The organism is Marinagarivorans cellulosilyticus (assembly GCF_021655555.1).
Taxonomy (GTDB): Bacteria; Pseudomonadota; Gammaproteobacteria; order Pseudomonadales; family Cellvibrionaceae; genus Marinagarivorans; species Marinagarivorans cellulosilyticus.
The window spans coordinates 1,952,501-2,183,186 of the sequence record NZ_AP023086.1 but is presented as its reverse complement, the minus strand read 5'-3'; the positions used below and the strand labels follow the sequence as shown (position 1 = coordinate 2,183,186).

Annotated in this window: 156 protein-coding genes, 3 tRNA genes and 3 rRNA genes (2 of these 162 cut by a window edge); 52 read left to right on the top strand and 110 right to left on the bottom strand. The window is 47.6% G+C overall.

Translation table 11 applies throughout. From position 1 onward, the window contains the following. The 3 genes from feoB to MARGE09_RS08540 all read right to left on the bottom strand — a co-directional run. Window positions 1-530, bottom strand: the 5' portion of a protein-coding gene (feoB, locus tag MARGE09_RS08550; protein ID WP_236986913.1) for a ferrous iron transport protein B. 1,522 nt of this gene lie to the left of the window's left edge; the window shows 530 of its 2,052 coding nt (coding positions 1-530); it begins with the start codon at window positions 528-530; its stop codon lies beyond the left edge, outside the window. 5 nt (window positions 531-535) lie between these two features. Then, window positions 536-763 carry a FeoA family protein gene (locus MARGE09_RS08545; protein WP_236986912.1) on the bottom strand — a complete coding sequence of 76 codons (228 nt, stop codon included), beginning with the start codon at window positions 761-763 and terminating at the stop codon, window positions 536-538. Between the two features lie 243 nt (window positions 764-1,006). Then, a complete protein-coding gene (locus MARGE09_RS08540; RefSeq protein WP_236986911.1) occupies window positions 1,007-1,609 on the bottom strand; it encodes a peroxiredoxin in 603 nt (200 codons plus the stop codon). A gap of 503 nt (window positions 1,610-2,112) precedes the next feature. Between MARGE09_RS08540 and MARGE09_RS08535 the strand changes: the two genes are divergently transcribed. Continuing rightward, a complete protein-coding gene (locus MARGE09_RS08535) occupies window positions 2,113-2,310 on the top strand; it encodes a bacterioferritin-associated ferredoxin (RefSeq protein ID WP_236986910.1) in 198 nt (65 codons plus the stop codon). Between the two features lie 84 nt (window positions 2,311-2,394). Here the strand turns inward: MARGE09_RS08535 and MARGE09_RS08530 are convergent, their stop codons facing one another. The 5 genes from MARGE09_RS08530 to MARGE09_RS08510 all read right to left on the bottom strand — a co-directional run bounded on the left by MARGE09_RS08530 (window position 2,395) and on the right by MARGE09_RS08510 (window position 10,246). Continuing rightward, on the bottom strand, window positions 2,395-3,261 hold the full coding sequence (locus MARGE09_RS08530; protein ID WP_236986909.1) for a sterol desaturase family protein: 867 nt from the start codon (window positions 3,259-3,261) through the stop codon (window positions 2,395-2,397). 55 nt (window positions 3,262-3,316) lie between these two features. Further along, window positions 3,317-5,548, bottom strand: coding sequence for a TonB-dependent receptor family protein (locus MARGE09_RS08525; protein ID WP_236986908.1), 2,232 nt, complete (start codon window positions 5,546-5,548; stop codon window positions 3,317-3,319). A 10-nt stretch (window positions 5,549-5,558) separates the two neighbouring features. Next, window positions 5,559-6,842: an imelysin family protein gene (locus tag MARGE09_RS08520; protein WP_236986907.1), complete on the bottom strand. Its 1,284-nt coding sequence runs from the start codon at window positions 6,840-6,842 to the stop codon at window positions 5,559-5,561. Between the two features lie 104 nt (window positions 6,843-6,946). Further along, on the bottom strand, window positions 6,947-8,458 hold the full coding sequence (locus tag MARGE09_RS08515; protein WP_236986906.1) for a DUF4856 domain-containing protein: 1,512 nt from the start codon (window positions 8,456-8,458) through the stop codon (window positions 6,947-6,949). Between the two features lie 276 nt (window positions 8,459-8,734). After that, window positions 8,735-10,246 carry an HDOD domain-containing protein gene (locus tag MARGE09_RS08510; RefSeq protein ID WP_236986905.1) on the bottom strand — a complete coding sequence of 504 codons (1,512 nt, stop codon included), beginning with the start codon at window positions 10,244-10,246 and terminating at the stop codon, window positions 8,735-8,737. A 75-nt stretch (window positions 10,247-10,321) separates the two neighbouring features. Here MARGE09_RS08510 and MARGE09_RS08505 point away from each other — a divergent pair, with 75 nt between their 5' ends. Next, window positions 10,322-12,295 carry a VacB/RNase II family 3'-5' exoribonuclease gene (locus MARGE09_RS08505; protein ID WP_236986904.1) on the top strand — a complete coding sequence of 658 codons (1,974 nt, stop codon included), beginning with the start codon at window positions 10,322-10,324 and terminating at the stop codon, window positions 12,293-12,295. Window positions 12,296-12,367: 72 nt separating this feature from the next. Here MARGE09_RS08505 and MARGE09_RS08500 read toward each other — a convergent pair whose 3' ends face one another. The 7 genes from MARGE09_RS08500 to MARGE09_RS08470 form a co-directional block, all read right to left on the bottom strand. Further along, a complete protein-coding gene (locus MARGE09_RS08500; RefSeq protein ID WP_236986903.1) occupies window positions 12,368-13,768 on the bottom strand; it encodes a hypothetical protein in 1,401 nt (466 codons plus the stop codon). 373 nt (window positions 13,769-14,141) lie between these two features. Further along, window positions 14,142-15,176 (bottom strand): hypothetical protein, encoded by a 1,035-nt coding sequence (locus tag MARGE09_RS08495; protein WP_236986902.1) that lies wholly within the window; start codon window positions 15,174-15,176, stop codon window positions 14,142-14,144. 585 nt (window positions 15,177-15,761) lie between these two features. Further along, window positions 15,762-16,181, bottom strand: a complete 420-nt coding sequence (locus tag MARGE09_RS08490) for a hypothetical protein (protein ID WP_236986901.1) — start codon at window positions 16,179-16,181, stop codon at window positions 15,762-15,764. Between the two features lie 139 nt (window positions 16,182-16,320). Continuing rightward, complete coding sequence (locus tag MARGE09_RS08485; protein WP_236986900.1) at window positions 16,321-16,959, bottom strand: hypothetical protein; 639 nt, start codon at window positions 16,957-16,959, stop codon at window positions 16,321-16,323. 122 nt (window positions 16,960-17,081) lie between these two features. After that, window positions 17,082-17,396, bottom strand: a complete 315-nt coding sequence (locus tag MARGE09_RS08480) for a hypothetical protein (protein ID WP_236986899.1) — start codon at window positions 17,394-17,396, stop codon at window positions 17,082-17,084. Between the two features lie 141 nt (window positions 17,397-17,537). Then, complete coding sequence (locus tag MARGE09_RS08475) at window positions 17,538-17,849, bottom strand: hypothetical protein (RefSeq protein ID WP_236986898.1); 312 nt, start codon at window positions 17,847-17,849, stop codon at window positions 17,538-17,540. Window positions 17,850-18,306: 457 nt separating this feature from the next. Further along, window positions 18,307-19,191: a hypothetical protein gene (locus tag MARGE09_RS08470; protein WP_236986897.1), complete on the bottom strand. Its 885-nt coding sequence runs from the start codon at window positions 19,189-19,191 to the stop codon at window positions 18,307-18,309. A gap of 670 nt (window positions 19,192-19,861) precedes the next feature. On the opposite strand from MARGE09_RS08470, the gene MARGE09_RS08465 reads away from it, so the two are divergent. After that, a complete protein-coding gene (locus MARGE09_RS08465) occupies window positions 19,862-20,452 on the top strand; it encodes a tyrosine-type recombinase/integrase (RefSeq protein WP_236986896.1) in 591 nt (196 codons plus the stop codon). A 187-nt stretch (window positions 20,453-20,639) separates the two neighbouring features. On the opposite strand, the gene pnp is transcribed toward MARGE09_RS08465, so the two are convergent. The 28 genes from pnp to MARGE09_RS08325 all read right to left on the bottom strand — a co-directional run bounded on the left by pnp (window position 20,640) and on the right by MARGE09_RS08325 (window position 48,365). Next, complete coding sequence (gene pnp, locus MARGE09_RS08460) at window positions 20,640-22,769, bottom strand: polyribonucleotide nucleotidyltransferase (RefSeq protein WP_236986895.1); 2,130 nt, start codon at window positions 22,767-22,769, stop codon at window positions 20,640-20,642. A 315-nt stretch (window positions 22,770-23,084) separates the two neighbouring features. Continuing rightward, window positions 23,085-23,354 (bottom strand): 30S ribosomal protein S15, encoded by a 270-nt coding sequence (rpsO, locus tag MARGE09_RS08455; protein ID WP_236986894.1) that lies wholly within the window; start codon window positions 23,352-23,354, stop codon window positions 23,085-23,087. 225 nt (window positions 23,355-23,579) lie between these two features. Beyond that, complete coding sequence (gene truB, locus MARGE09_RS08450; protein ID WP_236986893.1) at window positions 23,580-24,518, bottom strand: tRNA pseudouridine(55) synthase TruB; 939 nt, start codon at window positions 24,516-24,518, stop codon at window positions 23,580-23,582. A gap of 2 nt (window positions 24,519-24,520) precedes the next feature. Further along, window positions 24,521-24,916 (bottom strand): 30S ribosome-binding factor RbfA, encoded by a 396-nt coding sequence (rbfA, locus tag MARGE09_RS08445; RefSeq protein WP_236986892.1) that lies wholly within the window; start codon window positions 24,914-24,916, stop codon window positions 24,521-24,523. Between the two features lie 17 nt (window positions 24,917-24,933). After that, window positions 24,934-27,765 carry a translation initiation factor IF-2 gene (infB, locus tag MARGE09_RS08440; protein ID WP_236986891.1) on the bottom strand — a complete coding sequence of 944 codons (2,832 nt, stop codon included), beginning with the start codon at window positions 27,763-27,765 and terminating at the stop codon, window positions 24,934-24,936. Window positions 27,766-27,785: 20 nt separating this feature from the next. Then, window positions 27,786-29,282 carry a transcription termination factor NusA gene (gene nusA / locus MARGE09_RS08435; protein ID WP_236986890.1) on the bottom strand — a complete coding sequence of 499 codons (1,497 nt, stop codon included), beginning with the start codon at window positions 29,280-29,282 and terminating at the stop codon, window positions 27,786-27,788. A gap of 21 nt (window positions 29,283-29,303) precedes the next feature. Next, the gene (gene rimP / locus MARGE09_RS08430) at window positions 29,304-29,762 is read right to left on the bottom strand and encodes a ribosome maturation factor RimP (RefSeq protein WP_236986889.1); all 459 of its coding nucleotides are present in this window, start codon (window positions 29,760-29,762) and stop codon (window positions 29,304-29,306) included. 460 nt (window positions 29,763-30,222) lie between these two features. Further along, a tRNA-Met gene (locus tag MARGE09_RS08425) sits at window positions 30,223-30,299 on the bottom strand. A gap of 137 nt (window positions 30,300-30,436) precedes the next feature. After that, the gene (locus MARGE09_RS08420) at window positions 30,437-31,396 is read right to left on the bottom strand and encodes a YbgA family protein (RefSeq protein WP_236986888.1); all 960 of its coding nucleotides are present in this window, start codon (window positions 31,394-31,396) and stop codon (window positions 30,437-30,439) included. Between the two features lie 187 nt (window positions 31,397-31,583). Next, window positions 31,584-31,826, bottom strand: a complete 243-nt coding sequence (locus tag MARGE09_RS08415; RefSeq protein ID WP_236986887.1) for a hypothetical protein — start codon at window positions 31,824-31,826, stop codon at window positions 31,584-31,586. Between the two features lie 276 nt (window positions 31,827-32,102). Further along, window positions 32,103-32,441: a P-II family nitrogen regulator gene (locus MARGE09_RS08410; RefSeq protein WP_236986886.1), complete on the bottom strand. Its 339-nt coding sequence runs from the start codon at window positions 32,439-32,441 to the stop codon at window positions 32,103-32,105. A 204-nt stretch (window positions 32,442-32,645) separates the two neighbouring features. Beyond that, the gene (locus MARGE09_RS08405; RefSeq protein WP_236986885.1) at window positions 32,646-33,881 is read right to left on the bottom strand and encodes an ammonium transporter; all 1,236 of its coding nucleotides are present in this window, start codon (window positions 33,879-33,881) and stop codon (window positions 32,646-32,648) included. 23 nt (window positions 33,882-33,904) lie between these two features. Further along, window positions 33,905-34,243, bottom strand: a complete 339-nt coding sequence (gene glnK, locus MARGE09_RS08400; RefSeq protein WP_236986884.1) for a P-II family nitrogen regulator — start codon at window positions 34,241-34,243, stop codon at window positions 33,905-33,907. An 82-nt stretch (window positions 34,244-34,325) separates the two neighbouring features. Next, window positions 34,326-35,039: a TorF family putative porin gene (locus MARGE09_RS08395; RefSeq protein ID WP_236986883.1), complete on the bottom strand. Its 714-nt coding sequence runs from the start codon at window positions 35,037-35,039 to the stop codon at window positions 34,326-34,328. 339 nt (window positions 35,040-35,378) lie between these two features. Beyond that, entirely contained in the window at window positions 35,379-36,317 is a 939-nt protein-coding gene (locus tag MARGE09_RS08390; RefSeq protein ID WP_236986882.1) for a hypothetical protein, read from the bottom strand. A 209-nt stretch (window positions 36,318-36,526) separates the two neighbouring features. Beyond that, on the bottom strand, window positions 36,527-37,222 hold the full coding sequence (gene urtE / locus MARGE09_RS08385; protein ID WP_236986881.1) for an urea ABC transporter ATP-binding subunit UrtE: 696 nt from the start codon (window positions 37,220-37,222) through the stop codon (window positions 36,527-36,529). Between the two features lie 2 nt (window positions 37,223-37,224). Next, a complete protein-coding gene (gene urtD / locus MARGE09_RS08380) occupies window positions 37,225-37,989 on the bottom strand; it encodes an urea ABC transporter ATP-binding protein UrtD (RefSeq protein WP_236986880.1) in 765 nt (254 codons plus the stop codon). Next, window positions 37,990-39,138, bottom strand: a complete 1,149-nt coding sequence (gene urtC, locus MARGE09_RS08375) for an urea ABC transporter permease subunit UrtC (protein WP_236986879.1) — start codon at window positions 39,136-39,138, stop codon at window positions 37,990-37,992. A 2-nt stretch (window positions 39,139-39,140) separates the two neighbouring features. Further along, on the bottom strand, window positions 39,141-40,745 hold the full coding sequence (gene urtB, locus MARGE09_RS08370) for an urea ABC transporter permease subunit UrtB (protein ID WP_236986878.1): 1,605 nt from the start codon (window positions 40,743-40,745) through the stop codon (window positions 39,141-39,143). Window positions 40,746-40,935: 190 nt separating this feature from the next. After that, entirely contained in the window at window positions 40,936-42,237 is a 1,302-nt protein-coding gene (gene urtA / locus MARGE09_RS08365) for an urea ABC transporter substrate-binding protein (protein ID WP_255711919.1), read from the bottom strand. Window positions 42,238-42,693: 456 nt separating this feature from the next. Then, complete coding sequence (locus MARGE09_RS08360; protein WP_236986877.1) at window positions 42,694-43,212, bottom strand: HupE/UreJ family protein; 519 nt, start codon at window positions 43,210-43,212, stop codon at window positions 42,694-42,696. Between the two features lie 15 nt (window positions 43,213-43,227). Beyond that, a complete protein-coding gene (gene ureG / locus MARGE09_RS08355) occupies window positions 43,228-43,863 on the bottom strand; it encodes an urease accessory protein UreG (protein WP_236986876.1) in 636 nt (211 codons plus the stop codon). A gap of 9 nt (window positions 43,864-43,872) precedes the next feature. After that, window positions 43,873-44,580, bottom strand: coding sequence for an urease accessory protein UreF (locus tag MARGE09_RS08350; protein WP_236986875.1), 708 nt, complete (start codon window positions 44,578-44,580; stop codon window positions 43,873-43,875). Further along, complete coding sequence (ureE, locus tag MARGE09_RS08345) at window positions 44,570-45,037, bottom strand: urease accessory protein UreE (protein WP_236986874.1); 468 nt, start codon at window positions 45,035-45,037, stop codon at window positions 44,570-44,572. Before ureE ends, MARGE09_RS08350 begins: the two co-directional genes overlap by 11 nt. Before the next feature lie 47 nt (window positions 45,038-45,084). Continuing rightward, complete coding sequence (gene ureC / locus MARGE09_RS08340; protein WP_275068749.1) at window positions 45,085-46,794, bottom strand: urease subunit alpha; 1,710 nt, start codon at window positions 46,792-46,794, stop codon at window positions 45,085-45,087. Window positions 46,795-46,820: 26 nt separating this feature from the next. After that, complete coding sequence (locus MARGE09_RS08335) at window positions 46,821-47,129, bottom strand: urease subunit beta (RefSeq protein WP_236986872.1); 309 nt, start codon at window positions 47,127-47,129, stop codon at window positions 46,821-46,823. 23 nt (window positions 47,130-47,152) lie between these two features. Next, window positions 47,153-47,455 (bottom strand): urease subunit gamma, encoded by a 303-nt coding sequence (ureA, locus tag MARGE09_RS08330; RefSeq protein WP_236986871.1) that lies wholly within the window; start codon window positions 47,453-47,455, stop codon window positions 47,153-47,155. A gap of 58 nt (window positions 47,456-47,513) precedes the next feature. Beyond that, window positions 47,514-48,365 carry an urease accessory protein UreD gene (locus tag MARGE09_RS08325; RefSeq protein WP_236986870.1) on the bottom strand — a complete coding sequence of 284 codons (852 nt, stop codon included), beginning with the start codon at window positions 48,363-48,365 and terminating at the stop codon, window positions 47,514-47,516. Between the two features lie 297 nt (window positions 48,366-48,662). Between MARGE09_RS08325 and MARGE09_RS08320 the strand changes: the two genes are divergently transcribed. Beyond that, window positions 48,663-49,328 (top strand): alpha/beta fold hydrolase, encoded by a 666-nt coding sequence (locus tag MARGE09_RS08320; RefSeq protein ID WP_236986869.1) that lies wholly within the window; start codon window positions 48,663-48,665, stop codon window positions 49,326-49,328. A gap of 3 nt (window positions 49,329-49,331) precedes the next feature. After that, entirely contained in the window at window positions 49,332-50,537 is a 1,206-nt protein-coding gene (locus MARGE09_RS08315) for a cation:proton antiporter (protein WP_236986868.1), read from the top strand. Here MARGE09_RS08315 and MARGE09_RS08310 read toward each other — a convergent pair. The 3 genes from MARGE09_RS08310 to MARGE09_RS08300 all read right to left on the bottom strand — a co-directional run bounded on the left by MARGE09_RS08310 (window position 50,534) and on the right by MARGE09_RS08300 (window position 54,876). Continuing rightward, window positions 50,534-52,837 carry a patatin-like phospholipase family protein gene (locus MARGE09_RS08310; protein ID WP_236986867.1) on the bottom strand — a complete coding sequence of 768 codons (2,304 nt, stop codon included), beginning with the start codon at window positions 52,835-52,837 and terminating at the stop codon, window positions 50,534-50,536. The two genes, MARGE09_RS08315 and MARGE09_RS08310, sit on opposite strands and share 4 nt — an antisense overlap. A 316-nt stretch (window positions 52,838-53,153) precedes the next feature. After that, entirely contained in the window at window positions 53,154-53,828 is a 675-nt protein-coding gene (locus MARGE09_RS21625; protein WP_275068746.1) for a MaoC family dehydratase, read from the bottom strand. A 91-nt stretch (window positions 53,829-53,919) separates the two neighbouring features. Further along, window positions 53,920-54,876 carry a MipA/OmpV family protein gene (locus MARGE09_RS08300; RefSeq protein ID WP_236986866.1) on the bottom strand — a complete coding sequence of 319 codons (957 nt, stop codon included), beginning with the start codon at window positions 54,874-54,876 and terminating at the stop codon, window positions 53,920-53,922. Window positions 54,877-54,980: 104 nt separating this feature from the next. Here MARGE09_RS08300 and MARGE09_RS08295 point away from each other — a divergent pair, with 104 nt between their 5' ends. The 3 genes from MARGE09_RS08295 (at window position 54,981) to MARGE09_RS08285 (ending at window position 58,677) form a co-directional block, all read left to right on the top strand. After that, complete coding sequence (locus MARGE09_RS08295; protein ID WP_236986865.1) at window positions 54,981-56,555, top strand: vWA domain-containing protein; 1,575 nt, start codon at window positions 54,981-54,983, stop codon at window positions 56,553-56,555. A gap of 284 nt (window positions 56,556-56,839) precedes the next feature. Then, entirely contained in the window at window positions 56,840-57,952 is a 1,113-nt protein-coding gene (locus MARGE09_RS08290) for an AAA family ATPase (protein WP_236986864.1), read from the top strand. Further along, entirely contained in the window at window positions 57,952-58,677 is a 726-nt protein-coding gene (locus MARGE09_RS08285) for an RloB family protein (RefSeq protein WP_236986863.1), read from the top strand. Before MARGE09_RS08290 ends, MARGE09_RS08285 begins: the two co-directional genes overlap by 1 nt. A 193-nt stretch (window positions 58,678-58,870) precedes the next feature. Here the strand turns inward: MARGE09_RS08285 and MARGE09_RS08280 are convergent, their stop codons facing one another. The 4 genes from MARGE09_RS08280 to tsaD all read right to left on the bottom strand — a co-directional run bounded on the left by MARGE09_RS08280 (window position 58,871) and on the right by tsaD (window position 67,168). Then, on the bottom strand, window positions 58,871-65,113 hold the full coding sequence (locus MARGE09_RS08280; RefSeq protein ID WP_236986862.1) for a DUF6701 domain-containing protein: 6,243 nt from the start codon (window positions 65,111-65,113) through the stop codon (window positions 58,871-58,873). A gap of 152 nt (window positions 65,114-65,265) precedes the next feature. Continuing rightward, window positions 65,266-65,754: a 2-amino-4-hydroxy-6-hydroxymethyldihydropteridine diphosphokinase gene (gene folK, locus MARGE09_RS08275; RefSeq protein WP_236986861.1), complete on the bottom strand. Its 489-nt coding sequence runs from the start codon at window positions 65,752-65,754 to the stop codon at window positions 65,266-65,268. Further along, entirely contained in the window at window positions 65,754-66,116 is a 363-nt protein-coding gene (folB, locus tag MARGE09_RS08270; RefSeq protein ID WP_236986860.1) for a dihydroneopterin aldolase, read from the bottom strand. The genes folK and folB overlap by 1 nt, the downstream gene beginning before the upstream one ends. Further along, window positions 66,113-67,168, bottom strand: coding sequence for a tRNA (adenosine(37)-N6)-threonylcarbamoyltransferase complex transferase subunit TsaD (tsaD, locus tag MARGE09_RS08265; protein ID WP_236986859.1), 1,056 nt, complete (start codon window positions 67,166-67,168; stop codon window positions 66,113-66,115). The genes folB and tsaD overlap by 4 nt, the downstream gene beginning before the upstream one ends. A 210-nt stretch (window positions 67,169-67,378) precedes the next feature. Between tsaD and rpsU the strand changes: the two genes are divergently transcribed. The 8 genes from rpsU (at window position 67,379) to MARGE09_RS08225 (ending at window position 77,598) form a co-directional block, all read left to right on the top strand. Next, on the top strand, window positions 67,379-67,594 hold the full coding sequence (rpsU, locus tag MARGE09_RS08260; protein WP_236986858.1) for a 30S ribosomal protein S21: 216 nt from the start codon (window positions 67,379-67,381) through the stop codon (window positions 67,592-67,594). Between the two features lie 154 nt (window positions 67,595-67,748). Beyond that, window positions 67,749-68,201 (top strand): GatB/YqeY domain-containing protein, encoded by a 453-nt coding sequence (locus MARGE09_RS08255; protein WP_275068748.1) that lies wholly within the window; start codon window positions 67,749-67,751, stop codon window positions 68,199-68,201. A gap of 115 nt (window positions 68,202-68,316) precedes the next feature. Further along, window positions 68,317-70,287, top strand: coding sequence for a DNA primase (gene dnaG / locus MARGE09_RS08250; protein ID WP_236986856.1), 1,971 nt, complete (start codon window positions 68,317-68,319; stop codon window positions 70,285-70,287). 72 nt (window positions 70,288-70,359) lie between these two features. Next, on the top strand, window positions 70,360-72,186 hold the full coding sequence (gene rpoD / locus MARGE09_RS08245) for an RNA polymerase sigma factor RpoD (RefSeq protein ID WP_236986855.1): 1,827 nt from the start codon (window positions 70,360-70,362) through the stop codon (window positions 72,184-72,186). A 193-nt stretch (window positions 72,187-72,379) separates the two neighbouring features. Further along, a tRNA-Ile gene (locus tag MARGE09_RS08240) sits at window positions 72,380-72,456 on the top strand. Between the two features lie 540 nt (window positions 72,457-72,996). Continuing rightward, a complete protein-coding gene (locus tag MARGE09_RS08235) occupies window positions 72,997-75,345 on the top strand; it encodes a TonB-dependent receptor (protein WP_236986854.1) in 2,349 nt (782 codons plus the stop codon). Window positions 75,346-75,388: 43 nt separating this feature from the next. Beyond that, window positions 75,389-76,087, top strand: coding sequence for a response regulator transcription factor (locus tag MARGE09_RS08230; RefSeq protein ID WP_476703462.1), 699 nt, complete (start codon window positions 75,389-75,391; stop codon window positions 76,085-76,087). 191 nt (window positions 76,088-76,278) lie between these two features. After that, window positions 76,279-77,598, top strand: coding sequence for a sensor histidine kinase (locus tag MARGE09_RS08225; RefSeq protein ID WP_236986853.1), 1,320 nt, complete (start codon window positions 76,279-76,281; stop codon window positions 77,596-77,598). 246 nt (window positions 77,599-77,844) lie between these two features. Here MARGE09_RS08225 and MARGE09_RS08220 read toward each other — a convergent pair whose 3' ends face one another. Beyond that, window positions 77,845-78,132 (bottom strand): hypothetical protein, encoded by a 288-nt coding sequence (locus MARGE09_RS08220; RefSeq protein ID WP_236986852.1) that lies wholly within the window; start codon window positions 78,130-78,132, stop codon window positions 77,845-77,847. A gap of 381 nt (window positions 78,133-78,513) precedes the next feature. Here MARGE09_RS08220 and MARGE09_RS08215 point away from each other — a divergent pair, with 381 nt between their 5' ends. The 3 genes from MARGE09_RS08215 (at window position 78,514) to MARGE09_RS08205 (ending at window position 84,855) form a co-directional block, all read left to right on the top strand. Next, entirely contained in the window at window positions 78,514-81,150 is a 2,637-nt protein-coding gene (locus tag MARGE09_RS08215; protein ID WP_236986851.1) for a glycoside hydrolase family 3 C-terminal domain-containing protein, read from the top strand. Window positions 81,151-81,419: 269 nt separating this feature from the next. Beyond that, a complete protein-coding gene (locus MARGE09_RS08210) occupies window positions 81,420-82,553 on the top strand; it encodes an alpha/beta hydrolase (RefSeq protein ID WP_236986850.1) in 1,134 nt (377 codons plus the stop codon). 208 nt (window positions 82,554-82,761) lie between these two features. Beyond that, complete coding sequence (locus MARGE09_RS08205; RefSeq protein WP_236986849.1) at window positions 82,762-84,855, top strand: ISL3 family transposase; 2,094 nt, start codon at window positions 82,762-82,764, stop codon at window positions 84,853-84,855. Window positions 84,856-85,332: 477 nt separating this feature from the next. Here the strand turns inward: MARGE09_RS08205 and MARGE09_RS08200 are convergent, their stop codons facing one another. The 4 genes from MARGE09_RS08200 to MARGE09_RS08185 form a co-directional block, all read right to left on the bottom strand. After that, a complete protein-coding gene (locus tag MARGE09_RS08200) occupies window positions 85,333-86,811 on the bottom strand; it encodes an alkaline phosphatase family protein (protein ID WP_236986848.1) in 1,479 nt (492 codons plus the stop codon). Between the two features lie 609 nt (window positions 86,812-87,420). Then, window positions 87,421-89,088, bottom strand: coding sequence for a non-reducing end alpha-L-arabinofuranosidase family hydrolase (locus tag MARGE09_RS08195; RefSeq protein ID WP_236986847.1), 1,668 nt, complete (start codon window positions 89,086-89,088; stop codon window positions 87,421-87,423). Window positions 89,089-89,879: 791 nt separating this feature from the next. Further along, a complete protein-coding gene (gene fdxA, locus MARGE09_RS08190) occupies window positions 89,880-90,203 on the bottom strand; it encodes a ferredoxin FdxA (RefSeq protein WP_236986846.1) in 324 nt (107 codons plus the stop codon). Between the two features lie 11 nt (window positions 90,204-90,214). Beyond that, window positions 90,215-90,988 carry a ferredoxin--NADP reductase gene (locus tag MARGE09_RS08185; protein ID WP_236986845.1) on the bottom strand — a complete coding sequence of 258 codons (774 nt, stop codon included), beginning with the start codon at window positions 90,986-90,988 and terminating at the stop codon, window positions 90,215-90,217. A 148-nt stretch (window positions 90,989-91,136) separates the two neighbouring features. On the opposite strand from MARGE09_RS08185, the gene MARGE09_RS08180 reads away from it, so the two are divergent. Then, on the top strand, window positions 91,137-92,015 hold the full coding sequence (locus MARGE09_RS08180; protein WP_236986844.1) for a LysR family transcriptional regulator: 879 nt from the start codon (window positions 91,137-91,139) through the stop codon (window positions 92,013-92,015). Here the strand turns inward: MARGE09_RS08180 and MARGE09_RS08175 are convergent. Genes MARGE09_RS08175 through egtB form a run of 3 tightly spaced genes read right to left on the bottom strand, consistent with a single transcriptional unit; the run spans window position 92,012 to window position 95,249 of the window. Then, complete coding sequence (locus MARGE09_RS08175) at window positions 92,012-92,908, bottom strand: PhzF family phenazine biosynthesis protein (protein ID WP_236986843.1); 897 nt, start codon at window positions 92,906-92,908, stop codon at window positions 92,012-92,014. The genes MARGE09_RS08180 and MARGE09_RS08175 overlap by 4 nt on opposite strands. Before the next feature lie 29 nt (window positions 92,909-92,937). Further along, window positions 92,938-93,912, bottom strand: coding sequence for an L-histidine N(alpha)-methyltransferase (gene egtD / locus MARGE09_RS08170; protein ID WP_236986842.1), 975 nt, complete (start codon window positions 93,910-93,912; stop codon window positions 92,938-92,940). 23 nt (window positions 93,913-93,935) lie between these two features. Then, window positions 93,936-95,249: an ergothioneine biosynthesis protein EgtB gene (gene egtB, locus MARGE09_RS08165; protein WP_236986841.1), complete on the bottom strand. Its 1,314-nt coding sequence runs from the start codon at window positions 95,247-95,249 to the stop codon at window positions 93,936-93,938. A 495-nt stretch (window positions 95,250-95,744) separates the two neighbouring features. Here egtB and MARGE09_RS08160 point away from each other — a divergent pair, with 495 nt between their 5' ends. Next, window positions 95,745-96,296 (top strand): pyridoxamine 5'-phosphate oxidase family protein, encoded by a 552-nt coding sequence (locus MARGE09_RS08160; protein WP_236986840.1) that lies wholly within the window; start codon window positions 95,745-95,747, stop codon window positions 96,294-96,296. A 68-nt stretch (window positions 96,297-96,364) separates the two neighbouring features. Here MARGE09_RS08160 and hemC read toward each other — a convergent pair whose 3' ends face one another. After that, window positions 96,365-97,294, bottom strand: coding sequence for a hydroxymethylbilane synthase (gene hemC / locus MARGE09_RS08155; RefSeq protein ID WP_236986839.1), 930 nt, complete (start codon window positions 97,292-97,294; stop codon window positions 96,365-96,367). 393 nt (window positions 97,295-97,687) lie between these two features. Here hemC and MARGE09_RS08150 point away from each other — a divergent pair, with 393 nt between their 5' ends. Further along, window positions 97,688-97,897 carry a hypothetical protein gene (locus MARGE09_RS08150; protein WP_236986838.1) on the top strand — a complete coding sequence of 70 codons (210 nt, stop codon included), beginning with the start codon at window positions 97,688-97,690 and terminating at the stop codon, window positions 97,895-97,897. Window positions 97,898-98,018: 121 nt separating this feature from the next. On the opposite strand, the gene MARGE09_RS08145 is transcribed toward MARGE09_RS08150, so the two are convergent. Together MARGE09_RS08145 and MARGE09_RS08140 are read right to left on the bottom strand one after the other, a co-directional pair. Beyond that, window positions 98,019-98,825 (bottom strand): hypothetical protein, encoded by an 807-nt coding sequence (locus MARGE09_RS08145; RefSeq protein ID WP_236986837.1) that lies wholly within the window; start codon window positions 98,823-98,825, stop codon window positions 98,019-98,021. A 202-nt stretch (window positions 98,826-99,027) separates the two neighbouring features. Next, the gene (locus MARGE09_RS08140) at window positions 99,028-101,400 is read right to left on the bottom strand and encodes an esterase-like activity of phytase family protein (RefSeq protein WP_236986836.1); all 2,373 of its coding nucleotides are present in this window, start codon (window positions 101,398-101,400) and stop codon (window positions 99,028-99,030) included. A 65-nt stretch (window positions 101,401-101,465) separates the two neighbouring features. On the opposite strand from MARGE09_RS08140, the gene MARGE09_RS08135 reads away from it, so the two are divergent. From MARGE09_RS08135 to MARGE09_RS08095, 10 genes are all read left to right on the top strand, one after another. Next, on the top strand, window positions 101,466-102,152 hold the full coding sequence (locus tag MARGE09_RS08135) for a tRNA-uridine aminocarboxypropyltransferase (RefSeq protein ID WP_338040751.1): 687 nt from the start codon (window positions 101,466-101,468) through the stop codon (window positions 102,150-102,152). Window positions 102,153-102,163: 11 nt separating this feature from the next. Further along, entirely contained in the window at window positions 102,164-102,589 is a 426-nt protein-coding gene (locus MARGE09_RS08130; protein ID WP_236986835.1) for a DUF1851 domain-containing protein, read from the top strand. 18 nt (window positions 102,590-102,607) lie between these two features. Further along, window positions 102,608-103,021 (top strand): DUF350 domain-containing protein, encoded by a 414-nt coding sequence (locus MARGE09_RS08125; RefSeq protein WP_236986834.1) that lies wholly within the window; start codon window positions 102,608-102,610, stop codon window positions 103,019-103,021. A gap of 9 nt (window positions 103,022-103,030) precedes the next feature. After that, window positions 103,031-103,681: a DUF1190 domain-containing protein gene (locus tag MARGE09_RS08120; protein WP_236986833.1), complete on the top strand. Its 651-nt coding sequence runs from the start codon at window positions 103,031-103,033 to the stop codon at window positions 103,679-103,681. Window positions 103,682-103,683: 2 nt separating this feature from the next. Continuing rightward, window positions 103,684-104,883: a glutathionylspermidine synthase family protein gene (locus tag MARGE09_RS08115; RefSeq protein ID WP_236986832.1), complete on the top strand. Its 1,200-nt coding sequence runs from the start codon at window positions 103,684-103,686 to the stop codon at window positions 104,881-104,883. A gap of 101 nt (window positions 104,884-104,984) precedes the next feature. Continuing rightward, on the top strand, window positions 104,985-105,668 hold the full coding sequence (locus MARGE09_RS08110; protein ID WP_236986831.1) for a DUF6445 family protein: 684 nt from the start codon (window positions 104,985-104,987) through the stop codon (window positions 105,666-105,668). A 43-nt stretch (window positions 105,669-105,711) separates the two neighbouring features. Continuing rightward, on the top strand, window positions 105,712-106,068 hold the full coding sequence (locus tag MARGE09_RS21725) for a YbaN family protein (protein WP_420828090.1): 357 nt from the start codon (window positions 105,712-105,714) through the stop codon (window positions 106,066-106,068). Between the two features lie 230 nt (window positions 106,069-106,298). Then, entirely contained in the window at window positions 106,299-107,150 is an 852-nt protein-coding gene (locus tag MARGE09_RS08105; RefSeq protein WP_236986830.1) for a helix-turn-helix domain-containing protein, read from the top strand. Window positions 107,151-107,454: 304 nt separating this feature from the next. After that, on the top strand, window positions 107,455-109,500 hold the full coding sequence (locus tag MARGE09_RS08100; protein ID WP_236986829.1) for a nucleoside hydrolase-like domain-containing protein: 2,046 nt from the start codon (window positions 107,455-107,457) through the stop codon (window positions 109,498-109,500). Window positions 109,501-109,667: 167 nt separating this feature from the next. Then, window positions 109,668-111,089 (top strand): nucleoside hydrolase-like domain-containing protein, encoded by a 1,422-nt coding sequence (locus MARGE09_RS08095; protein WP_236986828.1) that lies wholly within the window; start codon window positions 109,668-109,670, stop codon window positions 111,087-111,089. Between the two features lie 411 nt (window positions 111,090-111,500). On the opposite strand, the gene MARGE09_RS08090 is transcribed toward MARGE09_RS08095, so the two are convergent. The 9 genes from MARGE09_RS08090 to MARGE09_RS08050 all read right to left on the bottom strand — a co-directional run bounded on the left by MARGE09_RS08090 (window position 111,501) and on the right by MARGE09_RS08050 (window position 124,239). Then, the gene (locus tag MARGE09_RS08090) at window positions 111,501-112,331 is read right to left on the bottom strand and encodes a malectin domain-containing carbohydrate-binding protein (RefSeq protein ID WP_236986827.1); all 831 of its coding nucleotides are present in this window, start codon (window positions 112,329-112,331) and stop codon (window positions 111,501-111,503) included. 885 nt (window positions 112,332-113,216) lie between these two features. Continuing rightward, entirely contained in the window at window positions 113,217-114,458 is a 1,242-nt protein-coding gene (locus MARGE09_RS08085) for a c-type cytochrome (protein ID WP_236986826.1), read from the bottom strand. A gap of 89 nt (window positions 114,459-114,547) precedes the next feature. Then, window positions 114,548-116,392 carry a carbohydrate binding domain-containing protein gene (locus tag MARGE09_RS08080; protein ID WP_236986825.1) on the bottom strand — a complete coding sequence of 615 codons (1,845 nt, stop codon included), beginning with the start codon at window positions 116,390-116,392 and terminating at the stop codon, window positions 114,548-114,550. Between the two features lie 269 nt (window positions 116,393-116,661). Next, window positions 116,662-118,008, bottom strand: coding sequence for a DUF1552 domain-containing protein (locus MARGE09_RS08075; RefSeq protein WP_236986824.1), 1,347 nt, complete (start codon window positions 118,006-118,008; stop codon window positions 116,662-116,664). 13 nt (window positions 118,009-118,021) lie between these two features. Beyond that, entirely contained in the window at window positions 118,022-120,535 is a 2,514-nt protein-coding gene (locus MARGE09_RS08070) for a DUF1592 domain-containing protein (RefSeq protein WP_236986823.1), read from the bottom strand. Between the two features lie 1,419 nt (window positions 120,536-121,954). Then, window positions 121,955-122,596: a putative glycoside hydrolase gene (locus MARGE09_RS08065; protein WP_236986822.1), complete on the bottom strand. Its 642-nt coding sequence runs from the start codon at window positions 122,594-122,596 to the stop codon at window positions 121,955-121,957. Between the two features lie 163 nt (window positions 122,597-122,759). Further along, window positions 122,760-122,975, bottom strand: a complete 216-nt coding sequence (locus MARGE09_RS08060) for a cysteine-rich CWC family protein (protein WP_236986821.1) — start codon at window positions 122,973-122,975, stop codon at window positions 122,760-122,762. A 27-nt stretch (window positions 122,976-123,002) separates the two neighbouring features. Further along, on the bottom strand, window positions 123,003-123,680 hold the full coding sequence (locus MARGE09_RS08055) for a pseudouridine synthase (RefSeq protein WP_236986820.1): 678 nt from the start codon (window positions 123,678-123,680) through the stop codon (window positions 123,003-123,005). A gap of 46 nt (window positions 123,681-123,726) precedes the next feature. Next, window positions 123,727-124,239: a VF530 family protein gene (locus tag MARGE09_RS08050; RefSeq protein ID WP_236986819.1), complete on the bottom strand. Its 513-nt coding sequence runs from the start codon at window positions 124,237-124,239 to the stop codon at window positions 123,727-123,729. 215 nt (window positions 124,240-124,454) lie between these two features. On the opposite strand from MARGE09_RS08050, the gene MARGE09_RS08045 reads away from it, so the two are divergent. Beyond that, window positions 124,455-126,023: an alpha-N-arabinofuranosidase gene (locus MARGE09_RS08045; RefSeq protein ID WP_236986818.1), complete on the top strand. Its 1,569-nt coding sequence runs from the start codon at window positions 124,455-124,457 to the stop codon at window positions 126,021-126,023. Window positions 126,024-126,066: 43 nt separating this feature from the next. Here the strand turns inward: MARGE09_RS08045 and MARGE09_RS08040 are convergent, their stop codons facing one another. Then, the gene (locus MARGE09_RS08040) at window positions 126,067-126,303 is read right to left on the bottom strand and encodes a helix-hairpin-helix domain-containing protein (protein ID WP_236986817.1); all 237 of its coding nucleotides are present in this window, start codon (window positions 126,301-126,303) and stop codon (window positions 126,067-126,069) included. 609 nt (window positions 126,304-126,912) lie between these two features. Between MARGE09_RS08040 and MARGE09_RS08035 the strand changes: the two genes are divergently transcribed. Continuing rightward, entirely contained in the window at window positions 126,913-128,190 is a 1,278-nt protein-coding gene (locus MARGE09_RS08035; RefSeq protein WP_236986816.1) for a lipase family protein, read from the top strand. Window positions 128,191-128,196: 6 nt separating this feature from the next. Here MARGE09_RS08035 and MARGE09_RS08030 read toward each other — a convergent pair whose 3' ends face one another. From MARGE09_RS08030 to MARGE09_RS08020, 3 genes are all read right to left on the bottom strand, one after another. Next, window positions 128,197-128,676, bottom strand: a complete 480-nt coding sequence (locus tag MARGE09_RS08030; RefSeq protein WP_236986815.1) for a UDP-3-O-acyl-N-acetylglucosamine deacetylase — start codon at window positions 128,674-128,676, stop codon at window positions 128,197-128,199. A 170-nt stretch (window positions 128,677-128,846) separates the two neighbouring features. Further along, window positions 128,847-129,920, bottom strand: a complete 1,074-nt coding sequence (locus MARGE09_RS08025; RefSeq protein ID WP_236986814.1) for an NAD(P)/FAD-dependent oxidoreductase — start codon at window positions 129,918-129,920, stop codon at window positions 128,847-128,849. 15 nt (window positions 129,921-129,935) lie between these two features. Then, the gene (locus MARGE09_RS08020) at window positions 129,936-132,407 is read right to left on the bottom strand and encodes a hypothetical protein (protein WP_236986813.1); all 2,472 of its coding nucleotides are present in this window, start codon (window positions 132,405-132,407) and stop codon (window positions 129,936-129,938) included. A gap of 474 nt (window positions 132,408-132,881) precedes the next feature. On the opposite strand from MARGE09_RS08020, the gene MARGE09_RS08015 reads away from it, so the two are divergent. Both MARGE09_RS08015 and MARGE09_RS08010 read left to right on the top strand, forming a co-directional pair. Beyond that, complete coding sequence (locus MARGE09_RS08015) at window positions 132,882-135,419, top strand: glycoside hydrolase family 9 protein (RefSeq protein WP_236986812.1); 2,538 nt, start codon at window positions 132,882-132,884, stop codon at window positions 135,417-135,419. Between the two features lie 480 nt (window positions 135,420-135,899). Continuing rightward, a complete protein-coding gene (locus MARGE09_RS08010) occupies window positions 135,900-137,183 on the top strand; it encodes an ATP-binding protein (RefSeq protein WP_236986811.1) in 1,284 nt (427 codons plus the stop codon). A gap of 357 nt (window positions 137,184-137,540) precedes the next feature. Here the strand turns inward: MARGE09_RS08010 and MARGE09_RS08005 are convergent, their stop codons facing one another. Then, a complete protein-coding gene (locus tag MARGE09_RS08005) occupies window positions 137,541-138,137 on the bottom strand; it encodes a hypothetical protein (protein ID WP_236986810.1) in 597 nt (198 codons plus the stop codon). A gap of 479 nt (window positions 138,138-138,616) precedes the next feature. Between MARGE09_RS08005 and MARGE09_RS08000 the strand changes: the two genes are divergently transcribed. Further along, a complete protein-coding gene (locus MARGE09_RS08000) occupies window positions 138,617-139,981 on the top strand; it encodes a polysaccharide deacetylase family protein (RefSeq protein ID WP_236986809.1) in 1,365 nt (454 codons plus the stop codon). Between the two features lie 140 nt (window positions 139,982-140,121). Here the strand turns inward: MARGE09_RS08000 and MARGE09_RS07995 are convergent, their stop codons facing one another. Next, window positions 140,122-140,460: a PBPRA1643 family SWIM/SEC-C metal-binding motif protein gene (locus MARGE09_RS07995; RefSeq protein ID WP_236986808.1), complete on the bottom strand. Its 339-nt coding sequence runs from the start codon at window positions 140,458-140,460 to the stop codon at window positions 140,122-140,124. Window positions 140,461-140,685: 225 nt separating this feature from the next. Between MARGE09_RS07995 and MARGE09_RS07990 the strand changes: the two genes are divergently transcribed. Together MARGE09_RS07990 and MARGE09_RS07985 are read left to right on the top strand one after the other, a co-directional pair. Then, window positions 140,686-141,939, top strand: coding sequence for an Nramp family divalent metal transporter (locus tag MARGE09_RS07990; protein ID WP_236986807.1), 1,254 nt, complete (start codon window positions 140,686-140,688; stop codon window positions 141,937-141,939). A 98-nt stretch (window positions 141,940-142,037) separates the two neighbouring features. After that, window positions 142,038-142,634, top strand: a complete 597-nt coding sequence (locus MARGE09_RS07985; RefSeq protein ID WP_236986806.1) for a DUF938 domain-containing protein — start codon at window positions 142,038-142,040, stop codon at window positions 142,632-142,634. Window positions 142,635-142,652: 18 nt separating this feature from the next. On the opposite strand, the gene MARGE09_RS07980 is transcribed toward MARGE09_RS07985, so the two are convergent. From MARGE09_RS07980 to MARGE09_RS07965, 4 genes are all read right to left on the bottom strand, one after another. Continuing rightward, window positions 142,653-144,653 carry an NHL repeat-containing protein gene (locus tag MARGE09_RS07980; protein ID WP_236986805.1) on the bottom strand — a complete coding sequence of 667 codons (2,001 nt, stop codon included), beginning with the start codon at window positions 144,651-144,653 and terminating at the stop codon, window positions 142,653-142,655. 19 nt (window positions 144,654-144,672) lie between these two features. Next, entirely contained in the window at window positions 144,673-145,821 is a 1,149-nt protein-coding gene (locus MARGE09_RS07975; RefSeq protein WP_236986804.1) for a cytochrome-c peroxidase, read from the bottom strand. Continuing rightward, window positions 145,818-146,231 (bottom strand): hypothetical protein, encoded by a 414-nt coding sequence (locus tag MARGE09_RS07970; protein ID WP_236986803.1) that lies wholly within the window; start codon window positions 146,229-146,231, stop codon window positions 145,818-145,820. Before MARGE09_RS07970 ends, MARGE09_RS07975 begins: the two co-directional genes overlap by 4 nt. 190 nt (window positions 146,232-146,421) lie before the next feature. Next, the gene (locus MARGE09_RS07965; protein WP_236986802.1) at window positions 146,422-153,108 is read right to left on the bottom strand and encodes a PKD domain-containing protein; all 6,687 of its coding nucleotides are present in this window, start codon (window positions 153,106-153,108) and stop codon (window positions 146,422-146,424) included. 410 nt (window positions 153,109-153,518) lie between these two features. On the opposite strand from MARGE09_RS07965, the gene MARGE09_RS07960 reads away from it, so the two are divergent. The 4 genes from MARGE09_RS07960 to MARGE09_RS07945 all read left to right on the top strand — a co-directional run bounded on the left by MARGE09_RS07960 (window position 153,519) and on the right by MARGE09_RS07945 (window position 158,925). Beyond that, window positions 153,519-154,055, top strand: a complete 537-nt coding sequence (locus tag MARGE09_RS07960) for a lipocalin family protein (RefSeq protein WP_236986801.1) — start codon at window positions 153,519-153,521, stop codon at window positions 154,053-154,055. Window positions 154,056-154,201: 146 nt separating this feature from the next. Next, window positions 154,202-154,597 (top strand): hypothetical protein, encoded by a 396-nt coding sequence (locus tag MARGE09_RS07955; RefSeq protein WP_236986800.1) that lies wholly within the window; start codon window positions 154,202-154,204, stop codon window positions 154,595-154,597. A gap of 144 nt (window positions 154,598-154,741) precedes the next feature. Next, window positions 154,742-156,181 (top strand): cytochrome P450, encoded by a 1,440-nt coding sequence (locus tag MARGE09_RS07950; RefSeq protein WP_236986799.1) that lies wholly within the window; start codon window positions 154,742-154,744, stop codon window positions 156,179-156,181. Between the two features lie 506 nt (window positions 156,182-156,687). Beyond that, complete coding sequence (locus tag MARGE09_RS07945; protein WP_236986798.1) at window positions 156,688-158,925, top strand: cellulase family glycosylhydrolase; 2,238 nt, start codon at window positions 156,688-156,690, stop codon at window positions 158,923-158,925. 272 nt (window positions 158,926-159,197) lie between these two features. Here MARGE09_RS07945 and MARGE09_RS07940 read toward each other — a convergent pair whose 3' ends face one another. The 5 genes from MARGE09_RS07940 to MARGE09_RS07920 all read right to left on the bottom strand — a co-directional run bounded on the left by MARGE09_RS07940 (window position 159,198) and on the right by MARGE09_RS07920 (window position 164,973). Further along, the gene (locus MARGE09_RS07940) at window positions 159,198-159,755 is read right to left on the bottom strand and encodes a hypothetical protein (RefSeq protein WP_236986797.1); all 558 of its coding nucleotides are present in this window, start codon (window positions 159,753-159,755) and stop codon (window positions 159,198-159,200) included. A gap of 6 nt (window positions 159,756-159,761) precedes the next feature. After that, window positions 159,762-160,454 carry a hypothetical protein gene (locus tag MARGE09_RS07935; RefSeq protein WP_236986796.1) on the bottom strand — a complete coding sequence of 231 codons (693 nt, stop codon included), beginning with the start codon at window positions 160,452-160,454 and terminating at the stop codon, window positions 159,762-159,764. Window positions 160,455-160,490: 36 nt separating this feature from the next. Beyond that, window positions 160,491-161,075, bottom strand: coding sequence for a DUF2589 domain-containing protein (locus tag MARGE09_RS07930; RefSeq protein WP_236986795.1), 585 nt, complete (start codon window positions 161,073-161,075; stop codon window positions 160,491-160,493). A gap of 376 nt (window positions 161,076-161,451) precedes the next feature. Further along, window positions 161,452-162,564 (bottom strand): DUF5723 family protein, encoded by a 1,113-nt coding sequence (locus MARGE09_RS07925; RefSeq protein WP_236986794.1) that lies wholly within the window; start codon window positions 162,562-162,564, stop codon window positions 161,452-161,454. A gap of 99 nt (window positions 162,565-162,663) precedes the next feature. Continuing rightward, window positions 162,664-164,973 (bottom strand): hypothetical protein, encoded by a 2,310-nt coding sequence (locus tag MARGE09_RS07920; RefSeq protein ID WP_236986793.1) that lies wholly within the window; start codon window positions 164,971-164,973, stop codon window positions 162,664-162,666. Window positions 164,974-165,504: 531 nt separating this feature from the next. Between MARGE09_RS07920 and rpsT the strand changes: the two genes are divergently transcribed. The 3 genes from rpsT to MARGE09_RS07905 all read left to right on the top strand — a co-directional run bounded on the left by rpsT (window position 165,505) and on the right by MARGE09_RS07905 (window position 168,900). Next, window positions 165,505-165,774: a 30S ribosomal protein S20 gene (rpsT, locus tag MARGE09_RS07915; protein ID WP_236986792.1), complete on the top strand. Its 270-nt coding sequence runs from the start codon at window positions 165,505-165,507 to the stop codon at window positions 165,772-165,774. Window positions 165,775-166,002: 228 nt separating this feature from the next. Then, a complete protein-coding gene (locus tag MARGE09_RS07910) occupies window positions 166,003-168,627 on the top strand; it encodes a bifunctional diguanylate cyclase/phosphodiesterase (protein WP_236986791.1) in 2,625 nt (874 codons plus the stop codon). 72 nt (window positions 168,628-168,699) lie between these two features. Next, entirely contained in the window at window positions 168,700-168,900 is a 201-nt protein-coding gene (locus MARGE09_RS07905; RefSeq protein WP_236986790.1) for a DUF2788 domain-containing protein, read from the top strand. Window positions 168,901-168,922: 22 nt separating this feature from the next. Here the strand turns inward: MARGE09_RS07905 and MARGE09_RS07900 are convergent, their stop codons facing one another. From MARGE09_RS07900 to MARGE09_RS07890, 3 genes are all read right to left on the bottom strand, one after another. After that, window positions 168,923-169,762 (bottom strand): sugar nucleotide-binding protein, encoded by an 840-nt coding sequence (locus tag MARGE09_RS07900; RefSeq protein WP_236986789.1) that lies wholly within the window; start codon window positions 169,760-169,762, stop codon window positions 168,923-168,925. 199 nt (window positions 169,763-169,961) lie between these two features. Next, window positions 169,962-170,567, bottom strand: coding sequence for a single-stranded DNA-binding protein (ssb, locus tag MARGE09_RS07895; RefSeq protein WP_236986788.1), 606 nt, complete (start codon window positions 170,565-170,567; stop codon window positions 169,962-169,964). Window positions 170,568-170,667: 100 nt separating this feature from the next. Continuing rightward, complete coding sequence (locus tag MARGE09_RS07890) at window positions 170,668-172,011, bottom strand: MFS transporter (RefSeq protein ID WP_236986787.1); 1,344 nt, start codon at window positions 172,009-172,011, stop codon at window positions 170,668-170,670. A gap of 321 nt (window positions 172,012-172,332) precedes the next feature. Between MARGE09_RS07890 and MARGE09_RS07885 the strand changes: the two genes are divergently transcribed. Further along, window positions 172,333-173,097: a LuxR C-terminal-related transcriptional regulator gene (locus MARGE09_RS07885; RefSeq protein ID WP_236986786.1), complete on the top strand. Its 765-nt coding sequence runs from the start codon at window positions 172,333-172,335 to the stop codon at window positions 173,095-173,097. Window positions 173,098-173,229: 132 nt separating this feature from the next. After that, window positions 173,230-176,058: an excinuclease ABC subunit UvrA gene (uvrA, locus tag MARGE09_RS07880; protein WP_236986785.1), complete on the top strand. Its 2,829-nt coding sequence runs from the start codon at window positions 173,230-173,232 to the stop codon at window positions 176,056-176,058. A gap of 64 nt (window positions 176,059-176,122) precedes the next feature. On the opposite strand, the gene MARGE09_RS07875 is transcribed toward uvrA, so the two are convergent. The 3 genes from MARGE09_RS07875 to MARGE09_RS07865 all read right to left on the bottom strand — a co-directional run bounded on the left by MARGE09_RS07875 (window position 176,123) and on the right by MARGE09_RS07865 (window position 180,339). Continuing rightward, window positions 176,123-176,365 (bottom strand): hypothetical protein, encoded by a 243-nt coding sequence (locus tag MARGE09_RS07875; protein ID WP_236986784.1) that lies wholly within the window; start codon window positions 176,363-176,365, stop codon window positions 176,123-176,125. A gap of 234 nt (window positions 176,366-176,599) precedes the next feature. Continuing rightward, on the bottom strand, window positions 176,600-179,119 hold the full coding sequence (locus MARGE09_RS07870; protein WP_236986783.1) for a sugar-binding protein: 2,520 nt from the start codon (window positions 179,117-179,119) through the stop codon (window positions 176,600-176,602). 221 nt (window positions 179,120-179,340) lie between these two features. After that, complete coding sequence (locus MARGE09_RS07865) at window positions 179,341-180,339, bottom strand: carboxylesterase family protein (RefSeq protein WP_236986782.1); 999 nt, start codon at window positions 180,337-180,339, stop codon at window positions 179,341-179,343. Here MARGE09_RS07865 and MARGE09_RS07860 point away from each other — a divergent pair. Next, window positions 180,329-180,490, top strand: coding sequence for a hypothetical protein (locus MARGE09_RS07860; RefSeq protein WP_236986781.1), 162 nt, complete (start codon window positions 180,329-180,331; stop codon window positions 180,488-180,490). The genes MARGE09_RS07865 and MARGE09_RS07860 overlap by 11 nt on opposite strands. Window positions 180,491-180,724: 234 nt before the next feature. Here the strand turns inward: MARGE09_RS07860 and MARGE09_RS07855 are convergent, their stop codons facing one another. The 8 genes from MARGE09_RS07855 to trxA form a co-directional block, all read right to left on the bottom strand. Beyond that, window positions 180,725-182,518, bottom strand: a complete 1,794-nt coding sequence (locus MARGE09_RS07855; RefSeq protein WP_236986780.1) for a serine/threonine protein kinase — start codon at window positions 182,516-182,518, stop codon at window positions 180,725-180,727. A gap of 330 nt (window positions 182,519-182,848) precedes the next feature. After that, the gene (locus tag MARGE09_RS07850; RefSeq protein ID WP_236986779.1) at window positions 182,849-198,964 is read right to left on the bottom strand and encodes a PKD domain-containing protein; all 16,116 of its coding nucleotides are present in this window, start codon (window positions 198,962-198,964) and stop codon (window positions 182,849-182,851) included. 83 nt (window positions 198,965-199,047) lie between these two features. Then, window positions 199,048-199,731, bottom strand: a complete 684-nt coding sequence (locus MARGE09_RS07845) for a hypothetical protein (protein WP_236986778.1) — start codon at window positions 199,729-199,731, stop codon at window positions 199,048-199,050. 509 nt (window positions 199,732-200,240) lie between these two features. Continuing rightward, window positions 200,241-211,967, bottom strand: a complete 11,727-nt coding sequence (locus MARGE09_RS07840) for a BspA family leucine-rich repeat surface protein (RefSeq protein ID WP_236986777.1) — start codon at window positions 211,965-211,967, stop codon at window positions 200,241-200,243. Between the two features lie 97 nt (window positions 211,968-212,064). After that, window positions 212,065-212,745: a hypothetical protein gene (locus tag MARGE09_RS07835; protein WP_236986776.1), complete on the bottom strand. Its 681-nt coding sequence runs from the start codon at window positions 212,743-212,745 to the stop codon at window positions 212,065-212,067. Between the two features lie 358 nt (window positions 212,746-213,103). Then, window positions 213,104-214,282 carry a phosphoglycerate dehydrogenase gene (locus MARGE09_RS07830; protein ID WP_236986775.1) on the bottom strand — a complete coding sequence of 393 codons (1,179 nt, stop codon included), beginning with the start codon at window positions 214,280-214,282 and terminating at the stop codon, window positions 213,104-213,106. A gap of 364 nt (window positions 214,283-214,646) precedes the next feature. Continuing rightward, on the bottom strand, window positions 214,647-215,768 hold the full coding sequence (locus MARGE09_RS07825) for a phosphoserine transaminase (RefSeq protein WP_236986774.1): 1,122 nt from the start codon (window positions 215,766-215,768) through the stop codon (window positions 214,647-214,649). A gap of 120 nt (window positions 215,769-215,888) precedes the next feature. After that, window positions 215,889-216,770, bottom strand: a complete 882-nt coding sequence (trxA, locus tag MARGE09_RS07820) for a thioredoxin (protein ID WP_236986773.1) — start codon at window positions 216,768-216,770, stop codon at window positions 215,889-215,891. Window positions 216,771-217,075: 305 nt separating this feature from the next. On the opposite strand from trxA, the gene MARGE09_RS07815 reads away from it, so the two are divergent. Continuing rightward, a complete protein-coding gene (locus MARGE09_RS07815) occupies window positions 217,076-217,585 on the top strand; it encodes a retropepsin-like aspartic protease family protein (RefSeq protein ID WP_236986772.1) in 510 nt (169 codons plus the stop codon). Window positions 217,586-217,612: 27 nt separating this feature from the next. Here MARGE09_RS07815 and MARGE09_RS07810 read toward each other — a convergent pair whose 3' ends face one another. Further along, on the bottom strand, window positions 217,613-218,110 hold the full coding sequence (locus MARGE09_RS07810; RefSeq protein WP_236986771.1) for a DUF1993 domain-containing protein: 498 nt from the start codon (window positions 218,108-218,110) through the stop codon (window positions 217,613-217,615). 69 nt (window positions 218,111-218,179) lie between these two features. Between MARGE09_RS07810 and MARGE09_RS07805 the strand changes: the two genes are divergently transcribed. Next, on the top strand, window positions 218,180-218,467 hold the full coding sequence (locus MARGE09_RS07805; RefSeq protein WP_236987340.1) for a DUF1244 domain-containing protein: 288 nt from the start codon (window positions 218,180-218,182) through the stop codon (window positions 218,465-218,467). A gap of 4 nt (window positions 218,468-218,471) precedes the next feature. On the opposite strand, the gene MARGE09_RS07800 is transcribed toward MARGE09_RS07805, so the two are convergent. Beyond that, window positions 218,472-219,005 (bottom strand): Lcl C-terminal domain-containing protein, encoded by a 534-nt coding sequence (locus MARGE09_RS07800; RefSeq protein WP_236986770.1) that lies wholly within the window; start codon window positions 219,003-219,005, stop codon window positions 218,472-218,474. Further along, window positions 219,002-219,772, bottom strand: coding sequence for an Lcl C-terminal domain-containing protein (locus MARGE09_RS07795; protein ID WP_236986769.1), 771 nt, complete (start codon window positions 219,770-219,772; stop codon window positions 219,002-219,004). The genes MARGE09_RS07800 and MARGE09_RS07795 overlap by 4 nt, the downstream gene beginning before the upstream one ends. Window positions 219,773-219,930: 158 nt before the next feature. Here MARGE09_RS07795 and MARGE09_RS07790 point away from each other — a divergent pair, with 158 nt between their 5' ends. Beyond that, window positions 219,931-220,740 (top strand): arylamine N-acetyltransferase family protein, encoded by an 810-nt coding sequence (locus tag MARGE09_RS07790; protein ID WP_236986768.1) that lies wholly within the window; start codon window positions 219,931-219,933, stop codon window positions 220,738-220,740. Window positions 220,741-220,744: 4 nt separating this feature from the next. Here the strand turns inward: MARGE09_RS07790 and recJ are convergent, their stop codons facing one another. From recJ to MARGE09_RS07750, 8 genes are all read right to left on the bottom strand, one after another. Next, on the bottom strand, window positions 220,745-222,469 hold the full coding sequence (gene recJ / locus MARGE09_RS07785; RefSeq protein WP_236986767.1) for a single-stranded-DNA-specific exonuclease RecJ: 1,725 nt from the start codon (window positions 222,467-222,469) through the stop codon (window positions 220,745-220,747). Between the two features lie 255 nt (window positions 222,470-222,724). Next, the gene (locus MARGE09_RS07780) at window positions 222,725-223,543 is read right to left on the bottom strand and encodes a nitrate- and nitrite sensing domain-containing protein (RefSeq protein WP_236986766.1); all 819 of its coding nucleotides are present in this window, start codon (window positions 223,541-223,543) and stop codon (window positions 222,725-222,727) included. Window positions 223,544-223,704: 161 nt separating this feature from the next. Continuing rightward, window positions 223,705-225,099 carry a threonine synthase gene (thrC, locus tag MARGE09_RS07775; RefSeq protein WP_236986765.1) on the bottom strand — a complete coding sequence of 465 codons (1,395 nt, stop codon included), beginning with the start codon at window positions 225,097-225,099 and terminating at the stop codon, window positions 223,705-223,707. Between the two features lie 53 nt (window positions 225,100-225,152). Beyond that, complete coding sequence (locus tag MARGE09_RS07770; protein ID WP_236986764.1) at window positions 225,153-226,457, bottom strand: homoserine dehydrogenase; 1,305 nt, start codon at window positions 226,455-226,457, stop codon at window positions 225,153-225,155. Window positions 226,458-226,683: 226 nt separating this feature from the next. Then, window positions 226,684-226,799: ribosomal RNA gene (gene rrf, locus MARGE09_RS07765) — 5S ribosomal RNA — on the bottom strand. Window positions 226,800-227,022: 223 nt separating this feature from the next. Continuing rightward, window positions 227,023-229,895, bottom strand: a 23S ribosomal RNA gene (locus MARGE09_RS07760). Window positions 229,896-230,357: 462 nt separating this feature from the next. Further along, window positions 230,358-230,433: transfer RNA gene (locus MARGE09_RS07755), tRNA-Ala, on the bottom strand. An 82-nt stretch (window positions 230,434-230,515) separates the two neighbouring features. Further along, window positions 230,516-230,686, bottom strand: a 16S ribosomal RNA gene (locus tag MARGE09_RS07750) (it continues 1,363 nt past the right edge of the window). Together the 16S, 23S and 5S rRNA genes with 1 tRNA gene alongside form the textbook arrangement of a ribosomal RNA operon.

Below are 230,686 nucleotides of genomic sequence, written 5' to 3'. Positions count from 1 at the left end.
GCAACATCAAAATCAACACGACCAGCAGGGTAAGACAACAGTAGCGTATCGATTTGCTGTTTAAGCTCGTCCACGCCAATACCGGTAGAACTGACAACCCCAGCTACAGGCAGGCCCGTGCCTTTTCGCAAAGCGCCAAGATCCACCTGAATACCTTCGGCTTCAGCACTATCAAGCATATTTACGATAAGAATAACGGGCTTACCCGTAGCGATAATATCGGGCAACAACGAAAGCTGGCGACTTAACCGGGTAGCATCCAACACCACCATAACCAATTCAGGGTTATGCGATTGAATATACGTATGCGCGACCCGCGCCTCCACCCCTTGAATATCATCGTGCAGAGAATAAATACCAGGAAGGTCGACCACGCGAACAGATTCGCCGCTAGGCAAAGGCAGGCGCCCATCCTTGCGTTCAACAGTCACACCAGGCCAATTGCCTGTGCGTTGGCGGGTGCCAGTAAGGCGATTGAAGAGTGTAGTTTTACCGCAGTTGGGGCTTCCGATCAGGGCTATTTCTTTCACATTAATTACGCAACAGTAATTCGAATTTGAGCGGCCTCATCGGCGCGAATGGCATATAAAGTCCCGTCACATTTTATTTGCATTGGCCCTTTACCGCGCGAGCGGCGCAATACCTGCACAACAGCACCTGGAATCAAACCTAGCGTGCCGCACTGCCGAACCAAAGCGTTATTCAGTGTTTCTAGAGCGCTAATCGTGCCTGATTGGCCTTCAAACAATTGATTTAATGTCATTTTTACCACCGTGAAACTCAAGTTTAGAGGCCTCTTAACGCAACAATATTGCGCGTAGAAGCCTATAAAGAGTGTGCACTAAAGTAATCGCAGATTCAATTAATAATGATTCGCATTAAAGTTTTCTTTGACGAAGCACAAATTTTCTTGGCCCCCATCACAAAACGCCTAGCCACCATGGCAGTTTCTAACAGGCAAAAAAAAGCACCCAAATATGGGTGCTTTTTTACAACGATTGTGTGCTTACAGCTTACCAGCATTCTCGCTCAAGTAAGCAGCAACGCCTTCTGGTGATGCAGTCATGCCAGCATCACCTTCTTGCCAACCTGCAGGGCAAACTTCACCGTGCTCTTGGTTGAAAGCCAAAGCGTCAACCATGCGCAACATTTCGTCAACGTTACGGCCTAAAGGCAGGTCATTAACGACTTGGTGACGCACAGTGCCATCTTCGTCAATCAAGAAAGAACCACGGAAAGCTACACCACCGTCACTTTCTACGTCATAGGCTTTACAAATTTCGTGAGCGATGTCAGCGACCAAAGTGTACTTGACTGGGCCAATACCACCGTCGTTTACAGCGGTGTTACGCCAAGCGTTGTGGCTAAAATGGCTATCGATAGAAACGCCAATCACTTCTACGCCACGCTTTTGGAAAGCTTCATAGCGCGAATCAAAAGCTAAAAGCTCTGAAGGGCATACAAAGGTGAAGTCCAATGGGTAAAAGAAAATAACCGCTTTTTTACCTTTAATGGTTTCTGCAAGGTTGAATGCATCAACAATCTCGCCGTTACCTAATACTGCAGGTGCTGTGAAGTCCGGTGCTGCCTTACCTACTAATACGCCCATGATGTGTCTCCAATGAATGGTATGTGGATTTTTATGCGGGGTAACCCGCACTAAACGAGAAGTGTTAACTGAGCTGCAGCTAACACTAAAAACTGCTTCAGCCAAGGTGCTGCCAGTTTCGGCAATTTCAACCCCAGCAAATTACGAAAGTAGCTCGCAATACTTGTACGCTAGGCTATCAAGTGTATAACCCTAATAACTCGCGGCTATGTTAATCGCCTCACACCGACAAACCAATAGTTTTTTTATATAAGCTCGATAGCTCTCTATATGCTCCGCAAAGGCTATCACTCATCCTCAATAACAACGCTTCGTCACAAAAACGTCAAAAATTAGCAAAACCAAAACAAATCTAATTGACAACTATTATCATTAGCAATAACCTGAGTGCATATATTGAGCAACCCCTTCAAATATCGCTCGATAAACACCCAGCTTTTACGAGCTGGGCCCCATTTAAGGCATCAACCCTCGGCTGTTAGCCGTAAATATGAGTACACACTATGTACGTATGTTTATGCAAAGGTATTACAGATTCGCAAATTCGCAGCGCTGTAGAGGGCGGTGCCCAAAGTTTACGTGAAGTTCGTGAAAACTTGGACATTATGACTCAGTGCGGAAAGTGTGCCGGCCTAACCAAAGACCTAGTCAACGGATTTTTAAGCGATATCAATACTGGCAACTTCTATTCTGCCGCCTAACACCTTGAGCACCGCAAGCGAGCAGCCCCTTGGCTAGCTCGCTCTCCCAAGCACTACCTCCCTTCCCCCCTTAACAAGCCTGAATCACTCAATCCCAAAGTTTAATTTTTGCCGCTTTCCCGCTTGGCGCCACGAACCAAACCAACGATCCCACACGGCGAGTATAGCGCCATAGTTTTGATTAAAATGACTAGGGTTAGTGCTGTGGTGCAGTTGATGCTGCGCAGGACTAATAAGCCAGCGCTCTAAAAAGCCAAAGCTCAGCCAAATATGGCTGTGACGTAAATTAGCCGCCGCAAGATTGAACAAAAAGCCAATGGCATCAACGCCCAAAATATGCCAACCACTCACCTTTGCGCCCCACCAATAAATAAATACGCCACTCACTAAGCCGAAGACTAAGGTGCCTCGAAAGTAATATAGCGTCATTTCTACAGGGTGAACCCGATAAAGAGTAAAAGGCGTTAGGACTTTGGCCGAATGGTGAACCTTGTGGAAGCGCCAAAGCCAAGGCACTTGATGCATAAGACGATGCAAACCGTAACGACTTGCATCTTCTGTTATTAGAAATACGAGCGTATAAACAGTCATCATCACCCAAGGTATCGCCATCCACTGCCCATCTATATCAGGCGCAGGCCCAATGTTGTGGTGTAAAAAACGAACCACAAACAAAGTAAACACAAGGTGCCCACCCATTAAAGGCACTATAACGGCGAGCTTTAATACAGCGTTAAAAAACCAATAACCAATATCGGTAGCGCTTGAGCGAGAAAGAAAATACTGTCGTGAGAAAAAAGTGCGCAGCCAGCGCCGCCAATAAAAGGCCCCCTGCTGCAGCGCCAGAACAACAATAGCGATAGCAATCGCGGCAAGCAAAAATACCCAATAAGTTCTGCGCGATGGGTCCATAGCGCTTTGCACAGGCGTATTTAATACAGGCAAGAGCATAGCCGGTGACTGCGAAAGCCACCCGACTATGTCATGCCATATGTCCTGCCATGCATCAGAAAGTAAAGTTAACACCCGCTTTGACCGTTAAGGGCTGATTGGGGCGAGCGCCGAAAGGGCGACGCGATACAATAACTTGCTTATCAAACATATTTTCGACGGCCAGTAGTAAGTCCCACTGCTCGCTAGGCTGGTAGTGCCCCGCCAAGCCCCAAGTCGTATAGCTGGGCGTAAATTGCCCTTCGACATAACTGCCCTGATCAGGTAATTCGCGCATGCGCCCCACAAAATTACCGCTTAAACTAACAGACCAACTATCGGCTTCTAAACCCCACCCCACGTTAGCTTGATGGCGCGGCGTATAGGGCAGTTCATCGCCCTCAAGCACATTGCCCCACTGCGAAAAGTCGGAATCAAAAGTCGTTACAAAGGTGGCATCGGTATAGGTATAAACCAGCGAGACTGGCATATCGAGATTTACACCCAAGCCTAGAACCGCTTGCGAAGTAAATTCGAAACCGTAAATTTCCGCTTCACCGCCATCAAACTCTTCAGCCGAACCACAGCCGGCATCCGAAACTCGGCAGCGACCGATTAAATTGCTGTAATCACTGAAAAAACCTATAACGTCGGCCGTAACAATATCGTTTTGATAACGCACGCCATATTCGTAATTCACACTTTCTTCTGGCTCGGCGCCACTGCCCGCCACAGAAGGCGAAAACCCCTTATTGATACCGGCAAGCAAGCCAAGCTCATCCGTCCATTGGTAGAAAGCACCAATGCCCGGAATCACAACGGTATCGCTGCGTTTTTGCACCTGCTCCTCAGGCACTTCGAGATAATCAGTCACTTTGCTATCGATGCTTTCGACGCGAACACCGCCAGATAAACGCAACTTGTCCCATTTAGCCTCATGGTTAACATAGACCGCCAACGCATCCGCTTCGGATTTATTCAACGTTTTAGGCGCACGCGCTTGTTCGTCGTAAACCATTTCACCATCAGTCATATTAAAAGCGGCGGGCTGATGATTGCGCTCAACATAATCGTGATGAAAACGGATACCGACATCCGTCGTATGAGCCACCGACTGCCCACCCCACTCGACTTCCAACTTGCTCGAAACACCTTGAGAACCATAATCCCGTGCATTATTGGTGACATCGATTTTTTCGTACTCCTCAGTACTATCGCGCTCACCGCGTAAAATCGCCATCTCGCGGGGGAAATTTTCGGGATCGTCTAAAATAATTTTTATATCAGGCGCGCAATAAATATTCTCGCCGCCAGCATCTTCTCCGCAACCGCCTTCGGGAGGCTGCCAAAAGCCATCAAACTTATTCCATTCGCGCGTAAAACGATTCACATAAGCTGTCGAGTTGAGCGTCAAAGCGGAAGATAGCTCGATGCCGTGCAACAGGTGCAGCTGGCTGTGCTCCGAGGTAAATTGATCCTGCGCGCTAGCCGCGTAACGTTGCACAGGGTTTTGCGCAAAATCATCATCGGATAAACCCAAGTAAGTTTCATCACTGGTTTCATCGGCATAACCGAGCTTAAGCGTGAGACTCTGCGGCTTATCCGCACTGGGGTTTTGCCATTGTATTTTGGCGTTGATGTCATTGCGCGCAAAGCCGGTGTCCTGGCCGGGCAGCTCCTTAAAACCATCCGAGCTGTAGCGCAAACCATCTAGCCAATAGCGCACTTCACTGCCGCCACTTAAGTTTTTTTGGTTGCCATAAAAGGCACGGTATTTTTGATAATTATCAGAGCCGAAGGTCGCCGAAAGCTCGGCCTCACGCTCGGTAGGTAAGCCACGGGTGACCAAATTTAAAGCGCCGCCAACCGTATGCGGCCCATATTTAATCGAGGCGGGCCCTTTAAACACTTCAATAGCATCCATGCGGTTTACGTTAGGGACATAGTAAGCCGCAGGTGCAGCATAGGGAGAAGGCGCGATTAAAATGCCATCTTCCATCAGGGTAATTTTCTGGCTTCTATCCGATGTGGCACCACGAATGCCAATATTGGGACGCAGGCCGTAGCCATCTTCGAACCGAATATAAACGCCTGGCACTTGACCGAGCACGTCGGTTAAATCCGTGCTATCGAACTCTTTAATGGCAGCGCTATCGAGCAAGCTTGCACTACCGGGCAGCGTACGAATTGCCTCGGCACCGCCAGTCACATAAACCTCTTCTATTTCCGGCGTTGCAATCTCTTGAGCAATAGTTTGACCGGCCATTAAAGCCGTAATTGCCGCAGCCAAAGGTAAACAATTTTTCACAACTACACCTCTAATCATTATCGGACTGCGCGCGTTTGGGTAAATCGACATTCACAATGGTGACAAAATCTGTTCGCATTTGATCAGTGATATTTTTGATAAAACCGTGAAGATCACAAAAATCACCATCCTCAACGGATGGGTTTGCGGAGGCCGCTTGGCAGGCCGCGCTCGCACTTTCAGAGGTATCATCAACAATAGCCTGACTTTGTACTTGCAAGTCTTGCGCGCCTAATTGCTCTGCGAGCACTATCGCAGCATCAACACTGGCGTTAATTTCTTGTGCTATTTCGGCATAGCCCTCGTGGGCAATCACATCATCAAAGCCTTGACCGTTGGCGCCATTAAACACCACTTTAAAGGCACGTAAATTGTCAGCAATATGTTGCGCATTCATAGCCGCGTAACGTGACTCTACAGCCTTAGGACAAGCTAGCTGAAGACAATCGTAAAAACCTAAAGGCCTACCCAGCTTGGCATCTTTGGTTTCTTTTTCAATATAAAACAGCCCGTCGGAAAGCTGCTTTAAGTGGTGTGATGTATTATCGGGGTTAATAAAACGCGAGCGATAGTTGCCGCTCTCTATAGCCCAAGCCTCAGTCAAATTATTCGCCTGTGCTTTTACATCATTAGCCGCGAGCTGTGCGTAACGGCAACGCATTTGAAGCTTGTCTAACTCCGGCAAAGCATTCCAGTTTTGCGTTTGCTGCACCGCCATCGAGCAAGCCGTATTTAAGTTCTCATTGAACAGCAAGTACTCCAGCGCACCCAAGCCGCGAGCAGTATTAGCGCGGGTAGCAGCATCAAAGTTAGCATCAGCTGCCGCAACAACCGCGATATCGACGGCGCAAGCCTCTGCTCTCGCTGGCGTTTCAAAAGAATAAATCCGGTTGCGTAAAACATTTTCGTTTTCTGCCAACGGCCCTAGCCACTGCAACTCTAAATGTTGCCAGCGAGACATTGCGCTAAGCCATTGCGCACGAGCATTTATAATTTCGTTTTCGATGGAAGCGGCATCACCACCTTCGCAAGCAGAGCCTAAGCTTTCACTTAGCTGCAAAACTTCTTGCTCGAATGATTGAATACTCGGCATCACCACACGATCAGCCATATCGACCAATAGGTATCGATAGTCGTAATCTTTTTTGAACAAAGGCGTACGCGGTGGCGGCAAAGCACCGTCACTGGAACTACCTGTAGAGGCAGGCTCATCAACAAAGCGACTGACGGTTTCGTCATCTCCGCATCCCCACAGGCAACTCGCTACCATGAGGTAACTCAACAAATGTTTCATAACTTCTCTCGTAGAATTAACTTTTTTGCCACTGTTTTTCCGCTACCGCATAACGCAAAAAAGCGAAGCAGCTTGCACTGCTTCGCTTTTCAAATCAAATAGCTTTACCAGTTTTCAACATTATCGCTATCAAACCCGTAAGCCGCTTGCAGTACAGCGCGTGCTTGCATTAACGCATCTTTGTAATCCTGAATAGCGACATCAGAATCATTAGCAAGTACAGGTGCGTCACCCATCCATGCCAAGACCTCGTCGAGGCTTGCACTTTGATCAGTACCGTAATCAATGGCTACCAAGGCGCCAGTGCCCGCGTCACGGAAAGGCGAGTAAGGGCTGAACTGTAAGCCAAGCGCAAAACCTTTCATTTCTGACCAATGCTTGGCGAGATTATAAAAGTTATCAATGCTAGCAAACTCACCGTTCGAAAACGCTTCCATATCACCGGTAACATCATTGATGTAATGCACAACAGTGGATGCAATGCATTTCTCCCAAGCGCCGGCGGCTTTAGCAATAGCCGCTTGCAAAGCCGTTTCTTGATCGGCAGTTAACGAGCCAGCCTCGGAGGCTGCAGCAACAATCGTGCGCCCCTCGGTAAAACCGCTAATAACTTCTGCTGTTAAATCCGACCCGCTTACAGCACCAACATCGCGCTTAGCACAGTTTACAGACTGGCCAAAATTGTATTCGCTAGTCAAGTCAATAACACCGTTCATATCGCTATCAACCGCCGCTGCGATAATCTCACTGTCAGTCAGCTCGGCATAATTAGGGGTAGCGCCAAAGTAACCAAAGCCCTCATCAAAATGGTGCTCGGCTGTGGTGTAAGGCGCATCGCCATCGAGAGTTAATTCGCTAGCGAAGTCTCGGTTAGGCCCCAAATAATCGTTAGTTCCCTGCGAAAAGCCGACGGCCATTAACAAAAACTTCTGAACCAGCTGCTGATAATCAACGCCGTTTTCTGCGACGTACACCTTATCAATTGTGACAGCACCATCAACGGTTTCAACGCTAGACGTATCCGCTTTGGCAGCCAACGCTTGAAGCTGATCAATGTAATAAACCACTAGATCGTAGGGTTTCGCATCGGCAGATAAGCCTTCCTGCCAGCCAATAAAGGTATCGTTGATTAAACGAGAGGTTTCTCCACTTGCAGAACCATCTTGCACATAGCCGCCAGCAATTTTGCCGACTAAGCTTTTGCCAGTACTAATATCGCCATATGTGCTTTGCGCTAAAGTATAACCCTCGATACTCATCTGAATGGCGGCAGCATCATTTGCACTGGAAGGGTTTTCGAAAAGAGACATTAAGTCAGCCTTTACCGTAGGATCGCCGCTTTTAACGATACTGCCGATATAAGCCTTTATGTCCTCGACCATCACCTGGCGCGCGACCTGACCAGAATAAGAGACCGTAGATTCTCCGTTAGCGTTAGTAAACGCATAGGTATTCTGCGCTGCTGCACTAGAAGAAGCACCCGCCGACGACGTGCTGCTTACAGTTTCACTACTAGAACTTACTGATGGTGAATCATTGTCAGATGAGGAGCTACCGCAACCCGCCAAGCCCAAAGACGCCGCTAATACCGCACAACTTAATATCGTTTTTTTCATAAAATCTCCATAGGTTATAGGCCGCACACACAGCCACCTGAACTATCTACTGGAGGTACATTACACAGGAAACGCGAATCACTATCAATAACATTTTGGATATTATTCGCGAAAATATGAAAAAAGACACGCCGATCAAATTAGCCTCCACAAGCAAAAGGCCATACACAGCGTATGGAAATAACCAAGAAGCTAGAAAATGATAGCCCCCACGCGTAAGGGGGCGGGCCCTATTGACGCTGACGCCAAAAGGATTACTGGCCCGCTAAATGGCTGCTATAAATGTGTGCCATGCTCAAGTAAAGACAGCTTGATGGCGACTAGGGCATGATCGCAAAAGTGGCAAAACACTTCAAAATCCTCTTCTGAAAGTTCTTTGCCCTGCTTTTTCACGGCCACTATATAGCCCAAGTTGCGCTCGCCAATGCGCAACGGAAAGACAAGAAATTCTTCACTCTCAAACAGTTGTGCGTACTTTCCAGCAATGTGAGGGTTTATCGGCGGCCAACAAATACGCCCCGCCTTGAGTTCTTTTACCAAGGTTTCATCATTGTTATTCATTAAGCGAATCAAACGTTGAGCAATGGCTTGCGATGATGCTCCCTCATGCGAAGTAATATGCCAGTCATGCTTTTTAGGGTGCGCCATTAAGGCAAAAACATTGTCGCATGCCACGCCTTTGTGAATACCGACAACCACAGCCCTTAAGCAACGCGCCACATCCACCTTTTGACATAACATATGCGTCAACTGGCGCAACTGACGACTTTGTTTTTGCACCAGAATATCTCGCGCTAACGCCTGCTGAAGCAAAGGCAGTGCCTCGTCTACAGCTTCTGTAGGGCTTTCGCTTTCAATTGGCGGCCAATAGTTGCGATCGATCTCAACCTGCTTCAGCGTTTTTCGAACCTCATCCACGCAATGCCGAATTGCCGCTAGAAGGTCCGCCCTCGGCAGCCGGCAGAACCCCATCAAGCGGCGGCTAACGCCCTGAAAACCGTTATGCTGCCACCCCTTTCGTAATTGCCTTGCCAAGCCGTAAGCTTCGGTAATGCATTGGCTTTCTTCTGTCGGCTTTTTATCTTCACGCGGTAACAATTGTAAAACGGTATCTAAGTGCCACTCTTTGAGTAACGCAATGGTTAGCTCATCAAAGGTGAAGCCCAACAGTTCATGCTCCACCATCGATGAATCTTCAAAGCCCGGCAAATGTGCTGCCATTCGTTCACCATAACCATAAGGAAAACACCAAAACATCCAACGCCCTAGCCGAGCCAACAGCGCTGCAATATAAATGTTTTCTTCTTGCTGAAGCCCCCTTAAACGCGCCAAACTCTGGGCCTGCATGGCAGCATGAAACGAGTAAGCCACTTCGCGCTGAAAATGTGCGCCAAAATCCATATCGGGGTAAGCCTCTAGGCTGGCGGCTGTAATCGCCAAATTGCGCACAGCCTTAACACCCAACACAACACAGGCATAATTTAGAGTATCAATGCGGCGCTGCCCCGCGTTGTAGTACACACTATTCGCTAATCGCAGTATGCGCACAGTCATAGCAGCATCTGGCTGAACCACATCCGCTATCGTATGCGCAGATACCTCATCACCCGTCATCGCAGCTAAGCGCTTAGTCGTTATGGCAAAGCCCGGCAGGTTCTCTGCGTTTAGTTTGGCCACCCATTGTTGTAACTCTTGATTCAAATAAAGGCCCTCCATTTCTATTGAGTATTGACGCAAAGCCCTGACATCGCTAGTCAGCGTTTCCTGCAATGTCTCAAAATGGAGCAATAAAGCTGTGCTAATCCTTAGCCATCGGCGTTCAACCTGCTATTATTCCTGCCTCTATGAAGGTCGAGGTTCAACATGTTTGATAAAAGCACAATAGCTCAATTGAGTGAGCTAAAAACCGCCATTATTGCCAGTAAAGAATATGGCCAAGGCACGGTAGTCGGATCGAATGGACGCTTTGGATTTGTAAAGCTCGACGATGGCCGAGATGCCTTTTTAAACCCAGAAAAGATGCAGCTGGTTCTGCCTGGCGATAAAGTTAAAGTTTTGCTCACCAAAAACAGCAAAGACCAACTTGAAGCCGCCGTTGAAACATTACTAGAGCCGGCCTTTAAGCGCTTTGTTGGCGAGTACAAAATAAAGGGCAATAACCATTTTGTACTGCCAGATACAAAAAACTTTGGGCGCTGGATATTCCTCCCCCCACAGTTTCGCGCAAAGTGTAAAGACGGCGACACCGTTTTATGTGAACTTATTCGCCACCCATTTAATGAGGATGGCAAAGCCGCAGCCAAAATTATCGCCAATATTGGCAAAGAATCTGACCCCTACTTCGAGCACAAGCTAGTAGTCGCTAAGTACGGATTATTTCGCTACTGGCCCAAAGATGCCAACGAGCAAGCGGCAGCCTGTAAAAAAATGGCTATTGAAAGCGGCGACAGAACCGACTTTACTCACTTACCGCTCGTCACCATTGATTCGTATTCCACACGCGATATGGACGATGCCGTTTATGCCGAAAAAACAGATTCTGGCTGGAACGTGACAGTGGCCATTGCCGACCCGGGCAGTTTTATCTCCCCTTCTAGCGCTATAGCTAAAGGCGCCCGCGATTATGGCCAAACCGTTTACCTGCCTGGCGAAGTGCTGCCAATGCTGCCCGACAACCTTGCCACCGAAGCTTTTTCGCTACTAGAAAACGAAACGCGACCGGCACTTGTCTGCCAAGCAAAAGTAACCAACGAAGGCGCCATTGAAAGCTTTACCTTCGAAAAAGGTATTATTCGCTCGCGCTGCAAGTGTAATTACCCGGCCGTAAGCCAGTACATCACAGAGGGTACAACCTTTAGTGATGACACCGAAATTAACAACACCATTACCACCTTGGCCGAATTCGCCCGCGTACGCTTAGCCTACCGCGAGGCAAATAACCTTGTGCACGAGGACCAACCCGATTTTGATTTGTACCTCGACAACAAAGGCAAGGTCGACAACATCGTTAAACGTGAACGTACCGTTGCGCACAAGTTAGTCGAAGAGGCCATGCTGGTTATCAACCTTTGCGCCGGTGAATTACTTGCCAGCCACAGCGCCGGCATTCACACCCGCCACGATGGCCTGCGCCAAGACCGCTTAGGTGAAATAAAAGCCCTGCTCAAAGAAGAGCTAAGCCCTGAAGAATTTGAATCGGTTGCAGAAAGCCTTGCAACTGCCGATGGTTTTAAAGCACTGGTTAAAATGCTGCGAGTACACCCAACCAAAAGCCACATTATTTCACCGCTTAAGCGCATGAGCGCCAATAGCCATTTAAGTATTGAGGCCAAGCCGCACAGCAACCAAGGCTACGCGCATTACGCCACTGTCAGCTCACCATTACGCCGCTATGCCGATTTGTCTAACCACTGGACAATTGCTCAAATTTTAGCGGGCAAAAAAGTGCAGTCAGCTAACGAAAAAGCCGTAACACGCCTTAACGAAACACTCGATAACGGCCGCAAAGCCGTGCGCGAGACCGAGCAGTGGTTAAAATCGCAATATGTTCAGGCACATATCGGCGAAAAAGCACAGGGGCATATTCGTATTGTCACGCAACAAGGTTTTGGCGTTAAGTTGGACGACACAGGTATAGAAGGCTTTGTTCAAATCCCCAAAAGCGTTAAAAAAGCCTTTGATGCTAAGCGCATGACGCTAACTGTTGGCGAAACCGTGTATATGCTCGATACCCCCATCGAAATAACAATAGCTGAAGGCCTGCCAGAAAAACGCCGCGTCCGTTTTGAAGTAGATGCTATTAACGCTGCCATTGAAGCCGCTAAAACCGCGAGTTAGCCACCAGTACCATTAGCTAACGACAAAAAAAAGGGGCTGCAAATTTGCAGCCCCTTTTTTGTTACATCAAACTTATTCGGTCCACCATTGCACGCTTAACTCGCGCACCTCGGTGGTTTCGATTGTGATATAACGCGCCTCACCGGTAAAAGCCTGAGAAACCACACGCCACCAGTCACTGAGTGCGACAGCATTGCCGCTTTCATCAATCACAGTAACGCCATTTAAGGGTCGGCCGTCGGTTGTGGTTATACCAAACTTCAAAGACGAGGGCGTCCAGTCAACAGCATTCCAATCCGAGGCCACAATCGTCAACGAGCCATCAACCGTCACCTGCGTAGACGAGTGCTCAGCGCCAGCATTCACGCTTTGTGCTGGTGGTTCCACGTCATCCTCTGGCGACGCTAACAATATGGCCGGGCTATTAGGAAACAAGCCTTCACGCCACACTAAGAAGCCGCCGTCAGCCTTAAGGCCGATCGGGTTTTCACCCACATGCACTACTGATGTTTCCCCATCAACATTTTCCACAATCCGCGATGCAACACCTCCCTCGCCTTCGGTCCATATAATTTTTCCCGCATCAAACTGCGCTCGGCCGCCACTGGCCATGGTATTTGTAAGCCGCTGCGGCTGGCCATCACGCAGTATCCATAATTCAGAGTTTGTCGATGTCGAATCGGTTAAAACCTCCCAACTCACAACACCCTCCGCAATTTGAGTATCTGTTTTTTCCAGTGCGGAACCATCAAAGGTTAATTGCGCAGTAACCCCGTTATGATATTGGTAGACTTCCTCTACCCCCTGCGCATCCTCTTGCAGCCATACAACAACGCCATTTTCAATATCAGGCATTGTTGCCGGTACACCAGCAGGCGATAACCTAACCACCTCACTACCATTCCATAAAAATACACTATTGGCGCCATCCGCAAACGCCTGAAATGTCACCAAGCCGTTATCTAACTGTAAAAATTCACCACTTTGCGTCGCAGGGAAAAAGCTACTGCCCTGTGTTAGCTGCTGAACTTCAGCGCCGTTGTAAAAAAAGAGTTCATAAGCTCCATTAACACGCTCAAACCAAGCCGCTGTATCGCCATCATAGGTAAATGCTGCTTTTTCGGCTCCCGATTGTGTCAGCATCATTTCGCTACCGGCATGCACAAATAATTCTTTTGGGTTAGAGCGAAAAGCCTCGGTCCAAAAAATTTCACCATTAAACTGGTGGGTATCCATAAGGGAATTTTCAGTACTTTTTATAACCTCACTTTGCCCCTCACTAAAGCGGTTTAGCGTCCAAGTATCATCGAAATCACTCCACACCACCTGCCCCGCGTCGAGGGATATACTGCCAAAACCAATATAATCGGGGTCAACCGTGGTAATGGTATAGGCGAAGCCTGTTTGCGCCTGTACCGCCAAACCCAGAAGTGATAACCCGCAAACGCGCGCCAGTGTTTTTAAATGCGACATCCTAAAACCCCTATTGTGTAATAAAGCAAATATACGATTAACAAGCCAATCGTTTGTTTTTTGAACATGTGCATTAAATCAGTGAGATCAATAGTTGTAAATTGCACAAGCAGAAGAAATTGGCAGCGCGAGACATTGCTCAAATTTCAAACAATTTAAAGTAAGGTTCGCTTTCGAATGTGACAACGTTACACATTTTTATAGCATCTGACGCCCTATATCCGAGCCAATACCGGCAAGCTCTGCTTCTTAGGTGGTGATCAAATATAAAATTTTCTATAGCTTAGCGGGAATTTCACCTACCGGCAGCCCCGTCAGGGCATCGCCAAACAGCGGCTGTTAGCCAAGTATTATGTTGCGACAGCAGAAGAAGTTAACAACCAAACAATCGCCGAGCAGCCCCTAAGCCTTTAACCCAACATTGATCAAGTTTTTCCGCACAGGGTTTTATAGAATCACCACGACCAATACAGTGATGGAAGTCTTTTTCGATACGCGGCATATTATCCAACCAGTCACCGCTATCAATGTTCAACCGCTGCAATATTTTAGGCTCTGCCATTGCAATTGAGCCTGTCTTATTTGGCAATATTGCCCGCCCAGTCCAATCAATTAATTCGAGATAATCACGCCAGTAAAAAGGGATGACGCCTGTAGAACGCTGACCTTGATGTACAGTGGCTGCGGTGGGAAGGCGATTCTTTGTAGGCGGCTTACAGAATTTGGCTAACTTAATCGGGTTTTTATTTTCAGCTTTTTTAGGGGGGGTATTCAAAGACTGAACACGCTGCTGAATGGCTGTGAAATCACTGGTTTCTGGCAGCGCAGCTATACCGGCACGCACAGGGTTTAAATCAACATACGCCATACAGGTTATTATCGCCTGCTCGTCGAGTAACGCTTGGCTTTTAAAACGCCCTTCCCAAAATCGGCCGGTGCATTTATCTTCGGCGTTGGCTAGTCGTGCGATATGTTCATTTAAGCAACGCATAAACCAGCTAATACTACTTAACCGATTACGCCACTCAGCAACGATATCATCGACAAGATATTGTTCCGCTTTACTTATAGGCTGATTTTTTAACACTTTAAGGGTTAGCGCATTCCCTTTAAATAGCATCATCCAGCGGCGAATAACCGTTTTATCACTCCACCGCTCCGCTTTGCCAGCATCGATATGCAGAACAAGATGGTAATGATTTGACATTACAGCGTATGCTGCGATATCAAGAGCGAAGATACCCCCAAGCTCAGCAAGTTTGTCTGCTATCCATTCGCGGCGATGCTCATAATTTTTACCGCTGTATTTATCTTCGCCCATTAGAAATGAGCGTTTAATACAACGCGAACAAATATGGAACCAGCTAGTTTGATCTAAAGATATTAATGTTCTACGCGCTTGAGTCATAAAAAACCTCAGAGATAAAAACCACCTAGTCATTTAGGTATAGCCAATCGCTGAGTCTTTTGCATTACCGTTTATCGGGTTTTGGATGTCCTATCTTTTTACGCTGGACTAAATATCCTCAAGAATTTCGTGCAGCTCTTTCATATTCGCCTTGGGCACTTAACGCCGCTAGCAATTGCGGCTTTGGAGTTGCGTAATTTGTGCTAGCGTAGCGGAAAAGCACAAATTTAAGCAACGGAAAAGCCGTCATTTGACTAGCTTTGTTATGAAAATTGATGCAGCCTTTACGCAGTGAAAACACAAAGCCCGCAACCTTAAAACTGATTTCCTAAACCGCAACGCTGATACCTAAAAGAATGCACCGACGATAGAAGCTGATATTTACCGCTGATGAAAAGCCCCCTTAGCCACAACCCACAACTGTGTTTAGTGCTGTATTTTACTGCCCAACTAATACAAGGGCACGAATAGTTAGCACAATAATGCCAGCTAAAATTTATACCCAAGCCTGCCATTTATAACGCCCAAATTTGCGGACGACTGGAGCGAAGCGTAAGGCGTTCCGCAAGATTTGATTGTTAGAAGCTAGTAATAACCGAACAATAAGACCGAACATTCGCTTTCCTCCGCCCTGGTACAATAATTTTGGATTGCTAAAAAATCTCTTTTATAATTTTCACACGCTGGTTGGTCACTAATGCCCTCACCAGCATATGTCATATACTTCTGTGGCCTTTCACAAAGAGCTAAATAAAGCTTACAAATAGCCTTGCTAAAAATTACGGGGTCTTTAGGTACTTCCAAAAACTCATCAGTTGGGTCACCGTATTCATCTAGGGTGGATGCATCTTCCAATACCCATTTAATTGCTTCAATTTCCGACTTACTAAGGATATCTTCGACATATCCATAACAATCATTAAAGACTACATTCCAAAAGTTTATCGAAAACTCGAAATGATCCTTAGAATTCGATTCAGTACTTATATAAAGCGACTTCCCCATGAATCCTCATTGGCCTTCTAACGCCGTTGTAACCGGACCGAATTGCGAAGCAGTTTTGTGTTATAAGCGTAGCGAACAAAAAACTGCGCAGTAATTTGGTTCCGGTTTACAACCTTGTTATGTGCAATAGATTATTGGATTATAGTTGCTTATTTGCGCACCATTCCTCGTGGGCTATACGCATTTCCTTTGCAATTAAATTGTGGATATCTCGTGTGCTGTAATAATCTATGCTAAAGGCAACTTTTTTATCAAGAAAATGGAGATAATCAGAACCTTTCTTACAATATTGCTCTATTTCTTCGCCATTCAATTTGAATGAAATGGTCCATGTAGCAAATGACCGCGACACAAGAACTTGGCCATAATATTCATCGTTTTTTTGGTAGAAAAAAGCAGCTCCTGGTACTTCGTATATAACTTTCATTTTTTCGCCCGCATCTACAGCTAGACAATCCATAAAAATTTTAGCTGCATGCCGATTAAACTCATAATAAATATGAACATCCTCCTTTTCAAAAACCTTAGTTTTAACTGATAACATTTTAATAAGACTAAAAGTATCGAGCACCGACAAATCACTTTTTAAGGAATTAGCGTTTTCAACTTTAACTTCTTTACCACCAACTTCTAACCAATGATATTGCCCGAAAGGCAAATAACCAAGCCACTCGGACTTATAAATAAGCTGATCCGTTTTGTGCGTTTCTGTTGCCACTTTGATAGTTTGCAAAAGTTCTTCTTGCTGATCAGATAATTTCATAATTTCCAAAGGCATATAACGCCTTGCTCATTTGCGCAGCGGTTGTAGTGGATTTTTGTGAAACAATGAGCGCAGCGAATGCACAAAAAGGAGCGTAGACCGCTGCGTCAAATGGAGCAATTTGTTATGCAAAGCCGTTAAAAATCGGTAACTTTAAATGTCTTTTTGATAATTAGCTTTCCCCAATTATGAAGCTCCATTCTTAGCTCATCGCTCACGTTTTCAAAATACACTCGATTATTTTCATTCCACCCTCCAATATCCTTGCCAAACCATCTAACCTGATTGCCTTCAATTGCGCAGTCGTATGAGAACTTTTTTGAATCAGAAGACCGCACATAAGTTACTGTATAATCATTATCAGCTTTTTCGACGCACTCCATTTCCGATGGTTTGTTTGATCCGGTCATTGACAAACCGGCCAAAACAATTTGTTCAGGCTTAAATTTCATGGTGAATCCTCTAAAGTTGCATAACGCCGCTATGTGCGGCAAACTTTTTGGTGATTGTTTTGTGGCATTCTTTTCCGCCACAAAATCAAGCGCCGGAAAGTTTGTCCAGCCCAGCTTGCTGGGCGTGGCACGATAGCCTTGTTAAATTTTACCACTGTAATTGCCCTGACCAAGCCAAACCAACAGGTTCAGACCTTGAGCTAAGTCAGCGTTTACACTGACTTTAAGTGTACACATTGAGGTTCCGACTTCCCTCGCAAGAAGTAAATCCAGACGTGTTTCGCAATCAAAGAAATACTCGTACCACCGATTTTCCTGCTCATTTGATTCCCTAACACCTTCTGACAGCGCGATCCAATCACTCTCAGAGAATGGGTAATCAACGAGGTGTGCTAAGCCCTCTAGCACAACCGCCAAATACTCCTCGTAAACCCAAAATTCTTGATATTTCATAATGGAAATTTAACGCCCGTAACAGGCGAATTTATGGAGGTGATTTTTTTGTGGCAGTCTTTTCCGCCACAAAACAAGCGCCGGAATAAATTTCGGCCTGATTACGCTTGTTAGCAGCACCAACGGGAAAGCCCCAGTTACGAAGACCACCCCAACAAACGCACCGCCCTTAAAACACCTACCCTTATTTAACAATGGCACACGAAAGAGATTGAAAACTGGCCCATTCTTGATGCCGATTAAGGTAAGAATACCCGACTTTATTGCCGCGATAAACCTACCGAGTTATTGCCGCCAAACTCTATGAAATGCTTGGCCAAAGCCGGAACCCAAAGTAATTGCCCCGGCCTTTAAAAATATTAATGACAGTATTGCTAACGCTGCAAATCACCGGCGGCTAAAAGTAGAGTGAGCGAAAGCGAACGGCGCTTTTTGCCGTCCGAGTGCATTTGCCTTGTTAGCCGTTTTTCCACCGCAATGTAGCGACTACTCCAATTAACAGCGTAAAAATCGGGACGCCTAACACTAGCAACTTTAACCATACGTCGGTACCGCGCCAAAAGTGGCTAAGTGTCACAACGCCTTTGCCCACCAATTTGTCCAATTCGGTTTTGAGCTGGGTCTCTAGCTGTTCGAACGATTTGAGTTGGTCTTCAATTGTCTTTCGAAGCGCATTAATCTCCTTTTGACTACTACCAGCATCTTGCTTCACGGATGCAATGTCAGTTTTAATTAACTCGATCGCGCTGCTTTGCAGTTCAATATCATTCTCTAGCTTTGCCGTGAGCCGACTAGCTGTCCGTTTGAGTTCGACATCAGTTTCATTGAGATAATCGCTCATACGCTCGGTAATATCCGACCGCTTCTTGACAAGCATGTCGTATTGTTTGTCACTGTCCTCGAGAAGACGTGACAAGCTCTCTTTGTGAGCTCGTGATTCTTCTCCCAATTGCTTTCGTAGAGCTTCACCGTCGCGAGCGATTTGATCGAGCCGGTTCTTGACCGTTACTTCAAGGCGTTCTACAGAGTCCAACGCGAGTTTAGCTTCAGTGTATTTTTGTTGGGCTTCTCCAATCTGCGCAACTGCCTGCCCGTAGCGTTCTTGAATAGATGTCACTTGTACCCCCGTATAGATTGTGCCACCCAAAAACAGAGCTACGTTCAACGCAGTTGCCCACATCAAAAATTGCTTTGGAGAGATGTAAAACTGACGCAACAAACTCTTCGGCGCGTCTCTTGGCGCTTCGGAATCGAATCGTCGTTCGTACTCAAGTTCACGACACACACGATGTATTTTCTCTTCAATATAATCAAGTCGACTTTGGCTAGTATCGTTTTTCATTGGATTTCTCTCTTCAACCCGTGATCACTACCAGCGGCTAACAGTTTATTAGACCGAATTATTCCGTCTATTTCAGACAGACATTCCGTCTATCTCCTCAAGAGGCAACATTAGCACCCCTCAAGCCCTTACTGCAACCGACCTACAATGATGCACTCATTTGGCGCATGGAAATACGGAAATTTTCTGTACCTATTTCACTAAAGTACAGAATTTGGCAAAATCTGTACTTATATACAGCGTTTTTAGCTAATTTATGCCATCCGTAGTTGCTCGATACTATGCGTGTACGTGTCCATTAAACTGCCGCGCCTAAGCATTAATACACCAGAAGTAGATTCCGCTATATACAAAGTTTGACCTAGGCAATACACAAATTTACACCGCACTTTGTAGTTATAAAAGCGCGCGCCAGCTCACCCTAGAACTCACTAAATATCCGCATCGCAATCAGGTGCCCCCTAGGGTCATCCCATTTAAATTTTAGCCATGCCGCGCATTAGATCGCCACATAGCACATCGAATCTGTGTTTTTTGGTATTGAAGCTTGAATAGCGCCCTGCCCTAGCATGGATGCGTAGGGATAGACTTTGCAGGAGCACAAAGTCGCTGATGGCTTGAGCGGCCCCTAAAATACCGATTCGATGTGTTCAGCTTGAAGTGAAAATTCATGCATCTCGATATTCGCCGAACGAGCTTTTTTCTAGCCTTATTTAAGGCCAAAGCCGTGATTAATCACCTAGAAGGCCATTACAAACTCATGGCACCCGTAATGTATGGCTCTGGGCTTAGGCTTTCAGAGGTATCGCGACTTAGAATTCAAGATATTGACTTTGCTAATAATTGCATCGTCGCTCGAGAGGCAAAAGGTGATGTGAGGCGAAGAACGCTTTTACCCACCTCAATAGAACAGCCACTTGAGCGACAAATTTTCTTTGCGCTGCAGCTACACGAACAAGATATCGACGACGGATTCGGTGAGGTATATTTACCCAGCGCATTAAACCGAAAGTACCCCAATGCCGCCAAAGAAGCAGCTTGGCAATACCTATTCCCTGCAGACAATTTATCAATCGACCCTCGATCCAACAAAAAGCGTCGGCATCATATTGGTGTTCAGCAAATACAACGTAGCGTTAAGACCGAAATCAAAGGCATTGGGATATGCCATCTCACCGACCCGGAAATTGAGTTTGTAGTGATCGCTGCAGGATGTAGCATAGTAGGCAATGCAGGAGCACATTGCCGAGGGAATCCGTAGGCCGGTGATTGGATCGTCTTTTCTTTTGGTTCTGTTTTCTTTTGACGAATCAAAAGAAAGTGAACTCGCCCAATAGGGCGAACCCTGTAATTCATTCCGCTCGATAACGGGCAAAACCCAAATTATTCAACCCAAAAAAAATCCCGCCAATTGGCGGGATTTTTAAACACTCAAAAGTTACAAGTGATTATTCACTGGCGTCTTCAGCTGGCGCTTCTTCTTTTGGCTCTGGTGCTGGTAGAGTTTCTTTAATCGACAGCTTAATACGGCCGCGATTATCAACATCCAAACACTTCACTTTAACCATTTGACCTTCTTCAAGGTAATCCGCTACTGCATTCACACGCTCGTGAGCGATTTGTGAAATGTGGACAAGACCATCTTTACCTGGCAAGAAGTTAACAAATGCACCGAAGTCTACAATGCGTACAACTTTACCTTCGTATGTCGCACCAATTTCAGCTTCAGCAGTGATCGCTTCAATACGCTCGATAGCCGCTTTCAAACCTTCGCCATCAGAGGCGTAGATTTTCACAGTGCCGTCATCGTTAATATCAATGCTAGCGCCAGTCTCTTCGGTTAGAGCGCGAATTGTTGCACCGCCCTTACCGATGATGTCACGAATCTTGTCAGAATCGACTTTCATGGTGTGGTACTGAGGAGCAGAATCAGAAAGATCTTTACGTGGAGCAGCAATGATCTTGTTCATCTCGGCAAGAATATGCAAACGCGCGCTTAATGCTTGCTCAAGCGCAATATCCATAATCTCTTCAGTGATGCCTTCGATCTTGATATCCATCTGCAACGCAGTAATACCATCCGCAGTACCGGCCACTTTAAAGTCCATATCACCTAAGTGATCTTCATCACCTAAGATGTCAGTTAAAACAGCAAACTTATCGCCTTCTTTAACCAAACCCATCGCAATACCAGCAACAGGCGCTTTTAAGGGTACGCCGGCATCCATTAACGCCAAGCTAGCACCACATACAGAAGCCATAGAGCTAGAACCGTTAGATTCAGTAATTTCACTGACTACACGCATGGTGTAAGGGAAATCATCAGCGTTTGGCAGCATTGCTGCAACACCGCGGCGCGCTAAACGGCCGTGACCGATTTCACGACGGCCAGTAGCACCCATGCGACCACACTCACCAACAGAATAAGGAGGGAAGTTGTAGTGCAGCATGAAGTTATCTTTGCGCTCACCTTCTAGAGCATCAATAGTTTGCGCATCGCGGGCAGAACCCAAAGTTGCAACCACCAATGCTTGCGTTTCACCGCGAGTGAACAACGCAGAACCGTGCGCTTTAGGTAATACACCCACTTCCACCTGAAGACCACGAACCGTTTTGCCATCGCGACCATCAATACGCGGCTTGCCTTCAACAACAGCATTGCGCACAGTGGTTTTTTCGAGTTTGGCAAACAACCCGCTAACGTCATCAGCATCGATACCGCTATCTTCTAACGCTAACTCACTAACAGCTTGCTGACGCAATTCACCTAAACGCTCATAGCGCTTGGCTTTGTCGGTAATTTGGTAAGCCGTAGCAACAGATTCGGCAAAAGTCTCTTGGATTTTACCGTAAAGCGCAGTATTCACTTCTTCTGCTGCCCACTCCCAGCGTGGCTTGCCGGCGTCTTTAACAAGCTCGCTAACTGCAGCCACAACCGCTTGCATTTCTTGGTGCGCGTACAATACAGCACCCAACATGATGTCTTCTGGCAATTCGTTCGCTTCAGATTCCACCATTAAAACAGCGTCTTTGGTACCGGCAACAACCATATCCAATTCAGATTCAGCCAAAGCCGAATAGCTAGGATTCAACGAGTAACCGCCCGCTTGGGTATAACCAACACGTGCAGCGCCAATTGGGCCATTAAAAGGAATACCAGAAATAGACAATGCAGCCGATACACCGATCATGGCGCAAATATCTGGATCGACATCTTTTTCTGCCGAAATAACCGTACAAATCACCTGTACTTCGTTAAGGAAGCCATTTGGGAAAAGCGGACGGATAGGACGGTCGATAAGACGTGAGGTTAATGTTTCTTTTTCACTTGGACGCGCTTCACGCTTGAAGAAGCCACCAGGAATTTTTCCCGCTGCGTAGGCCTTTTCTTGGTAGTGCACAGATAACGGGAAGAAATCTTGACCCGGCTTTGCTGATTTTGCTCCAACAACTGTACACAAAACGCGGGTTTCACCCACACTTGCTAATACAGCACCCGTTGCTTGACGAGCGATACGGCCAGTTTCGAGCGTGACCGTGCTATCACCATATTGAAATTGTTTAATTACAGGATTCACTTTTTTATCCTTTATATTCTTTTCAGGCTTACTTTATATTGACTTACTTTACACTGCTTACAAATACCAGCTTTAACGTAAACTGCGGCTAACAACAAAATACGAACAGCCAAATTGTTAAAACTGGAAAATAGCCGATTGTTAACCACATTTTCACACCAGCTTATCGGCTTTACTTGGCCTAACAGTGTGATAGCAGTATCACCAAAATCGACTTTTACAAAACATATTAGGAATGACTTATTTGCTACAACGCCATACAGCAAAAAGCACAAAAAAGTGCCCGCATATGCGGGCACTTTTACAATAGCTAACTTAGCGACGTAGACCCAACTTCTGGATAAGTGCTGAGTAGCGGCTGCTGTCTTTTGATTTCAAGTAATCCAACAACTTACGACGTTGGTTTACCATGCGAATCAAACCGCGACGTGAATGGTGATCTTGCTTGTTACCAGCAAAGTGACCTTGCAGCTTATTGATGTTCGCCGTTAACAAAGCAACTTGAACTTCAGGTGAACCAGTATCGCCTTCAGCTTGTTGGTTGTCTTTAACGATTGCAGCTTTTTCTTGTGGGCTTAGAGCCATGGAAGTTTCCTCTTAATTTAATGTTGAATATGCACCCGTGACCAAGAAGGCTAAGCCAACAAGAAACGGGAAATACGCGGCCTAACCGTGCATATCGACAGTTAGGTCGGTTTGCGGCGCTAGCAGCAACCACAAATTCTTAGTGCTAACGCAAATTCTTAGTGCCAACGCAAACTCTAATGGCATACGTTAAAAGCAAAAGCCTTTCGCGCTATACAGCGTAGCTCAATATACAACTAAACGCTTGGGCGCAAGTACACCGTCATCGACGACTTCTGCAACGCCTAAAAATTGGCCACTTTCATTGCGCACGCGCACTTTATCACCTTGCTGCGCGACTTGATAGACCCCATCCACGATGACCGGCTGCCCAACAGCAAACGCCTGCACAGCTTGTGCATTAATCGTAATTTCTGGAATATCGTTAATGGTGGCATCAATAGGTTTTAATAGGTGATCAAGCGTGGCAGGCTCGCCGTCGCCGCGGCTTTGTTCAAGAGCTTCGAGAGTCATCATGTGCTCCTCGAAAAATGGGCCCGCTTGTGTTCTATGCAATACAGACACATGGCCGCCCACCGCTAATTGCTCGCCGATGTCGTTCGCCAAACTACGAATGTAAGTGCCTTTACTACAGCGCACATGCACATCCACTTCGGCCACCTCACCTAAGCGAATTGCGAGTATTTCAATTGCGTAAATTGTAATAGCGCGCGGTTTGCGCTCGACTTCTTTACCTTCGCGCGCAAGTTTGTATAGAGGCTGCCCTTGATACTTCAAGGCCGAAACCATTGGAGGCACCTGCTCTATAGGCCCAACAAATTGGGTTATCGTCTCTCGGATTTGCGCTTCTGTTACTGCGCTCGCATCGCGAACCTCTAGCACCTCGCCTTCAGCATCCAAGGTCGAGGTATTAACACCTAAGCGAAAAGTACTGCGATAGGCTTTATCGGCATCAAGCAAGTGTTGCGAAAACTTAGTCGCCTCACCAAAACATAAAGGCAACACACCCGTAGCCAGAGGATCTAGCGCACCCGTGTGGCCTGCGCGATTGGCATCAAACAAATAGCGCGCACGCTGCAAAGCCTGGTTAGACGTTAAGCCTTGCGGCTTATACAACACCAAAACACCGTGAACGGCACGACCATTTTTACGACGACGCCCCAAGCTTATTGCTCGCTATCGTCTGTATCATCCGCGCGCTTGGCCTTATCGGCTGCGACGGCTTTATCAATCAAACCACTTAACACGCCACCTTGGTGGGCGGTAAAGTCATAATAAAACATCAATTTGGGGGTTGAGCGCATGGTGAGTTCTTTGCTGATTAAACTGCGCAAAAAACCTGCTGCCTTGTTTAGGATTACAACAGCTTGCTCACAACCTTCTTTTTCTGCACCCACCACCGTTACATACACTTTTGCAATGGATAAGTCGCGCGCAACATCAACGCTATTAACGTTAACCATACCTACGCGCGGGTCGCGGATTTCAGCGGGGATCATCTGCGCGAGCAGACGCTGAACAGCGTCTGCTACACGATCAGAACGAGTAAATTCTCGAGCCATAAATTAGGCAGGCGCGCTTATAGCTCGCGCGCCACCTCCTTCACATCAAAGACTTCGATTTGATCACCCACTTTAACGTCGTAGTTTTTCACACCGATACCACACTCGGTACCGTTGCGTACTTCGTTCACGTCATCTTTAAAGCGGCGCAGCGATTCTAGCTCACCTTCAAAAATCACCACGTTATCGCGCAATACGCGAATTGGCTTATTACGGTAAACAGTACCTTCAGTCACCATACAGCCGGCCACCTGACCAAACTTAGGTGAACGGAATACTTCACGCACATCAGCAATACCAACAATTTCTTCAACGCGCTCTGGTGCCAACATGCCGCTAAGAGCAGACTTCACCTCATCGATTAATTGGTAAATGATGCTGTAGTAACGCAATTCGATAGATTCGCGCTCGGCAACTTTACGGGCGCTTGCATCTGCTCGCACATTAAAGCCAACAACAATGGCACCGGATGTTAACGCCAAGTTGATATCGTTTTCGGTAATACCGCCAACGCCATCGCCCACAATATTCACTTCAACTTCGCCATTACCCATATCAAGTAACGCTGCAGAAATGGCTTCAAGCGAACCGCGAACATCGGTCTTAAGAACGACCGGCAAGATTTTCTTCTCGCCATTTTCGCCCATATTGGCAAACATGTTTTCAAGCTTAGACGCTTGCTGGCGCGACAAGCGCTCTTGACGCTCTTTCTCGGCACGGAACTCAGCCACTTCACGCGCTTTGCGCTCGTCTGGCACAACACCAAACTCGTCACCGGCTTCTGGCGTACTAGCCAAACCTAAGATTTCTACCGGTGTTGATGGCCCAGCCTCTTTTACGCTTTGCCCAAGCTCATTACTCATGGCGCGTACGCGACCAAAGCTTTGACCTGCAAGCAAGATATCGCCACTGCTTAATGTACCGCTTTGAACCAACAGCGTTGCAATAACACCACGACCTTTGTCCATGCGTGATTCAATCACCACACCACGCGCAGGCACGCCTACTTCGGCTTTAAGCTCTAGCATCTCAGCCTGTAGCGCCACAGCTTCTAGTAGCTGATCGATGCCCTGGCCGGTATGTGCCGAAACTTGGATAAACTGTGTATCGCCGCCCCAATCATCCGGAACAACGCCTTTCGCAACTAACTCATTCTTCACGCGATCAGGATCAGCAGATTCTTTGTCGCACTTGTTAATAGCAACAACCATAGGCACTTCAGCGGCTTTAGCGTGCTGAATAGCTTCTTCGGTTTGTGGCATTACACCATCGTCTGCGGCGACAACAAGAATCACAACGTCTGTACATTTTGCACCACGTGCACGCATTGCCGTAAACGCGGCGTGTCCAGGTGTGTCTAAGAAGGCTAGCTCGCCTTGGCTAGTAGATACGCGGTAGGCGCCAATGTGCTGCGTAATACCGCCAGCTTCACCCGAGGCCACTTTCGCTTCACGGATATAATCCAAAAGCGATGTTTTACCGTGATCCACGTGCCCCATTACCGTCACAATAGCGGAACGAGAAATTTCTTCACCGGTAGTCGCCTGCATAATCTCAGATTGGAAAGCCTCTTCGACCGCATCCGAGCTAATCAATACAGGGTTGTGGCCCATTTCCTCAACAACGAGCTGTGCAACTTCTTGCTCGATAGTTTGATTAACCGTTGCCATCACACCCATTTTCATTAGGTGCTTAACAATCTCGCCGCCTTTCACGCTCATTCGCTGAGCAAGCTCAGACACCTGAATATTTTCAGGGATTTTCACATCGTGCAATATTTTGCCTGCGGGCTTTTGGAAGCCATGTTTGTTTGCAATTTTGATGGTCTTACGCTCGTTGCGTTTTTTGCCACCACGCGACCGCTTAACACCACGATCTTCGTCAACTTCATCCAGATAACTCAGTACCGCTGAACCTTTCTTAGGTGCAGGCACATCAGTTTTCTTAATAGCCTTACCGGCTTTCTTGTTGTGCTTTTTAACTTCTTCTTCGGCTTCAATAGGCGCTTCGGCTTTGATTTTTTTCTTGCCGTGCTTGTGCTTTTCAGCTTCAACTTTTGCCGCCAGTTCTTCAGCGGTTGCCACCCGGGGCGCCTCTTCAGGCTTTTTAACGGCCTTCACTTTCTTGAGCTTGTCTGCCGCTTTTTGACGCTCAGCCTCGGCTTTTTCGCGCTTGCGCTCTACCTCTAAGCGCTCTTCTTCGGCTTGTGCTTTACGGCGAGCCAAGGCGCGTTGGCGCAAAATTTCGGCGTCATCGACAAAGCTAGAACGAATAGGAGCAGGTTTTTTAGCTGCCGGTTTTTCTTCTTTTGCTTCAGGCTCAGCCTCAACTACAGGCTCTTCTACCTCAGCAACAGTTTCCTCTGGCGCGTCGGCCACAACTGGCTCTTCTTCAACGGGCTCAGGTTCAACAACAGGTTCCTCAACCACTGGCGCAGGCTCTTCTGCGGCAACAGGGGCTTCAACAACCTCGGGCACCACCTCGACTTCAGGCTCAACAACCGGCGCTGGTGCAACAGCTTCAGCCACTTCAGTTTCTTCTGCGGCCTCATCGCGCTTAACATAGGTGCGCTTTTTACGCACTTCTACATTAACGGTCTTGCGACTAGAGCCGCTACCCGTTTTGAGCGTACTTGTTGTTTTGCGCTTAAGTGTGATTTTCTTCGGAGCTTCTGCCGCTTCACCACCGTGCACAGTTTTCAAAAAACCGAGCAACTTTTGTTTTTCTTCGTCAGATACCACATCGTCGGCCGACGATTGAGACAAACCTGCCTGCCCCATTTGCGTTAACAAACGCTCGACGGAGGTGCCGACGGACTTGGCGAGCTCGCTTACGATTACTTCTGCCATTTTAATTCCTCTGTCGTTACTTATTCATCTTCCTGGGCAAACCAGGGTTCGCGGGCTTTCATAATCAAAGCGGCCGCGCGTTCTTCATCCATACCATCCACTTCCATAAGCTCGTCTACCGACTGCTCAGCAAGGTCTTCCATACAAATCACCCCACGTTTTGCCAACGTGAAGGCTAAAGCCCTATCCATACCTTCCATTGTTAAAAGGTCTTCTGCAGGCTCGGTTTTATCGAGTTCCTCTTCCGCAGCTAGCGCTTTGGTTAGCAAGGCATCTTTGGCTCGGCTTCGCAGCTCTTCGGCGACATCCTCATCAAAACCGTCAATTGCCAAAAACTCTTCAAGCGGAACATAAGCCACTTCTTCTAGCGTGGTAAAACCTTCTTCTACCAATACTTCAGCAACTTCCTCTTCAACATCCAGCGCCTCCATAAAGGTATCAATAACGCTGCCTGTTTCCGATTGTTGCTTTTCGTTCCACTGATCAACGCTCATGACGTTGATTTCCCAGCCTGTTAGCTCAGATGCCAAGCGCACGTTTTGGCCACCGCGACCAATCGCTTGCGCCAAGCCTTCTTCTGCAACGGCAACATCCATACTGTTGGTATCTTCGTCGATAACAATCGATTCGATTTCAGCAGGCGCCATGCCATTAATTACAAACTGAGCAGGATTTTCGTCCCACAAAATAATATCGATACGCTCGCTAGCAAGCTCGTTAGATACCGCCTGCACACGCGAACCACGCATCCCCACACAAGCACCTACAGGGTCGATACGGCCATCGTTGGTGTAAACAGCGATTTTTGCGCGCGAACCTGGGTCACGCGCCGCGCCGCGAAGTTCGATAACTTCCTCAGCGATTTCTGGCACTTCAATTTTAAACAGCTCAACCAGCATTTGTGGGCACGAGCGGCTTAGGAAAAGCTGCGGCCCGCGAGTTTCGCTGCGGATATCCAATAAAATGGCACGCACACGGTCATTCATGCGGAAAATTTCGCGCCCAACTAGCTGGTCGCGAGGCAGTAAACCTTCTGCGTTACCGCCAAGGTCTACAATAATATTGTCACGTGTCACTTTTTTAACAGTGCCCGATACCAGCTCACCGACTTGGTCGCGATACATATCGACAATTTGTGCGCGCTCTGCCTCGCGCACTTTTTGCACAATCACCTGCTTCGCCGTTTGCGCGGCAATGCGGCCAAATTCGGCGTTATCAATCACTTCGCTGTAAATATCGCCCACTTTGAGCGATGTATCTTTTTCATGCGCTTCTTCGGTGGTGAACTGGGTACCCAGCTCAGCCATCACATCATCAGCCATCACTTCCCAGCGACGCTCAGTAATGTAGTCGCCAGTTTTACGATCAATAGTTACAATAATGTCGGATTCTTCATCAAAACGTTTTTTTGCCGCTGAAGCCAAAGCCAATTCAATGGCTTGGAAAATCACTTCACGGTCGACGCCTTTCTCGTTAGATACCGCATCTGCAACCAATAAAATTTCTTTATTTTTCATGGAAAGCCTCTGCATCAGTCCCTAAAAGCGGGGGATAATATTTGCTTTATCGATTAGTTCAAAAGGAAGTAGGTACTCTTCGCCATCGGCCTCTAAAACGACTTCATCGTTTTCGACTCCTTTTAAAAGGCCTTTAAAATTACGACGACCGTCAAAAGCGATTCGCAGACGGATGCTGGCTTTTTCACCAACACTCAATGCAAATTGCTCAAGCTTAAAGAGCGGGCGATCCATACCAGGAGACGAAACTTCCAGTACATATTCACCACTAATTGGGTCTTCTACATCGAGGACACTACTAGACTGCCGACTAACGTTTTCACAATCTTCAACGCCAATGCCTTCAGGCTTATCGATATAAATACGGAGTACGGCGCGGTGCTTACCCTGAGGCATATATTCTAAGCCCCATAATTCACACCCAAGCGAGGCCACAACCGGACCGAGCAAGTCTTCTAAACGCTGCTGAATAGATGCCATATAGTTGATTAATACTCTGTTTGAACACGTGCGCTAAATCACTCTATAAACACAATTAGTGCTGCGGGACCTAGGTACACTTTAAAGAACAAATAAAAAATGGGCCTATAGCCCATCATCTTTCTGGTTTTCTAGCGCATATCACTAAGCGTATGTGCTTTAATCCAGATAATAAAAAACCCCATATAGGGGTTAAAAACAATCTAGCGGAGGAGAAGACACTCAAACAAACACTAGATATTGAACTGCAATCGGCGCGAATTATAGTGACCTAAACCACTTATAGCAAGACGCCAACCCAGCAACCGCCTACTTTTTCAACAACTGGACCGCCATGCGCCTGATACACAAGCTAATACAGCAGCCTCGAAAAATAGACAGGCACAAAAAAACCCAGAATAATCGTCAAAAAAACGCTTATTCTGGGTTTTCTCGACTAAGCAAAAAACTTGCTTAGAATTGGTAGCGGGGGCTGGATTTGAACCAACGACCTTCGGGTTATGAGCCCGACGAGCTACCAGGCTGCTCCACCCCGCACCTGCATTCCTCTATCTTCTGGGCTAGTGCCCTTCCGATGGGGCGCATATTAGAGATGTCGGCCTATCACGTCAACCACTTTGTGATATTTTTTTGTATTATGGCTCAGACACTTACATTACGTTCAAACAATACACTTACAGTGCATTTCTTAAACCAAGCGCCCGCGGATGTGGCCGCAGATAAAATTGCTGCCGAATATAATCGCTCGCATAATGATCCAAATAATGCCCCAACAACTTCATAGGAACAGCCAATGGCACCTGACGCTGGCGATACTCCTCAATGGCATCAACTAGCTCTTGCCGAAAAGGCCCAGACACCTCCTCATTCAAATACCCCAATAGGTGATACAAAACATTACTATGCCCTTTATGGTTGGGGGCTTTGCGCGTGCCCGCCATTAGCTCACTGACATACTCATCCCAAACATGATCAATATCACCAACCCCCGCATTCGCCACTAACTGCCCGAGTTTTTTATAAATGGGGTTGCCATAAGACATAACAAAATATTTCAAACGTGAATGCAGGGCCACCAGCTTAGCTGCGCTTTTCCCCTCTTTAGCCTGCATACGTATTTCGTGGTATACAAAGACGCGCGCTATAAAGCTTTCACGTAGAACAGGGTCGTTCAAACGCCCCTCTTCCTCGACGGGCAAATTAGGATTAGCCTTCACCAACTCAGCAGCAAAGATACCCGAGCGTTTTTTCGGGTGGACGCCCTTATCGGTATACACCTTGGCACTGTACAAGCCACAGCTGGGAGAGTTTTTCATGAAGATAAAGCCACTTAATTCGGCGCCCATTCCCGCTTGGTCAACGCTGTAGCGACTTAATTCATCAGTAACATCAATAGTATTGTCGCCACTGCCTACAACACGCGGAGCATCAAAGTCGCCCTGTAGGCGGATAGCTGGGCGAGGAATACCTAAACCAATCGCCACTTCAGGGCAAACGGGTTGGTAGTCGAAATAAGGCGCCAAATCGCGGATGCAAAATACCGAACGCTTGTGCCCGCCGTTGTACCTTACTTCCTCACCTAATAAACATGCCGATATACCTATTGGTATTTTTTGCCCTTTTTCATCATTCATAGTCAATCAATCCCTCAAGGTTCACCGAAAAAAGCGCTAACAATAAATAACCTAATAGACGCTTGTACGGTACAGCGCAATATTAAGATCAACAACCACCCCTTAAACGCAAAAAGGCCGAAGCAAGCTTCGACCTTTAACGTTAACTCATAACCCTAGAAACCGCGCCCCCTAGGGTTATGATGACCTATATAGGCTGGCCACCGTAGTTAGACTGTGGCCGCTTTGGCGGGTCAGCCATAACATTCACATCAACCGATTGAATCTGGCCACCATTTGCCAAGAAAGCTTCGATATCAGCTTCCAACTGTAACCGCGCGCGCTCACGTTCAGCATCACTAGACTCAATACTATTAACCGCCTCCATGTCACTACTAACAGTATCAGAGGAGGCATCATTATCTAATACATCATCATATTCATCGCTCATAGTATTTCCTACGCCAAAAAACAAAATTAACAGACAAACATCCGATTCGCTGATTATTTATAGATGACCCATTAAAGGCTAGCCAGCAATTCTGATAATTTTCTTAGCTTGTTTTTTACTAACTTTTGCAACGAACTAAACACTTTGCTATTTGCAGACATTACGCCGATTAACGCAGGCAAACAGCCGATAAACGCCCTTCAGTTTTATTAATTGCGGCCACAAAAAAGCCCCTTAACGGGGCTTTGGGGACAACAAGGTAATACCGACCATTACTTAAACGGCATCAGGGCCGGTTTCGCCCGTGCGAATACGCACAATTTCTTCGAGCGACTGGATAAAGATTTTACCATCGCCAATCTTACCGGTTTGGGCAGCTTTAGTAATCGCCTCAACGGCCGATTCAACAACATCATCAGAAACCGCCATTTCAAGCTTAACCTTAGGCAAGAAGTCAACAACGTACTCTGCACCCCGGTATAGCTCGGTATGCCCCTTTTGGCGGCCAAAGCCTTTCACTTCGGTCACAGTCATACCTTGAACACCAATTTCAGACAGCGCATTACGCACGTCATCCAGCTTAAAAGGTTTTACAACTGCAGTAATCAGTTTCATGTGGGATCTGCCTTATCATAGTTTTATTATTGAGCACCCAAGCGGTGCATACTCTGCGGGCTCCAATCTACAACACAGCACCAAGAGAAGGCAAATTATCCTAACAAACAAACAAAAAAAAGCGGCCGAGCACAAGCTCGACCGCAAAATTTAACTACAACCAATGAAAGGGAAAGGGCAAAACCTACGTTTTGCCCTACAAACTTACTTACCGCCAGTAAACTCTGGGTAAGCTTCCATACCGCACTCGGCGATATCCACACCTTCGAACTCTTCTTCTTCGCTAACACGCACTCCAATGATGGCTTTGATAGCAAACCAAACAATTAAGCTGGTTACGAAGACCCAAACAAAGATGGTTAAAGCACCAACAATTTGACCGCTAAAGCTTGAACCGTCGTTAGTGATTGGCACCAACAATAAGCCCAACAAGCCAACAACACCGTGAACAGAAATAGCACCAACGGGGTCATCAATTTTTAGCTTATCTAGGAACAAGATGCTAAATACCACCAACACACCGCCTATAGCACCAAACAATGTAGCCTGTAATGCCGATGGCGTAGATGGCTCAGCAGTAATTGCGACCAAACCAGCCAGCGCACCGTTAAGCGCCATCGTTAAGTCGGCCTTACCGAACATAATGCGTGCAACCAATAGCGCCGCAACCAAGCCACCCGCTGCTGCTGCGTTAGTATTCATAAATACCACCGCTACAGAGTTGGCGCTTTCTACGCTGGCAGTTGCCAATACAGAGCCACCGTTAAAGCCGAACCAGCCCATCCAAAGGATGAACATACCCAAGGTAGCCAATGGTAAGTTAGAACCAGGAATAGCATTAACACTGCCGTTAGCGCCATATTTGCCTTTACGTGCGCCTAGTACAAGTACGCCTGAAAGCGCAGCAGCGGCGCCCGCCATGTGAACAATGCCAGAACCCGCGAAATCAGAGAAGCCCATATCACCCAAGGTGTACATGCCAAACACAGCATTACCGCCCCAAGTCCAGCTACCTTCCATTGGGTAGATGAAACCAGTCATTACAACGGCGAAAGCCAAGAAGGCCCAAAGCTTCATACGCTCAGCAACAGCACCAGAAACAATCGACATTGCCGTAGCAACGAAAACAACCTGGAAGAAGAAGTCTGCCGACGGTGCGTAAGTAGCAGGCTCATCAGCGCCAGCAACGCCGTCACCAGTAATACCAGACAAAAAGATATCGCCGCCGTACATAATCGCGTAACCGCACACAAAGTACATAGTGCAAGCGATGGCATACAAAGCCACGTTTTTAGTTAAGATTTCTGTGGTGTTTTTCGAGCGAACCAAGCCCGATTCCAGCATGGCAAAGCCAGCCGCCATCCACATAACCAGTGCACCGCAGATCAAAAAATAGAACGTGTCTAAGGCGTACTGCAATTCAAATATTTGGTTTTCCATTGTTATCTCCGGAAACGTCGAAATTACAGGGCGTCTTCGCCGGTCTCGCCGGTGCGAATACGTACAACTTGCTCGAGGGCCGATACAAAGATCTTGCCATCGCCAATTTTGCCGCTGTGTGCAGCTTTGCTGATCGCTTCTACAACCTGATCCACCTGAGTGTCCGCGACTGCAACCTCAAGCTTGGTTTTAGGTAAAAAGTCCACAACATACTCGGCACCGCGGTAAAGTTCGGTGTGACCTTTCTGACGACCAAAACCTTTAACTTCAGTAACAGTAATACCCTGTACACCAATATCAGAAAGCGCTTCACGCACAGCATCGAGCTTGAAAGGCTTGATAACAGCAGTAATTAATTTCATCGGACTGCTCCTAGTAATTTGCAGACTATGCTGCGTTTATAAAAATAAACCGCTCAGCTAATGCTGAGCGGTTGGGTTGAAATTATTCGCCTAAAGGTAGGGTGTAAGAAACCACAAACTTCATATCATCATCATCAGACTCATCGGCGATGAACTGACTAACTGTAAATGAGAGGTTATCGTTATAGGCATAGCTTACATTCAAATGCACTGGGCTACATGCTTCACCAGCATCTTCAGGTGCACACTGACCAACAGCGCCGCCGCCGCCAACATCATCCGAATGCATGCCGACTAATAACGAGAATGCACCAATATCAGCACCCAACGTGTAGTACATATAATCACCTGAGCTATTATCTTTACCAACGGGAATGTAAGCAGCAAAACTCATAGGACCGTAGCCCAAGCTCACTACAGCGTCAGTCCAATCAGTGAAATCAGTTTCATTATCATCCGTGTACCCAGCGCCCGTCGGATAGTTATAACTCCATACACTTAAGTCATAAGAAAAATCGCCAACAGAACCACCATAGCCAGCATACAAGTCATATTCTGTTCCAGCTCCGGTATCACCAGAAGACCCCCAAATACCGGCATAGAAACCAGCAGCACTAACGTTCAAATCACCAGATACAGCAGGAGTGCCTGATCCCAGATCGGCACCACGCCACAAGTAAGTGCTAGCCACACCAACCGAAGCGCCGACTTCAACTTCTGCTTGCGCAGGAGCCATTACACCAGCAGCCATTACAGCAGCAACAGATGAAGCGATAAGAGTTTTACTCAATTTCATAATGTTTTCTCCAAGAGTGATAGCAATATTGTTTTAAAATCTAACTACGGTGTCCGCAGTATTGTGCCTGAGCTATAGCAGGATGTTTGCCAACAAAATAAAAGCAATACAATTCAATAGGTTACACAAAAATCACCAACAAGACCCAACACCCAAGCGCACCACAAGGCACCAAAAAAAACACCTTGCGCGCACCAAAATGCATCGGCGCACTATTTTGGCGCGAAGCGAGTCGAATGCATAGGTTTTGTCGTCACTAACAGCCATTCAGTTATAAGGGAGGACGAGGCAGGCAAAAAAAACGCCTGCATAGCAGGCGTTTTAAAAAGGAGATATTCGTTACTGTCTATCTAATTCCAGCAAACGGATGCGAGCTTCGAGCTTTTGCGTTAGCAGCTCGAGCGCTTTAACTTTTTCAGCCAAGCCTTCTGGCTCAGCCTCTTTTTGGGGCGCTTGTGTGGCAGTAGCGCCGCTACCATTGCTAATCAAGCGAATATCTAAGCTGCCATTGCCGCCAGACACACCGGAACGCCCCGCATCACCTTGTGAGCCGTCACCGCCGCCAGCAACCCAAGAGCGGCTACCACTTAATGACTTTTTATTAACGTACTGGCCAGATGTACCAATACCCGCGATACCAGGCTGGCCACCCTTACCACGCAAACCACCAGAGATTTTCACTTCAATACTGTTGGTAAGGTCTTCTGTTACGCCATCGGCCAATGTGTAGTGAAAGCGGAATGTTCCGCCTTTACCGCCGCTACCGCCGGCACCACCGTCGCCTGCATTACCGCCTGCGGCAGTACATTTTGCGAAGTCCGGTACGTTTTGGCCATCGCCACCAGTACCGCCACGGCCACCATTGCCGCCGCTTAAGTCAACTTTAACCGTACCAAAGCTCACAACGCCCAACGACCAATGCACGCTAGCGCCATTTGTACCGCCGGCACCAATACCACCATCGCCGCCGGCTTTACCCGGTTGACACTGGCTAGCCTCGGTGTGGGATAACCCATTAACACCATCGCGGCCATCGCTACCACCGCCATCAATAATAACGCCATAACCAATGCTGGCTTCTTTCGCATCAACAATCCACATATCAACGCCATCACCCAATTTAATTTGGGCCTTGTCGTCAATGGTGAGTTTATCGAGGGAAAGTTTGGCTTGGGCTGAATCTATAACGTAAACAGAACCAGCTTGAATATGAAGGTCGGCGGCCAGAGCATGGGCACCTAGTGCTGAAAGGCACGCGAAAAGGGCTAATCGTTTCACGGTGGAATCCTGTACTTTTATATTTATGAATGGGTTGATTTGAACAGGTTTTACACTGCGCATCAAGCCAACCCGAAAAGGCTTCGCCAGGCACCGCATCGCCCCGGCTGCTGAACATGAGTATACATGACGCTCAGAGCGCGGGGCATTGCATTTTGTTTTTTGTGCATGGTGCACAGGTTGCGCTAGATTTAACGCCGCCCAACCTGCTAGACCGTTAAGTACTCACGTACACGGGTCTCATCCATCGCGCCAATATCACCACTCAAAACGGCGTTACCTCGGTCCATCACAACATAGCTGTCTGCTAGCGCTCGCGCAAACTCAAAGTATTGCTCTACCAGCAAAATTGCCATTTCACCACGATCGCGCAATATGCTAATCACATTATGAATATCCTTAATCACCGAGGGCTGAATACCCTCGGTAGGCTCATCCAGAATCAACAGCTGTGGCCGCATAACCAATGCTCGGCCTATTGCAAGCTGCTGCTGTTGCCCGCCCGATAGATCTCCGCCACGCCGATGCAACATATCGCGCAATACTGGGAACAAATCATAGATTTCACTATTAATAGCACGCTGCTTGCGCGGCAATACCGCAAAGGCTGTTTTTAAGTTCTCCTCGACAGTTAATTGCGAGAACACCTCCCGCCCCTGCGGCACATACGCAATGCCCGCTTTCGCGCGATCCGCCGATGACATTCGGGTAATGTCTTTACCCTGCCATAAAATACTACCGCCACTAACAGGGTGCCTACCTGAAACAGCGCGCGCCAAACTGGTTTTACCCACCCCGTTACGCCCCAAAATACTAGTAATAGCGCCCTTTTGCGCCTGCAAATCCACATCGAATAACGCTTGGCTTGCACCGTAAAATAAATTTAACTTTTTTGCCTCAAGCATCACTAGCGCCCCAAATAAACTTCAATAACCCGTGGATCAGCCGAAACAACATCCAACGTGCCTTCTGCTAAAACACTGCCTTCATGCAGTACCGTTACTTTGGTATCGAGCGCACGAATAAAATCCATATCGTGCTCAACCACTACAACCGAATGCTTCTGACTAATGTCTTTGAGCAACTTTGCAGTTTGCAGCGTTTCATAGTCCGTCATTCCCGCTGCGGGCTCATCAATTAGCAGTAGCTCTGGGTCCTGCATAATAAGCATGCCGATTTCCAACCACTGCTTTTGACCATGCGATAAGTTTTGCGCGTAATCAGCTTTACGCTCCTCCAGCCCCACTAACGTTAAGGTACTGGCCACGCGCTCGGCATCGCTATCGGCAAGCTTAAAAAACAAGGTTTGCCATACTCCGCGCCGCCCAGATAACGCCAACTCTAAGTTTTCCCAAACAGTTAAGCTTTCAATCACTGTAGGTTTTTGAAACTTGCGGCCAATACCTAAATTGGCAATATCCGCTTCATCATGCTTGGTTAAATCGGTAAGGTCTTTAAACTTTACTTCACCTTCATCGGGTTTGGTTTTACCGGTGATAATATCCATCATCGTGCTTTTACCGGCACCATTAGGGCCAATAATTGCACGAAGCTCGCCAGGGCGAATATCAAGCGATAAATTATTAATCGCTTTGAAACCATCAAAGCTTTTTGTTACGCCATTTAAGTACAAAATACTTTTGGGCTTATATTCCGCTACGCTAACCGACATTTATGCGCCCTCCACTTTTTGGTTTGAGGCTTGTTCGGCCTTTTTAGCCGCTCGCTTGTTGCGCAATTGCTCAGCTAAGCCAATAACGCCTTTAGGTAAATAAATGGTACTAACCACAAATAACCCGCCTAACATAAACAACCAAAACTCAGCAAAAATACCGCCGGTAAAATAGGTTTTGGCGTAGTTTACTAACACTGCACCAAGTAACGCACCATACAGCGTGCCGCGGCCACCAATAGCCACCCAAATTACAATCTCAATAGAATTTAAAGGATTAAATTCAGAAGGATTAATAATGCCAATTTGCGGTACATATAAAGCCCCCGCAATACCTGCAATCATCGCAGACACCACAAAAACAAATAGCTTGTAATGCTCGACCCTATATCCCATAAAGCGCGTGCGACTTTCGGCATCGCGTATTGCAACCAACACCCGCCCCTGCTTGCTTAGGGTAATGTATTTACACAATAAAAATGCTGCCAATACAGCTATACCCGTTAGCATGTACAAGACCAAGCGCGTAGCATCAGACTGCAAATCAAAGCCCAGAATATCTTTAAAGTCGGTTAAGCCGTTATTGCCGCCAAAACCAAAATCGTTCTGGAAGAATGCCAGCATTAATGCGTAGGTAAGCGCTTGGGTAATAATCGATAGGTAAACGCCTGTTACCCGCGAGCGAAACGCCAACCAACCAAATACAAATGCTAGTATGCCCGGCGCTAAAAGCACCAGTAATGCCGCAAACCAAAACTGATCAAAACCCTGCCAGTACCAAGGTAATTCCTGCCAATTCAAAAACACCATGAAATCAGGCAAATCAGCATTACCATAAACGCCGCGGTCGCCAATTTGGCGCATGAGATACATCCCCATGGCATAGCCCCCTAGCGCAAAAAAAGCACCGTGGCCCAAGCTTAAAATACCGCAATATCCCCACACCAAATCCAACGCTAGCGCCAACAAAGCAAAGCATAAGTATTTACCCAGCAAAGTAACGGTATAAGTCGGTACATGCAGGAAAGAACCCTCTGGCATTACAATATTAAGAAAAGGCACAATTATTAATACCGCCAATAACACCATAATGGTATTTCTTGCGGCTTTATCATTTTGAATTAAACGACCGATAAATGAATTTTTCATAATTAGTCCTCCACAAACCGGCCTTTCAGTGCAAACAGCCCTCTTGGCCGCCACTGAATAAACAATATAATAAAGATCAGCATCATAATCTTCGCCACTACTGCACCCATTGCGGGCTCTAGGAACTTATTAACCACACCTAAGCTCATGGCCGCAAAGAAGGTGCCCAATAAATTACCAACACCGCCAAACACTACAACCATGAATGAATCAATAATGTATTGTTGCCCCATGTTTGGTCCCACATTGGTGATTTGACTTAACGCAACACCAGCTATACCCGCAATACCCGAGCCCAAACCAAACGTTAAAGCATCCACCCAACTAGACCGAATACCCATTGAGTTGGCCATTGCACGGTTTTGCGTAACGGCGCGCATTTGCAAGCCCAATAGAGTTTTCTTCAGCAATAACACCAGTAAACCTAGCACTAACAAGCTAAAAATAATGATAAACAGGCGATTGTAGGTAAACCCTAGTGCGCCGTTAATTTCTAACATGCCACTCATCCAATCCGGTGTTACTACAGCCACATTGTTGGAGCGGAATGTACGTACTAATTGCTGCAGGAATAAACTCACCCCAAAAGTTGCCAGCAAGGTTTCTAGTGGGCGGCCATATAAATGGCGAATAATTGTGCGCTCGATAATTACCCCAACAGCACCCGACACTAAGAATGCAGCCGGAATGGCAATTAATATTGAGGCTTCTATCCATTGCGGGAAAACCTGCTGAATAGCAAAGGTCGTATAAGCGCCAAGCATAATCATTTCGCCGTGCGCCATATTAATAACACCCATTACACCAAAGGTAATTGCCAAGCCAATGGCCGCTAACAATAAAACCGAACCTAAGCTTAAGCCAAAAAATACTGTTTCTATAAAGGAGTAAACGCGAATTTTTCCATTAACCTTTTTTAACGCCGACTCTGCCGCTGCTACAACCTCAGCATCTTGCTCAACATATTGTCCCTCTTCTTTGGCCATTAACTGCTGCAGCAGTGATACTGCCGCCGGCTCGACCGTCAAAGACAGGATATCCACGGCTTTTAGGCGGGTTTCCTGATCATCAGAAGAGATATCAATGGTGGCTAAAGCTACCCCCATCAACTCTTTGATAGCTGGAATTTTCTCTTGCTTGTAGGCCTCAAAAATCAGTGGCCGCAAATCCTTATTCGGCGCCTTAATTAGGTTTTGCACCGAGGACTTTCTAACATCGGCAATTTTAGATTTTATTTCAATACTGGCTAATGCCGTACGCAGGGCACGTCGCAGCTTATTATTAATACGTATTTTTTTTACTTGGCGGCTGGTATAAGCCACTATTTCGTCATCAAGGATATTGCGAAAGCTCTCGCCTTCTTCAGCCACAATAGCACCGCCGTTTTTTACTACATATAACCGGCCATCTAACATCACTTGTAGCGTGGGCAACACCCTCGCATCATCAATTTCACTAAGCGCTTGCACAGCAATAGCTTTTTTTGAATACGATCCTTTACTCAATGTTTTTAATTCTGTTTCGAAGTCTGCAGCGGTTGCCAACGAAGCCATTAGGAAAATGCCTAACGCGCCTAGCCAACCCGCCATTTGCTTTACTCTACACATAAAAATCCCATTTTGAGGAACTGGCTGTTGTCAGCCTTATGAGCACCTCTAAAAATTAATTTTTAGAGGTGCTTTTATATTTTTAGGGGGAAAAAAAACGCGATCAATCTACGTAAACTAGGTTTACACAAATTAACCGCGTTGTATTTGCACGTTTAGCCGCGAAAGAAGCTGCTAAAAATGAGTGCTATTAATAGTTTTGACCAGAGCATTTACCGGTTTTAATATTAAAGTTCCCGCAAGCGATAGGCTTAGTCCAATCTGCCACTAAGTTAGCTGATTCTGGTAAAAAGTCTGTCCATGCATCACCAATAACGCCGCCGGGAGTTTGCCATACGGTTTCAAACTGGCCATTTTCTTGAATCTCACCAATCAATACAGGCTTAGTTAAGTGGTGATTGGTATTCATAACCGCAATGCCGCCGGTTAAGTTAGGTACAGTAATGCCATACATAGCTTCGCGCACGGCATCTACTTCAGCAGTACCGGCTTTTTCTACCGCTTTTGCCCACATTTCAAAACCAATATACGTGGCTTCCATTGGGTCGTTAGTTACACGCTTTTTGTCTTTGATGTATTTGTGCCACTTGGCAATAAATGCATCATTGGCTTCACTTTCAGCGCTCATAAAGTAGTTCCACGCCGCCAAGTGCCCAACCAATGGCTTGGTATCAAAACCTGAAAGTTCTTCCTCACCCACCGAGAAAGCCACAACGGGGATATCTTCAGCCGTAACGCCAGCATTGGCCAACTCTTTATAAAACGGTACATTCGCATCACCGTTTACAGTAGAAACAACAGCTGTCTTTTTACCTGCCGAGCCAAACTTCTTAATGTCTGCAACACGTGTTTGCCAATCGCTGTGGCCAAAAGGTGTGTAGTTGATAGAGATATCGGCTTTTTTAACACCTTTACTAATTAAGTATTGCTCCAAAATTTTATTGGTTGTACGTGGGTAAACATAATCGGTACCTTCTAATACCCAACGCTCTACGCCTTCTTCATTCATTAAGTAATCAACCGAAGGGATCGCCTGCTGGTTAGGTGCCGCACCGGTGTAAAATACGTTTTTAGAAGACTCTTCGCCTTCGTACTGTACGGGGTAAAACAGCAAGCCATTTAGCTCCTCGATAACGGGCAATACCGACTTACGAGAAACCGATGTCCAGCAACCAAAAATCACATCGACCTTATCTTTTTCAAGTAATTGCTTCGTCTTTTCTGCAAATAAAGGCCAGTTAGAGGCTGGATCAACTACTACTGCTTCAAGTTTTTTACCCAGTAGCCCGCCTTTTTTATTTTGCTCTTCAACCATCATTAACACAGTATCTTTTAGTGTTGTTTCACTGATAGCCATAGTGCCAGACAAAGAGTGAAGAACACCGACCTTAATGGTATCTGCAGCTTGAACCACCATTGCCCCTGTCGTAAGCGTTGCTATTGATATAGCCATGCTCGTCTTTTTAATAATACTCTTGAAAGAATGCTTCATCGTTTTCTCCAAAATAGCAGTGTTAATATTCTTGTTTTATACGATTAATTAAATCCTACTGAAAACACGCTTCAGCAAATCAGGATGACCTGTAAGAGCAGAAATAATGCCAAGCTCATGTATTGGCCTAATTTTTTTCTAATACGGGCGTGAAAGCCGCTGAATAGCGGCTAAGGCACTTAATGGTGGATTTATTTTAAACAGCAGGAAATAGACGGAAAAACCAAAAATAGCCCCACTTGGGTGCAAAAAATAGAATGAGTGCAGCGTAAGAAACAAAATAGTGCAGAAGCCGCATCGAGGCGTTTTGGTAGTTAGTGCCAGCAATAACAACTAAAAAAGAAGGGAAACATCAGATAAAATGGCAAAAAAGCGGTAAAAAATAGAATGCCTCCTACTTTTTACCGCTTTTCTAAGCGTAGCAATCAACCTCAAAAGAATTTTTTTGGCTACCCCCTATGCCCATTTGGTGCAAAAAAACGCAACGGACTTCGCAAAAAAATACGACACCAACGCCAATCCCGCCACCGACAAACTTGCACCGCCAGCAAAGCTATAAAGGCCCCCCACCACTTCCGTACTATGTGCTAAGCCGTGAACAACAAAAAGCACGGCCGCAACAATAGGCGTTAGCGCCCCTAACTGGGTTCTAGCAAACATCAATACACCAATAACCACCACCGAGGCTAAAACAGATACTTCTACGAGTTTTAGCTGAGCGCCATCAATCGTCCCCGCCAACACAATACTCGTGAAAAATAACGCCACCACAGCCAAAACACTTTTAAGCGCCACACGGCGCGATAGGGTAGACAGCCATGCACCAAGGCAAATCACCGCCACCAAATGGTCTAGCCCTGTTAACGGATGAAGAATACCCTGCCAAAAGCCACCCGTACTACTTGCGCCATGCGCCAATGCAGGGGCTGAAAGCCCTAAAAGTGCAGCCGTCATTACAATTTTCTGAATTTTCATATGATTCCCCGTTGACTACTGTTTTTTAGGGCTAAGCATGCCCTGCGTTTCTATAAATGACACAATATCCGCAACACCGGTGCCGTCTTTTAAATTACTGAATACGAAAGGCTTATCGCCACGCATTTTCTTAGCATCGCGATCCATAACCGATAAATCAGCACCCACTAGCGGTGCCAGATCAATCTTGTTAATAATAAGCAGATCCGATTTGGTAATGCCCGGCCCGCCCTTACGGGGTATTTTATCGCCCGCCGAAACGTCAATAACATAGAGTGTTAAATCGGATAACTCAGGGCTAAAAGTTGCCGCTAAGTTATCGCCACCACTTTCAATTAAAATGATGTCCAACCCTTCAAAGCGGTCATTGAGTTCTGCTACCGCAGACAAATTCATCGATGCGTCTTCACGAATAGCCGTATGCGGGCAGCCACCCGTTTCAACACCAATAATACGATCCTGCTCTAGCGCTTCGTGACGCAATAAAAACTCGGCATCTTCACGGGTATAAATATCATTAGTAATCACGGCGATGTTATAACGGCTTTTTAATTCGGCACATAAGGTTTTGACCAGTGCTGTTTTACCAGAGCCCACTGGGCCGCCTATACCTAACCGTAAAGCCGGTTTGTTCGGTTGAATATTACTCATACGGAATCCTTAAGATCGAAATAGTCGTGAATATTGGTATTCGTGTAATGTCGACGCCAACACTTGACCCGGCAAGCTGGCACCTAGGTTGTCATCGGTTGCGTCTTGCGCTGCCGCTATCGCCAAGGGAATGGCCGGCAGCAATTGAATTAATAATTTTTGCGCCGCGGTTTGCCCCAGCGGTACTATTTTAGTCGCTGCGGCAACTTGGTTTTCTAGCCAGCTATAGGCAAAACTCTGTAATAAATCGCCGATAGGTATTTTCCAGTGGTTGCCAGCCAGTGCAAACATCACCGCAAAACTGGGCTTTTCTTTGAGGGCGTTAATGGCGTCACTCGGAAAATCTAAATCAGCTAATAACCGGCTTAGTGCCATGCCGAGCTGTTCATCCTCTAGCAGCAATTCGCTGGTTTCGCGGCAAGCTCGCAAAAAATAGTTCCAGTGATTAACCGTGGTATAGTTTTTTTCGCCCCACGCTTGATAACAGCGTATTAGAACGGGTAAATCTAAACTGCCAAGCCCGTGTAATAAAACACCGCGCAGCCAATCTGCCACGCTATCAACCGTTGTTAATTTACCGTGATCAATCGCGTACTCTAGCCCTTGCGAATAAGCGTAAGCCCCTACCGGCAATGCTGGGCTAGATAAATGCAGTAAATGCAACAACGACTGAGAGCAGTGCGTCACAGGCTCCGCCGATTGTAATTTAATGGTCATGCGAATGACTGTGGCCGTGACCTGCTGAATGCCCGCCGGCGTAAGCGCCCGGTTCAGGCTGAAAAGCCGCTTTTTCGCACTCTACATTTAAACCCAAACCGCGCACCATATCGTCTAATACGTGATCGTGCTGATAACGCAAAAAAGCATCTGTAATTTGTAATGGCACATGGCGGTTCCCGAGGTGGTAAGCCGCGCGCGTTAGCTCCAAAGAAGTTTTTGCATAAACCGTGCTCACGCTTTCGGGCGCCGCAACAACCACGGCTACCTCACCGGTAGTGCACTGGAGTAAATCGCCATCTTTTAGTACATGGCCACGCTCAATAAACCAACCCAACGCCTGCCCGCATACCGTTTGGCTACGATGTCGGCTTTTTTGCCTGTCGTCAAAGGTTAGCTCCAGTGTGAGTGTTGCCGCTGGCGTCTGCCCAGTAATAAGCGAATGTGCTTCTAACATAAATATCCTAACAAACTTAATTTTTAAAAGAGGTCATGGCTGGCGAGCTAAAATAAATAATACCGCTGCGCCATCGGCAAAACTTCGGCCGGCTCACAGGTTAAGGTTTGACCATCAGCTTTCACCTCATAGGTTTGAGGGTCAACTTCCATCACCGGCTGATAATTATTCAGTACCATATCGGCCTTTTTAACACTGCGACAATTTTTAACTGCACTAAGGGGCCGCTCTAAGCCAAATGTTTCTGCAATACCCGCATCAATACCCGCCTGCGACACAAAGGTCACCGAGGTTTGAACACATGCTTTACCATAAGCGCCAAACATCGGGCGATAATGCACTGGCTGCGGAGTCGGAATTGAAGCATTGGGGTCACCCATTGGAGCCATCGCAATAGCGCCGCCCTTAAGAATCAACGAGGGCTTAGTACCAAAAAAAGCCGGCTTCCATAATACTAAATCTGCAAGTTTACCTACCTCAATAGAGCCAACTTCATGGCTTATGCCATGGGCAATAGCAGGGTTGATGGTGTATTTAGCAATGTAACGTTTTGCACGGAAGTTATCGTGGCCCGCATCTTTGCCATCAACCATATCTTCGGGTAGTGCACCGCGCTGCACGCGCATTTTATGCGCAGTTTGCCATGTGCGCGTTACCACCTCGCCAACGCGGCCCATTGCTTGAGAGTCTGAAGAAATCATCGAAAATGCGCCAAGGTCGTGCAAAATATCTTCGGCGGCAATGGTTTCTTTTCGAATGCGAGAATCGGCAAAAGCTACATCTTCAGGAATACTCGGATCGAGATGGTGGCACACCATTAACATGTCTAAATGTTCATCAACGGTATTAATCGTGTAGGGCCGTGTAGGGTTAGTGGACGATGGTAATACATTGTCTAAACCGCACGCTTTAATAATATCCGGAGCGTGGCCGCCGCCAGCGCCTTCCGTATGATAGGTGTGAATAGTACGGCCTTTAAATGCGGCAATAGTATCTTCAACAAAGCCGGATTCATTTAATGTGTCGGTATGAATCGCCACCTGTAAATCATATTTCTCTGCAACACCTAAACAACAATCAATTGATGCTGGCGTGGTGCCCCAATCTTCGTGCAGCTTAAGGCCAATAACACCGGCTTTGGCTTGCTCTTCTAACGCCTCTGGCAAACTGGCATTACCTTTACCTAAAAAGCCTAAATTCATTGGAAACGATTCGGCCGCTTGCAGCATTTTGCCAATGTGCCAAGGTCCTGGTGTGCAGGTTGTCGCATTTGTGCCAGTTGCAGGGCCTGTGCCGCCACCAATCATCGTAGTAATACCACTGACCAGCGCCTCTTCTATTTGCTGCGGGCAAATAAAGTGAATATGGGCATCAATACCGCCAGCGGTCACAATATGGCCCTCGCCTGCAATAACCTCGGTACCCGGCCCAACTTCAATCGTAATACCAGGCTGAATATCTGGGTTTCCCGCTTTACCTATCGCCGCAATGCGGCCCGCCTTAATGGCAATATCGGCTTTGACAATTCCCCAGTAATCTAGAATTAGCGCATTAGTAATTACTGTGTCGGGCGTATCGTGGCAGCTTGCTTGGCTTTGGCCCATACCATCGCGAATTACCTTACCGCCACCAAACTTTACCTCCTCCCCGTAAATCGTGTGGTCTTTTTCAACCTGTATCCACAATTCGGTATCCGCTAAACGCACTTTATCGCCTACTGTGGGGCCGAACATTTCAGCATAGGCGCGCTTATTCATCGTTTGTGAAGAGGTTTTTTTATCACTCATGATAAGTCCCCCATAATATCGCCACGAAAGCCATACACTTTACGGCGCCCCGCTAAAGCGACTAGCTCGATGCTTCGGTCTTGGCCCGGCTCAAATCGCACAGCAGTACCTGCAGCAATATTTAAGCGATAACCCTTTGCTTTTTCTCGGTCAAAAATCAATGCAGGGTTAGCCTCAAAGAAGTGGTAATGGCTACCCACCTGTACAGGGCGGTCGCCAGTATTTGCAACCGACAATGTAATTACATCACGGCCTTCATTTAACGGGATTTCCCCGTCGGCAATTTGATATTCACCAGGAATCATTTATTCGCTCCGCGCAGGTGGCGCTACACAATAGGGTTATGGACGGTGACAAGTTTTGTACCATCAGGGAAAGTTGCTTCGACTTGCACCTCGTGCACCATATGTTCTACACCTTCCATAACATCGTCTACGGTTAATAAAGTCCGCCCAAAAGCCATTAATTGCGCAACCGTTTTACCGTCGCGGGCGCCTTCCATTATTTCGAAACTGATTAACGCAACCGCTTCTGGGTAATTTAGCTTTAACCCCCTCGCCTTGCGTCGCTCGGCTAACTGGGCTGCACTAAATAGCAATAATTTATCTTTTTCTCGTGGCGTAAGCTCCATCGGAGGCCTCTAGTTTTTTAAATGTGTAAAATTAATGTGCGCAATAATATATTAATGATTAAGTCGCCCAAATACGTGGCGAAACCGCCGCTTTGCCATTTAACTCTGCGCGTAACCCATGCCATAAAAATTCGAAACCCAAGCGACATTCACAGGCCGAATCCCCTAAATAACGCACAATGCATAGCTCACCTTTTTGCGTTATCCCCCAGCGGCCATTAAAGCGTTGCTGCAATTTGCTAATCCACTGTTCGCGTTGCTCTCGCACGGTGGTAACCGTTAACACAAAAGTACCCATACTATTAGCGCCATCTAACCCCCAATGCCCTTTTTGCAGCGCGCTACCACCATCAACAACGTTGCGCTCGATTAACAAAGGGATACCATTGCGGTAAATGTGGATGGATTGAATACACTGGCCAGTATCAAAGGTTAAATCATTCGCTGGGCGGCCAAAGCATACAATATCCCACAACGCCAGCTTGGCGCTGTCACCATTCAGGTGCGCTTGCGTTTGCAATAATGTATTCGCGCCGCCAAATACTATCGTTTCCTGCGGTAGCCATTCCAAGCAGGCTTGCTCTGCAACAGCTAACTTAACCATTTGCTGTTGTTTTTCTGTGGCGTTATCCACACCGTAAACTTTACCAGCCGATGGCGTTGTAATTAAAGCGTGTGCACCACTTTGTACCTTCGCCTCAATCTGTAACTCATCCCCTAATACAAGCCCCCCTGGTGGGTGGATTAAATAGGTATGGCAACATGTAGGCTCGGGGTAAAAGGGCTTTAGTACGCGCAAGGGGCCGAAATGGCTGTTGCCCACTATGCGTGTGGTATCGCCCCTAAGTGCGAATTCCAAGGCTAAACTAGCCTGCCAGCAGCGAGTAATCGGTAAATGTTGCGCTGTCATAAAAGTCCGGTTTGCAAAAGTTAAGCCCTTGTTAGTCAAGATTTGTACCAGCCATAAACTCCGATGCTATAAGGCTTTGCTGCGCCCAAACAGCACCAATATGGCGCAATATTGATTTTTACAAACCATCGCGCACCACTATTGGACACTAACATATAGTTAAACTGCTCTTGTCGCTGGCCATATCTTTCCCGCTAGATTATCTTTAAGCCACCCACATAAATACCTAGCAAGCAGCAACCCGATATGCACAAATACAAAGCTAGCATACTTGCACTTCTATTCTCTGCTGGGGTTATGAGCACAGCTCACGCGCAGTGTGTCATTCTTTTGCACGGTTTAGCACGCAGCAGCAACTCTATGGCCAAAATGGAAGCCGCCCTTGCGCAAAATTACACTGTCATCAATGTTGACTACCCCTCAAGAGAACACACAGTAGAGGCGCTATCGGCTATCGCCATTGCGCCAGCGCTCGAGAAATGCGAGGGCAATACGGTAAATTTTGTTACGCATTCTATGGGTGGCATATTAGTGCGCCACTATTTAACCCAGCACCCAATAGAACAACTGGGCCGAATTGTCATGCTAGGGCCACCCAATCAAGGGAGTGAAGTCATCGATGCGCTAGGTGATTGGCCAGGTTTTGAATGGTTAAATGGCCCTGCCGGCCAACAGCTGGGCACTCAGGCCAACAGCCTTCCGTTAGCGCTTGGGCAAGTCGATGCCGAGGTTGGCATTATTGCCGGTGATCGCACCATCAATTTTATTTTATCGGCAATAATTCCAGCTGCCGACGACGGCAAAGTTGCCGTGGAACGCACCAAACTAAATGGCATGGAAGACCATATCATTATTCACACAACCCACCCATTTATGATGAAAAACAATGAGGTTATTATCCAAGTAAAGCACTTCTTGGCTAACGGCCATTTCGCCCACAATAAAACAACCACTGCGAAATAACACATGTATTTAGACATAGCATTAATTGCTGGTTGCACTGTAATTTTTGGCTGTATAGCAGGCTTAATCGAGCGTTCGTGGGTCAGTGGGCCTTTGATTTTTATGGCTATTGGCTATTTTTTTGGCCCTAATATGCTGGGCGTTTTTTCGTTTAGCGCCAATATTGATACCATTAAAATATTGGCCGAGCTCACGCTCGCTGTTGTATTGTTTAACGACGCCGCAAGCATAGGTTTAAAACCTTTGGAAAAGCACCCGCTTGTACCCACCCGCACATTGCTTATAGGGTTGCCATTAACCATAATACTTGGGGCAGTGTTAGCTGCTGCCATATTCCCCGAATTCACGTGGGTGCATGCTGCACTGCTCAGTATTATTCTTGCTCCGACCGATGCCGCCTTGGGTTTAGCGGTCATAAAAAACAAAGCCGTACCACAAGAAATACGCCGAGGGCTTAATGCCGAAAGCGGTCTTAACGATGGCATATGCGTGCCTTTTTTATTGGTTTTTTTAGCTTTAGCGCAAGGCCAAGCGGCCGAGCAATCCTTAGGTCAGTTTTTATTAACCACACTTGTTAAAGAGATCGGCATCGGCATTCTCACCGGAGTCTGTGCTGCAGCCGCCGGCTGGATTTTGTGCCGGCACGCGGTAAAAGCTCATTGGATTTCTAAGCGCTGGATTATTGTGCCAACCATATCCCTTGCGGTAATGACTTTTGGCTTAGCTCAATACATAGGCGGCAGTGGTTTTATTGCAGCTTTTTGTGGCGGACTGTTGTTTGGCGACAAGCTGCATGGTGCCTACAATGACGAGTTCGAAGAATCAGAAATTAACGGGGAAATTTTCTCGTTATTAACATGGTTACTCTTTGGCACGCTGATGATGAACATCATTAAAGATATCACATGGCAGCAGCTGTTTTATGCCGCACTAAGCTTAACTGTTATTCGCATGCTACCGGTATTTATTAGCCTTACTGGCAGCCAGCTATCAACCGAGAAAAAACTTTTCGTCGGCTGGTTTGGGCCACGCGGGCTAGCCAGCATTGTCTTTATTATTATGTTAATGCAAAGCGACATAACGTACAGTGAAACCATTATTAATACAGCCACCATTGCCATTATGTTAAGTGTGATACTACATGGGATAACTGCTTTTCCTTGGTCTAAGCGCTTTAAACAAGGCGCACCTAAAACGCCGGCAGACTAAAAGGTTACCCCTAGGAAAACATACAAACTTTTACCACCGGTATCCGATCTACCGTAGGCTAAATACGCTGGACCTATAGGGGTATCCCACCCTAAAAACAAGCTGCTACTGTGAATTAAATCAGAATAATCTACGTTCGATTTAGCATACCAAGCATTACCAGCTTCTACAGAGAACCCCAAATACAAGGGAAAATCAATCGCACCAAAATCGTTTTCAGCCAGCTGATAGGTATACACGCCGCTGGCAAAACGTACGTGCTGCCCCGATATAAAATTAGATGGGTTACCCGATAAGTTCAAAAAACCTCCGAGGCTCGCGCTGCCTAACAGCGATAAGGCATCGTGATTCAAGGTGCTTTGGTAACGCAACAGGCCTCTAATACTATGCCGCTGATACGACAAAACGCCATTGTATTGGGCATCAATAAAATTGGAGTAGTTGGATAAGTTCAACACTTCATCTCGGGTGCGAGACAATATGGCTTTTAAATTCCAACCCCTAGAAGGAAAACTAGCGTTATCCAAACTATCAAAATTAACTTCTAATATTCCGCCGCGCTGATCGACATGAATATCTTTTACCGTGGCATATTCATCCAAATAATCGGGCACATCAAAAACGCCTCGGCGATATAAAGCGCTAAGCGTCACCTCAAATTTATCCCAAGTATTCCAACCAATGCCCGCCGAAACAGTAGAATCTCTCGCTTGCACTGTTCCCAAGGCACGCCCAGCATCTTTATATTCAAATACCGTTCTTTCGTATTCCCCAAATACATCCCAAAAGAAACCGGTTTTTTTGATCGGCCAATACAGCTCGGTATTAATGACTTTTTCAGTGCCCACCTCAAATGAGCTTACCCACTCAGCGCCATATTGCGATAAATTGGTTAAGCGGTACGATGCGCCCAATTGGTACTCACTGAACGAGCTAAAATCGTCTTCAAAGTTAAACTTAAAATCGAGATAACCCGGCCCCCACTCTTTTTCATCAACCCTGATATTTAAAGCACTATCACCTTCCAGATCATCCCAAGAGGTGGTAATACGTGCAATAGTACCTTGACCATACAGCCTATTAATACCGGTATTAATTTCGTCCACTGCCATATTTTCCCCTACCGCCACGCCCATACGGTGTAAAATATAATCGTCATTGAGCCGTGTATTATTGCTAAGGTTAATGGCGCTTATCAGTATTTCGTCGTCAAATGGCAGGTTTTGTGTCGTTGTTGCGCCAGGCTGCGATGGCAATGGTGTTACGTCCCCGTCATTAAGCCCCGGCGCAATAATCGCCAAACTTCTTTGATTTAATTCAGTTAATGTTTGTTGGTAGCCTTTATCTACGGCCTCCAACACTCGGTCAAAGCTCAACAAGCCAATATCGCCTAACTCTGGAATAATTAATATATCGGAGGAAGTTAATAAGGCTTTTTGCTCGGCTACGTTTCGGCCAGTTAGGAATTTAGTGAGCTGCAATAAAATTGCAACACCAGAGTTAAGCTCGTCTTTACTGTTAGCTGAAGCACCAATATCTACCGCAATAACGATATCAGCGCCTAAATTTTTAGCCACGCTAATAGGTACATTATTTGCGATACCGCCATCTACCAGTATTCGCCCTTCGTGTACAATTGGACGCACGATTCCAGGCAATGACATAGAAGCCTGCATCGCCGTAGCTAGATCACCATAAGATAAAACAATTTCTTCACCGGTTTCGGCATCTGCAGCCACGGCTCTAAAAGGAATAGGCAATTGATCAAAGCTAGTAAAATTAGGGTAAGTTCCCAACATACTATCAAGCAACGTCTTCATACTTTGCCCCTGAATAAACCCTTTGGGTATGCTCACTCCCTTGCGCGTCAGTCCCAAATCGACGTGTATTTGAAATTCATCTAGCTGCCGTTTACGCCGCATTGGAATATCGCTGCGTGTTAAATTATCTCGGTACCCAGAATTCCAGTCGGCTTGCTGAAATAGCTGCGCAATAGCGGCTGAGTCTTTGCCACTCGCATACAAGCCTCCCACAAAAGCGCCAATACTTGTCCCCACAACTAAATCAACAGGAATGTGCCGTTCTTCTAACGCTTGAATAACGCCAATATGGGCGCCGCCCTTTGCGCCACCGCCCCCCAAAACTAATGCCACACACGGTCTATTGTCCACCTCAGAACACGGGCCATCGTCTACGCTGGGCGATGATTTGGCATAACGTTGATCAGCTACCGCCACGTTAAATGCAATAGAAATAATCAGCAACAAAGGTAAGGCCGCAAAGACCAAGCGATTTTTCATGGAAGGGTCACAAATTTTAAACGGCGTTTTTAGCTCACACACCAACGATCATACCTGCGTCGTTGGTGATCGCATTTATTTAAAACCGGCCAGAAAATAATCTGCTTGCCGGCCTTTTTATGTGTGATTGTATTGTTGCTAGCCCGCAAGCAAGTACAGTGGGATGTTAGCGCTGGCTTTCGCCGAATGGATATTGATTTAACCCTTACTAACTCACAAGACGAAACATCTCTACAGCTAGGCATCAAAGGGCCCTACCTTGGGTTGCATGCAAGTTTTTGAAGCGCCGTTTACTTCACACTAATTACGCATAGCCTTAAAAATAAACCCGTAAAACCGTTTCAGCAACGCAAGCTAAGCGGCGGCTGCCGTCTATTTCTACACTAATTTCATTAACGACATCCACGCTGCGTTTGGATGGGATTAAATCAATTAATTTTGTGCGCGCACGTACACGAGACCCCGCTTTTACAGGGTAAGGGAAGCGTACACGGTTCAAGCCATAGTTCACCAACATACGCGCTTCAGGGTAGGGGTTGTTTTCAGGGTTGACCGAGTCGGTTAATTTAGGCAATAGCGCCAACGTTAAAAAGCCGTGGGCAATGGTGCACCCAAAAGGGGATTCTTTCGCGGCGCGCTCGGGGTCAGTATGAATCCATTGATGATCATCGGTAACCTCTGCAAAGCTATTAATGCACTCTTGACCAATACAGTGCCAGTCACCCATGAAGGTTTCTTCATCTAACTTTTGATACCACTTATCATAGAAGCTTCGCGCTTCTGGGCTAATCGTTTGTGGCAGCTCTGGCTCACGCTCAAAAAACGGGTTTATCTTACCGACCCAAGGGTTGTTGAGGGTGTTACTAAGTGTGAGGCTAAATTTTTCAGACAAGTTGCGCAACTGCGGCTCAAAACGAGATTTAAACTCAACCGTTTTAAATTGCTCGCGCAATACCCGCTCTTTTTCTTTTAAAAACTCAACAACACTCATAGATGATTCCGTCCCAATGAATAAATAAAAATACCACTAACCACCTTTACACCATCCGTTGCTAATCCCCTTTAAGATGGGTAAACCCAAGTTATAACGCCCATAATGTTTTACCCAAACCAAAACCAATGGCACCGTAGTGCTCAGTTCGCACAAGGGGACTGTGTTCAAAGGTAGCGCCAGAAAGGTTATCGTAACGCAAATACACACCTAATAACCAGCCACTCGACCAACGGCGGCGTAAAGAGATTTTACTGTAACTACCTGAATAGCCCGCTCGTGCCTCGTATACCGGCCGCGCTTGCGTGGCATATTCGGGCGCAACGGCGTAGTAATAGCTGTGGTATTTGTCGCTCCCCCATAAAGCACCTAGCGAAACACCCAGGTTCCAACCGCCAAAAATCACGGGCTTGCGCCACACTAAGCGGGGGTTAAACACATAGCCGCGCTGGCGAACGCCCTCGCCCCCCAAGGTAACAACCACTCGAGCAGGGAAACGCAAGGCCCAGCCGTCGTTAAAGCTTGGGCCACTTAAACGAATATTCAGCGATGGCCCAGCTTCAAAAGCCGAATCGAGCTCTGGCATACCTGCTCTTGCAGTATTGTCTTCGCCATCGCCACTTAGTGCGGCATCTGCCGATAAGTTAAATTGTATACGGCTATTTTCGAATAACTCCCCGCGGGCGCCGTCGCGATTAATTTTTATATAGCGCCCAGTGTAAAGAATCAAAGGCAAAGGCAGCGCCTTGATATGCGTTTGGTTAGAACCGCGATAATCCGGTAACGCTTGGCCGCCAATACCAAAGCCAAGTTCCCAGCGCGGCTTACCGGTAGTGGCTGTTAACGCATTTGGCGATGAGGGGGGATTCGCCTCGGCATATACCAAACTGCTCACACTTAACCCTATTGACAACAACAATATAGGCGCCAAAACCACTAATCGCGCTACAATCTTCAGCCGCGCCATTACAGCTACCAGCAGTAAAGCCAACGTAATAAAACCTTTCAATGGCAATGTCCCTTGGAATAATTTTTGACGAATAAACACCGCCACAACCGCCAACTCAATCACAAAAAAGTGGCGGGCTGAATTTTACGGTGCGGTTTGCGCCATAGCTACCGTCTTTTGAGAAATAAACAAGGAGCAATATCATGTTCACCTCAAAACACCCGCTTAAACAACCCCGGTTACAACGCCCCCAGCTACAACAGCCCTTGTTAAAACATTGTGCCCTTGCGCTGCTGCTGGCTACCCTACCGTTTACCTTAGTCGCCTGCGGCAGTGGGGGCGGTGATGCAAAAGACCCGCAAGCCGTAAACCCTTCGGATACTCACCCAGGGCTTAGGCCTTTACCCGAAGTCGGTGAAACCGCGCCAGACCCCAGCGAAAACAGCTCAGCCTTGCCGGCAGCGACCACGTCGTTTTTCTTTAGTTATGATGAATCGGGCAGCACCGCATCGCGTGATTTAACCTTTGCAGCACTGGCCGATGGCAAGGCCCCGCAGCGTAGCTGGGGCCGGCCGTATGAGTACTTAAACGCAGAAAGCTTTGACCATTTTGATTTGACCATGGCTGCACCGTTTAATGTTTCCATGGGGTTGTACAAAGCCTCCACCGGCGAGATACCCGTTGGCCGCTCGGTAAATGGGTCTGTGTACGCGCTAGGCATAAACCTCACGGGGCCTACACTTACCCATGCAGAACGCGACAATGTTGCACTTACATTATTGGTTGATATTTCAGGCTCAATGACAATGCCATATTCAGACGCCGCCCACGGCGAGATTTACACACGCCTAGATGTCGTTAAAGAAGGCCTATTTCGCCTACTTACACAACTAAAAGAAGGCGACATACTCAGCTTAGTAACCTTTGAACGTAGCGCAAAAACAGTGATTGACCGCTGGGTGTACCAAGACGATGACAACAGCTTTTTTAATGCCATTGCCAGCCTTAAAGCCACCGGCAGTACCAATTTAGATCGCGGCATTGACGAAGCTTATAGTGCAGCAAACGCCTTGTTCGACCCCGAAAAATCTAACCGCGTCATCATTTTAACCGACGCCAATGCCAACACCGGCGAAGTGGACCCAGCCGTAATTGCACAAAGCACGGTAATTAACGACGCCGAAGGCATTCACTTTTCGGGTATTGGTATAGGCGAAGGCTTTGACGACCGCTTTTTAAATGAGCTAACCGATATCGGCAAAGGCACATACACCGCAATGATCACCCCCAACGATGCCCAACGCATTTTCGCCGATAACTTTATGCGTTTTTTATCACCAGCCGTTAAAAATGTGAAATTCCAGCTGACCTACCCTCAAGCATTAAATCAGTTTTATTCGGCCGCCGAAGATATTTCTACCGATGCTGGCGAAGTCAGTAGCATTAACTTTTCGTATAACTCAGAGCAATTCTTTTTAGAACTTTTTGAAGGCGCAGGATTTTTAAGCCCCGAACTAGAAATTTCGCTAGGCATAAGCTTTACCGATGCCCAAGGTGAAGACCAGCAACTCACCATTACCAAAACCTTGGAGCAACTACGCGCAGTAGGTGAAGACGAAATTAAATCGGCAGTCACGGTCACCACCCTCGCACAACTAGTTGCAGGGCAAGTAACCTGTACCGAAGTGATGAGTAGCAGTTTGTACGAACAAGATATCCGCACCTATACCTTCGAAAAATACAAACAAGGCGTTAAGGATTTTTGTTTAGCGAACTAGGCAGCTAACGCGTAAGCATGGTTCATGCATCGCATACATGCAGAACCGTGCTAGCCTGTGGTTTTTAATATCGCCCTATTGAAAGCAATTGGTGCACAGCCCCATCAACCGCAGTAAACCATCAAAGTCTACACAGCCCCTTGACGCATCTGACACGCGATAAAAATGATTCGTAAGGAATCGATAACGCCACATATCATGTAAACAAACACAGCGCCGTAATTTTTTTACGGGAACAGCGACTTCTGCTATGCTAGCACCACGATTTACCGAGGCTACGCGTAATGCTGCATAAATTTTCCGTAAAAAACTTCCGCAACTTCGCCGATTGGCTAACGTTTGACCTATCTAGCCAGCAATATGAGTTTAATGAGAACGCCGTCAAAGATGGCGGGGTTTTACATGGGATGATCTACGGCCCCAATGGCAGCGGCAAGTCCAATCTAGGTTTAGCCATGGTCGATCCTATACTGCACCTTATCGACTCCCCTAAGTACTTTAGCAATTTAGATACTAACTACCTTAATGGCAGCCCTGCCGTGGGAATGGCTGAATTTGCTTTTGAATTTCGCATCAATGGCGCGGATATTATTTACCGCTATGGCAAAAAGTCACGCCAACAACTGGTTTACGAACAGCTAAGTATTGCTGGGGATACCGTTTTAGAGATAGATCGCCGTAACTCCACTCGCGCAAATATCAACTTGCAGGGAGCACAATCGCTTAAAACCGATGTAGGCACCTCCGAAATTTCTCTTCTTAAATACGTGCGTAGTAATGCCATTTTGGATGACAACCTAACCAATCAGCGGCTAGCTCAGTTACTTGTTTTTATCGAAGGCATGGTTTTTTTCCGCACTCTAAACTCCACAACAACCGGGGAATATGTGGGGAATAATATCGGCGTCGATCGCTTATCGCAAAGCATTATCGATAATGATTCAGTTAAAGACTTTGAGCAATTCTTAAACCAATCGGGGGTCGAATGCACTTTAACGGTCGACACGACAAACAAAGGTGATAAAGGCATCTATTTTGACTTTGGCGATGCAAAGCTAGAGTTTGGTTTAGCCGCTTCTACGGGTACGCTTTCACTGGGTATTTTTTATTTTTGGTGGCTGCGCTTTCAAAACAATGCTATTACCTTTGCCTATATTGACGAGTTTGATGCTTTTTATCATCACGCTCTTGCATCGACAATTGTTGATAAAGTTGCCCACGCCAAATGCCAAACAATTATGACCACTCATAATACGGGTGTAATGAGCAACGACCTATTACGGCCAGACTGCTATTTTGTACTAGACAAACACATCCAACCCATCACTGCCTTAACTGGCAAAGAGCTGCGAAAAGCTCACAACCTAGAAAAAATTTATAAAGGCTTATCCAGCTAATGGAGCGCACACTATTTGTTTTTGAAGGTGAAGGGCGTGAAAAATTATATTTTGAAAGTCTAGAGCGATCTTTTTTCAGCGGTGAGCAAAGCCGTATTCTAGTGACTTTCCAAAACGACATATACGAGCTGTATAAGCAACTTAAAGCAGATGACGACTTAAACCCTTATGAACTCATCAAAGAGCTGAACCCCTTAGCCAAAAACAGAGAATCACTAGGCAAACTGCGGCGCGATCAAATTAGTCAGATTTATCTGTTTTTTGATATGGAGCCACACGACGACCACTATGACAGCCAAAAGCTTTTAGACATGCTCGCACATTTTGATAATGAGACCGAGCATGGAAAACTGTTTATCAGCTACCCCATGATTGAAGCCTTAAGAGATATTGACGATAGCACCGAATACTTAACCCGTACGGTTAGCCTGGAAGATTGCAGAGGTAAAATCTATAAAGGACTTTCTGCGCAACGTGGAAATAGTATTTATCAAGACGCCAGAAAAATAGATAAAGCTGTTTGGCAAACCTTGATTATGGCCAACTTGCAAAAAGCCAATTATTTAATCTCTGGAACCATAAGCCAAGCCCCGGTTATTGACCAACATGCTATCGCACAGTCTCAGCTTGACCAGCACTTACCCAATGGCGAGGTTGCAATACTAAGTGCATTCCCAATATTTTTAGGCGATTATTTTGGCCGTAAAATAATTTTTTTTAAATAATAATGAAAAAGCCCCCCCCAATAAAGCGATAGGGTAAAACCGGATACAACCCTTAGCGGCAAGAAGTCGCCGAGAGCCTCTCACAGGTGTATTTAAGGTGTACCGCAGCTGGTTTCAGTCTTCGGGGGCATTATTAGCGTTTCACGCCCGCCTAAAAAAACAATACTGTGCAACGCGCGCGCAATACTCGTCACTAATACTCCCGCCAATACAACATTCGATCGTGGCCGCGGTAGGTGCCGAAGTTAATTTGGTTATCCGGCGTAGCGGTATCGGAATAATCGCCATCACCATTCCAATCAAAACGCAACCACGGGTAATTGGTCAAATCGATGGAGGTTTTAAAATTACCCGTATTCCCCGTACCCGGCGCACTAAAGCGGTGGGTAGCATCGCCGCCGGAAAAGCTTACGGCATCGCCCACAATGCTTGCATAACTTCCCTCCGTAGTACCGCCACCCACAGTTATCGTACGATTGCCTTCGGTGTTAATTGTACCGCTGGGGTAAGAAATATCGCTTCGCGCAATAGTGGTACAGCTATCGTCGTCATTTTGCAGCCAGCTGGGCGAATCCCAATACTCGGTTAACAAAGGCACATTCAACAAGGCTGTTTCTGGCCCTAGGGCATCGCCTAAGCGCAAGCGCCCAAAGCGTACTTCTGTTTGATCTAGCTCGGCGCTATCTGTGCTGGCATCGCCATCGCTGTCTAAATCTTTGCTTGCGCTCGCCAGGCCTATGCCATCACTGTCATCAAAATCTGTCCCTACGGATAACGTCGTGTAAGGGCCGTCGGGTGTTGCACCTCGGGCAAGTGCAAAACTCGCATTTACAGTGCCATCGCCGCTCCAAGCCAAGCTTGTTGCTGCGCCGGCTAAACGCGCACTTAGCTCGGTGGCAGCATTAATATCGCGAGCCACAAAGTCGAAGTCACCTAAGGTTAATTTAACAAAGTCACCCGTATAGTTTTGCAAGCTACTACCTCGGCTGCTCTGCGGCGAAATCGCAAACTGCCCACTAAAGCCTTGCCCCATGTAGCTGTAATCGAGGCCAGTTTGGCATGCTGCGGTTAATTCCCCGCTAGCAAAAGTAAAGTTGGCCGGCGTAAAACGGCCAACATTGTTGGAATAACTTTGGCTTTTTTCGGTAAAGGCTACATTTTTGCCCATGTATTGGCCATCGGTAACTTCGGCTTTAATCTCGATGATGCCCACCTCATCAAAATAAACCCGTTCGATGTAACCACTACCGCCAGAAAAGTTATCAACCGTTCTGGCAAGTGCCGCTAAGGTATCTTCGTCTTTTAACCCTGAATCTGTACCGCCGGCCGGTAATAACAAGGCACTCGATAAGGTAATAGTCTCGGCTGGATTTTCTTGGCCCATGCTAGCAATAACCGGGTTGTTGGATAAATCCGCACGGCTAGCGTTGCCTGCAGTATCGTGGCCATCGGGGATTTTATCGTCGTCAAGATCGTCCGCCGCCTGCCAAGCCACAGCTGTCACATTCACTCTAAAAATCTCGCCCGCCGCCTGAAACGCAGCCCCAGCGCCGGTCGTAGCAGCAGGGTTACCTGCCACGATCACGTAATAACCGAAGGGGCCGTAGGTTTTCACATCAGATTCAAAAACCAGATCCACATCGGCAAAACTGCGAGTTTTATCCGCCACGTGAAAACTGTACATGCCCGAATCTGTCGTATTTAAGGTAAAGTTGGCCACGCCGTTCACGAAGGTTAAATTGAAATTATTACTGCCCGGCTCGCTGCTGGGCACCGAAACCGAATCGCCGCTGATGCTATCGACAAACGTCGGCGCAGTGCCATTCGGGTCGGCCGCCGAGCGGTCTAACCAAACCTTCACCCCCGCTTGCGAATATTCCGAGTTGATCGAACAATCCCCCGTTATAGGGTCTTGCTGTTGCATTCGAATTTCCCACACTTGCGGGTAGCCCACAATTTGCGTGCCGCCGGTAGAATCAAAACCCGAAAAGCTATTGGTTGTATAAGTCACAGTAGATGACGTACCGGTTGCACCTGCATCAGAGTCCACCGCTGTTACCGTTAACCCTTCAGTCCTGCCGTTGTCTAAGTGCAGTGTTACAGTGCCATTGTCACTGGCAGAAAAAGTATAAGTAGCCGCCCCCGAATCGCTCGCCCCCGCACTAAGCGTGCCGTAAGCGTCGCTTGCGGTACCTGTTTTACTCCAATCGCCGTGCCCAGTAGAAGTGCTTAAGGTTAGGGTGCCGGTATAATCGGTGATAGGGTCTGAGCTGGCATTGTTAACCGTAAAGGTCACGGTTTCTGGATCACAGGTGGACGCCGTAGCACCAACACTAATCGCAATATGATCGGGAGTATTTAACGCAGGGCAAGCGCGAGTTTCGGCCGCAACCACACTAATTTCATTTGCGGTGAGCTTAGCACCGTAAAGGCGAACCTCGTCTAAATGGCCATCAAAAGCCCGGCTGGTTGGATTAAGGTCGTAGCCAACCGCAATTGGGTCATCATTCGGCCCTAGGGCATTTGCATTGGTATCGGAGGTCGACAAAACACCATCAATATAAATTTTCTGCTCGCCCGCCTCAAAGGTAACCGCCACATGGCTCCACTGACTAAGCGGTAAAGTGGCCGTAGTAGTAACGCCCTGCCAATCACTATCGGCATACCACTCAAAAATCACCTGGCCCGTCGTCGTAATATGCACCTCAAAATGTGTATTTTTAGTAATTAAGGTGCTTAATCTCGTAGGTGGATAAGCATTGGGGTAAACCCATGCCGAAAACGTTAGCTCAGCAACATCCAACACACTGTCGGCCCCAGGGTCAGTAATTGTTACATAACCATTATTACCTAAATCAAATGCGCCATAAGCGCAGGTACCGGGGTCGCCAGCCAATGCAGGTGAAGCTGCATTGGTATTGGGGAAGCCACTTACACTTACTGCTGTGCCATGCAAGTTATTGCCGCTACTGTCTACCACTTCATTTGCGGTGCCATCCCAACCGGCATCATCAAAACGCCATTCAGCAATAGCGGTTCGCGTTGTACTTGGGCAACTGTGGGTGGCTGCGGCTACAGCGGCTACATCACTGGCAGACAACGCACTATCGTAAAAACTAAACTCTTCGATATTTCCCCTAAAGCCACGAGTAGTAGGAGCAGAGTCATACCCCACAAAGAGAGGGCTATCGTTAAAGAGATAGCCATCAGAAAAAGTGGCGGTTGTTTCTAGCGCGCCATTTAAGTACAACTTTTGCTCACCGTTGGTGTAGCTATAAGCAACGTGCGTCCACGTATTAAGTGGTAGCGTACCTGTAGCAAAAATCGTATCCCAATTGCTGCCATTGTCCCAATTAATCACTAGCTCACCAGCGTCATCCATATGCACTTCGTAATGGCTGCCTTTGGTAGCAAGCGTATAATACTCACCGGAACTGGGATAAGAGGTCGGGTAATACCAACCGGCAATCGTATAATCGGGAGCGTCAAACACGCTACCGGCGCCTGGGTCGGTAATGCTCACATACCCCGAACCGTCAAACACACCATAACCACAGGTGCCAGGGTCGCCACTTAATGCCGGGGAAGCCGTTGCTGTAGTGGGTTGTGTACCCGCATTTACCGTAACTGCATGCAAGCCATTGCCACTGCTGTCTTCTACTTCACCCACTGCGCCATTCCATAGTGGGTCATCAAAGCGCCATGTTCCCACGGATGCTACGCCTGATGGATCCCCACCTCCACCACACGCCTCACTAAAGCCGCCGCTGGATATGTACGATTGCTCGTAACGCAGATTGGCGCCAAACTGAACCGTAAGATTCGAATTGGATGTTAAAGCCCCCGTAATATCAGCATTATTATGCAACGATATACTGCCGCCGCTATAAGCGATTAGCTTGCCTGACGAACCGGACTGAAAAGTAAGATCGTTCAACACGTAAATAAATAAAAACTCAGTTGCGCCGCCACCCGCGTTTAACGTTACGTTGGAGCCCGCCGAAAAACCCGAATTTACAAAAATGCGCACTAATCCGGCCGAAGAAACGTTGATTACAGAACCGGAACCTATATTGAGATTGTTATTAAAGGTGTAGTCACCAGGCGCGAAATTTAAGGTAGTGTCGCTATTGATATTAACGTTATTAAAAGCACCTGGCGTAAAGTTATAGGTATCGCCGTAAGCTACCGTCACATCCGAACCCGCAGGGAATGCGGGGATATCCGTAAATGCCGGCGCGACGGTATCGGTTTTAGTACAGGGAATACCCGAACCACACCCACTGGCATCACTATTGATATTTTTAGTCACGACCTCATTGTTTGGCGCATCGTGGATTGTGCCGCCATTATGAATAATAATTTGAGCAACATCGCTTACGTTCGCAGCAACACCAGGGAAACTACAACTACCGGAAGCGGGGCTAGTAGCCTCCGACTTCTGAAGTGAAAACCAATTTAAATTTACATACGGGTTAGAAAACTCAAGGCGAATCGTATGCAGGCCCTCTGTTAGCGCGACGGTAGCCGTCGTATCGGCATAAACATTCCAATCGCCGGTTACCTCTGTAATGGTTGTAGTTTGCGCGGTGGTTCCATCTACTCTAAACAAAATATCCCCGCCCGTGCCGCCCCCGCCCGTGCCGCTGGCGTGACGATATTTAACGGTGTAATCTGTCGCCTCATCGATATAAACACTGTATTCCAGCCATTCACCATCTGCGATGTAACCCACCGTGCAGCCCCCGCCATCGGTGGTATCGCCTAAGTCGACCCCCTCGTAGTAGTAAGGGCAGAGAGTTAGCGCCGCACCGTTATCTGTTGCCTGATTATCGAAGTTAGTGTCGTTAGCGCTGATGTAATCTTCAGCTTCTATTCGGTATTCTGCATCATCTAAGATGTAAACCGTTTTTAGCTCTAAATCGAACCAGTTAAGGTCATAATTAGGGTCGGTGAACTCCGCGCTTAACGTTTGCGCACCGGCTTCAAGATCAATGACGACCGTACTATCACCAAAGGTGTCCCAACCACCGGTACCCAACAAGTTGACTGTAGCCAGCGTACTGCCACCAGACGTAAAAAGCAGATCGCCCGCGTAGGTAAGCGCATCTCTACCACTCGCGTAGCGAATGGCGACCCGATAAGCACCCGCATGCGAAGGGTTAATGGCATAATCTAGCCGCTCACCCGCTCGCACGTAACCAACCTTACAACCGCCACCGCCCTCATCGGAAGTATCCGTCACATCAACGCCATAACCACCGTATACGCAATTAGTGGGCACAGTCGCCCTATTTTCTGCCTCCGCATCGTAGGCATCAAAATACTCTTCGGCCTCAATTCGAATAGAATCCGAGGATGGCGGCGATATAGGCGGTGCAACTTTTTCGAGTGAAAACCAGTTTGCATTGAGCCACGGGTTAGAGAACTCGAGTGTAACGGTTTGAGTTCCGGCAGATAAAGTCACCGTATCGGTGTCGCTAGCGAAGGTGCCAAAACTACCCGTTGTGGTGGTGAGTGTTGTGGTGAGAATAGTCGAACCATCAACCTTAAAAATGACATCGCCTGGTGGGCTGGTGCCTTCACCCGCAAAATTGTAGGTTAGGGTGTAATCACCCGCTTCTATTACATTCACATAATAATCAAGCGTCTCGCCATCAGCGACACTTGATAATGCGCACGCGCCCACGCCGGAATCGTAAACATCCACATCAAAACCATTGTAAACACAAAGCGCTGGACTACCTGCCGCGTTGCCTACAGTTGTATCGTAAGCACTCACATACTCTTCGAAGCCAATTTGCGTTTCACCACTGGCCGGAATATCGATTGCCGAAGGCCCGCCGACTTTCTCTAACGAAAACCAACTAAGGTTCATAACCGGATTCACAAATTGGGTGGTAACAGTGTGGGTGCCCGCCGGTAAAGTGACTGTATCTGTCTGTGTCGTGTAGGTGTTCCAATCGCCGGTATTGGTCGTTAATGTGGTTGTAGTAACCGTGGAGCCATCAACCTTGAACTGTATTTGCCCAGGCGAGTTACTAGGGCTAGCGTAATTGTATTTAACCGTATAACTTCCGGCCTGTGCGATATTAACGTCGTACGTCAGCGTTTCGCCGTTGGCAATATAACCAATAACACAGTCGCTGCCGCCGTTATCCCCCACATCAACATCAAAACCATTGTAAGTACACGACGACGGGCTGCCCGCAGCGTTACCCCCTGTAGTATCGTAAGCGCTAACGTAGTCTTCTGCTTCAATTTGCGTTTCGCTATTGGCGGGGATACCTACCGTGGCCGCCGATACCGGTGCGCTAAGCACAGCCAAGCACAGCACCACCGCCAACACGGCGCTATAGGCTATGCCCACGCAGTGAGTTCCGCGATTTATGCGCTTTTTATACCCCGCCAACCCTAATTGCTCACCCAAACGCATTCACCCACACCTAACACATACTATTGTGCATTAAGTGTAGGTAAAAATAAGGCGCGCATAGTGCCTATGGGGGTACGAAAAGCGCCGTTGGGCGAAAGCGCCAAAACAGGTATATGGGTGACGCCATTAATAACCTCTAGGCGCGATTGATCTTAATCGTCGAGGGAGGCTAACCAGAGGTTTTGCGAGGATTTATCGTACTCAGACCACAACTCGCGGTAGCTGCGTTTTAGCTCGGGGTGCAAACCACTTGGCCAAGTATCTGCCAAAGGTCTTAAGACAAAAGCGTTTTTCAGTACTTCATCGCGCGGCAGTGTTACACCATCAATACAGCCCACCACATCGTCGTAAGTCAGAATATCGATATCCAGCGTTCGGCCACCAAACTTAGGTTGCGTGCGGTCGCGGCCATGGGCATCTTCAATGGCGCGCAGTGTTTCCAACAGCTTACCCACGGGTAAGTGGGTTTGAATTTGTACCACCATATTCAAAAAGTTATCGCCATCAAAACCTACCGATTCACTTTCGTAAACCGGCGATAAAACGAGTGCGCCAAATGTGCCCTGCAGCGAATTTAAAGCGCTTTTAAAAACCACTTTTGCATTTTGATTACTGCCTAAACCTAGCAATACCTCAGCCATTAGGGCTTTTCTCCTCGTTCGATGGTAATACCAATATCCTGTGCATCAGCAATGGCGCCGGGTTTGTGAACACTCAGTTGTAGCCATGCTATGCCGAATTCTGCCTGTAGTAATGCGGCTAAATGCTCCGCCAATGTTTCGATCAATTTAAAGCCGCTTTGGGCCACAAAGTGCTGTATACGGTCGGTAATGGCTTTGTAGTCTAGTGTGTGCTTAAGGTTATCTTCTGCTGCAGCTAAGCGAATATCGGTAGCCATCACCACATCAATATAAAGTGCTTGGCGAATTTCGCGCTCCCACTCAAAAACACCGATCACCGCCTCTGTTTTTAGGCCTTTAATAAACACGGTATCGGCACTCATCGGTTAGGCTCCGCTTTTGCCGTGCTAAGGCCCGCTAGCTCTGTCATTGGCCAACGCGGCCGCACTTCAACGGCAAGGGTTTCACTTTGCCCAGCAAGTAAACGCTGACAACCCGCGTAGGCAATCATGGCGCCGTTATCAGTGCAAAACTCGTGGCGCGCATAAAAAACTTTAGCGCCCATTTTGGCCAATGCGGCCTCCAACTTTTGCCGTAGCCGTGTATTTGCCGATACACCGCCGGCTATCACTAAGCTTTTCATGCCACACTGCTCGAGTGCACGCCGGCATTTAATCACCAAGGTATCGGCCACGGCCTCCTGGAAGGCGTGGGCAATATCGGCACAGGTTTGATCATCAGGCAAGCCATCGTCTAGCGCATGCTTAGTCACGGTATTAAGGGTAAAGGTTTTTAAACCGCTAAAGCTGAAATCTAGCCCTGGGCGGTCGCACATTGGCCGCGGAAATTTAAAGCGCCCCGCTTCGCCTTGCTCGGCCATGGCGGCTAAGCGCGGGCCACCGGGGTAATCGAGGTCTAACATTTTTGCCGCCTTATCAAAGGCTTCGCCTGCGGCATCGTCTAGCGATTCCCCTAAAAGAGTGTATTCACCCAGCGCTTGCACCTCGATTAACTGGGTATGCCCGCCAGACACAAGCAATGCCACAAAAGGGTAGGGCGGCGGGGAATCTTCTAACTGTGGCGCTAACAAGTGCCCTTCCATATGGTGTACACCAATAGCCGGCACACCTAACCCCATTGCAATAGCCCGGCCGGTACACGCCCCCACTAATAAAGCGCCAATTAAACCTGGCCCCTTGGTATAGGCGACGGCGTCAATATCCGCTTTACTTAACGAAGCCTTTTCGAGCACTTCGTCAACTAAGGGTAATAATTTACGGATATGATCGCGCGACGCGAGCTCGGGCACCACCCCGCCGTATTCAGCGTGCAGCGCTATTTGGCTATACAATGCGTGAGCCAACAGGCCCTGCTCACTGTGATACAGCGCAACACCCGTTTCATCACACGACGTTTCTATTCCAAGGACTAACATTCTTACACCGAGCTACCATTAATTTTGCGCGCAATATTACCCTGCAGCCCCCGATTTCTCTATGATTTTCGCGCCATAGCGCAAAACCAAAGTGCTGTCTACAATTAAACGTTGCAGGGGCGGCATCAACTGTATAGAATTGCGCACCCTTAAAAGGCTGCCCCCTAAAGCAGTCGTACTAGCCAACATTTATTTATTACAGGTAGATATATGCCTTCAGTAAAACTGAAAGAAAACGAGCCATTTGATATTGCCCTACGTCGCTTTAAGCGTTCTTGCGAAAAAGCAGGCGTTCTTGCAGAGGTACGTCGTCGCGAGTGCTACGAAAAGCCCACAACTGTTCGCAAGCGTAAAGCTGCCGCTGCTGTTAAGCGTCACGCTAAAAAGATGTCTCGCGAAACCCGCAAGTTCCAACGCCTTTATTAATAGCGCTGCTGGGCCTCTAAAGCTTCAGCATTAGATATATACGCTATTGGGCCCCTAGCCCACCGACGGTGAGCCATTGGGGCTGGGCACTTTGGCCATGCCAACGTTCCCCGTTAGGCCGCACAACCACCTAACACAACTTTAGGGCTACTACCTGATGAGTGAAATCAAGAAAGCAATCACCGACGCCGTTAAAGCAGCAATGCGCGCAAAAGAAAAAGAACGCCTTGGCGTTTTGCGCATGGTTACCGCTGAATTTAAACGCATCGAAGTTGATGAACGCATTGAACTTGATGACGCTCGCGTGCTCGCGGTGCTCGACAAAATGGTTAAGCAGCGCCGCGATGCCGCTACCCAATATACCGATGCCGGCAGAGAAGACCTTGCCAACATCGAGCAATTTGAAATTGGGGTAATTAAAGACTTCCTGCCGCAACCGCTTAGCGAAGACGAAATTCAAGCACTTATCAACGATGCCATCGCCAATACTGGCGCCAACGGCATGGGTGATATGGGCAAAGTTATGGGGTTTATTAAACCCAAAGCACAAGGCCGCGCCGACATGGGCGCCGTTAGCAAGCTGATAAAAGCTAGCCTGCAAGGTTAAACACCCAAGCGCGCAAACCTGCGCACGCATCACGCACACACCGCTGTAAACCTTGTAGAATTGGCACCCGCAACCTTTGCGCGTGCCACTACTTTTGTTGTGATACCTCGACGCCATGAGCTTAATCCCACAACCCTTCATTGACGACCTACTGAACCGACTCGATATTGTCGACATCGTTGATAAGCGCGTTAAGCTTAAAAAAACGGGCAAAAACTATTCGGCCTGCTGCCCTTTTCACAACGAAAAAACGCCCTCATTTACCGTAAGCCAAGACAAACAGTTTTATTATTGCTTTGGCTGCGGCGCCTCTGGCAATGCGGTTGGCTTTTTAATGGAGTTTGATAAGCTCGGCTTTGTTGATGCCGTAGAGCAACTCGCCAGCAGCGCAGGCCTGCAAATACCGCGCGAAGAACCCAAGAATAAAAACCAAGCGCCAAAGCAAGACTTTAAAAACCTTTACAAGCTCTTGGCCGACTGCAGCGACTACTTTCAACAGCAACTAAAAGCGCACCCCAGCCGCGACAAGGCGGTAAGCTACCTACAAAACCGGGGCCTAACGGGGTATATCGCCAAAAACTTTGGCCTGGGCTATGCCCCCAAAGGATGGGATAACCTGCTCACAAAATTCGGCGAAACCGATAGCGACCGCAAAACCTTAGTAACCGCCGGCATGCTTATCGAGCACGAAGACGAAAACAAACGCTACGATCGCTTTCGCGACCGCATTATGTTCCCCATTTTGGATATTCGCGGCCGCACCATAGGCTTTGGCGGCCGCGTACTGGGCGAAGAAAACCGCGTTGGCGCAGATGGCAAAAAAGTTAAAGGCAGTGGCCCCAAATACCTCAATTCGCCCGAAACACCGGTATTCCATAAAGGTAAAGAGCTATACGGGCTTTACCAAGCACGCCAAGCCAACCGCGAGCTAAAGCACTTGCTTGTGGTTGAAGGCTATATGGATGTTATAGCCCTTGCCCAATACGGCATTAACAACGCCGTAGCCACACTGGGCACCGCCTGCGGCGAAGACCACTTAAAGCTGGCCTTCAAATACACCAACACCATAGTGTTTTGTTTTGATGGCGATAAAGCCGGCCGCACCGCCGCCAAGCGCGCACTAGAAAACGCACTAGAGGTAATGACTGACGGCTACCAAATTAAGTTTCTCTTTTTACCCGAAGGCCAGGATCCAGACACCCTCGTACGGCAAATAGGACAAGACCGCTTTGCCGAGCTAATACAAAAAGGCTCGCCTTTAGAGGAATTCTTCTTTGATGTGCTTAGCGAAGGGCTAAACATTAACACCATGGAAGGCCGCGCCCGCCTAAGCAAACTAGCGGCGCCACTGCTTCACAAGCTGCCCAAAAGTGTTTATCGCGAACTTATGTTCGAGCTACTATCGCAACGCACAGGCTTAAGCCTTGATATTTTAATGGAGCTAATTGGCGAGCCCGTGCCAGTGCTTGTACCGGCAACAGCGCCAACGCAAACCGAAGAACAAGCTGTACCACCAAGCTTTAACCAAGGGCCGCCAGCCAATAACGAAGACTACGCCCCCTTAGGGCAACCGATAGAGCAAGAACTGGAAGCATCCCACTTCCCGCAGCAATTACAACTTCGCTCCGAGCCACGCAAAAAATCGAGCGTAGAACTTAGCCCAATCAGGCTCGCTACCGCCCTATTACTTGAGCACCCCAACTTGGCGCACAAACTAGAAGAGCCCGAACTACCAGAAACCACTGAAAACCTACAATTAATGCAGCTTTTCAGTTATTTAAAGCAAAGAGAAAACCCCAGCTTTGCCAGTATTATTGGCTATTGGAGTGGGCGCTTTGGCGTAGAAGCACAGCAACAACTCACCGCCATTATGGCCAACCAGCTACTTGCGCAAGCAAAACGCGGCAACAACTACAACGACCAACAAGAGCTTCAAGACGCCCTTGAAAAGCTTAAGCTGCAAGCGCTGGAGCGCGAACGCCAAAATCAGCTGGCAGAGCTGAAATCGAGACCGATCAACGAACTATCGCCAGAAGAGCGACAACATTTCCTGCAATTACTTAAGGTTGGCAAACAAGTCCATTAGTAAAAATTAGAAATCCCCGTTATAATGTCCGGCTATCCCGCCTTCACCTAATATGCTTTTACGGATGCTTTAATGAGCGAAAACAAACAGTCGCGAATCAAAGACTTAATCAATCGCGGTCGCGAGCAAGGCTACCTGACCTACGATGAAGTTAATGATCACCTCCCCGAAGACATCTCCGATCCAGATCAGGTCGAAGATATCATCCAGATGATTAACGACATGGGCATCCGCGTATTCGAAACCGCGCCCGATGCCGATGAGCTGTTGATGAACGACAGCGACAACCCCGATGAAATTGCCGCTGCAGAAGCTGCTGCTGCGCTAGCTGCAGTAGAAACCGAAGCTGGCCGCACCACAGACCCTGTGCGCATGTATATGCGCGAAATGGGCACCGTGGAGCTACTGACCCGCGAAGGCGAAATCGCCATTGCCAAGCGCATTGAAGAAGGTATTCGCGAGCTAATGCACGCGCTAGCATTTTGGCCTGGCTCAGTAAAAACGATTCTTGATGAATTCACACTTTGCGAAGCTGGCGAGCGCCGCTTAACAGACGTTATCAGCGGCTGGCTAGACCCCGCCGAAGACCCAGAAGCCCCCAAAACAGAAGGCTTCCAAGAAAAGAAAGAAGACGCCAAAAAAGATGATGGCGACGATGCTGATGACGATGACGATGAAGCCGATACCGGCATCGACCCAGAATATGCCCGCGAACGCTTTAACGAACTAAGAGACGCATCCTTAGCTGCTGAAGAAGCCATCATCGCCAAAGGCCGCATGAGCAAAGAAGCGGGCAAAGCACTCGAAGAGCTTGGCGGCGTTTTCCGCTTCTTCAAACTGCCACCGCGCCAGTTCGACCCCGTTTACGGCAGCGCCCGCGAGGTACTACAAAAAGTTCGCCAAACCGAGCGCGAACTGATGATGCAGTGTATTCGCTACGGCAAAATGCCACGCAAAACCTTTATCAAAGAATTCCCCGGCAACGAAACCAACCTTGACTGGATCCCTTCCATCGTTAAGAAAAAGCGCGACTACTCCGATAGCATGCGCAACGTGGCCGACAACATTTTAAAGCTGCAAGAAGCCCTGCTGGAAATAGAACAAGCCACCGGCTTAGAGCTTAGCACCATTAAAGAAATCAACCGCCGCATGTCGCTCGGCGAAGCCCGTGCCCGCCGCGCCAAAAAGGAAATGGTTGAAGCCAACCTACGCCTTGTAATTTCTATCGCCAAAAAGTACACCAACCGCGGCTTACAATTCCTCGACCTTATTCAAGAAGGCAACATCGGCTTGATGAAAGCCGTCGATAAATTCGAATACCGTCGCGGCTACAAGTTTTCGACCTATGCAACATGGTGGATTCGCCAGGCAATTACCCGCTCTATTGCCGACCAAGCGCGCACCATTCGTATTCCGGTCCACATGATTGAGACCATTAACAAACTCAATCGCATCAGCCGTCAAATGCTTCAAGAAATGGGCCGCGAACCCACACCAGAAGAACTTGCCGAGCGCATGGAAATGCCCGAAGACAAAGTGCGCAAAGTGCTTAAAATCGCCAAAGAACCCATCTCGATGGAAACCCCAATCGGCGACGATGAAGATTCGCACTTGGGCGACTTTATCGAGGACGTGTCGATAACGTCACCGGTAGAATCAGCCACCACCCAAGGCCTGATGGAATCTACCCGCGAAGTACTAGCCGGCCTTACCGCTCGCGAAGCCAAAGTACTGCGCATGCGCTTCGGCATCGACATGAACACCGACCACACGTTGGAAGAAGTGGGTAAACAGTTCGACGTAACGCGCGAGCGCATTCGTCAGATTGAGGCGAAAGCACTGCGCAAACTGCGCCACCCCACCCGCTCAGACCACCTACGAAGCTTTTTGGACGAATAATCCAAAGTCACACAACGCAATACCAAAGCCTCTGATTTCAGGGGCTTTTTTTTGCCCATCAATCCATAAAAGAAGCAGTAAAAACCTAGCCAAGCTCAAATCAAGACCTTATAATGCCCGTCCCTTTTATGCCGCAGCATAGCGCGGCATAGCTGATCAAACAGTCAACAGGCTTAACGATCAATCATATTCAGGGCCTTTAGCTCAGTTGGTTAGAGCATCCGACTCATAATCGGCAGGTCCCCAGTTCAAGTCTGGGAAGGCCCACCATATAAACAAAAAAAGCCCCCTTTCAGCTTGCTGATCGGGGGCTTTTTTTGTTTATATCATGCTCTCAGATTTTGTTCGCTCTGGCCCAGCTCACTAATTGCGCATGCAATCAGCAACGAGGCGCCAGCCGCTGCCAGCCGGGGCGTAAAAGACCTTAGTCTTTTACGCTTCGCTCTGGGATGGCACCAATACCGCGCGCTAACTGCTTTTTATAAATATCAGTTCTCTAGGTTTCGCTCGCTATGGCCAAGCCCACTCTAGCTCACGGGCCCCATTTTTAAAGATTCACTAAAGCCATCAAGATAAACTACCCCCCATTTAATTTTTGCCGCTCGCCATATCTTTTACCAGAAAAAATGGTAAAGCTTTCATGCGTGCTCTAATGTAGTTTTCACATTACGGCGACTTTTTAGCGACATTGTGGCTGTTAATCTCCCCGTGCTTTATCACTTAGATACGACCGATTCTTGTGGGGATAGAACTATGAGCAGGCATTTGAACACACTGAGCAAATGTTTAAGGCAAATATCATGGCTGGCTATGTCGGGCTTCATAATTGGCCTTCCACTTTTTGCCCAGGCAGCAGAGGCACCTGGTGCACTGACCTTTATCGTCAAAGACCAAAATACTGCACGGCCTCTGTCAGCAGTAAAGGTCACGATAAAGGAGCGGGAGACCGATTCCACGCAGTCGGCGCAAACCGACGCAGACGGTCGTGCGGTCGTGGAACAGCTCGCCCCAGGCCTCTACTCCGTGAGCATTGTCAAAAGCGGGTTCACATCTTCGTACAAGCCAAGCGTGCGCGTGGTTACACGTAAAAATATTAAAATCGAATTCGAGCTGACAGAGCAAGCTATAGAGGAGGTACTCGTTCTTGGGCAACAAACAAAAGCGCTTGCATCAGTAAATAGTACCTATCTCGATAGAGAAGCGTTGCGCAGCGCCGTCGGCGGTGGTGCAGATCCACTCCTCGCGCTGGACGGCTTACCCGGCTTGGCATCTTCCAGCGAATTTGCAAGCTTTAGCGTACGCGGCCGTGGGCCCAGAGACAACTTGATATTCGTGGATGGCTTTCCTTTTGATAAAGCGGTGCACTTTGATGCAACAGTAGGCGAAAACGAAGATGTTGGTGGTGGCGGTCGCTTCTCGATTTTTGCGCCGAACGTTATCAGCGGTGCAGAGTTTTCACCTGGTGGGTGGGAGGCGGCTTATGGCGGCCGAGCGGCTTCGCTACTCAAGCTAAACGTTGCTGACGGCAACCCAAGCCCGTCGGCAAGCCTGCGCTACGACCTTGCAGGTTATGAAGTGGGTTACGACGGTCCAGCCGGTATCACAGAGGGCTCTACGATGCTTGTTTCTGCTCGGCGATTGGATTTCGGGGCTTTATTTGAAACCATCGAAGAGCTCGACATCGGAGACCCCGTCTTAAGAGACGTGATCGTAAAGTCCGTCATACCCATCAACCAAAACAACACGATGGAAGTTCTGTTGATGGATACACACGAAGACTACACGCGCGGCGTGACGCACGTCTTCGCATCGCCTAATTTTGAAGACACTTCACTACAAGATTCAGAACAGGATAGTGATTTATACGGTTTAACGTTGCGATCTTTGCTTGGTGAAAAAGCGGTGTGGAGCAATAAAGTTTACTACCGTAAAAGCGACAAAGTCAGCTCTGAAGGTGAATCATTCCCCGAGCTCGTTCCAGAAGGATCGCCAGCATCTAGCTATCCCGTGCGCGAAGACATTATTACCGTGGGTGAAGGTGAGGCAGAGGCCGGTTGGCATAGCGACTTTGAGCTTGTGAATCGATTGGGCAGTTTTAGTGCCGGTATTCGCGTCACGCAAATTGAACTGGATTACAGCACCGTTTTAGATGGCGACTGGAATCAGTACGTCTACGATTCGGATGACTATAGGCCCAACCCCGACCAGAAGTATATTACCCTAACCCCCGAAGGCATCGACTCCTCACTCAGTCAAAAGGAGACGAGCTTTGCCAGTTATGTAGAGCAGTTTTTTGAGCGAGGCGCATGGGAGTTTCGCACCGGTGTGCGCTTTGAAAGAGATGGCTTTGCAGACCAAAGTTTCGCTTCACCCCGGTTCAGCGCCAATTGGCAGCAGAGTAATCTAGTACGGTATTTTGCCACCGCCGGGTTATTCCATCAGTCGCCTCGGTATTTAGACCTTGCCGCCAACGCCGCCAACACACTTGAAACCGAAGAAATCACGCACGGTAGCTTGGGTTTTGAAGTGTTCCCGAGCAATAGCTGGTCAATATTGACTGAAGCGTATTATCAAAACCTCGATAATCTCGTGGTCGACCTCGATCGAACAAGCGGAACCTTTGCAAACATTGGTGACGGCACATCTTACGGAGTCGACATCGTGGCCACCGGTACAATTCGCGAAGGCCTTTACTCTACCGCAACCTACTCTTACAACGATGCCAAAGTGGACCGCAAAGACGGTCGCGGTGAGGTCGTCGATGAATTCAGCCGCGAGCATGTCGCTACCCTCGGCTTAACCTGGGAAATCAACAACCGCTGGAAGGTTGCCGGGCGGTACAAATACCTTTCGGGCAGGCCAGACGACGAGTTTATTGTTCACTCAGACGTATTGGATGCCGGGCAACCTTTGCGCTATTCAAAAGAAATTACCGAGCGCAATGTCGGCCGCAAAAGCGGGTCCAGCTCGTTGAATATTCGCGTCGACTACCGGCGAGCGATCGGCCCCATAGATATCACGGCCTTCCTCGATGTTATCAACGTCACCGCCGCATCATCAAGCGACGACACCGAGTTTGACTACCGACGAGGCATTGACGTAAAAGATGATAGCGAAGCGGAGCCTTTGATTGGCTTACGGCTGGACTATGCATGGTAAGAAGGGCTTGGTAAATCGTACCTGATAGGGGGTAGCAGCGAAGATGGTAAACGCATTCAACTCAACGCCGATTAGAGCGTTGATTGTCGAGGACAATCGCGACATTTGTGAGAACATTGCCGCTTACCTCGAAAAGCATCACTATATCCTAGACTTTGCCTACGACGGAATCAGCGCTATGCATTTAGCGTTGACCAACCCGTTCGATGTTATCGTTTTAGACTTGATGCTTCCGGGGATGGATGGCCTGCGTTTCTGCCAAAAGCTACGTACCGATGCCGAAGTCGAAACGCCTGTACTTATGCTGACGGCGCGAGACACGCTCGCCGATAAACTCAAAGGGTTCGAGGCGGGAGCAGATGACTATTTAGTCAAGCCATTCGCACTTCAAGAGCTCCATGCACGATTGCAGGCGCTACACAAACGAAGCCACGGGAAAACCGATAACCAATTAACCGTTGGTGACCTCACGATGAATAGAGCTACGCTGCAAGTGCACCGCGCAGGTAGGCTTGTCGATCTCACTCCCGCTTGCATGAAGCTACTTCAACGACTTATGGAAGCGGCGCCTTCGGTGGTGTCTCGAGAAGATCTCGAAACCGTGCTGTGGGCTGACGAGCGCCCCGATGGGGATGCACTGCGTTCGCACTTGTACAAACTGCGACAGGCTATCGATAGGTCCTTTGCTACCCCGCTTATTCACACGGTACATCGTATCGGCTACCGGATTGCCGAGGACTAGGGCCTGTCCATACTATTTGGCTAGCGCCTGTTGAGGCTAAAACTTCGCCAATCGAGGCGTGAGGAGAAATGTTTGGTGGCTCCAAATGAACGACGAATAACGAAGAACGGCAGACTTTTAGCCGCAACCCCAAGGGCTGGTGGCCATAAGGGATCTGGCAGTTGCGATTCAAATAGTGTGAGCATGCCCTCGTGATTTACCGGCACAGCCTGCGCAAGCGTGTCGCTTTTGCATTTGCGACCTGCATTGCTGTTCTCAGTGTAGTCTGGGGCCTCGCTTTTTTTGGGGCGCTCCGTTTAAGCGAAGACCGCGTGCTGACGCGCCAGCTGCAGCGCGCCGCCGAAAATTACCCTTTATTAACAACCAACCTTCGCGGATACGACAAAATTGATAACTTGCCGCAATCACTGAGGGAGTGGGCACAGACAAGCCCCAAACAAGGGTTGTACGAATTCGAAGCCGAAGAGTTACATGTCGCCGTGCTATCTCCTGAGCATAAGCTACCTCCCGAGCATAAAAAGTCACCTGCCGGCAATGAAGAGCCCTCAGCCTATGATGAACAGCCCTCAGCCGAAAATGAACCGCCTCGCGCATTTGTAGTTTTCGACGTTGCAGGGATTGAGGTTGCATCATCTGAGGATTGGTGGTGGTTGCTCGGTATCACCAGTGTCGTGGGCTCGCTAGGCGCTCTGGGCTTCGGCTTAGGCATAATTGTAATGCGCAAGGCCGTCGCGCCTGTCGCGCAGCTGGCCAAGGTGGTCGCAGACATCGACCTAGAGCACCTGTCAGCCGGAGACCATAAGCGCATCGAGTCTAACCGGTTCGGTGACGATGAGGTGGGCGTGCTCGCGGGAGCCATTGAAAAGACCCTTGAGCGCATCAGCGCATTTGTTGCGAGGGAGCGATATTTTACCGATTCAGCCAGCCACGAATTACGCACACCAATCACGGTAATCACCGGCGCACTTGAGCTACTAGAACAAAGCGAGCTGTCAGCAGCCGACGAAAAGGTGGTAAACCGCATGCGGCGCGCAACGCTCGACATGAAAACCACCATTGAAATGTTCTTGTGCCTCGCGCGCGAAACCGACGACGGCTTATACGACACGCAGTTTTTGGTGATGCCGTTGGTGTGCCATGCAGTAGAACAGCAGCGCCATTTACTGACCGGCAAGAGTGTCGATGTTGAACTCGACGCTCTTGCAAAACCCAAAGTGTTCGGACACCCCCAAGCGTTTTCTATCGCGGTCAATAACTTGGTGCGAAACGCCTTCGAACACACGCTCGCCGGCCAAGGGCCGATTACTATTATTGTTAAAGAGTGCGAGCTATTAATTACAAATCGAGTGAGCACTCATGCCGATGAGCAGTACCCACCAACTGAGGCATCGTCGTTTCACGGCTACGGCTTAGGCCTGGGTATTGTTCAGCGCCTATGTGAACGCAATGGTTGGTCGTTTACTTTGCACGCAGATGAGGCGTTTGTGTCAGCCCGCCTTTCTTGGCAATAAGCCCAAGGTGATTAGAAGGTTGACATTCATCGTGCCAGCAATTGAGCGGCGCAACTCGGCAACGGCGTTAGCAAACGCTGTAAATACGCCCCCGTAAACCACCGCACCATTAAAGAAATTAACCTGCACACTGACTGATAGCGTGCCCCCAGTATTTAAATAATCAAACGTCTCTCGAACTTAAGCAAGCTCTAAATAGGAGGGGTATGTACAACCAAATATTCAAAAGTACACACAACCGCAACACTACAGTGACGGCACAGGGTTGTTCAGCCCACAACAAGAAACATGCAATGGCGCTCTATTCAAAGGCTGCTCAGCTTGAGTTTTAGCGACTTTTTCTTTTTGCTCAAACTCCAATGCTTTATCTTTTAAGCCCAACTCTTCTGCAGCAAATTTAGCTTCAACCCAAGCCGTAGGCCTTAACCACGGGCTAATTTTAGCAATATTGTTTTCAATACAATTTATTGCGTCCTGCAAATATCCCTGTCCGCGTAACATTGTACTGTTTTGAATAATATACTCTCCAGTCATGGCAAGATCCTCTATGTATTAATAAAAGAAGGCTGTTAAAAATGCGTTAATGCATTAAAAATGAATAGCCTATATCTACCCAAGCCAAATTCATGCCAGCGCTTAGTACTAATAATTACCGTAGCTATACTCAAACGGCCTGTATTAATTACATTTATACGGATTTTTTTGAAAAACCTGCAAACCATGCCAACAATCACAGGCATAGCCACTAAATAGTACAAATAGCTCAATTACACAATATAAGCAGAAGAAGCAGAAGCGCCAAAACAATCAAAAATTAACAAGCCAACAGGTAAAAAATACCAACTGCAGCTACGCTTAAGGCGCAATACTATCGCCACCCATGACAATCATAAAAACAAAGAAGAGTGACTATCGATGATAAACCCAACCCTTAACAAAGTCGCAAAGACCCTCTGTCTTGGCGCCAGTATCACGTTAGCATCGTGCTCGCAGCTTGCAGACAACAAACCTTCGCAGCCCGATTATTTAAACACGGCGCTATCAACCCAAGAACGAGCAGAAGATTTAGTTGCACGCATGACATTGTCTGAAAAAATCGCTCAACTTTACAACGAGGCCCCCGCTATAGAGCGCCTAGGCGTTGCAGAATATAACTGGTGGAATGAAGCCCTGCACGGTGTTGCCCGCGCAGGTAAGGCAACGGTTTACCCGCAAGCTATAGGCCTAGCCGCTACATTTAATAAAGAGCTAATGGGCGATATTGCCACGAGTATTTCGGATGAAGCGCGGGCCAAACACCATTATTACGAAGACAACGATGTGGTCTTTCGCTATACCGGGCTTACCTTTTGGTCTCCCAATGTCAATATATTCCGCGACCCACGCTGGGGCCGCGGCCAAGAAACCTATGGCGAAGACCCTTACCTTACAGGCTCTTTAGCGATCGAATTTATTAAGGGCCTACAAGGCGACAATAAGCGCTATTTAAAAACATCGGCCATGGCAAAGCACTTTGCGGTACATAGCGGCCCTGAAAAATCTCGCCACTCCGATAATTACGCGGCCAGCTTAAAGGATATGCACGAAACCTATTTACCGGCATTTAAAATGGCGGTAGAAGATGCCAACGTAGAATCCATCATGTGTGCCTACAACCGCGTTAACGACGACCCTGCCTGTGGTAGCGAATATCTGCTTAAAGACGTATTGCGCGGCGATTGGGGGTTTGATGGCCATGTCGTCTCTGATTGCGGCGCACTAGACGATTTTTATGCAGAATCGGCCCACAATATTGTTAAGGCCCCAGCGCAAGCCGCTGCCTTAGCATTGAAGACAGGCACCGACCTAGACTGCGGCACTAGCCGATTAAGCACCTTCACCAACTTACACTTTGCGCTACAGCGCGGCTTGGTTAGCCAAGCTCAAGTAGATAACGCCGTGATTAATCTGTTTAAAACCCGCTTTAAATTAGGCATGTTCGACCCGAAAAGCGATGTTCCTTATGCCAACATTGCCATGACAGAAGTTGGCTCTGCTAAACACCAACAGCTTGCGCTCGAAGCTGCACAGCAATCGCTAGTGTTACTGAAAAACGATGGCATTCTGCCCTTAAAACCCAATACCAAAGTCGCCGTTATCGGCCCCAACGCCACCAACCCATCGGTGCTTGTAGGCAATTATCATGGTGACCCCATTGCACCGGTATTGCCCCTAGAGGGCATTCGCCAAAAAGCTGGGGAGAATAATGTTACTTACGCCGCCGGCAGCCCTATTATTGGCGACATCTATGGCAGCCACACCTTGGTTCCCAGTAGCGTGCTTTTTCATCGCGCTAGCGAAGGCAAGCTTAAACCGGGCTTACAAGCCGCATACTATGAAGCCACTCAAGAAAAGGGCATGGCCAGCACGCCGGCCTTTAAACGTATAGATTCCACCATCGACTTCCATTGGTTGCGCTCCCCCATCGACAACAGCGTATGGGATGAATTTGGCATCGTCTGGGAAGGCATATTAAAACCCGAAGAAACTGGCCATTACCAATTCGACAGCACCGCAAGTATTCAAATTGACGGCAAAGCCGTTACCGGCAGTATTGAACTTAAAGCCAAGCAAGAATACCGCTTTCAAGCCGACGTAACATTTTTGCGCACTTGGTGGGGCAACAACCCACTAGAGCCTTACGTTAAACTGCGTTGGGTTAATACCAGCGAAGACTTCACAGCAAAAGCCATCGCCGCCGCTAATAAAGCCGATGTGATTATTTTTACCGGCGGTATATCGGCATTACTAGAAGGTGAAGAAATGGCCGTAGAGTTAGAAGGCTTTGATTACGGCGACCGCACCACTATTGAGCTACCCAAAGAACAGCTAACACTTATGCAGCGCCTGAAAAAACTGGGCAAACCCATCGTGATGGTTAATTTTAGTGGTAGCGCGATGGCCCTTAATTGGCAGCACGAAAATCTCAACGCCATAGTTCAAGCCTTTTACCCAGGTGAAGCCACCGGCACAGCTTTGGCCAATATTCTGTGGGGGGATGTGAGCCCATCGGGCCGTTTACCAGTAACCTTTTATAAAGGTGTTAACGACTTACCCGACTTTAAAGATTACCGCATGGATAACCGTACCTATAAATACTACAACGGCACCCCGCTATACCCGTTTGGGCACGGTTTAAGCTATGCTGATTTTGAATACCATCAATTACAAGCCCCAAGCCAGCTTAGCCACACTCAAGATCTTGAGTTTCGCGTAGCGCTTAAAAATAACGGCGCCATTCCCGCGATGGAAATCACACAAGTGTATATAGCCATGCCAGATGCACCGGTAAAAACGCCTAAAGTGGCGCTAGTGGCTTATGAAAAAAACACTCTAGACAGCCAAGGTACTCTTACACTGGAATTTAAAATACCGGCCGAAAAACTGCGTTATGTCGATGAGGAAGGAAAGCATCAGCCGTACACCGGCCGCTTAAAAGTTAGTGTAGGGAGTGGTCAACCCAGCTTTGTTAGCACCAAACAAAAAGCAGAAACCACCATCAATATTCACTAGTTTAAATAAACATGCCCTAAGCGCCCCTGCATACAGGGGCGCTTTCCTTTAGACTATACCGCCCCTAGGTTTAGCCCTTACAGGCTCTCGACCATCGCCCCCTCCACTACCGCGCTTTATCAAAACCTATCAGAAAAACCATTTAGACACTCATATTAAGTGAACTTATTGGCGGCGCACTATCAAAGCCATCGCCTGCCAAACTGTCCAGCTAGTAGGTGCGACGAGGTAAGTTGCTAACTAAAATACAATCATATATGGAGATAACAATGAAAAGTTTTTTCAGATCTGCTGCGCTAGTATTAGCTGCAAGCTGCCTATTCGGGGGCCAAGCACTAGCACAAGAAAACATCGACATTATGGCGTCTATCGAAGGCGAGGCTTACGTTGTCGAGGGCGCCAGGGTTCATAAAATACAATCCACTATTGTGGATCAACTCTACGAAGTACGCATATCAGTTCCCGGTAGTTATCACAGTCAGCCGGACCAAGAATACCCAATTATTTATGTCCTTGATGGCCAATGGAATTTCACTATGGCAACCGACATCGTTGGCAAAATCGGTTATGACGGTATGATTCCAGAAGCCATTGTTGCGGCTATTACCTGGGGTGCAGAAGGCGACAATCCCAACCAATTAAGGGGCCGCGATTTTACCCCGAGCGAAATTCCAGGTGTGCAATTAAGCGGTGGTGCAAGCGACTTTCTGCAAGCGATAGAAGAAGAAATTATTCCTCAGGTGGAATCACTTTACCGTGGCAACGGCGAACGGGTATTAACAGGCTCTTCTCTCGGCGGGCTATTCACCACCTACGCAATGCTCGAAAAGCCTTATTTATTCGCGGGCTACGTGGCACTATCAGCGCCTTATAATATTGAACAAGAATATTTTGACCGCCGACTTGCTGAAATTGAAAATACCCGCACCTTAAACGGAACACGTGCTTATTTTGGTGTAGGCAGTCTAGATTTTAACAAAGAACAAGTCGCAACATTTGTATCTTCGCTTAAAAGTAAACAACTAAAAGGCTTACGATCTAAACTAAAAATTAGCAACGGCGTAGGCCATGCAGGCGTCGAACCTATTGGCTATACCCACGGTTACCAATATGTATTCAAACGCCGATCGTTAAAGCTTAATAAAGAATTACTCAATCAATACGCAGGCAACTACGAAAGCTTTCCGGGCCTCCCTTTACTCACACTACAAGTAAAAGACTGCAAGCTATACCTAGAACTTCCCGGCGCTCCACTTATTCACTTACGTGCAAACTCTAAAACTGAGTTTTATGCAAACGGTGTTGATTATGATCTAACCTTTGCAAAGAATGAAGAAGGCATTATGACATTTAACATTAATGTTCAAGGTTCTTCATTTCCATTCACCCAAATAGAAAGTTAAAAACCAAAAAAGGCGACTACGTTAAAAATGGTCGCCTTTTTCAATGTTTTAAATTATGCACATCAGGTTTTAGCCCTGGGGTTTTCCGAGCGTTAATCGATCTTTACCAGTAAGTGGTTAGCGACTGGGCGCTCGCGGCGGGGTATTTTAGTAAAGGAATATGGGACACCCATAACACCGACGAACGGTCTCGCATTTAAGAGGGGTTTTGCTATACCTAAATAAGAGCTGTTTACTGGAGTGGATGATGACAAAGCCCAGAAAGTTAATTATGTCGCTAGATCAAACCCCATGGTACCACTGCTATTGCAGGGCAGTTCGCCGAGGATGGCTATTTGGTGAAGATCAGTTAACGGGTGCGGATTACTCGCACCGTAAGGTGTGGATAACGGATAAATTAGCTGAGCTAGCCGATATTTTTGCGATTGATGTGGCGGCGTATGCAGTGATGTCAAACCACTACCACCTTGTATTACATATGGATAAGCCCAAGGCCGATGATTGGAGTGATAAAGCCGTTATTCGCCGCTGGATGCAGCTATTTAAAGGCCATGATTTAACCCTTAAAGTGTTAAAAAATAAACCGTTGAGTGATGCGGAACAATGGAAGGCCGATGAGTTAATCGCTGAATGGCGAAGCCGCTTATGTGACATTAGCTGGTTTATGCGATGTTTAAATGAACATATCGCACGACTAGCCAACGCCGAAAATAAATGCACCGGTCGTTTCTGGGAGGGGCGTTTTAAAAGCCAAGCGTTACTCGACGAGCAGGCTATAATTACATGTATGGCGTATGTTGATTTAAACCCTGTGCGCGCCGGCATCGCTGCGCTGCCAGAAACCAGTGATTTCACGGCCATTCAGCAGCGTGTTCAGTCTTTGAATAAGCCCCCTAAAAAATCTGAAAATAAAAACCCGATTAATTTAGCCAAATTCTGTAAGCCGCCTAAAAAGAATCTCCTTCCCACAGCTGACACGGTACATCAAGGTCAGCGTTCTACAGGCATCATCCCTTTTTACTGGCGCGATTATCTCGAATTAATTGATTGGACTGGGCGGGCAATATTGCCAAATAAGACAGGCTCAATTGCAATAGCAGAGCCTAAAATATTGCAGCGATTGAACATTGATAGCGGTGACTGGTTGGATAATATGCCGCGTATCGAAAAAGACTTTCATCACTGTATTGGTCGTGGTGATTCTATAAAACCCTGTGCGGAAAAACTTGATCAGTGTTGGGTTAAAGGATTGGGCGCAGCTCGAAAACTATTTGGTTGCTATTTGGAAGTTGAGCTCGCTCAAGTTGTGACGACTTGCGGTAGGCGTCTAATGGAGGCTTGCGAATTTGTCGATACAGGCAATCGCTATACTCAAAGATTTTGCCAGTTGGTGAGCGGATTGTGTCGCCATATGAGTATCAGCACGGTCAGTCGGCACCTAAAGCTACGATGGGAAACGGTGAAAAATATGGATAAATTTCACCTAGAGAAAACGTTGCCTGCACTTAATCCTGAAAAATTAATTGACTTAAAATATCTTGGGGTCGATGAAGTCGCTAGAGCCAAAGGCCATGATTATATGACGGTGATTTATGACATGGAATCCGGTCATTTAATTGGCGTTGAGACAGGCCGTAAAGCCGAGGTGTTGACAGCGTTTCTAAAGCGCTTACCAGCACAAACCGCTGAAAACATAGAGGCGGTAGCCATGGATATGGGGCCAGCCTATCAAAAATCGGTACGCGAATGCTTGCCTAATGCTGACATTGTTTTCGATCGGTTTCATGTGATGCAAAACTACAGTAAAGCCATGAGCAATCAGCGTAGGATCGAGTTCAGAAAGGCGGATCGCGCAGGCAAAGAGCAGCTTAAAGGTACCCACTACCTGTTGTTAAAAAATGCCGACAAGTTAAATGATAAACAAGCCAATAAACTCCAGACATTGCTCGAAAATAATTCCAATATCAATACACTTTATATACTCAAAGAGCAGCTCCAAGCTTTGTGGAATGCAGGGAATTATGACGCCATGATGAATGCATTGGAGCAGTGGTGCGACATCGCGGAACAGACGAATATGCTCTATCTCAAGAAATTTGCAAAGTCACTAAGGAAGCATAGCGTAGGCATTTGTAACTACGGAAAACACGGGCTGACTAGTGCCAGAATTGAAGCCGGCAATGTCAGCATTGGCATGATTCGCAAGCGAGCAAGAGGCATCAAGGATACCGAGTACTTCAAGCTAAAAATAAGGCAATCATCGATGCCTGACGAGCAATCCATGTTCTATGGAAGCCACTAGATCACCTCACTAAAGCGGAGAAGAGCCTAATTAGCTCACAAGTACTCAATATTTGCTAAAAGATAGGTTCATATAATTTTTATTCCAAAAATAATATGCCAATAGAACAATTCGAAATTAGAATTAATTGCGCCACATCCTGATTATTTACGCCAAACCTTAAACTCGTTATGCTTTTGCGCACGGCGGTCGCTCAGGAGGTGCTCCTAAGCGATCACCTCAATTTTTGTGAGTTAACGGCGAATTGGAATTAGCGGGCCTAAAGCAAAGCCGAACGATAAATCAAAATGCTATGGCGGGTTTTGAGCGAGAAGGAAATTAGCTAATTCAAATCGCAGACAACCGTTTAACCTAGAAGCCACAGTTGAGAATTAAAAAGGTGCGTAGACTTTGCTGGCTCAACTGCGTTTTTTAGGGTTAACCAAGGCGCCCGGAACAAGCGCCTGAAGATGTGAGAAAGCATGTGCCGCCCAGAAATTAAACGGGTGTAACACTTAGTGGGTTATGCACTTTGAACATGGACTGGCCATCCGTAAAGTGCGCCTTTGAACCCAACAATGCCGCGATAGTTGGCCCTAAATCGGCGATTGAAACAGTTTGGCCCTGCCCCCTCGCATCAATCATCGAGCCTGCCATCATATAAAAACCATCGGCAATGTGATTCCCCGATCGAAACACCGGCGGCGTGCTATTTAAAACACCAACTTCATCAGACGCTACCGCATTAATAGAAGCACTGCGCTGCCAAACAACAAATACATCCGGCAACATATTGCGCCTATCGCCCCAAAAGCACTGGTCGCTACGAATCACCTGTTTAACAATAGCTTGGCCATTATTGGGGTTAACTAATGCCAGCAAAGCTTTTTCTAACCATTGGTACCATTGCTCAACAGTCGTTGATTGCTCTCCACTTACGCCACCGTTTGGCTGCGCAATATTGAGTTTAATTGCACCACTCATTTCATTATGGGGAATTTGTATCATTAAACGTTCCGCGGAAAACTCGGCACAGCCCGTTAATTGGGGCAATGCACGAATTTTCTCCAGCAGTGGCGGCGGCATGGCCTTCTCTAAGCGCAACAAAATATCATCTAAGCAGTGCTCAGCGGTGTAATTAGCGTGCATACCCAAACCAGAAAAAATCATTACCGCTGTATTATCATCGGCCTGCTTAACAAGCTCACCAATTGCAGCATCTAACTTACGATAAACATGCCTCACGGGATCGGGAATTGTTGTGTTTAAGCATTCATGGTGACGCTCATGATCGGCATTTACCGAATGCCAAAATTCATGGCCAATACAATGGCATTCTTTAAAGACCGTGAGAAATAAATCCCACTCCCCCAGCGTATAAAGCTCTAGGGAACCTTGCTTTTTACTCTCTAAGCTTTGGAGTAACGCTTGTAAAAATGGCTCTTGCTTAGCAGCAGGCAAGGCTTCTTCACAGCATAAAAACTCTCCCGACTCATAATCATCGGTAACATCATGCCCAAAACGCTCAGTCAGCATTGAAGCTAAATGTGGCGGGTAGCTTCTGGTTTTCCCGTCGCGCCCATGTACTAACCAATCGGCAACCTGCATGCCGTGTGGCAGCTCTGCCAATGGCGATTTCGGCACATCAATTACGCCAACGTTGTAGCCCTCTGCGCTTAAAGTAGCCCAAAACGGTTCTATATCAGGCGCAAGCTCGGGAGAACGTTTCATCTCTAAACTACCGGGTACAAAGCCTTGCCAAAAGTAACGACCGTGACGCCCCGGTTGCGCAGCAAACGAAAACGAAGCCCACACACCATCATCCCCTAACCCCGGCGGGCTTTGTACCCGCCCCCACACCCCACGCCCCAGTAACGCTTGAATATTGGGTAAGTCGCCACAAGCCTGTAGCTGCCAAATCAAATCGAAATCAGCAGAGTCCAAACCAATAGCCAATACCCGCGTGCGCTTTTTCATACCTCATCCTTTTACATCAAAACTCTGTTTAGGATCTAGTGTATCCAATATTTGGCCATATTCATAAGGGCCAAGTTGCTTTTACCCTGCAACACCTAGGCCCGTAACGTAGTGATCGGATTCAACCCGACAATTCAAGCCATAAAATACGGTTTTTGCCAATAAGCGCGTTACCACAGAAAGATAAAAATAGTGGTGTTCATCGTTAGGTTAAACACCATGTGCGTCAAGATAGGAATCAAAATGCTTTCACTGCACTGTCTTAGCGAAGCAAACATCCACGCGACCAAATGAATAAACCAGAGCGCGCCAGAAAAAGGAAGAAAAGTCAGACGAGAATGTGTCTTAATAACACCGAGCTGAACTTGGTGGACGATGGCAAACAAGCCACATTATATTAGCGTGCTCATTCGCACACTGAGTCTTTGCACTTATGCCTTTTGCGCTACGCCTCGGTAAAATACCTCTTCACCGGTAGGGCTTAACAGTATCGCCGGCATAGTGAATATCAGCATTAACATCCAAAAAGACATTACCGATATGCCCCAGAATAAAAATCCCCGCCCAAAGGCGAGGATTTTATCGTACGGGCAAGTTACAAAAGGTTGATCACTTTGCCCTTAACAAACCAAGGTTATAGGGGCGCTCGTTGTAGCTTGGGGCATTATTCGACCCACTTTGAGTAATTCCTTGATACAACATCTGCATATTACAGGTATCAAGCTCCATTTTTTCATCGTAGCCTGCGCGAATCATTTCCCCGTGGCTTACTTGGATAGACCAATTATCGCCGTCTACATTACTTAAGCCGGCAAACGGGTCACTCTCTGATGTCTTGTGGGCAACCCAAGGGCCGTCTAAGCTCGTTGAGGTCCACGAGCGATATAATCGCCGATCTTCCCGCGCGCCCCAACCTTCCACTTGCAACAAATACTCATCGGAACCCTTAATTTTATAAACATTGCCCGCTTCGAAGATAATATTTTGTCCTCCAGATCCAGCAATGTCGGCTACTTTCACTTGATTAACATCGAAATTGGGGAAGTTTCCAATGGACGTTTTAACGTATAACATCCTGCCATCATCTTTATAGAAATAAAGGTAGCAATCTGAGTCGTCACAAATTACCCAATAATCGAGTGCGCCGCCGTATTCATCGTTACCTGGCCACAACGTGGTAGGTCTAGCCCAACCATTCACATTGTTGATGTCGTCGTTAGTCGTGTATTTAGCCGGCCACTGGGTAAAGATATACCATTTATTTTGCGGCGAGAAATAAAACACCTGCGGAGCCACTGTAGCACTGCCGCCCGGCAAGAATGATTGATAAGTTCCGGCACCAACATTATCGAAGTCCGTAAAAGTGGTATACATCGATTTGTATGAACTGTTATATACCGTCGCAAATACATGGTATTTATTTTGGTAGTAAACAATGGAAGGATCTTTAACGGATACATCTCCATTTTTGGGTGTAATGATCGGACCAGTAGAAGTCCAGCTTAAACTATTAGGCAAATCACAGCCCACAGGCTCTGGCGGTTCGACAAACTGGCCGCCGGCATTAGAATAAATAGCAAAACCACTGATTGTGGCATTATCTAAACTCGTGCTTAACTCGATGGTTAAGGTTTCATCCGCAACCATTACAGCTGGAAGCACTACATCAAAGGCTGTAAATTGACCAACCTCGTCGTACAAATCTTTATCGGTAAAAACCAGCTGCCCCTCAACCGTAAGACTAAAGTAGCGGCTATCAGCAGCCGTTTGAAAGAGTTCGGCAAAATGCATTTTCACGCTATAGGTTGAGTTTGTAACCGGTATTTCGTAATTGTATGTGCCGTAGCGCTCTGCCTGGTAGACAGCATCAGCAGTGGTTCCGTCAATGGCGTTAGTGACTGAATTCACATTCCCCCCTGTAGAAAACCGATCCGCCTTATATTCGATTCCATCAACTGTAACAGCACCGCCACCGGCATTGACGGCATAAACCAAACTCGAGCCCGCCGGAATAGATGGCATGCTTGCAGCTACGGAAGAGCTCTGCGCTACAGACGATGAGCCTGGAATAACAACTTCGCTACTAGAGCTAGCGATACTACTTACGGCTACGGGCATACTCGAGGCCACGTCCTCACTAGAGGACGCAACCGAGCCACCATCGCAAGAAGCCAGAAGCAAAGGCATGATTAATGCCAATGCTAGGTGCGAATTATTACGGTGCAATATACCCACACCCTCTTCCTGAGATTTAAGAAATTTTAGTTTGGTTATCATGATATAGCCCCAAAAAAGTTACTAAACCAACTGAACACGAAACGTGCTTTTATTGTTATGCCGAGCGAGATAAGAAGTAGTCATATTTACTTTTTTGTAGGCCGATTAACGCGATTACCCAAGTCAACATCAACCTCTAATGTAAACAGCAGCTGCAAACTACAAAAAGTTCAAATCGATATAACGCTTACTTATCTTTTCGTTCAATAGCCACAGTAACCTGATCGCAAAAATTAAATTGCACAAAATAATGAAATATCTACAGAGAGCTAATTGTTGAAAGATTCACTTTAAAAAATTTTATAATTAGCTAAGGGGGAAAATGCAGAACTGTGAGGAATCTAACGGTAAATTATAAAGTTAGTAGTTGAAGAGTTCTTCATCACGGATGAATGACATGCAAACAAGTGCTGCACACAATCGACGGTGAGATGCACGTCACACATGAGCACCAGCAATCAAACAAAAGTAAGGCGATATTGTTAAGGGCGGAGATTCAACTTAGCACCTAAGCTGAATCAACATTATCGGAAAAAACAGTGCACGACTGACGGGAAATGAAAAATTTATGAAATATTGCTATAAAAATGTATTTTTTTGCCATCCACCTAAATTATAAATAGACAAAGCGTGACCTAATCGACCTCGCTTTCGGCTATTTTATGAAAGGCTTTTATGTGAATTAAAAGTCAAAACAGCGAAGGCTTTAACTTAAAAGACAGCTACCGCTATGGCCGCCCAGCGCAAAGGCGCCCAAACGGATGCAAGGCGTAACCTACCAGCCACCCCCATCACCGCTCCAACAGCGCCAACTTCCCCTCAGCCCCATCCCACTCGGCATAATCCGCTGGCGGCTCTTGGCTTTCGGTGATTTCCGGCCACACTTGGGCAAGCTCGGCGTTTAAAGCAATAAAGTGCTGTTGCTCCTCGGGTAAATCATCCTCCTCAAAAATGGCATCGGCGGGGCACTCTGCTGGGCATAGGTTGCAATCGATGCAAGCCTCGGGGTCTATCACTAAAAAATTAGGCCCTTCCCGAAAGGCATCGGTTGGGCACACTTCAACGCAGGTTGTATGTTTGCATTTGATGCAGTTTTCACCCACTACATAAGTCATACCGTTTACTCCTATTCCACAAAAGCTCGCTCGATTACATAGTGCGCGGCATCGCCATGGCGTACTTCGTTAAAGCCGCGATCATCCAGTATTTGGCAAAAGTCTTTTAACATGCTGGGGCTACCACACAGCATAAAGCGATCGTCCTGCACGTTAATCGGCGGTAAACCTAAGTTTTTTTCTAGGCTACCTGCCGCCAGTAAATCCGTTAAGCGACCTTGGTTTTTATAGTGTTCACGCGTTACTGTTGGGTAATACAATAATTTCTCACGAACTTCTTCACCAAAAAATTCATTGTTGGGTAGCTCTTCGGTAATAAATTTTTGATACGCTAATTCATCTACATAACGCACACCGTGGGTTAAAATAATTTTGTCGTATTGCTCGTAAACTTCTGGGTCTTTAATAATACTTAAAAACGGCGCCAAACCTGTTCCCGTCGCTAATAAGTACAGGTGCTTACCCGGCAGCAAATGGTCAGTCACTAAAGTACCGGTAGATTTGCTGTTCACAAACACTTCATCGCCCGCTTTAATTTTTTGCAACTGCGATGTCAGCGGGCCGTCCGGCACCTTAATACTAAAAAATTCCAGTTTATCTTCGTAATTAGCGCTCGCAATAGAGTAAGCACGCAATAATGGGCGACCATCCTCTTGCGGCAAGCCAATCATAGTGAAGTGCCCATTGCGGAACCGAAACCCCTCGCGCCGCGTGGTGGTAAAGCTGAAAAGCGTATCATTCCAGTGATGCACCTCGGTGACTGTTTCAGTTTGTAATTTAGTCATGGTTGCGCCTCGCAAATGGCGAATAATTAAGTGATGCCGATAAGCTTACGCGCCACCAACAAACAGCTAAAACGAGTTATATTAATAACAATTATCGGTTTTTCCGATATAGTATCCCTTCTTATAACCATGTCATAGGCCGCCTGCTATGCACTTCACTCTGCGCCAACTGCACGTTTTTGTCACCATTGCTCAACATCAGAATGTCAGCCGCGCGGCCGAGGTGCTCGCCATGTCGCAATCGGCCTGCAGCAGCGCCCTTAAAGATTTAGAACAACAGTACGATGCACCTCTATTTGAACGCATCGGTAAGCGCTTACAAACTAACGAGCTAGGGCAGCGCCTAAGGCCAATGGCAAAAGCGCTACTGGACCAAGCCGCCGAGTTGGAGCTTGCCTTAAAGCAACATAAGGAAGTTGCACAACTCAAGCTGGGCGCCACCTTAACTATTGGCAACTACCTAGCCGTTGAGCTAATCCAAAAATTCATCACGCAATACCACGGTAGCGCAACACTGAAGGTGGCTAATACCCACGACGTGGTTGAATCGTTGCTGAACTTTGATTTGGATTTAGGCCTTATCGAAGGCGAAATACACCACCCAGACCTACAAATACTGCCATGGCAAAATGATGAGTTGGTATGCTTTTGCCACCCCGACCACCCCTTAGCGAATAAAGAAACACTAAGCGATAAAGACCTAATAAATGCGACCTGGATTCTGCGCGAAGAGGGCTCTGGCACACGACAAACGTTTGATCGTGCGCTACACGGCCTGCTCCCCGACCTTAATGTGCTGCTTGAGCTACAACATACAGAAGCCATTAAGCGCGCCGTTAAAGGTGGGCTGGGCATTGCCTGCTTGTCGCGAATATCACTCGAAGAAGCGTTTGCCCATAAAACGCTGGTACCACTCAATGTGCCGCACCGCGACTTTTCGCGCATGCTGTATGTGGTTGTACACAAACAAAAATACCGCAGCACCGGTATTACACAGTGGCTAAACATGTGTAACCTTGCGCCCTAACAATCCAGAACGCGAACCTCGCCTTTCACACGCTGCCATTGTTTGTGTCGGCAAACGGTAAACTGCCCACCCTCACTCGATAGCTGCAAGCCACGCACACAATGTGTACGATAACAGCGCTGCCAATAGGCTGCAACCTGCACATGGGCAGATCCAGTGGCAGCATCTTCTTGGTTGCCATACTGCGGGGCAAAATAGCGCAAGCCGTAATCAAAGGTTGAAGCAGCGAGTGTTCTCTTGCCAGTATTTTTTAGCGGTGCAGTCACAATTACCGCCCGCTGAGTATATTGCGCGATTAACCTAAATTTAGGCTGCAATGCTTTTAGTGTTGCTGCATCTTTTAATAGCAGCAAATAATAATCACCACGCCCGCCCACGTTAAAAGCATTACCCACCACCTCACGACAGGAAACCCCCAGCAAAAAAGATAACAACTTGGTAACTTGGCTCGATGCTATTTGCGCCGGTAAAACAGGACTTAAATAGGAATATTGATGATCACTGTGCCGGTAAAGCGTTAAACGCTGTGTACCGGTTTGCAGCTGAATAGGCTTAGTGTTTACCTCATTCTGGGCGCTATATTCTTGGTAAAGTATTTTTGCCGCCGCTAGCGAACCCGAACCACAACGCTGCACAGCATAACCGTTATGAAAAAAGTAAGCGCTGGCACTGTTCGATTCCACCTTGCATAACACCACAAAAATAGTTTCGCCATACAAAACGCTTAGCTGCTGAATATTATTCAGTGCCCCACGCAAAAACGATTGAGCCAACGCGGGCAAGACCACAGCGCAGTGCTGGTTACCGCCACACCCGCGATACTGAAAAGCCGTTACGCTGTAACATTTAACAGCGTAAGGCAAAGCGCGCAGCCGGTCATGTAGCGTCGTCATTTGGTGGCCCATGCCTTGGCTCAGCAGTGCTAGCGCGCTACTTTTAGTAAATACGTCGAGAACATAGCGTCATCGGCCAACCATGTACGCTCCACAAGCCAACCCGCAGACTGCGCCAATTGCATAAATTCTTGCGGTGTATACTTATAAGAGCTTTCGGTGTGAATTGTTTCACCCGAATTAAACGTAATCGCCGTACCCGCAATGCTTACCTTTTGATGTGACTGGCTAACTAAGTGCATTTCTATGCAACCCTCTACTGGGTTATAAAAAGCATAATGCTCAAAATCAGAAATATTTAAATCACACTGTAATTCACGGTTAATTCTTGAAAGCACGTTAAGATTAAACCGCTTAGTAACACCCTTTTTATCGTTATAAGCCCGATGTAATATATCGGGTGATTTTTTGGTATCTACACCGATAATCAAGTGCGCGCCATCACCTAGCGTTGCCCTAGCATTACTTAAAAAATTCTTGGCTTGCTGTGGCGTAAAATTACCAATTGTAGAACCGGGGAAAAACCCTAGCCGTCGCGCACGGGTAAGCGGGAGTTCTACCGGTAAGGTAAAATCTGCCTCTATGGCTTGCATTGCAATATGCGGGTATTGTGCCTGCAGTTTTTTTGTTGTGGCACGAAGGTAATCACCAGAAATATCAATAGGGTAAAAAGATTTTATCCCTTTTAATGCATTGAAAAATGGCTGTATTTTTTGCAACGAACCGGCACCAAACTCTACCACACTGTAATCATCGGTTAAGAGCGCAGCAACATCACTCGCCACCCGAGGTAGCAGGGCTAATTCTGCTTTGTACGGGTAGTATTCCTGTAATTGGCAAATTTCATCGAAGTAGCGCGAACCATTTTCATCGTAAAAGTACTTTGGCGATAAACTTTTTGGCTGACTACTTAAACCCTTAAGCACATCCGCTAAAAAGCGTGCATCACACGGTGCTTTCTGTGTTGTAGCGACAGATGCCTCGTTCGCAAGAGCATAAACCATACGCCCCCCTTAATAATTATAGGTTATTGATATTCCGCGAGGCGCAAGCCAGAAAACTGCCAACGATGATGCGGGTAAAAAAAGTTACGGTAGCTTGTGCGCAATTGCTGCTTTGGCGTAACGCACGAACCACCGCGCAGCACATACTGGTTGTTCATAAATTTTCCGTTATATTCCCCTAGCGCCCCAGCTTGCGCATTAAAACCTGGGTAAGGCGAAAACGGGCTTTGCGTCCACTGCCACACGTTGCCAAAAAGCTGAGTCATTACCTTGCTATCACTCGGTTGGGGCCGAAAAGCATTATCCTCTAAAAAGTTACCTTCTATCGCTTGCCGCTGAGCTGCCACTTCCCATTCGTGCTCTAGAGGTAAGCGCTTACCAGCCCAACGCGCAAAGGCGTCTGCCTCGTAATAACTTACGTGGCAGACGGGCGCACTGTTTAATAAAGGTTGCAAACCATCTAAACCGTATTGCTGCCAAGCGCCATCGTGCTCTAACCAATAAAGCGGCGCTTGCCATTGGTGTTTTTGCACCGTCGCCCAACCATCCGACAACCACAACAAACTGTTGCTATAACCACCATCAGCGATAAAGGCCAACCACTCTTCGTTGGTAATTAACCGATTGGACAAACGGTAAGGCTGCAAAAGTGTGTTGTGTGCTGGGCCTTCACAATCATAACTAAAGTTATCGGCATTCAGGTTTTGGCCAACACTAACGATCCCACCATCAAAATCGATCATGCGCAGCGGGGTAAGGTTTGAAGTCGTTTGCGTGCTAGAACTGTTGCACGGATAAATAGTGGGTCGAAGCGGGTTATGCCAAAGAAGGTGCAGTATATCTGTGGAAATTAATTCCTGATGCTGCATCTCGTGGTGAATACCCAATGTCATTAACGCCATAATTTGCTGCAACTGCGTTTCGCACTGAACAGTGCGCACAAGCGTTTGAACCGCATCATCGATGTAAGTGCGGTATTGTTTAACCTCTTCCAAACTCGGCCGAGTCAACATGCCACGGTAAGGCCTTGCATGGCGCGGCCCAACCGATTCGTAGTAAGAGTTAAACAAGTGGTTATAGGCGGTATTAAACCAGCAAAAATCAGCCTTAAACGGCTTGAGAATAAAGGCTTCAAAAAACCAAGAGGTATGTGCCAAATGCCACTTAGTGGGGCTTGCATCGGGCATCGATTGCACTACCATATCTTCTGGGCTTAGTGGGGCTACCAGCGCCAGAGTTTGTCGTCTAACATGCAAAAAATTATGCAAGCATGCTTGAGATTGTGCAGCCAGTGCATTCACTTTTTGAGCACTGGCGTCGACTTCAGCAATAACCACTCTTAGTTCCTTATAATTAATAAGACACTCACAACCTTAAGCCTGTACAGGTAAACGGAAAAAGGAGCGGAGTTAATAACTATTGTGCAAAAATACGATGTCATTTCGATGACAAACTATAAAGCGCTTAGGCCTTTGTGGGGTTTGTTTGCAAGCGAAGATGTGGTATTAACTGCCATTTTATGACTTACCGATAAATAAAGGGCGCCTCTAAAAATAGTAATTTTTGTGTGAGAGCAAGGAAGCACCGCCCGGAGAGCCGCAGTTTACGTGGTGTAAATCATTCAACGCATCCTTGCGCTTCACCCTTCGGGCAGCAAGCTGTGCAAATTGGTCCTCCAATTTGTGAGGACTCGAGGACGGAGCTAATGTCCATGGATGGACTGAATACAGATTTTGCAGGAGCGAAAACCTGTAAGCCGCTATCGCGGAAAAAGTGCATTTTTAGAGATGCCCTTAAGTTAACAAAAACACTAATACGCAAGGAGTTTCTCCATGGGACAGCAATACACAGAAATAAATGATAAGAACCGTCTTTTTATCGAGCAGCAAAAGATTTATTTTGTAGGTACGGCCACAGCCGATAGCCGGGTCAATATATCCCCTAAAGGCATGGATTCATTACGCGTTTTAGGGCCCAACCGCGTTATTTGGTTAAACGTAACCGGCAGCGGTAACGAAACCGCTGCACATATTCAAAGCCACTCCCGCATGACGATTATGTTTGCAGCATTCGAAGGCAACCCTAATATTTTGCGTTTATACGGCCAAGCGAAGGTGGTGCATCAAAACGATGAACAATGGGCGGAGTTGTATAACCACTTTCCAGCTACCGTTGGCGCTAGGCAAATTTTTGATATGCAGGTAGAGCTGGTACAAAATTCCTGCGGTATGGCCGTGCCGTTTTACACCTACAACGAGGAGCGTGAGCAATTAAATCAGTGGGCAACCAAACAAGGAGAGCAGGGTTTAAAGCAATACTGGGAAAAGAAAAATCAATCGAGCATAGATGGGATAGAAACCCATATACTGGAAAAAAACACCTAAGCCAACAAAAAAAGCCTTTGCTTACGGCAGCGACCGCAGCAAAGGCTTTAAATGTTAGCTACTGGTAATTACGCGTTGCTGTATACCTCTTTTAATATTATATCGGCCCCGGCCGCCAATAAGCGCTCGGCCAGTGCTACTCCTATAGATTCAGCATCACTGGGCTTGCCGCTCATTTCATCGTAAATCACTTGTGTGCCATCTGGGCTTGCTACCAAACCTCGCAGCCACAGGCCGCCATCACGCTGAATAGCGTAACATGCAATTGGCACCTGGCATCCGCCCTCTAAACGACGGTTAAGCGCCCGCTCAGCCAAAACTTGTTCGGCCGTTATATCGTCGTGCAACGCTTGAATTAAATCGATAGTGCTTTGGTCGGCCGTGCGACACTCAATACCCACCGCACCTTGGCCACCTGCCGGTAGGCACTGCTCTGGCGAAATAAACTGGCGAATGCGTTCAGGCATTTCTAAACGCAGTAAGCCTGCAGCCGCTAGAATAATACCGTCGTACTCACCGGCATCTAGTTTTGCCAACCGCGTATTCACATTACCGCGCAAAAATTTCACTTCCAAATCGGGGCGTTTAGCCAATAGCTGGCTTTGGCGGCGCAAGCTAGAGGTGCCTACAACGCTGCCGGCGGGCAAGTCATCAATACTTGCAAACCTGCTAGACACCCATGCATCACGCGGATCTTCGCGCTCACAAATCACCGACAAACCCAGCCCTTCGGGGAATTCCATCGGTACATCTTTCATCGAGTGCACGGCAATGTCGGCTTCGTTATTCAAAAGCGCATGCTCTAACTCTTTAACAAAAAGCCCTTTACCGCCCACTTTAGCCAAAGGCACATCCAAAATTTTATCGCCACGACTAACCATGGGCACCAACTCAACGCGTAAACCGGGATGCAAGCCTTCTAAGCGGGCTTTAACATATTCTGCCTGCCAAAGGGCAAGGGCGCTTTTACGGGTAGCAATACGCAACGTTTGAGTCATAACTGGCCTTAAATTTCATCGGTGTTGGGCGCAATACGCGCTAGATGGTTGGATAATAGCAGAGCTTGGCGGGGGTTTCAGTGATGGGTTTAATGTGTTCGCTCGCAGACCTAAGGCACCCACGCTAATTTTTGCGCTATTGCCCATTAGCCCCCGCAATACACACCTAAAAGATACACATAAAGGGTATACTAGCAACCGTTCAGCAAAAGCGGGGGGAATTCCCCTGTATCCGCAGGCATACCTAGGCTTATATTGTTGGCATCCAGACATTACTGGCAGCACAACTCACCGCCACTTAATAAGCCCCCTAGCTATTCAACAGCCTAGCACACATACACCGAGCCTTTATGGCATAAAATACTGCCCAAGGCTAAATAGGAATTTATAACCTTGAAAAAAGAATTTATACAACAACGCATAGCCGTTTTTGCCGGTACCACTATAGACCCAAACGCTGATAGTGAAGTTATTGAAATGTTAAAACGAAAATTTAACATTCACCTCCCCCAGCGCCCCACCTTAGATGAAGCTTTAAAAGCCTGTATTAGCGACCACGAAATTATTAATTTGATTTCCGATTACCGAGAAATATCACAATAATAGAGTGTGGTATTTCGTATTAAATAGCATTAGCCATACGCTGGTAAAACGCAAACCTTCACGGCAAAAAACGTGGTTCTTCACCGTGAATGTTCAACGCTATACCTCAGCCATTTAATTGTTACGGCTTGGTATATTTTCGCAGCTTTTTCGAAACAGCCTTATCATTTTTTATGGCAAGTAATAAATCTCGGTAATCACTTTTTGCATATATAGATAATACTTTTGCGTACCATGCCATCGCATCTAGGGCGTCGCCAGATTGAACATACTTATCTTTTTCCAAGATTTTAGCCATTAGCGCATACGCTTCCGAATCAGCACCGCCCTGGCGATTAAGCTCTTCAGCGCCATAGCGTCGAAAAATTGGGCTGTCCGAGGAAAGCAGAGCCATTAAACGGTGTGTTTCTATTGCTTGCTCAGGCTTGTAGTACATCATAGATTTCATGATGCTATTTCGCTCTGAGAACCAATGGAGTTTCGGTATCAACCGCACAGCACGATTGCGTACACCACGTGATGGGCTAGTGTCTAATACTTTTTGAATCAAGCGCTCGGCCTCTGCCGAATACCCCATTGCCCCGTAAGCGCGCATTACAGCGTTAAGCTCGCGGGCAGTATCTTTATTTTTGGCATACTCAATGTTTGCAGCCAACAAACTTGCTGTTTTTGCTTTTAACGTTGCAGTTAACTCTGGCGTAACAACACCAGAGCCCGATATTTTATTCGCAATATCTATTAGCGCCGCACCCTGAGCACGATTCAACTCAGTTAAATACTGATCTGCCTGCTCTTTGTTGCGCAGATCACGTTGCGCTACCAAGGAGTCCTTACTTTGCTCAGCCTTTGCGATTGTTTTTTGCTCGGCCAATGCATGTATTGGCGCTAACACCATAAAGGCACACAGAGCAAAAGGGAGTGTTTTCATAATAGATATTCCTTTAGATAAGATTAAAGCGCACATGACACAGGCGCCCTTGATGATATGTAAGTACCGCTAATGTTTGCGGCGAATACTACCCCCAAGCTCCATCCTAAGCAAACCCCTATGCTTTGCCTGCAATCACCGCAAAATAAAAAGGCCGCAACTAGGTGCGGCCTTTAAAGCTAACGGTAAAAATGGCTAAACGTTAGTCCAGCAACTTACCCAAATTCATTAATTGTGTTTCGCCGCTGTTATCGTCCACACCGTCGTTATCGTTCACGATATAAACGTCACCCTCACTTGTTACAGCCAGGCCTTCGATTTTTTCGGGTACCATGCCTTTCGTTTGTCTTAGGTCTGCCATTAAATCGCGCACTAAGGTTTTTGTTACTGTGCTGCCAGCGGCTACAGACATTAAGTCTATTTCGTAGATGCGCTTAATAGCCGCATCAAAACCGTTTTGGTTATCGCGCTCTAAAACAAGGAATTTACCGCTACCTATCGCCGTAATATCAGAAAGCCCTACCCAACCGCCGGCTTGTGATTCTTTAGCATCAAGCGGGTAAAAAACGAACTCCCAACTTTCCATGGCGATATCATAAATGCCAATACGCACCTCGGTTTCGTCACCCCAAGCGCGCTGAAAGGCGACATAAACTTTACCATCGGCCTCGGTAACGCCTTCAAAACCAAAGCGCACCTGCATTGCATTCACGGCTTCTGGCAGCGTGATGGCTTTTTCGATCACGCCGGTTGTTGCCACTTTTAATAATAGGTTTAAAGATTCTATTGGCCGCGTATCGTCACCCACAGTACCGGCACCTTCAGATGCCAACCAAAAGCCGCCATCACTTGCCACGGCAATGCCTTCTGGGTCGAGGTTAACGCTTTTATCGCTGTTTATCATCGCCATTAAATCATGTTTATCAAACACACCAGCGCGGGCAATATCATCTTCAGCAAGGTCGGCAGCAGGCATGCTCGCCAATACATCGTTGCTGTCCATCAGCGTTGTTTCGGCGGTTAATTTCGCAGGCTGAGCACTAACATCCAAGGTGAAAATACGGTTGCTATTGTAAAAGCTGTCCTCTATGGCGTAGAGCGTATTGTCGGTGCCAGCGGCCAAACCCGACATTGCTCCCCAGCCAATCGGCGTATCGTTATCGCGGTTAACCGATTCAATTGTTGGATATTGCGCTGTGCCATCGCCAAGCTGATACACCATAACGCTGGAACGTAGTTTATCTGCGCGAGCATCTTTTTCGTTGGCGACAATGACCAAGTTGCGTGATGGAATAGCCAGCGCCCCTTCAGGGCCTACGCCGGCAGGTAACGCTTGTTTAAATAAAGGCGCGGTCGGGTCGTTTACATCAAATACAAAAACTAAGCCTGCGCGCTCGGCATTAACAAACAAATAGCCTGTATCGCCATACATACCGTAAGCCACATTTTCTGGCTCGTTACCTTTGTTGCCCGCACGCTCGTCAGGGTAGTGGCCAAAACGCGCCGCTAAATGCTCTAGCATGTTGCCGGCATCCCAAATAACGTTGCCATTTTTATCAAAAATACTAAAACCGCGGCTACCGCCATCCATATCGCCTTCGTTGGCTGTCGCAAAATACTCGGTGCCCATCCAGGTCACGCCGTCGGGCTCACGCACTACACCATCCAAACTTTCAGTAAAGTGCAGCTCGCCTTCTTCAGTGGCATCAATATTAACAAGGTCGACAGTACCAGCAGAAAAGCTCGCAGTCACAGCGCCCGACGCAAGATCGACCATCGCAATATGGTTATTTTCTTGCAGGGTAACAACGGCAATATTGTCGCTATTAATCGATACAAATTCTGGCTCTGGATCGGCCGGGAACAACATATCGTCAAGATTCACCAACTCGACCTTGCGCGCAGCCCATGCATCCACAGTATCGGCAACATCTACCACCATTAAAAAGCCAGCCGGTAGTTGCGGCGGCATGCCATCGCCTAGATCTTCGTCACGTTCGTTTTCAATCGCAACGGCAATATATTTGCCGTCGGGGCTAACGGCCACTGAATCTGGCTGGCCACCTAAATCCAGAGTGCGTACGATCATTTGAGTCGCTAAATCGATAATCGCAAGTTCACCCGAGGTATTGACGTAATCGGCCGAGGTATTCACACCGGCAACCACATAGTTACCCACTACAGCAACGGATGTTGGCTCGCCCGCTAATACCACCGTACCCATTTTTTTAGGCATCGCGGCATCGGTAATATCGATAAAACCCAAGCTATTTTGTACGCCGTCGGTATAAATGAGCGTATTGCCATCGTTGCTCGCTGTCACAATCTCTGCAACAGTTTCATCGTCAACATTACAGGTGGCATCCAATTGCTCACACACAGCAAAGGTCGATAGCCGGTTAAAAGTCATCGCTAGCGCAGCTGCGCTTGAGCTAGCAGCACTGGAGTTTTGGGCATCACTACTTGCTGCAACACTTGAAGCTAGCGAGCTTTTATCGTCATCATCACTACAGCCGCTTAATGCGCCCAACGATAAAGTAATAGCAAAGGCGAGGGCCGATTTTTGAAAATTCATGTAGGACTCCGGTACATCAATCAAAAAATTAAGGCGCCTTTGTACGGGGCTAGCATGAATTATTAATGACGCTTTTATGGTTTTTTTGTGACCGCGGAACTGATAGTGTGCCCTTCGCACTGTTCATCCACCTGCTTTTAGATAGCCGCCGTAACCGCCGCATGACTCAAAGACCCCACTGCCAAATATGCCTTTACCCCTTAAGCACTTGTATCTGCTGCGCTGTAGCACCGGTAAAAAGCATGGCCAATGTGGACATCTTGCAGCACCCTAGCGAGCAAAAAGCCGCCAAGAATACCGCCCGCTTAGTGACCCTATGCATGCCTAAAGCCCGCGTATGGATGGGTGAACAAGCCGATGATTTCACGGAGCTGCAAAGCCAACTGGCAACCGAAGCCAGGCCGATTGTTGTCGTTTACCCAGCAGCCGGCAGCCTGCCGCTCGAAGCTTTTATCAAACAGCAAGAAAAGACCCAGCAGCCAGCCCTCGCGCTACGCTTATTGTTTTTAGACGGTACATGGAAGAAGGCTTATAAACTGTGGCAGCTCAACCCTTGGCTACAGCAATACCCACAGATCAGCATTGAAACAACAACCTCTCAATACCATATTCGCAAGGCACCCAAAGCCCATTACCTATCAACACTGGAAGCCGTGGCCATATGCCTACAAAAAGCGGAGCACTGTAACGTGCAGCCACTGTATGATTGCCTTCATCAAATGCAGTTATCATTTAGCCAACACATGCGTTAACAGGCCAACCTATGCACTACCCCATCACCATAAGCCCACCACTTATGTTGCAATTGCGCAAAATATTGTCGCTGACCGATCAAGACACCTTGCTCGACATCACAGCCTTTGGCGATGTTTTTATTCAGCGCCAAGTCGATGTGCCCAACACGAATGAACATATTTTGTACAGCTTTACCGACGGCACTATTACCGATGTCAGTGACTTGGTTGCCGAACACGGCCTGCCGCCGGTTTCCCTTGATTTAGGTGATCAATGGTATCAATTTAATGCTCAAGCCATGCTCAATGACGATGGCCTCACCCTTGCCGAAGGCGAGTGCTTTGGTTTTATTAAGCCGACCTTTGAAGGCGGCGACTACGGCCCCCATAATATCCACACGGTAAAAATAATTGATTACATCAGCGATTTATTACCGCGCCTTACTCACACTTAAACCATTCCGGAAAAACACATGTTAGAAACCACAACACAATCCCTCGCGGGTTTACCTGCATTTTTGGCTTACTTTGCACTCGCAATCACCCTTAGCCTTATTTTTATTCGACTTTACACTTGGCTAACCCCTCACGATGAATTTGGCTTAATTCGGCAAAATAATAATGCTGCGGCCCTTGCTTTTGGCGGTGCACTAATTGGCTTTGCGTTACCGCTTGCCAGCGCCATTACCCATTCAATGTCGTTAATCGATTGCGCACTTTGGGGCGCCGTTGCATTAGTTGTACAAGCATTAACATTTGTACTTTTGCGGGTTGTCGTTTCCGACTTACCTAAACGTATTGAACAAGGCGAACTCGCCAGCGCAACGTTAGTGGCAGCCTCCGCTATTGCCGTTGGCCTTATTAATTCAGCCTGTATGAGCTACTAGGATAAAACCATGACGATTAAAACTTTTAAACGCAGTAAAAAAGCCGCACTTATTCTAATGGTGCCGGCCACAACCTTTACACTAGCAAGCTGTGTTAAACACCCCGATGACGAACCGGCCTTGGTCTATCAAACGCCAGAGCAATGTGCGCAATCAGGTTTAAGCACCCAAGAACAGTGCGAAGCCGATTATCAACAAGCACTAGCACTGCACCCACAAACAGCCCCAAAATATGCTAATAAAGCCGAGTGCGAAGCCGACTTTGGCGTAGGCGGCTGCGAAACGGCTCCGCAACAAAGCGCACAAGGCGGCAGCTTTTTTATGCCGTTAATGATGGGTTATTTAGCCGGCCAAATGTTTAATCGCTCGGGCAACCAATTTACCGGCAATGGCCCACAAGCAGGCGATAACAAAACAGGCACAAAAACCACCGCAGGCAATGGCGCAACACAAACGCGCAGCAATGTGGCCAGCCAGCCGTTGTATAAGTCTGGCGACGACCGCGCCACTTATCGCACAGCCAATAATACCGCGGTATCACGTACCACCGGCCCAGTAAAAGTTAACCCTAGCCGCATAAAACCCCAAGCCGGGCGCTTGGTGCCACGCGGCGGTTTTGGTAAACAAGCGTCTTTTCGTGCTAACAGTTTTGGCGGCTAATTATGAAGCGAATTTCCATTGCTGAACGCGCCGATTGGCGCAACCAAGCCGAAGCTGTCGGTTTTGATTTTCACACAATCGACGGCGAACCCTACTGGGACGAAAGTGCTTATTACCAGTTTTCGTTAGCACAAATCGAAAACGATATTGAAGACCCAACCGCCGAATTACACCAAATGGCGGTAAGCCTTATTGACGACATTATTAATAGCGAGCAACTGCTAAGCCAATTAGATGTACCCGAGCGCTACTGGAATCATGTTGCCAACAGTTGGCGCAACAGCGACCCCCACCTTTATGGCCGCATGGATCTAGCCTATAACGGCCAAGGCCCAGCTAAATTATTAGAGCTAAACTACGACACGCCTACCAGCTTATTTGAAACCGGTTATTTTCAGTGGATATGGCTAGAGCAACAAATAGCCAGTGGTTTGTTGCCCGCTACTGCAGACCAATTTAATTCCCTACAAGACCAGCTCGAAAACGCCTTTAAAACTCTGCCTTTCCCAACACCGCTACATTTTACCAGCGTACTGGAAAGCGCCGAAGATAAAGGCACAGTCAATTATTTAATGGATATCGCCAGCCAAAGCGGCATTGATGCGCGCTATATTCCACTCGAAAACATTGGTGAATATAACGGCCAATTTATTGATGAAGAAGATTTTGAAATTTTAGGGCTATTTAAACTCTACCCTTGGGAATTTATGCTGCGCGAAGACTTTGGCCAAGTCGTAATAACCAGCCAAACCCAAATGATCGAACCGCCATGGAAAATGCTGCTATCCAATAAAGGCATATTACCTTTGTTGTGGCAACGCTACGCAAACCACCCTAATTTACTGCCCGCTTTTTTCGAAGAAAACAGCGAAAGCGCAGCAAACCGACCAGCTCTGGAAGCAGGCTGGGTGCGCAAGCCGCTATTTTCCCGCGAAGGCGCCAACGTAGAAATAATCACCGATGCCGGTGAAACATTAAAAGAAGATGGCCCCTATAACGATATAGCCACCATCCGCCAAGCCTTCTGCGAATTACCGCGCTTTAGCCGCGTGAATACAAAATCACAAAAAAACGAAGATACATACGCCGTTATTGGCAGCTGGGTCGTCGGCGACGAACCCGCTGGCATTGGTATTCGCGAAGACAATACGCTAATCACCAAAGACAGCTCGCGCTTTGTTCCGCATTGCATCGTTGATTAAAGAGCGCCTAAAAGCGTTAAATATTATTGCGCAAGCATTAAACCCGCTACTGCTTTTAACTGACAGTAGCGGCTACCACCGCAAGCCAACAGGAGAGTCACTTGAGCAAGCCAAGGGTTGAACATCTTGGGCACAGTAAAAACCCCGTCATTATTATTGACGACTATGTTTCAGATACCAAAAAAATTATTGATTACGCCGTACAACAATCGGCTTTTAATCAAGATGCCAATAGTTTTTACCCAGGCATGCGCTCACGGCTGCCGGCAGAATATGTTTTAGACTGCGTAAGGCCCCTTATACCGCACCTATATGCTATTTATAACATTCCCAAACATTTGACAGCTAAACCCGTCGACTTGCGTTATTCGCTCATTACGCGCCAACCGCACGAATTAAAAGCCATTCAGACACTGCCGCATTTTGATACGCCAAGCCAATATACGATTGCAGTTTTACATTATTTAAATGATCAACCTCATGGCGGTACAGGTTTATTCAGACATAAACCCACAGGGTTTGAATATATAAACGAAGCAAGGCAACAAACGTATTTTGATTACGTGAAAAATAACCTTCAGCACTTTACACCGCAAAGCGCCGCATACTGCCCAGCCAATAACGAGCAATACGAGTGCTACCGCGAATTAGAATTTAAACTGAATCGCCTTGTCGCCTACCCCGGTTGCTTGCTGCATACCGCTCTAGTTAACCCAAAAACCGATATAGACGCTAACCCGCTGACAGGTCGCCTAACAGCAAATATGCTATTAGAATTTGTGTAAGCCACCTAGGCTTAGTTAACAAACCCAATACAGCACGGGCATTATGCGAAATATATTCTTAATGACTATTGGCTGGCTGACCGTTGTGCTTGCCGTTATCGGCATCTTTTTACCCCTTCTACCAACCGTACCGTTTTTACTGGTCGCCGCTTGGTGCTTTAGCCAATCATCACCACGGTGCCGTACCTGGCTGTTTAATCACCGTATTCTCGGGCCGCTAGTGCAACAGTGGTCAGGCCAAAAAACGATACCTCGCACTGTAAAATTGCGTGCTATCGTTAGTATATGGGCAGGCATGATTATTTCGATGCTATTAATAAAGAAGCTTTATTTAGTGGTAATGCTCGCAATTATAGGTAGTATCGTTTCAATTTATATCTGGCGAAGACCCGAGCAATAGCTAGCATTTAATAGTATCGACCGCTCTTAAGTGAAATTTCTTGGATTAAAGGTAATACCAATCAACACATTTGAGGTAAAGCCAAAAAGGTGCGAATCCCATCACCCTTTTTGACCAATTTTATCTTAAAAATGATTGATTTTTAACCTACTATTAGCTGAGCAGCTTGTCGGTATCTGTTTAACAACAATACGCACAGCATTCACTTTTTACAGTTGGTTTAGTTAATAATGAATAATCTCAGCGTATCCTTTGACCCCGGTCGCCCTCACTTTGAACCTTACGGCTTAACGTGTGTAAATTGGCAACCTACTATTATGCCTCGCCCAGACCACCACAACGAGATAGAAATTAACCTACTCCCAGCTGGGTCTGTTACCTACATGCTAGGGGGGAAAAAAACCACAGTAAGCGCCGGAAGGCTTAGCCTTTTTTGGGCTGCCATTCCCCACCAAATTATTGGTTACGAAAACGACGTACCCTACTTAGTCGCCACCATACCATTGCAGCACTTTTTACAGTGGCGGCTGCCAGATAGCTTTGTTCAAGCCTTAATGCAAGGGCAATTATTGAGTGAGTCGCAGCCTCATAAGGCCAGCAAAGATATCCAACTCATGGAAAACTGGGTTTCTGACTTAGCTCAACATTCGCAACTGGCGGAACAGCCCGTACTCTTGGAGATGCAAGCTCGCTTAACCCGCTTAGCGGCCAATTACTATGAAGAAGGCAGCACACAGGGGCTTGCAGGTATTTCTGATTCCGGCTTAAGTCGCGTTGAAAAAATGGCGTGCTTCATTGCACAAAACTACACGCAAAAAATTACCGTACAAGACGTCGCCGAACTCGTGGGCCTGCACCCCAACTATGCGATGAACTTATTCCAAAAAAGCTTTGGCACAACGCTAATTCATTACCTAACACAGCACCGGTTATCTCATGCTCAACGGTTATTAACCACCACAGATGATGCCATTACCGAAATTGCATTAAAGTCGGGCTTTCAATCCATCAGCCGATTTAATGATGTGTTCAATCATGCCTTTAGTTGCTCACCGCGCGCCTACCGAAAACACCACCGTTAAGCAGCCCAGCAAGGTGCCCCGCAATTTCGTGACTGACTTACAAGTTACACACTAAAGCCAGCAAAAGCCTACGATTCAGGCGCTTTTTTCCGCAAAGCAGGCAGTCACCAGCTAACGACAACACTAAGCTAGTGCGGCGGCGCATCCGCTACTCCGTCGAACACGGCAGGTACTTACCGTAGCAGGTAATGCCCCCCCTGTTAGGGCGCAACCTCGCAATTTAGCGCTTACCCGCCGCAACTTAAGGCAACCCGCAATAAACGTTGCAACCGTTAACTTTACGCCTGCGAATCTGGAGAAAACTATGTTTGATTCTACGCACCAACATCGCATTACGCGCATCCCGCGCACCATCACACTCGGGCTGATTGTTGCGGCGCTTAGCGCATGCGCTGGGGACACAACAGGCTCGTCTAGCCTTAGCGCAAACGAATCATCCGCAAGCCTAGCCGCCTCTAGTGACACCGTGCAATCGAGCGAGGCAACCTCTAGCGTTGCGCCATCAAGCTCAGCGATGGCAGTAAGCTCCGTCGCCTCAAGCGCCGCCATTTCAAGCTCAGTATCTTCCAGCACGATGTCATCAATACCGGATAACACCGCACTGCTTACCACCATTGAAGCCGAGGATTACGACGCAGCCTCTCAGGTACAGCCTTTTGAATCTCAGAGTGACAATGGCCGAACCATTATGGTATGGCCGGGCACCGGCGACCAAAGCACAGAAGCCTTAGATAACGGCGCAGGCCAGCTTTTTTACTCTATCGTTGCCGCAGCATCGTCCGCGACGCTTTATGCTACCGTGAATTTTTTCGATGCCACCAACGATAGCTTCTTTTACAAGCTAGAAGGCAAAGATGCCACTTGGGCAGCGCAAAACAACGTTTCAACAGCCGGTTATGAAGAGCTGGAAATCGCAACGTGGGATGGCTTAACGCCAGGGCTGGCTTACACACTTAAAATTCAACGCCGCGAAGATGGCGCCAAGCTTGATTCCTTCCGGCTTGAAGGCGGTGGCTTTGCCTTCGGTCAAGAAGGTAGCTCTTCCAGCAGTATTGCTATGAGTTCGTCCGTAAGCTCGGCAAGCAATTCTTCTACCGGCAACCCAAGTGGCACCACTTACAAACATCGCCTTATCAATACCACAGACTTAGTCGCAGACCCTGACGACGAGCAATCATTAATCCGTCAGCTGGTAATGGCCGATACCGTCGATATTGAAGGCCTTATTGTTACCACCGGCTGCTGGCGAAAAGCCCAAAACAGCTCTGGCTTTTCACTGCTCGACAACATTCTTAAGGCCTACGAGCAATCGTATAGCAACCTAAAAGTGCATGGCGACTTTCCAACACCCGAGTATTTAAGGTCCATATCGGTATACGGCCAAAGGGGTTATGCCATGGGTGATGTCGGCGCCGGTAAAGACAGTGAAGGCTCTAACCTTATTATCGAAGCCGTCGATAAAGACGACCCTCGCCCAGTTTGGGCTACCTGTTGGGGTGGCTGTAACACCATTGCTCAAGCCGTTTGGAAAGTGCAAAACACTCGCTCGAAAGCCGAACTCGATAAGTTTATTAGCAAACTGCGCGTATATGATGTTTTGGGTCAAGACGAAGCCGGTAACTGGCTGGCCAAAACCTTCCCCAACTTGATGTACATACGCACACGTAACGTTTACAACTGGCAACCTGAAAAGAATGGTACTTACTACAAACAAATTCAATCTCTTGGGCCATTGGGGCAAAAATTCCCCGATACTAAGTATGCACCAGAGGGCGATACCCCAGCGTTCATGCATGTGGTGCAACCAGGCTTAAACGATCCTGACGAAATTACTCAAGGCGGCTGGGGCGGGCGCTTTAATGCCACCAAGTCGGCCAACATTAAGGGCATGAGCTGCATGAACAGCGGCGCCTACAACACGCACTACATGCACGGCGACGCAGACAACTCGATCAAAAGATGGAGCGATGGCTACAACAACGACTTCCTAGCGCGTATGCAGTGGAGCACCACCAGCAACTACAACGCGGTCAATCACCACCCCATTATTGTGCTTAACGGCCAAGAAAAAATGGCAGTGATGACCATGGATGTTCAGGCGGGTTCTACCGTGGCGCTAGATGCGTCAGCCTCTCGTGACCCAGATGGCAACAATCTCAATTACAAGTGGGAGTTTTACAAAGACCCAAGCTCTTACGGGGGTTCTGTTTCCATTAGCGGCACATCAATAGCCAGCGTACAGGTTCCATCTGATGCGCGCGGTAAGAGCATTCATATTATCCTTACCCTTAAAGATAATGGCTCACCGAGCTTAACGGCTTATCGCCGTGTGGTACTTAATGTTAAATAACAGAACTTAAACGTTCGCAAAAAAAGGGGGCTATTAATAGCCCCCCTTTTCGTTGCACAAGCCATACTCTTATCAAGCCGCAGCGCATATCAGGTAATGGTTGAGCCACAGTAATTTAATAATCCCGAAATAACACCCTAATTCACCGCCGCAAGACCGGAGAGAAAGTGTTAAACACCACCAATACTTCACTATTAAGCCTTATTAAACCCTCCATAATGGTCAGCTTATTTACGGCCTCTTTAGGTGCATGCTCTGCAATGCAAACCACCACCAACGCATCCGCCGAGCACACACCCTCAGCCAATATTACAACCACAAAAAGCAGCCAAAATTACAACAGCAAACCACGCATTATCAACACCACAGATTTAGGCGCAGATCCCGATGACGAACAATCAATGGTTCGCCAACTGGTTATGGCCAATGAATTTGATATCGAAGGTTTAATTGTTTCCACTGGCTGCTGGAAAAAATCTCAAAGCGACACCCGAATGCTCGATAAAATCGTCGATGCCTACGGCCAAGTACTGCCTAATTTACAAAAACATGCCGAGGGTTTCCCCTCGCACGCCTATTTAAAATCCATCTCGGTGATGGGGCAAACAGGTTATGGCATGGACGACGTAGGCGAAGGTAAAGACAGCCCAGGATCTGAACTCATTATTAAAGCTGTCGATAAGGACGACCCTCGCCCGGTATGGGCAACCTGCTGGGGCGGTTGCAATACGATTGCCCAAGCGGTTTGGAAAGTACAAAACACTCGCACGGAAGCCGAATTAAATAAATTTTTAAGTAAACTACGCGTTTATGATGTTTTAGGCCAAGATAACGCCGGCACTTGGCTCGCAAAAACATTCCCCAACCTTTTCTATATTCGCGCCACAAAAGTGTACGACTGGCAACACGACAAAAATAATCCTTGGTGGCAAACCCATGTTCAAAGCCACGGTCCATTAGGCGCAGTATTCCCTAGCGCTATTTATTCGCCCGAAGGCGACACGCCCGCGTTTTTATACCTTGTGCCCAATGGTCTTAACGACCCAGAAATGGTGGGGCACGGCAGTTGGGGTGGGCGCTTCGATACGCAAAAACAAATAGGTATCCGAGGCATGCGCTGCATGGAGGGCGAGGATGCCAAATACGATCCATATTTAATGTACGGCAACTACAGCAATAGCGGCGCCAGAAAATGGGCCGATGGTTACAATAACGACTTTGAAGCACGTATGGATTGGAGCATTAATAGCGATTACGCCAACGCCAACCATCCCCCTATTGCCGTTGTTAATAACAGCACTAGCAAGCAAGTGCTTTACATTAATACCCATGCAGGCGCCAGCGTAATATTAAACGCAAGCGGCTCAAGCGACCCAGATGACGACAACCTAAACTACCATTGGGAATTTTACAGTGACGCCAGCTCTTACAAAGGCAGTGTAAAGTTCAGTAACAATACATCCATGAAAACATCGGTGCAAATACCTAGCGATGCAAATGGAGAAAACATTCACGTTATTTTAACATTGAAGGATTCCAGCACCCCCAACTTATATGCATATCGCCGGATTATTTTTAATGTTCAATAATATTTATTAAACCACTAAAAATGGTCCTAATTCAGGGCCATTTTTAGTGGTACCCTATTGTTTTGTGAAGTGCTCGATAATTACTTAACAAACACACCAAAAAATTATTATTCAGAGTATAACCGCAAAAAAGCGGGAAGCGACAAAGCTCATCAAACCGTACCCTAACAACGTAGACTTTTTTGTAGGTGTCCCTCACCTCTTGTGCCCTATTTTTAGGGCACTTTTTTCCTCCCCCTAGTTTACGTTCTTCCCGTATTAACGTCTGAAATTAACAACTCGCACAGCAATAAGAATCGCCGCCTAGGGCTATTTATCGAGCGCTTTTCTCAGGTAAAAAAAAGCCACTCACATTTCCCTCGTATGTGAGTGGCTACATATCCATTAACAATTCAAAAGCGAACCAAGCGCTTACGCCTTTATAGAGCTTAAATCACCTCTACCGTCACCCACTAAATTACCGCCACTGGCGCCAAAACTGCGAAGCATCGTGTTATAAATATTAGAGGCGTAATCATTAACATCAATAAAATCGCCGTTACCTGTTTTAATGCGGCCACCACAACCAGTAACCGCGTGGAATACCCCGTTGAGTTCAAAATCGGCCGTTTTGTGTCGCCCATCAGCAGACTCGGTCGAAATGGTCGTCATCGAATTATCCAAAACAGTGCCGTCGTTAACGGAAATATTGCTAACTTTTTCTGTAAGCGCGGCATTGAAGCCCGCCGTCTTGTAGATATCGACATTACTCAACATCATCTCGTTTTCAACCATTACGTTGAAAACACGTAAACCCTCACCTTCGTGATAGGTTTCGCTAAAGTTAAAGTGAACCTCGTAGTTACCATTAGCCACTGGAATAGCATAGCTCGAGCTATCGTAACGCTCGCTAAGGTATACGTCGTCCTCGTTAGTACCGGCAATATCGACATTACCGGTATAGGTCAAACCACCCGTAAAATAAGCATCGGCTTGGTATTGAATACCATCAAGGGTTGCAGCTCCACCACCGGCATTAATCGCCATTGTAAGGGTTGGCGGGCCAGCAACTTCTTCAGGCGGAGGATTAAATACTGGAACGCTAGGCGCACTGCTTGATGCGACAGGCGCACTGGATACTGTTTGGGCGCTTGATACCGGCGGAATCACAGGGCTGCTGCTTGCTGTATTCGCAGGAGTACTCGAGCTACTGGCAACACCGCCGTCGCAGGCACTCAGCACGCCGGCGGTTCCGGCGAGCATAAAACATCCTGCTATGCGCCTCGCTTTACTATTTATCATTTAATTATCTCCGATCAAGCTATGGGGTTGTCTGAGGTACAGCTCTAAAATGTTTCAAATATGCAGAAAGACAGATGTATACGTTTACATTTGTCTTTCTAGGTGGCCCTTAAAATCAATCCGAATCACAAAGGGCCCCTAGGGCATAATGTTTTTTTAAGATATATCTAACGGAAAAAATGCTCTCCCTGAATAACAATGTGAACAACCCGGATAATAAGGATGCTATAAGCCCCAAAAAGAGGTTGCCTCTAGCACCCGCATAACGCCTGAGGTTGCGAGGTGCAGGCACAGCAATACACCGGCGATTTGATTTCTAAGAGAATGTAAGAACTGTGATTGACATCAACACTGAAAAGCCAAGCGTGACGGCCCAATGGGCCTAAAAACAAAGTAAAGGGGCTTTATTTGGGGGTGGGTCCGCTCAAAAAGGCAGCCCTACTGGGGCAATACAAGGGGTTTTATTGCGTTATTTTGTAATACGAATAACCTTGATCGTAAGCGCACTTCCGGCAGAAGATATCGCTAAGATAGGTGAGCGCCTAAAGCCAACTTCGCGCTACAAAGCCCAACAGTGTTAAACCTAAAAACCGCCGTTTAGAGCCAAAAAGATGCGTAGGCTTTGATGCTCAACTGCGGTTTTTAGGTTTAACCACCACCGCTTGATTTCGATTTCCTTATCTTCGTTGCTCAAAGCGTACACTCTTCGGTAACTTCAGCTCGACAAAAAAACCGACTATCGTGAAAATTTTATTATTGCCGGCCCTGTATCAACGATCACTGCTGGGTTTTAGGCGCGAGACAACAACGCCCACCAAGGCACTTCAATGATCAGCACCTCAATAATCAGCGCCTTAAAAATTCAGCAATCGCATCAATCTCTTCAAGCGTCGCAAACTGAGCCAAATCGTCAGGTTTTAGATGGGCCATCGTGGGTACCGTCTGAATTTTAAAATTGATTAACTCAGCACTAGCGCCGGTAACATCGCCAAAGCGTTGCACGCCTTCTCCATTACCGGTATGGCAACTTGAGCAGTGCCGAAGAAATTGTAACAACCCGTCTATTGGCTCTGGCTGGGGTTCTGGTTCTGGTTCAGGCTCTGGTTCGAGTTCAGGTTCGGGCTTTACATCAGGGAACGCATTTTTATCACGCATGGCCGCAAACAAATCCTGAATATCGCCCAAGTTAGCACCTTTTAGCACTGGCCCCATCGCACTTCCCAAGTTACCAAATTTGGCTTTATGCTGGCCAATAAAAGGTTTGTTACGCATGTACTTACCTACAGTGAAATTACCGCCGGCAAGCAAAACAGCCGTACCATCAACCCCATGACAATCAGCACATGCACTTGCAAATAGTTCTTTACCCGCAACATCGCTGCCATCAACACCCAAGTTAGAAAACCCGCGCCCGCGCGGGTACTGGCCACCAATAAGGATTAGGTCATAAAGCGCTGTGGTATCTAAAGCTTCTTCTTTCAAAAATTTAACAATATCCCAGATTTGGGCATCGGTAAGAATGTCGCTATAGGCAGGCATGGCGTCGCCAACTGCAGCGTTATTTGACGGCTCGTAATCGGCAAGCGTATCGTCAATGGAACGGCGATTTGTTCCATCTTTTACGCGATTAAACAGCGCTTGTGGGCTCGATATTTCGGCTAATAATGCAAGGTCAATATCGGCAACTCGCGGCCTATCCGCGTTAGGCGCTAAGTTACTGTTACCGCCCATTTGGCCAAGCTGATCCCAGCCGTGGCAGTGGCTACAGGCAAAAAACAGGGGCTTTTGTGCAATAACATCAAGTTGAGCCTGGTCGACAAGCTCGCTGTTATTAAGTGTAAAACCCGTTTCGCTCGCCCAAAACTGAGCATACAAATGCCCACCTTTTATGCCATCGGCACCTTGATAAGCGGCGCCACCAGTCATATCACCGCTGCTGGCAGATGAAGAATTTGTAACAGAAGAACTTGCAATGGATAAACTGCTCGCGACGGAGGAACGGCTAGTGTCACCAGTACACGCACTCAGTAACAGGTATGCACAGAGTGCTATGCATTTTCGATGAGACAAGTATTTTAAAGCCAACATAACAAGCTCCAACATCACAGGCAGAAAAATAGGATTTAGATAGAGTTTTAAGTAAAGCGCTACACTCGAAAATGCAGCGCTTTACTTAACTACCGAAACTCTGCCGTGGCATCCCAGAACATACTGGTGGTCCAGTTCGGGTAGCCATGACCGGCGCCATTGCTAGCGCCATCACCGCCGTACCCCCAGTTATGAGGGCAGTAAGAGACCTCTGCGCCAGCCATACAACCTTGGTAAGTTTTGCACTGTGGGTACCCAGGCATATCCGATGTATTTGTTGAACAACCGTTTTTAACTCGGTAGAACTCTGCCATATCTCTACCGCTGGCGCCCATGTACGCGTTTAAAACCGTATCGTTATTACCGTAAATAATAATCGCCTTAACATTACCTTTACAGTTCCGCCCTTCTGGATTCGTTACTTGATAGCCGCCCACAGGTTTGGGGTTAACCGGTGCAATACCCGTAACTTTATCGCCGTGCTCGCATGCGATCATCCCTGAGTAATCACCGCCACTACTGTATCCGGTCGCAAATACAGCCGCTTTATTCACACAAAACTGATCGGTGATACGGTTATACAATGGCTCGAACATTTGAAAATCAGCGCTACCCCAACCACCACCGATGTTTCTCGCTGTGGGGTAAACAAAAATGGCGTTGTTTTTGGCATCACGACTAAAACCGTCACCGCGTGTCGAATACCTTGGGCCATCACTGCTCGTGTTGTGAAAATCAAAATACAATGGGTAGGCTTTATTACGGTCATAATTTTGCGGAAGCGCGACTAAATAAGAATTCCCATTACCAATAGGCGTATTGCCCGTTTGCCCAGGAGCTTGCCCACAACCTGCACTGGGGTCTGGCTCACCGGGCTCCGGTGGCGGCGGTATCATGCTCACTTCGTTACACTGAGTGCCGTGATAAAGGCCAATATTGTCGAAGGTTACATCGCCATCCTCGATACCCAAGTTAAATAAAACACGTGCATCGCTGGCGGTTTGCGCACCAGTGAAGGTATGGGTATAACGCTGAAAATCTGTACCAATTGTCACATCAATGGCGCCACCGACCACACTGGTGTAGGTGCTTGGCGTATCAATATCCACTTCGATATCGCGTTCAACGTCGGCCACAGCATCGTAACAAAGGGTGTACATTAAGCCCGAGCGAATATCGGTGTCGTGAATAAGCTGCACGTGCCAAGGCGCGGTTGATACATTATTAACGGTGATTTCTACAGCGCCATTGCTATCCCAATTAAAGTGAGTCAGCGCTGGGGTGCTGTTATCGTTATCCCCCGTACCATGATCGTAGGTGGTAAAATTTTCCATACCGCTTTCAAATTCACCAGTGCTGTCGAGCAGCGTATTTTCGGTACCTGGGCCGGCAGCCATTTGGGGCGCTTCGCTACTGGATGAAGAGCTTGCGGGCACCGAGCTGGATGCCTGCTCACTCGATGCGGGGGTATCACACCAAGGTTCGCTGGACAGGCTTTTGAAATAAGTGGCGATATTATCGGCCGTTGCCTCACAGGCCGCATCGCCGTCGCAACCACCGCCAAAATTCATCATATTATTGGCGATATAGCTATTAAGGCTGGTGCCGCCTTGGCTAACTATTGGAAAATTATTGAAATTCAGCGGAGCACCACCGCCCGCACCAGGAGCCGAGCCTGCTGCTTCATTAACAGCACCATGACACGTTAGGCAAGACTCTTCCTCGTATGCAACTTTACCTTGGCTAGCACTCACCGCCGAGCAGTCCACCGGTACTGACGCCGCACTAGCAGGGGCAACACTTGAGCTACTTTGAGGCCCTGCAATTGCGCTACTAGATACTTGCGTCGCTTCAGAATGATTGGTTGCAGAGCTGCTTGTGTCAGTAGTAGGGCCCGCCACACACGCCGAAAGAGTGATCGCAGAAACAGCCATTGCAAGGGGCTTTATTACAAGGGGCTTTATTAAAAGGAGCTTTATTAAACGGAGCTTTAAAGCCCCCAGCGAATTCGGGAAAGCTGGCAGCGAATGCAGACCAGCATGGCGCTTACCGGATATTCTTGTATTTTTATTGTTATTCATTTTATTAATCTCTAATGAAGATCGTGCCGCGCCTATCACGCGAAAACAATAAACCTAAGGAATGGCCACAGGGCGCTTAAAGTGCCCTGTGGGTTCATTTCAAATGAGCTTAAAAGATGACATTAAGATAAGTTTAATGGGCCTTGGCTGTTGCCAAACGAACTCACGTTGGCGCCAACATGCTGCTGCATTGCCAAGAATAAGTCGGCAATTCGGCCACTGTTGCTATTAATGTGGCGGCCGGATCGAACCCTGCCATTACCTTTGCCGGCAATAACAATCGGCAGGTCATAGTGGCTATGTGAATTGCCATCGGCAATTTCGCTTGAGTAAAGCACCATGCAGCTATCAAGTAGCGACTTACCTTGAACATCGACGGTTTCTTTTAGCCTTTTACAAAGGTGGGCGTACTCTTCCATGTGGTAGGTATCAATCTGTTTCAACATATTGAAATTATTTTGGTTATTGCCATGGTGTGAAATGTCATGGTGCCCCCGGCCAATACCCAAGTTGTTGTATTGCCTACCGTTTAAGCCGTTGGAAAACACATAGCTGATAACGCGGGTTAAATCGCAGGTAAACGCCATAACCATCAGCTCGTTAAATAAACGGCTATTAACAACGAAGTTGCCATTGCCACCGATGTTAGGCTTTTCACAAGCGCTGCCTTGAACGACATCTGGTTGCTGAAAACTCAGCTGACGCTCTAACTCGCGCACGCCATCCAAATAACCTTGCAGCTTTTCTTTATCGGCCACACCCAGCTTGCCTTCAAGGCGATTAACATCCGCGAGCACAGTGTCGATCACCGACTGATTAACCGCAGCCCTCGTATCTACGCCGCCAGGCGTGTCTGGCAAGTCGCCGCTGAATAAACGATTAAATAACCGTTGTGGGTCATTCTCACGCGGGGACGGAGTAGATCCGTTCTCCCACGAAATATTGCCCATGTAGGCCGCGGAATAACCGTTATCAGGGAATCCGCCCCCTACGCGGTCGATACCAAGGTGCAAGTTAGAAAAGCGTGTTTGATTCGCAATTTGTCGCGCGGCAATCACATCCATAGTGGTCGCCGATTCAATGCGGTTTTTAGCCACTTCGGCACAGGTCATAAAGGCGCCACTGCCTTTACCGTGGTCACCGGTCTGGCCTCTCATCGGGTCGTTATGCAAACCCTTGATGGTCGTTATGTCGCCTGCAATATCGCGCAGCGGGTTTAGCGAAGTCGCCGTGCCAAAATTGCCGTTAAAATTGCCGGCCTGACTCGGTTGGAACGCCTGCATATGGCAGCCATTGCCGGTAAACATCACCAACATACGGCCGGGCGTTGCATCTTGTGCGAAGGCTGTTTTACCCGCTGGCAACATGGCCTCTAGCAGTGGCAACGACATACAAACGCCAGAGCCTGCCAAAAATGAACGACGGTTTAGCTTAGGAGCCTTGTTTCTTCTTAATTCTATCTGGGTCATTGTAATACTCCTATTAAGGCTGCTGCGAGCCGGTGTTTGCGCCTAAACGCGTGCGGAACGCGGGGCTCAAAGCGATTTCAGTAAACACATCATGCATGCTATGCGCGCTGTCGAGAGTCTTTTGGTAGATGTCATACACCGCAGGGTAATCTGCTGAGTTAACGCCCGGCACAAAAACCGTGGTCGCCCTTCGCCCTAAGGCGTAGCTCATTGCATAACCAATTGAGCAAATGCTCACCTCACCTTTTGGCGCCAGAATATCGGCAAGTTCGGTCAAGCTGGAGAACGGCTCACCAGTGGGAAGCTCAGCCGAAGAGTCAACGACTCTATCGTTAATGGTGTACCTATCGCGCCACTGGCCTACGGGGTTGAAGTTCTCCATACCGTAACCAATCGGGTCAACATAGGCATGGCACGAAGTACAAACCGCCGATGATTCTTTGTGTAATTCAGAAATTTCGCGTGGGTCTAAACCCGATGGAATATCTGGAAAGTTAGCAATAACGTCAGCCGATGGCTCGGGTGGACGATCACATAAGAAACGGTCCATCACCCAGGTACCGCGTTTAACCGGTGAGGTTGCAGCAGGGTGCGAATGTACAGTCAATGCTGAGGCATGCCCCATCAAACCCTTGCGCTTGGAACCTGCAGGCCACTCATACAAACGGAAGCTGTTGCCAGATACACCCTGTACGCCATAGTAATTGGCCACGCGTTCGTTCAAGTAAGTGTAATTTGCATTCAAAATTTCTGATAACGGGCGATTATCACGCACAATGTGGTGCAGGAAGTTTTCAGTTTCTGCGAGTAAATTAGCCTTAACTTCATCGGTGTATTGTGGGAACTGATCAACGTCAACGTCATGGCTAAAAAATTTGTCGAAGTCCAGCCACGTCATCGCAAAGCCATCAACCAATGTTTCTGCCTTTGGGTCTTCCAACATGCGGGCAACTTGCGAGCGGATGGTAGCGTCATTAAGTAACGAGCCGTTGGCCGCCGCGCTCAGCAGTTGGTCATCGGGTGTACTGGCCCACAAGAAGTACGATAAACGCGATGCCAACTCATAGGCGTTAAGCGGTTGCGCCGTCGTTGAATTTAAATTCTGGTCGATTTCCGGGCGGTAGATAAAGTTGGGAGAAAACAACAGGCTGCGCAACAGCGCCGTCATAGACGTAGCGCGATTCCCCGTAACACCCTGAACGTCGTTATACAGGGCCAATAAACCATCAGACTCTGCATTGGACAATGGACGGCGCCATACTTTTACGCCCAACGTATTAATAACCGTTTGCGCACAACTCGCGTTGGTAATATCACAGCCAATTACCGTGCGGTTACCGCCTGCTGCAGCCTCGACTACCTCCGTTGCAATGTCTTCTGCGGCTTCAAAGAATTTTTCAATCGCTACACTCGTTACAGTTAACGATGCATTGTCATTTTTAAACTGACCGTAGGTATCCTGAGGTAACGCATCGGCTGGGTTAGAGTTAATACCGAATAAATCGCGAACGGTATTGTTGTACTCAAGCTTGCTTAGGCGGCTCATTACCGGCGGCAAGGGCGCAATATCTGCTATGGGCGCATCGGGCTCTGGCCCAGGAATAGGCCGCCCAATAAACGGGTTAACGCTGGCAATATACTTGGCGGTGTAATAGGAACACTCGGCATCACACGTACCAAATGCCGCCTCAAAACCAGGGGGCGGCATAGTTGCTTCGATAGTCGCGATCAAACTTGGCAAGTTGTGCCCAGACTCGTCGGCACGTGTACCCACGCCTTTGGTATCGGCAGCGTGACAGGTTGCACACTGAACATCAAAAATCGCCTTTCCGATATCCGCATGGCTTTGCACAGAATCTTGCTTATAAATCACAATACCGGTGACTTTGGCCAGCGCTGTAACGCTTTGGAAATCGATATTCAGCGTGCCGTCATCCACAGTAATGTCGCTCACCTGCTCGACCATCGCGGCATTAAAACCAACGGCGCGGAAGATATCGACATTGCTCAGCCTATTTTGGCCTTCGATAATCACATTGAATATTCGCGAACCCACCGCATCGTGGTAGGTTTCACTAAAGTTAAAGCGAACGTTGTAAGTACCATTGGCTACTGGGATTGCATAACTGGAGTCCTCGTAGCGCTCGCTTTGGTATACCGCATCCTCGTTGGTACCGGCAATTTCATTGGTATTGGTGTAAGTAAGGCCTCCGCTAAAGTAAGCATCTGCCTGGTACTGAATACCATCAAGCATTGCTGCTTCGCCGCCGGCATTAATGGCCAGCGCAAGCGTGGGCTCGCCAGGTGTTTCTTCTGGTGGAGGGTTAAACCCCGCCGCAGCGCTAGATGCGGTTTGCGCACTTGATATTGGTGGCGTCACAGGGCTGCTGCTCGTGGTTGCTGGCGCACTAGATGTATTGGCCCCCGAGCTGTTGGAACCTGAATCCGCAACGCAAGCACTAAGCACACATGCGGTTCCGGCGAGAACAAAACTACTTGCAATTCGCCTGAATTTAGTATCAAACATTTATCTCTCCGATCAATCTATGGGTTCGACTGAGTTATTGGTTTTATTTGTCAAAAGTGCTGAGCAGCTAAGGATTCGTACACCCACAAATTAACTTCAGCAGACTACATTCACACCTCTCTTCCTAGGGTTATAAATTAACAATTTTTATGATAAAAAATACGCAAGAAATACAAGGTTAATAAAAAACCATATTTGTGTTATTAATTTTTCAGTTTGTTGCAGAATTTTGATTTTTAAGCCATTAAAATTGAGACTTGAATCTCAGAATAATATTCATACACCTATCCGACCTTTAAAAATAATTAAAAGGATAAGTAACAGCACCAAAGGAAGTATCAACAAATAACGCCGATATTCGTAAAGTGAGTATCGAAAAATAGCGCTTGCACCAAAACAACACCGCGCTTGAACTCCACCGGATAAATATCTGCGCGCAAAAAAAGCCATTAAGTTGAACATTCAGCAAAATGAATCAACGGCAGCGTTTTAAAAAACCGCTCAAGCCAGCGTGACAAACATCACAAAACAATAAATTTCTTATGATTTTTTAATTGCACGATTTAGCCTAAAAAACCGTAACTAATCATCAAGAATGAGGGCGGGGACTTATGGATCAGCCATCAGTTTTATCGTGCGCTAGATGCACACAGAAGAAGTACTAGCTTTGATAGCTCAACTGTAGCTTGTAGGGTCAAGCAAAGACTTCACCGATTTGCGAATAGCCCCTTGCTTATCACCGGGCTGGCTTCTGCGCTGTGTAAATATGACTTGTGGGCATCTCTAAAAATGCACTTTTTCCGCGATAGCGGCTTACAGGTTTTCGCTCCTCGACATTCTGCTCCTGCAATGTCTAATAAGGTGCCTCCTGCACCGATGCAAAACCTGTATTCGGTCCATCCATTCCCGATACTTCATTAACGGTTAGAGACGAAGCGGTATTAGGTTGTCCAATCTGGCCAAGAGTGAACCTAAAAGCCGCCGTTGACCATCGAAGTCGATGCAGCCGCCTGGCGAGCGATAAAAAATGATTTATCACCAATAAGGTACACATTTTTACTGCACGCCATGCTCACCAACGGGATAGGCACTTTTAAACTCTCAATTGCGGTTTCTAGAGCAAATCGATCCTTCAATTTGTGAGAACTCGATAACGGAACACTGATGTGCAAGGCCCACGGTATGCCGTTTACACAACAGCGCGGGAAGCGCCTGATTAGGCATTGCATTGTATAGGGATTACACCATTAGGATAATTCAGGAACAATAAGCGGGAGGCGTGATGTCGAGCGCCGTTATCGAGAAGCGACAAACGGTGGCTCCACTATCGCGGAAAATGCACATTTTGATAAAAGGAAACAGCGGATAAGGAGGCCGAGCAATGCCAGTAGCAATGCCCAAGCCCCATTTCAATATGGTTTATTTAGTTTTACACAAATCTAAACCGTCAGGCACTTTAGCTAAGCGAATGTTGCGAATAGCGATCTCCAACTTGCCTTGGGCTTGCAGGCTAAACGGGGAATCTAGCTTAGAAAAATCTGTACCTCCATCTTTAAAGCAGCGCAATGGAATGGGCAGCGTAATCCACTCGTTGCGAGGTAAAACATCAAGCAAAGAATTAAGCGTAACAGTTCCACGGCATGGATACCCGCAAGACATGCTTAGCTTAAGCGGGTTGCGTAGCTTTTTAGTCGCAACATTTATTTCGATAGCCAGCGCTATGGTGTCGTCAAGTTGGCTAAGGCTAATTTCAGGGCCATTAATGGAAATAACCCCCTCTTTTTTCTTAGAGCGCCACCGAACATTTAGGGCATTATCCTGCTGATTAAAAGAGATAGCCTTATTCGCACTAAGCCCCATATTCTCTTTTTGCGGCTGATACCATTCGCTTTGATCCCCCAACACCAGCTGCCAATCCGCTACAGTAGCACCGTTAAGCAAATAGTTACTTAAACGGCTAGGACCTTCAGCCATCACCATAGAAGGTAGCCCTGCGCACAATAAAACACAGCTTAGCGCAGTCACGCGACAAATTTTTACCCAGCTCAGTACCGTCAACATCGTCAACCTCGCCCAGTTATTTAGAGTCATATACCAAGAATAGCGTTTTACACGCCAAAGCATATACCGTTTAACTTGGAAAAATCGATTTGTGCTCGTTAAAAAATATAACGGATAACGTTAATTTTCCCTCGACTGGAACGTCACCGCCCTCATAAAAATGTTAGCTTTCACCAGCTTTAACCGCACAAGCCAAACAAATACAGGCTTTACCTCTGGCTTGCGCTGGCACCTGCTGCAGCAAATCCGGCGAGAACATCACTGACGAGCTCATGCACCAACATTCACTAGCCTTACTGCCGCATTCGACCATAACGCAGGCATTGGCCTTGCCGCACAGCGGGCATTTTTGAGGGTTTACGGGGACAGGCTTATTCAAAAATACACTCGCTTTATTAAGACAGAATTAAAAGGGGCAATGACAAACGGCATTAATACGCGCCCCTGTAATTGGGTGATCAAAATCCAATGTTGTAGCGTGTAACATTAGGCGCTGCGCCATAACGCAAATAGCTTGGTTGGCATATAAGTCACAGCCCAAAATAGAATGCCCTATTTCGCGGCTATGAATACGCAGTTGGTGAGTGCGGCCTGTTAAAGGCGTAAATATCACACGGGTTGTATTTTGCAGGCTATCGCGCGCCACCACTTGATATGCGCTAACGGCTAGCTTACCAGTTTCGGTACAGATTTTTTGCAAAGGGAAATTGGGCGGGTCTTTGGCGATGGGTAATTCAATGGTACCGCTATTATTGGGCAATATTCCGTGCAGCACGGCGGTATAGGTTTTAGTAATTGTGCGCGCTTGAAACTGCCGATTAAAAGCGGCATTCACCGCTTTAGTTAAAGGCACAATCATAATGCCCGAGGTACCAAAATCTAAGCGATGCGCTAAAGTTGCATCAGGGAAGTTTTGAACCAACCGATAATGCACCGAATCTTTATTCAGCGGGTTTTTACCCGACAGGCTAAGCAAACCACTGGGTTTATTGATCAGCAAGAAATGCTCATCTTGAAAAAGAATACCAATATCACCATCGCACGGCGGCGCGATAAAGGTATCTATAGGGTGGTTTTCAGTCATACCCATTAGCAATACGCGCCCTGCGGCGGGTTAACTGTAGCGGCAATCACTCTTCGTTTTTGCTCTTCCAGTTGGCCCATGGGTCGGCGCTATTGGTGGCTGCTGGTTTGCTTCGGCTTCTATCCGGTGCGCGGTTACGTGGGCCATTATTGCGCGGCCCGCTAGGCTTGCGCCCGTTACCGGCTTTGAATTCTGCCGCTTTTTTAGCTTTTTTCTCTCGCAGGCGCTCGGCATCTTCTAGGCTGAGTTCGGCTGGCTCACCGGGCGTTTGACCATCTGGCACAATGCGGTCACGTGGTGGCAACTCGAATTGCTCGGCTGAAGCTCTTGGCAAGCTTTTGTACTGGTACAAATAAAAGGCTTCGACTTTTTCTCGCGCCCAATCCGTTTTTTTTAAAAACTTAACGCTAGATTCAATACTGGGGTTAGTTTTAAAGCAATTAATATTTAAATAGGCATCTAGAATGTTAAACCCGTAGTAATCGACAATTTCTGTGAGTAAGTCTTTTAGGCCTAAACCATGTAAGGGGTTGTTCTTGTAATTGATGTTGTCATTCATGGTGCAGTCCAAACAAAGCGAGAAAACACGCCATTATACGCCCGCCGCCATACAAGCACTAGCCAAGCCGGTTTGCGGGCAACCACGCCCAAGGCCTAGTTAATTTTGCATTACAAACTCGGTAAGCCGACATAAGTGGCTAGCACCAAAGTTGCTATTATGGAGCAACAAAAACGATAAACTGGCAACAACACACTCACCATTTGGATATCCCTATGTTAAAACCACGACTCCGCTGGGTTCTCCCGACCTTAGCCATGATGCTTTGCTTGTTAAGCGCCAATCTTGTTCGCGCCGAGGTAAACATTAGCATCGATACAACACAAACAGGCCCAACCATTCACCGCAATATCTACGGGCAATTTATGGAGCACCTAGGCCGCGGTATTTACGAAGGCGTATGGGTGGGCGAGGACTCAACAATTCCCAATACCCGTGGTTTTCGCAACGATGTTCTTAAAGCCCTTAAAGATCTACAAGTGCCGCTACTGCGCTGGCCCGGCGGCTGCTTTGCGGACGAATACCACTGGCGCGATGGCATTGGCCCGCGCGATAAACGCCCAGTCACCATTAATACAAATTGGGGCGGGGTTACCGACAATAACGCCTTTGGCACCCACGAGTTTTTTGAATTTGCCGATATGCTTGGCTCTGAAGTGTACATTAACGCCAATTTAGGCACCGGCAGCCCGCGGGAAATGGCAGCATGGCTGGAATACATGACGGCCGATGGCGACTCGACACTCGCCAAAGAGCGCCGCAGCAATGGCCGCGATAAGCCTTGGCGCATTCACTATTGGGCCATTGGCAACGAAGCTTGGGGCTGTGGCGGCACCATGACGCCCGACTACTACGCCGACCTTTATAAGCACTGGGCCACCTTCGCCAAAACCTCTGGCGATAACAAACCCATCATGATTGCCAGCGGCGGCCATACCGCGCAAACCGAGTGGACACAAACCTTGTTAGAGCAAGTGCCCGAAACTTGGAGCATGCGCATGAATGCCATTAGCCACCATTACTACACCCTGCCAACAGGCAACTGGGACAAGCACGGCAAAGCGCTGGGCTTCCCTGAAACTGAATGGTTTTCTACGCTGTTTAATACTTTAAAAATCGAAGATTATATTAAAGAAAATCTCGCCATTATGGAGAAGCTAGACCCAGAGAATAAAGTGGGTTTTTATGTGGATGAATGGGGCACCTGGTACGACGTAGAAGACGGTGAAGACCCTGGCTTTTTATACCAACAAAACACCATTCGCGACGCCCTTGTCGCCAGTGTTAACCTGAATATATTTCACCAATACGCCGAACGCATTCAAATGAGTAACATCGCGCAAATGGTGAATGTATTACAGGCGATGATTCTCACCGACAAAGAAAAAATGCTACTCACGCCGACTTATCACGTGTTTAAAATGTACATTCCATTTCAAGATGCCACCTCGCTACCTATCGCCATTAATGGCGATAAAGGCTACAGCCTAGGCGAAGATAAAATCCCTACGGTTAGCGCCTCGGCCGCGCGTGATAAAAAAGGTAAGCTTTGGTTAGCGCTAGCCAATACTCACCCTACCGAAGCCACCGATGTAACGATTAATACCGGCAGCAAAATAAAACAAGCTAAAGGTTCACTATTGACGGCCAAAGCGATGGACGCGCATAACACCTTTAAAAACCCCAACGTAGTGAAACCAGAAGCCTACAAGCGCAAGGCTAAGAATGGCAAGTTAGTGGTTTCGCTACCTGCAAAATCAGTGATGGTGGTTGCTTTAGATTAAGTCCAATGCTAACGGCGGCATTCACCGCGAAGCAGTCGTTAGTTTAAGTATTGTCTTTTGCGCATTGTATTGCGCCAGTAATAGCCTGCTTAGCCTGCGGGCTATTTTTCCAACAACTTGAATGCAACATGCCCGCAACCATTTGTGCAATATCATCGGCACTATACTGACTAAGCTCTGCAAGTGAATGAATACCAATTTCCTCAAAGCGCTTAATTACGGTCGGCCCTACCCCTTTTACCGCCAATAACATTTGCTTTTCTTGCTGAGTAAAAGCCACCGCTAAACCTCCCTTATCAAATCAATCATGAAATATTTTGATTGTGCCCTAAGATACAATACCAAGCTGAAAAATTTCTGTCTCTTTACTGGTTAAACCCGAAAAAAGCACTTTTGCGAGTTTAACCTTTAGGCGCATAGGCCACCTAATAGACGCTATGAATGGCGAAGTTGAAGGCTGGTTTATGGGCTATATTAAACCTAAAAACAGCAGTGAACCGTCAAAGTTTTCGTCCCCCTTGGTGCACCTAACGCGTAATAAAAATGGCTTATCACCAATAAGATGACCACGCATTTTTACTGCACGCTATGCACACCAACGGAACACGCATCTTTTTGACTCTCAACTGCGGTTTCTAGGTTAAACAAGGCGGAAGACCAGCCGCCAGCTTTGCTTTGTACGCAAGCGCCGTAAAATATGCGCAACTTCGCACCGCCCGAAAAAATGCTGCTATGGCACTACTCGAAAAATGAGTACTGTGGTCGCCAACCACGACCCAGCGTACAGCACAATAACCACGTGTAATGCCCTGTAATAGCGGTAGGCATCACTAAAATGCACAATTGCGGTTTCCTCTTGTAAACGACCTTACTACGCGAGCTTATAGCTATGACGACAGCCTTCAACTCCATACAAAAAACCTATGCGCTCAGCACGTTAGCGGGTACGCCTTCAGACCAGCACGGCACCGTAGCGCAACTAGAAGCCTATGCTTCAAAAGTGATTAACGCCACGCTAAAAGATACCACTGCGCAAGGCTTAATAGGGCAATGGGACTTGGTTTGGGGGCCGGCGGTGTATCAAACGCCAGGCTCAGACGTTGCCGATAATGCCTTTTATATTGCACAAAATAGCAGTAGCCCTAACGAGTTTGTTATTGCTATTTCGGGTACTAATCCCATTTCTCGTTATGGCTGGATTCACGAAGACTTTTTAATTAACCCGTTGCAACCTTGGCCTTTCGCCAGTGGCGATAGCACAAAAAATAGTGATATTAAAATCTCTAACGGCACGCACTTAGGGTTAACCGCGCTGCTAGCACTTACAAGCAATAATCAAACGGCATTGGAATATCTAGCCACGCACACCAGCGCGCAAGGCGCACTGGAAATTACAATAACAGGGCATAGCTTGGGTGGCGCATTATCGCCAGCGATGGCGCTAGCCATGCATGATTTACAAAATAACCCTGTAAGCTGGGACCCAAAAGGCAATAGCCAAATTGCGGTAGTCCCCAGTGCAGGGCCTGCAGCTGGCAACCAAGCTTGGGCAAATTACTACGATCAATGCTTAGCCAGTACCACAACACGGTTGTGGAACAGCATTGATATAGTGCCGCACGCTTGGGAGGTAGATTTACTGCGCCAGATCCCCTCGTTATACATCCCTGCCATTGCGCCATCATCATTAATTGAGGGGCTAAGTGATATTGCCATTGCCAATTCTATTCTTGCCGGCACCATGCTACATGAGTGCAGCGACACACAACCGCTGGCAGGTACCGTAAACACAAATTTAGAACTCACTTTAGCGAATATTATTACCTACTTAGAAATAACACTAAGCAATAAAATTATCGAGAAAGTAGGCCAATTAAAGCATTGGTCTACACTGGAAATTACGCTATTAAAAGATATTGTTGATGATTTAATTCAGCAGCTGCGTAAAAAAAGTGCCACTGAAAAATTAAAGATAAACGAGCTTCACCATCATTTCGCGAGCTTTAGTCTTAAAAAACATACCACCCACGCAAGCCCCATTAAAAGCATTTACGACTTTATAGAATTCCTATTACAAGCCGGCTACCAGCACACCACTGCATACAATACGCTGCTAGAAGTAACCGCCTTTACTGACCTTGTAAATACCATCCAAGAAAATATTTGATCAATATTAACGCCATACCGTAGCCCGCCCATTGGGCTGCGGTATATTGCGGTTATCACGCAAAGCGCTTTGCGCCTTAGTGCCAACATCACTAATAATTTGCGCAAAACTAATGCCACTGCCATCAATGCTCTGCGAACCATCATGGGGGATTTCTGGGCTATCCAGTACAATCGTTGCATTATCTATACTGTAATGGCTTAAGGCCGCCAATAGTCTATCGGCAGACGCCACACGAATTCCAACGGCATTACTCACTGTTATACAGCCGTGCTCGTTCCGAATATTGTAAGGCGTAACTATAATCTCATTATTCACGCTGTTAACATCACGCCGAATAAAACGAATACCGCTGTTCGCAGGGGCAGGTAAAACACGCATAATCACGTGCAAACCGGTATAACGGCCAATTCCAATATAGGTCCAAGTATCGCTAAAGGTATGTTGGTGTATAGCGTGATGAACTTGTGGGCATTGAGCACTCATGGGGATTCACCTTTGCACTTTGGTGCACTGTTGTGATTTACCCAAAGCTTAACGTGCGCAACCTTCATACACTTGGCTCAATAGGCCAATCAGTTGTCTATAGATGGAGGAAATGCAGAAAGTTGCCAGGAGCAACTTCTGCCCTTGCACTCACAAAAAAATTACTATTTTTAGAGGTGCCCTATAGCGCTTAACCCAGCATAAAAGTCCGATAACACTTTTTTGTCGCTATTAAAATGCTCATCCATCCACACCTGATAACACTCTTGCGTTTGCTCGGCCGATAAACGCCCCTGCAGCAACTGGCTACCCATATAGGCGGCATAAATACCCGACATCAATGCTTTAAGCACACCGTGAGAACTGGCTGGATCCAATACAAAACCCGCATCCCCCACCTTAAAGAATGCCCTGCCTGCACATTGCTCTGCTTTGCGCCAAGTCACATCAGCGCCGCGAATAGCGCCAATAGTTTGGGTGTTATTTAATTCCACGGGGGGCTGTTTTAAAAGGTGAATAGGTATTTTTTTCGCCTTAGAGGGAAACACCTTATTTTCAATGAATGTAAAATCGGCCGGCGAGCCACTAAAGGCTAATTGCGTCCAATGTAACTGCTCGTTATTAATTGCCGCGGTCCATAACCAACGGTTAGCATCAGCCTTAAAGCAAGGTGCATAGCCGGCCTGAGAATCATGTTTTACATAACCATAGCGCGCATAAAGTGGCTGGCTATAAGGCGTAACGGCATGATTAAACTGCCGCGACAACCAATGCCTTGCACCGGATGCATCAATCACAATATCTGCCGTAATGTCACCGTGCGCCACGGTGTGAATACTATAACCATTCGCCAACGGACTAATGGCAGAGGCTTTACACGGCTGTATAACCACAGCCCCTAACTCAGCAGCTACCTGCAATAATTTTTGATCAAGCGCAGCGCGCGGTATATGAAACCCCTGCCATGGTCCTGCGGCATCCCGCCCAAATGGCTGAAAGTGCCGATCACCGCCAACCTCTTGCCAATGACCAGAAAAGCGCGAAAAACGACTAAGCCACTCAGGAGTTAAACCCAACTGCAATAACACAGGCTCAACGCCTGGGTGCAAAGATTCCCCTGGCCGGTGCCGAGGAAATGCTTGCTGCTCAATAAGGGTAACGCTTAAACCGTATTGGCGGGCGCTAATGGCGGCCGCCGCGCCTGCCGGGCCACCGCCAATAACAACCACCTGAACATCAGGCATTATTAGCAATGCCCGCTAAGCGTCTTGAAGCGTCCATTGGCTGCGGCGCTGCGAACCATCCCCTTGCTTAAGCCGCATTAATACGCCGCCGTCTGCACCGACAAATACCACCCAGCTAATAACAACCTGGCGCGTTGTGTAATGCCCGCTTTCATCGGTGTTTGTTGGCGCACTTACATTTGCTTGCCGATTAAAGCGATTATTAAAACCCTCTACGCGGTAAATAGGCCCAGTTAATTCAATATTGGCTTGCTCTTGCGCTTGCTCCAACTCGGCATCCAAAGCAGCAACCGGTTTAAATGAAATAATATGTGCGTTTTCTTTATTGTCGATTTCGCCCACAGCCCGGTAAGTACGCAACATAGTCAGTAAGCGCCGCTGGTATTCTTCAAAAGAAACTTTTGCCGTTTGCGCAATCGAAAATTTCCCCTCTAGCGCATTACGCGTGTAATCCGCACGTGGGTAATCTGGGTACTGCACAACAATGTAATCCGCATTTTGCTCGGTAATATGTGGGCCAATTAAACCATCCCAGCTGGGTTGCGTACCTACGCCCATTTCATCATCGGTAAGCGGTACTACGCTACCCGCCGAAAAAGGCACCTCAAAAAAGGTGCGTGTCGTATCTGGTGCAGCCGCAGGCCAAAAAGTGCTTAAGGCTGCACACAGCTTGGCATCCTCGGGGAATGGGCTACCCAAACCGTATGCCGCTAAATGATTAGTATTTTGCGCTTGGCTTTTGTCCGTATCAAAGCTGGTATCCCAACCGGGCGCAAAAACACCTGCAGCGCCATCAGGCAAAAAGGTATTGCGCTGAGTATTTGGCATTTTACGCACACTGTGAGTGAGCGTATTCGACGGCGTTTGCACCAAAGATACTATCGCGCTACAAGTAATATCGTTTGCTGAAAAAGGTGTTTCTGGCATTTGTATATTGGCCGCCATACGAATATCCGATAACGGAATAGGCTCTGCCCGCCAAACACTTTCCCAATAACCATTGTCGACTAACCACTGCCACCAAGCAGGCAACTGCCCCAGGCTTGCTTTATTCGGCACTTCGTTTTTCCACCACTGGTAAATAAAGCGCTGGCGCACACGCGGGAAAAAGTCCGGTGCAGAAACTAACGAATAAGCACTTACGGCCGCCAGGGTTTGGCCATTGCTTTGCAGCAGCTGTTGGCCGGCATGGGTAACAACCGGGTGAATAAAACCATCGGCGGCAAAATCTAAATAATGCAGTGCGGTGTAACCACCTTGCTTGGTGATATTAACCACATCGGGGTTATCGCTTAAACTGGCTGTGCTGCCATTGGCTTCCACTTGCTCGCGCACATGGGCATATTCGGGCCAAGGTCGCGCGCCCTGCTCGGCTTGCATGGCTAAGCTCGGCGCAAAAGAATCGTAAAATACACTACTGCCATCGGGTGACATTTTAGGGCTAGTAAAACCCACCGGCATATTGTCGCTTTCGGCAGCAGCTACTAACGGGTGCGGCACGGGGCATAACAAACCCTCGCCAAAATCATTAGGCGATTGCCAGCCCGCTAGGTTTTCACTTAAGCGATACGGCGCCTTGCTCAGCTCACTTTCAGGAATGCCGGCATTTGCTTTGTCATTTAATAAATGGCCAAATTTTTCTAGCTTCTGATTAAAATGCTGCGCTTGTTGGTCAACATTTAAATTCAAGCCCTGCAAACATTCTTCGCCACTAAATAGCTTATGCAAAGGCACCCAAAAATCATTCTGGCGGTCGTCAATGTTAGTACTGCCGCTGCTCGAACTTAAACTATCCGCGGGGCCAAAGACATCCTTTCGCCCCTTAGAGCGCACCGCAATATACGGCGAATAACGGCAAGGCAATACCCGAATACTGTGAATATCGTCGCCTTCCACAAACGGGCTAAAGCCCCGCAATTGCGGTTGATATTGCGCAGGCGTCGTACCCACACGCGCAACACCGGTACGCGAAAAACACTGATCAGCATATTCTCCATGCACCGTAGTGGCTGCCGTGCGGTATTCCACACTAAAACTACACACAGCCAACTCTACCGCCGCCCCGTCAGGAAAGCCCAACTGCTCGCGCGCATGCTGCTCAAGCGACTGCAACGAAGCCCCCGCTACCGAAAAAATAAAGTTTTCAAGGGTGTCTAGTAAAGCCAAGCTTGGGAAATGCATCAACTCAAAACCATCGGGCCCGGCAATAACATTAGGCGATGCCAATGCGTGGTAGAGCAAGCTTTGCGCTGGGATGCCAGGGCATACCAATAACTGCCCCTCGCTGTGGAAGTCCTCAAAGCCCGGCAAAGTAAAATCCACATCTAATAACGAAGTCGTTAAATACTCTACAAGCTGCTGCGTACCCACAGCCCTTAACTCTTCGACATCAAACGCCCAGCCATGATGATTAAACAATGCAACCCAGCCTGGGTCGCTTTCAAATAACTCAACAAGCTGTGCTTTAAGCGTATCTATTAGCGCCATATTTTCCACCTTAGGTTATTGATTATGCAGTGAGGCGGACGAGTATATAACATGGAATATTTATTTGAGACTAAATCTAAACTTATACCACAAGGGGCTATCGAGTAACCAAAATTGAAGAACGAATAGCCCGCGATTATCACTTCCAAAAATAGAGTAAAAACAAGAGCTTATGAATTTCATTTAATTCCATGCATGCGACTTCAAGTAAAAAACAACCACCAGTACTCGATATTATTTTACAAGACAAATAATCAATACATATCAGCATCTGTATTTTATGGGGTAGCGCTACCAGTAATCCTATTGGGTACTCAATTATCGCATCCTACTTTCGATTTTTTTAGGGCCTTACTATCTGGGGCAAGATGCGACTGCTAGAATCGGCTGCAGCTCAACCCTCTCTGCTAAAAGCCCACATTAACCCCCACAACACAACGACTAAATAATTATTATAAAATCGGAGTCATCGAATTGAAAAACAAACATATATTTAACGCGATAACAAAAAGCCTCTGCGCTTTACCCATAATTGCACTACCAGCCTACGGGGCCAATATTATTAACAACGGCTCTTTTGACGATGGCGCTCTTAGCTGGGAGGAACCCGGTTGGTGGGGGGAACCCGCAGGTTCAGGTGTTTTCGACATTGACGCTCAAGGGCGTGCTTGTCTTACCGTTATTGACGAAGGCGGTAATACTTGGGGTGCACAACTGCGCCAAGGCGGCCTGAGCTTTACAACCGGCAATGAATACACGTTAAGCTTTACCGCCTGGACGAGTGCGCCAGCCACTATTGATGCAGGCACCAGTATTGAGACGCCCTGCTGCACGACCATTTTTGAAGAAGTCGCACTGGTAATAGATGCCCCCTTAGACGGTGCAGGCTTTACTTACTCCAACACCTTTACCGCTACGGCTGACAATAATGCCGCCTATTTCCGCTTTATGCTCGGCGGGGGCAATGTGCCCGCTGGCGAAACTATTTGTTTTGATGATATCGCGATTGAAGACCCAAATTATGTAGAGCCTGTAGTGCTGCCCGTTGCCGCACAAGTGCAAGCTAGCCAACACGGCTACCTGCCCAGCTTTACCAAGCGCGCCACCTATGTTGTCCCCGGTGATTCCGCCGATCTAAGCAGCCCCCGCCCATGGGCATTGATGTCGGGCGATACTCAAATTGCAACTGGCGAAACGATAGATCAAGGTTTTGACCAAGCCTCGGGGCAAGTTATTCACAGCATCGATTTTAGCGACATTAGCCAAACAGGCAGCAACTACACAATAGTTGTCACCGAAGGTGATATGGTCGTTGTGAGCTACCCGTTTGATATCGCCTACGACCTATACGACGATATGAAAAAAGAAGCCTTGGCTTACTTCTACCACAACCGTAGCGGCTCACCTATTTTAGAAGACGTAGTCACGGCAGAGTTCGCACGCGAAGCCGGCCACCAAGAGGATATGATGGTGCCATCCTTTGAGTGCCTCACCATGCCCGATATGGCTAACGTAACAGCCACGCTAGAAAGCTTCGACGAAACAGCTCTGCATTGCCGTACCGGCGTTAATGGCTGGGGCGGTTGGTACGACGCAGGTGATCACGGAAAATATGTGGTTAATGGCGGCATCTCTGTTTGGACGTTAATGAACCAATACGAACGCGCCATTAGCCTAGGGTTAAATGCCGCCGAATTTGGTGATGGTAGCCTGATGCTACCGGAGGCCGAAGGCAATAACGGTATACCCGATATTCTTGATGAAGCACGCTACCAAATGGAATGGATGCTAAAAATGCAAATTCCAGAAGGTGAAGCGCAAGCCGGTATGGTGCATCACAAATTGGCTGATATTACCTGGAGCGGCTTGCCATTAAGGCCAGCCCTCGCCTCACAAGATCGTTTTTTATTCCCCGTAACGACTGCAGCAACCCTTAACCTCGCTGCCACGGCAGCTCAGTGTTCGCGCGTATTTCGCCCCTTTGACATCGACTTTGCAGAGCGCTGCTTAAGCGCCGCCAAAAACGCCTACACCGCGGCGCAGGCCAACCCAGCCATACGCACCATTAATTGGTCTATTGGCAGTGGTGGTTATGGCGACGGCAATACGACTGACGAGTTTTATTGGGCCAGCGCCGAATTATATGCCGCCACAGGAGATGCCAGTTATAAGGCCAATATGGTGGACTCTAATTTTCACTTAACCGTGAATGGCGATGCCGACGACTTTACCACTCAATCGTTAATGTCGTGGGGGAGTACTCACTTTTTAGGCACTATTTCTTTAGCCGTAGCCGGTATTGAAGATGAAGCCCTTAACGCGCAAGTGAAAGCCGTGATTGTTGCCGCCGCCGATACCTTTGTTGCCGAAACAGAAAAGGGTTATGGCCTGCCCATAGCCGGAACCTCGGTTGGCTGGGGGTCGAACTCGCTAGTGGTAAACAACATGATTGGCCTAGGCCTAGCCAATGACTTCACCTGCGACACTAAATATGTCGATGCAATGCAAGTGAACATGAGCTACTTAATGGGGCGCAACCCGCTAGCTCAATCGTACATTACCGGTTACGGCGAAAAAGCGACAAGCCAACCCCATCATCGTTTCTGGGCAAACGTACTAGACGATACTTTTCCCAGCGTACCCAGTGGTGTTCTCGCTGGCGGCCCCAACCCTGCTTTGCAAGACCCAGTGTCCGCGGCGGCGGTTAGTGGCTGCGCCCCACTCAAATGTTATGTTGATGATATTCAGGGCTGGTCCACCAATGAAATTACCATTAACTGGAATGCACCACTCGCTTGGGTTGTTGCCTATTTAGATGAAGCCGCAGACTCCAGCGCCCCTCAAGGCCAGCAACTCGCTTCATGCCCGCTTCCAGCAGCAAAATCCACCAACACACCACCGCCACACCAAGCCTCAAAAAGAAAAAGCGGCGGGGCTAGTATTTGGTTTGGGCTTATATTATTGCTGCTGATTCCAAGCCGTTTGCGTAAGGGGATGAACATAAAGCCTTAAGGCTTCAGCTTAAAAAGTTGCAGCCATTGTGCTGCAACTTTTTGCAACTTTTTGCAACTATTCAGCCATCTGCGAAAACAATCAATCAGCCCTCCGAATGAGCAATATTTTTTTATGCCTGAATAGCTACAATTACAGGTTGTTAAATGGGCGGAGGAGCTCGAACAAACACTCAATCCTCATGGCCCAATTCAAGACAAGGCACTAGGTGATGCATTCACGGGTTACCGCGATGAAATATCCCTTTTCAAGAAGAGTTAGCGCAGCGAGTTTAAGCGTCTCAACATGTTTCTGCCGATCCTATCGCGTAGATTTCCCTTACATAAGTCCGTCAACAGGCCTCAATAGCTTCGCCTGAATTGACCTAGGCACACTTGATGAGCCCAGAGTGAATCTTCAATTGGACGAAATATAACTTTCATATGGACGAAACCCAAAGTTACAATTGGTCGCTCTCTTCACTAGCTGCTTGATGCTCTTATGGCCGAATTTCTATTCCCTCGATTTATGGAAGGCACACTACGCGAGGCGCTGCTAGATACCCCTGCGGTACTCATCCATGGTTCACGCCAGTGCGGTAAAACCACGCTGGCCCAGAGCGTGGGCAATAGTTTGGGGTACCACTACATTACCTTCGATGATGTTAACCAGCTCAATGCTGCAAAACTTGACCCTATAGGTTTTGTACAAAGCTTGCCCGATAAGGTTATCTTGGATGAGGTGCAACGCACCCCAGAACTATTTACTGCAATCAAGGCAAGCATCGATGCTGATCGTCAACCTGGTCGCTTTATGCTTACTGGGTCAGCAAATGTGATGCTTTTGCCTAAACTAGCGGATTCACTGGCAGAGCGGATCGAGATTATCCCCTTGCGCCCCTTAGCAGGCGCGGAAGTGAATGCGGGAGGACCATCCCATGAAAAACCCTCTTTCTTAATGCAGCTTTTTTGTGGCTCTTTGGGGCAGTCGGTGAATCAGGGCAGCTATGCACGGCTGGGGGAGTCCTTAGCGGAAATCGTTTGCCAAGGAGGCTACCCAGCAGCAATAGCTCGCACCAGTGCGAAGCGCCGCACCTCATGGTATCGAGATTACATCACCACAATTATTCAGCGTGACATTCAAGATATAGCGAGCATTCGCAATCTCGATATCTTACCAAGGCTATTGGAATTAGCCGCCACTCAAACAGCAAGGCTATTTAATGCCGCGGACCTAGCCTCCCCCTTTTCTATTAGCCGGCCCACCATTCGTGAATATTTGACGTTATTAGAGCAGATATTTCTACTTGAACAATTGCAACCGTGGCACAGTAATCGCCTCAGCCGACTGATCAAAACCCCCAAAATGCACCTCACCGACACCGGCTTAATTTGTTCTCTGATGGGAGTAAATGCTCAAAGCTTGTGGCAGGATAAAGCATTGCTAGGTCAGGTACTTGAGACCTATATTTATCAAGAACTGCGCAAACATGCAGACTGGCATGACGAAGAGCTAAAGTTCTACCACTTTCGCAATAAAGACAAGGTGGAAGTGGATATCATCATCGAACAAGGGCAGCAGTTAGTTGGCGTCGAGATTAAGGCTGCAGCAACAGTGCTACCGAGCGACTTTAAAGGCTTAAAGAAGCTGCAAGCAGCCTGCGGGGATAGGTTTGTTGCTGGTGTGCTTTTTTATGATGGTGATAACATTCTGCCCTTCGGCCACCAACTTTTTGCAGTGCCGATAAGTGTTTTTACATCCGGAAAATTAGCAGGTAGCGTATGAGCAAAACTGAAGCGCAAACCCGGTCAGAACTCATAGACCAGCAACTTGCTCTGTCGGGCTGGAATGTTTAGTACACAACAGCACCCCATATTACCGAAAATCTACTGCGCCAATAGTTTAAAAACCGCGAGACGCGTTTTATAAAATTTATTCGTTTTATTAGACATTGCATCGCCACATGGAAGCGGCTGATTAGAATAACGTTCGAGACAGGATGCGTTATTCTAATCAGACATTGCCTCTGTATAGGGATATAAATTATTAGGACGATTCAGGAGAAATTACAGAAGAGACATCCCAAAACGGTAAAAAACGGTGGCGCGCTATCGCGGAAAATGTGTGCTTTAAGTGATGCCCTTAAGTTTTCTTACTACTCACCACAATGCGGTCCTTACCTGCGCACTTCTTTTGCTTTTTAGTACGCGAATCAATATCCACAATTATCGATTCTATTCTCTGTATATTTGAAAAAATATCAGTAATCAAAATAGCACCAACAGCATTACTACCAGCGAAATGAGCATGCTGCGGAACAAGCGGCCTTAGCATTGGTATTAATGTAGAAACACAGACGTTTTTTGTATAAATTGCTTTAGTAATAATTTCACTGGGGGAATATTTTTCACCATCCGTATATAACGGAATGCTACTACTACGCATGTACTTCTTCCCCTTTACTACATAAATTTCACCTTCCTTATACATCGCATAATTATGCACATTAAGAACAGTAAGTAGCTCAGCATAACTTATAGTTTCCGCGTTAAAACCAGAACTTTGCAACGTCAAACTCTTTAACGTTTCGGGGTACATTATTTTAATATCATTATTTTCAGCCAATGCTTCCACAAGGGCATCTAGCGTAAAGGTTGATACATCAGGAGAAGTATCATCACCATAAGCGGATTTTGTCCATATGCACAAAAATACCACAACCAACAACCATCGATACATAATTATTCCTTTCTGCACTAATTAATATTCAAAAGATAATTCTTAAGATCAGGTTATTTAATGTGTGCAAATAACCTGGTAATTAAAGACCCCCGGCATTTTTTTCGTTCCATATTTTGGTTTATTTTCGTCGTTAAAAATTTGTTATGGAATGTTGAACTTTTCTTGCGCTCATCAAGAATATAGATATTAAATAGCCCCGTGCTGTATATACCGCAGACAAGCACAACCCGTCCGCCGCCAAGCTAATAGTTAAGGGGACTAAGCCCAGCAGAACAGGGCCGCAGGCTTATATTCAACGAGACTTAATTAATATGAGGGGAAATTTAGAAGAGTATTCCGCTAAAAAAAGATTACTTACATCAAATAATGTGAAGTGCTTTCTAAAGCGTTGATGTACGGGATATTTTTTTGACAAATAATCCGTAAAATCTGCGTTGTATACATTAACTGTGCTCACTACCCACGGTAACTTCACTATGTCACATACTATTTTGCTCTCGCGCTGGGGGCTACCGGCCTTATTGTCGCTATCTACAATTGCTTGCACTGGCGGAACCACGCCGCCTGACAGCAGCACTAATTCATCTGAAAATGCACTGCCAAGCAGCTCGTCGCAGCCAATCATTAGCTCGTCTAGCGCTCAATCATCAAGCATTGCCCAGGTTTCATCCTCAAGCGTCGCGGTATCTTCATCGAGTACTGCCCAATCCAGCAGCTCTGAAGCAATTAGCTCAAGCTCTTCCAGCGAAGCCCCGCCAATTAACCTTCCGTTAGTTATTGCCATCAACGCCGGTTCCACTAGCCCTGCGAACTATGATGGCGAAACCTACCAAGCCGATAAATATTCTACTGGCGGCACAGCCAATTCCACCACAGACCCCATTGGCGGCGTTGCAGAAGATGCGTTATTCCAAAGCGAACGCTATGGCGAATACAGTTACTCTATTCCCGTTTTAACGGGTACCTATACGACTGTTTTGCATATGGTCGAAATGTATAACACTGCAGCCGGTGCGCGCTCTTTCGATACCACCATCGAAAACACTCAAGTTTTGTCTGCCCTCGACCTGTACAGCCAAGTGGGCCACGATGGCGCCTACAGCTTCACCTCAGACCCTATTCGCGTTACCGACGGTAAGCTGGACATTGCCCTAACCCCATTAATGGACCAAGGCACTCTGAGCGGGTTTGCCGTTTATTCTGCCGATGGCGGCATAGATACCAGCGTGCCGGAGCCAGAGCCTTCTAACTGTAATGGCTATGTGGGTATTACCTTTGACGATGGCCCCGCCAATACCACAGCCTTTGTTAACGCCCTTAAAGATAACGGCCTTGTACCGGTAACCTTCTTTATTAACGGCAATAAAATTGGCCAAAACCCAGGCGCTATTGCGCAGATGCTAACTGTAGGTGAAGTGCAAAACCATTTGTATACGCACACCAATATGGTCAACAGCGGTTACAACTATCAGCAAGCGTACAACGAACTGCAGCAGAACAACCAAGCCATTCAAAATGCCGGTGCGCCTAAGCCCACAATCTTCCGCCCACCGGAAGGCGCCTCCAATAGTGAGCATCAGCGCGCCGCATCAGATCTGGGCATGATCACCATTACTTGGACCAACGACTCATCAGACTGGAGCGGTGTGAGTACTTCAGCCATTGTGAACGCAGCTAATCAACTTGGGGATGGTGACGTTATTTTGATGCACGAAAATCAGAACAACACCTTGGCTGCGATCCCACAGATTGCTGCCAACCTAAAAGCCAAAGGACTATGCCCTGGAAGAGTGGACCCGAATAATTCCAACGGAGGTAGAGGCAGAGCTATAGCGCCTTAGCCCTTAATACCGAAGTGCAAAACGTGAAAAGCCAGAAGGTCACATAACCTTCTGGCTTTTTTGTTAAATCGCTTGAAAAACCTAATCCAAGGTCGCGAATACTGTGCGCTTTGCCATCTATTTAGTGACCGCCAGCTATTTTAACCACAACACTTTTTAAATTTTTTCCCGCTACCACAGCTGCAAGGCTCGTTACGTGTAAGTACTTTTTCCTGTTTAACGGTAGCCCCTTTATTTAGTAATGCCGTAAGCTGGGCTACAGACTCTACTGCCCCTTCGCGCTCATCTAATTGTATATTTGCGTGCAAGCCCGCACCGTTCACCAACTGCTCAACCTCTTGTTGTCTCGCCAAGCTGGTCACCACCAGTGTAAGCGGGAATTTTTTACTGCCCGTTTTGTGGCTTGCATTAGTTTTATAACCACAAGTTACATGATTTTGGCGCGCGTCTTGGCGGCCTTTAAAAAAGAATTTTGACATATCAGGACCTAACAGAAAGGGCTATTGCGCAAAGCTCAAGCCGCAAAAAGGCCTTAGCCAAAACAACAAAGACTAAGGTGGTGAAAAATCCGGCGGATTGTACACTACCCAATTGAAGCGTAAACCATTAAGGTGTCGCCAGCATGCTCTGGGGCACCGCTAGCCAATAGGGCGCAGCCCATCCAACAACGCCCAAATTACAAAATTCGATTTTAGGAACAAGCTATGCGGTTACTTCACGTTATTCTTCCCGGGCTACTCGTGGCAGCAACCGGTGTTGGTGCGGGCGATTTGGCCACGGCCAGCATTGCAGGCAGCTTATTGGGCGTATCTGTTTTGTGGGCCGTTATTGCTGGCGGCGCCATGAAGTTTTTTTTAACCGAAGGCATCGGCCGCTGGCAACTTGCCAGCCAACTCTCGCTGTTGGGCGGCGTAAAAAAATACTTTGGCCGCGCAGTCGGCCTATGCTTTTTACCGTATTTATTGCTGTGGTCATTTTTTGTCGGCGCGGCTTTAATTTCCGCCTGCGGCGTTACGCTTAATGCATTACTTCCACTATTCACAGACCCATCAACAGGTAAAATTGTACTCGGCATGTTCTGCAGCATCGGCGGCCTATTGATGTTGAAAATGGGTGGCTTTACCCTATTTGAAAAAGTAATGGGCACCTGTATTACTGCCATGTTTGTTACCGTGGTGGCCACCGCCATTGTCCTGTGGCCTTCCACAACCGAAGTACTTTCGGGAGCGTTTATTCCTCGTTTTGAAGCTATACATTGGCAACACTTCAATTGGATCGTCGCCCTTATCGGTGGTGTCGGCGGTACCGTAACCATGTTGTGTTATGGCTATTGGATTCGCGAAAAAGGCCGAACCGGCACAGAATCTATCGCCATTTGCCGCATTGATTTAATCGTAGGTTATAGCGCCACAGTATTATTCGGCATTGCCATGGTAATTATTGCTAGCCATATTGAAATATCCGGCACAGGGGCCGACCTACTGGTAAAACTGGCACAGCAGCTGGAAGACACTCTAGGGGTTTGGGGGCGCTGGATATTTTTAATCGGCGCCTTTGGTGCGGTATTTAGCAGCCTACTGGGTGTATGGCAAGCAGTCCCATTAATATTTTGCGAGACTTGGCAGCTTTTTATAAAATCAGCAGCAACACAAAACAACGTAGAAGCAACAAACTCAAACGCTGTTAAACGCTTGTCTCAATCACAAGAATACTTTTATTTTCAAATTGCTTTAGCAGTAATTCCGTTACTCGGCCTTTGGGTAAGCTTTAAAAATGCACAACAGTTTTACGCCTTAACTGGGGCGCTGTTTATCCCCCTTATGGCGCTAGCGTTACTGATTCTCAATAATTACAAGATTAAAAAAGCGTTTAGTAATGGCTGGATTAGCAATATAGCACTGTGCATTACACTCTTATTTTTTGCTTATTTGGCGGCGGCTAAATTTATGAAATTATAGCCAGCATAAACAGTTACCCGACTATCTAAAGGGCGCCTCTAACGGGCATTTCTAAAAAGTAAAATACACCACTCATTCATAATCCACCACAGACTCTTATGTTCGAAAAACCCTTTTCCCAAGCTTGCGAAAACAACAAATACCCTATCTGCGAACACTTGCAGCGTTTATTAGCTACCACTAAAACGCTACTAGAAATTGGCAGTGGTACAGGTCAGCATGCGGTGTACTTTTCCGCCGAGCTGCCCCACTTGCAATGGCAAACATCCGATAGGTTAGTTAACCACGAGGGTATTAATTTATGGATTAACGAAAATCCCCAAGCTAATTTATTACACCCAATCGCACTCGATGTAATATCTGACCCTTGGCCACAGACACAATACAATGCCATTTACAGTGCCAATACCGCGCATATAATGCCCTGGGCTGCAGTACAGGCAATGTTTAAAGGCGTAGGGGAATTACTGACAGCAGGTGGCATTTTTGTTTTATATGGACCATTCAAAATTAATGGCGACTTCACCAGTGACAGTAACGCCCAGTTTGATGCGTTTCTGCGCGAAAACCAAGCAGAACAAGGCATTCGCAACTTAGAGGACTTGGTTAGTCTGGCAACAGCGGCAGGCTTAACCCTGCGCGAAAACAATCCAATGCCCGCCAATAACCAGCTATTAGTCTTTAAAAAAGATTAAGCTTAAAAAAACGCACCCTTAAATTGGGGCCGGCTTTTGCCCCTCAGCGATATCCCCCAGAAAGCGCTGCGGGGGGATATCCATAGCGTGGCCAATGCCAAAAGCTCCAAGCAGAGCGCCGTCGTAATTAAAAATTTGCCCGCGATTATTACCAAAATCAATCACAAAAACACGGCCCCGCTTGGAATCTATCGCAATACTTTTTGGTTTGTAAAACTCTTCAATTTTTCCACCCCAACCACCCCACTCCTTCAGGTAAATACCATTCGCATCAAACTGTTTAATTTTTTGCGATACTGCATCAGTAACATAAACACGGGCTTGATGATCTAACGCAATGCCAGCGGGGAAAACTAAACGGTCTAGCTGGGTTTTGCGCTGCCGATCTTGCGTTGTGCGCTCGCCTAGCGTGCGCTTAACTGCGCTTTTGTTATCGCTTACCACGACTTTAGGGCGGTAGGTATCTAACCAAAAAAACTCTTGCGCCTTTTGTGATACCGTAAAGTGCTCCACACTCGAAAAAATATTTAGCGCGTCGTTAACTAACGTTACTTTTGGCATGGCCTCAAAATTATCGTCGATAACCTGCACACGACTATTCAGGGTATCCATAACAAATACACCGCCGCTCGCACGTTTAACTAGGGCGCTTGGCTCGTTAAACTCACCTTCGTTTTGGCCAAACTGGCCGTAAGCTAATTTAAAACTCGCCGAGTGTAATTTATTTTTACTGTCTTTTTTTAAGCTAAATACTTGCACCCTGTGGTTATGGGCATCACTGACGTAAAGTAAATTTTTAGCACCATCTATAGCAACACCACTTGGATTCTTGAATTTGCCCGCAGTGCTACCAAAACCACCTACCACTGCTACCAAACGCGGTTGGTTTGTACTGGCGTCTAATAATAATACCGAATGCTCTTCGGGATATAACACCGCCAGCATATTGCCATCCACGGCTATACCGCTGCCATACTGGTGCCGCGTAACCCCTTGTTCCCAGCGTGCGGAATCTTCCATAGTGGAAGCGTAAATGCTCGCGTCTAAAGCATAGGACTGACAGCGCAGCAATAAAGGCTGGCAACCCACCTTGTATTTACCATTAGGGGACACCGCTATAGAGGCGGGGTAATGTAAACGAATATCCAGAGGGTTCCTTGGCTTGGGGGTATCGCCAAATACGGCTTCAAACTTACCGCCGGCCCTAAAGGTTTGAATGCGGTGGTTACCTAATTCGGCCACATATAAAAGGCCTTGTGCATAGGCTAAACCAAACGGCGTACTTAATTGGCCAGGCAAGGCGCCGCGCGCACCCCACGTATTGTAAAACTTGCCATCGCGTGAGAATTTTTTAATTTTATCGTTTTGTGAGTCGGCAATATAAAGGCTGCCATAACCATCGGTTGCTAAACCCACAGGCTGATTAAACTGTTTATCACCTGCGCCATATTCGCCAAACGCACGAATAAACTTGCCATCCTTGTTGTACACGACAATACGATTATTGCCGGTATCGGCAACATACACAAACTGCGCATCGACCGCTATACCCGTAGGGTTAATCAATTCGCCTTGGCCATAGCCATAACCGCCCCACTGGTTGATATAGCGACCATTTTTATTAAACCGCTGAATGCGGTGATTGCCCGAATCGGCAATATAAATATCTTCTTTGCTATCAATGGCTAAACCTTTTGGGGCAACAAACATGCCTGCATCTTTACCCACTTTGCCAAAGTTTTTTAGCTCTTTACCTTCAAGGTTAGAGATCCGAACTTTGCTACTGATCGAATCCAAAATATAAACCCTAGCACTATCACTCACCGCAGCCCCTAGCGGTTCGATATAGCTAAACTGATTTGCCTGCGATCCCGACTCAATAAAAGGGTACTGTGTTTTAGGGAATGTCATGTTTGCAAGATCTGCCGCACCCACAACAGGGCACGCCTGCACGGCTTGGCTTATGATTAAAATTGCTGCAACAAAAACTGTCGATATTGAACGTAAACTTTTTTTCATAAGGGGTTCGGCGTAATCGTTAATAAGTGGGCAAAGTAATGGTGCCCGACAATGTCTTCAAAAATGCTTCAAGATCTGTAATTTCGGCGTCTGTTAAATTCAGAGGCATCAACAATGGATTTTTATGGTGATCTGGGGCGGCGTTTGCAAAGGTAGAATAGTGCTCAATAACATGGCGTAACGTTGCCATACTGCCATCATGCATATAAGGGGCTGTTAACGCGATATTGCGTAATGTGGGTGTTTTAAAAGCGGCCCATTGGGCTTCACTTTGCTGCAGGTATTGCGTTTTGCCAACAGTGACATCATCACTGTACGCACCCAGGGTATTCAAAGGGTTTTGTTTAAGGCTATTAATTACCCCATAACGTCCACTGTCCTGTGGTTTTTTTACCGCCGCCATCAGCCTAATATTGTGAAACTCACCATCCGAAAAATTAGCGCCCGAGTGGCATTGTATACACCGCCCTTTGCCGATAAATACCTTAAGCCCACGCAGTTCGTTAGCGTTTAAAATGTTCTGATTTTCCTCGCCATTAACAACCGCATTCACATAGTGATCAAAGCGTGAATTAAACTGAATTAAGTCCATTTCGAACGCTGCTATAGCTTTGCCTACATTGACTTTAAAACGGTTTTTATCCATTTTAAAGTACGGCACTTTTGGCAATAGCGGTGTTTGCGTAAAAACACTATTGTAAGCGGTTAACAATTTTTTATCGTTAATAAATAAACGGTGTACTTTCTGCCAGCTGCCGCCCATTTCTAACTTGGATTCTATCGGGCCTATTGCTTGCAGCCATAAGCTATCGGCCCTACCATCAAGAAAAAACCAACGCTGCATGGCGGCATTTATTAATGTTGGCGTATTGCGGCTTCCAATACCAACACCAGCGGCTAACGTTTTACCATCCACTAAAGATTGAGAAAAATCATGGCAAGTCGCACAAGAAACTTTGCCATTAGAGGATAAGCGCGCATCAAAAAAAAGCTGCTTACCCAGCTTTTTAGCGGCTGGGTTTTCAGCGTACTGATTCGTGGTATCTGTTAGGGGTAATGCTGGGGGCGTAAACGAGCGAACAATATTAAGCTCGCTTTCGCTCAAGCGTTCGGCGCCAATGCAGGCCCCAGCGCTAAGCAATAATATTAACGCCCATAAAGCCTTCACAGGGACAACGCCACTTGAATAATTTCTAGCTTGTTACCGTAGCGAATTTCAATAGTCGCCAACCAATCACCCGGCATGTGAAACATACTGCCTTTAACGGCATATTCCCCTGCAATATGAGTCGCCGTAATTTCTGGCATAGAATTCATACCGTGGCCATGGGCGGGCATTTCGGCATAATAATTAATATCAGAAATTTCAGTTAAGGGTACACAAGAATCCACAATGGCAAAATAGAATGGGAAATAGGCATGCAACTTCATTTTATGTTGAATATTACTTTCAACAGTAAAGCATTCGTTGCTACTGACATACTGCGCAACTTGGATGTCTGTACTTTGCGGTGGTGAGTTCTGCTTTTGGCAGGCACCCAGAAACACTGCCAAAAAGCCTAATAAGATTGTTTTCATAAGATTCGGAATAATCTTTTACTGGCCATAAAAGGTCCGAGTATAAGGGATACGGACGTTCACGCGCACGGGCCGTAAATCAAACACTGTGTCCTTTAAAATAGACTTGCCCCAATAGTAAAGCCCAAAGCACGGTATTTGTCGCGTACCGGTAGCTTTGGGCTTTACTATTGGGGCATAAAAACGACGGTTATTCGACCCGCGTAATATCCAACCAATTCACATTAAATGCGCCCTGGCTGATATTAATGCGTACCGTATGTTCGCCCGAAGCAACAGTGAACACGCCAACATCATGGCTTTCCCAGCTTTGCCAGCCGCCAGTTGCCCCAACGTTGTCGCTGGCGATAAGCTCGCCATTAATTACCACGGTATAAGCACCACCGCCAGGTAGCGAAGCCACGCGAGTCACCAAAGAATAGGTGCCAGCCGGTAAGCTCACGCTATATTCCAACCATTCACCGGCGTCTGTCCAACCCACATTAAAACCACCGCCTATATCTGCAGCCGCTTCGATATCGACATTATCGGTGCGATAAGCATTACCCGAATTACCGCCACTGGTGTCTTGGTAATCGATATAGTCTTCCGCTTGAATGCGCAGCTCCGTCACAATAGAGCAGCCCGCCGCATCTACCGTATCGCCAGCTGGCGTTTGAGGACAGGCATCATCGCTATCGATCACGCCATCGTTATCTTGGTCGCTAACCACTAAACAGCCATCGGCATCCACTGTTTCGCCTGGCTGGCTATTCGGGCAAAGATCCAAGGCATCAGTTACGCCATCATTATCGGCATCAGGTAAGGCGCAGCCGTCGCTATCGACTTGTGTATTCGCTGGCGTGTTATCGCACTGATCTAGCTCATCGCTCACACCATCGTTATCACTGTCATTAATAGGGACACAACCGGTCGCATCGACCTGCGCATTCACCGCACTATTAAGGCATTGATCAATATCATCAGTTACACCATCGCGGTCGGCATCCACAATTAAAGCAACCGCGGTAAATTCAAACCAGTTGATATTAAAGTTGCCACCAGTAATGTTAATGCGAACGACCTGCTCACCGCCGGCCACCTCGAACGCACCAACATTCGAGGTTTGCCAAGCTTGCCAGCCACCGGTATTACCTACGGTATCTGTCGCGACCACTTGGCCATCAATTAACACACTGTAAGCGCCGCCCCCCATAGCCGAGGCAACGCGGGTGCTTAATGCGTAACGCCCTTGCGATAAATTCACGGTGTATTCCAACCATTCACCGGCGGCAATCCAGCCTACGTTAAAGCCTGCACCAACATCAGCGGCCACTTCAATATCGACGTTATCATTGCGGTAACCATTACCTTCGTTGCCGGCGCTAGTATCGTTAAAGCCTTCGTAGTCTTCCGCTTCAATACGTAAACTATTCACCAGCGCACAACCATAAACATCCACGTCGCTTCCCGTGGTTACACAGTTATCGCGGCTATCCGGTACGCCATCGTTATCACTATCGACTACTGTTGCATCGGGCTCGGCTAGCACTGTGACATTATCGATTGCAGTGGCTTCGCCGTCGCTCACGGTAAGTTCAAAGCCGTAACTTGCGGCACTTTGCGGAGTAAAGGTGGCATTTTCAGTTGTGGCATTGGCCAGGGCTACGACTGGCCCAGAGGTTTGCAGCCAGCTAAAGCTTAAGGCATTTGGGCCAGCATCGGCATCGCTAGACTCTACGCCACTTAAAGTGACGGCATCACCAACAGTGACTATTTGATCGGCGCCGGCATTAGCCACTGGAGCAATATTGGCAACAGCGTCTACAACCACCGTTACGCTATCAACCATAGACACCGCTTCACCATCACTCACCACAAGCTCAAAGCTATAAACGGCCGCAGTTTCTGGCGTAAAACTTGGCATGGCGGTGACTGCATTAGCCAAGGTAACGGCAGGCCCTTGCGTTTGAGTCCAGCTATAACTCAGCTGTGCTTGCGGGCTGGTATCGGCATCGTTAGAGGCGCTGCCATCCAAGTCGACCAATGTATTCACCGTAACGGTTTGGTCTGGCCCAGCATTGGCAACCGGCGTAATATTAGGTACTTCGGCCACGGTAATGGTTACGCGGCTTTGATCCAGGAAGTCCAAAATAATGGCTTCGCGCTCTGGCAGGAAAGTATCCAGCATGGCGGGCTTTACGGTAAAACGCTGGCCATCGGGGCCGGCTTCTTCGTTAATGCTTAAAAACTCAACAAGCTGCGTAGCCGTATCCAATACCAAGGGTGCACCTAGGTTATCTGAATGCTGATTATGGCAACCACCGCAAGACAAGGTATGAACACGGTGCAAGATATTTTCAGGCGTTAAAGAAGACCCAACATCATCGAGCTGACCCTGAATAGCAGCCACAAAATTTGCTGATGCGAAATCCGCTACGCTTTGCGCCGGTGTCAGCGGGGAATGCTGGCGCCCTAAATAAACGCTTTCGGGAAGCTCTATCGACAATGCCGAAATGGTGTCTGCTAATAATTGCTCGCCCGGTGTTTGCAGCGATGCAATAACCGCGTCTTGGAATAATTGCGCTTGCGGTAAACCGGCAACATCGCCAGCAAGCTCGGGGAAAGGCACATCTTCTAACGGTGCCTGTACCATGTTAAAGGTACACGTGGGCGCGCAGTTTTCCTCGGTTGCATTATCAAACTGCATAAACACCCAATTACTGGTTTGGTCGATACGGGCATTTAAGCGCAAAGAACCAGAACCTTTATTGGACCCTAAAAAGTGATCGGCCTGAATCGCAGGATTGAAGCCTTCTACCCCTTCAAAAAAGAAAGCATAAAGCGCCGCTGCACGCTCATTCACATCGCGTTGGTGCGTTAAAGCTTCCCAATACTCAACAATTGGGCGACAAGCTTCTAGGCCTAATTGTGGTTCTGGGTTAGGCATTTTAGCTTCAAAAATAAAGAAGTTAACGCGCGGCTCAAATATGTTATTGCCGGCAAATGCAATGCGGTATTCGCCACAATTAGCACCATCGGCAGGAGCTAAATCGAACCGGTTCACCAATGCAATAGGCTGGTAGTAGCTAAGCTGTGCATCACTATTGGCTTCAAAAATATCCAAGGCGGTGCCGGCATCGCTACAAAAATCGGGCGTATTGCTGTTATCTTGCTGAGGAAAGCCATTAAAATCATCACAGCTTTGGCGCTGGTTCGCTAAGTTAATAATGATATCGGCAGGCGTTTGGCTTTGATCAAAACTGTCGTCCAGAATTTTTTGCAGCACATTTTGCATCGTAAACTGCGCAAGAATAGTTTTATCGGTAATTAATAACGAACGGCTAGCCTCTAAAGCTCTATCCGTCGAATTCAGCTTGCCATCACTGACTACTAAACCAAAGCTATACACGCCCTCTTCACTGGCTGTAAAACTGGGCGACGCTGAATTAGCCGCCTGCAAAGTGACCGCTGGGCCACTTAATTGCGTCCAGCTAAAGCTCAGCACCGAAGTGGCGTCGGGGTCGAAAGAATCGCCGCCATCCAAAACTACCGTAGCGTTTAAGTCTTGCGTTTGCGCGTTGCCGGCATGGGCAATAGGGGCAATATTTGGGATGGGCAATACCGTAATCGTCACGCTATCAACTAACGATACCTGCTCGCCATCAAACACCATCAAAGAAAAGCCATAGCTACCCGCTTCGGTTGCCATAAAGTTAGGCGCGGCTTGGTCGGCATTATTCAGGCTAACCACAGGGCCGCTTAATTGCTCCCAGGTATATACCAAGGCCGCAGGGCCGTTATCGGGGTCGTTAGAGCCTGCGCCATTAAGGCTAATAACATCACCAAGGTAAGCCGTTTTGTCGGCGCCAGCATTGGCCACAGGCGCAATATTGGCATCGTTAACAGTAATAATGACGGTATCTAAAACAGAGTTTAAATCGCCATCGTTTACTACTAAACCAAAAACATAGGAGCCAGAAGTCGCCGGTGTAAAGCTGGGGTTAGCAATATCCGTTGCGCTTAAGGTCGCACTCGGGCCACCCTGCAAAGACCATAAATAAGTTAACGCATCTGGGCCGTTATCGACATCGTTAGATAAAGAACCATCAAGAGCAATAGTATCGCCAACGGTTGCCATGCGGTCTGAGCCGGCGCGCGCTATGGGCTGCTCGTTGGGTACTTCGCCAACCGCCACCAACACTTCGTCGAGGGCAGAATCTAGCTCACCGTCGTTTACCACCAAACTAAAAACATAATTACCGACTTGGCTGGGAGTGAAGCTGGGCGTTGCGCTAGTGTCATTATTCAATGTGGCTACGGGGCCTGCGGTTTGACTCCAGAAATACGTCAGTGCGGCTGGGCCGTTGTCGGCATCCTGCGAGGCCGTGCCGTCTAGCGTTATGAGGTCGTCAACAAAACCCGTTAAGTCATTACCGGCATTGGCCAACGGCGCGCTATTTACAGCAGCACCGCGACGCAAAAACATATTGTCGAACCAAATGTCGCTAACACCGGCATCACCCAAATAAAAACCAACTTTTACATTGTCGTCATCAGCGCCTTGTACCCACTCATAGCTAAAGTGCTGCATGCCTTGGGTTTGGGTAATGGTAACTTCTTCAATTAAATATTTGGTGTAATCGCCGCCGTTGTGCTCGATCATTAAGGTAAAGGTGCGCGGGCCTACATCGGTGCGAGCATCAAAATCTAAGGTATAGGTTTCGCCGGCGATAAATGCTTTAGGCTGAAATAACTGTAACGACCAATAAGCATCGCCCGGCGCATCCACCGCAGCGTGTAACTCGCCATTTGCCACCGTAAACTGCGCCTGGCCACCTTGCATGGCTTCGGCCGTCCAGCCCGCAAGGCCGTCGCTAAAGTCGCCGTTATCCAGCATGTTAATGGCATCAACGACGGTAATAGTTACTTGGTCAGAATCCACCAACGTACCATCAGAAACGCTCAAGGTATAAATATAGGTTCCAGCAATACCCAGTGATTCTTGCAGTACCGGTGTGGTGCCAACCAACGCGCCATTTAAAGACCATTCGTAAGTCAGTAGCTGACCATCAATATCGCTAGATGCCGTTCCATCCAAGGTGAAATTAATATTCACCGCCGCTACTTGATCGGCGCCGGCAACAGCATTGGGCGGGTTTTGGCCTGGCTGGGCGGTTTGCACAATAAGTGGCGAACTTTCGCTGGATTCGTTCCCAAACAAATCGACGGCAGCCACGGTAAAGCTGTATTGGGTAGCGCTAAATAAACCGGTGATCGTCGCTGTAGTGCCCTGAACATTGGCAGCGTAAGTCCCATCGCGATAGATGTTATAAGACGCCACCGCGATATTGTCTTGCGAGCCCGCCCACGATAAAGCCACACTGGTAGGCGTAACGCTTGCGCTCGCTAACGCCGTAGGCACCGAAGGTACCTCGGCATCGCCAAATTTCACCATTTTAGCCACCGAGGGCACGCCATCATCTAACACAAACAGCATGTAATAACCCGGCTGTGCGCGGTTAGGGTCTGCCGGTGCCGTTACCGACAAGCCATTAGGTGTGACCGTCCAATCCAACTTATTAATAGATTGGGTTTGGTTAAAGGCATGCGTAGTGGCACCTAAGCGAATTAAATTAACGCCGGTTATGTTCTCGGGATTATTGATTTCGACATCAAAGGTTTCGGCAAAAGACACCGCCTCTGGCGCAGCAATAATCACTGGGCGCGGCCCTTTGAATAAATAAGGCGGCGAGTAAATTTCTAAGTTAGGGTTATCAATGCCGCCATCAGCCGCTGGGCGGCCACCGCCACCAATTTGAACGCGGCCATCGGGCAGCAACACTGCCGTTGAGTGGTAAACACGGGCATTGGTTTGCGGCGCCATTTCGCTCCAAACGTTGGTCTCTGGGTCCCAAATTTCGGCGATACGCACGGCATCGGCACCGTTATTGAAACCCGGCGAAGCCGTACCTCCGGTAACCAATACCGTGCCATCTGCCAATAAGGTTGCCGTTAAATGCCGGCGGGCGTGGTTCATTGGCGCAGCATATTGCCACTGTGGGTTGGCATCGTTGAGGTCGATAATTTCGGCCGTTGCTGTTGGCGGTTGCTCGCCACCGCCAACGGTCATAATTTTGCCTTCGTCGTACATCACGGTAGAGCTGTAACCGCGAAAGCCATTGCCGCCGCCATCCCAGTTCATGTTAGGGCCGCGAGTCCACTGGCCTGTACCTGCGGTATCTAAAAACCAGGAATCGCGATCTGGGCCAGCTTTAAAAACGCGGCCATCTGGAGCAACAAACATACGCGGGTAAAAATCTAACCCCATTGGCGCAGCTTCTTCGGCATTCACCAAGTTGCGCCAAGTGTTTGTTTGCAACTCCCAGATTTGGGGCAATAGGTTTTTATTGGCATAAGAATCAATAGCGCCGTTAAGCACCAATACGTCGCCATTAGGCAAAATGGTATTGGTTGAATACCAGCGGCCAGCATTCATTTTAGGGATGGTATCGTCCCAAGTATCCGTAAAGGGGTCGTAAATGGTGGCGCGTGCTTCACCAATGGCATCACCGCCATCTTGCCCACCCTGTATAAAAATTCGCCCATCGGGTAACACCGAATGCCCCGAGCAGAATAAATCGTACGGCGGAAATGTGGGCGTAGTGAGCTCCAGCGTTACCGGGTCCCAAATGCGAATTTCATCAACAACCGGCGCCCCCTGGCCGCCCTCCTCGTAGGTAAGCACCTTACCTGTGGGCATCATCACCATATGCACAGCAATGATATCGCCGTCATACAGGGGGCTCCACTCACCCGCTATTTCTGGGCCGTCAAAGGGGCCTGCATTTGCAATACCCGCCAATGCGGATAAGACAAAACCGCATACAGCTTTCATTGTTATTTCCATAAAGTAACATCTCACGTATTAAATCTGAGGGGAGCCTTGTTGTAGCTCGGTAAAAACACGACGCGCGCAACAATCAATTCTGTTTAGCCCTTATCACACTCGCGGCGGCCGCATTTTAATAAGGCGCTGCGAACACAATAATTAATGATCATGCAACCCGCGCATGACAAATTAATGTCGACAACGTTTACAAAACGACCCCAAAAGGCTTTATATGCCAAGGGCATTAGCAATTTCCTATCCAATTATTAAAACTCGAAAAAAATACTCAATTCGTCGATAGAAAAGTGCAGGCCAGCGCATTAAATAACACACAAACAAAATAACAACGACAATCCATTTTTACGACATAAGCGTAATAAACTGCTAAACCTTTATTTTTAATAAGAGTTAACGTTATGAACGCGATAAGCCAGCTACGTACACTCACCTTCACCCTTGCTTGTTTGCTTTTATCCAGCTGCTCGAGTATTCCTGAGGGAGTAACACCCGTACAAAATTTTGAGGCGCAACGCTACTTGGGGAAATGGTACGAAATTGCCCGCCTAGATCATCGCTTTGAAAGGAATATGCAAGATGTAACGGCGGATTACCGCCTAAACAAAGATGGCAGTATCGAAGTTTTGAACCGCGGCTATAACACCAAAAACCAGCAGTGGGATGAAGCCAAAGGCAAAGCCAAATTCGTTGCAGCACGCGATGTTGGTCACCTTAAAGTCTCCTTTTTTGGCCCCTTTTACGGCAGCTATATTGTGGCCGAACTAGCCGACGACTACAGCTATGCCTTGGTCACGGGGCCAAATACCGATTACCTATGGATACTCGCCCGCACACCCGCGCTTAACGATACTGTTTATTCCAGCCTGATTCAAAAGGCCGAGCGATTAGGGTTTGATACTGAGGCCGTTATAAAGGTGGAGCATTCGAGGCTGTAAAACATATGACACCTTAACAGCCCCCCCCCTCAAACACTTCGCTTAATAAGTACTCAACGCCGTAATATCAGGTAATACGATTATGCTTCGAGATGGCGTATCTTGTTATTTATGCAGGTAAACCATTGACGTTATAGATGTACCTTATGGACACAAGAGTAATACTGATTATTGTTAACAACACAGGCCATGCCGTTGCCTGTACGGATATTCGCTGCGGGGCTTTTAGTAACTTAAATGTAGGGGATACCCTGGCTAACGGGGAGACGGGCACTTACACCTCTGACACTCATGATAAGAGCTTTGTAACATGGGCAATGGTCTCCGGTCCTGGGGCTTGGGAAACAGGAATGATATGCCCGCAGTTTTCCCACAATAGCGCCTACGGCTCCGCTAAAGCTGGCCTACAGCACTACTCGCGAACGGGCACTCCAGCAACATTCACTTATCACCTAGGGCAAGACAACCAAGCAGATTGGAGTAGTGGTAACAGTTATTGCCCCACCAACGGGCTAAACTATGGAGGCTGCAGCAAAAGTTAAAATAATTTGCTGCCACAGCATAAAACCCAGAAAACAAACAAAACCATTAACGCTTCGATTAGTTTCGCTTACACTGGCCAACATTAAATAACATGTGATTATTTCAAAATGTAAACATGCGTTTGAATGACTAAGGCCATCATAATGACACCTACAACAATAAAAAAGATTAGCGCCCTTCCATCGCCCAAAGAGCACTGGTTAAAAGGCAGTTTAGGTAATTTCCAGCCCGAACAACTACACACCTACCTTTATGCTAAAGCTAGTGAATTAGGCGATATTTTTAAGGTTCGCATGCTAACAAAGCCCTTAGTGGTTATATCCCAGCCAGCAACAGTGCAAACCATTTTAAAACAACGGCCATCACACTATCGCCGCGTTAACCAGATGGAATCTGTTTTTAAAGAAATGGGGCTGCACGGTGTTTTTTCTGCAGAGGGGAAACAGTGGAAAGAATACCGTCAATTAATGAACCCTGTATTCAAACCCAGCCATATTAAACGCATGCTGCCCACGATTCACAAAATCACTCAACGCTTTCGCGATGTGGTTGCGCAACAGCCTGAACAAATCGACATTCAAGCTTTATTAAAAAAACTTTTGGTCGATATTACCTCTGAACTCGCCTTTGGCTACGATTTAAATACCTTAGCCAACGACAACGCCGACTTACAAGGCCATTTAAGTTTTATTTTTTCAAATATTGGCCGGCGAACAAAATCCCCCATTCCTTACTGGCGTTATTTTAAATCGGCGCAAGATAAACAGCTTGAAAAGTCATTAGCCATTACACGCACTGAAATACAAAACTTTATCAATACCCGCAAGCATGAACTTAAAAGTACTGATACGACAAATAATATTCTCGACGCGCTGCTGCTAGCCAAAGATCCGGATGGCCAGCCGTATTCTGATGACGTGATATACGGTAATGTGCTAACACTACTGCTGGCAGGGGAGGACACCACGGCTAATACACTAGCCTGGACATTGTATTTTTTGTCGCAAGATTTACCACTGCAAGAAAAAGTACAAAACGAGATTGCCGCCCACTACCCTGCCGATGGCAAACTAACGTGGGAAAGCCTTGATAATTTCCCGCTCACCTTTGCTGCGTGCCAAGAATCTATGCGTATGCAACCAACCGCGTCTTTTCTATTTTTAGAGCCATTAAGCGACGAAATCATTTTAGGCCACCATATTCCCGCCGGCACAACCGTAGTGCTATTACTGAATAGCGGCGCCCATAATACCGAGCTATTTCCCAACCCCGAAAAATTTATACCCGAACGCTGGCTAAACTTTACAGCCGAACAAAAAAAGCAATCGGCCATAGAACTTGCCCCTTTTGGCGGCGGCGCACGCTTGTGCCCAGGTATGCAGCTGTCGTTAATTGAGCAAAAGATTACGCTTATTGAATTACTGCGCGATTTTAAAATAGAGCTGAATAATGGCGGCAAGCCTGTGAACAGCTGTTATCGCTTTGCTGTAATGCCCGACAACCTTATTGTTGATGCCATTAAACAAAAAGCCACTTACGGTACATCACAGCCTGCCGCTAAGGTGGAAGCCGCACCCGCGTAACACCCCAATTTAAGCAACAGATTTTATAAAAAGGCAGGCAAAAGATTCTTTAATTTTTGCCTGCCTTTTTGCGTTTTAACTTGGCCGCCAACGCAAGCACTTCTAGGCAACTGCCCAGCATAACGAATAAACCCATAAGCGGCGCCTGCACATTTTGCCCCTGCACACCCTTGCCCCGAGCAGTGTGGTTAGCATCGCAATGCCCATGTTTACAATATAAGCACTGCCAACTAGTGCTCAAAACGGCAACATCAGTGAAAATACAGGCGCCATATTAGTGATTTTTTGATAGTCATATCACACTAAAAACAGACGAACGAATTGCCAAATAACGGAGAATAAAAATTAAAGTCTGACACCGTGGTACAATTTCGCCGCTGCTTGGCAGTTGCGGCGCTAGCCATCTGAACACCCGCCCTGCTCCTGCCCGCGCACAATAAAAATATAACACAGCATTAATAAGTGAGATTGAGCCTGCCAATGGCTCTCACGAGGGGACGACCACAGTGAGCAACAAAACACCTACAAAACCATTACTAAGAGGATTTTGCCGTCTGGCGATAATAGCCTCTGCGAGCACAACCTTAGCCGCCTGCGTTGCCGGCAATAACAGCAGCTCATCCGAAACAACAAGCTCTGCCATTTCGAGCGAAGCGTCTTCAAGCTCATCCTTAGCGGTAAGCTCATCCAGCATTACAATTAGCTCATCGCCTGCAAGCAGCGCGCCAATAACGACCTCTAGCAGCATTGAATCCAGCGCCAGCTCTGCTGCGGGCCCGTTCGAAACACTGCGCATTCAAGCGCAAGATTACGACCGCGTAAACTTTAACGAAGCTACACCCGGCACCCGCGAAGGCACCGCTACCGGCATTTGCGCCGAAGGTGGCGCCGCATTGATGGACCTTGTAAATGTAACCGACCAAAATGGCATTTGCGCCATCGGCTACACCATAGAGGGCGAGTACGTTCAATACCCCATCGACATTCCCGCTGGCGAATACGACATTACCCTGCGCACCGCATCGGATACCGGCAGCGACGCCACCCAAACACTCACCCTTAACGGCAGCAGTTTAGGTGCGCTCAGCACTGCAGCCCAAGGCTGGGAAACATACGGCTCTACTACCTTGCGCGGCGTTAGCATTAGCGGCGGCGCCAATGTACTCACCGTCACCTTCACAGGCGCGGCATCTAACCTTAACTACATCGAGATTTCCGAAGCGGACAACACCGCAACCTCTAGCAGCCAAGCAACCAGCTCTAGCGCGGCCAGCTCCACCGGCGGCGGCAACATGCTGGGCACGGTTATTGACGATAACGACTACAACCCCAATAAATCCAAAGGCGTAATGCGCTACGGTAGCCCAGAATTTTATTTAGGCGGCTTTGAAGCCGGCAACTACGCCTGCTTCGACAACGTCAACCTGACTGGCGTTAAAAGCCTAAATTTACGCTATGGCCGCCTGCACGACTCCATCGGCCGCGTTGCTGTTTATTTAGATAGCGCCGCCATCACAGAAGACCCTGCCGCAAACAACCCAGAGCAAGGCACCAATATTGGCGAATTCGAAACCACCAGCACCGGTGCCTACGAAAACTTCGATAACGTATCTTTCCGTTTAAACAGCCCAATTGAGGGTGAGCAAACGGTTTGTTTCCGCGCGGTATTTGGCGGCGGCGTTATGAACCTCGACCACTTTACTTTAAGCGATGTAGATACCGGCCAAAACCTAACCCCCACCAACTACACCTTTACGGCGCCAACCGCACCGACACAGCTCCCCGCTATTAGCGTTGCCGACGGCCAAGTACTATTTGGTGGCGAAGCTAAAAGTATTGCCGGAGTCAGTTTATTTTGGAGCAACTTTGGCTGGGGCGGCTCGGGTTTTTACACCAAAGAAACCGTTAAATCTTTAAAAGACAACTGGAATGCAAAACTCATTCGTGTAGCCTTCGGCACCGACGACTACGGCAGCTATTTTGATGATTTTTGGAGCCATCGCTTAAAATTGTTTGAAGTCGTTAATGCCGCCATCGAAAACGATATGTATGTAATTATTGATTGGCACGCACATATCATTAAATCGGATCCAACAAACCCAGCGCGCAACCCAACTGCATTCTTTAAAGAAATGGCCGAAAAATACGGTAGCTACAATAATGTTATTTACGAAATATTTAACGAGCCATTAGACGAAAACTGGAGTGGTAGCATCAAGCCTTATGCCGAAGGCGTAATTAACACCATCCGCACGATCGACCCCGACAATTTAATTATTGTAGGCACGCGCAACTGGTCGCAACGCGTTGACGAAGCCGCTAACGATCCCATTAACGGCACCAACATCGCGTACACCTTGCACTTTTATGCCGATACGCACCGCGACGACATTCGCAGCTTCGCCCGCACGGCCATAGAGAAAAAAGCCGCGCTATTTGTAACCGAATGGGGCACCGTGGCAGCAGCAGGCACCGGTAACGCCAACGCAAGGGAAACATTGATTTGGATGGACTTCCTACACGAAAACAATATCAGCCACGCCAACTGGGCACTGGTCGATAACCTCACCAAAGAGCGCACCAACCCAGCCAGCGATAAACACGGCTCGTCTATTTTAAATTTAGGCAGCGACTTTTACGGCAACTGGAGCACTGGCGATCTTACCGAGTCAGGCAATCTCGTGATGGACATTCTCGAAAATTGGGACAATTGGGATAGCTGGAATAAAGCGCCCTACCAATAAACCCAGCCAATCTTAAACTAAACACCTAAAAAGCGCGAAGCCGGCCCCAGCAATTGGGCGCCGGCTTTTTTATAGCTAATCAAAACGTACCGGAATGTATTAAAGGCTCCACAAAAATAGTATTTTTTTGTGAGAGCACAGACAGCGCGGCTGATTAGAATAACGCACGGGACAGGAGCCCCTCATTAGACATTGCACAATGTCGAGGAGCAGCTATCGAGGATCAAAAACCTAAAGCGGCTATCGCGAGAAAATGTATTTTTGAGCTGCCCTTAAGCCGCCTTAGGCCTTGGCCAAACTTCTAAATCGACCATATCAGCCAACAACCATAAACAATCGTGCGCCGGTAGTAACGCGTTGACATGCACCATGCTCGTCTTTAATTGTTCGTGCTGATTTAATATTTGACTAAGCTTTTCAATAAAAATTTGAAAGTTATCACTCACACCATAAGTAACTGCTCCGCTTTGCGCTACAGCGGCCAGCATGGGGGCCAGTAGCTTTTTAGCCTCTTTAATTGGAGTGCTAACCTCTTCGTAAAGCCGGAAAATCACTACCTGAGCATCCGGTAAATTCTCACAGCAAGCTCTTTGCTGCTCCTTGCGCGTTACACTTTTATAATGATTAACATAAAGCTTACTGCGTATAGCTGCAATTTCTGAGACTTCAGGAGCATTAAATTCCTGCAAATTATGCTCGGCATCTTTTAACCATTGAATAAAATTCTCTGGCGCCTGCGGCTGCTTAGCACCTAGCGCATCAACAATAGCAGGTATGCGCTGCAATAATTTGGCGTAAGCAGCTTCTTTGGCGATTAATGATTTACTCATCAGCTATTACTCCGGAATTAGTTTTCGCGTAATCGTCCCGTTTTTAGCCTCCATTCTGTGCCACTCTACGCCCTCCTCTTGAATAACCAATTTGATATGTACCAAGCTATCAGGGGATTTCTCTTTTAAGATATCGGCCTCAATTGTGACATCCAACTGCTCAAGCACAGACTCAGCATTAACAGGTTTAATTGCACCACTTAAATTAGTTGCGATGCGTTTTGCTAACAGCTCAAGACGATTATCGCTATCATTGGTCGAATCCTCGTCGTGTTGCAGCGCAACCGAAGCCTTAGCCACATTAACCGCGAAATTTTTGAGGCCTTGCGTTTCGCCACCAACCAACAACTCCTTTTCAAGTATTGCGCTTTGCTCACTAATAACCTGCCTTAGACGCAAAGAGTGATCTTTAGAAAGGCTTTTTTTTCCCAAGCCTGCAAGCACCTCTTTATAAGCGGCTGCGTTAAATTCGCGGTTATCAATAGGCTCTAAATTAGTTGTTTTTTGTATCTGGCCTGCATCAATGGCAATAGGAATTGTCATTTCTACATCTTTTAGACGCATGCGCGGTACAGGAAAATGTTCTAACAGCTCATGCTTTGCATAGCTTTCTGCAACGCGCACCGCTTGTAAATCGGCACTGACGCGAGCCTGTTGAATACTGGACACTAAGTTGCCAATATAATCATGCAGTTTCATACCAACCCCCTAAAAGCGCCCGAAGGCGCTCAATGGTTATGCGCTAACAATGCTATCCTCGAGTAACGTTAGCACGCGATCTAAACCTGCAGGCAATTCATCTTGCACGGCATGAACTTTCACATTCAACGAATATGATTTCTCGACTTTTTCACCTTTAGAAGACGTGCGCTGATAAGATGCGGACGCTTTAAAATTAACCACTTTATAGTTAATTCCCAGCTCGGCGCTGGCCGCAAATTTAGAGCTAACATTTGAAGTTTCTGTCGATGTAAGCCGTGCATTAAAATCTATATCCAAAGTATCTATGCGTAAATTTGGCGTTGTTAGCATAGTAATAAAAGGGACTTTAAGCGACACATCAGATTTTATGTACTTCTCGTTTGCTGGCCCCACTGCGGTGTCAGGGTCGAAATCCGGATTAGGCGTGCTCTTTTCATAGTCGAAATTAACATATCGAATTTGCGTACCGCCCGAGCCGTTATCTTCAAAACCCACTTCTTGAATAAATTCAACCGCCGCCATTGAAGAAGCTTGCTGCGCTTGCACTGCCGCCTGCAATGGACCACCAATATAAACGCCAAAATCCAGGCTATTGAGTTCTGCTACTAAATCAGACATAACATTTACCTCCGCACTGCTTAATAATATTGGAGAAAAACCTCCAAACCTCATCCCTGATAAACACGTTAATGCACTAGAACATTAAAATGTTGCTCTTCACTAGTGTGAGCTTGCTAAGTATAGGTAAGACAAAGGCCTTTACGATGGGTAATATTCACCAAACCCATGTGATAAATTCACCCACCATAACGGTACAGAACTTTTTAGATTAAAAGAGGATAGCGCCAAGAAAAGGCATAACTTAACGATGCAAAAATGGCCGCATGCCGAGGCCTACAATCACATAGTAGTCGCGACAATCATCGCACGAAAATATAATAATCAAGCGACCACTTATCGGATTATTAACTTCTGTATATTTAACAATGTAACATTACAACTTAATGCCTGCTTTCAACTCCATTCGCACATTTTTGCTTTGCTTTAAATCAAATTTGTCTGTGGCGACTAATAACGATAAATAAGGCGTCCAAAACTCCAACGATTTGGTATAGCTTTTAAAATCATAACCGCCTTCCACCTTAAACCATGATATAGGCTTATAGCCTAGCAATGTTCGCGTAAAACGCACCTTGTCGTAAGTTTCTTGCTCTGCAGAAAACAGCAGCTTTTGGTACTGATAAGTCAGTTTAAATTGAGAGTGTACAGGCAGTGTTTGTTTTATATTTTTGAAGCCATGCTTCCCCGATAACGCTGGCACTTTATAAGATACGCCATTCTCATCAACCCGATTGCGATCACTAACCATAACAGCTTCAGTATGCGGTGCATGCTTCCAATTTATCCGCCCTGAAACATCTTCAAATAGCGCCGAGAAATGCCAGTCTTCGTGCAGCTGCCACGCTAAGCCCAAGTCAAAACCATAACCATAACCCGATGCAGGATCCGTTAATGGGCGATCAAGGAGTACCTCTTCGGTATAAACATAATCCACAACCAAATCAGCATAGGGGCGCCGCTCGGTTTGCCATAGGCGCCCAGCAACTTCACCGTATAACACATCATCCGACTCGAAGTAGCTGCCAGCGACGTATAACTCTAGAGCAGGCAACGGAGAAAAGCGATAACCTAAAGTTGCACCAGTTGCATCTACCTGCTGTACATTCAAATAAATATCAAAGAATTCATCAACGGGAAAGTCAATATCATTTTGATCAAGATATACAAGATTAAAGGTATCTCCAACAGTTCTAAAATAATAATCCTGCCGTTGAAAGAATGATATTTCTACACCTCTATACCCCATACCCACAGCATATTTATTGTGAGTAAACTCGTAACTCCCATCATCCGGAAAATCGCCCTGAAAATCATTATCAAAGGCTTCCAGTGGCATATTCTCGCTATAAGTAAAACTTCTTGCAGACACGAAGGGGTTAACTGTTGAATACCACTTTTTATTGTTATCGCCGCCCCAGCACAATAACGGCGCGAAGGTTACACAACATATAATTACCGAACGAAATAAATACAGGTTATAACTCATTCCCATCCCACTTGGTTTACAGCTTACCTAACAAAAAGTATAGGTAAAAAAAAGGCTGCCGAAGCAGCCTTTAACTCAATTTTTTAAATATTTACTGAATTACTCAAAAATATCTAACGAACCAAATGTATCATCAGAGTAATTTACAACCACTCCGTCTACAGTCGCGTACTCAACACCTTTTAGTGAAATACTGCCCGTCCAATCACCATCATCCTCGGTAAATACTGCAGTCACGCCATCACGATTTTTCATCGTAACACTTTGTGCTGTCGAGTCATCATCGTCAATGGTGGCGGTAGCTGTTAATTTTTTACCAGGCCATTTTAATGAGAAAGTCGATGTCGCAGCTAACTCAGCAGAACGGGTAGCCGAGAAAGAAGCCTTAACTGCGCCGATAACGCCCGCTAAATTAGCATCGAAATTTAATGCCACGCTTAGGTCTGCATAATTTTCATCCGTTTCGGTGTCAGTTGCGGTCTCTTCTCCTGCGGACCACATTTCACTAAAGGTAACACCAGAGCCATCACCAACAGCAGAAAAGCTAACTTTCATACTGTCGCCCGATGAATTCGATACAGAGCCCCAAAGACTAAAGTTAACCGCCTCTACATCTAAGGTCGTCGATTCTGAACCGCCATTATCTGACCAAGTCCATGTCTCGTTAACATCCAGCATGCTAAGTGTTGTATTCAACTGGCCAGTAAACGAAATAGGATCAGCAACAGTTTCAGAAACTTTCTGCATCGCCGTAATGTTGAGCATCAAGGATACATCTGTGACAGTAAGATCTTCTGTTTCACTACCTTCATTTTCACTCATTACAGCCATTAAGCTACCGACTGAGAAGTGAGACGTATCTTTAACGGTCAAACTAACAGAGCCTGAATCTGCCGTTCCGCCAATCATCACATTACCCATCGCGGTCTCGGTTTCAACACCTTCGCTGCTCACATCGTCTGTGGTTTCAACACCATCAACAGTGGCCGCCATATCGATGGCTACTGTCGACTGGTTCACCATCACATCTCCAGCCACCATCAAAGCAACAGAGGTTACTGTTTGCTCTTGCGTTTCTGCATTGGTTTCCGTAGTAGGGGTAATGGTAACCACAATGCCGTCTGATGAAGTCCAGCTAGTTAGCGCGCCATCTTCGTCGTACGCCTCGTAAGCCCTGGCCATAGCTTCAACCACCATAGCTGTAGCTTCAACGGCATCTTCTAATCCGGCGCTGGTCGCAAGCTCTGCAGCTTCTACCTGCATCTCAAACCCTTCAGACTCACCAAGTACGGTTTTATCATCACCCAAGCTTGCCATTTCCACCGAGGCGCCAACATCACCCAAGGTAAGGACAAATTGCTTCACCTTATCTAGCGCGGCAAGCCCAACAGTATCACTCACAGTACCCTGCGAGCCTTCGGTCGATGGTGGTGTATTGAGTGCGTCATTCTGGTTACTGGTGATTTGCGTAGTAATGGTCGAAAGCGTTGGGATCGTTACATTCGCTACAGTGGCAGCCTGACTAACTTGCGTAATAATCTGATTAGCTTGCGCAAAGATCTCGGCCAAATCGACCGTATTTGCGGCAATAGAATCATCGGCATTGGTCACAACACCATTCGCTAAGAACTGAGTGGTAAAGTCCGCGAGTGATTGTTCAACGGTGCGCGCGGCATTATCAAGGCGGCTCGCACCTATAATTGATGGCCCTAATAGGTTGTAGTTAAGGTCCTCTAAGTTAGCAGCAGCTACCGCTGCAGGGTTAGTCAAGTCCACAACAGGTAACGATGTTATGTCCTCGTCAATATCGAATAGATCAGCAATGCGCGAGTTAGCCGTTGATATACTCGTGATGATTTCGTCCAAATTGCTAGTCGCTGTCAACGACGACAATGCGAAGGACGATGACAAATCTGTGAGTGTCGTTAAGTTAACAGTAGGCGTAGTGTTTACACTAACCGAAGGCACAATGGCATCAAGTTTAAAAGTTTCTGTATCGGGAGCATAAAGCTCACCAAAATTAATTGTGGTATCGCCGATACCACAACCAGCAGCAATATCACACATCATGCGTGTATCAGCGTTAGCCGAAACCCGCACAACAAAGGGCGCACCAAAGCTGGTTTCCGGAATTGTAACGGAGTAAAGGCCTGAATCGTCGGTCACGCCGGTAGCTATCGGCGCGGTACAATCTACGGCACCGCTTACCAGCGGACATGCCGCCACCAAACCGCTTCTAACAATACCCTTAGCTGCCGTACCCGTTACAGCAACCGTTTCCCCCTCTTCAGTGACCGGCGGGTCAATCACTATGGGAGCTGGGTCATCGTCGTCACTACAACTACAACCCTGTGTTAAAGAAACAGCCGTCATGGCTGAAAGAATTAAGGCGCGTGCATATGTATTCACTATCAGTCTCCAGTTCTTCAAGTGAAGTAGCGACCCTAACTCGATAAATCAAGTCGCTACATCGAGGCGTAAAAAGGCAAAAGTTAAATCCCATACACCCGTATGGGGCTTACTCAAAAAACTATAGAAGCGATTCAAGATCACGCCAGCATATCCACTATAAAACATCCTTTTTTTTGCCTTTTGTTTTGGCGTAGAAGGTGTTTAGATAACCGTCAACAGCAGTTTCAGTCAGATTACGCATAAGCACCCCCATAAGCCTTCCATTTAAGTCTTGCGACTTTTTCACCAAACACTCCGGCATAGGTAAGATGCACAGCTAGAAATAACGCCCAAATAATAGACTTGACAGGGAGGTACAAACGGGGATAATACCGCGTCCTTATTTAGGTCACGTTCAGAAAGCCAACCATATATCTGGTACAACGCTTAGCAGCAACCAGAGCGCGTTCGGTCAAATACTGCTGTTACTGGTATAGAATGTGATCACTAGGTTTTCTTTGAATTTATTTGATTTGTAGGAGCACTACGGTGGCCAATTCACCTCAAGCACGCAAGCGCGCTCGTCAAAACGACAAAGCACGCGCACACAACGCCAGCCTACGCTCAATGGCTCGCACTTATATTAAAAAAGTAATTTCTGCGATTGATGCGGGCGATGCACAAGCAGCGCAAGCAGCACTTAACGCAGCAGTGCCAGTTATTGACCGCATTGCAGACAAAGGCATTATCCATAAGAATAAAGCTGCTCGTCACAAGAGCCGTTTGAACGCTAAGGTAAAAGCTTTAGCGGCCGCTTAATCAAGCAGCCCTGCCAGAAACACCAAAAGCCGAGCAATGCTCGGCTTTTTTACGCCCCGCTTTCACACCCCCTAACAATGCACGCACAAAGACGGCGTTAATTATTTTTCTGCCAATCCTTTCTCGTCCTTCCCCAAAGCCAACTATACTGCTATTTAATCGGTGCTAGAATGCCGCCAGATAACAACCGCGATAAGGCACGCCCTATCTGATTGCTAAGACAAACGCATGACGCAACCACCCCAAAAACATCACATCCTGCCCAGCCTTGCGGATAAGTACATTTGCTTAGCAAAAGATGAGATGCTTTGGCAAACCAATCTTAAACGCGCCATGGGTATTGTTGCCAAACATAGCCAGCAAGCTGTTGACGTAGCAAGGTGCGGAATTTGGCTTTACAGCAATCCTCAAGCAACCGAAAAAACGCTTAACTGCCAAGCATTCGCTTGCGACGGGCCAGATACCAACACCGACGAGCTAAGCATTCACGCCGCGGACTACCCCCCCTATTTTGCAGCCCTTGAAGATAACCGCGTTATCTGTGCACACAATGCCAGAACAGATCCTCGCACAGCGTGTTTCGCCGACACCTACCTAGAACCATTCGATATTACCTCACTGCTCGACGCCACCCTTCACCACGAAGGCGCAGCTTCCGGCGTTATTTGTTTTGAGCACATCAAAACCATGCGCCAGTGGAATGAAGAAGAAATTAACTTCGCCACATCCGTTGCCGACTTGCTTTCGCAGCTCATAATGTATTACTCACTGCGCAACAGTGAGATGCGATACCGCACAGTATTCGACAGCACAGGCGATGCCCTAGTCATTGTGCGTAACAATGTGGTTTGCGATTGCAATGCAGCAGCGTTGAAGCTGTTTCGTTGTAACCGCCAGCAATTTATTGGGCATCCCGTCGATAAACTATGGCCACTGTCTGAACAAAACCCCAGCGAAACCTATACCCGCTTTGAATGGCTACAAACACGCTGGGACAATACACAGTTTTATACAGACGTTACACTAACCCGCGCAAAACTAGAGCAAGAAGAACACCTTATTGTTTCTGTGCGCGACATCTCCGGCAAGCGGCAAGCGTCAGACCAACTTAAAGCCTTAAACTCGCTACATTTAGCCATTTTTGACGGCACCAATTACTCCATCATAGCGACCGACCTGCACGGCATCATCCACACGTTTAATCGCGCAGCTGAGCAAAGCCTGCGCTATAGCGCCGAAGAGGTTATCAATAAACAAACGCCGCTTATTTTTCACACTCCAAAAGAACTCACTTGGCGAGCAGAAACCCTAACCCGCGAGCTGGGCTACGAGCTTTTACCTAATTTTGAAGTACTTGTCGCCAAGGCAAGGCTAGGCCAAATTGAAGAGTACGAATGGCAATATCAACGCAAAGACGGCACCGAACTGCCAGTATCACTCGCGGTCGCCCCACTAAGAGACACCCAGCAAAATATTAGCGGTTTTTTATTTATGGCCGCCGATATCACAGAGCGCAAGCGCGCCAACGAACAGCTAATAGATTCTAAACGGGAAATGGAAAGGCGCGCCAACCACGACGGTTTAACAGGCCTCCCCAACCGATCACGCCTACACGACGTAGCCGCCATAGCCATTCATAACGCACACAAAAGCGGCAATAAAGTAGCCCTGATGCTACTAGACCTTAACCGCTTTAAAGATATTAACGATACATTAGGGCACTCCATTGGCGATCAAATCCTAAAAGAAATCGCCAAGCGCTTGCAGCCGATGCTAGTGCGCCATGGTGCATATTTGTACCGGCTAGGTGGCGATGAATTCGCCATATTAATCGCCAAAATCCAAGAGGGCGACGAGGCTATTTCCCTCGCGAGTTTTATTGATGCCTCGCTGCGCAAACCTATTGTATCGGACGGCATTTCATTAGAAATAGGCGGCAGCATTGGCATCGCCGTTTACCCAGACCACGGCGAAAATAGTCACGCTTTACTACGCTGTGCCGATGTCGCCATGTATAGCGCAAAATCTAGCGCGCAGCCTTTAGCTTTTTACGATGCCGCCCAAGATGCCCACAGCCCTCGCCGCTTGATGCTAATGGCAGAGCTTGGCAATGCCATCCGCCAAAACGAGCTTGTTTTACACTACCAACCCAAAGTCGATCTCAAAACAGGGCACTGCGTCGGCTGCGAAGCACTCATTCGCTGGCAGCACCCCAAGCTTGGCCAAGTCCCCCCTTTTGAGTTTATCCCCATGGCCGAAATGACCGAGATCATTAAGCCTTTGAGCGAATGGGTTTTGGTAAAAGCCCTAGAACAAACCAAAGAGTGGCACCGCAAAGGGATTCCCATGAAGGTGTCCATTAATCTATCGGCCCGTAACTTGGTTGATTACGACTTTCCACTACTGGTTGAGCGGCACCTAAAAAACAATGACTTTCCAGCGCAATCGCTGGAGGTTGAGATCACCGAAAGCGCACTTATCAGCGACCCCGAACGCAGCCTGCAAATCATAAAACGCATTCACGATTTAGGCGTGCGCTTTGCTATTGATGACTTTGGTACCGGTTACTCATCCATGGCTTACCTTAAGCGTTTACCCTTAAGCACACTCAAAATTGACCGCACTTTTGTCTCGGATATGCTCAACGACGAGCAAGACGAGATGATCATCAAGTCCACCATTGGCCTAGCCCATAGCTTTGGTTTAAATGTTGTTGCAGAAGGGGTGGAAGACGAAGAAACCATGCAGCACCTGGCACATTTAAACTGCGAAATTGCACAGGGGTTTTATATTGCCAAGCCACTACCAGCCGCAACGTTTGAGCAATGGTACATTCAGCACAATAAGCGCTAACACTGCAAACACATTTCCCTGCGCAAAGCGACGCGCTAGAATAACGCCACCGTCCTCACCTTAGAGCGCAGTATGAATATCGAAGCATTTGAAAAGTGGTCTATGATTTTAGGCATTACAGCACTAATAGGCTTTATGGGATTTATTATGTGGGACCTCGCCAAGCAATCAAAAGCAGGCCGCTTTGGAACAATCATGATATTTGTCGTACTTGGGCTTGGCCTGCTTGGCTTTATTATTAAAACCGTTGTTGTTTCTGTGTTGGAGCAATAACCGCACTTAAGAGCCCTTTAAATTAAACGGGAGCAGGCCTGTAACCATTTTCAGTAATCCAGCGCTGCACACTCCCCTTTAGCCCTACCCGAAAGCTGCGCTGCTGCACACCAAAATTATCGGTACAGCGCCGCCCCAATAGCAAAGCAGGGCGCTCCACCGAACACGGCCAAGGCTCTTTGGTAATGGCTAGCTCCGATACACACAAGCCCTCACCACGCAACAAGCGCGCAACCGCATCAGCAAACTCGGCCTCACTACAATTATCACTAGTGTGTACATGGAATACTCCCCAGTTTTCCGCGCCACACAATATTTGCTGAACCATAGCCACAATGGTTTTAGCGATTTCAGGCCAAGAAATCAGCGCCCCAGAAGCAACTTCAGATACATTTAAAACAGGATTATTTAACAAAGCAAAGCAAATACGCCCCAATAGACCTTCATCTGTCGGCGCATGCGAGCAGGACGTCAGCGTCCAAGGCATGCGCAATACAATGGCATGCTCCAAGCCTAAAACGGTTTTTTCAGCCGTCAGAAGGGCTTCACCCAAGGCATCATCAGGCTCAGGAGATAAGCTTTCCGACAGATCACTTTGCGCAGCACCAAAAACACGATAGGAAGATAAATGAATTAACGGTAAGTCTTTTTCGCCACAAAGCTTTACCAAGCGCTGTAAACCCTCAGCACAGCTAGGTTCGGTATTAGCATTAATGACAACGTTGATTCGCTCACCCTCAAGGTAAGTCACCATATTATCTGCCGTCAGCGTCAGAAAGTCTGGCGTAGCCGCCCGTAGCGAAAAGGCAAGCGCCTCAAAGGCTGCCTCTAAGGTCTCATAAAATGCAGGCGATTCAGACACAACTAAAACTCTAAAGCCCAAAAAAATTCTCCCAAAAGCTATACGGCAATAAAATAAATTAACGGCATTTATAGCATAAAACACAAGTCGTTCAGCATAAATTTAACGACCTACGCACCGTTAAATAAAGCCAAACCTATAATAAAAAACCCCAATAAATGGGGCTTTTTAAATACAGATTCACTACACCCAGCGGTGCTTAGAACGGTATGTCATCATCAAAACTGTCCATGCTTGGCGCGGGGGCAGGCGCTGGCTGGCGAGCTGGAGCAGCCTGCTGCTGAGGAGCTTGCGCTGCTGGCGCTTGATTATAAGCAGGCTGTGCCGCTTGTTGTGGCGCTGGGCGTTGGGCAGGAGCTTGCTGATAACCACCCTGCGGCTGCTGGGAGGGCTGCTGTGGGGCGCCACCATAATTAGGTTGTGCCGCTGACTGCTGGCCATAACCACCGCCGGCGCCGGCGCCATCACCACGGCCACCTAACATTTGCATTTCGCTGGCAACAATTTCAGTGGTGTACTTATCAACACCGGCCTGATCTTGCCACTTGCGCGTGCGCAGAGAGCCTTCAACATAAACTTGGCTACCTTTACGTAAATATTCACCCACGATTTCCGCCAAGCGATTAAAAAACACAACGCGGTGCCATTCTGTACGGTCTTGTCGTTGCCCTGATGCTTTATCGGTCCAGCTATCTGTTGTGGCTATGCTGATATTAGCAATCGCACCGCCTGCTTGCGTGTAACGCACCTCAGGGTCTTGCCCTAAATTGCCCACCAAGATTACCTTGTTAATACCTTTGGCCACTGTTCGCCCTCTCTCATTCAATAAACACAATAATTTGATAGCTCAAGCTAGGTACCGCGCAGGCCCATAGCTCTTTTACCCGTCAATAATGCACGTCGCATTATTTTAAATATTCATCCAGCGCTTGCTGCTCAAAGCTATCATTCACTTTAAGGTACAGCAGCTGTTGCTCAGCAACCCATGCGCACTCTACCACGCCCGTCACCTTCGTCATAAGGGCTGGACCTGATATTGGCTTTTTTTGCGGCACGCACAGCGATTTTAAATAGGGCGGCGCCTGCATAAATACAGCAACAATTAGCCAAATTAAGCAGCTTGCGCCAGCCAGCATAAATACCTCAGTAACACCAAAGTGCTGCACTACATAACCACCAACAAAACCACCGGCAGAGGCCCCCAAAAACTGGCATGTAGAATAAACCCCCATGGCGGTACCCTTGCTACCAGCGGGCGCTTGTTTACTCAGCCAAGATGGTAATGTCGCCTCCAGTAAATTGAAGGCCGTAAAAAAGCAAAATATGCCAACCAACCACTGCCAACTTAAACCGCCACCTAAAGCTAGGCCAAACAAGCTAAACATCAAAATCGCAATTGAAAGCAACAGCACACCACGCACTTTGCGCTTGCGCTCGGCAACATACATAAAAGGCACCATAGCGATAAACGCCAATAGCATTACAGGTAGGTAGTAATGCCAGTGGGCATCGTTCGCCTTACCTGCAGCCTCTAGCACCAAAGGCGCCGCAACGAAGGTTGCCGTAAGCACAAAATGCAAAATGAAAATCGCGACATTCAAGCGCAATAAGTGGCGGTTTTTTAAGGCCCTGCCAAACAAAGCCGGTACAGCTAGGCCCTCTGCACCGCGCAAACTATGCGCCGGGGGATTAGGCACCACCCGCCATAAAATAACAATGCCAATGCCCGCCAACACCGACGCCACCCAAAAAATGGCACTTAAACCACCCGCTGCAGCCAGCATAGGGCCCACAAACATCGCCACCGCAAAAGAAAGCCCAATAGAAGCACCAATAACAGCCATCGCACGGGTGCGATTTTGCTCGCTAGTTAAATCACCAACCAATGCCAGCACAGCACTCGCAATAGCGCCGGCTCCCTGCAACGCGCGGCCAATCATCAAGCCCCATACGCTATCGGCAAATGCGGCTACCACACTACCCAACGCAAAAATAATCAAACCCAATAAAATAACCGGTTTTCGCCCCCAAATATCTGAAAGCAAGCCCAGCGGGATTTGAAAGACGGCTTGCGTTAAGCCGTAAATACCTAGCGCAGCCCCCAGCAAAAAAGGCGTTTGGTCGATGTAATCGCGGCCATAGAGCATCATTACAGGGAAAACCATAAACAGCCCGAGCATGCGAAACACATACAACAGCGCCAGCGAACCTACAATACGCATCTCAGAAACAGGGGTAGCGTTACTCACATCCACTCCAAGCCATTCGTTATGGCTAAATAAACAAAGGCCGCGATTCTAGCAGCCTAACCCCCACCTCTAAAGTAGCGACTGCGCAATTTGGCCAACCAACACACCCCGCAAACAAGCACAAGCGCTGGGATTGCCCGAAAACACGACAAAAACATCCGATTCCCCTAGATTACAGTCAATAGCAAGCGCACAGTCTAGTTACACATCTTCGTTTCAGTTACAATGCCGCGCAAAGTACTAGGTATAGAAAATCATCAAAGGTCCCCTAGAAAGGCCAACCCTGTACACTCGCGAGCGATAGAAAACAAGGCAATCACTGTGACCATCAAAGAAGTTAGCGTCGATGAAACCGGGCAAACATCACCGCCCGAGCAAGACTCCCTCCCGAATACAGCGGCCACAGAACCTAAAATTAAAGCCGAGCCCGAGGCACAAGAAGAAGCCCTAGCGCCGGTAGAAGAAGTTGAAGGTATCACGTTGTTTTCGGTGGTTAACAGCCTGCAAACAGGTCTGCTCGCCAACCTTATTAGCACCCAAACAAACCTACCTTGCGCCATAGAAACCACTTACACCAAGCGTATTTCCCATGTCAGCCTGACAATAGTCGATTGCCAAGGCAGAAGCTTTGATGACCTACAATCGTTAGTGCGCAGTATTCAAGGCCATAAAACCGAGCTACGCGTTGTACTGTTAAATGCCGAAAGTGAAAGCGAACACGAAGAGCTGCTTGATTGGCCGTGTATCGTAGGCGTGTTCTTCGACGATACCGACCAAGAACAACTTACCCGCGGCCTAAACTGCATGCTTAATGGCGAATACTGGGTACCGCGCCGCCTACTTCATCACTTTTTACAAAAGAACCGCCGCGCACCCAGCTCGCGCAAACTAGAAATAAAATTAACAAAACGAGAGCGCCAAATATTAAAGCTGATTAAAAATGGCGCGACTAACTCAGATATCGCCAAGGTACTAGAAGTCAGCGAGCACACGGTTAAAAGCCACCTGTACAACGTGTACAAAAAAATTGGCGTGCGCAACCGCCTAGAAGCAAACAACTGGGTCCGCGACATGGACAACATTTAAAAACGGCGCCTTGTGCGCCGTTTTTTTTCGCAAGCCAAAGAGCCTCTCGATCATTCGCTCAACATCAAGACAAACACCCCCGCAACTCCGTATACTCCAACCCTTTAACCTAAAGAGCAGCCGTAGACTACTGTGGATAAAATTATTGTGCAGGGTGCGCGCACCCACAACCTTAAAAACATCAACATCGAATTGCCACGCGATAAACTCATCGTTATTACGGGCCTATCGGGCTCGGGCAAATCCTCTTTAGCTTTCGATACCCTCTACGCAGAGGGACAACGCCGCTATGTAGAATCATTATCGACCTATGCGCGTCAATTCTTGTCGATGATGGAAAAGCCCGATGTTGACCACATAGAAGGCCTTAGCCCCGCCATTTCGATCGAGCAAAAGTCAACGTCGCACAACCCGCGCTCGACCGTGGGGACGATTACCGAGATCTACGATTACCTACGCTTGCTATTTGCACGCGTGGGCGAGCCGCGCTGCCCTGTGCACGACGAGCCACTTGCCGCACAAACCGTTTCACAAATGGTAGACCAAGTTATCGCCATGCCCGAGGGCAGCAAGTTGATGCTTCTTGCCCCTGTTGTGCGCGAACGCAAAGGCGAGCACCACCACATTTTACAGGGGTTAATTCGCGATGGTTTTGTGCGCGCTCGAATTGACGGTGTTGTCGTCGACCTAGACGATGCACCAAGCCTCGATAAACGCAAAAAACACACCATTGAAGTCGTTATCGACCGCTTTAAAGTACGCGCCGATTTAAAACAACGCTTGGCCGAAAGCTTTGAAACCGCCCTGCGCATTGCCGATAACATCGCCATTATCGCGCCAATGACCGACGAAGACGGCACAGAGCAAGTATTTTCTGCCAAGCATGCGTGCACACATTGTGATTATTCCATTGTTGAATTAGAACCCAGACTGTTTTCGTTTAATAACCCTGCGGGCGCCTGCCCCACTTGTGACGGTTTAGGGGTAAAACAATTTTTTGCAGAAGACCGTATTGTTGTTAACCCAAAATCATCACTCGCCGATGGCGCCGTTAAAAGCTGGGATAAACGCAACCTTTATTATTTTCATATGCTCACGTCACTGGCCGAGCATTTTGGCTTCGACGTAGAAACTCCGTGGGAAAAGCTCAATAAAAAACAACAAAAAGCCGTGCTGTATGGTTCTGGCGATGAAGTTATTGATTTTAATTACGTTAATGATCGCGGCGACATTTACAAACGCAGCCACAGTTTTGAAGGCGTTATACCCAATTTAGAACGCCGCTTCCGCGATACCGACTCTAACTCGGTGCGCGAAGAACTTAGTAAGTTTTTATCGACACAAAAATGCCCCGAGTGCGCCGGCGCGCGTTTGCGCAAAGAGGCCCGCTATGTTTTTGTCGATAAACGCGACCTCCCTCAAATTACGGGCATGCCCGTTGGCGAGGCACACGAGTACTTTTGCAAATTAAAATTCAAAGGCGCAAAAGCCAAAATTGCCGATAAAATTTTAAAAGAATTACGCGAGCGTTTTAAATTCTTAGTGGATGTTGGTTTAAATTATTTAACACTTAACCGCAGCGCCGATACGCTATCTGGCGGAGAAGCTCAACGCATTCGGCTTGCCAGCCAGATTGGTGCCGGTTTGGTAGGCGTTATGTATATATTGGACGAACCCTCCATTGGTTTGCACCAACGCGATAACGATCGTCTACTCGGCACCCTTACACATCTGCGCGACCTCGGTAACACCGTTATCGTGGTAGAGCATGATGAAGATGCTATTCGCCAAGCCGATTATATTGTAGATGTAGGCCCTGGCGCGGGCGTACACGGTGGCGAAATCATCGCGCAAGGCTCGCTCACACAAATTAAACGCAGTAAAGCATCGCTGACTGGCGCCTACCTTTCGGGTAAAAAATCTATCGCCATCCCCAAGCAGCGCACGCCCGTAAAAGACGATAAATATTTAGTGCTTGAAGGCGCCACCGGGCACAACTTACAAAACGTAACGGTGGAAATCCCCGTAGGTTTAATGACTTGTGTAACAGGCGTTTCTGGCTCTGGGAAATCCACGCTAATCAATGCCACACTTTACCCTCTCGCTGCCACCGCATTAAATAATGCCAGCACACTGCAAGCCGCACCGCACAAAGCGGTACGTGGGCTAGATCATTTTGATAAATGCGTCGATATAGACCAAAGCCCCATTGGTCGAACACCACGCTCTAACCCCGCAACCTACACAGGAATATTCACCCCTGTACGGGAGCTATTTGCCGGCACCCAAGAAGCGCGCGCGCGCGGCTACAAAGCTGGCCGCTTTAGCTTTAATGTGAAAGGCGGACGCTGTGAAGCTTGCCAAGGCGACGGCGTAGTGAAAGTAGAAATGCACTTTTTACCCGATGTTTACGTCCAGTGCGATCAATGCCACGGCCAGCGCTATAACCGCGAAACACTCGGCGTGAAATATAAAGGGAAAAATATTCACGAAGTGCTCGGCATGACCATTGAAGACGCAGCGCCCTTTTTTGACGCGGTACCATCCATCTCCAAAAAGCTTCAAACGCTCATGGATGTTGGTTTAGGCTATATTTGCTTGGGGCAATCTGCTACTACGCTATCTGGTGGTGAAGCGCAAAGGGTTAAACTTGCCAAAGAACTATCTAAGCGCGACACCGGTAAAACGCTGTATATTCTTGACGAGCCAACAACCGGCCTGCATTTTCACGACATCCAGCAACTGCTCAATGTGCTGCACCGTTTGCGCGACCACGGCAATACCGTCGTTGTGATTGAGCATAACTTGGACGTGATAAAAACCGCCGACTGGGTGGTTGATTTAGGGCCAGAAGGCGGCAGTGGCGGCGGGCAAATTATTGCTACCGGCACTCCAGAGGATATTTGCAGTGTTAAAGCCTCGCACACAGCCCGCTTTTTAAAGCCAATGCTAAAAGCCTAATAAGTTAGGCACGGCGAAGCACAGCTAACAAAGCCTGTGCTTCGCTCTGATAGCCCTATGTAAATTATCCCTCAGCATCCAATATACTGAGCGAAATAAATGACAATGCCGCCAAGCAAAACACCTGTAACGGCAACGGCATAAAGATCATCAACATGCCACTGTATATCCACAAATCACGCACATAACCACGTTTGGCTTGGTAGCTTTTAGTGTGGCGGCGCCAACTAGGGTGCTTTGCCAGTTCTTCTTCACTCATACCTTCAGGCGGTCGCGCCGTTTCGTGACGCTGATCTTGATCATCCATCTGAGTACCTCGCAACTACGCCGCTTTATAATATTTGCGCTCTATGGCATTACCACAAACAACGCACCATGCGATGCATACGGTATGGGGGCGGCGTTATTTTCAGTGTAGCCGCTCATAGCGAAACTGCATAAACTCGTTGCAAATAAGATATCTCACCGCAAAAAAAGCGGCTCCCGAAGGAGCCGCTTTTAGCTACTGGGTTAAACCCAACCCGCGATACAAGCCAATACTCTATTCAACCAACATTAGCGAGCCAAAAGAATCAGCATTGATATAACCTTGATTATCATTGTGGTCATCAGTAAATACAGCGCTCATAAAATGTTCGCGACCGCCGTTACCATCGTTATCAATATAACTTGGCGTAAAGCCCATAATTTTTCCGGCATAGAGCTTTCGGCGAGCCTGCTCCATGCTTCCCGCACCGTTGCCATAATCGCCAAATATAGCAACGCGGATCTCCCAAATATAGGAAGGCGCATTGTTTTCATCAATCTCTACCGTGACATGGCCTTCCACATCACCGATATCCTCAACATTTTTTTCGATACTAATATGGTAAGCAAAGGCATTGTTATTGTATTCGTGGTAACCACCACTGCGGTCTTCATCAATAAATAGCTCGACAGTATCTTTTTGATAATAAGCGCCCGAAACATTTTTAATATCGTCTGTTACTTCAAACAATAAATACAAATAGTCTTCATCCCACAACGCCTTATAGCGCCCAGAAAAATCTTCTGCACTTGATGGTTCGGATAAATTCTCAAAGCCCACCCAGGCTTCATTTAATGCATCCCAATCGGCAAGATCCCATACCGCATCCACTTGGCCATCAATCACCGGCGCGACATCAGCATAATTAGCAACATTGTGGTTATCACCAGAAGGCAGCGTTAAGTCGCACTCTAAAATATCGTGCTCAATCACCAGCTCAGGCTTTATAAAATGCATTTCCGTTAAGGCGTTACAGCCTATTTCACTGCCCGACACATCAACGTTCAACAATTTAGGATTGCCTTGAATACTTAACGATGCAATATCATCACTGGCAACGACTAAGGTTTCTAGCTGCGCCAAAGCGCCAATATCTAAATAACTTAAACGACCTGCATCAAGCACTTTTAATACGCGCAAATTAACGGCTGAACTAATATCCAGCGCGCCATAATTACCGCCGTTCAAGACAAGCTCCGCGACATGATTTAAGCCGGTAATAGTTACTGGTTCGTTAAAGTAACCACCGGACAAGGTCAACGTTTTTAACGCTGTTAAGTTTTCCAAGCCTGCCCAATTGGTAATTTGCTGGCGACAATTAAGCTGTGTTAGTTCATCAACATAATGGACATTTGCCTCTTCAACGCAATTTTTCAAACTATCACCTGGAAACTCTAAACTGCTTACACGGGCACCTAAATCTTCCGACGGCGCACTGCTTACGCTGGAGGCCGAACTCGATGCAGGCATACTGCTAAGCGTCACTTCTTGAGTAATAAGCGGCTGAGCAATAGAAAAAAGCCAAGGCCACAAATTAGGGTTGGTATAGGCCCTTGGCCAAACCGTGTGATTTAAATCGTTACCGTTTATTTGGCCGTTTTCTTTATCACCCGGATCAACGTTTTCCCAACCGGCTTCCTGCACGGTTGGGTAGCTAGTGATAAAAGTACAGGCACCGGCCTCAGCCAATGCGGCTACATCGCTACTGGTTTCTGTATAGGGGTTATTTTCATCGCTCGGCGCATGGTGTGCCCACACAGGTAGTTTGGTATCAATAAGGCTTTGCATCGTCGAGCGGTCCGGCGTATGGCCAGACAGCGGAATGGCAGCCGCAATAAGGTCGGGCCTGCGTAGCGCAATACCCCATGAGCCCGCGCCGCCCATTGATATACCGGTCACATAAATACGTGCAGGGTCAACTTGGTGATTGGCTATCATATTTTCAACTAACGCAATCAACGCTTCGCCTGGCGCACTGGCATTGTTTGGGTTGAACCGCCAATCGCGACCGGCCGCGTTAGTCCACTCAGAGCCACCTTGCGAGCAGTTACAGTGCGGCGCAACAATATACGCTGGGAATTGCTGTTGGTGCTCGTCGGTAAGTAGCGAATTATTGGACGCAAAAAAGTTAGTGGTATGGCGATTACCCCAAAGGTCGCTATAGTCATTACCGCTCTCACCTAAACCGTGCAAATAAATAACCAATGGGTAAGTCGCATCTGGGTTGCCGTCTGCCTGATGCGGCGTGTGCAAATACCACGGTAGGCTAAAACCGGATGCCTCAACTGGCGCCTGCTCAACCATAAGCTCCTTGAAATTCATCACGGTGTTGTATTGATCGGTATCCGAGGCCGCAAAATGAGGTGCCCACGAGCCATGGTCAGCTTCTGGCGGTGGTGGCGGGCACTCGGTGCGCGGGCCAATTACTGTTTGCAAAATAGTTGGGGCGCTGGAGGAGCTTTCGCTGGTGACACTCGAGGTAATGATCTGCTCGCTAGAAGCCGCAGCGCTGGAGCTGCTAACCACATCATCAAAGCTTGAACTACTTGCCAAGCTTGATGGCACACTTGCGCTATCTGACGACTCGCTTCCCATCTCACTATATGCTTCGCTACTGCTTAAGGCCGACAAAGAAGCCGACGACTGTGTTTTATTCCCAGCCACACAAGCTGCCAGCAACCAGATAGTATTCAGTAAAGTAATACGCTTTAGCACAGCAACAAGGTGTTGCGCGCGGAATTCAATCAAAAACATCAGAAGTACCTTGAGAGGTAATAAAACAAGACAGAGCTGCTTCAGGGCTAAAGCCAAGTGATACACATCAACCCAAGCGTTCAAGGTGCCACTTTACTAAAAGTAACACTTAATTACCTCATCTAATGCATGCATTTTGTCGAAAATTGAGCCGCCACAACGAAAAAAGGCGCATTACCTGCGCCTTTTTTCGTTCAAAAACGTTAATAGCTACAACAAGACTATTGCTCGCGAGGCTGGGAGATTGAAAACACCCAAGGCCATAGGTCTGGGTTGGTATAGGCCCTAGCCCATATATTGTGTGGCGCATCGCTAGGGTCTGAATCGGCTGGATCATCAGCGCCTGTACCTCTGGGGTAACGCGAAATCCAAGCGCAACCTCCGCCATCGCTAACGAAATCAACGGCGTTTTGCGCATCGTCAATTGGGTTGCTGCCATCACCTTCACCATGGTTGGACCAAACTGGCACTTTGCTATCGTGCAGCTTTTTTAAATCGTTCGAAGATGGAGGATGCCCTGCCAACGGTATAGCCGCTGCAAATAAATCGGGCCGGCGAACCGCAAACTCCCAAGAGCCACCGCCACCCATAGAGGGGCCTGTAACATAAATACGTGCAGGGTCGATTTGTTTTTCGGCAATCAGTTTTTCAATAAGCGCTAGCGCTGCCTCACCATACCGAGAAGGCTCATTTTTCATGGTAAAGTTAGCACCACCATCGGAAGACCACTCATTAGAATAGAAGTTACAGTCACATAATGGTGCCAAAATATAAGCAGGAAACTGCGCTTGATACTCATCCGTTAGTAGCGATTTAGCCGAGGCAAAAAAGTTTTTAGCATGCCGGTTGTTTAAATGAACATTGGGTGCACTTGGGTCACTACCGCGCTCTGCACCGCCATGAATATAAACAACCAGCGGGAACAAGGCATCGGGATCGCCTTCGGCCTGATAAGGCGAGTGCAAATTCCATGGCAAATCGATACCCGTTTCATTAAAAACAGGCTGCTCGACCATTAGCTCTTTAAAATCACGTACCACATCGTGAGTGCTGGGGTAAGCCGCCTCGGCATAATGCGGCTTCCAACTACCGAAGTCAGGCGCCGGCGGTGCAGGTGGGCAGCTTGTGCGGGGAATAATATCGCCCAGCGCACCTTCGCTACTGGACTCAGAGCTTGATGACGAACTCAGCTCGCTTGAGGAGCTAACCGTGGAATCCATACTGCTCGAGCTTGCAACTACTGACGACGACGAGCTTGCTGAACTGCTGATCTCAACATCAATAGATGAAGAAGTGTTATTTTTAGGCTCTGCCATGCAAGCGCTTAATGCAAGCACAGACGTTAATGATAAAACCGGCTTCCAACGATAAAGGCGAAAGCATTGATTGGTAGGGTTAAAAAACATATTTTTTGTGCCTGTGAAGTGGGCCATATAGGCAAGCGCGTTGCTTGATTAGCAAGTACTTACACCCGCCGATTGGGGTGCCACTTTACTAAAAGTGATACCTCAATATTGGACGCGCGCCACACTTAAAACAGAACTTGGTCGCACTTTACGATTGACAACGACAGACAAAATAACAATTGCCCAAAAAAGAGGAAGCCTAAAGCCAATAAAGCGCTAACTTGCCATTGGCCGACTTTTTAATTTCGACGGGAATATCCCGCCAAGCAGCACCAGGTTTTACAATGCTGCCATTATTAGCCCGTATACTGGTGATCGTAATCACTGTTTGGGCTGTTTGCTTTGCTGCATTGCTTTCTATTGGTTCGCTCGATAAAGAGAAAGACTTGTAAGCCCCCATTAGCTGCTGCACAAAAACCTGCTTGTCTTTAGGGATTACATAATTATCGATAAGTGATGCGTGATCTTTGCGTTTGAAAGTTGCAATAAAACCCGCGACAAGATTTTTAGCTTCGTTATCAAACTTTGCCTTCTTGGCCGCTAGCTCCTGCTTGCGCTTTTTCTCGGCTAACTTTTTAGCTTCAAGCGCTTTCTTTTTTTCCAGTTCGGCCAACTTAGCCTCTTCGGCTTTTTTAGCTTCTTCGGCTAAACGAACCTCCTCTGCCAAACGCTCAGCCTCTAGCCGCTCTTCCTCCAACCTTTGCTGTTCAGCACGGCGGGCGCGCTCGGCTTTAATCTCTGCCAACTCTGCTGCACGCTCTGTTGCTAGGCTATCGGCTTGCTGTAGCTCAGATTGTAAATCAACAATTTTTTGGTCTTTATCTTCCGCTTCAGTGGGTGCCAAAGCACTTGCAGGGGCAACAGGTTTTGACGATGACTGCTGCCAAAACCAAAAACCGCCACCACCAGCAACGCCCAACAATAACACCGCTGTAACGATAATACCCCAAGGCGCCGAGCGCTCTGCATTAAAATCACCCGCCTTTTTCCCCCTAAAGGAAGTCACGCTATCGTTACTGGCTGCTGGCATCAGTACGGTGCGGTCTTTAGCGCCAACCTTAGCTGCCGACAAAGCTTTCTTTCGCGCTTTTGGCGAAACCTCCTCTAGCAGCATTTGCTTCCAAGACGACATGCTTTGAGGCCGCTCTTCTACACGAAAACCTAAGCCGGCATCCAGCGTTGCCAAAAATTGATGACTAAAGCCCAGCGCCTCACAATCAACCAAAGGCAGCTGCGGGTCTGGCTTGCCATTCATTAACGCGGTTGCCCTCGCCATTGCCTCGGCCGGTTTTGTGCCTAGTAACATATGATGGAATGTACCGGCAAGTGCATACACATCCGTCCATGCCCCCTGCTGGTCACTACTTGCGTTGTACTGTTCAAAAGGGGTATAGCCAAACGACACGAGGCTTGTGAGCTTGGTGGTTTGTTTAAGCGCCCCGCGAGCAGAGCCAAAATCTAGCAGTACCGGCTCGCCATCAGCACGTAAAATAATATTGGCAGGCTTAATATCGCGGTGAATAAAGCCCTTACTGTGCACAAATTCCAAACCGTCCATCAAGCCAACCAGCATATTGGTAAGCTGAGATTCGGTAAATTGCACTTTGGCGGAAATCACCTCAGAAAGGCTTTGTCCCGCCTCCAAGTCCATCACCATATAGGCCGTATTGTTTTGATCAAATACGCTGGAAACGCGAACAATATTTTTGTGGCTAAACTTGGCAAGCGTTCGCGCTTCAATCACGAACTTTTCCAACCCCCAAGCATAAACATTGTTGTTATCGGCGGTTGTAGGCTCTAAAGACTGAGTATGCCCCTCGCGGCTGGCATACTCGATAGGAAAGTATTCTTTAATTGCAACATTGCAATCGAGGTTAGTATCGCGGGCAAGGTAAGTAATCCCAAAGCCACCACGGCCGAGCACCCCCTGTATTTCGTACCAATGCAGCTTGAAGCCCTTCGGCAGAGCGTCTTTGACTTCAAGTTGTTTCATATTTGGCCACGGAACCACGATTCTGAGTAGAATTTAAGTGGTGTAGTGTAAAAGGCCTAGCAGATCTGGGCAACAAGGATTTTGGCTGATTGGAGTGTGGGAGGTTGGCCGGTTGCTAATAGAGCGCTCAACCTAATAATATCAACGCAACCCTTGATCTAATTCAACCTACTTCAAAGTGGCTCAAGAACCTCTTCAGTACGTGAGCGAAACCTTAATAACTTTTTACCCAAACGACAACTAGAGTGCATGAACCTAGAAGTCGTCAATCGGTACATAAATGCAAACCAAAATCTCGCGGCGCCCTCTTCGGCAGGGTTGTTTTGCCTTTCATTGCATTACAACAATCCGGTCAAAATCAGCGTTAAAAAAAGATGAGCTTCCCGCCGCAACTATAAGCTCGTATTGCCCAGGCTCTGCAGGTACAGTCCACTCAACTAACGCAGTGCGCTGCACAATGTTTACATTGAGCAATCGGTATGAACCGCCGGTCACCCAAGCACCCACCTCTAAAGTAGGGTTTAATGCGCCGGCAATATTCGCCTCTGACGTCCAGCTAACCTGATAACTTAATACTTGGGAGGGTGCAACACTGCTATATTCATCCCCTAGGGATAGGCGCCCGCTTACATCATATGAAGCTAGTTCAGAATCATTTATAGCGAAAAGGGAGTCGTCCATTTTGTGCACATGTTTTAAGTCAGGTAACAACTCATAGCTTGCTCCAACGACCGGCGCCTCTGGGTCATCAATATGGGCTGAATTCACTTTCGCGCCCTGAGTTCCAATGCAATAAAGTCGACTTTCCTCCAACACAAATGACGACTGCTGACCTCTGACACAAAAACCCTTCGCCAAATGAGCCGAAACTAGTGGTGACGTAGGATCCTCCATATTGACGACTCTCACACCAAATTCATCACCAAATCCAAACCCAGGGTAATGGTAAACATAGCCGCCGCCCGCAGCCCAAACAGAACTGTTTGCAGTCATCAAGTGCCCCAGTTTATTCGCTTCTCCATTCGCACTATGCTCCCACGTTAGGAAGCCGTGATCTGGGCGATCTATATTTTCTGTAATAAAGGCTTCGGCCACATATAAATGCTTGCCGTCTGACACCATATTTCTAATTTCCTCACCTTCACGAAGCATTTCTGGGACCGCTTCGGCTCCGCTTAGGCTAAGATCAGAGCGCACAAATTGACTATCGCTACCAGCATATAAATAGTTATCAAACACAAATAGACCGCGAATAGTGGCACCGGCGTTTAGAGACCCCATGGAATATGAATCTAAAGCATCGCGGTTTCCTGCGAGCAAACTATCAATGCTTAATTTTGCAATCTCGTATACAAAACTGACCGGTTTATGAGGGACATAGACAATTCCGCCATCAACAGCAAGAGCGTCAAACGAAGATGTGCCACTAACATCAAATGAGGCTACAGTTTCAAATGGCGAGAAAGGGTCAGAGACATCAATAATTCCGACTTCCCCTAATGCTTTAAACACAATATGTGAGCTATTTGCGACCGTGACTTGGGGAGCCACTCTTAGGGGGATCGTGGCTTGAGGTGAAAATACAGTATCGCCTAAGGAAAATGGCGCATCGGGAACTTCAGCAGTCTCGCCACTGTACCGAAGAACTCCCAAATCGTAAAACGCTCGGGCCTCGCTAAATTGCCCGCCCCCTAGTTTAGTCGCCGAAATGCGCGCGACCAAACCATCACCTGAATTAATATGCGAAAAAACTGAAGGTTCTGGGTGAATTGTGACAACCCCATTATTATCCACCGTCGCAACAGTCTCATCCGAACTTCGATAAATAATCGGCTCAGATGAACCCTGCGCACTCACCAACTCAGCAGGCAAGCTGAATTCGCGGTCCTCACCCACAAATTTAACAACCGTTTGACCGTCAATCGCATCACCGAAAGATATGACTTGAGGTTGAATCGGCTGATTTACAGTAAGTTCAAATGATTCCGTGGCCGGTGCAAAACTGGCGTCACCTGATTTCACAACGGTCAAAGTCACGTCACCCTGCCCAACTAACACTACTTCGCCAGTTAATGCATCAACAGTTGCTACCGACGGGTCGCTGGATAAATAAATAAACTCACCTGAACCGCTGCCCCCAGAGGTAGAAAGCGTAAATAAGTCACCTGATGAGATATTTACGGGAATACCGCTAACAGATATCGAATCCTGAGAAGTTCGGTCTTCAGGTATGAGTTTGACTCGATCAACATCTAAAGAATTAAAGCTTGAGCCACTATCAAGTACTGCAATTTCATAGTGCCCAGCAGCATTATTACTTTCAGTTTCGGTTGGGGTAAACCATCGTATTTTCGCAGTGAGTTGCTGACGATTAATATCGATTAGCTGACACGAACCACCGGATACATAGCACCTTGAGCGACTCCCCGCAGTTGAGTTTAATGCAACATCAATATCAACAATATCGCCATATCGATATTGCTTTTCAGTTAACACATCAATCAGGTCATTCTGATTAAATAACGCGACGCCCTCACTTGCACTAAGGTTAATATAAACACCGGTTTCTGCGGGCGTTATATAGCTAGAACTCACACGATAATTACCGACTAAATGAATACTCGCAGGATCACCTATATCGTAAGCTTTAATATGTGAGCCAAATGCTGCAGGATTAAACGCGCGAACATAGAGTACGTTGTCCACAGCAAAGACATCGTGATTTTGCACGCTCGCTCCCGTGCCTAAGTTATATGTTTCTTCAAATTCATTAATAGCCGAAACGCCACCTAAAGAAAGCCGATCATATACATTTATAATTGTAGGGTTAGATAAACTCGCGCTAGAAGTCGCAAAGACAAAGCGATTATTCGACGCCTCCCAGGTATTACAGTCGCTTAACGTATCACCATCCGATAGAGAGCCATCCGTAGCGACATCATAAGAATTGCAGCCGAATGGCTCGTAAATGGAATAACCGTCAAGATCCAACTGCCCCGAGCCTAATAAGTTAAACGAACTACCTACACTCAGGTCTAATACCGATGAAGAATAAAACGACTGATTAATACCAGTAATAAGTAATTGATCACCAACAAGCCTAGGTAGCATCGGTAAATTGGAGGAGTCTTTTGGCAAGTCACCTGACATAAGAAGCTTTGGCTGCGACGGCTGGCGAATATCAATAACTTCATAACTATCAAAATCGCCAGAATTATTAGTCACAACAAGCCAGTTTTCATTCACGGCATAAGCCCAAGCGGAGCTAGGTAACACAATAGATGCATCATAAGTACTTAATAAACTAAAGCCTCCCGATATATCATAAATATCTAACTCACTGCCGCCATTTACAACAAAAGCAATATTGCTATTTATAGCAACAGGATTAATTCCACCGCTGCCAGACTCACCGTCTATTGCGTACTCATTCGTAGGGTCAGTGAAGGTTTGGTTACGATCTATAACTACAGGTATACCTTGATAACCAATAAATGAATATTCGTATTCAGCAACCGCTTCAGCATAAACCTCGTCGGCAGCTTTAACAGCTGTAATTGTCACCTCTCCAGCTCGACCACTTGACGTCACCTCTCCCGTCGTAGGGTCCACCGTTGCAATTAATTCATCGCTACTAGCGTAAGTAATTGCACCAGAACCACTGCCACCCAATGCCGCAAAAGTAAACGGGTCGTCACCAACAAACGTTTCATACGAGTAGCTGCCATCACCGGCAATATTATTACCTTGGCCGTCAACAAAATTTAGTGGGTCTTGATCTATTATTGGGGAGGTGAAGGTGACTGTTACACTAGGCGATATATACCTTTCACTAGTAACAAAATCAAAACTAAGTAGCGATACAACACGATATTCCCCGGCTGTATTTGGCAGTAAAAAAGTGCACGTCGGCGAATTAATATCAGCACAATCAAAATCGGTTTCAGGAAAATCAAGCATAGACATTAAACTTCCGTTTGAGTCTAGCAAGCGCCAGCTATGCCTTAATCTTCGCCCACCACTATCCACTTCAGGTACATTCACTAACTCAAAGACGACTGTTTCTCCAAGTGTAAACTCAGTTTTATCCAGTTCCTTAATTTTTGGTATAGGTACAACAATATCGTCAGGGTCCATTTCTGTTGTTGTTACTGTTAAATAAGAAGAATGACGAGCACCACCAATCACTTGGTAATTAACCTTCACCGTAAATGAACCAATACGGCCATTTGTAGTGAACTGAATGTGATTAGCTTCATCATTAACCAAAGTTTCACTGGCTACGCGAGTGGATAGATCCCCCCGGAAATCAACGCCTCTCGCAACTAGATCATCAGGATTAATACCGGCAAAAAATACACTCTCCGTTTTAATTCCACCGGGTACAATCAGGATATTAAGCTCGGTTATCTCATTACCTTCAACATCTAAAAAAGTTATAGGTAATTCATAAGAAATATTAACAGCAGACGACTCAATTTTATTAGTCTCATCACTAGCAACAACTTTCACAAGGTAATCATCAGCAACGGTCGGAGAAAAGACGCACTGCCCAACACTATCGTCACACTCAATTACCTCTGTGAAGCTAACGCCATCCGTACTTTGCAACCAAGTATAAGTAATCGCCTCGCCATCTTGATCCGTTAAAGATACATTTTCTAGGTTAAGCTCAACAGGATCACCAATTGTTAAGAAGCTACCATCGAACGTCCCAATCACAGGTTTAACCGGCAAATCATTATCCGCACTCACTGTAAAAGTATCGAGAGTAATCACCTGCTGGCTGCCATCGCTAAAATTAAACGTAACGGTAGAACCCGTACATTGATAATTAGCAATGTCTTCGTTAGGAATAAAATAAACCCTGTATACCTCGGTGTTCGCTAGATCTCGAGGGCGAACACTCGTTCCTCGCACTGAAATTTTTGAACAGTGCTGTCCCCAAACAGGGCTACCTTCAACAGTTATTGATGGATCAGGAAATTGAATCTCTACTCCCTGAGACGACTCCAGACTTTCTATTGGCGAACCACTGAAGCCAGCTTCCACCACTGTAGCTTCTAACACGGTAATAACTGGAGCAGAACTCAACGTTGCAGGTACCGTTACGGAATAGCCCTCTGAGCTAACATCATTTACACCATCGGAAACATCGAGGTAAAAAGTTACATTGGCAGCGGTAAATGAATCGGGGAACGCTTCCACGGTACCTAAGCCCGTTGCTGGGTCTGTAACTATATTTATGCCCTCGGCACGCCAGCTGTAGGTTAATTCTGGCGAATCGTCGGTCACCATTGGCAGGCCGCCATTCAGCGTTTGGGCATCTAAAATGTAAGCCGCAGTAATATCCACCAGAGGCAGCACAATACCCTCTGCAATATCGGGGGCATCATTATCAGCACTTACTGTGAAAGGTGTTCGTGTGACTACGGTCTCTCCGTTTATCTCAGCAGTCCATACCCCTTCACACTCATAATCGTCTAATGCGTTAGCCCCTGTAAAAGTCCCAGTTAAGACAACGCCCCCCAAGTCAGGAGCGCCTGATGAGCTAAAGTCCGATAATGTATAAGGATGGCCGCCACAATCTAAATTCCAAGAATCGCCTTCATATGCATCAGGGTCTGGGTAAATTGCGGTTGTTGTTAATGTTACAGGTATACCTTCGGAGGGCAACTCAGGTTCGAACTGCACACTAATAATAGGCGTTGGATCAACAGGAACAACAGCCGTAACATTTACGAATGCCGATGAGACCTCTTTTTCACCGTCAGATGCAATAACAGCAATAGAATACTCACCGGCCTCTAAAGGCGTGAAATTACACGTTTCTACATCACCACAAATAATTGATGCTGCGCTATTTAAAACTTGCTCCCAACGGTAAGTAATTAACTGAGACTCAGGATCCGCGGAGGCTAGGCTTCTTGTTAGCAATAAAGGTTGATTCACCTCTATTTCGCTGCTCGCAATGTCGGCAATAGCAGGGGCACTTGGCGCATCATTATCCGCTGCAATTTTCACAGTAATATTTGTAGGCGGTGATGTCGCAGAACGATTGCCTTGCGTATCAACGACAACCAAGCTCACAGAAAAGCTCGTCTCCAGCAATAAATTGGGAGCCGTAATTTCGATAGTTTCATTAGTAAGATCGGCAATGGTTAGGCCTAAATCTGCTAGCGCGATTGCATCGGTACCAATGCTCCACTCAAATTTTTCGACAGCATCAAAATCATCAACTGAATTCGCTGCGCTTAATATTAATGTCGATGCTGCCGCTCCGGCTTCTGTCTCCGGCAACTCGATTTCACCGGTTAAGGTAGTACCAGCATCATCAGAAATCACCGCAGACGGCGCTTGATTAAGGGCTGTTACTGTTACCCTATAGCTATTCGCTGGGGGCATTTGAACGGTGGTGGTGGTTGCATCAGCTACATCAAGTAAAAACGCAACAGTTGAGTCAACCTCAAAAACATCTAACGGAAATATAACTGTGGCTATAGGGCCATTATTGGTGACATCAACAGTATCACTGTACTCAGACTCAACACGCCACGTGTAAGTAAGCTCGTCCAAAGGCGTATCGCTATCGCTCACAACAGGTAGGCCGCCATTTAAAGTCAGAGCATTTAACGTGAAGGGCATACCTACACTAGCAACAGGCAGGTCCGCGCTGGTAAGCGCAATCACAGTTGGTGGGTTATCTATTGGCGCTACGATAAAATCATTTGTAGTTGCTGTAATACTGCCTTGACCATTGCCGCCATCAACGTTTAAGTCCACTTTACAGCTATATGCATCTACAGTTGCTGCTGCTTGGAAGCTTGCACTTAAAGTCACCACGCCGGCCGTAGACCCGTTAATAGGCCCTTCGGTTAGTGATACTAAAGCCCCCTCACAACTTCCAACCCATGTATATACAGGATTATTTGTCGGGCCTGAATAATCCACCGTAGCATTGACTGTAATGAGTTCCCCTTCTGTCGGGTTAGCGCTTACCTCTAATGCTACAGCTGGCGCTATATAGCTCGTCTGGCCAGTAATGGTGATAGGCGCCGATTCCACCGGCGGGTTAACGCCATCAGAAACCTGCACAACAATCGCGTAGTCCGTATCGGCAAATAAACCACTAGGCACGGTAAAGCGCGTGCTAGTACCAGTTTGCGTAGTGAAACGATCATCGTTAGCGGCACCACCGACTACTTGCCATTGGTAAGTTAGCGCTTGGTTTTCTGGGTCTATCGCTGTCGCGGTTAAATCAACAAAACCACCTTCAGCTACGGTAAGCACGGCAGGTACTGTTGTTAATGCAGTAATAATAGGCGCATCATTATTAGCGGTAATATTTACCGTATGCGTGGAACTAGAGACCCCATCATGCTTATCCGTCACAACCAAAGTAAAGCTCAGCGGCGCTAAATCTTGATCACCACCGGTACTGCTTACTAAGTTAGGTACAGTGAAAGTGAGCGATGGCTGGTTTAAATCAAGCCCGCTAGTATCCATGCCGGTCACTAGCCACTGAAAGGCTAAATCGCCATTGGGGGTAAAGTCATCTAAATCACCCGCAGCAAAATCAACAGGGGCTAACGTTATCTCATTAGGAACTAACCCACCGGCAGCGTCATATTCACTTTCCAATACAGTTTGCGTTGAATCGACGCCCGCACTAGGCGGTAAATTACTGCCATCGAGTTGCAAAATGCCGGTACTTGCAGCTGGGCCAGTCTGTGCACCATCAATTGCTCGCAACTCAAAAGCAAACGCTGTATTAACAGGTTGCTTAGGAATACTAAAAGTTGCCGTTGTTTGGTCGTTGGTTAATTCGCTAGGCACTCCGGTATTCGAGCCATTTAACCAGTTCACAGGTACATCGATTACGCCTTGATTAGGCACTTGCACCCATTCATAGCCTGTTAAAAGATTTTCAGGGTCTCTTACTGCGCCAATCAACTCACCAATAAACAGGGCATCATCTTGCGCAGAAACCGTTAACGTGTGCGAAATAAACGTTGCTACAGGTAAATCGTTAGTAGCGGCTATATCCGCCAGCGTTAAGGTAAAGCTATCTGTACCGGCTATTTGCTCGCTATCTTCAACCGTTAGAGTAATACCACAACTGTACATAGCCGTGCGGTTAGGCAAAGTTACATCGGCACGTTTGGCCACATTAGAACCATTCGCAGCAGTTTGATCATCGCTATCTAAAATAACAATTTCAGCATCGCTGCAGTTATCTTCAAGCGCCCATGTGTATGCCGAAATAGGGCTAGTATTGTTTGTTACTTGGGCCTCTAGATTTAACGTTATGCCTTCTGTTAATGGGTTGTTGCCACGATCAATCGTCACCACTGGCGGGAAGTAACCTTGCCCAATGGTCAGCTGAACACTATCGCTGCCACCGAGGTTATCAATATCATCCGGTTGAACCACAGTCGCCGTTAGCGCTACCGTGGTTGTCGCATCGGGTAGGTTAGGCGCAGTAATGGTTAGGTTTTGCTGGGTTTGGTTACCCGCAAAATCAATCACATCGGGCTGCGCGCTCCAAGTAATATCAACGGGGTAATCACGGTGCTCAATGTCTGGGTCAATAACCGTACTGCTTAGCTGTACTTGGCCCAACCCAGCAACATTACTAACATCCGTAGTGGCAGAAACAACCGGTGCATCGTTATCGGCCTCAATGGTTACGACTAAATCTTTCAGTGTGCTTAGCGAGCCATCGCTTACCGTTAAAATAAATAAGAGGGTGTCTGTTTGAGCAAGGTTGGGCGTCACAAACGAAAAGCTTTCTGCAGTCCAATCAGCTTCCGTTAAACCCAGCTCCGCTTCGGCCCACGCTTTTTCTTCTGCACTACCGCCACCAAATACCCAGGAGAACGTCAGTTGCTCGCCGGCCGAATCGCTAGAAAGCCCGGCCGACACCGTGACAAGTACTTCGCCTTCATCCGCTTCACGCTGCGCAGGATGGTTGGTTTCGTTAGCGGTAAAGCGACCGAATTCATCATTCGCACCAGCCACTTCAACATCATTGACCGAAATAATGGCAATGGGCGCTTGATTAGTCGCCGCCACTGTAATGGCAATTTCAGCTGGTGTTGCATCACAACGCTCGGGGTCGTTTTCAGCATCACAAACCGTTAAGCTGAAGTTTAAGGTCGTTTGTGTTGGTTGCTGGGGTACAGCAAAGAACGCCTGCCCATCGGTTTCGCCGCGGCTTAACCAGTTAACTTGTACTGCGTCCGCCGGATCTTGGCTCCACTGATAATACAAAGTATCACCTTCTTCATCGGTAGAGGCGCTGCCGTCCAGTAACTCATCAGTGATATCTTCAGGATCGTGCCCGCTAATGATTAGCGTTCGGTCGGTGATAACGGCAACGGGGATATCGTCGATCGCTGTAACATTTATGCTTAAAGCCGGTACGGTTATTGTGCTATCGGTGGCGTCGGTGACTGTTAGTTGGATGTCGCAGGTGTAGTCCGCTTTTTGCTGGCCCGGTGTGACAAAGGTTAAAGTACTGCCTGTTGCCGTGCTGAAGTCCGCTAAAACAGGCTGCCCTAAACAGGTGGATTCACTCCAGTCGTACGCGGTAATAGCCGCCGCATCGCCTGCAGTGATATTCGCGGTGATTGTAGCAGTAGCACCTTCGCTAACGGGCGCATTTAAGCTTAGCGCCAGTACCGGCTCGATGTAGCCCGAGGTCACGGTGACGGTTTTATTTGCGGTGGTTTCCTTTAAGAAGTCTTCACTGCCCTCTTCAGCCACAGTCACTTCAAAAGTAATGCTCAGGTCTTCATTTTCTACCGGTGCGCTAAAGCTACATTGGTTTGTATTATTACCTTCACTACAAGTGACCGCTGCAGGGTCGTTCGCGGCTAGGGCATTGCCGTTTTCATCCAGTTGTTGCCAGCTATAACTCAGTGTACGGACATCTTCGGGGTCGGTCGCGGTAGCTTCGAAGGTGACGGTATCACCGCCATTAACGGCGTCTAGCGCGTTTAAGGTTACCTCTGGCGCGGCATTATCCGCTTTAAGCGCGAAGGGGTATTCAATTGGGCCGGAAATTTCACCTTGAGCATCGCGAACCACTAAGGTCACCATTAAATCGGCAGCTGGCGCTTCAATATCACCCACCACAAAACTAAAGTCGGCCTTGCCTTGGCCACTATCAGCCGCAACACCTAAGGCCGCTAATGCGGGGTTGGGCGTCCAGGTATACGTAAGGTCGTTCGCGGCGGTGAAGCGGTCTATCTCTGTGCTGCCAGCTTGGGGCACCGCGCGTAAGGTTACGCCGGCTTGTTCACTGATGTCGGTTGCGCTGGCTGGCTGTATCAAGGCGATATCGGCCTTGGGGGCATCGTTGTTATTGGCGACTAGTACATCCAAGCTGGCTATCGATACCGCGTTTTGCGCAGCTGTACGGCCGGCTTCACCACCATCCGTTACGGTAAGGGTAAAGGTAATCAATGTTTCTTCAGCGGCACTTGCTGGGGTAAATGTCGGGGCGATTTCAGTCGTTGAGCTAAGCAACGCTAACGCCTCAGTATTATCACTTGTCCAACGGTAGCCTAAATCGCTGCTTTGAGTATCTAAGTCTTCAACGGTGATACCGTTTAGTGCGATGGGCATTGCGGCATTGGCATTCACTACCGCAGCCGGCGCTGTGGCCACTGGTGCATCATCAACCGCATCAATTGTTACTGCCAGTACTGCTTTGCTAGTGCCGTCAGTTTCGCCATCAGAAACGCTTAAGGTGAAGTCACAGTTTTGTGGCGCTAAGGTGTTATTGGCCGTAAAACTAGCCACTTCTGCCGTGGCATCGGTGAGCTGGCCAGCACAAGTGGTTGTCCAGTTGAACGCTGTAATTAAGTTAGTGCCAGCCACAGAACCCGCAGCGGTTAAGCTCGCGGCTACGCCCTCTTCTAAGGTAGTGCCACCGCCCACTAATGCTGCGCTGGCTGTCGGTGCGATGTAACCGCGCTGCACATTCACCTGAGCGGTTACGGCTGCGCTGGTCTCACCGCCGGTTACGTCTTCGGTGGCCGCAACGGTAAAATCAAAGGCTTGGCTATCAACCATAATCGCTGGAGCAGTAAAGGTCAGTGTATTACCACTGTTATCTGCTGGGATTAAATTTTCGTAACCCGCTGGCGCCGTCCAGGTATAAGTGTAACCAATAGCCGCTTGGTCTTGGTCTTCATTGGTCACCTCGGCCGTTAACGTCACTTCGGCGTTAGCGGCCACATTTACGGGGTTGGGCTGAATACTGACTTCAGGCGTGGCGTTAATGGCATCAACCGTCACGGTGTAGGTTTCTGGCTCCGACGGCTCACCTTGCTCATCCGCCACAATCAATTCGAACTGTAGCGAGATTTGTTCAGCTAGGTTCGGTGTATTGAACGACAATGTTGATTGCGTGAAATCGGTAATGCCTAAATCGTAAGCTGTGGTGGTAATTAACCTCCACTGGTAGGTCAGGCTTGCGCTGTCGGTAAAGTCGTCATTAGAGGCTTCGCCGCTGAGTACAACAGGACTGGCTTCGGGTACAAGGTCGCCGGCTATAGGTGTAATCACGGCAACCGGCGCTGCATTGCTGCCGCCTACCTGTACAACCACATCTTGTGTTTGATTGTTGTCGGTATTGCCATCGCTTACGGTCACTGTAAACGTTAAGTCTGTGGCCACCGCCACCGTGGGTACGGTGAAGCTTGCCGTTGCGGTATCAGCATTACTTAACGTAATGCCCGCTTCGTTGGTCGTCCACGCAAAGCTTAGCGCTTGACCTTCTGGGTCTGAGCTAGCGCTAGCGTCTAAGGCTTGTGTATTGCCGGAGGTTCCGACTACCGGCGTGGGGGCGACAAGGCTTGGCGCGTCGTCGGTAGCAATGATGTTGACGACCAGCGTATCGGTATCACTTCCCGCAGTAGGCGTAGCCGCATCGGCCACGGTTAATGTGAAGGTACAGCTGTAGCTATCGACACGGTTAGCGGGTGTGAAGGTCGCTAGTGCCGCTGCGGCATTGCTTAATGTACCATCGGTACAGTCGGTAGTAGCCCAGTTATAGCTGGCAATGGCTTGGCTGCCGGGTACGGACATAGCCGCAGTTAGGTCAAAAGCTATCGCTTCGCGTGTCGATACTGTTGACGCCGCTAACGCCGCAACCGCAGTTGGTGCAACATAGCCCTCACCAACAACGACAGACGCAGGAGCAGTTGCGATAGGTAAGCTACCAGCACCCACCTGGGTAACCTGCAAGCCAAACTCAAGGGCGGCCTCGTCCATTAAGTTAGCAGGAGCAGTAAAGCTAGTGGTTGCCGAATCAAGGTTATCGAGCAGCCCTGCATAACCGGCAGGCTCAGTCCACGCATAGGTGTAGGTGAGGTCTTGATGTTCAAAGTCGGGGTCGCTTACGGTAGCAGACAAAGTCACTGTCGCGCCCGGCGCGGCGGCACCGACCGGGGCAATGGTCACAACCGCAGGATCATTTTCAGCCGTAATATCTACGTCGAAAAAGACTTTTGTTGAGCTTAACGCTGGCGTGCTGTCGTCGGTCACAATCAAACTGAATTGCACGGTTTGATTAGCCGCTAAATTAGGCGCAATGACGGTCATGTCTTGGGCTGTCCAATCAGTAATGCCCAAATCAAACGCCACATCGCTTTCAAGTACCCACTGATAACTTAGATTGGCAGCGCTAGTGTAATCGTCTGTCGAGGTGGAACCACTTAAAACCAGTGTGCTGTTTTCGGCCACGCTGGTTGCATCATTCGCAGCTGTAATGCGAGCAACAGGGGTATCGTTATTGTCTTGCACAATAACCTTCACCGGCGCCGTTGTGCTGTTCGCACCATCGCTTACAGTCAGCTCGAACGTTAACTCTAATTGCTGATCCGCGCTGTTCAGGCTTGGCGTGGTGAAAGTGGCTGTTTCGTTATCGAAGGTGAAATCATCTACGAGCACTGGGTTTAATAACGATTGCTCCCACGTGTAGGTCAGAGCTTGACCTTCTGGGTCTTGATGCTCGCTTGGCGTAAGTACGACCGCAGTATTCGGCATCACCGTACGCTGCGCTGGGGTAAAGATCACTTCGGGATCTTCGTTAGTCGCCGATACTGTAACTGGTAGCACAACCGTAGCTTGGCCGTTAGGTTCGCCATCACTCACTTGCAGTGTAAAGCTACAGCTTTCTTCCGCTAAAAGGTTAGCGGGCTGAAACGATGCAATACTCGTTGTCTCATCGGTAAGCACCCCAGAACAATCTGTAGCCCAAAAGTATTCGCTAATAGAATTGGTGCCCGCAATTGAATCTTCTGCGGTTAATTGGGCCGGCATGCTCTCGACCAAATTACTACCCCCTCCCACAATGGTTGCAACAGGCACAGGCGGGAAATACCCTAAACGAACGGTCACAGTTGCTGGCACTGCCGCACTGCTTAAACCGTTAACACCTGATTCAGTAGCAACTACAGTAAACGTGAGCACAGTATTATCAACTGCAACATTAGGAGCATTAAAACTAATTACGCTACTAGCAGCATTCGCTGGCAATAAACTTTCGTAGCCAGCCGGTGCTGTCCATGCGTAGCTGTATGTGATGTCAGCCTGATCCAGGTCAGGGTTAACGACGTCAGCGCTAACAGTAACTAATGCGCCAGCATTAGCACCAGTAGGACTGGCAGTCACCTCAACCGTAGGCACCTCATTTACACTATCGACCGTTACTCTGTAAGTTGCAGGCACTGAATCTTCGCCCTGCGCATCCGTGACCACTAACTCAAACTCCAACACGAGTTGCTCAGCCAAGTTCGGCGTATTGAACGACAGTGTTGATTGCGTGAAATCGGTAATGCCTAAATCGTATGCTGTGGTGGTGTGCAATTGCCACTGGTAGGTCAGGCTTGCGCTGTCGGTAAAGTCGTCATTAGAGGCTTCACCGCTGAGTACTACAGGACTGGCTTCGGGTACAAGGTCGCCGGCTACAGGTGTAATCACGGCAACCGGCGCAGCATTGCTGCCGCCTACCTGTACAACCACATCTTGTGTTTGATTGTTGTCGGTATTGCCATCGCTTACGGTCACTGTAAACGTTAAGTCTGTGGCCTCCGCCACCGTGGGTACGGTGAAGCTTGCCGTTGCGGTATCAGCATTACTTAACGTAATGCCCGCTTCGTTGGTCGTCCACGCAAAGCTTAGCGCTTGACCTTCTGGGTCTGAGCTAGCGCTAGCGTCTAAGGCTTGTGTATTGCCGGAGGTTCCGACTAGCGGTGTGGGGGCCACAAGGCTTGGCGCATCGTCGCTAGCAATGATATTGACGACCAGCGTATCGGTATCACTTCCCGCAGTAGGCGTAGCCGCATCGGCCACGGTTAATGTGAAGGTACAGCTGTAGCTATCGACACGGTTAGCGGGTGTGAAGGTCGCTAGTGCCGCTGCGGCATTGCTTAATGTACCATCGGTACAATCGGTTGTGGCCCAGCTATAGCTGGCAATCGCTTGGCTACCGGCGCTAGAACCCGCGGCGGTTAAGTCAAAGGCCACAGTTTCGCGTGTAGGTACTGCTGGAGCCGCTAACGCCGCTGCCGCCGTGGGCGCTACGTAACCAGCACTGATAGTGGCTAGCACAGAGCCATCCACAACCGGCAAGCTGCCTTCACCCACTTGAGTCACTTGCAAACCAAAAACCAGCTCGGTAGTGGTCATTAAATCTGCAGGGGCCGTAAAGCTAGTGGTTGCCGAATCAAGGTTATCGAGCAGCCCTGCATAACCGGCAGGCTCAGTCCACGCATAGGTGTAGGTGAGGTCTTGATGTTCAAAATCGGGGTCGCTTACGGTAGCAGACAAAGTCACTGTCGCGCCCGGCGCGGCGGCACCGACCGGGGCAATGGTCACAACCGCTGGATCATTTTCAGCCGTAATATCTAAGTCGAAAAAGACTTTTGTTGAGCTTAACGCTGGCGTGCTGTCGTCGGTCACAATCAAACTGAATTGCACGGCTTGATTAGCCGCTAAATTAGGCGCAATGACGGTAATGTCTTGGGCTGTCCAATCAGTAATGCCCAAATCAAACGCCACATCGCTTTCAAGTACCCACTGATAACTTAGATTGGCAGCGCTAGTGTAATCGTCTGTCGAGGTGGAACCACTTAAAACCAGTGTGCTGTTTTCGGCGACGCTGGTTGCATCATTCGCAGCTGTAATGCGAGCAACAGGGGTGTCGTTATTGTCTTGCACAATAACCTTCACCGGCGCCGTTGTGCTGTTAGCACCATCGCTTACAGTCAGCTCGAACGTTAACTCTAATTGCTGATCCGCGCTGTTCAGGCTTGGCGTGGTGAAAGTGGCTGTTTCGTTATCGAAGGTGAAATCGTCCACTTGCACAGCATCTGTTGCCAGTTGCGCCCATGAGTATGTCAGCGGCTGCCCCTCTGGGTCTGAGTGCTCAAAAGGCGTTAGCTCTACTAATGTATTCGGCGCAACCGTCCGCTCTGCGGGGATGAAACTAACTACCGGCGCATCGTTATTAGCATTAACGCTCACCACCATGGTATCTGGCGCAGAAACTGTATTTCCTACAGTAACCACTAGCTCAAACTCAAAAATTTGGGGCTCTAAATACTCGCCAGTTTGAAAGCGTAGAGTATCGGTATTGGCACCACTCAATTCAACAGTATCGGTACCAATATAACGCCAAGAGTAGATAACGGGAGCTGTTGGGTTGACAGCGAAACCGGTAATTTCAACGAGGCTACCCTCTTCAACATTCGTAATGTTGGGCCCTGCAAAAGCAATGGCGTTATCTTGGGGGTCGACTATCGTTTCGCTAGAACTTGCAGACGATAAAGATGAACTCGTAGTGACACTGCTAGGCGTTATGCCGGTGCTGGGCTCCGAGCTAGAGTCCACCGAGGAAGACAGGCTACTGGACGAAACCTGATCAGCGCTACTTGAGGACACTGGCGGAGGGTCGTTAGCATCTATTGGGTTTGTACCCTGGGCAATTTCATCGGCGTTATTGATACCGTCGCGATCTTCGTCGAAAAGATCAAGATCGTAGTCCGCCTCTAAGATCTCTAATCGGGTGCTTGTGCCGGCAATAACTTGTACATTTTTAGTCACTTGCGCCAGTACCAGATCGCCATACAACGGCGTTGTATATACAAAGCGCACACTAATTGTATGGTTACCCTCTACAATTCCGGATACATTACCAGTGGCCGAATCACCACTGATAAGCAGCGATTCCCAACCGTTGTTATCCACTTGAACCTGCGCTGATAAATTCTCAGCTTCAACCTTTTGCTGCACTTTTTGCGGCACTGGGAAGCTACTGGCCTTCCCTTCTGGCTCCACCTGCCAATCATGTTTCTCGCTTTTATTAAAACAACCACTAAGAAGTGCTGAACAAACAAGTGCTGCGGCAAGCGTCCTGGCTGAAAATTTCACGTGAATCACCTTGATGTTGAAAGCTAAAAATAAATTTGCTGTGTTAAAACGAAATAAAAACGTGTAGTGCGGGCAATTAGGCTCTAGTTAACCGGCACCGGTGTAGCGATATCTAAATCGCCGGTATTGTCCGCCGGGGTAGAAGTTGCCGGCCCAGAATCAGAGCCTCCACCAGCAGCCCCTGCAATGACCGCAGCCGCCAACACGCCTAACCCAACCCAGAGCCACGTTTTTTTACTGCTAGATTTTTTAATGGGCAATACAGACTGGTTGGAGGCATTGCTTTGCGCCGACGCTCCACGCGTGCCATTAGGCACAGTGATGTTGATCTTATTCACAACATTCACTTCTTGCTGCACAACCGCAACCGAGAATGGCTCGCCATCACTGCCGTACATTTCGAGGGTATTACCCGAGCTATCGGTGGCCTCGAAAAAGTATTCTATTCCTGCCGTATGAATGCTTTGCCCTACAATTAACGCCTCATAATGCGCGGAGCCATCGAGGTTTTGCATAATCACAGGCTCGAAGTTGCGCGTTCCCTTTTCACGATAATGCAGGATAACCGTATCAACACCGGTATCATCCGTAACCTTGGCAGTAACCAAATGATCATCACCTTGGGCGACACCCTCAGTGGTTAGTTTGTGTTCAATTTGGGGGGCAATAAAGTCAATGGCATAGGCCGCCTGCGCAAAAAGCGAAGATGCGATCAAACCCGACAAAAGAGATGCTGCAATCCGTGTGCGGCGAAGAAAGTGATACATATCTTTTAAGTCCTTTTAGTGGGGAGCCAAGAAAAACGTGGCGCGTATTCTAATGCTATGTCATTAAACTGTCGACAATTGTTTATTTATTAAACAAATAAGCACTTATGCCAAAATTACGCCTATCCATGCGTCAATTTTTGGTCAGGTGATGGTAGCGAAGAACGCCACCGCATGCAAGTAACCTCGGGATACCAACGCTAATAAGGTATAAGTTCTGCTGGGGCCCCTCAGAAGTAAATATTGCGGCAATTCAGGCGTGAGGAGATATGCCTGCAAAATGGTTATTTTCTGGGCCGTACAAGCCGTCCTTGGCCACTGTCCTGGCGTTCAATACATCTGGATATCCAGAAAAAAATCAATTCGCCTTTGGAGTAAGCGTTATTTTAGCTCCACCTGAATAGTTACTAAATATTGATGCTTACACATTGAAGGCGCGTCATAAGAGGATGGTTAGCTCACGCCAACCATCGCTGCAAGAGAAGCAACTCGCCATGCCCAGATGGGAACTAATTACTTGAAATTGACACTCGATCAAAGTCGGAAGTCATGAAATTGTCGCCGCCAATTATAATTTGTATTTCATGCTGCTCAACTGAAGTAACACTTGGCAAATCCCAAACAGCCGTTGCGGTACGCTGAACAAAATCAATGGTTTCTATAGGCACACTACAATCACCAATAGTTGCAACGCAATCCAGAGAAGCTGGATCAGTCGCAAACTCATCCCATTCAATATCATAGCTAAGGGTTTGACCACCAACTAGATCATGCTCTTTGCCTAGCACCCTCAGGGAAGCCTCAGTATCGTAAACATATAGGTTTTGAAGAAATTCACCGGCTATGACTGAGTTATTATGCAGCCCTTGTGGCGCAATTGCTGCTGAGCTCTCAATATTTACACCGTACTCAGAAACTAACTTGATATTTGCCAAATCGGATATGTCGAACTTGAATATATATCTAGGCCGAAGGGTAGAGCCGTTATCACGAGAGCCGGCCACAAACAAATATTTGTCATTAGCAACTGCACGACCACCAAGCTCCATGTCGCCCTCACTAGGCAACAAGTCAACTAGAAGTTCAGAAGAGAACTGACCATTGGTATATTCACGAACTAGCAGGCTTTTACTGTTTACCACAGTAAAAAAGGCGTTGTTTCCGTACGCCATGACTCCGATATTTGTGCTAATCGAGTCTGTTAAATTATCAGAGCCAATAGTAGTGTCTCCCAATGAGACTAACGACCCGTTAATCGGCGCAGGTGGATGCCCATAGAACACCAAGCTATCTCCAACGAAAAACAATCGAGTAGATACCCAGCTGGTTACAGGGAAAGACCCAGACTCTCCACTAAGAGTATCGTAGACAAAAACTCCTGAACTCTCGTGACCCGCAGAAAATAACCTACCATCTTTAACTATCGTGGAGTCAGGATGATTATTGTAAGTAATGGAGCCAAAACTCGTTATTCTACCAGCATCCAATTCGAACGACTGACCAGCCAAGCCTACAACTTCAATAAAATCCTCAATACCCGCTTCACCACTCCTCCAAGCTGCATATAATTTGCCATCTTTAAGGTCGACCGAATCTAAAGCACCGTTAACTGATTGGCGGTTATAAACATGAGCAACTCTGGGGTTACTCGCATCTCGAACATCAACAAGCAGTGCTCGTTTGTTTGATAGATCAGGGAGTAACGCAATCCCCTCATCAACCACCTTAACTTTCAAACTCAGCTCCGAGATACCAGGCCAGCTAACTCGCCCCTTAAAGGCAGGGACCGCAGATCCAAGTTTAACTGAAGACGTCAAAATATCAGTACTAGGGCCTTGATAATTCTCGACAGATAGCGGCAACGTTGCAAACACCTCAAGGCTCGCCCTACCAACTACTTGCAACTCACAATGCTCGCTAAAAGTTCCAGGTTCAATGCTTATATGATTGGCAGCGAACGGTTGGCGGCTTGTTATGCCATTGCAGCCACTGAGATTGAATATTTGAGTGGCTGCATCCAAATTATCCACAAGTACTTCGGTTGGGCTGTCACCAACAAACATTTTAATTTCAGTTAAAGGCAACTCACTGTCATCCCTAAAGCTTAAGCTCAAAGGCGTTACTGTTAAAGGGTGGTTCAAAGTAATAAGCGCGCCGTCAGCTAAAGTAAGTTCAACAACAATGTCACACACAAACGGATCACTACCGAAATTTGGAGGGGTAATAGTGACAGAACCGGAAGTGTCGCCAGTAACGTTTTCAAGTATCGCTAACGTGCCGCCAGAACCATCTGGGCAAGTAGATTGACTCCAGTCGTAATTGGTAATTACAGGTGCGTCGGGTAACGGCGCAATAACAAAACCTTTTGAAACACCGCCTTCCATTAGCTCGTGCGGGCGCACTTCAACAATTGGCACCATACCGCCATCGGTGATAGTCCAGCCTTTATCTTCTAGCTGCTTACGCGCAGCGGCTGCGGCTATAGTGTATTGGCTGTCGCCGGCATTAAATTTATTATTAGGCTGAACATTTTGCGCAGCCCAAGCTATAAGCATGGCGTCATAATTTTGGGTAGGTAGTTGTACGCCACTAAACATATTAGCCATTCCATCAGGGCTGCCGGCGCCATCGATATAGTTTACCGACTCAATATTCCAACTCGACAAGTCTTGGTCGAAGGACAATGCGCCCTGGAACATAGATCTCATATTTGTCGCAGCACTTGTAATCCACGTGGAAATATTGCCGTTGAATTTTTCAGCTAGATTAAACATATAGCCAAAGTTTCTAACGTTCGAAACGTTCCAACTTTCGCTATTTAAATCCTGATTAAATGCTTTTGCGACGGCAAACATCCTATTCATATTTGTAACATTAGAAACATCCCAATGGCTGATATCGTCATTAAACCTCTCAGCATAAAAAAACATAGAGCTCATATCTGTCACAGAAGACAAATCAGGGGAGTCTTTGGCGTCTATCTTTTCAAGATGAATACAGATATGACAGAACCCATGCATTGATTGCCAAGCAATATCTCCCCAGCGATGAACGGTTAAAAGCTTGATACCCTCATCCCCCCTCGGGGATGAGGACTGTGCTTGATTTAAATGAGGGAATTCACCAACAATTTTAACAGTTTGAACTCCCCGTGATCCGTATGTATGTCGCGCATCGCCACTTAAGGCTTCAGACTCTCCATCGCCCCAGTCGATAAGGTAGTTGTAATCTAGATCTGGGTTTGTGCCGATCAATAGTTCGTTATCCAAGGTAACGGCGTTGTAATCCCAACTGGAGTCGGCGCTCGGCGATACCAACGTAGTATCCCAAACCGTCACAAACGGTAAAACAATCTTCATTATCGAGAGATGATCAGTAGGATCAGCTCTAAGAATAGTCTCACCATTAACCTGCAAGTCTAGCGTTACGTTGCGAGCATCATCTCCGCGTGTGGAGCGATCAAAGCCACTTAATGCCTCTTCACCTACCCGCATTTTTCCGGTAACTATTGCACCACCTGAACTTACTTCAACATCTTCAAACGTGATATTTGTATTTCTTGTACCGTCTGGATTTATTGCCACCCATTCAAAAGCTGTATTCGCATCAGCGCCGGTGACGCTGGCCGATACATCAAATGCAAAAGACGCATCGAAGATTTGCTCTGGGGCTGCTGTGATATTGGCGGTTATTGAGGGGGGCGTAACAACTGCATTAAGCGTTTGATACGCAGGGGCAAAATCCTTATCGCCCATTTTAATCACAGTTAACGTAACATTACCCTCACTAACCCACGTAACGTCTCCCGTTACTGGGTCGACGAGTGCAATTGAAGGGTTGCTAGAAAGGTAAACATATTCTCCAGTACCACGCCCCCCATTTGCCGCAAAACTAAATGTTTCCCCGATAACTATTTCACCCGGAGCAGTAGGAACCGTCAAGGCTGTTTGCTGATCACGAGAATCAACTTCGGCAACCACCCAATCATGATTCGCTGTGTAATAAAACTCACTACCCGCAGCAACAATTAATTCAAACTGATCGGTTCCTTCAGCACCATCTTGTGAGGGCATTTGCCAGATAATATCGGCCGTTTTATCAACCAAATCAATATTGGTAACTGTGCAAGTTCCACCACTAACAAAACACTTCACGCCGTCTACTATGGCTTCATCCAAAGACCATGACGCGGAGTATTTGACAACATCCCCGTAGAATACCGTGTGACGTTCGCCAGATAACTGCACGCGATCTGATAAATTTATTTTGTGCACGTAATTGTTATAAGACGTAATAATTAACTCGTCTTTATCTAGTGTAATATCTTGACCATTGCTATTAAAAATTTCGACCCTTTTAGATTGATAAGGGTTCACAGGGTCATTAGTGGCTAAGCCTCTTAACACCGTGTGATTAGGACCAAGCGGACCTGCAAACTGGTTTAGACCAAACAGCTCATGGCCCACAAGCAATGAGGTTTCACTATCGTTCAAACCGGAAATTAACGTTTGAGTCTCATCGAATGTAGAAAAAGTACCCACGAATCTTTGCTCGCCCGTTAGCTTTTCAACGACAAATTTCGATTCTTCTCCTGTAAAAAACCAAAAATGCTGGCCGGTATTCCCCAGAATATCTACACCGCCGACTTGCTTTTCTAAGTAGGAGTCGGCTAAGTCATGCCCTAAAAGCCCAACAAAATACTTATCATCGAAGACTCTTGCGTAAGCAAGCCTATCCCCGTTATCTGAAAGATAAGTAATTTTCCCTTCTACTGGGTAATTGGCACTTGAGGAGATACCCTCGCCATTGAAAGTCAGGGTCGTAATTCCTGAGTCAGCGCCATCAAAAGCAATATAGAGCTGCCCACCAAAAAGGTGAGAATCTGTGAGAGTTAGCCCGGGAAAATCAATCCGTTCTAGAGTTTTAGCATCAAGTCCGTCAGCCAAGGTTTGCGAAGTATCGAAAACCAAAACCGCACCACCATCAAATCCTGAGCCTCCGTTTAGCAACACATATAAACGTTGCTCAACTAAGAATAGGTCAATGATATCGGACGAAGCTAGATCAGGATGCACGTCTTCCGCCCCCCAAAACCTCCTGTTTACATTCGTGCCGTATATTTGGCTACCGACATTGAAAAATACTTCAGCATTTTTATAGGCTCCCTCGGTTACATCCCCGTGAGTCGTATCAAAGTGTTTAACCCTGTCATTTAAGTCAATAACAGATATCCCTGAAGCAAATGGTTTATCAACCAAAGGGGCTCTTGCGCCAGCATAAGTGAGCGATTTAACCGTATAAGTTGCAGAAGAATCCTGAAAAGCCTCCCCTCCTTTTTTAACGACTGTAATCACTGCCTCGCCGGAAGTAAGACCAATAGTAACCACTCCAGTTAACGGGTCCACAGCGGCAACAAACTCATCACTACTGCTGTAGCTCACATCCCCGTTACCCAAGCCACCTATGACAGGTAAACTAAATACATCATCACCAACAAAGGCTTCATAGACATAAGAGCCATCACCCGGTATTTCATTGCCTTCGTTATCAACAAAATTTAAAGGATCTTGCTCAGGTAAAGCCTCTACCGTTAACCGAATCTCATCAAACACCCCACTAACATTTAACCTTACAGTCACCTCTGCACCTTCAGGAATAGAAGGAATAGTTAAATCTGTATCCCGCTGCAAATGACTAGAAAACACAAATAAATCAGCATACTCAGGCTCAATAATTTCCCAATAAATATCGCCCTGCCTTAGCATCGTATCGCTATCACTAGCCTCAATCGCCACAAGGTTAACCACCCCACTGGCATTAACAGTAAGATTGTCCACTTCGGTTTCAACACCGCTGATTAACGCGCCGGCAACCGCTACGGCAGGATCATTATCGGCAGATATATCAATAGAAATTTCAGCATTGACAGGAGCACCCTCACCATCCAATGCTGTGAGTTTGATATCACAAGTGTAGTCTTGATAAACAAACGCTATCGGCGCGAAAGTCAGTGTGTTGCTATCACTAAATACACTAAAGTCTGTTACCGCGGGGTTGGTAAATGGCTGGCCCGATGGTGCGGTATAGCTACACGTAGATTCACCCCAATTGTATTCGGTAATAGCATTTGTGCCTTGGGTTACGGCCTGCGCAGTAATAACAATTTCGCTCTGCTCTTCAATCGCATCATATGCAGGGTCGGCTGGTAGTGGAGAGGTGACCACTAAGGCAAATTCCCAAGGCGAATAACTCGCTTCAATCGTTACCGGTACATCAATACTATCGGTTTTGCCGGCGGCGTCAGTCACTGTTAGCGTGATAGTCGCTGCACCTGCGGCCGGCATGCCGGAGACATCAAAAATACCGACGGATTGATCATCCGTTGTGAAGGTAATTTCTGAATTGGCTGAACTCCACAGATAGCTAGCAATGCCCGTATCGTCAGTTGAGGTGCTACGAATTTCGGCGCCTACAGTGTTGTCCAGAATAGGTGTCGTGTCCACGATAGCGCTGGCGACTGGGTTTTCCATATCGGATGGAGCAACAACAATGACGATGTCATCGGCCGATGTATTACCAGCCACATCGGTCACTGTTAAGCGCAACACGATATCGGCACCATTAGGGGCAGATGGCACCGTTAAACCGCGCCGAACACCTACGGGCGTATCGTAAAATACAACATTTGTATTATCGGCATTTTCAATACTCCAGACATAACTTACTATGCCGTCATCGGCATCTATCGAGAGCCCACCATCAACGCTTATCGTTTGGCCAGAAACCGCATTTATTTGCTCAGCAGCTACAACTTGAAAAGAGCTGTCCAAATAGCCTGCAACCCCTTGCGGAACATCATTATCAGCCGCAATAGTCAATATCAGATCTTTCGAAACACTCAGCTCGCCATCGCTTACCGCTACGGTAAATAATAAGTCACGGTCTTCGGTAAAGTTAGGCGTAATGAAGGTGAGGCTTTCGGCGCTCCAATCATCAGGATTCAAACCTAATTCACCCTCAGCCCAGGCGGTCACATTTTCATATTCCCCCAAGTCGATAGTTGTACCGCCTTGAGTTCCAGCAAGGCTCCAGCGATAAGACAACTGAGCATTCGGTGTTGCCGAATCGCTGGAATCAGCAGCCGAGAGAGTAACTTGTACTTCGCCCTCGTCCGCTTCACGCTGCGCAGGATGGTTGGTTTCGTTCGCGGTAAAGCGACCGAATTCATCATTAGCACCAGCGACTTCAACATCATTGACCGAAATAATGGCTATGGGCGCTTGATTAGTCGGCGCCACTGTAATGGCAATTTCAGCTGGTGTTGCATCACAACGCTCGGGGTCATTTTCAGCGTCACAAACCGTTAAGCTGAAGTTTAAGGTCGTTTGTGTTGGTTGCTGGGGTACAGCAAAGAACGCTTGCCCATCGGTTTCGCCGCGGCTTAACCAATTAACTTGTACTGCGTCCGCCGGATCTTGGCTCCACTGATAATACAAAGCATCGCCTTCTTCATCGGTAGAAGTGCTGCCGTCCAGTCGCTCATCAGTGATATCTTCAGGATCGTGCCCGCTAATGGTTAGCGTTCGGTCGGTGATAACGGCAACGGGGATATCGTCGATCGCTGTAACATTTATGCTTAAAGCCGGTACGGTTATTGTGCTATCGGTGGCGTCGGTGACTGTTAGTTGGATGTCGCAGGTGTAGTCCGCTTTTTGCTGGCCCGGTGTGACAAAGGTTAAAGTACTGGCTGTTGCCGTGCTGAAGTCCGCTAAAACAGGCTGCCCTAAACAGGTGGATTCACTCCAGTCGTACGCAGTAATTGCTGCAGTGCCCATCGTTGTGACATTCGCCGCGATTGTGGCTGTAGCACCTTCGCTGACCGGCGCATTTAAGCTTAAAGCCAATACCGGCGCGATGTAGCCCGAAGTCACGGTGACGGTTTTACTGGCAGTGGTTTCTTTTAAGAAGTCTTCACTGCCCTGCTCGGCTACGGTCACCTCAAACGTAAAGCTTTGATCATCGTTCGAGGTCGGTGCTTCAAAGCTACAAGTGTTGCTAGTATTGCCTTCGTCACAGCTTACAGCCGTTGGGTCATTCGCAGCTAGGGCACTACCTGTTTCATCAAGTTGTTGCCAGCTGTAGCTTAATGCGCGAATGCTTTCTGGGTCGCTTGCAACGGCCTGAAAGGTGATGGTGTCTCCGCCGTTTACCGCCGTTGGTGCATTGAGTGTTAGCTCGGGGGCTGCGTTTTCAGCTTTTATGGCAAACGAATAATCAACAGCTGTCGAGGTTGCACCTTGCTCATCTTTAACTTGTAGGGTCACCATTAAGTCTGCTACTGGCGCTTCAAGGTCATCAATCGCAAAACTAAACTGATCCAGCCCTTGACCGCTCGCGCTAGCCACACCCAAGGCCGCTAAAGCAGTGTTGGGTGTCCAAGTGTAGGTTAGATCATTGGCTGCAGTAAATAAGTCGATTTCAGTATTACCCGCCTGCGGTATCGCCTGTAAGGTAACGCCGGTATTTTCGGCGATATCGGTCGCGCTAGCAGGCATCACCAAGCTAATGTCAGCTTTCGGGGTATCGTTATTGGCCGCGACCATCACATCAATATTGGCGGAAGAGACAGCATTTTCGGCTGCGGTACGGTTTGCTTCACCACCGTCAATAACGGTCAGGGTAAAAGTAATAAAGGTTTCTTCAGCCGCACTTGCTGGGGTAAATGTAGGAGCTAGCTCGGTGGTTGAGCTTAATAGTTGTAATGCCTCACTATCATTGCTGGTCCAGCTGTAGCTTAAGCTGGCAGGCGCTGTATCAAGGTCTCTAACGGTAATGCCGCTAAGCGCTATTGGCATGCCGGCATTAGCATTGATAGCCAGCGCGGGCGCTATTACTGTGGGCGCATCATCACCAGCATTAATGGTTACAGCAAGTTTCACCGCGCTAGTGCCATCGATTTCACCATCAGAAACGGTTAAAGTGAAGTCACAGTTTTGAGCAACCAGTGTGTTGCTGGCAGTAAAACTAGCCACCTCTGCCGTTGCATCGGTGAGCTGGCCAGCACAAGTAGTGGTCCAGTTATATGTTGTAATTAGGTTAGTGCCGTCTACAGAGCCTGCAGCGGTTAAGCTCGCAGCTACGTCCTCCTCTAAGGTAGTACCGCCGCCCACTAATGCTGCGCTGGCTGTCGGTGCGATGTAACCGCGCTGCACATTTATCAGGGCGGTTACGGCTGCGCTAGTTTCGCCGCCGGTTACGTCTTCGGTGGCTGCAACAGTAAAATCAAAGGCTTGGCTATCAACCATAATCGCTGGAGCAATAAAGGTCAGTGTATTACCGCTGTTGCCAGCGGGTATTAAATTTTCGTAACCCGCTGGCGCCGTCCAGGTATAAGTGTAAGCAATAGCCGCCTGGTCTTGGTCTTCATTGGTCACCTCGGCCGTTAAGGTTACTTCGGTGTTAGCTGCCACATTTACGGGGTTAGGCTGAACGCTAACTTCAGGCTTGGCGTTAATGGCATCAACCGTCACGGTGTAGGTTTCTGGCTCCGACGGTTCACCCTGCTCATCCGTCACAACCAATTCGAACTGTAGCGAGATTTGTTCAGCTAGGTTCGGCGTATTGAACGACAGTGTTGATTGCGTGAAATCAGTAATGCCTAAGTCATATGCTGTGGTGGTAATTAACCGCCACTGGTAGGTCAGGCTTGCGCTGTCGGTAAAATCGTCATTAGAGGCTTCGCCGCTGAGTACAACAGGACTGGCTTCGGGCACAAGATCGCCGGCTACAGGCGTAATCACAGCAACCGGCGCTGTATTGTTACCGCCAAGCTGTACAACCACATTTTGGGTTTGAAGGTTATCGGCATTGCCGTCATCTAGCGTGACGGTGAATGTAAAGCTTGTCGCGGTGGCAACATTAGGGGCTGTAAAGGTGGCTTGCGCAGTATCGGCATTGGTTAAAGCAATACCCGCGTCTTCGGCGCTCCACGTAAAGTTTAGCGCTTGGCCTTCTGGGTCGGTGCCGCTCGCAGTCAGAATCACTTCGGCACCAGCTGTGGCCGTTATGGGGGTCGGGGCAACCAATGTGGGTGCTTCATCTGTCGCGGTAATGGTCACAGCTAGCGTATCTGTGCTGCTATCAGTAGCAGGGGTTGCAGCATCGGCTACGGTTAATATGAAGTTACAACTGTAGTCGTCAAGGCGATTCGCGGGTGTGAAGGTGGCTATCGCTGTATTTTCGTTGGCGATGGCGCCATCGGTACAGTCAGTCGTCCAGTTATAGCTTGCAATGGCTTGGCTGCCGGGTATAGACATAGCCGCAGTCAAATCAAAAGCAGTACTTTCGGTAGTCGCAACGGCTGGGGCAGCCAAACCGGCTACAGCGGTTGGTGCAAAATAGCCTACACCAACGACAACATGCGCTGGAACGGATGCGATGGGCAAGCTACCGACACCCACCTGAGTAACCTGCAAGCCAAATTCAAGGGTAGTCTCGTCCATTAAATCGGCAGGCGCAGTAAAGGTGGTGGTTGCGCTATTAGGGTTATCGAGCAGCCCCGCATAACCTACAGGCTCACTCCACGTATAGGTGTAAGTGAGGTCTTGATGCTCAAAGTCCGGGTCGTTTACGGTAGCAGCCAAGGTCACTATCGCGCCCGGAGCAGCGGCACCGACGGGAGGAATGGTCACAACCGCAGGATCATTTTCAGCCGTAATATCCAAATCGAAAAAGACTTTTGCTGAGCTTAACGCTGGCGTGCTGTCGTCGGTAACCACCAAGCTCAATTGCACGGTTTGATTAGCCGCTAAATTAGGCGCAATGACGGTAATGTCTTGGGCTGTCCAATCAGTAATGCCCAAATCAAACGCCACATCGCTTTCAAGTACCCACTGATAACTTAGATTGGCAGCGCTAGTGTAATCGTCTGTCGAGGTGGAACCACTTAAAACCAGCGAGCTGTTTTCGGCCACGCTGGTTGCATCATTCGCAGCGGTAATGCGGGCCACTGGCGCTTTGTTACCACCTTGGGCAATAACCGTTACCGGTTGTGTCGTCTGATTAACGCCATCACTCACCGTGAGCTCAAACACCAAGGTAAGACTCTCGTTAGCTGTTTCAGGAGTGGGCGCTGTGAAAGTGGCGATTTCGTTATTGAAGCTGAAATCGTCCACTGCAACAGGGTTAAGGGCTGAGGGCATCCAGCTGTACGTGAGCGGTTGAGACTCTGGGTCCGAATGCTGAAAAGGGACTAGCTCTACAGCTGCATTCGAAGCAACTGTGCGCTGTGTTGGTACAAACGTAACAATCGGGGCCTCGTTAACTGCTGCCACTGTGACATCAACGGTATCGCTACTTGATTCGCCACCTTGAGTGATTGTCAGCTCGAAAGTGAAAACTTGCTCTGCTAAGTAATTACCAGCAGTAAACGTGAGTATTGGCGTATTAGCCCCCGTCAAAACGGGCTGCCCCATACCGAGGTAACGCCAGCTATAACTGACCGATGCCGAAGCATTAAGCGCCTGCCCAACAAGCTGAACTTCGTCGCCCTCTTGAATAGATACATCATCACCAGCGTTGGCCATTAACACTGGAACCTCAATAATATTACCGTCTGAACTCGATGAGCCAGCTTCGCTACTAGAACTATTGGTTTCAGAACTAGTGGATTCAGAACTGCTACTTTCTGAAACCGAGCTAGATGAAGACGGCGCGCTTGAACTATCGCCGACACTGCTCGATATTGCTGACGGGGGGTCCATAGCGTCGGTGGGGTCAGTAGCTTGATCTAACTCATCAGCATTGCTAATACCGTCACTGTCGTCGTCAAAGCGAGAAAGATCATAATCGTTATCGGCTATTTCTAAGCGGGTGCGCTGCCCAGCGGTAATGGTGACGGGTTGCGTTGTTTCGGCCAGTACCAACTCGCCGTAGCGTGGGTCGTTATAAACAAACTGCACCGTAATGCTATGTGCGCCCTCTGGAATATCCTCCATGCGGCCGGTGGCCGAACCACCAGAAATTGTCAGAGGTTGCCAGTCACCATTATTCAAACGGACCCGCGCAGACAAATATTCAGGCTCGACTTTATTCGACACTTTTTGCGGAACAGCGAAGGTACTTTGCTGGCCGTCAGGCTCAACCTCCCACTCTTGCTTTTCACTCTTATTGAAGCATCCCCCCAAAAAGGAGGAACAGATTAAAGCTACAACAAGCGTCCTGGCTGAAAATGTCACGCGATCACCTCGGTTTATACCGTTTTTATCTACACACAGAATGGTTTTGCAAGTTCGCCGCGCCGTGGCGCAGCAACGCTATTAAATTGAAAAAGAGCTAATTCACAGGCACAGGCGTTGTTATATCGATATCGCCGGTATTGTCATTACTTGGTGCAGGGCCTGGGCTAGAGTCTGAGCCGCCACCTGCTGCGCCCGCAATAACTGCCGCCGCCAAAACACCAAGGCCAACCCATAACCACGTCTTTTTGTTCGATTTTTTCTTGATAGGTAGTACCGAGTGGCTATCTCGCGAACTCGAGGCTCGTGCATTCGGAGCATCAAACCGGCTGCTCTGGCCATTGCTGCCCAGCGCCACATCGGGTTGCGCAACCGCAATAGCAAAGGGTTCGCCGTTACTGCCGTACATTTCCAAGGTGTTGCCTGCGCTATCGGTCGCTTCAAAAAAATACTCTAAGCCCGAGGCTAGAATATTCTGGCCAACAATTAGCGCTTCGTAATGAGACGATCCATCCAAACTACGCATGATTATTGGGTTGAAGTTACGAGTGCCGGCTTCTCGGTAATGCAGAACTACCGATTGAACGGAAGTATCATCGGTGACGTTGGCTGTAATAAGGTGGTCTTCGCCTCTCGCCACGCTATCGGTAGCGCGCTGGTGCTCTATCTGAGGGGCAATGAAGTCGATAGCGTACGCGGCCTGCGCGCACAGCGAAGACAACAGCAATAAGGAAAGAGAATAAGCTGCGATCCATTCGCGGCGCAAAGATCTATGCATATCTTTAATTCCTTTTAGGTTGAGGGCCAATATAGTCATGGCGCGCATTTTAATGCTCTGTCACGAAACTGTCGACAACTGTTTAATTATTAAACAATCGATTGAATGTGTCAGATTTCCACACGTCCATCGCGGAGCCCGCATGATACCTGCAGTTGCAATCAAGGTGAGTGGCATAAACAACCCAAAGGAGTGCTTTTTGGGTTCTAATAAACCAGATGTGATTCACACCACTAGCGCGATGGCCATCTCGGTGGCATATGCAAGAGCAAAAAATTGCAGACAGTAGACGGTGCAAGGCCGTTTATACCCCGCAGTAAAACTGCCCTGCTCTATCGAGCAGGGCTATGTGCAAGACTTATTTTGCAGCGACCACACGAACGCGGATAACATGCTCAACCGCCTGTACCGCCGCAATGACTTCCGCGGTTGGCATTTCAGCTAAATCGATAATACTGTACGCCAAATCACCACGGCTTTTATTGACCATATCAATTACGTTCACATCGAGCTCTTTGAATATGGACAACACATTACCCAGCACACCGGATACGTTTTGATTGCTGAACGTTAAGCGATAACCTTCCACAGGCCCCATCGTTGTTACAGGAAAATTCACCGAATTAACAATGTTGCCGTGCTCTAAAAAGTCACGCAGTTGGTTAGCGGCCATCATCGCGCAGTTTTCTTCTGCTTCCGCGGTACTGGCACCAATGTGGGGAAGCGCTATTACATCGCTGCGGTTAATAACCGCAGGCTCTGGGAAGTCACACACATACTTGCGCAGTTTTCCGCTTTCTAAGGCAGCCAATACAGCAGAGGTATCCACAATCGCTTCACGCGCAAAGTTAAGCAGAACCAAGCCATCTTTGGCCGCCGCTAAACTATCGCTATTAAACATGTTTTTTGTCGGCTCGATAGCTGGCACATGAATGGTTACATAGTCCGAGCACGCCAATAGACCTTGCAGGTTTTCTTTGCGTTCAACCAATGCCGGCAAGCGCCAAGCGGCCTCAACAGACAACGCCGGGTCGAAACCCGCCACCTTCATGCCCATAGCCAAAGCCATATCGGCCACCATGGAGCCAATAGCGCCCAGGCCAACGATGCCCAACGTTTTGCCAGTAAGTTCATTACCTGCAAAGCGTTTTTTCTCGGCTTCCATAAGCTTACCCATGTCTGCCGCATCGGTAATTTGTGTTTGCGCATTGGCAAAATCACGACCGCCAATAATATCGCGCGAGGCAAGTAACATACCGGCCAATACCAACTCTTTTACCGCGTTGGCATTTGCGCCTGGCGTATTGAAAGCCACAATACCTTTAGCCGTGTAGTCTTCCACCGGTAAGTTATTCACGCCAGCTCCTGCTCGTGCAACCGCCAGCAATGATTCAGGAATCGCTTCAGCGTGTAACTTATGACTGCGCAAAATATAAGCTTCCGGAGCCTCAAGGTCGGCGCCTACTTGGTAATCACCGCCGTTAAAACGGCTCAAGCCTTTTTCAGAAATTTTGTTGTACGTTTTTACCTTAAACATAATGTCCTCTATTGTTATTTTGCACAGTAGCTGCCTATTCAATACCTGCGTTTTTATCACCGCACGAACGCTAACCTGTACCGCATTTACAACCACATTGTTATTTCAATACCGGAAGAGTCGAATATCTTTACAAGCCTAAAAGATACCGCTAAACAAAACACTCTAAGCTACTGTTTTAAAAGAATTTATAAAAATTGGCAAAGATAATGCTTAAAGGCGCATACCTTACCGACCTCCGGGGTTGGCTGGGTAAACCTTGTTTCTTTGATTTGCCTCGGGTCTTGCGACCCGGGGTTTTTTTTGGCCTGAATAACGCCAAAGAAGCGGGCTCTAGACGCTAACGCCGAGCCCAAACGCATGCTTAGCCTTCTTGCGTTACTTTTTTGTACGCCCACTCAATCCAGGGCATTAACAACGCCACATCAGTAGGCTCAACCGTTGCACCACACCAAATACGAATGCCCGGAGGCGCATCACGGTACGCACCGATATCGTAAGCAACACCTTCACTATCAAGCAATTTCACCATCGCCTTCACTTGGTCAGGCTCGGCATCTAGCGTTAAGCACACGCTGGTCGTCGAGTGTGTTTCAGGGTCTTTCGCTAAGAAGTGAATCCAATCGTTAGCGGCAACAAATTCAGCAACCGCTTGGTAACTAGCATTGCAACGCTCTATAGCAGCGCTTGTACCGCCAATGGATTCAATCCAACCAAGTGCATCAAGGTAGTCAGCAACCGCTAGCATAGAGGGCGTATTAATGGTCTCGCCTTTAAAAATACCTTCGATTAACTTACCGCCTTTGGTCATGCGGAATAGCTTCGGCATTGGCCACGCTGGGGTATAAGATTCTAAACGCTCTACCGCACGCGGGCTTAAAATTAGCATGCCGTGGGCGCCTTCACTGCCCAATACTTTCTGCCAAGAAAAAGTAACTACATCAAGCTTTTCCCAAGGCATTTCCATCGCAAAAACAGCAGATGTTGCATCGCAAATAGTTAAGCCTTCGCGGTCATCTGGAATCCAGTCGCCGTTTTTAACCTTTACACCCGAGGTGGTGCCGTTCCAGGTGAATACGATGTCGTGGTTAAAATCGACTTCATTTAAAGCGGGTAACTCGCCGTAATCGGCTTTGAAAATGCGGGTATTTTCGAGTTTTAACTGCTTGGTGATGTCCGTTACCCAGCCCAAACCGAATGATTCCCAGCCACACACATCAACTGGGCGCTGCCCGAGTAAAGACCACATCGCCATTTCAACAGCACCAGTATCAGACCCCGGCACAACACCGACGCGATACCCCTCTGGTAGACCAAGCAATTCCGCTGTTTTAGAACAGGCCAAGCCTAGCGCTACTTTACCGATACTGGAGCGGTGCGAGCGACCTAAGGTGCTTATATCTAAATTGGCAACATCGTAACCCGGACGTTTGCTGCAAGGGCCCGAAGAGAAGTTAGGGTTTTGGGGTTTAGCTTGTGGCTGCATGCGCATCCTCTACAACAATAGTGAAAACAAAATAGTGAAAACAATAGTAAGCACGTGTGATGTTAAATCGGCAGCCATTATGCCAGTCATAGCGCTAGACTCAACAAACATCGCGGTAAATTAGTACAACATGGCATACAGCTTTTGCTGGTAGCGAATCGCAAGCGGATCACCCTTACCGACAGTCGCTAAAATATCCATATAAATGCGTTTGAGCTCGCCGTCTTTTGCATTCAAATCTTTCTGCAACACATTCCACAGCAAAACCAACGCTTCTTCATTGTGCTGGTGTTGGGAGTATTGCGCGGCCAGCGCCTGAACAACATCAAGGTCGCTAGGGTTAGCTTCGTGCTGAGCCTCTAGTTCGGTAATTTCTGGCGCTTTAGCGGCATTTTGCGCCAGCTCTAGCTGCGCCATCAACTGCGCATACTGCGCATCTTGATCGACCATTTTAATGGTCCCGAGCAGTTCTGCAGCATCGTTCAAGCGGCGAGTAAGAATTAACCCCGACGCTAACGCGAAGGCGACCTGCGCATCCTGCCCGGAATCTTGATAAGCGCCGCGCAAAAGTGCGACACCTTCTGCGCCCTCGCCCTGCTCAACTTTTTGCAAGCCTTCTTGCACCACAGCCTCCCATGGCGCCGGTAAATATTTGGCCAGTAGCTCGCGTACGGCCGTTTCGGGCTGAGCACCCTGCAAGCCATCAACTGGCTGGCCATTGTGCATAACCATTATGGTTGGCAAGCTTTGAACACCAAACTGAGCAGCCAAATCCTGCAGCGCATCGGCATTCACCTTGGCCAGCAAAAACGCACCGTCGTACTCGACCGCAAGCTTTTCCAGTATTGGCATCAAGCTTTTACAAGGCGCGCACCAATCTGCCCAGAAATCGACCAGCACCGGCCGCACAGCCGATTCATCAATAAGGTATTGCTTTGCGTTATCGTAAGTAATATCAACGATATGCTCACTTGTCGTTGGTAAAACAGTATTTGAATCCACAGTGCCCTCCGGCAAATAAAAAAGGTAGTGACAATATTCATGTTACAGCGCATTAATCATCCTAGCGCTTGCATGTTTACGTCGCGCATCATAGCCTACTTACAAGGTGATTTGCCGAGTTGTAAGGCTTCAGCCTAAGACCAAGCAACAGCACCAAAAAAATAAGCCCGTACAAGCCTTCCTCTCTCGGTTTGTGTGGGCTTTTTTTTGCCCTGTGTGTGCATCACGACGACAGGCTCGGTAAAATTTCGCCTAACCGGTATAGTACGGGCCACACATATTCATTACCTCAAAAAGTACTACCCATGACCACGCCATCAACCTTCGGCAAGATTTTTGTCAATATCAGTTGGATTTTACTGCTTGTAGGCTTGGGCTATTTATTCCAGCAGTTGCTAGACCACAAAGCAAACCCCAACCAAACCCCTACAAGCTTGAGAACCGACGCCTTCACAGAAGTCGTTTTAACCCGCAATCAGCATCACCACTACGTTGCCAACGGTTATATCAACGACTTCCCCGTTACGTTTTTGGTCGACACGGGTGCTACTAATGTCTCTATTGGCGCAGGTTTGGCCGAACGCATTGGTTTAGAGCGCGGATACCAGGGCATTGCGCTCACAGCTAACGGCAATACGACGACTTACGCCACCACATTAAGCAGCCTTAGCATTGGTGATATTCGGTTCGAGAAGGTACGCGCCAGCATTACTATGGGCATGCGCGGTGATGAAGTGCTTCTGGGTATGAGCGCACTAAAAGACGTAGAACTGACCCATAAAAATGGCGAGCTTACTATCAGGCAGCACAATTAGCGTTCAACTGCGGCTTCTAGATTCGATTTAACGCTCAAAGCTGAAGCCTGCGGGGTAACAGTGAAAGCCATCGTAGTCTTGCTTACTTAAAGGCACACCAAAATGCCGAGCAATGGCATACACCGTATTCAAATGGAAAAAGAAATTCGGCACGATGTAGAGCGTTATAAAATCATCGGCCGGTAAGGCGACCTCGTTAAAGCCTGCCTTTTCGCTCAGTACGGAAGATGCCTTACACCGCGTCTTTGGCAGTCCATTCAAGTACGCTGTAGTTTGCTCTATTTGTTGCTGCAACGCCTCAACGGTACAAACATCACTCTCGAAGCTCACCACTTTTTCACAAGCCAAAGGGCAGCACCCTCGCAAGGTAAAGTTGGCGGCTGCGCGCACATGATTAACTAACGGCAGCATGTCTGGGTGCAAGCGAGCACCAAGCAAGCTATCGCCTGTATTTTGCTTAATCACATCCAGCACATGCTGCAGCTGGCCCAAGTAATGAATAAATAAGCGCGTCGGATTAAACATGTAAAGTCTCCTTTAATGTTCGATATAATCGCACATTCATTATTTATTAAAAACTCATCGAGCCTACGCATGACACCCGAAAAACAAACCGAAATAGAAGCAGCCACCTTTCGCCGTTTACTTAAGCACCTGGACGACAACAAGGATGTGCAAAATATCGACCTAATGAACCTTGCCAGCTTCTGCCGCAATTGTTTGGCCAAATGGTATAGCACTGCCGCCGAAGAGGCCGGCGAGCAAAGCGACTACGAACAAAGCCGCGAAGTGGTCTACGGTATGCCCTATAGCGAGTGGAAAGAAAAATACCAAAAGCCTGCCACAGCAGAGCAGCTAGCCGCCTTTAACAAAACCAAGTAAAACGTTAATCACGCACTAACCGAACCCTAAGCGCCTCGCTTGTAGCGCGGTTGATAAAGGCACCATCAGCAAAATCAATCGCCCATACCGTAGGTTGAGAAAAGTATATTAACGGGGTGGATGTCCAATAAGCTTCCTCGCCGTCACTTAGTGCTGGGAAAATTTGTTCATTCAATGCAGGCAAGCGGCACTGGTATTCAATAATAGAGGCCAGCTCTTTTTTATTGGGCAGCCGCCAGCCATCTTGGCCGGCCGCGAGCGCTTGATCCCACGAGTGTTGCAATTGCCCCACCGGCTCACAGCCAGTTTCATCAGACCAATTCGCGCCTAAAGGGCAACGTTGCCACTGCAGGCCGGTATCAAGGTCTTTTACGACATTGCTACTCTCGACAATAAAGCGCTCTGCTGGCGTCGTTGCGGTAACGGTCTTATCGCACTCAGCCCACACTGTGGAACTAAAATATACAACAGCCCCCGCCAGTAACTTTGCCACTAAATTCATTGCGCTGTTCATTACGCCATTCATTGCATTATTCATTGCAACAAGCCTCCACTCACAAGGCGAATATGGGCGGCATTGGTTTTATTAATAATCCCATTACCGGCTGCCGTGAAGTATACATACCAAGCAAACTCAGGGTTAAAGGCTACTGTTTGCGAAGTCCAATGTGCGTTGTAAGCACTGTTTGGGAAGATGGCGCCATCTAAAGGAGGATTAGCGCGGCTTTGATCGGCAATCGATAACAACTCGCTGACCGTTGGCAAGCGCCAGTCGCTTTGGCCGCACCAAGCAGCATTATTTGCCAAGGTAATATAAGCCGCCGTATCGCAATCGACACCGGTGCAAACACCACCATTTGTCGCTCCGGCATTACCGCCGTTAGCGCTGCCATTAGGAGCATGCCAGCTATAGGTGTGATTACCATAGCGCACAGCATTAGCATCGCCCGATTTCACTTCCCATAACAAGCCTGTGACGTTGTCTTCGACGCATACCCAAGCATCCTCTTGCCACACAGCCGCCTGGTCGGGAATCTCCGCGCCAGTGGCGTCGCGCTTAGTAAAATCAAAACCGGCAAGCCCTGTTCCTGCTTTTACGATTGCAGCATCGGCATCACGTCCGTGCATACCATCCTGAGCATGCCTATCGGTATTCGCGCAATCTTCTTGCTCCCAAACACCAGACATACACACAGTAACGCCCGTATCGTTTAGTGGTGCTAAGGCTGGCGCATTGGTTTTTACATCATCGCTAATACAACCTGCCACCGTAAGGCATAGCACTAGCAAAGCCACAAATTTCATACTTTTCCTATGTCACGTTTAGTCGGGTTTGCGTTTTCACCTGCAACGCATAATTGTCGTTAGCTTAGCGAAACGGCTGCGATATTAAATTGCGCTTTGACACAGTTTTTAATCTACCGGAAAATCTCCGTCACATTGCTTCAAAATAGGGAACTCCAATGGATTCAACCAACTCCCCGCTCGACTATCACCCTAGCAACGCTTTTCTCCCTAGGTATCTTGAGCGCATAGGCTTTACCGGCGAGGCGAATAACAGCCTGGAAAGCATCTGTGCGCTTATGCAACAGCAACTTGAAACCATTCCCTTTGAAAATACCGAAGTGCAAAACGGCTATATCGTATCGCTAGAGCCAGATGTTTTTATCGATAAAATAATCACCCAAAAACGCGGCGGTTATTGTTACGAATTGAATGGCTTGTTCGCACTCGTATTGCAAGCGCTAGCAGTGGAATACCAGCTAGTGGCCTGCAGGCCAATGTTTTATCCAGCAAAGCGCCCAAAAACGCATATGGCCTTAGTGGCAACAATCGATGGCGAGCAATATTTATTGGACCTTGGTTTTGGCAGCCACGGCATTCGTGCGCCTATGAATTTAAAAGATACCAATACGAATATTACCCAATGCGGCGAGCAGTTTTTTCTAAGCCAGCAAGATAATAACTTTTTGCTCGAGGCCATAATAAATAACGAACGCTTGCCGCAATACAGTTTTAATTTAAATCATTACGAATTCATCGACTTCGCGCCAGCGAATTATATGAATTCAACCCACCCAGATACGCTCTTTGTAAAACAGTTAATCGCTTTGATATTCACCCCAACGGGCAAAAAGGTAATGCTTGGTAACCGGTTGCGTATAACACAAGGAGGTACCGTTACCGAATCTACTGTAAACGACATAAATAGCGCGCTTACCGAGCATTTCCAATTGCCACCCAATAGCCTAACAGCACAACTGGCCTCGTAATACGTTAGCGCGGCTCTAAATGATCTACCATTAACTGCACGTTTTGACGCCCATTAAATTCATTCACCTGCAATTTAAAAACAGCAAATATATGCGCACACTCTGCTGATGGCCACTGATCTAAGTCACAATTAAAATGGATAGCATCTAACGTTTGCTGCGGTGCCGAGGGTAACGCCAAAACCAGCTTTAAATGCTTTTGCCCAACGATACGCTGATTAACAATCATAAATTCGCCACTAAAGCACGGCTCTGGAAATGCTTGCCCCCACGGGCCGGCATGTTCTAGTTCGTGTGCTAGCACCAGATTAAAGTCGTCAGCCTTAAGCTCACCATCGGTATAAATAATCGGCGTTAAACCCTCGGCGCCAGCTCTTTCAGCAACAACGGCTGCAAAGCTTTTTTCAAAAGCCTGCAAATACTTTTTTTCTAAACTTAAACCCGCCGCCATCGCATGGCCGCCAAACTTGGTTAGCATGCTAGGGTTTTTAGCCGCTACATCATCTAGCACATCACGCAAATGAATACCCGGCACAGAGCGGCCAGAACCTTTAAGCGTTGTTTCATTATCGTCTGCAAAAACAATAGTCGGGCGATGTAGCTTTTCTTTAACACGCGACGCCAAAATGCCAATTACACCTTGGTGCCAATCCTCTTGATACAAACACACACCGGCTGGTACTTCGCCACCCTCGTCTTTATCCAGCGCCGCTAAAAAGGCCTCCGCATCCGCTTGCATGCTGCCCTCTATTGCGCGGCGCTCTTTATTTAAGGCATCCAACTCAGCTGCCAGCGCCAAGGCTTCCGCGGGGTCGTCTGCGAGTAAGCAACGAATACCCAAGCTCATATCGTCTAGCCGGCCAGCCGCATTTAAACGGGGCCCCACCATAAACCCTAAATCGGTAGCGCGTAGCTTTTCAAGCTGCCTACCCGCGACTTGAGCAATAGCTTTTATCCCTTCGCATGCAAAGCCTGCGCGCATACGCAGTAAGCCCTGCTGTACAAAAATACGATTATTGTGGTCCAGCGGCACCACATCGGCCACAGTCCCTAAAGAAACAAGATCCAAAAAGTGAGCAAAGTTAGGGGCCGGCGCATCAGTAAAAAAGCCCTCTGTTTGCATTGCAGAGCGCAATGCCGACATCACATAAAAAATAACACCAACACCAGCGCAATTTTTAGTCGGGAAGTCACAATGTGGCTGATTAGGATTCACAATTGCGTCTGCCGTAGGTAACTCAGCAGCAGGCAAGTGATGGTCCGTCACTAACACTTTCATTCCAGCCGCTTGTGCTGCCGCCACGCCTTGCAAACTAGAAATACCGTTATCGACGGTAATTAAAAGCTCTGGCTCAAACTGCTTTGCGACCGCTACAATTTCTGGCGTTAAACCGTAACCGTATTCAAACCGGTTCGGCACCAAATAATCGACAAACTCAAACCCCAAAGCCCTTAAGCAACGCACAGCTACCGCCGTACTCGTAGCACCATCGGCATCAAAATCCCCCACAATCAATATGCGTTGCTGCGCTTTGCGGGCACTCAGCAATAACGCTAACGCACTATCAACCCCCTTTAGCAAAGACGGCCTAAATAAATGTTTTAGTGAATAATCTAATTGGCTATCATCCAGTACCCCGCGAGCAGCATAAACACGCGCAAGAACCGGCGATACAGAGCGCAACTGAAATTCACCTTGAACTGTGCGCGGGAGGATTTTTTTATGCATGGGATAACGAGGCCTAATTTAAACCTAAAAACAGCAGTTGAACCGCCAAAGTCTTCACACCCCCTTGGCGCACCTAACGCGTGATAAAAATGGCTCATCCCAATAAGGTGACCACGCATTTTTACTGCACGCTATGCACACCAATGGAACCCGCATCTTTTTGGCTCTCAGCTGCGGTTTCTAGGTTAAAAAGCTAGGCACCCTACCATAAGCGGCAAACAAATTGCGCCAGCCATGGAAAAGAAGCTCTACGGTTCAAACTATTACCGCAAGAGAAGACTGCAACTGATCATCAAACTGCAGATAAAGCTCGTCAATAACACCCGTTGCAGTTTGATAATAGCTTTGCAGTGGACAAGCCTTAGGGTTTTCCAGCAATGCTAAAGGAAACGCCGTAAGGAATTGTTGAATTTTATGTCGATGAGCATCCGTTAAGAAACGCGAATATTCTGCGTGAGTAGACGTACTTGAGAACTCCTCCATAAGGACTTGTAGCGCATTGCGCAACCTTGGCGCACTTTCGCTACGCTCTAAGCTTGCAATATAGGCTAAGCCTACGGCACGAATTTGCCCTAATTGCTCTACGACAGCCAATACAAACCGCCAAGATACATCATCTAAACGAGCGCCAACTAAGTAGTGCTCAATAGCCACATCATCAATAAAAACCAAAATTCCCTTAATCAACTTATTGTGCTGATCGAGATTTTTACGCGCATCTAAACGCTGATATTGCCCAGCTAAACGAGCCCAATGAGCGGTAATGGCCTCCCAGTTTGGGTTATCTTTAATCCAGTCGCCCACCAAAGCAATATGCCCAAGGTCGCGACTCACATTGCGCTGAGCCTCTTCTAGCTTGCCGACTAACGTAACGTCGCCACCTAAAACCGTAGTGGTAAGCCCCCTGTGGCGCTGTATGTGCATTAACATAGAGCGCAGCGCCTGCAGCCAAATAACTCCCTGTGCACGCTTTTGCTTTTGGTGCTGACGCCGCACAAGCCACACTACCGCAGCCAACACCACGACAAGTAGCGTAACCACGCCAAAAACAACTGATATTTGCGAAGGTTCCATACCCATTAAACCAATCTATAAAGTAACTAATTTACTATAACTGTTTATCGCCTTTAGCTGCGCTATTAATCAACAAGCAAATTGTTAACCAACACTCTAGCTTGGCCACAAACAAAAAAACCGCCGTTTAATAGGCGGTTTTTTTACAAATATCACGACTACTACGTGCGAATGTGGTCGCCCATAAAACTATGCACCTTCGTTATATCGTTGTCGAGCACCTGATAACGCTCTTCGCGATCAAACAAATCCTGCATATGATGCGGTAATGAAGGATCTTGACAGCCAGCTTTTTGAATAGCTTCGGGGAATTTGGCTGGGTGCGCGGTAGCTAAGCAAACCATTGGCACATCGTTACTGCGGCGTGTTTTACGTGCAGCTTCAACACCGATAGCAGTGTGAGGGTCTAGCAAATATTCTGTAGCCTCAAATGTATCCTTAATCACAGCCAGTACAGCTTCGTCACTTAAACGATAACTGCTAAACAACTCGCGCGCACGCGATAATGCGGCATCACTTAACTTCATGCTGCCACTTTTAAACTCATCCATCAGCGTTGCAATTGCGCTACCGTTGCGATCATACAAGTCAAAAAGCATTCGCTCGAAGTTACTAGACACCATAATATCCATGCTTGGCGACAAAGAATGCTCTAGCGGCTGCTTGGAATGATCGTTAGCACTAATACAGCGGTGAAGGATATCGTTCTGGTTAGTCGCAATAACTAGCTGGTCAATAGGCAGCCCCATACGGCTAGCTAAGTAACCGGCAAAAATATCACCAAAGTTTCCTGTAGGAACAGAAAAAGAGACTTTACGATCAGGCGAACCAACAGCTACGCCTGCATAAAAGTAGTAGACAATCTGCGCCATAATTCGAGCCCAGTTAATAGAATTAACTGCAACTAACTGGCGGCCTTCCGGTAAAAAAGACTGATCAGCAAAACTGGCTTTAACCATATTTTGACAATCATCAAAATTACCTTCTAACGCGATATTGTGAACATTATCTTCAATGACCGTGGTCATCTGGCGGCGCTGAACCTCCGATACGCGCTTATTCGGGTGCAAAATAAAAATATCAACATTTTTACAATGCCTACAACCTTCAATAGCCGCGGATCCAGTATCCCCTGATGTTGCGCCCATAATAACGACTTTTTGCTGGCGCTTTTCTAATATAAAGTCGAGTAAATTACCTAAAAACTGAAGAGCAAAATCTTTGAATGCTAAGGTCGGGCCTTGAAATAGCTCTAAAATAAATTCGTTGTGGCTAGTTTGCACCAAAGGTGCAATGGCACTGTGACGAAAAGACTCATAAGAGCGATCGATAATATCTTTTAAATCTTCATCGGAAACTTCACCATCAACAAACGGCGCCATAATTTTAAAGGCCAATTCATTATATGGTAAGCCGCGCATTTCTTTAATTTCTGCAGCGCTGAACTGCGGAATAGATTCAGGCACATAAAGGCCGCCATCAGAGGCAAGCCCAGTCAAAACAACGTCTTCAAAACTGAGTGCGGGCGCCTGCCCGCGGGTACTTATAAATTTCACAATAATGTCTCAGGTTTTTAATTTAGCAATGCAGTTAAGTTTACAGCGACGCCTTAAGCCAAGGACTCCACTCTAATACGAACAACCTTACCCACAATAGTATCCAAAGCCTCTATCTTGCCGATGGCTTCGTTCATTAGTTTTTCTTTTACGCGATTAGTCAGCACAATAACAGGGACCTCGACTTGATCGTCTTTAGGCTCCTTCTGTATCAACGCTTCAATACTAATGCCTTGATCACTTAATATTTGCGTTACTTTAGAAAGCACTCCAGGCTTATCAACTGCGGATAAACGCAGGTAATAACCAGTTTCTATTTCACCCATAGGCATGATTGCATGCTCTTGCAAACTTTTAGCTACAAAACCCAAATAAGGTACGCGGTTTTCTGGGTCGGCAGACAGCATTCGCGCTAAATCAACAACATCTGCAATTACTGATGACGCTGTCGGCTCGCTACCAGCGCCAGGGCCGTAATACATGGTCGAGCCAACCGCATCGCCTTTAACTAAAATAGCATTATCCACACCATCAACATTAGCAATTAGGCGCCGCTCAGGAATGAACGTAGGGTGTACACGCAGCTCAATGCCACTTTCGTGATGGCGAGCAATACCTAAATGCTTGATGCGATAACCAAGCTCGGTAGCATAGGTAACATCTTCTGGCGAAACGTCCGCAATGCCTTCGCAATATACCTTATCAAATTGCAATGGCATGCCAAAGGCTAAAGAAGCCAAAATCACAAGTTTGTGTGCAGCATCGATACCTTCTACATCAAACGTAGGATCAGCTTCGGCGTACCCTAAAGCCTGAGCCTCAGCAAGAACATCTTCGAAGGTGCGGCCTTTATCGCGCATTTCAGTCAATATGAAATTGCCCGTACCGTTGATAATACCTGCTAGCCACTGGATTTTATTAGCCGATAGGCCTTCTCTTAACGTACGAATAATTGGAATGCCACCAGCAACCGCAGCCTCGTATGCTACCGAAACACCTTTTGCGTTTGCTTGTGCAAATATTTCATTACCAAACTCAGCAATTAAAGCTTTGTTTGCCGTCACTACGTGCTTACCGTTTTCTATCGCCTTAAGGATAAGCTCTTTTGCTAAAGTCGTGCCCCCTATAAGCTCAACAACAATATCGATCTCTGGGTTATTCACAACCTCAAAAATATCACGCGTCACATTGGTGGTACTGGTATCTGCGTTTGGATTGTCTCGGCGGGCACCAACTTGCGTAATTTCAATATTGCAGCCTGCACGAGCATTTATCTCCGCCTGATTCCGCGTAATCACGTTAAAAGTACCGCTGCCAACGGTGCCAAGACCACAAATACCTATTTTTACGGTTTTCAAAACCCACCTCATATTGGTGATTAATATTTTATATAACTGTGACTATTTGACATTCAAAAATCACTGCGAAAAGGGTCGCTACGATACTGAGCGCAGCTTCTAGTGTCAATGTAATTAGATATTAAGCGCAAGCACCTACCGCCGAATGAGCAGTGGGCGCTAGACACCAAAATTTAGCCATAAAAAAACCCCTTAATCTTTCGATTAAGGGGTTTTTCGGAATAAAACCTGACAATGACCTACTCTCACATGGCGAAACGCCACACTACCATCGGCGATACATCGTTTCACTACTGAGTTCGGTATGGGATCAGGTGGTTCCAATGCTCTATTGTTGTCAGGAAAACTGTTTGGTTTGGTTAGGTCTTAGTAAGTTTAACGTTTAGCTAAGCTTATGCCCTTCCGCACCGAATAAGTCGACGAATTGCGAAGTTTGTAGGTTTGTAGAATACGCTGTTTTGTATTTTACGCTGTAATATCTTAGATAGTTTGTTTATCTCTTACACTCTATCCGGTGTTGCATTATGACTTTATCTTTCTCAGTCAACACAATCACTTCTGTTATATGGTCAAGCCTCACGGGCAATTAGTACTGGTTAGCTCAACGCCTTACAACGCTTCCACACCCAGCCTATCAACGTCGTAGTCTTCAACGGCCCTTCAGGGGGTTAAACCCCAGGGAAATCTAATCTTGAAGGAGGCTTCCCGCTTAGATGCTTTCAGCGGTTATCCCGTCCGAACGTAGCTACCGGGCAATGCGTCTGGCGACACAACCCGAACACCAGGGGTTCGTCCACTCCGGTCCTCTCGTACTAGGAGCAGCTCTTCTCAAATTTCCAACGCCCACGGCAGATAGGGACCGAACTGTCTCACGACGTTCTAAACCCAGCTCGCGTACCACTTTAAATGGCGAACAGCCATACCCTTGGGACCGGCTTCAGCCCCAGGATGTGATGAGCCGACATCGAGGTGCCAAACTCCCCCGTCGATATGAACTCTTGGGAGGAATCAGCCTGTTATCCCCGGAGTACCTTTTATCCGTTGAGCGATGGCCCTTCCATACAGAACCACCGGATCACTATGACCTACTTTCGTACCTGCTCGACATGTACGTCTCGCAGTCAAGCTGGCTTGTGCCATTACACTAACCTCATGATGTCCGACCATGATTAGCCAACCTTCGTGCTCCTCCGTTACTCTTTGGGAGGAGACCGCCCCAGTCAAACTACCCACCATGCACTGTCCCCAACCCCGATAAGGGGCCTAGGTTAGAACCTCAAACATACCAGGCTGGTATTTCAAGTGTGGCTCCACCGCAACTAGCGTCACGGTTTCAAAGCCTCCCAGCTATCCTACACAAGTAGGCTCAAAGTTCAGTGCAAAGCTATAGTAAAGGTTCACGGGGTCTTTCCGTCTAGCCGCGGGTATACGGCATCTTAACCGCAATTTCAATTTCACTGAGTCTTGGGTGGAGACAGCGTGGCCATCGTTACGCCATTCGTGCAGGTCGGAACTTACCCGACAAGGAATTTCGCTACCTTAGGACCGTTATAGTTACGGCCGCCGTTTACCGGGGCTTCGATCAAGAGCTTCGCACAAGTGCTAACCCCATCAATTAACCTTCCGGCACCGGGCAGGCGTCACACCGTATACGTCCACTTACGTGTTTGCACAGTGCTATGTTTTTAATAAACAGTCGCAGCCACCTGGTCACTTCGACCAGCCTCAGCTTAGGGAGCAAGTCCCATCACCAAAGCCGGCGTACCTTCTCCCGAAGTTACGGTACCATTTTGCCTAGTTCCTTCACCCAAGTTCTCTCAAGCGCCTTGGTATTCTCTACCTGATCACCTGTGTCGGTTTGGAGTACGGTCTTTATTGCCTGAAGCTTAGAAGATTTTCTTGGAAGCAGGGCATCAATCACTTCGGTTTGCAAAGCAAACCTTCGTCATCAGCTCTCAGCCTTAGGGGACCGGATTTGCCTAATCCCCCAGCCTACAACCTTAAACGTGGACAACCAACGCCACGCTGACCTAGCCTTCTCCGTCTCTCCATCGCAGCAATAAATGGTACGGGAATATTAGCCCGTTTTCCATCGACTACGCATTTCTGCCTCGCCTTAGGGGCCGACTAACCCTGTCCCGATTAACGTTGGACAGGAAACCTTGATCTTCCGGCGTGGGAGTTTTTCACTCCCATTATCGTTACTCATGTCAGCATTCGCACTTCTGATACGTCCACCGAGCCTCTCAGCTCGACTTCAACCGCTTACAGAACGCTCCCCTACCATGCACTAAGTGCATCCGCAGCTTCGGTTACCAGTTTTAGCCCCGATAAATCTTCCGCGCAGGCCGACTCGACTAGTGAGCTATTACGCTTTCTTTAAAGGATGGCTGCTTCTAAGCCAACCTCCTAGCTGTCTAAGCCTTCCCACATCGTTTCCCACTTAACTGGTATTTGGGACCTTAGCTGGCGGTCTGGGTTGTTGCCCTCTTGACAACGGACGTTAGCACCCGCTGTCTGTCTGCCGTAATTGTACTCCTCGGTATTCGGAGTTTGCATGGGGTTGGTAAGTCGGGATGACCCCCTAGCCCAAACAGTGCTCTACCCCCGAGGGTAAGATACGACGCGCTACCTAAATAGCTTTCGGGGAGAACCAGCTATCTCCCGGCTTGATTAGCCTTTCACTCCGATCCACAAGTCATCCCCTCATTTTTCAACATAAGTGGGTTCGGTCCTCCAGTTGATGTTACTCAACCTTCAACCTGCCCATGGATAGATCGCCGGGTTTCGGGTCTAATGCATGCGACTCGACGCCCTATTAAGACTCGATTTCTCTACGGCTCCCCTAATCGGTTAACCTAGCCACATACATTAAGTCGCTGACCCATTATACAAAAGGTACGCAGTCACTCCGAAGAGCTCCTACTGCTTGTACGCACACGGTTTCAGGTTCTATTTCACTCCCCTCACAGGGGTTCTTTTCGCCTTTCCCTCACGGTACTGGTTCACTATCGGTCAGTTAGGAGTATTTAGCCTTGGAGGATGGTCCCCCCATCTTCAGTCAAGATAACACGTGTCCCGACCTACTTAATATGTCAACGCTGTAGCTTCGTGTACGGGGCTATCACCCTGTATCGCTTAACTTTCCAGATAATTCCACTACTACAACATTGATCGGCTGTTCCCCTTTCGCTCGCCGCTACTCAGGGAATCTCGTTTGATTTCTTTTCCTCCGGGTACTTAGATGTTTCAGTTCCCCGGGTTCGCCTCTTACACCTATGGATTCAGTGCAAGATACCCCGAAGGGTGGGTCTCCCCATTCAGAAATGCTAGGATCAAAGTTTGCTTGCCAACTCCCCTAGCCTTATCGCAGGCTCCTACGTCTTTCATCGCCTCTAACTGCCTAGGCATCCGCCGTGTGCGCTTAGTCACTTGACCATATAACACAATTGACTGTGTTAACTGGATAACTCAAGAAACTGTTTCGACTTTAATCTTTAGATCACAGGTTATTCACAGCTTTGCCTAAGCAAATCCACAAATAACACACAAAATAAAGAGATAGTTCAGTTCTCGTCTTCATGTTTATTCATTACCGAAGTAATCAACAAACAACGAAGATAAGAATTAATGCAACGATATTTACACCGGATAGACATGCTTGAGATAAACTCATCGCTTTCATCATTCTTTCGAACAACAAAAACGCATTTCTATCGTTGTATATTACATTTTACAACTTCGCAATCCGTCTTGTTAAAGAGCTTAAAGCCGTGAAGACTTTAATCAATTATGTCTGATATAAAACCAGAAAACTAAATCCTGATAACATCTAAAATTTGAATTAGACGACCAAGCATTAGGTTTCTGATGTTATTTACAAGATTTAACAGTGAAAAATGGTGGAGCTATGCGGGATCGAACCGCAGACCTCTTGGATGCAAACCAAGCGCTCTCCCAGCTGAGCTATAGCCCCATTTAGCGATTTCTTGCTAATCGAGGCGGAGGTTTGCGACACATAGCCTGCTATGTGAGTAAATCTCCANGAAGTTATCGTTTAAGGAGGTGATCCAGCCCCAGGTTCCCCTAGGGCTACCTTGTTACGACTTCACCCCAGTCATGAATCACACCGTGGAGACCGTCCTCTCGAAAGTTAGACTAGCCTCTTCTGGTGCAACCCACTCCCATGGTGTGACGGGCGGTGTGTACAAGGCCCGGGAACGTATTCA

Coding starts and splice junctions, on each gene's coding strand:
- MARGE09_RS08545 (WP_236986912.1), bottom strand. CDS start 763: ATGACATTAAATCAATTGTTTGAAGGCCAATCAGGCACGATTAGCGCT.
- MARGE09_RS08540 (WP_236986911.1), bottom strand. CDS start 1,609: ATGGGCGTATTAGTAGGTAAGGCAGCACCGGACTTCACAGCACCTGCA.
- MARGE09_RS08535 (WP_236986910.1), top strand. CDS start 2,113: ATGTACGTATGTTTATGCAAAGGTATTACAGATTCGCAAATTCGCAGC.
- MARGE09_RS08530 (WP_236986909.1), bottom strand. CDS start 3,261: ATGCTCTTGCCTGTATTAAATACGCCTGTGCAAAGCGCTATGGACCCA.
- MARGE09_RS08520 (WP_236986907.1), bottom strand. CDS start 6,842: ATGAAACATTTGTTGAGTTACCTCATGGTAGCGAGTTGCCTGTGGGGA.
- MARGE09_RS08515 (WP_236986906.1), bottom strand. CDS start 8,458: ATGAAAAAAACGATATTAAGTTGTGCGGTATTAGCGGCGTCTTTGGGC.
- MARGE09_RS08505 (WP_236986904.1), top strand. CDS start 10,322: ATGTTTGATAAAAGCACAATAGCTCAATTGAGTGAGCTAAAAACCGCC.
- MARGE09_RS08500 (WP_236986903.1), bottom strand. CDS start 13,768: ATGTCGCATTTAAAAACACTGGCGCGCGTTTGCGGGTTATCACTTCTG.
- MARGE09_RS08495 (WP_236986902.1), bottom strand. CDS start 15,176: ATGACTCAAGCGCGTAGAACATTAATATCTTTAGATCAAACTAGCTGG.
- MARGE09_RS08490 (WP_236986901.1), bottom strand. CDS start 16,181: ATGGGGAAGTCGCTTTATATAAGTACTGAATCGAATTCTAAGGATCAT.
- MARGE09_RS08485 (WP_236986900.1), bottom strand. CDS start 16,959: ATGCCTTTGGAAATTATGAAATTATCTGATCAGCAAGAAGAACTTTTG.
- MARGE09_RS08480 (WP_236986899.1), bottom strand. CDS start 17,396: ATGAAATTTAAGCCTGAACAAATTGTTTTGGCCGGTTTGTCAATGACC.
- MARGE09_RS08475 (WP_236986898.1), bottom strand. CDS start 17,849: ATGAAATATCAAGAATTTTGGGTTTACGAGGAGTATTTGGCGGTTGTG.
- MARGE09_RS08470 (WP_236986897.1), bottom strand. CDS start 19,191: ATGAAAAACGATACTAGCCAAAGTCGACTTGATTATATTGAAGAGAAA.
- MARGE09_RS08465 (WP_236986896.1), top strand. CDS start 19,862: ATGCATCTCGATATTCGCCGAACGAGCTTTTTTCTAGCCTTATTTAAG.
- rpsO (WP_236986894.1), bottom strand. CDS start 23,354: ATGGCTCTAAGCCCACAAGAAAAAGCTGCAATCGTTAAAGACAACCAA.
- rbfA (WP_236986892.1), bottom strand. CDS start 24,916: ATGGCTCGAGAATTTACTCGTTCTGATCGTGTAGCAGACGCTGTTCAG.
- infB (WP_236986891.1), bottom strand. CDS start 27,765: ATGGCAGAAGTAATCGTAAGCGAGCTCGCCAAGTCCGTCGGCACCTCC.
- nusA (WP_236986890.1), bottom strand. CDS start 29,282: ATGAAAAATAAAGAAATTTTATTGGTTGCAGATGCGGTATCTAACGAG.
- rimP (WP_236986889.1), bottom strand. CDS start 29,762: ATGGCATCTATTCAGCAGCGTTTAGAAGACTTGCTCGGTCCGGTTGTG.
- MARGE09_RS08420 (WP_236986888.1), bottom strand. CDS start 31,396: ATGAATGATGAAAAAGGGCAAAAAATACCAATAGGTATATCGGCATGT.
- MARGE09_RS08415 (WP_236986887.1), bottom strand. CDS start 31,826: ATGAGCGATGAATATGATGATGTATTAGATAATGATGCCTCCTCTGAT.
- MARGE09_RS08410 (WP_236986886.1), bottom strand. CDS start 32,441: ATGAAACTGATTACTGCAGTTGTAAAACCTTTTAAGCTGGATGACGTG.
- MARGE09_RS08405 (WP_236986885.1), bottom strand. CDS start 33,881: ATGGAAAACCAAATATTTGAATTGCAGTACGCCTTAGACACGTTCTAT.
- glnK (WP_236986884.1), bottom strand. CDS start 34,243: ATGAAATTAATTACTGCTGTTATCAAGCCTTTCAAGCTCGATGCTGTG.
- MARGE09_RS08395 (WP_236986883.1), bottom strand. CDS start 35,039: ATGAAATTGAGTAAAACTCTTATCGCTTCATCTGTTGCTGCTGTAATG.
- urtE (WP_236986881.1), bottom strand. CDS start 37,222: ATGCTTGAGGCAAAAAAGTTAAATTTATTTTACGGTGCAAGCCAAGCG.
- urtD (WP_236986880.1), bottom strand. CDS start 37,989: ATGTCGGTTAGCGTAGCGGAATATAAGCCCAAAAGTATTTTGTACTTA.
- urtC (WP_236986879.1), bottom strand. CDS start 39,138: ATGAAAAATTCATTTATCGGTCGTTTAATTCAAAATGATAAAGCCGCA.
- urtB (WP_236986878.1), bottom strand. CDS start 40,745: ATGTGTAGAGTAAAGCAAATGGCGGGTTGGCTAGGCGCGTTAGGCATT.
- urtA (WP_255711919.1), bottom strand. CDS start 42,237: ATGAAGCATTCTTTCAAGAGTATTATTAAAAAGACGAGCATGGCTATA.
- MARGE09_RS08360 (WP_236986877.1), bottom strand. CDS start 43,212: ATGAAAATTCAGAAAATTGTAATGACGGCTGCACTTTTAGGGCTTTCA.
- ureG (WP_236986876.1), bottom strand. CDS start 43,863: ATGAGTAATATTCAACCGAACAAACCGGCTTTACGGTTAGGTATAGGC.
- MARGE09_RS08350 (WP_236986875.1), bottom strand. CDS start 44,580: ATGACCATTAAATTACAATCGGCGGAGCCTGTGACGCACTGCTCTCAG.
- ureE (WP_236986874.1), bottom strand. CDS start 45,037: ATGTTAGAAGCACATTCGCTTATTACTGGGCAGACGCCAGCGGCAACA.
- ureC (WP_275068749.1), bottom strand. CDS start 46,794: ATGAATAAGCGCGCCTATGCTGAAATGTTCGGCCCCACAGTAGGCGAT.
- MARGE09_RS08335 (WP_236986872.1), bottom strand. CDS start 47,129: ATGATTCCTGGTGAATATCAAATTGCCGACGGGGAAATCCCGTTAAAT.
- ureA (WP_236986871.1), bottom strand. CDS start 47,455: ATGGAGCTTACGCCACGAGAAAAAGATAAATTATTGCTATTTAGTGCA.
- MARGE09_RS08325 (WP_236986870.1), bottom strand. CDS start 48,365: ATGACAGCGCAACATTTACCGATTACTCGCTGCTGGCAGGCTAGTTTA.
- MARGE09_RS08320 (WP_236986869.1), top strand. CDS start 48,663: ATGAGCACAGCTCACGCGCAGTGTGTCATTCTTTTGCACGGTTTAGCA.
- MARGE09_RS08315 (WP_236986868.1), top strand. CDS start 49,332: ATGTATTTAGACATAGCATTAATTGCTGGTTGCACTGTAATTTTTGGC.
- MARGE09_RS08310 (WP_236986867.1), bottom strand. CDS start 52,837: ATGAAAAATCGCTTGGTCTTTGCGGCCTTACCTTTGTTGCTGATTATT.
- MARGE09_RS21625 (WP_275068746.1), bottom strand. CDS start 53,828: ATGAGTGTTGTTGAGTTTTTAAAAGAAAAAGAGCGGGTATTGCGCGAG.
- MARGE09_RS08295 (WP_236986865.1), top strand. CDS start 54,981: ATGTTCACCTCAAAACACCCGCTTAAACAACCCCGGTTACAACGCCCC.
- MARGE09_RS08290 (WP_236986864.1), top strand. CDS start 56,840: ATGCTGCATAAATTTTCCGTAAAAAACTTCCGCAACTTCGCCGATTGG.
- MARGE09_RS08285 (WP_236986863.1), top strand. CDS start 57,952: ATGGAGCGCACACTATTTGTTTTTGAAGGTGAAGGGCGTGAAAAATTA.
- MARGE09_RS08280 (WP_236986862.1), bottom strand. CDS start 65,113: ATGCGTTTGGGTGAGCAATTAGGGTTGGCGGGGTATAAAAAGCGCATA.
- folK (WP_236986861.1), bottom strand. CDS start 65,754: ATGGCTGAGGTATTGCTAGGTTTAGGCAGTAATCAAAATGCAAAAGTG.
- folB (WP_236986860.1), bottom strand. CDS start 66,116: ATGAGTGCCGATACCGTGTTTATTAAAGGCCTAAAAACAGAGGCGGTG.
- tsaD (WP_236986859.1), bottom strand. CDS start 67,168: ATGTTAGTCCTTGGAATAGAAACGTCGTGTGATGAAACGGGTGTTGCG.
- rpsU (WP_236986858.1), top strand. CDS start 67,379: ATGCCTTCAGTAAAACTGAAAGAAAACGAGCCATTTGATATTGCCCTA.
- dnaG (WP_236986856.1), top strand. CDS start 68,317: ATGAGCTTAATCCCACAACCCTTCATTGACGACCTACTGAACCGACTC.
- rpoD (WP_236986855.1), top strand. CDS start 70,360: ATGAGCGAAAACAAACAGTCGCGAATCAAAGACTTAATCAATCGCGGT.
- MARGE09_RS08235 (WP_236986854.1), top strand. CDS start 72,997: ATGTCGGGCTTCATAATTGGCCTTCCACTTTTTGCCCAGGCAGCAGAG.
- MARGE09_RS08230 (WP_476703462.1), top strand. CDS start 75,389: ATGGTAAACGCATTCAACTCAACGCCGATTAGAGCGTTGATTGTCGAG.
- MARGE09_RS08220 (WP_236986852.1), bottom strand. CDS start 78,132: ATGACTGGAGAGTATATTATTCAAAACAGTACAATGTTACGCGGACAG.
- MARGE09_RS08215 (WP_236986851.1), top strand. CDS start 78,514: ATGATAAACCCAACCCTTAACAAAGTCGCAAAGACCCTCTGTCTTGGC.
- MARGE09_RS08210 (WP_236986850.1), top strand. CDS start 81,420: ATGAAAAGTTTTTTCAGATCTGCTGCGCTAGTATTAGCTGCAAGCTGC.
- MARGE09_RS08200 (WP_236986848.1), bottom strand. CDS start 86,811: ATGAAAAAGCGCACGCGGGTATTGGCTATTGGTTTGGACTCTGCTGAT.
- MARGE09_RS08195 (WP_236986847.1), bottom strand. CDS start 89,088: ATGATAACCAAACTAAAATTTCTTAAATCTCAGGAAGAGGGTGTGGGT.
- fdxA (WP_236986846.1), bottom strand. CDS start 90,203: ATGACTTATGTAGTGGGTGAAAACTGCATCAAATGCAAACATACAACC.
- MARGE09_RS08185 (WP_236986845.1), bottom strand. CDS start 90,988: ATGACTAAATTACAAACTGAAACAGTCACCGAGGTGCATCACTGGAAT.
- MARGE09_RS08180 (WP_236986844.1), top strand. CDS start 91,137: ATGCACTTCACTCTGCGCCAACTGCACGTTTTTGTCACCATTGCTCAA.
- MARGE09_RS08175 (WP_236986843.1), bottom strand. CDS start 92,908: ATGACGACGCTACATGACCGGCTGCGCGCTTTGCCTTACGCTGTTAAA.
- egtD (WP_236986842.1), bottom strand. CDS start 93,912: ATGGTTTATGCTCTTGCGAACGAGGCATCTGTCGCTACAACACAGAAA.
- MARGE09_RS08160 (WP_236986840.1), top strand. CDS start 95,745: ATGGGACAGCAATACACAGAAATAAATGATAAGAACCGTCTTTTTATC.
- hemC (WP_236986839.1), bottom strand. CDS start 97,294: ATGACTCAAACGTTGCGTATTGCTACCCGTAAAAGCGCCCTTGCCCTT.
- MARGE09_RS08145 (WP_236986837.1), bottom strand. CDS start 98,825: ATGAAAACACTCCCTTTTGCTCTGTGTGCCTTTATGGTGTTAGCGCCA.
- MARGE09_RS08140 (WP_236986836.1), bottom strand. CDS start 101,400: ATGAATTTTCAAAAATCGGCCCTCGCCTTTGCTATTACTTTATCGTTG.
- MARGE09_RS08135 (WP_338040751.1), top strand. CDS start 101,466: ATGACGCTTTTATGGTTTTTTTGTGACCGCGGAACTGATAGTGTGCCC.
- MARGE09_RS08130 (WP_236986835.1), top strand. CDS start 102,164: ATGCACTACCCCATCACCATAAGCCCACCACTTATGTTGCAATTGCGC.
- MARGE09_RS08125 (WP_236986834.1), top strand. CDS start 102,608: ATGTTAGAAACCACAACACAATCCCTCGCGGGTTTACCTGCATTTTTG.
- MARGE09_RS08120 (WP_236986833.1), top strand. CDS start 103,031: ATGACGATTAAAACTTTTAAACGCAGTAAAAAAGCCGCACTTATTCTA.
- MARGE09_RS08115 (WP_236986832.1), top strand. CDS start 103,684: ATGAAGCGAATTTCCATTGCTGAACGCGCCGATTGGCGCAACCAAGCC.
- MARGE09_RS21725 (WP_420828090.1), top strand. CDS start 105,712: ATGCGAAATATATTCTTAATGACTATTGGCTGGCTGACCGTTGTGCTT.
- MARGE09_RS08105 (WP_236986830.1), top strand. CDS start 106,299: ATGAATAATCTCAGCGTATCCTTTGACCCCGGTCGCCCTCACTTTGAA.
- MARGE09_RS08100 (WP_236986829.1), top strand. CDS start 107,455: ATGTTTGATTCTACGCACCAACATCGCATTACGCGCATCCCGCGCACC.
- MARGE09_RS08090 (WP_236986827.1), bottom strand. CDS start 112,331: ATGCTCGCCGGAACCGCCGGCGTGCTGAGTGCCTGCGACGGCGGTGTT.
- MARGE09_RS08085 (WP_236986826.1), bottom strand. CDS start 114,458: ATGTTGGCTTTAAAATACTTGTCTCATCGAAAATGCATAGCACTCTGT.
- MARGE09_RS08080 (WP_236986825.1), bottom strand. CDS start 116,392: ATGGCTGTTTCTGCGATCACTCTTTCGGCGTGTGTGGCGGGCCCTACT.
- MARGE09_RS08075 (WP_236986824.1), bottom strand. CDS start 118,008: ATGACCCAGATAGAATTAAGAAGAAACAAGGCTCCTAAGCTAAACCGT.
- MARGE09_RS08070 (WP_236986823.1), bottom strand. CDS start 120,535: ATGTTTGATACTAAATTCAGGCGAATTGCAAGTAGTTTTGTTCTCGCC.
- MARGE09_RS08065 (WP_236986822.1), bottom strand. CDS start 122,596: ATGTTGACGGTACTGAGCTGGGTAAAAATTTGTCGCGTGACTGCGCTA.
- MARGE09_RS08055 (WP_236986820.1), bottom strand. CDS start 123,680: ATGACTGAAAACCACCCTATAGATACCTTTATCGCGCCGCCGTGCGAT.
- MARGE09_RS08050 (WP_236986819.1), bottom strand. CDS start 124,239: ATGAATGACAACATCAATTACAAGAACAACCCCTTACATGGTTTAGGC.
- MARGE09_RS08045 (WP_236986818.1), top strand. CDS start 124,455: ATGTTAAAACCACGACTCCGCTGGGTTCTCCCGACCTTAGCCATGATG.
- MARGE09_RS08035 (WP_236986816.1), top strand. CDS start 126,913: ATGACGACAGCCTTCAACTCCATACAAAAAACCTATGCGCTCAGCACG.
- MARGE09_RS08030 (WP_236986815.1), bottom strand. CDS start 128,676: ATGAGTGCTCAATGCCCACAAGTTCATCACGCTATACACCAACATACC.
- MARGE09_RS08025 (WP_236986814.1), bottom strand. CDS start 129,920: ATGCCTGATGTTCAGGTGGTTGTTATTGGCGGTGGCCCGGCAGGCGCG.
- MARGE09_RS08020 (WP_236986813.1), bottom strand. CDS start 132,407: ATGGCGCTAATAGATACGCTTAAAGCACAGCTTGTTGAGTTATTTGAA.
- MARGE09_RS08010 (WP_236986811.1), top strand. CDS start 135,900: ATGGCCGAATTTCTATTCCCTCGATTTATGGAAGGCACACTACGCGAG.
- MARGE09_RS08005 (WP_236986810.1), bottom strand. CDS start 138,137: ATGTATCGATGGTTGTTGGTTGTGGTATTTTTGTGCATATGGACAAAA.
- MARGE09_RS08000 (WP_236986809.1), top strand. CDS start 138,617: ATGTCACATACTATTTTGCTCTCGCGCTGGGGGCTACCGGCCTTATTG.
- MARGE09_RS07995 (WP_236986808.1), bottom strand. CDS start 140,460: ATGTCAAAATTCTTTTTTAAAGGCCGCCAAGACGCGCGCCAAAATCAT.
- MARGE09_RS07990 (WP_236986807.1), top strand. CDS start 140,686: ATGCGGTTACTTCACGTTATTCTTCCCGGGCTACTCGTGGCAGCAACC.
- MARGE09_RS07985 (WP_236986806.1), top strand. CDS start 142,038: ATGTTCGAAAAACCCTTTTCCCAAGCTTGCGAAAACAACAAATACCCT.
- MARGE09_RS07980 (WP_236986805.1), bottom strand. CDS start 144,653: ATGAAAAAAAGTTTACGTTCAATATCGACAGTTTTTGTTGCAGCAATT.
- MARGE09_RS07970 (WP_236986803.1), bottom strand. CDS start 146,231: ATGAAAACAATCTTATTAGGCTTTTTGGCAGTGTTTCTGGGTGCCTGC.
- MARGE09_RS07965 (WP_236986802.1), bottom strand. CDS start 153,108: ATGAAAGCTGTATGCGGTTTTGTCTTATCCGCATTGGCGGGTATTGCA.
- MARGE09_RS07960 (WP_236986801.1), top strand. CDS start 153,519: ATGAACGCGATAAGCCAGCTACGTACACTCACCTTCACCCTTGCTTGT.
- MARGE09_RS07955 (WP_236986800.1), top strand. CDS start 154,202: ATGGACACAAGAGTAATACTGATTATTGTTAACAACACAGGCCATGCC.
- MARGE09_RS07950 (WP_236986799.1), top strand. CDS start 154,742: ATGACACCTACAACAATAAAAAAGATTAGCGCCCTTCCATCGCCCAAA.
- MARGE09_RS07940 (WP_236986797.1), bottom strand. CDS start 159,755: ATGAGTAAATCATTAATCGCCAAAGAAGCTGCTTACGCCAAATTATTG.
- MARGE09_RS07935 (WP_236986796.1), bottom strand. CDS start 160,454: ATGAAACTGCATGATTATATTGGCAACTTAGTGTCCAGTATTCAACAG.
- MARGE09_RS07930 (WP_236986795.1), bottom strand. CDS start 161,075: ATGTCTGATTTAGTAGCAGAACTCAATAGCCTGGATTTTGGCGTTTAT.
- MARGE09_RS07925 (WP_236986794.1), bottom strand. CDS start 162,564: ATGAGTTATAACCTGTATTTATTTCGTTCGGTAATTATATGTTGTGTA.
- MARGE09_RS07910 (WP_236986791.1), top strand. CDS start 166,003: ATGACGCAACCACCCCAAAAACATCACATCCTGCCCAGCCTTGCGGAT.
- MARGE09_RS07905 (WP_236986790.1), top strand. CDS start 168,700: ATGAATATCGAAGCATTTGAAAAGTGGTCTATGATTTTAGGCATTACA.
- MARGE09_RS07875 (WP_236986784.1), bottom strand. CDS start 176,365: ATGGATGATCAAGATCAGCGTCACGAAACGGCGCGACCGCCTGAAGGT.
- MARGE09_RS07870 (WP_236986783.1), bottom strand. CDS start 179,119: ATGTTTTTGATTGAATTCCGCGCGCAACACCTTGTTGCTGTGCTAAAG.
- MARGE09_RS07865 (WP_236986782.1), bottom strand. CDS start 180,339: ATGGATTCCACGGTTAGCTCCTCAAGCGAGCTGAGTTCGTCATCAAGC.
- MARGE09_RS07855 (WP_236986780.1), bottom strand. CDS start 182,518: ATGAAACAACTTGAAGTCAAAGACGCTCTGCCGAAGGGCTTCAAGCTG.
- MARGE09_RS07845 (WP_236986778.1), bottom strand. CDS start 199,731: ATGTATCACTTTCTTCGCCGCACACGGATTGCAGCATCTCTTTTGTCG.
- MARGE09_RS07835 (WP_236986776.1), bottom strand. CDS start 212,745: ATGCATAGATCTTTGCGCCGCGAATGGATCGCAGCTTATTCTCTTTCC.
- MARGE09_RS07830 (WP_236986775.1), bottom strand. CDS start 214,282: ATGTTTAAGGTAAAAACGTACAACAAAATTTCTGAAAAAGGCTTGAGC.
- MARGE09_RS07825 (WP_236986774.1), bottom strand. CDS start 215,768: ATGCAGCCACAAGCTAAACCCCAAAACCCTAACTTCTCTTCGGGCCCT.
- MARGE09_RS07815 (WP_236986772.1), top strand. CDS start 217,076: ATGACCACGCCATCAACCTTCGGCAAGATTTTTGTCAATATCAGTTGG.
- MARGE09_RS07810 (WP_236986771.1), bottom strand. CDS start 218,110: ATGTTTAATCCGACGCGCTTATTTATTCATTACTTGGGCCAGCTGCAG.
- MARGE09_RS07805 (WP_236987340.1), top strand. CDS start 218,180: ATGACACCCGAAAAACAAACCGAAATAGAAGCAGCCACCTTTCGCCGT.
- MARGE09_RS07800 (WP_236986770.1), bottom strand. CDS start 219,005: ATGAATAATGCAATGAATGGCGTAATGAACAGCGCAATGAATTTAGTG.
- MARGE09_RS07795 (WP_236986769.1), bottom strand. CDS start 219,772: ATGAAATTTGTGGCTTTGCTAGTGCTATGCCTTACGGTGGCAGGTTGT.
- MARGE09_RS07790 (WP_236986768.1), top strand. CDS start 219,931: ATGGATTCAACCAACTCCCCGCTCGACTATCACCCTAGCAACGCTTTT.
- recJ (WP_236986767.1), bottom strand. CDS start 222,469: ATGCATAAAAAAATCCTCCCGCGCACAGTTCAAGGTGAATTTCAGTTG.
- MARGE09_RS07780 (WP_236986766.1), bottom strand. CDS start 223,543: ATGGAACCTTCGCAAATATCAGTTGTTTTTGGCGTGGTTACGCTACTT.